203 protein-coding genes (1 of these 203 running past the window's edge) are annotated in these 228,023 nt (G+C 70.8%); 99 read left to right on the plus strand and 104 right to left on the minus strand.

Features of this window, described 5'->3' with window-relative positions; genetic code table 11:
- Positions 1–708 precede the first annotated feature (708 nt).
- Positions 709–1,398 (plus strand): DUF6082 family protein, encoded by a 690-nt coding sequence (locus tag Ate02nite_RS32395; protein ID WP_203811678.1) that lies wholly within the window; start codon positions 709–711, stop codon positions 1,396–1,398.
- A gap of 413 nt (positions 1,399–1,811) precedes the next feature.
- Here Ate02nite_RS32395 and Ate02nite_RS32400 read toward each other — a convergent pair whose 3' ends face one another.
- From Ate02nite_RS32400 to Ate02nite_RS32415, 4 genes are all read right to left on the minus strand, one after another.
- Positions 1,812–2,219, minus strand: coding sequence for a VOC family protein (locus tag Ate02nite_RS32400; protein WP_203811679.1), 408 nt, complete (start codon positions 2,217–2,219; stop codon positions 1,812–1,814).
- Positions 2,220–2,223: 4 nt separating this feature from the next.
- Positions 2,224–2,874, minus strand: a complete 651-nt coding sequence (locus tag Ate02nite_RS32405) for a hypothetical protein (RefSeq protein ID WP_203811680.1) — start codon at positions 2,872–2,874, stop codon at positions 2,224–2,226.
- Entirely contained in the window at positions 2,871–3,239 is a 369-nt protein-coding gene (locus Ate02nite_RS32410) for a PadR family transcriptional regulator (protein WP_203811681.1), read from the minus strand. Before Ate02nite_RS32410 ends, Ate02nite_RS32405 begins: the two co-directional genes overlap by 4 nt.
- Before the next feature lie 61 nt (positions 3,240–3,300).
- Positions 3,301–3,879, minus strand: coding sequence for a TetR/AcrR family transcriptional regulator (locus Ate02nite_RS32415; RefSeq protein ID WP_203811682.1), 579 nt, complete (start codon positions 3,877–3,879; stop codon positions 3,301–3,303).
- 126 nt (positions 3,880–4,005) lie between these two features.
- On the opposite strand from Ate02nite_RS32415, the gene Ate02nite_RS32420 reads away from it, so the two are divergent.
- On the plus strand, positions 4,006–4,899 hold the full coding sequence (locus tag Ate02nite_RS32420) for an alpha/beta hydrolase family protein (RefSeq protein ID WP_203811683.1): 894 nt from the start codon (positions 4,006–4,008) through the stop codon (positions 4,897–4,899).
- Positions 4,900–5,489: 590 nt separating this feature from the next.
- Here the strand turns inward: Ate02nite_RS32420 and Ate02nite_RS49875 are convergent.
- Positions 5,490–6,035 carry a P-loop nucleotide/nucleoside kinase family protein gene (locus Ate02nite_RS49875; protein ID WP_354263005.1) on the minus strand — a complete coding sequence of 182 codons (546 nt, stop codon included), beginning with the start codon at positions 6,033–6,035 and terminating at the stop codon, positions 5,490–5,492.
- A 792-nt stretch (positions 6,036–6,827) separates the two neighbouring features.
- On the opposite strand from Ate02nite_RS49875, the gene Ate02nite_RS32430 reads away from it, so the two are divergent.
- Complete coding sequence (locus Ate02nite_RS32430) at positions 6,828–7,259, plus strand: DUF4259 domain-containing protein (RefSeq protein WP_203811685.1); 432 nt, start codon at positions 6,828–6,830, stop codon at positions 7,257–7,259.
- 193 nt (positions 7,260–7,452) lie between these two features.
- Here Ate02nite_RS32430 and Ate02nite_RS32435 read toward each other — a convergent pair whose 3' ends face one another.
- From Ate02nite_RS32435 to Ate02nite_RS32450, 5 genes are all read right to left on the minus strand, one after another.
- Positions 7,453–7,803 (minus strand): hypothetical protein, encoded by a 351-nt coding sequence (locus Ate02nite_RS32435; RefSeq protein ID WP_203811686.1) that lies wholly within the window; start codon positions 7,801–7,803, stop codon positions 7,453–7,455.
- Positions 7,804–7,880: 77 nt separating this feature from the next.
- Positions 7,881–8,234, minus strand: coding sequence for a hypothetical protein (locus Ate02nite_RS32440; RefSeq protein WP_203811687.1), 354 nt, complete (start codon positions 8,232–8,234; stop codon positions 7,881–7,883).
- An 81-nt stretch (positions 8,235–8,315) separates the two neighbouring features.
- Positions 8,316–8,693 carry an Mth938-like domain-containing protein gene (locus Ate02nite_RS32445; protein ID WP_239147871.1) on the minus strand — a complete coding sequence of 126 codons (378 nt, stop codon included), beginning with the start codon at positions 8,691–8,693 and terminating at the stop codon, positions 8,316–8,318.
- Positions 8,686–8,898 (minus strand): hypothetical protein, encoded by a 213-nt coding sequence (locus Ate02nite_RS49095; RefSeq protein ID WP_239147872.1) that lies wholly within the window; start codon positions 8,896–8,898, stop codon positions 8,686–8,688. Before Ate02nite_RS49095 ends, Ate02nite_RS32445 begins: the two co-directional genes overlap by 8 nt.
- Before the next feature lie 54 nt (positions 8,899–8,952).
- A complete protein-coding gene (locus Ate02nite_RS32450) occupies positions 8,953–9,522 on the minus strand; it encodes a hypothetical protein (RefSeq protein ID WP_239147873.1) in 570 nt (189 codons plus the stop codon).
- Positions 9,523–9,698: 176 nt separating this feature from the next.
- Between Ate02nite_RS32450 and Ate02nite_RS32455 the strand changes: the two genes are divergently transcribed.
- Positions 9,699–10,058, plus strand: a complete 360-nt coding sequence (locus Ate02nite_RS32455) for a hypothetical protein (RefSeq protein WP_239147874.1) — start codon at positions 9,699–9,701, stop codon at positions 10,056–10,058.
- Positions 10,059–10,210: 152 nt separating this feature from the next.
- Here the strand turns inward: Ate02nite_RS32455 and Ate02nite_RS32460 are convergent, their stop codons facing one another.
- Complete coding sequence (locus Ate02nite_RS32460) at positions 10,211–10,726, minus strand: DUF8189 domain-containing protein (RefSeq protein ID WP_203811689.1); 516 nt, start codon at positions 10,724–10,726, stop codon at positions 10,211–10,213.
- A 118-nt stretch (positions 10,727–10,844) separates the two neighbouring features.
- Positions 10,845–10,970: a hypothetical protein gene (locus Ate02nite_RS49555; protein WP_275422976.1), complete on the minus strand. Its 126-nt coding sequence runs from the start codon at positions 10,968–10,970 to the stop codon at positions 10,845–10,847.
- Between the two features lie 132 nt (positions 10,971–11,102).
- On the opposite strand from Ate02nite_RS49555, the gene Ate02nite_RS32465 reads away from it, so the two are divergent.
- From Ate02nite_RS32465 to Ate02nite_RS32490, 6 genes are all read left to right on the plus strand, one after another.
- Entirely contained in the window at positions 11,103–11,543 is a 441-nt protein-coding gene (locus Ate02nite_RS32465) for an OsmC family protein (protein WP_203811690.1), read from the plus strand.
- 5 nt (positions 11,544–11,548) lie between these two features.
- Entirely contained in the window at positions 11,549–12,052 is a 504-nt protein-coding gene (locus Ate02nite_RS32470) for a tetratricopeptide repeat protein (protein WP_203811691.1), read from the plus strand.
- 158 nt (positions 12,053–12,210) lie between these two features.
- The gene (locus Ate02nite_RS32475) at positions 12,211–12,804 is read left to right on the plus strand and encodes an immunity protein CdiI family protein (RefSeq protein ID WP_203811692.1); all 594 of its coding nucleotides are present in this window, start codon (positions 12,211–12,213) and stop codon (positions 12,802–12,804) included.
- A gap of 39 nt (positions 12,805–12,843) precedes the next feature.
- Positions 12,844–13,533: an LppX_LprAFG lipoprotein gene (locus Ate02nite_RS32480; RefSeq protein ID WP_203811693.1), complete on the plus strand. Its 690-nt coding sequence runs from the start codon at positions 12,844–12,846 to the stop codon at positions 13,531–13,533.
- Positions 13,523–15,034, plus strand: a complete 1,512-nt coding sequence (locus Ate02nite_RS32485) for an MFS transporter (protein WP_203811694.1) — start codon at positions 13,523–13,525, stop codon at positions 15,032–15,034. The genes Ate02nite_RS32480 and Ate02nite_RS32485 overlap by 11 nt, the downstream gene beginning before the upstream one ends.
- A 33-nt stretch (positions 15,035–15,067) precedes the next feature.
- The gene (locus tag Ate02nite_RS32490; RefSeq protein WP_203811695.1) at positions 15,068–15,835 is read left to right on the plus strand and encodes a hypothetical protein; all 768 of its coding nucleotides are present in this window, start codon (positions 15,068–15,070) and stop codon (positions 15,833–15,835) included.
- Between the two features lie 428 nt (positions 15,836–16,263).
- On the opposite strand, the gene Ate02nite_RS32495 is transcribed toward Ate02nite_RS32490, so the two are convergent.
- Complete coding sequence (locus tag Ate02nite_RS32495; protein WP_203811696.1) at positions 16,264–17,217, minus strand: alpha/beta hydrolase; 954 nt, start codon at positions 17,215–17,217, stop codon at positions 16,264–16,266.
- Between the two features lie 71 nt (positions 17,218–17,288).
- Here Ate02nite_RS32495 and Ate02nite_RS32500 point away from each other — a divergent pair, with 71 nt between their 5' ends.
- Positions 17,289–19,040: a thiamine pyrophosphate-dependent enzyme gene (locus Ate02nite_RS32500; protein ID WP_203811697.1), complete on the plus strand. Its 1,752-nt coding sequence runs from the start codon at positions 17,289–17,291 to the stop codon at positions 19,038–19,040.
- Between the two features lie 45 nt (positions 19,041–19,085).
- Here the strand turns inward: Ate02nite_RS32500 and Ate02nite_RS32505 are convergent, their stop codons facing one another.
- Both Ate02nite_RS32505 and Ate02nite_RS32510 read right to left on the minus strand, forming a co-directional pair.
- Positions 19,086–19,907, minus strand: a complete 822-nt coding sequence (locus Ate02nite_RS32505; protein ID WP_203811698.1) for an alpha/beta fold hydrolase — start codon at positions 19,905–19,907, stop codon at positions 19,086–19,088.
- Between the two features lie 106 nt (positions 19,908–20,013).
- Positions 20,014–22,284 (minus strand): helix-turn-helix domain-containing protein, encoded by a 2,271-nt coding sequence (locus tag Ate02nite_RS32510; RefSeq protein ID WP_203811699.1) that lies wholly within the window; start codon positions 22,282–22,284, stop codon positions 20,014–20,016.
- Positions 22,285–22,329: 45 nt separating this feature from the next.
- Here Ate02nite_RS32510 and Ate02nite_RS32515 point away from each other — a divergent pair, with 45 nt between their 5' ends.
- Both Ate02nite_RS32515 and Ate02nite_RS32520 read left to right on the plus strand, forming a co-directional pair.
- On the plus strand, positions 22,330–25,005 hold the full coding sequence (locus Ate02nite_RS32515) for a helix-turn-helix transcriptional regulator (RefSeq protein ID WP_239147876.1): 2,676 nt from the start codon (positions 22,330–22,332) through the stop codon (positions 25,003–25,005).
- On the plus strand, positions 25,002–27,668 hold the full coding sequence (locus Ate02nite_RS32520; RefSeq protein WP_203811700.1) for a helix-turn-helix transcriptional regulator: 2,667 nt from the start codon (positions 25,002–25,004) through the stop codon (positions 27,666–27,668). The genes Ate02nite_RS32515 and Ate02nite_RS32520 overlap by 4 nt, the downstream gene beginning before the upstream one ends.
- Here the strand turns inward: Ate02nite_RS32520 and Ate02nite_RS32525 are convergent.
- Positions 27,623–28,417: a PrsW family intramembrane metalloprotease gene (locus Ate02nite_RS32525; protein WP_203811701.1), complete on the minus strand. Its 795-nt coding sequence runs from the start codon at positions 28,415–28,417 to the stop codon at positions 27,623–27,625. The two genes, Ate02nite_RS32520 and Ate02nite_RS32525, sit on opposite strands and share 46 nt — an antisense overlap.
- 238 nt (positions 28,418–28,655) lie before the next feature.
- Here Ate02nite_RS32525 and Ate02nite_RS32530 point away from each other — a divergent pair, with 238 nt between their 5' ends.
- Entirely contained in the window at positions 28,656–30,182 is a 1,527-nt protein-coding gene (locus tag Ate02nite_RS32530) for a M4 family metallopeptidase (protein ID WP_239147877.1), read from the plus strand.
- Here the strand turns inward: Ate02nite_RS32530 and Ate02nite_RS32535 are convergent.
- On the minus strand, positions 30,179–32,887 hold the full coding sequence (locus Ate02nite_RS32535; protein ID WP_203811702.1) for a PQQ-dependent sugar dehydrogenase: 2,709 nt from the start codon (positions 32,885–32,887) through the stop codon (positions 30,179–30,181). The two genes, Ate02nite_RS32530 and Ate02nite_RS32535, sit on opposite strands and share 4 nt — an antisense overlap.
- Positions 32,888–32,985: 98 nt before the next feature.
- Between Ate02nite_RS32535 and Ate02nite_RS32540 the strand changes: the two genes are divergently transcribed.
- Together Ate02nite_RS32540 and Ate02nite_RS32545 are read left to right on the plus strand one after the other, a co-directional pair.
- Positions 32,986–34,059 (plus strand): ferritin-like domain-containing protein, encoded by a 1,074-nt coding sequence (locus tag Ate02nite_RS32540; protein ID WP_203811703.1) that lies wholly within the window; start codon positions 32,986–32,988, stop codon positions 34,057–34,059.
- Positions 34,046–35,317, plus strand: a complete 1,272-nt coding sequence (locus Ate02nite_RS32545; protein ID WP_203811704.1) for an Nramp family divalent metal transporter — start codon at positions 34,046–34,048, stop codon at positions 35,315–35,317. Before Ate02nite_RS32540 ends, Ate02nite_RS32545 begins: the two co-directional genes overlap by 14 nt.
- Here Ate02nite_RS32545 and Ate02nite_RS32550 read toward each other — a convergent pair.
- From Ate02nite_RS32550 to Ate02nite_RS32560, 3 genes are all read right to left on the minus strand, one after another.
- Complete coding sequence (locus tag Ate02nite_RS32550; protein ID WP_203811705.1) at positions 35,314–36,327, minus strand: ArsR/SmtB family transcription factor; 1,014 nt, start codon at positions 36,325–36,327, stop codon at positions 35,314–35,316. The genes Ate02nite_RS32545 and Ate02nite_RS32550 overlap by 4 nt on opposite strands.
- A gap of 117 nt (positions 36,328–36,444) precedes the next feature.
- Positions 36,445–37,413 (minus strand): alpha/beta hydrolase, encoded by a 969-nt coding sequence (locus Ate02nite_RS32555; protein WP_203811706.1) that lies wholly within the window; start codon positions 37,411–37,413, stop codon positions 36,445–36,447.
- A 640-nt stretch (positions 37,414–38,053) separates the two neighbouring features.
- Positions 38,054–38,803 carry a sulfite exporter TauE/SafE family protein gene (locus tag Ate02nite_RS32560; protein ID WP_203811707.1) on the minus strand — a complete coding sequence of 250 codons (750 nt, stop codon included), beginning with the start codon at positions 38,801–38,803 and terminating at the stop codon, positions 38,054–38,056.
- 57 nt (positions 38,804–38,860) lie between these two features.
- Between Ate02nite_RS32560 and Ate02nite_RS32565 the strand changes: the two genes are divergently transcribed.
- Positions 38,861–39,334 carry a hypothetical protein gene (locus tag Ate02nite_RS32565; RefSeq protein WP_203811708.1) on the plus strand — a complete coding sequence of 158 codons (474 nt, stop codon included), beginning with the start codon at positions 38,861–38,863 and terminating at the stop codon, positions 39,332–39,334.
- A 60-nt stretch (positions 39,335–39,394) separates the two neighbouring features.
- Here Ate02nite_RS32565 and Ate02nite_RS32570 read toward each other — a convergent pair whose 3' ends face one another.
- Genes Ate02nite_RS32570 through Ate02nite_RS32585 form a run of 4 tightly spaced genes read right to left on the minus strand, consistent with a single transcriptional unit; the run spans position 39,395 to position 44,581 of the window.
- On the minus strand, positions 39,395–40,960 hold the full coding sequence (locus Ate02nite_RS32570) for a beta-galactosidase (protein ID WP_203811709.1): 1,566 nt from the start codon (positions 40,958–40,960) through the stop codon (positions 39,395–39,397).
- Positions 40,957–41,907: a carbohydrate ABC transporter permease gene (locus Ate02nite_RS32575; RefSeq protein ID WP_203811710.1), complete on the minus strand. Its 951-nt coding sequence runs from the start codon at positions 41,905–41,907 to the stop codon at positions 40,957–40,959. The genes Ate02nite_RS32570 and Ate02nite_RS32575 overlap by 4 nt, the downstream gene beginning before the upstream one ends.
- Entirely contained in the window at positions 41,904–42,851 is a 948-nt protein-coding gene (locus Ate02nite_RS32580) for an ABC transporter permease (protein WP_239147878.1), read from the minus strand. The genes Ate02nite_RS32575 and Ate02nite_RS32580 overlap by 4 nt, the downstream gene beginning before the upstream one ends.
- Positions 42,852–42,886: 35 nt before the next feature.
- On the minus strand, positions 42,887–44,581 hold the full coding sequence (locus Ate02nite_RS32585; protein WP_203811711.1) for a type 2 periplasmic-binding domain-containing protein: 1,695 nt from the start codon (positions 44,579–44,581) through the stop codon (positions 42,887–42,889).
- Positions 44,582–44,754: 173 nt separating this feature from the next.
- Here Ate02nite_RS32585 and Ate02nite_RS32590 point away from each other — a divergent pair, with 173 nt between their 5' ends.
- The 6 genes from Ate02nite_RS32590 (at position 44,755) to Ate02nite_RS32615 (ending at position 55,497) form a co-directional block, all read left to right on the plus strand.
- Complete coding sequence (locus Ate02nite_RS32590) at positions 44,755–45,969, plus strand: ROK family transcriptional regulator (protein ID WP_203811712.1); 1,215 nt, start codon at positions 44,755–44,757, stop codon at positions 45,967–45,969.
- Between the two features lie 150 nt (positions 45,970–46,119).
- Positions 46,120–48,879: a glycoside hydrolase family 3 protein gene (locus Ate02nite_RS32595; RefSeq protein WP_203811713.1), complete on the plus strand. Its 2,760-nt coding sequence runs from the start codon at positions 46,120–46,122 to the stop codon at positions 48,877–48,879.
- Positions 48,880–48,915: 36 nt separating this feature from the next.
- The gene (locus tag Ate02nite_RS32600) at positions 48,916–51,954 is read left to right on the plus strand and encodes an ATP-binding protein (RefSeq protein WP_203811714.1); all 3,039 of its coding nucleotides are present in this window, start codon (positions 48,916–48,918) and stop codon (positions 51,952–51,954) included.
- The gene (locus Ate02nite_RS32605) at positions 51,954–53,105 is read left to right on the plus strand and encodes an aminotransferase-like domain-containing protein (protein ID WP_203811715.1); all 1,152 of its coding nucleotides are present in this window, start codon (positions 51,954–51,956) and stop codon (positions 53,103–53,105) included. Before Ate02nite_RS32600 ends, Ate02nite_RS32605 begins: the two co-directional genes overlap by 1 nt.
- Entirely contained in the window at positions 53,102–54,403 is a 1,302-nt protein-coding gene (locus Ate02nite_RS32610; protein ID WP_239147879.1) for an MFS transporter, read from the plus strand. The genes Ate02nite_RS32605 and Ate02nite_RS32610 overlap by 4 nt, the downstream gene beginning before the upstream one ends.
- A gap of 35 nt (positions 54,404–54,438) precedes the next feature.
- Entirely contained in the window at positions 54,439–55,497 is a 1,059-nt protein-coding gene (locus tag Ate02nite_RS32615; RefSeq protein ID WP_203811716.1) for a magnesium and cobalt transport protein CorA, read from the plus strand.
- A gap of 11 nt (positions 55,498–55,508) precedes the next feature.
- Here Ate02nite_RS32615 and Ate02nite_RS32620 read toward each other — a convergent pair whose 3' ends face one another.
- Together Ate02nite_RS32620 and Ate02nite_RS32625 are read right to left on the minus strand one after the other, a co-directional pair.
- Positions 55,509–56,174 (minus strand): siderophore-interacting protein, encoded by a 666-nt coding sequence (locus tag Ate02nite_RS32620; protein WP_203811717.1) that lies wholly within the window; start codon positions 56,172–56,174, stop codon positions 55,509–55,511.
- Positions 56,175–56,365: 191 nt separating this feature from the next.
- Entirely contained in the window at positions 56,366–57,907 is a 1,542-nt protein-coding gene (locus Ate02nite_RS32625) for an arabinofuranosidase catalytic domain-containing protein (protein WP_203811718.1), read from the minus strand.
- Positions 57,908–58,043: 136 nt separating this feature from the next.
- Here Ate02nite_RS32625 and Ate02nite_RS32630 point away from each other — a divergent pair, with 136 nt between their 5' ends.
- Complete coding sequence (locus Ate02nite_RS32630; protein WP_203811719.1) at positions 58,044–58,760, plus strand: phosphatase PAP2 family protein; 717 nt, start codon at positions 58,044–58,046, stop codon at positions 58,758–58,760.
- Here Ate02nite_RS32630 and Ate02nite_RS32635 read toward each other — a convergent pair.
- The 3 genes from Ate02nite_RS32635 to Ate02nite_RS32645 form a co-directional block, all read right to left on the minus strand.
- Complete coding sequence (locus tag Ate02nite_RS32635; protein WP_203811720.1) at positions 58,743–59,228, minus strand: hypothetical protein; 486 nt, start codon at positions 59,226–59,228, stop codon at positions 58,743–58,745. The two genes, Ate02nite_RS32630 and Ate02nite_RS32635, sit on opposite strands and share 18 nt — an antisense overlap.
- Before the next feature lie 635 nt (positions 59,229–59,863).
- Positions 59,864–60,823, minus strand: a complete 960-nt coding sequence (locus Ate02nite_RS32640) for a glycoside hydrolase family protein (RefSeq protein ID WP_203811721.1) — start codon at positions 60,821–60,823, stop codon at positions 59,864–59,866.
- A gap of 110 nt (positions 60,824–60,933) precedes the next feature.
- Positions 60,934–61,167, minus strand: a complete 234-nt coding sequence (locus Ate02nite_RS32645; protein WP_203811722.1) for a hypothetical protein — start codon at positions 61,165–61,167, stop codon at positions 60,934–60,936.
- Between the two features lie 116 nt (positions 61,168–61,283).
- Here Ate02nite_RS32645 and Ate02nite_RS32650 point away from each other — a divergent pair, with 116 nt between their 5' ends.
- The 3 genes from Ate02nite_RS32650 (at position 61,284) to Ate02nite_RS32660 (ending at position 62,778) form a co-directional block, all read left to right on the plus strand.
- Positions 61,284–61,529 carry a hypothetical protein gene (locus Ate02nite_RS32650; protein ID WP_203811723.1) on the plus strand — a complete coding sequence of 82 codons (246 nt, stop codon included), beginning with the start codon at positions 61,284–61,286 and terminating at the stop codon, positions 61,527–61,529.
- A complete protein-coding gene (locus tag Ate02nite_RS32655) occupies positions 61,526–62,047 on the plus strand; it encodes an RNA polymerase sigma factor (RefSeq protein ID WP_203811724.1) in 522 nt (173 codons plus the stop codon). The genes Ate02nite_RS32650 and Ate02nite_RS32655 overlap by 4 nt, the downstream gene beginning before the upstream one ends.
- A gap of 197 nt (positions 62,048–62,244) precedes the next feature.
- Positions 62,245–62,778, plus strand: coding sequence for a GTP-binding protein (locus tag Ate02nite_RS32660; protein ID WP_438871282.1), 534 nt, complete (start codon positions 62,245–62,247; stop codon positions 62,776–62,778).
- An 8-nt stretch (positions 62,779–62,786) separates the two neighbouring features.
- On the opposite strand, the gene Ate02nite_RS32665 is transcribed toward Ate02nite_RS32660, so the two are convergent.
- Positions 62,787–63,119: a hypothetical protein gene (locus Ate02nite_RS32665; RefSeq protein ID WP_203811725.1), complete on the minus strand. Its 333-nt coding sequence runs from the start codon at positions 63,117–63,119 to the stop codon at positions 62,787–62,789.
- A gap of 95 nt (positions 63,120–63,214) precedes the next feature.
- Between Ate02nite_RS32665 and Ate02nite_RS32670 the strand changes: the two genes are divergently transcribed.
- On the plus strand, positions 63,215–63,889 hold the full coding sequence (locus tag Ate02nite_RS32670) for a GntR family transcriptional regulator (RefSeq protein ID WP_203811726.1): 675 nt from the start codon (positions 63,215–63,217) through the stop codon (positions 63,887–63,889).
- On the opposite strand, the gene Ate02nite_RS32675 is transcribed toward Ate02nite_RS32670, so the two are convergent.
- From Ate02nite_RS32675 to Ate02nite_RS32715, 9 genes are read right to left on the minus strand one after another with little or no spacing between them, the layout of a single operon-like run.
- Positions 63,886–65,448, minus strand: a complete 1,563-nt coding sequence (locus Ate02nite_RS32675; protein WP_203811727.1) for an ABC transporter substrate-binding protein — start codon at positions 65,446–65,448, stop codon at positions 63,886–63,888. The genes Ate02nite_RS32670 and Ate02nite_RS32675 overlap by 4 nt on opposite strands.
- 18 nt (positions 65,449–65,466) lie before the next feature.
- The gene (locus Ate02nite_RS32680; protein WP_203811728.1) at positions 65,467–66,435 is read right to left on the minus strand and encodes an ABC transporter permease; all 969 of its coding nucleotides are present in this window, start codon (positions 66,433–66,435) and stop codon (positions 65,467–65,469) included.
- A complete protein-coding gene (locus Ate02nite_RS32685; RefSeq protein ID WP_203811729.1) occupies positions 66,432–67,292 on the minus strand; it encodes an ABC transporter permease in 861 nt (286 codons plus the stop codon). Before Ate02nite_RS32685 ends, Ate02nite_RS32680 begins: the two co-directional genes overlap by 4 nt.
- The gene (locus Ate02nite_RS32690) at positions 67,289–68,989 is read right to left on the minus strand and encodes an oligopeptide/dipeptide ABC transporter ATP-binding protein (RefSeq protein WP_203811730.1); all 1,701 of its coding nucleotides are present in this window, start codon (positions 68,987–68,989) and stop codon (positions 67,289–67,291) included. Before Ate02nite_RS32690 ends, Ate02nite_RS32685 begins: the two co-directional genes overlap by 4 nt.
- On the minus strand, positions 68,973–69,836 hold the full coding sequence (locus tag Ate02nite_RS32695) for a polysaccharide deacetylase family protein (protein ID WP_203811731.1): 864 nt from the start codon (positions 69,834–69,836) through the stop codon (positions 68,973–68,975). Before Ate02nite_RS32695 ends, Ate02nite_RS32690 begins: the two co-directional genes overlap by 17 nt.
- Positions 69,833–71,293, minus strand: a complete 1,461-nt coding sequence (locus Ate02nite_RS32700) for an amidohydrolase family protein (protein WP_203811732.1) — start codon at positions 71,291–71,293, stop codon at positions 69,833–69,835. The genes Ate02nite_RS32695 and Ate02nite_RS32700 overlap by 4 nt, the downstream gene beginning before the upstream one ends.
- The gene (locus Ate02nite_RS32705) at positions 71,290–71,952 is read right to left on the minus strand and encodes an aspartate/glutamate racemase family protein (RefSeq protein WP_203811733.1); all 663 of its coding nucleotides are present in this window, start codon (positions 71,950–71,952) and stop codon (positions 71,290–71,292) included. The genes Ate02nite_RS32700 and Ate02nite_RS32705 overlap by 4 nt, the downstream gene beginning before the upstream one ends.
- Positions 71,953–71,957: 5 nt before the next feature.
- Positions 71,958–72,791 (minus strand): carbohydrate kinase family protein, encoded by an 834-nt coding sequence (locus Ate02nite_RS32710; RefSeq protein ID WP_203811734.1) that lies wholly within the window; start codon positions 72,789–72,791, stop codon positions 71,958–71,960.
- Positions 72,788–73,873 carry an SIS domain-containing protein gene (locus tag Ate02nite_RS32715; protein WP_203811735.1) on the minus strand — a complete coding sequence of 362 codons (1,086 nt, stop codon included), beginning with the start codon at positions 73,871–73,873 and terminating at the stop codon, positions 72,788–72,790. The genes Ate02nite_RS32710 and Ate02nite_RS32715 overlap by 4 nt, the downstream gene beginning before the upstream one ends.
- Before the next feature lie 192 nt (positions 73,874–74,065).
- Between Ate02nite_RS32715 and Ate02nite_RS32720 the strand changes: the two genes are divergently transcribed.
- Entirely contained in the window at positions 74,066–76,363 is a 2,298-nt protein-coding gene (locus Ate02nite_RS32720) for a putative bifunctional diguanylate cyclase/phosphodiesterase (protein ID WP_203811736.1), read from the plus strand.
- A 4-nt stretch (positions 76,364–76,367) separates the two neighbouring features.
- Here Ate02nite_RS32720 and Ate02nite_RS32725 read toward each other — a convergent pair whose 3' ends face one another.
- Positions 76,368–77,054: a hypothetical protein gene (locus tag Ate02nite_RS32725; protein ID WP_203811737.1), complete on the minus strand. Its 687-nt coding sequence runs from the start codon at positions 77,052–77,054 to the stop codon at positions 76,368–76,370.
- A gap of 327 nt (positions 77,055–77,381) precedes the next feature.
- Here Ate02nite_RS32725 and Ate02nite_RS32730 point away from each other — a divergent pair, with 327 nt between their 5' ends.
- Together Ate02nite_RS32730 and Ate02nite_RS32735 are read left to right on the plus strand one after the other, a co-directional pair.
- A complete protein-coding gene (locus Ate02nite_RS32730; RefSeq protein WP_203811738.1) occupies positions 77,382–78,065 on the plus strand; it encodes a Panacea domain-containing protein in 684 nt (227 codons plus the stop codon).
- A complete protein-coding gene (locus tag Ate02nite_RS32735) occupies positions 78,040–78,705 on the plus strand; it encodes a hypothetical protein (protein ID WP_203811739.1) in 666 nt (221 codons plus the stop codon). The genes Ate02nite_RS32730 and Ate02nite_RS32735 overlap by 26 nt, the downstream gene beginning before the upstream one ends.
- Positions 78,706–78,737: 32 nt before the next feature.
- Here the strand turns inward: Ate02nite_RS32735 and Ate02nite_RS32740 are convergent, their stop codons facing one another.
- On the minus strand, positions 78,738–79,973 hold the full coding sequence (locus Ate02nite_RS32740) for a low temperature requirement protein A (protein WP_203811740.1): 1,236 nt from the start codon (positions 79,971–79,973) through the stop codon (positions 78,738–78,740).
- A gap of 45 nt (positions 79,974–80,018) precedes the next feature.
- Positions 80,019–82,091 carry a helix-turn-helix transcriptional regulator gene (locus Ate02nite_RS32745; protein ID WP_203811741.1) on the minus strand — a complete coding sequence of 691 codons (2,073 nt, stop codon included), beginning with the start codon at positions 82,089–82,091 and terminating at the stop codon, positions 80,019–80,021.
- Positions 82,092–82,288: 197 nt separating this feature from the next.
- On the opposite strand from Ate02nite_RS32745, the gene Ate02nite_RS32750 reads away from it, so the two are divergent.
- The 9 genes from Ate02nite_RS32750 to Ate02nite_RS32790 are packed head-to-tail and all read left to right on the plus strand — an operon-like array spanning position 82,289 to position 92,671.
- Positions 82,289–84,784 carry a phosphoenolpyruvate synthase gene (locus Ate02nite_RS32750; RefSeq protein WP_203811742.1) on the plus strand — a complete coding sequence of 832 codons (2,496 nt, stop codon included), beginning with the start codon at positions 82,289–82,291 and terminating at the stop codon, positions 84,782–84,784.
- Positions 84,781–86,337, plus strand: coding sequence for an AMP-binding protein (locus Ate02nite_RS32755; protein ID WP_203811743.1), 1,557 nt, complete (start codon positions 84,781–84,783; stop codon positions 86,335–86,337). Before Ate02nite_RS32750 ends, Ate02nite_RS32755 begins: the two co-directional genes overlap by 4 nt.
- Positions 86,334–87,905, plus strand: a complete 1,572-nt coding sequence (locus tag Ate02nite_RS32760) for a hypothetical protein (protein ID WP_203811744.1) — start codon at positions 86,334–86,336, stop codon at positions 87,903–87,905. Before Ate02nite_RS32755 ends, Ate02nite_RS32760 begins: the two co-directional genes overlap by 4 nt.
- Complete coding sequence (locus Ate02nite_RS32765) at positions 87,902–88,132, plus strand: acyl carrier protein (RefSeq protein ID WP_203811745.1); 231 nt, start codon at positions 87,902–87,904, stop codon at positions 88,130–88,132. Before Ate02nite_RS32760 ends, Ate02nite_RS32765 begins: the two co-directional genes overlap by 4 nt.
- Positions 88,129–89,178, plus strand: a complete 1,050-nt coding sequence (locus Ate02nite_RS32770) for an SDR family oxidoreductase (RefSeq protein WP_203811746.1) — start codon at positions 88,129–88,131, stop codon at positions 89,176–89,178. The genes Ate02nite_RS32765 and Ate02nite_RS32770 overlap by 4 nt, the downstream gene beginning before the upstream one ends.
- Entirely contained in the window at positions 89,175–90,116 is a 942-nt protein-coding gene (locus tag Ate02nite_RS32775) for a nucleoside-diphosphate kinase (RefSeq protein ID WP_203811747.1), read from the plus strand. The genes Ate02nite_RS32770 and Ate02nite_RS32775 overlap by 4 nt, the downstream gene beginning before the upstream one ends.
- An 8-nt stretch (positions 90,117–90,124) precedes the next feature.
- Positions 90,125–90,937: a hypothetical protein gene (locus Ate02nite_RS32780; protein WP_203811933.1), complete on the plus strand. Its 813-nt coding sequence runs from the start codon at positions 90,125–90,127 to the stop codon at positions 90,935–90,937.
- Positions 90,937–91,794 carry an LLM class F420-dependent oxidoreductase gene (locus Ate02nite_RS32785; protein WP_203811748.1) on the plus strand — a complete coding sequence of 286 codons (858 nt, stop codon included), beginning with the start codon at positions 90,937–90,939 and terminating at the stop codon, positions 91,792–91,794. The genes Ate02nite_RS32780 and Ate02nite_RS32785 overlap by 1 nt, the downstream gene beginning before the upstream one ends.
- On the plus strand, positions 91,784–92,671 hold the full coding sequence (locus Ate02nite_RS32790) for an AfsA-related hotdog domain-containing protein (RefSeq protein ID WP_203811749.1): 888 nt from the start codon (positions 91,784–91,786) through the stop codon (positions 92,669–92,671). The genes Ate02nite_RS32785 and Ate02nite_RS32790 overlap by 11 nt, the downstream gene beginning before the upstream one ends.
- On the opposite strand, the gene Ate02nite_RS32795 is transcribed toward Ate02nite_RS32790, so the two are convergent.
- From Ate02nite_RS32795 to Ate02nite_RS32805, 3 genes are all read right to left on the minus strand, one after another.
- Positions 92,660–95,182 carry an HAD-IC family P-type ATPase gene (locus Ate02nite_RS32795; protein WP_203811750.1) on the minus strand — a complete coding sequence of 841 codons (2,523 nt, stop codon included), beginning with the start codon at positions 95,180–95,182 and terminating at the stop codon, positions 92,660–92,662. The genes Ate02nite_RS32790 and Ate02nite_RS32795 overlap by 12 nt on opposite strands.
- Positions 95,179–95,841, minus strand: coding sequence for a hypothetical protein (locus Ate02nite_RS32800; protein WP_203811751.1), 663 nt, complete (start codon positions 95,839–95,841; stop codon positions 95,179–95,181). Before Ate02nite_RS32800 ends, Ate02nite_RS32795 begins: the two co-directional genes overlap by 4 nt.
- 79 nt (positions 95,842–95,920) lie before the next feature.
- Entirely contained in the window at positions 95,921–96,481 is a 561-nt protein-coding gene (locus Ate02nite_RS32805; RefSeq protein WP_203811752.1) for a TetR/AcrR family transcriptional regulator, read from the minus strand.
- Between the two features lie 53 nt (positions 96,482–96,534).
- Here Ate02nite_RS32805 and Ate02nite_RS32810 point away from each other — a divergent pair, with 53 nt between their 5' ends.
- Both Ate02nite_RS32810 and Ate02nite_RS32815 read left to right on the plus strand, forming a co-directional pair.
- Positions 96,535–98,163 (plus strand): FAD-binding protein, encoded by a 1,629-nt coding sequence (locus tag Ate02nite_RS32810; protein ID WP_203811753.1) that lies wholly within the window; start codon positions 96,535–96,537, stop codon positions 98,161–98,163.
- 97 nt (positions 98,164–98,260) lie between these two features.
- Positions 98,261–99,451, plus strand: a complete 1,191-nt coding sequence (locus Ate02nite_RS32815; protein WP_203811754.1) for a sensor histidine kinase — start codon at positions 98,261–98,263, stop codon at positions 99,449–99,451.
- On the opposite strand, the gene Ate02nite_RS32820 is transcribed toward Ate02nite_RS32815, so the two are convergent.
- The gene (locus tag Ate02nite_RS32820; protein WP_203811755.1) at positions 99,439–100,674 is read right to left on the minus strand and encodes a GGDEF domain-containing protein; all 1,236 of its coding nucleotides are present in this window, start codon (positions 100,672–100,674) and stop codon (positions 99,439–99,441) included. The two genes, Ate02nite_RS32815 and Ate02nite_RS32820, sit on opposite strands and share 13 nt — an antisense overlap.
- 194 nt (positions 100,675–100,868) lie before the next feature.
- Between Ate02nite_RS32820 and Ate02nite_RS32825 the strand changes: the two genes are divergently transcribed.
- Positions 100,869–103,091, plus strand: a complete 2,223-nt coding sequence (locus tag Ate02nite_RS32825) for an MMPL family transporter (RefSeq protein ID WP_203811756.1) — start codon at positions 100,869–100,871, stop codon at positions 103,089–103,091.
- 228 nt (positions 103,092–103,319) lie between these two features.
- Positions 103,320–103,883 carry an HD domain-containing protein gene (locus Ate02nite_RS32830; RefSeq protein ID WP_203811757.1) on the plus strand — a complete coding sequence of 188 codons (564 nt, stop codon included), beginning with the start codon at positions 103,320–103,322 and terminating at the stop codon, positions 103,881–103,883.
- On the opposite strand, the gene Ate02nite_RS32835 is transcribed toward Ate02nite_RS32830, so the two are convergent.
- The 3 genes from Ate02nite_RS32835 to Ate02nite_RS32845 are packed head-to-tail and all read right to left on the minus strand — an operon-like array spanning position 103,880 to position 106,391.
- Complete coding sequence (locus Ate02nite_RS32835; RefSeq protein WP_203811758.1) at positions 103,880–105,541, minus strand: SulP family inorganic anion transporter; 1,662 nt, start codon at positions 105,539–105,541, stop codon at positions 103,880–103,882. The genes Ate02nite_RS32830 and Ate02nite_RS32835 overlap by 4 nt on opposite strands.
- Entirely contained in the window at positions 105,538–105,876 is a 339-nt protein-coding gene (locus Ate02nite_RS32840) for an ArsR/SmtB family transcription factor (protein WP_203811759.1), read from the minus strand. Before Ate02nite_RS32840 ends, Ate02nite_RS32835 begins: the two co-directional genes overlap by 4 nt.
- Before the next feature lie 29 nt (positions 105,877–105,905).
- Complete coding sequence (locus Ate02nite_RS32845) at positions 105,906–106,391, minus strand: flavin reductase family protein (RefSeq protein WP_203811760.1); 486 nt, start codon at positions 106,389–106,391, stop codon at positions 105,906–105,908.
- 285 nt (positions 106,392–106,676) lie between these two features.
- On the opposite strand from Ate02nite_RS32845, the gene Ate02nite_RS32850 reads away from it, so the two are divergent.
- Genes Ate02nite_RS32850 through Ate02nite_RS32875 form a run of 6 tightly spaced genes read left to right on the plus strand, consistent with a single transcriptional unit; the run spans position 106,677 to position 114,122 of the window.
- Positions 106,677–107,801 (plus strand): LLM class flavin-dependent oxidoreductase, encoded by a 1,125-nt coding sequence (locus Ate02nite_RS32850; RefSeq protein ID WP_203811761.1) that lies wholly within the window; start codon positions 106,677–106,679, stop codon positions 107,799–107,801.
- Entirely contained in the window at positions 107,798–108,937 is a 1,140-nt protein-coding gene (locus Ate02nite_RS32855) for an acyl-CoA dehydrogenase family protein (protein WP_203811762.1), read from the plus strand. Before Ate02nite_RS32850 ends, Ate02nite_RS32855 begins: the two co-directional genes overlap by 4 nt.
- A gap of 15 nt (positions 108,938–108,952) precedes the next feature.
- The gene (locus tag Ate02nite_RS32860) at positions 108,953–110,584 is read left to right on the plus strand and encodes an ABC transporter substrate-binding protein (protein ID WP_203811763.1); all 1,632 of its coding nucleotides are present in this window, start codon (positions 108,953–108,955) and stop codon (positions 110,582–110,584) included.
- 60 nt (positions 110,585–110,644) lie between these two features.
- On the plus strand, positions 110,645–111,625 hold the full coding sequence (locus tag Ate02nite_RS32865) for an ABC transporter permease (RefSeq protein ID WP_203811764.1): 981 nt from the start codon (positions 110,645–110,647) through the stop codon (positions 111,623–111,625).
- Positions 111,622–112,512 (plus strand): ABC transporter permease, encoded by an 891-nt coding sequence (locus Ate02nite_RS32870; RefSeq protein ID WP_203811765.1) that lies wholly within the window; start codon positions 111,622–111,624, stop codon positions 112,510–112,512. The genes Ate02nite_RS32865 and Ate02nite_RS32870 overlap by 4 nt, the downstream gene beginning before the upstream one ends.
- A complete protein-coding gene (locus Ate02nite_RS32875; protein ID WP_203811766.1) occupies positions 112,509–114,122 on the plus strand; it encodes a dipeptide ABC transporter ATP-binding protein in 1,614 nt (537 codons plus the stop codon). The genes Ate02nite_RS32870 and Ate02nite_RS32875 overlap by 4 nt, the downstream gene beginning before the upstream one ends.
- On the opposite strand, the gene Ate02nite_RS32880 is transcribed toward Ate02nite_RS32875, so the two are convergent.
- From Ate02nite_RS32880 to Ate02nite_RS32920, 9 genes are read right to left on the minus strand one after another with little or no spacing between them, the layout of a single operon-like run.
- A complete protein-coding gene (locus Ate02nite_RS32880; protein WP_239147882.1) occupies positions 114,119–114,811 on the minus strand; it encodes an endo alpha-1,4 polygalactosaminidase in 693 nt (230 codons plus the stop codon). The two genes, Ate02nite_RS32875 and Ate02nite_RS32880, sit on opposite strands and share 4 nt — an antisense overlap.
- Entirely contained in the window at positions 114,808–115,764 is a 957-nt protein-coding gene (locus tag Ate02nite_RS32885; RefSeq protein WP_203811767.1) for an NAD-dependent epimerase/dehydratase family protein, read from the minus strand. The genes Ate02nite_RS32880 and Ate02nite_RS32885 overlap by 4 nt, the downstream gene beginning before the upstream one ends.
- The gene (locus Ate02nite_RS32890; protein WP_203811768.1) at positions 115,761–117,059 is read right to left on the minus strand and encodes a nucleotide sugar dehydrogenase; all 1,299 of its coding nucleotides are present in this window, start codon (positions 117,057–117,059) and stop codon (positions 115,761–115,763) included. Before Ate02nite_RS32890 ends, Ate02nite_RS32885 begins: the two co-directional genes overlap by 4 nt.
- Before the next feature lie 26 nt (positions 117,060–117,085).
- Positions 117,086–118,078, minus strand: coding sequence for a glycoside hydrolase family 191 protein (locus Ate02nite_RS32895; RefSeq protein WP_239147883.1), 993 nt, complete (start codon positions 118,076–118,078; stop codon positions 117,086–117,088).
- The gene (locus Ate02nite_RS32900; RefSeq protein ID WP_203811769.1) at positions 118,075–118,953 is read right to left on the minus strand and encodes an NAD-dependent epimerase/dehydratase family protein; all 879 of its coding nucleotides are present in this window, start codon (positions 118,951–118,953) and stop codon (positions 118,075–118,077) included. The genes Ate02nite_RS32895 and Ate02nite_RS32900 overlap by 4 nt, the downstream gene beginning before the upstream one ends.
- Complete coding sequence (locus Ate02nite_RS32905; protein ID WP_203811770.1) at positions 118,950–119,678, minus strand: sugar phosphate nucleotidyltransferase; 729 nt, start codon at positions 119,676–119,678, stop codon at positions 118,950–118,952. The genes Ate02nite_RS32900 and Ate02nite_RS32905 overlap by 4 nt, the downstream gene beginning before the upstream one ends.
- A 28-nt stretch (positions 119,679–119,706) precedes the next feature.
- Entirely contained in the window at positions 119,707–121,191 is a 1,485-nt protein-coding gene (locus Ate02nite_RS32910; RefSeq protein WP_203811771.1) for a hypothetical protein, read from the minus strand.
- A complete protein-coding gene (gene pelF, locus Ate02nite_RS32915; RefSeq protein ID WP_203811772.1) occupies positions 121,188–122,669 on the minus strand; it encodes a GT4 family glycosyltransferase PelF in 1,482 nt (493 codons plus the stop codon). The genes Ate02nite_RS32910 and pelF overlap by 4 nt, the downstream gene beginning before the upstream one ends.
- 27 nt (positions 122,670–122,696) lie before the next feature.
- Entirely contained in the window at positions 122,697–124,811 is a 2,115-nt protein-coding gene (locus tag Ate02nite_RS32920) for an Agd3-related carbohydrate-binding protein (RefSeq protein WP_203811773.1), read from the minus strand.
- A 607-nt stretch (positions 124,812–125,418) separates the two neighbouring features.
- Here Ate02nite_RS32920 and Ate02nite_RS32925 point away from each other — a divergent pair.
- The 3 genes from Ate02nite_RS32925 to Ate02nite_RS32935 all read left to right on the plus strand — a co-directional run bounded on the left by Ate02nite_RS32925 (position 125,419) and on the right by Ate02nite_RS32935 (position 129,504).
- Positions 125,419–125,835 (plus strand): DeoR/GlpR family DNA-binding transcription regulator, encoded by a 417-nt coding sequence (locus tag Ate02nite_RS32925; protein ID WP_203811774.1) that lies wholly within the window; start codon positions 125,419–125,421, stop codon positions 125,833–125,835.
- A 130-nt stretch (positions 125,836–125,965) separates the two neighbouring features.
- Positions 125,966–128,245 (plus strand): oligopeptide/dipeptide ABC transporter ATP-binding protein, encoded by a 2,280-nt coding sequence (locus Ate02nite_RS32930; protein WP_203811775.1) that lies wholly within the window; start codon positions 125,966–125,968, stop codon positions 128,243–128,245.
- On the plus strand, positions 128,242–129,504 hold the full coding sequence (locus Ate02nite_RS32935; protein WP_203811776.1) for a mannitol dehydrogenase family protein: 1,263 nt from the start codon (positions 128,242–128,244) through the stop codon (positions 129,502–129,504). The genes Ate02nite_RS32930 and Ate02nite_RS32935 overlap by 4 nt, the downstream gene beginning before the upstream one ends.
- Here the strand turns inward: Ate02nite_RS32935 and Ate02nite_RS32940 are convergent.
- The gene (locus tag Ate02nite_RS32940; RefSeq protein ID WP_203811777.1) at positions 129,494–130,276 is read right to left on the minus strand and encodes an SAM-dependent methyltransferase; all 783 of its coding nucleotides are present in this window, start codon (positions 130,274–130,276) and stop codon (positions 129,494–129,496) included. The genes Ate02nite_RS32935 and Ate02nite_RS32940 overlap by 11 nt on opposite strands.
- Before the next feature lie 42 nt (positions 130,277–130,318).
- On the opposite strand from Ate02nite_RS32940, the gene Ate02nite_RS32945 reads away from it, so the two are divergent.
- Entirely contained in the window at positions 130,319–130,882 is a 564-nt protein-coding gene (locus Ate02nite_RS32945; RefSeq protein WP_239147907.1) for a DUF4240 domain-containing protein, read from the plus strand.
- Positions 130,883–130,890: 8 nt separating this feature from the next.
- On the opposite strand, the gene Ate02nite_RS50080 is transcribed toward Ate02nite_RS32945, so the two are convergent.
- On the minus strand, positions 130,891–131,424 hold the full coding sequence (locus Ate02nite_RS50080) for an immunity protein TriTu family protein (protein WP_498370493.1): 534 nt from the start codon (positions 131,422–131,424) through the stop codon (positions 130,891–130,893).
- On the opposite strand from Ate02nite_RS50080, the gene Ate02nite_RS32955 reads away from it, so the two are divergent.
- The 3 genes from Ate02nite_RS32955 to Ate02nite_RS32965 all read left to right on the plus strand — a co-directional run bounded on the left by Ate02nite_RS32955 (position 131,314) and on the right by Ate02nite_RS32965 (position 133,941).
- Positions 131,314–132,210 carry an ATP-grasp domain-containing protein gene (locus tag Ate02nite_RS32955; RefSeq protein WP_498370494.1) on the plus strand — a complete coding sequence of 299 codons (897 nt, stop codon included), beginning with the start codon at positions 131,314–131,316 and terminating at the stop codon, positions 132,208–132,210. The genes Ate02nite_RS50080 and Ate02nite_RS32955 overlap by 111 nt on opposite strands.
- 554 nt (positions 132,211–132,764) lie before the next feature.
- Complete coding sequence (locus tag Ate02nite_RS49560; protein ID WP_275422977.1) at positions 132,765–133,484, plus strand: methyltransferase family protein; 720 nt, start codon at positions 132,765–132,767, stop codon at positions 133,482–133,484.
- Positions 133,474–133,941, plus strand: a complete 468-nt coding sequence (locus Ate02nite_RS32965; protein ID WP_203811781.1) for a PNPOx family protein — start codon at positions 133,474–133,476, stop codon at positions 133,939–133,941. The genes Ate02nite_RS49560 and Ate02nite_RS32965 overlap by 11 nt, the downstream gene beginning before the upstream one ends.
- Before the next feature lie 17 nt (positions 133,942–133,958).
- Here the strand turns inward: Ate02nite_RS32965 and Ate02nite_RS49750 are convergent, their stop codons facing one another.
- Entirely contained in the window at positions 133,959–135,023 is a 1,065-nt protein-coding gene (locus tag Ate02nite_RS49750; protein ID WP_203811782.1) for a cellulose-binding domain-containing protein, read from the minus strand.
- A 117-nt stretch (positions 135,024–135,140) separates the two neighbouring features.
- On the opposite strand from Ate02nite_RS49750, the gene Ate02nite_RS32975 reads away from it, so the two are divergent.
- The gene (locus Ate02nite_RS32975) at positions 135,141–135,722 is read left to right on the plus strand and encodes a hypothetical protein (protein ID WP_203811783.1); all 582 of its coding nucleotides are present in this window, start codon (positions 135,141–135,143) and stop codon (positions 135,720–135,722) included.
- Here Ate02nite_RS32975 and Ate02nite_RS32980 read toward each other — a convergent pair.
- The 3 genes from Ate02nite_RS32980 to Ate02nite_RS32990 are packed head-to-tail and all read right to left on the minus strand — an operon-like array spanning position 135,715 to position 138,610.
- Complete coding sequence (locus Ate02nite_RS32980; RefSeq protein WP_203811784.1) at positions 135,715–136,896, minus strand: ABC transporter permease; 1,182 nt, start codon at positions 136,894–136,896, stop codon at positions 135,715–135,717. The two genes, Ate02nite_RS32975 and Ate02nite_RS32980, sit on opposite strands and share 8 nt — an antisense overlap.
- Positions 136,893–137,561 carry an ABC transporter ATP-binding protein gene (locus Ate02nite_RS32985; RefSeq protein WP_203811785.1) on the minus strand — a complete coding sequence of 223 codons (669 nt, stop codon included), beginning with the start codon at positions 137,559–137,561 and terminating at the stop codon, positions 136,893–136,895. Before Ate02nite_RS32985 ends, Ate02nite_RS32980 begins: the two co-directional genes overlap by 4 nt.
- Complete coding sequence (locus tag Ate02nite_RS32990; RefSeq protein WP_203811786.1) at positions 137,558–138,610, minus strand: efflux RND transporter periplasmic adaptor subunit; 1,053 nt, start codon at positions 138,608–138,610, stop codon at positions 137,558–137,560. Before Ate02nite_RS32990 ends, Ate02nite_RS32985 begins: the two co-directional genes overlap by 4 nt.
- Before the next feature lie 83 nt (positions 138,611–138,693).
- Here Ate02nite_RS32990 and Ate02nite_RS32995 point away from each other — a divergent pair, with 83 nt between their 5' ends.
- Positions 138,694–139,371, plus strand: a complete 678-nt coding sequence (locus tag Ate02nite_RS32995) for a response regulator (RefSeq protein WP_203811787.1) — start codon at positions 138,694–138,696, stop codon at positions 139,369–139,371.
- Entirely contained in the window at positions 139,358–141,103 is a 1,746-nt protein-coding gene (locus Ate02nite_RS33000; RefSeq protein ID WP_203811788.1) for a sensor histidine kinase, read from the plus strand. Before Ate02nite_RS32995 ends, Ate02nite_RS33000 begins: the two co-directional genes overlap by 14 nt.
- Here Ate02nite_RS33000 and Ate02nite_RS33005 read toward each other — a convergent pair.
- Genes Ate02nite_RS33005 through Ate02nite_RS33030 form a run of 6 tightly spaced genes read right to left on the minus strand, consistent with a single transcriptional unit; the run spans position 141,051 to position 147,635 of the window.
- Positions 141,051–141,647: a hypothetical protein gene (locus Ate02nite_RS33005; protein ID WP_203811789.1), complete on the minus strand. Its 597-nt coding sequence runs from the start codon at positions 141,645–141,647 to the stop codon at positions 141,051–141,053. The two genes, Ate02nite_RS33000 and Ate02nite_RS33005, sit on opposite strands and share 53 nt — an antisense overlap.
- Positions 141,644–142,909 carry a hypothetical protein gene (locus Ate02nite_RS33010; RefSeq protein WP_203811790.1) on the minus strand — a complete coding sequence of 422 codons (1,266 nt, stop codon included), beginning with the start codon at positions 142,907–142,909 and terminating at the stop codon, positions 141,644–141,646. The genes Ate02nite_RS33005 and Ate02nite_RS33010 overlap by 4 nt, the downstream gene beginning before the upstream one ends.
- Positions 142,906–143,706 (minus strand): ATP-binding cassette domain-containing protein, encoded by an 801-nt coding sequence (locus tag Ate02nite_RS33015; RefSeq protein WP_203811791.1) that lies wholly within the window; start codon positions 143,704–143,706, stop codon positions 142,906–142,908. Before Ate02nite_RS33015 ends, Ate02nite_RS33010 begins: the two co-directional genes overlap by 4 nt.
- 2 nt (positions 143,707–143,708) lie before the next feature.
- Complete coding sequence (locus tag Ate02nite_RS33020; protein WP_203811792.1) at positions 143,709–144,485, minus strand: zf-HC2 domain-containing protein; 777 nt, start codon at positions 144,483–144,485, stop codon at positions 143,709–143,711.
- On the minus strand, positions 144,482–145,018 hold the full coding sequence (locus tag Ate02nite_RS33025) for an RNA polymerase sigma factor (protein WP_203811793.1): 537 nt from the start codon (positions 145,016–145,018) through the stop codon (positions 144,482–144,484). Before Ate02nite_RS33025 ends, Ate02nite_RS33020 begins: the two co-directional genes overlap by 4 nt.
- A 58-nt stretch (positions 145,019–145,076) precedes the next feature.
- Complete coding sequence (locus Ate02nite_RS33030; protein ID WP_203811794.1) at positions 145,077–147,635, minus strand: FAD-dependent oxidoreductase; 2,559 nt, start codon at positions 147,633–147,635, stop codon at positions 145,077–145,079.
- Positions 147,636–147,719: 84 nt separating this feature from the next.
- Between Ate02nite_RS33030 and Ate02nite_RS33035 the strand changes: the two genes are divergently transcribed.
- Positions 147,720–147,944: a 2TM domain-containing protein gene (locus tag Ate02nite_RS33035; protein WP_203811795.1), complete on the plus strand. Its 225-nt coding sequence runs from the start codon at positions 147,720–147,722 to the stop codon at positions 147,942–147,944.
- Here Ate02nite_RS33035 and Ate02nite_RS33040 read toward each other — a convergent pair.
- Positions 147,922–151,014, minus strand: a complete 3,093-nt coding sequence (locus Ate02nite_RS33040) for an AAA family ATPase (RefSeq protein WP_203811796.1) — start codon at positions 151,012–151,014, stop codon at positions 147,922–147,924. The two genes, Ate02nite_RS33035 and Ate02nite_RS33040, sit on opposite strands and share 23 nt — an antisense overlap.
- A 116-nt stretch (positions 151,015–151,130) precedes the next feature.
- Here Ate02nite_RS33040 and Ate02nite_RS49110 point away from each other — a divergent pair, with 116 nt between their 5' ends.
- A complete protein-coding gene (locus tag Ate02nite_RS49110) occupies positions 151,131–152,819 on the plus strand; it encodes a ricin-type beta-trefoil lectin domain protein (RefSeq protein WP_239147886.1) in 1,689 nt (562 codons plus the stop codon).
- Between the two features lie 100 nt (positions 152,820–152,919).
- Here Ate02nite_RS49110 and Ate02nite_RS33050 read toward each other — a convergent pair whose 3' ends face one another.
- The 5 genes from Ate02nite_RS33050 to idi all read right to left on the minus strand — a co-directional run bounded on the left by Ate02nite_RS33050 (position 152,920) and on the right by idi (position 158,675).
- Positions 152,920–153,354: a hypothetical protein gene (locus Ate02nite_RS33050; RefSeq protein ID WP_203811797.1), complete on the minus strand. Its 435-nt coding sequence runs from the start codon at positions 153,352–153,354 to the stop codon at positions 152,920–152,922.
- A 147-nt stretch (positions 153,355–153,501) separates the two neighbouring features.
- A complete protein-coding gene (locus Ate02nite_RS33055) occupies positions 153,502–154,293 on the minus strand; it encodes a hypothetical protein (RefSeq protein ID WP_203811798.1) in 792 nt (263 codons plus the stop codon).
- A 20-nt stretch (positions 154,294–154,313) separates the two neighbouring features.
- Positions 154,314–155,057: a hypothetical protein gene (locus Ate02nite_RS33060; RefSeq protein WP_203811799.1), complete on the minus strand. Its 744-nt coding sequence runs from the start codon at positions 155,055–155,057 to the stop codon at positions 154,314–154,316.
- 1,740 nt (positions 155,058–156,797) lie between these two features.
- Entirely contained in the window at positions 156,798–158,087 is a 1,290-nt protein-coding gene (locus Ate02nite_RS33065; protein ID WP_203811800.1) for a cytochrome P450, read from the minus strand.
- 15 nt (positions 158,088–158,102) lie between these two features.
- Positions 158,103–158,675 (minus strand): isopentenyl-diphosphate Delta-isomerase, encoded by a 573-nt coding sequence (idi, locus tag Ate02nite_RS33070; RefSeq protein WP_203811801.1) that lies wholly within the window; start codon positions 158,673–158,675, stop codon positions 158,103–158,105.
- Positions 158,676–158,888: 213 nt separating this feature from the next.
- On the opposite strand from idi, the gene Ate02nite_RS33075 reads away from it, so the two are divergent.
- Both Ate02nite_RS33075 and Ate02nite_RS33080 read left to right on the plus strand, forming a co-directional pair.
- Positions 158,889–159,977 (plus strand): tryptophan dimethylallyltransferase family protein, encoded by a 1,089-nt coding sequence (locus tag Ate02nite_RS33075; protein ID WP_203811802.1) that lies wholly within the window; start codon positions 158,889–158,891, stop codon positions 159,975–159,977.
- Between the two features lie 17 nt (positions 159,978–159,994).
- Positions 159,995–161,365, plus strand: coding sequence for a tryptophanase (locus tag Ate02nite_RS33080; RefSeq protein ID WP_239147887.1), 1,371 nt, complete (start codon positions 159,995–159,997; stop codon positions 161,363–161,365).
- Here Ate02nite_RS33080 and Ate02nite_RS33085 read toward each other — a convergent pair.
- The 5 genes from Ate02nite_RS33085 to Ate02nite_RS33105 all read right to left on the minus strand — a co-directional run bounded on the left by Ate02nite_RS33085 (position 161,343) and on the right by Ate02nite_RS33105 (position 165,676).
- Complete coding sequence (locus Ate02nite_RS33085; RefSeq protein WP_203811803.1) at positions 161,343–161,903, minus strand: GTP-binding protein; 561 nt, start codon at positions 161,901–161,903, stop codon at positions 161,343–161,345. The two genes, Ate02nite_RS33080 and Ate02nite_RS33085, sit on opposite strands and share 23 nt — an antisense overlap.
- A gap of 33 nt (positions 161,904–161,936) precedes the next feature.
- Entirely contained in the window at positions 161,937–162,302 is a 366-nt protein-coding gene (locus Ate02nite_RS33090) for a DUF742 domain-containing protein (RefSeq protein ID WP_203811804.1), read from the minus strand.
- A complete protein-coding gene (locus tag Ate02nite_RS33095; protein WP_203811805.1) occupies positions 162,292–162,699 on the minus strand; it encodes a roadblock/LC7 domain-containing protein in 408 nt (135 codons plus the stop codon). Before Ate02nite_RS33095 ends, Ate02nite_RS33090 begins: the two co-directional genes overlap by 11 nt.
- Positions 162,696–165,041, minus strand: a complete 2,346-nt coding sequence (locus Ate02nite_RS49565; protein ID WP_203811806.1) for a sensor histidine kinase — start codon at positions 165,039–165,041, stop codon at positions 162,696–162,698. Before Ate02nite_RS49565 ends, Ate02nite_RS33095 begins: the two co-directional genes overlap by 4 nt.
- Before the next feature lie 200 nt (positions 165,042–165,241).
- Positions 165,242–165,676, minus strand: coding sequence for a hypothetical protein (locus Ate02nite_RS33105; RefSeq protein ID WP_203811807.1), 435 nt, complete (start codon positions 165,674–165,676; stop codon positions 165,242–165,244).
- 64 nt (positions 165,677–165,740) lie between these two features.
- Here Ate02nite_RS33105 and Ate02nite_RS33110 point away from each other — a divergent pair, with 64 nt between their 5' ends.
- The 3 genes from Ate02nite_RS33110 to Ate02nite_RS33120 all read left to right on the plus strand — a co-directional run bounded on the left by Ate02nite_RS33110 (position 165,741) and on the right by Ate02nite_RS33120 (position 168,811).
- Positions 165,741–167,324 (plus strand): serine/threonine-protein kinase, encoded by a 1,584-nt coding sequence (locus Ate02nite_RS33110; RefSeq protein WP_203811808.1) that lies wholly within the window; start codon positions 165,741–165,743, stop codon positions 167,322–167,324.
- Positions 167,325–167,390: 66 nt separating this feature from the next.
- Positions 167,391–168,176: a GVDTG sorting domain-containing protein gene (locus Ate02nite_RS33115; RefSeq protein WP_203811809.1), complete on the plus strand. Its 786-nt coding sequence runs from the start codon at positions 167,391–167,393 to the stop codon at positions 168,174–168,176.
- Complete coding sequence (locus Ate02nite_RS33120) at positions 168,176–168,811, plus strand: class F sortase (RefSeq protein ID WP_203811810.1); 636 nt, start codon at positions 168,176–168,178, stop codon at positions 168,809–168,811. The genes Ate02nite_RS33115 and Ate02nite_RS33120 overlap by 1 nt, the downstream gene beginning before the upstream one ends.
- On the opposite strand, the gene Ate02nite_RS33125 is transcribed toward Ate02nite_RS33120, so the two are convergent.
- The 8 genes from Ate02nite_RS33125 to Ate02nite_RS33160 form a co-directional block, all read right to left on the minus strand.
- Positions 168,789–169,460, minus strand: coding sequence for a hypothetical protein (locus Ate02nite_RS33125; protein ID WP_203811811.1), 672 nt, complete (start codon positions 169,458–169,460; stop codon positions 168,789–168,791). The genes Ate02nite_RS33120 and Ate02nite_RS33125 overlap by 23 nt on opposite strands.
- Complete coding sequence (locus Ate02nite_RS33130; RefSeq protein WP_203811812.1) at positions 169,457–171,382, minus strand: peptidoglycan-binding domain-containing protein; 1,926 nt, start codon at positions 171,380–171,382, stop codon at positions 169,457–169,459. Before Ate02nite_RS33130 ends, Ate02nite_RS33125 begins: the two co-directional genes overlap by 4 nt.
- A gap of 95 nt (positions 171,383–171,477) precedes the next feature.
- On the minus strand, positions 171,478–173,250 hold the full coding sequence (locus tag Ate02nite_RS33135) for a hypothetical protein (RefSeq protein ID WP_239147888.1): 1,773 nt from the start codon (positions 173,248–173,250) through the stop codon (positions 171,478–171,480).
- Between the two features lie 84 nt (positions 173,251–173,334).
- Positions 173,335–174,873, minus strand: coding sequence for an alpha/beta hydrolase (locus tag Ate02nite_RS33140; protein ID WP_203811813.1), 1,539 nt, complete (start codon positions 174,871–174,873; stop codon positions 173,335–173,337).
- Positions 174,874–174,955: 82 nt separating this feature from the next.
- The gene (locus Ate02nite_RS33145; RefSeq protein ID WP_203811938.1) at positions 174,956–177,376 is read right to left on the minus strand and encodes an immune inhibitor A domain-containing protein; all 2,421 of its coding nucleotides are present in this window, start codon (positions 177,374–177,376) and stop codon (positions 174,956–174,958) included.
- A 206-nt stretch (positions 177,377–177,582) separates the two neighbouring features.
- The gene (locus Ate02nite_RS33150) at positions 177,583–178,512 is read right to left on the minus strand and encodes a glycosyltransferase family 2 protein (protein WP_203811814.1); all 930 of its coding nucleotides are present in this window, start codon (positions 178,510–178,512) and stop codon (positions 177,583–177,585) included.
- A gap of 97 nt (positions 178,513–178,609) precedes the next feature.
- Positions 178,610–180,385, minus strand: coding sequence for a sensor histidine kinase (locus Ate02nite_RS33155; RefSeq protein ID WP_203811815.1), 1,776 nt, complete (start codon positions 180,383–180,385; stop codon positions 178,610–178,612).
- Positions 180,382–181,080, minus strand: coding sequence for a response regulator transcription factor (locus Ate02nite_RS33160; protein ID WP_203811816.1), 699 nt, complete (start codon positions 181,078–181,080; stop codon positions 180,382–180,384). The genes Ate02nite_RS33155 and Ate02nite_RS33160 overlap by 4 nt, the downstream gene beginning before the upstream one ends.
- Before the next feature lie 90 nt (positions 181,081–181,170).
- Between Ate02nite_RS33160 and Ate02nite_RS33165 the strand changes: the two genes are divergently transcribed.
- Genes Ate02nite_RS33165 through Ate02nite_RS33175 form a run of 3 tightly spaced genes read left to right on the plus strand, consistent with a single transcriptional unit; the run spans position 181,171 to position 184,123 of the window.
- On the plus strand, positions 181,171–182,283 hold the full coding sequence (locus tag Ate02nite_RS33165; protein WP_203811817.1) for a peptidoglycan-binding protein: 1,113 nt from the start codon (positions 181,171–181,173) through the stop codon (positions 182,281–182,283).
- The gene (locus Ate02nite_RS33170; protein ID WP_203811818.1) at positions 182,280–182,939 is read left to right on the plus strand and encodes an ABC transporter ATP-binding protein; all 660 of its coding nucleotides are present in this window, start codon (positions 182,280–182,282) and stop codon (positions 182,937–182,939) included. Before Ate02nite_RS33165 ends, Ate02nite_RS33170 begins: the two co-directional genes overlap by 4 nt.
- Positions 182,936–184,123, plus strand: a complete 1,188-nt coding sequence (locus Ate02nite_RS33175) for an ABC transporter permease (protein WP_203811819.1) — start codon at positions 182,936–182,938, stop codon at positions 184,121–184,123. Before Ate02nite_RS33170 ends, Ate02nite_RS33175 begins: the two co-directional genes overlap by 4 nt.
- 91 nt (positions 184,124–184,214) lie before the next feature.
- On the opposite strand, the gene Ate02nite_RS33180 is transcribed toward Ate02nite_RS33175, so the two are convergent.
- Together Ate02nite_RS33180 and Ate02nite_RS33185 are read right to left on the minus strand one after the other, a co-directional pair.
- Positions 184,215–184,778, minus strand: a complete 564-nt coding sequence (locus tag Ate02nite_RS33180; protein ID WP_203811820.1) for a hypothetical protein — start codon at positions 184,776–184,778, stop codon at positions 184,215–184,217.
- Positions 184,779–184,784: 6 nt separating this feature from the next.
- Entirely contained in the window at positions 184,785–185,357 is a 573-nt protein-coding gene (locus tag Ate02nite_RS33185) for a hypothetical protein (RefSeq protein ID WP_203811821.1), read from the minus strand.
- A gap of 232 nt (positions 185,358–185,589) precedes the next feature.
- Here Ate02nite_RS33185 and Ate02nite_RS33190 point away from each other — a divergent pair, with 232 nt between their 5' ends.
- Positions 185,590–186,855 (plus strand): calcium-binding protein, encoded by a 1,266-nt coding sequence (locus Ate02nite_RS33190; RefSeq protein ID WP_203811822.1) that lies wholly within the window; start codon positions 185,590–185,592, stop codon positions 186,853–186,855.
- A 25-nt stretch (positions 186,856–186,880) separates the two neighbouring features.
- Here Ate02nite_RS33190 and Ate02nite_RS33195 read toward each other — a convergent pair whose 3' ends face one another.
- From Ate02nite_RS33195 to Ate02nite_RS33205, 3 genes are all read right to left on the minus strand, one after another.
- Entirely contained in the window at positions 186,881–187,519 is a 639-nt protein-coding gene (locus Ate02nite_RS33195) for a Crp/Fnr family transcriptional regulator (protein ID WP_239147909.1), read from the minus strand.
- Positions 187,520–187,521: 2 nt separating this feature from the next.
- The gene (locus tag Ate02nite_RS33200) at positions 187,522–189,609 is read right to left on the minus strand and encodes an adenylate/guanylate cyclase domain-containing protein (RefSeq protein ID WP_239147889.1); all 2,088 of its coding nucleotides are present in this window, start codon (positions 189,607–189,609) and stop codon (positions 187,522–187,524) included.
- 69 nt (positions 189,610–189,678) lie between these two features.
- Positions 189,679–191,277, minus strand: coding sequence for a methyl-accepting chemotaxis protein (locus Ate02nite_RS33205; protein ID WP_203811824.1), 1,599 nt, complete (start codon positions 191,275–191,277; stop codon positions 189,679–189,681).
- A gap of 117 nt (positions 191,278–191,394) precedes the next feature.
- Between Ate02nite_RS33205 and Ate02nite_RS33210 the strand changes: the two genes are divergently transcribed.
- The gene (locus Ate02nite_RS33210; RefSeq protein ID WP_203811825.1) at positions 191,395–192,525 is read left to right on the plus strand and encodes an LLM class flavin-dependent oxidoreductase; all 1,131 of its coding nucleotides are present in this window, start codon (positions 191,395–191,397) and stop codon (positions 192,523–192,525) included.
- Here the strand turns inward: Ate02nite_RS33210 and Ate02nite_RS33215 are convergent.
- Positions 192,522–193,646, minus strand: coding sequence for a glutamate--cysteine ligase (locus tag Ate02nite_RS33215; protein ID WP_203811826.1), 1,125 nt, complete (start codon positions 193,644–193,646; stop codon positions 192,522–192,524). The two genes, Ate02nite_RS33210 and Ate02nite_RS33215, sit on opposite strands and share 4 nt — an antisense overlap.
- Positions 193,647–193,799: 153 nt before the next feature.
- Between Ate02nite_RS33215 and Ate02nite_RS33220 the strand changes: the two genes are divergently transcribed.
- Positions 193,800–197,603: a Pls/PosA family non-ribosomal peptide synthetase gene (locus Ate02nite_RS33220; RefSeq protein WP_203811827.1), complete on the plus strand. Its 3,804-nt coding sequence runs from the start codon at positions 193,800–193,802 to the stop codon at positions 197,601–197,603.
- A complete protein-coding gene (locus Ate02nite_RS33225; protein WP_203811828.1) occupies positions 197,600–198,892 on the plus strand; it encodes a M1 family metallopeptidase in 1,293 nt (430 codons plus the stop codon). Before Ate02nite_RS33220 ends, Ate02nite_RS33225 begins: the two co-directional genes overlap by 4 nt.
- Here Ate02nite_RS33225 and Ate02nite_RS33230 read toward each other — a convergent pair.
- From Ate02nite_RS33230 to Ate02nite_RS33240, 3 genes are read right to left on the minus strand one after another with little or no spacing between them, the layout of a single operon-like run.
- On the minus strand, positions 198,878–199,615 hold the full coding sequence (locus Ate02nite_RS33230; protein WP_203811829.1) for a DinB family protein: 738 nt from the start codon (positions 199,613–199,615) through the stop codon (positions 198,878–198,880). The two genes, Ate02nite_RS33225 and Ate02nite_RS33230, sit on opposite strands and share 15 nt — an antisense overlap.
- 46 nt (positions 199,616–199,661) lie before the next feature.
- On the minus strand, positions 199,662–200,717 hold the full coding sequence (locus Ate02nite_RS33235) for a hypothetical protein (protein ID WP_203811830.1): 1,056 nt from the start codon (positions 200,715–200,717) through the stop codon (positions 199,662–199,664).
- Positions 200,718–200,744: 27 nt separating this feature from the next.
- Positions 200,745–201,086 carry a PadR family transcriptional regulator gene (locus tag Ate02nite_RS33240; protein WP_239147890.1) on the minus strand — a complete coding sequence of 114 codons (342 nt, stop codon included), beginning with the start codon at positions 201,084–201,086 and terminating at the stop codon, positions 200,745–200,747.
- 734 nt (positions 201,087–201,820) lie between these two features.
- Here Ate02nite_RS33240 and Ate02nite_RS33245 point away from each other — a divergent pair.
- The 8 genes from Ate02nite_RS33245 to Ate02nite_RS33280 all read left to right on the plus strand — a co-directional run bounded on the left by Ate02nite_RS33245 (position 201,821) and on the right by Ate02nite_RS33280 (position 211,200).
- Entirely contained in the window at positions 201,821–202,372 is a 552-nt protein-coding gene (locus tag Ate02nite_RS33245; RefSeq protein ID WP_203811831.1) for a hypothetical protein, read from the plus strand.
- 575 nt (positions 202,373–202,947) lie between these two features.
- Positions 202,948–203,142, plus strand: a complete 195-nt coding sequence (locus Ate02nite_RS33250) for a hypothetical protein (RefSeq protein WP_203811832.1) — start codon at positions 202,948–202,950, stop codon at positions 203,140–203,142.
- Entirely contained in the window at positions 203,109–205,889 is a 2,781-nt protein-coding gene (locus Ate02nite_RS33255; protein WP_239147891.1) for an ATP-binding protein, read from the plus strand. Before Ate02nite_RS33250 ends, Ate02nite_RS33255 begins: the two co-directional genes overlap by 34 nt.
- Positions 205,890–205,969: 80 nt before the next feature.
- The gene (locus Ate02nite_RS33260) at positions 205,970–206,308 is read left to right on the plus strand and encodes a YciI family protein (RefSeq protein WP_203811833.1); all 339 of its coding nucleotides are present in this window, start codon (positions 205,970–205,972) and stop codon (positions 206,306–206,308) included.
- Between the two features lie 38 nt (positions 206,309–206,346).
- Complete coding sequence (locus Ate02nite_RS33265) at positions 206,347–209,136, plus strand: M36 family metallopeptidase (RefSeq protein ID WP_203811834.1); 2,790 nt, start codon at positions 206,347–206,349, stop codon at positions 209,134–209,136.
- Positions 209,137–209,254: 118 nt separating this feature from the next.
- Positions 209,255–210,034 (plus strand): enoyl-CoA hydratase/isomerase family protein, encoded by a 780-nt coding sequence (locus Ate02nite_RS33270; protein WP_203811835.1) that lies wholly within the window; start codon positions 209,255–209,257, stop codon positions 210,032–210,034.
- Between the two features lie 31 nt (positions 210,035–210,065).
- Entirely contained in the window at positions 210,066–210,704 is a 639-nt protein-coding gene (locus Ate02nite_RS33275) for a helix-turn-helix transcriptional regulator (RefSeq protein WP_239147892.1), read from the plus strand.
- Positions 210,705–210,735: 31 nt separating this feature from the next.
- The gene (locus tag Ate02nite_RS33280; RefSeq protein ID WP_203811836.1) at positions 210,736–211,200 is read left to right on the plus strand and encodes a DUF3291 domain-containing protein; all 465 of its coding nucleotides are present in this window, start codon (positions 210,736–210,738) and stop codon (positions 211,198–211,200) included.
- Here the strand turns inward: Ate02nite_RS33280 and Ate02nite_RS33285 are convergent.
- On the minus strand, positions 211,151–211,762 hold the full coding sequence (locus Ate02nite_RS33285) for an alpha/beta hydrolase (protein WP_203811837.1): 612 nt from the start codon (positions 211,760–211,762) through the stop codon (positions 211,151–211,153). The genes Ate02nite_RS33280 and Ate02nite_RS33285 overlap by 50 nt on opposite strands.
- A 115-nt stretch (positions 211,763–211,877) precedes the next feature.
- Here Ate02nite_RS33285 and Ate02nite_RS33290 point away from each other — a divergent pair, with 115 nt between their 5' ends.
- The 8 genes from Ate02nite_RS33290 to Ate02nite_RS33320 all read left to right on the plus strand — a co-directional run bounded on the left by Ate02nite_RS33290 (position 211,878) and on the right by Ate02nite_RS33320 (position 218,357).
- Positions 211,878–213,107, plus strand: coding sequence for an NAD(P)/FAD-dependent oxidoreductase (locus Ate02nite_RS33290; protein WP_203811838.1), 1,230 nt, complete (start codon positions 211,878–211,880; stop codon positions 213,105–213,107).
- Positions 213,104–213,781, plus strand: a complete 678-nt coding sequence (locus Ate02nite_RS33295; protein WP_203811839.1) for a DUF1365 domain-containing protein — start codon at positions 213,104–213,106, stop codon at positions 213,779–213,781. The genes Ate02nite_RS33290 and Ate02nite_RS33295 overlap by 4 nt, the downstream gene beginning before the upstream one ends.
- Positions 213,778–215,019, plus strand: a complete 1,242-nt coding sequence (locus tag Ate02nite_RS33300) for an SAM-dependent methyltransferase (protein ID WP_203811840.1) — start codon at positions 213,778–213,780, stop codon at positions 215,017–215,019. Before Ate02nite_RS33295 ends, Ate02nite_RS33300 begins: the two co-directional genes overlap by 4 nt.
- Complete coding sequence (locus Ate02nite_RS33305; RefSeq protein ID WP_203811841.1) at positions 215,016–215,792, plus strand: DUF1295 domain-containing protein; 777 nt, start codon at positions 215,016–215,018, stop codon at positions 215,790–215,792. Before Ate02nite_RS33300 ends, Ate02nite_RS33305 begins: the two co-directional genes overlap by 4 nt.
- A 62-nt stretch (positions 215,793–215,854) precedes the next feature.
- Positions 215,855–217,252 carry an OFA family MFS transporter gene (locus Ate02nite_RS33310; RefSeq protein WP_203811943.1) on the plus strand — a complete coding sequence of 466 codons (1,398 nt, stop codon included), beginning with the start codon at positions 215,855–215,857 and terminating at the stop codon, positions 217,250–217,252.
- Positions 217,249–217,347 (plus strand): MFS transporter small subunit, encoded by a 99-nt coding sequence (locus tag Ate02nite_RS50045; protein ID WP_438871279.1) that lies wholly within the window; start codon positions 217,249–217,251, stop codon positions 217,345–217,347. The genes Ate02nite_RS33310 and Ate02nite_RS50045 overlap by 4 nt, the downstream gene beginning before the upstream one ends.
- A 56-nt stretch (positions 217,348–217,403) precedes the next feature.
- Complete coding sequence (locus Ate02nite_RS33315) at positions 217,404–217,922, plus strand: allene oxide cyclase barrel-like domain-containing protein (protein WP_203811842.1); 519 nt, start codon at positions 217,404–217,406, stop codon at positions 217,920–217,922.
- Between the two features lie 48 nt (positions 217,923–217,970).
- Positions 217,971–218,357 (plus strand): cyclic-phosphate processing receiver domain-containing protein, encoded by a 387-nt coding sequence (locus Ate02nite_RS33320; protein ID WP_203811843.1) that lies wholly within the window; start codon positions 217,971–217,973, stop codon positions 218,355–218,357.
- 202 nt (positions 218,358–218,559) lie between these two features.
- On the opposite strand, the gene Ate02nite_RS33325 is transcribed toward Ate02nite_RS33320, so the two are convergent.
- Positions 218,560–219,114: an SUKH-4 family immunity protein gene (locus Ate02nite_RS33325; protein ID WP_203811844.1), complete on the minus strand. Its 555-nt coding sequence runs from the start codon at positions 219,112–219,114 to the stop codon at positions 218,560–218,562.
- Between the two features lie 102 nt (positions 219,115–219,216).
- Here Ate02nite_RS33325 and Ate02nite_RS33330 point away from each other — a divergent pair, with 102 nt between their 5' ends.
- The 3 genes from Ate02nite_RS33330 to Ate02nite_RS33340 all read left to right on the plus strand — a co-directional run bounded on the left by Ate02nite_RS33330 (position 219,217) and on the right by Ate02nite_RS33340 (position 221,065).
- Positions 219,217–219,585: a DUF6228 family protein gene (locus Ate02nite_RS33330; RefSeq protein WP_275422978.1), complete on the plus strand. Its 369-nt coding sequence runs from the start codon at positions 219,217–219,219 to the stop codon at positions 219,583–219,585.
- 45 nt (positions 219,586–219,630) lie between these two features.
- Positions 219,631–220,212, plus strand: a complete 582-nt coding sequence (locus Ate02nite_RS33335; protein WP_203811846.1) for an ATP/GTP-binding protein — start codon at positions 219,631–219,633, stop codon at positions 220,210–220,212.
- 151 nt (positions 220,213–220,363) lie between these two features.
- Entirely contained in the window at positions 220,364–221,065 is a 702-nt protein-coding gene (locus Ate02nite_RS33340; RefSeq protein WP_203811847.1) for a DinB family protein, read from the plus strand.
- Positions 221,066–221,077: 12 nt separating this feature from the next.
- Here Ate02nite_RS33340 and Ate02nite_RS33345 read toward each other — a convergent pair whose 3' ends face one another.
- Positions 221,078–222,001, minus strand: coding sequence for a hypothetical protein (locus Ate02nite_RS33345; protein ID WP_203811848.1), 924 nt, complete (start codon positions 221,999–222,001; stop codon positions 221,078–221,080).
- Positions 222,002–222,088: 87 nt separating this feature from the next.
- Between Ate02nite_RS33345 and Ate02nite_RS33350 the strand changes: the two genes are divergently transcribed.
- From Ate02nite_RS33350 to Ate02nite_RS33365, 4 genes are read left to right on the plus strand one after another with little or no spacing between them, the layout of a single operon-like run.
- Positions 222,089–222,910 (plus strand): DNA-formamidopyrimidine glycosylase family protein, encoded by an 822-nt coding sequence (locus tag Ate02nite_RS33350; protein WP_239147894.1) that lies wholly within the window; start codon positions 222,089–222,091, stop codon positions 222,908–222,910.
- A gap of 55 nt (positions 222,911–222,965) precedes the next feature.
- Positions 222,966–223,388: an SDR family NAD(P)-dependent oxidoreductase gene (locus tag Ate02nite_RS33355; protein ID WP_203811849.1), complete on the plus strand. Its 423-nt coding sequence runs from the start codon at positions 222,966–222,968 to the stop codon at positions 223,386–223,388.
- A gap of 31 nt (positions 223,389–223,419) precedes the next feature.
- A complete protein-coding gene (locus Ate02nite_RS33360; protein WP_203811850.1) occupies positions 223,420–223,599 on the plus strand; it encodes a hypothetical protein in 180 nt (59 codons plus the stop codon).
- 19 nt (positions 223,600–223,618) lie between these two features.
- Positions 223,619–224,104, plus strand: coding sequence for a glutathione peroxidase (locus Ate02nite_RS33365; protein ID WP_203811851.1), 486 nt, complete (start codon positions 223,619–223,621; stop codon positions 224,102–224,104).
- Here the strand turns inward: Ate02nite_RS33365 and Ate02nite_RS33370 are convergent.
- On the minus strand, positions 224,082–225,113 hold the full coding sequence (locus tag Ate02nite_RS33370; protein WP_203811852.1) for an NADPH:quinone reductase: 1,032 nt from the start codon (positions 225,111–225,113) through the stop codon (positions 224,082–224,084). The two genes, Ate02nite_RS33365 and Ate02nite_RS33370, sit on opposite strands and share 23 nt — an antisense overlap.
- 8 nt (positions 225,114–225,121) lie before the next feature.
- Complete coding sequence (locus tag Ate02nite_RS33375; RefSeq protein ID WP_203811853.1) at positions 225,122–226,015, minus strand: DMT family transporter; 894 nt, start codon at positions 226,013–226,015, stop codon at positions 225,122–225,124.
- A gap of 110 nt (positions 226,016–226,125) precedes the next feature.
- On the opposite strand from Ate02nite_RS33375, the gene Ate02nite_RS33380 reads away from it, so the two are divergent.
- A complete protein-coding gene (locus Ate02nite_RS33380) occupies positions 226,126–226,482 on the plus strand; it encodes a glycoside hydrolase family 18 protein (protein ID WP_239147895.1) in 357 nt (118 codons plus the stop codon).
- On the opposite strand, the gene Ate02nite_RS33385 is transcribed toward Ate02nite_RS33380, so the two are convergent.
- Entirely contained in the window at positions 226,443–227,678 is a 1,236-nt protein-coding gene (locus tag Ate02nite_RS33385) for an endo-1,4-beta-xylanase (RefSeq protein ID WP_239147896.1), read from the minus strand. The genes Ate02nite_RS33380 and Ate02nite_RS33385 overlap by 40 nt on opposite strands.
- Before the next feature lie 103 nt (positions 227,679–227,781).
- On the opposite strand from Ate02nite_RS33385, the gene Ate02nite_RS33390 reads away from it, so the two are divergent.
- Positions 227,782–228,023, plus strand: the 5' portion of a protein-coding gene (locus Ate02nite_RS33390; RefSeq protein ID WP_239147897.1) for a LacI family DNA-binding transcriptional regulator. 790 nt of this gene lie beyond the right edge of the window; only the first 242 of its 1,032 coding nucleotides appear in the window; the start codon lies at positions 227,782–227,784; the stop codon falls past the right edge of the window.

A 228,023-nucleotide genomic window follows, 5' to 3' on the forward strand; every position in this document is an offset into this window, starting at 1 on the left:
ACCCAAGACGAGCGGTGGGGCATCTATTGCTTGTCTTGGGTCACCCCGCCCCAAATCTTGCATGGTGAGGCGTTACGGCCAGGACTTTGGTTCCTCGCAGCTTCGTGCATGGCTGGGGCGGCGGTCCCCTTCCACTTTGTGGTCTGGCTGCCGCGCTGCGGGGACGCCAGGCGGTTTGTTCTGGCAGGCCGGCCTGGGTGGTGGGTCCTGGGAACATTCCTTGCCGGTTGCGGTCAAACCCGTTGTGGTTTCGGTGGGGGGTTGGGCAAAGGCTTTAAAAATCTTGCGGGTTTCGTTTGTGGCAAAGTGCTGGGGTCTGTTGGGTGTGGCTCGGCCGGTTGAGCAGTTTTGACCTTGATTCTTTGGTCGTGTGGCTGAGGTGTCTAGTCCCTGGTCGTGCAAATGCGTTGTGCGGATGCACGGCCTGTGCGGTTCCTAGTGGTGGACCTGTGTGTCAAGATAATGTGCAAATTGCAGCGGGCGGAATCGGCGATGGCGCGCCACATTGCTATTTGCTCGGTAGCACCCTGCTACGTCGCAATGCGACACAACTCTTCGCAATTTTTTCATTCATCTGCAGGGGTTCACCAAAGGGTGCACCCGTCCCGCACACTCTTTCTTAAAACATGAGAGTCGGTACCTGCCCAACCGACTTGACGACGCGCCTCGGCGAGACCCGCCCGGGCACCGCGAAGAAGGGGCCAGCCGATGAGGGTCGACGAGTCCGTATCCGGCCGGTCGCTCACGCCTCGCAGGACCCTGGTCTGGGTGGCAAGCGCGGCCGCGGTCCTCACCGCCGCCGTGGTGGCCGCGGGCCTGGGAATGGTGGCCCTCATCGGGCAGAGCGGCGACGACAGCACCTGGACGCGGTGGAGCGACGTGGGGCAGGCGTTCGGGGTGGTCAATTCCGTCGTTGCCGCACTTGCCGTGGCGGCGCTCGTCATCACCTCGATGGCCCACGCCCGGGGCCAGCGCGATCAGCAAACGGAAATCTCGGTGCGCCACCTGCACGTCACCCTGACTCGGATGGCGATCGACAATCCCCATCTGGCCGAGGTCTGGCCGCGCACCACGCCGGAAGATTCCGTGACCCAGTCCCAGCACATGTACGCCAACCTGCTGCTTCAGCACGCTTGGTTGCAGTACACGACCGGTGTCGCGACCCGCGAGGAGTTGGTCAGCAACCTGCGTTTCCTCTTCGCCAGCCCCAAGGTCCGCGCCTTTTGGGGTAAGACCACCAGCAGTCGGCAAAGCATTTACGTCCAGGACACCAAGGAAGCGAGCCTGGCCGCGGTCGCGGACGAGATCTGGCGAGAGTACGAGGCTGTGCTCGCCTGCTCCGGCGAGAACGAATCGATCTCGCCGGTCAGTCAATCACCAACAGTTGGCCTTGAGTGACAACCCAGCACCCGCTACCTCGGCAGGTCCTTCGCGGCCGCGAGCAGCGTGTCTCGGGTAATGACGACGATTCTTTCGTAGGACGCGACTCCGGCGTCCTCCGGAAGTTGTCCCACGAGTTCGGCTGTTCGGTCCGTCCCGACGACCGCGAAGTTGCCGTCCTGCAGCTCGAAGACGTCGGGACAGGTGCAGTTGGTAGCGCTTCCGCGTGCCGAGGGAGGAAGTCCAACCCGCCTGCTGATCGACGCCGCAGGCAAGGCACCACTCAGGTCTGGTGACGATGACACGGATGTAATTAATACCCCATGCGGGGTGGCGGCAAAGCATTAACACCCCGAGATACATTCGGACGTGTTCCCGGGCCCTACTGTTGTGCGTTGCCGGCCGCAGAAGTCAGTCCAGGCTTCGACAGGTCACCAGGATTGACCCGCGGCGTTGCCGTGCGTTAGCCGCAGGTAGTAGCCGTCCGGGTCGGTTAGACGGAAGTCGTGCAGGCCCCAGTGGCGCAGCTTGAGCGGCTCGCTGATCGTGGCCTGGTGCTGGCAGCGTTCGTAGAACGTTTGGAGGGTGTCCAGGTCGTCCAGCTCCAGCACGATCTCGACGCCGGCGCCCTTGTCGCCGCTCAGCCGCTGCCTGGTGAATCCCTGGCCCTCCGCCTGCTCGGGCAGCTTCGCCACCGGACCTAGGCCGAGCACGACCTGGCCTTGGCGCAGGCTCGCGTAGCCCTCGTCGCGTCGTTCCACCTGGAACCCGAGCAGATCGCGGTAGAAACCGATGCTGACATCCATGTCCTCGACGAACAGCTCTATCCGAAGCCGCATGCCGTCAGCTTTCCGGACGGTGGGTCAGGGACCAGCGGCGGGCCATGGTGGTTGCGGCGGCGAAGCCGATTATGGACAGGGCCACCTCGGTCAGGACTATTGCGATCTCGGTGCTGTAGTCGGTCGCTCGGGCGAACAACATGATCAGCGGGACCACGACCAGGGCGCACAGTGGCGTCAGCACGGCGATTGCCGCGGCGGTGCGGCCGATGGCGGGGACGTGGCGGAGCAGGAGCAGTACGCCGATCACCGCACCGGCCAGGGCTATCAGGCCGATGCCGCCGTAGTAGATGCCGGCCGCGAGCGGTGCCGGGGCGTTGAAGTCGCCGGGCAGGTTGAACAGGCGCACCAGGATCATGTAGACGCCCGCCACGACGAGCACGCCGGCGAGTGCGCCGACCACCGCGCCGGCCAGGGCGGTCGCGACGATCTGGCCGTAGCGTGGCGGTATGTGCCGCACGCCGGACTCCTCGACCAGGCGGCGGGCGAAAACGGTTACGTCGCCGTCGATCAGCTGGTCGGCGGGCACGCCGTCGGCCAGTGCCGCCTCCAGGTCGAGGCGCAGGTCGGCGGCTAGCGTTTGACGATCGCGGGTGGGCACGCCCAGCCTGCGCCACTCCCGCGCGGCGGCGGTGATCGCCTGGTCGACGGTCATTGCTGGCTCCTCGTTTCGCTGGGGACGCCGCCGGCCAGGACCCGGCCCACGACGTCGACGAATCCGTTCCACTGGGCGGTCCAATCGGCGAGCCGGGCGCGCCCGGCCTCGGTGACCGCGTAGACCTTGCGGTCGGGGCCGGCTGGGCTGTTCTGCACTTCCTGGGCGACCAGGCCGAGCCGCCGCATGCGGGTCAGCAGCGGATAGATCGTGCCGTAGCCCACCGACGGGAAGCCCGCCACGCCGACCCGCTGCACCAGCTCGTAGCCGTGGGCGGGCTGCTCCGAGAGCAGCGCCAGCAGGCACATGTCGAGCGCACCGCGCAGCAGCTGAGCCTGCCGGTCTGGATCTTCGCCCGCTATCATGCGACACATAATAGCCAGCTATTAGGTGTCACACAATAGTGGTCAGGATCGGTCGCTGCGGCTAGCTCGCCGGGCGTTCGGGCTGGGGCTGCCGGAGGCCGGTTATCAGGAGCGTGACGATTCGGCGTACGTCGTAATTGGGATCTTGAACGGTCCAGGCGACCAGGTCGCCGACCGCTCGGATCAGCTCGTAGGGCTTGATGTCGGCCACCACCTCGCCGGACGCGGTCGCCGCGTGCAGCAGATCGGACAGGACCGGGACCAGGCGATCCAGGAATAACTGATGCAGAGCCGTGTAGCCGGCGGCGTCGCCCTGCCACACCTTGGCCACGCCGTGCTTGGTGGCGAGGAAGTCGACGAAGAGGTGGATCCAGTCGAGCAGCGCGGCGAACGGCGTCGGGGCCGCGGCCAGCAGCGCGGGACCGGCCTCGGCGCACGCGTCGATCTGGTGCCGGTAGACCGCCACCATCAGGTCGGCCCGGGTCGGGAAGTGCCGGTAGAGCGTGCCCATGCCCACGCCGGCCGCCGCGGCCACCTCGCGGACCGTGGCACCGACGCCGGAGGTGGCGAAAACCTTCGCGGCCGCGTCGAGCAGGGCGCGCTCGTTCCGCTCGACGTCGGCACGGCGCTTCGGCTCCATCCGGCGATTGTTCCACGTCACAGGCAAAAACGGAGCAAGGCTCCGGTCCGCCCTTGAAAAACGGAACAACGCTCCGTATGTTGAAGCGGAGCGCTGCTCCGGTTCGCTATCTCGAAGGACACTCCCATGCCTGCTCAGATCCTGTCCCTCAAGCCCGTCGTGCTGCCCGTGCCCGGCCGCGGCGACGACCTCCAGGTGCGCGTCTCCGCTCCGGCGGCCGGCTCCGGCCTGCCGGTCATCGTCTTCGCGCACGGTTACGGCCAGGCGATGGACTCCTACGACCCGCTGGTCGACCACTGGGCCGCGAACGGTTTCGTCGTCGTCCAGCCGACCTTCCTGGATTCCGCAACGCTGGGCCTGACTCCCGCAGACCCCCGATACCCCAACATCTGGCGTACGCGGATAGACGACCTCAAACGCATCATCGACGACCTGGCCGCGATCGTCGCCGAGGTGCCCGGGCTGGCCGGCCGGGTCGACCCGTCACGCCTGGCGGTCGCCGGCCACTCGTGGGGCGGCCAGTCGGTAGGCATGCTGCTGGGCGCCCGCGTAATCGGCCCCGACGGCCGCCCCGGCGAGGACCGCACCGACCACCGGGTGAAAGCAGGAGTCCTGCTGGCCACAACCGGCCTGGCCGGCGACGACCTGGTCCCGTTCGCGAGGGAGAACTTCGCCTTCATGAGCCCCGACTTCACCCAGCTGAAAACCCCAACCTTGGTAGTCGCCGGCGACGACGACCAGTCGGCCCTCTCCACCCGAGGCCCAGACTGGTTCACCGACGTCTACCGCTTGAGCCCCGGCGCCCAGGGCCTGGTCACCCTGTTCGGCGGCCAGCACTCGTTGGGCGGCATCCACGCCTACAAGTCAACCGACACCACCGACGAGAGCCCGGCCCGGGTGGAGCTGATCCGCCGAACCTCAACAGCGTTCCTGCAGGCAGCGCTGGGCCTCAACCCCACCGCCTGGGACACCGAAATCGCCGCCCCCGACCCAGCCGGACTGGTCACCGTCAAGCGGTAAGCCGCTCGCCGTGCTGGCCCGGCAGCGCGGCCCGCAGAATCCGGTGGCGTCCAGCATTTTTGGCCAGACGCTGAACGATCGCGACGCAGGAGACTACAAACGCGTGACTACTTACGTTAGCTCCCATAGCCGATCCTCCCTCCAGGATTAGACCTACAACACCAAACAGAACGATCAGCAGGCTGACAATTGCAAGCTTGATCTTTTCGGTCCTGGGGCGATCGTTAGAACCAGCGCCTGACACACTCCTCTTCCGAGAAGTGATGAGAGGGAGGAACCCCGCTCACGCAACAAAGAATACCGTCGAGTAGATTCACCTAAAGAGTAGCCGGGTTGCAGTCAGGGTGCAGTAATCGCATCCTGACCTCCATTTTCCAGAATCGCAGATTGCTGGCTCGTGGATGCACGAATCTTCCGCCGACCACGTGCTCCAAATGACGAGCCGCCGCCGAACCAGGCCACCCAGCCACAGCTCGCCATGAACCCAGTCCGACCAGCCCGTGGTGCAACTCCTGCTCAGACTCCGCGCGACATCCGCCACGGCCAGAGGCTCTAGCGAGCGGGCCTTCGCCGACGTTCGCCCAGGAGCCTCATTGGAGCAGGCTGAGCACGATCGACGAATTTGTTTCGACGGAATCTATTGAATCTACGGTGATGTCAGCGGTCGCAAGTGGAGGAAAATCCGAACGCATACGTTCTACGTGTTCCCAGTCAACCTCGTGCCAACCGGGAATGTCTCGCTTCCTGCCTTCAACACGGCTTCGATGAAGCGCCACGTCACTGCAAGCACACTCAACGATCACGAGATTTGCACCATGTTGGGCGATTATCTCGCGCCATGTAGTTACCCGGTCACCATCCACCAAACAGTCAACTATTGCTGACTGATCCAGCATGACCTGGCGGACCATAAGAGTCTGCAGGAGACCGTAGTAAACATCGAGATAGGCCGGCCGATCGAGATGGTCGAGCACGCCCGATGGCGTCAGTGCGCCCATCAGCCAATCGCCGGAGAAGACCGGCGCGCCGAGCGTTCGCGCTACTCGCTCGGCCAGCGTCGATTTTCCGGACCCCGGGAGGCCGGTGAAGACCAAAACCGTCGCCATGCGGCAAACCCCCGTGCTCGAACGGCGCATCCGCGATCAGAACGGCATTTTCACCGGATCTGACGCCGGCTGGCCGGGCGCCTTGTCGAAGTAGTTCCTTCTTCGTGGTCTCCTGCCGCTGCTGCCTGACGGCCGCCTCGGTGCTTTGCGCGCTGGTGAGACCGTAGATCCGGCCGGTCCGCGGAAACTGCAGATCGGCGTCGGCGGACAGGTCGATGTCGAACGAGGTCGTCCGGCCGGTCAGTTTACGGCGCGGGTAGTACTCGACGTAGTGCTTGCCGTAGTCGACGTCGACGAAGAACCAGTACGTCAGCCCCGGCTCGGGCTGTCCGTACGCCGTCGCTTTGACCTTCGCCTCGCGAGCGTGGTTACGCGTGGCGGTTACGTCGTAGCGCAGATCCTCCTGCACCGGCACGGCAGTGGTGGCCGGCGAGGTCGTGACGACCGGGGAATTCACCAGCGTCGGATTTGGCGTCGGTGACGGCGCGAACCGCAACGCGACCAGCAGAACCGCGACTGCTGCGGCAGCTACCACGGCCAAGATCAGCGTTACGTATCCGGCGGGCATGCCGTTGCGGTAGTAGTTTCCGCCGACCTGCGTCGGATTGGCACCGGCGGAGGACTGGGAAACTCCGCGGTAGTCGCCGGCGACGACCCAGCCGGAGTGGTCACCGCCGAGCGGTGAGCGAAGTCGGCGACAGCCCACGCTGGTGCCGCTCGGACGGGATGGGCTGCCGGCTGGGCGGATAGGCAGTAGGCCCCCGGTCACCAGGCAATAGGCTCGCGGCGAGTCGAGATTTGTCGGGAAGCGGGAGAACCAGCATGGGCACGTGGGACGTCGGGCCGTTCGACAACGACACCGCCGCTGACTGGTGCGGCGACCTGGACGAGGCAACCCCGGACCAACGAACAGCGCTGATCCGGGGTGCGCTGAGCCGGATTGTCGAGCACGGCGACGACTACCTCGACAGCGACGTTGCGGTGGAGGCCATTGCCGCCGCGGCCATTGTCGCCTCCCAGCTTCCAGACGGACCGGCGATCAGCACCCCCTACGCACCCGATTTCCTCCTGGAAGGAGGGACCGTCGAGGTAGCTCCCGACATTCCCGCGATCGCAGTGCGAGCCCTGGACCGGATAGTCGGGGAGAACTCGGAGTGGCGAGAACTGTGGGAGGACGCAGCGGAGTCGTATCCGCAGGCGCTCGCGTCGGTGCAAACCATCCGAGTTGTCCTGGAACGGGAGAGCAATCGATAAGCCGATCGCCTGCAGAACCTCAGAGCACCTTTACCACGAAGAATGCAATCCCGGCGATCAGTGCCGTCCCGGCCAGGAGCAGCAACACACCAAGCTCAGCGGGGAGACTGACCGGGTGGGATTCGTCCGGCGGAGAACATTCAACGTAGTCGCCGAAGGGTTCGACCGAACCGTCCCAGCCGTTGCGGCCCTGTTAGGTGATCGTCCCGCTGGCGTAGGTGTAGGACCAACGCTCGTCTTCGCCCTGCACCTCGACGACGCCCGAGCGGACGAACGGCGAGATCGCGACGTAGAAGGCGGTGGCCAGATCCGACCACTTCGGGTCCCCCACGGCGTCGTCAGCGAACTCGAGCCAGTCTCCGTCACGGGTGATCGAGGCGGCTGCCACCCACGCGATGGCGGCCAGGGTGTCGCTCGGCGGAAATCTTTCCAGATCGAGGCCGCTATCCCGGATGGCCCAGGCCGCCTTGACAACGGCGACAGCAGCGGCGTCGTCCGCTTCCGCAAGGTGCAGACGGCCTGACGGCCACACCGAATATCCCACAGGCGCACGGTACGAGCCCCCACGGTCAGCGTCCACAGCTCGAGGGCGCGGTAGCGATAGCTCACGATCCAGCGCGCCTATTGGTGTGCCGTCCCCGGCCACTGGTAGACGAAGGCCTCCGGCGGGAGCTCATCTTGGGTGAGCAATCGGACCAGCTCGTCGAGCAGCCCGTTCAGGTCCTCCAGACCGGCCAATCCATAGGTCTTGTTGACGACTCGGTCGTCGCTCAGGCGCACGGTGGAGAGATCGGCTTCGCCGCTGTTCCAGATCGTGACCTCCACCAGCCACTCAGCGGACTCGAACTCAACGCCCGTAACCGCCTTTCCGTGATTTGGGTGCACCGGCCGCACGTGCTGACGCAATCCAAGCGCCGCCCACACCGACGCCCGGTCCTGGAGCGCCGACGGCAGCTCCTCAAGAGGAAAAGTCACGGCGGCGACGATCCTCCCCCGCGACGCCGGGCGCCTCGGGATTTGCCGCCGCGGAGCTGAGCCCCAACCGGCTTCGGTGCATCAGCAGGTCGAATGAAACAGTCCACCGACCAGTTGGGTCGCCGCTAGCTCGTTGTAGATCTGGACCGCTTCGGTTGTCTCGGCGACATACGCCCTGACGTCCCTCTCCTCGAGAAACTCAAGCGTGAGCCGGCTGACCTGAAGTTGTAGATCCATCCCCCGGGACAAAACGACAGCCGCGGCACCATGGAGGAGAAGCTCTTCGATGTCGGCGGGCTGGATGCCAGGGCTATGGCGGGTACCCGTCTCCGACCAATCCCACTCCCGGCCACCGCCGGGGTAGAGCTTGACATCTTTGACCACTCCCAGGCTCTCAACCTCGATACGGCCCCATGCGACGGCCAGAATCCTCGGGGATCGTTTCGCGTCCTCACTCACAGCAGCTCCGTTCACCGAGACCGTCCGGTCGGCGCAGGTGCGGCAGTCGGGCGCCCTCCTCGGCGGCCACCGCCGGGTCCGGATGCGGTTGACCGTGGCTGGCCTGCCGGAAGGCATCGCGCCGATCGCGAAGCGGCAGCTGCCGGTAGGCGCGCGCCGCAGCCCGTCTCTCGCACTTGGTGAAGTCGTAGAGCGTGTCCGGCACGCCTGAGATGATGACAGCCGCAACCCCTCGCAGGATGGTGGGCGCGGACGACTTTCACTCCGACTGCACCACGGTGAAGGGCGGCCGTACGCCCTCGGTCAGCTCGGCCGCCGCCTCGAGCGCCATCACCGCACGTTGGCGGCTACTGACCGCCGACCTGGCCGTCGAGTGCAGCGACCCCAGGGCGACCAGGTAGCCGGACCCGACAGCGGTATAACCCGAGATCGTGTGCCCGATCTGATAGTCGTCGTCGACAACATAGAGGCGACCATGAATGCCGACGAGAAATTTTCCACCCTGTTCCTGGCCGTTCTCGGTCCTCGCGTAGCCGCCCGTGGAGAGACACTCGCGGACGGCCTCAATGAAGGTGGTCACCATGAACCGGTCGACGTCCCAGGTGTCGGGTTCGCTGACGTTCAGGGAGTAGCGCAGAAGTTGACCCATCCGATAGCTGGTCGTGAAGCCCATCAGGTATGGCCCCACCTGAAACACCTTGGAATCCGACCGCACCGCAACGTGCCACCCGTCGCTCCCCGCCGAATCCCCACCGATGGTGACGGTCTGCCCGTCTGAAATCCCGACGATGCACGTCATGAAGCCACTCTCCATGGCCGGGGAACGCATGCCAACCATCGAGTGAGCGGCTCCGGAATGACGTTCTGGTTTGCTCTCGGGGGTCGGCCTTACCCGCGGGGCACACATCTGCCGAGCTGAACGTTTCCGCCGTCATCCCGCGAACCAGACCGAGATCGATACGATCTTGCGGGAATCTCCTGGCGTTTGAACGAGAGCGAGATGACGTGTCGTACGACCTTGCGGTCTGGGAGGGCGAACGTCCTGCGGACATTGACGCGGGCGAAGCGTTTGAGCAGTTGTATCGCCAGTTCATCGAATCCTCGGAGACGACTCCGCCGACGCCGGCGATGCGCGAGTATGTCGCGGCTCTGCTCGCCAGGTGGGTCGATCTGACGGAGGACGAGGACGACAGCAGCCCCTGGTCCGCCGGGCCGCTCATCAACGAGGCTTCCGGGCCGATCATCTACTTCGCGATGCGCTACAGCATGGCCGACGAAGTGTCCGCGATCGCCGCTCGCATGGCCGCCGACCGAGGTCTCGTCTGCTTCGACCCGCAACAGAACCGCCTCCGCCCCCGCAACTGACGAATTCTGAGGCCGCGGACAGACTCCAACGGCCTCGGCACTCGGCAGACAGGCCTACCGTGCCGCCGGGCAGCCCTGCGCTGCTTGCGTCCCGGTGACTGATCGCCGGGTGGCGGCACCGGCGGCGCGGGCCGCCGGTGCCGGGGTGTGGTTCATTCCCAGACGGTGTTCCAGCAGCAACCCGGGTGCAGCTGGCGCAGGATGTGCAAGTAGCCGTCGGTGCCTACCACCTGGACTCGGATGGTGCTGGTGCCTGCGTCGTACCAGGCTCCCAGGTAGCTGTGGGACTGGATCTGGCCGCTCAGTGGGACCCAGCCGTACCAGTCGCCGCCTGGCCAGATCTGCCAGTTGTGCCATAGCTGGCCGTCCTGGCCTCGGCCGAAGATTTCCAGGCGGCCGTCGTTGTTGTGGGTGGCGCCTACGCCGCTGCTGATCTTCTGGCCGGACAGCGGGCGAACCACGCTGTCCGGCTGTATGCCGGCGCGGGAGGCCCACTGGTGATAGACGATGTCGCGGTCGGTCCAGAACCACTCCGACCGGCCGTCGAGGTTGACCGCGGTCTCCAGGTACAAATATTTGCCGGCCTGGGCCGGGGCGGTTGGCGCCAGCACGAACGCGGTGGCCACCATCGCGATTACCAGCAACGCCCGCCGGATAGATCGGCTCATTCGCTTCTCCCCGTTTCGACAGCTCGCGCGTTCTGCGCGTAGTTGCATCGTCGAATCCGGCGGGGAGGCGTGCCAGGCAGGCGACCGGCAAACTACCGGCAACCGAGTCAGCGGAGGACTACGGCCGGCTGGCGGCCTTACGCCGTTTTTCATCGGCGTCGGCGATGCCGTGGGCGACGGCCGTCCGGATCACCCGGTACAGCACGGCTACCCCCAGCAGCCAGAGCAACAACGATCCGATCATGATCCCCCGTCCGTAGCGCGAGGCTAGATGATCATCTTCGCCGTCAACACGTCAAGTTCCCGCTTCAACCTTCTGATCAGCGGCAACGAGGGCGCGGGACGTCCGTGATCGGGGCGGGATAGGTTCGAGGGTATGGCGGACAAGACCCAGCGTTCGGTGAGCCTGCGGCGTACGAGCCTTGGGCAGTACGAGGTGCGCAACGACCGTGGCGGTGCGATGACCATCGGGGTCGGGGACGGGGCTGAATTCACGCCGGTTGAGTTGCTGCTTGCCGCGCTTGGTGGGTGCACGGGGGCCGACATCGACTACATCACCAGCAAGCGGGCCGAGCCGGAGAGCTTCTCCGTTCACGTCACCGGGGACAAAGTCCGGGACGAGAGTGGCGGCAACCGGCTGGTCAACCTGGCTATCGAGCTGCTTGTCACGTTTCCGGAAGGGGCCGCGGGGGACGCTGCCCGGGAGGCACTGCCGCGCGCGGCGAAGATGTCGCACGATCGGCTCTGCACCGTGTCGCGGACGGTCGAGCTCGGCAGTCCGGTGGACACCCGCATCGCGCCGCCGCCCGTCGGCTAGCCGGCATGAACCCGGTGGAGCAGCTGATCACGCTCGACGCCGATCAGCGGATGGTGCCGGTCGACGCCGAAGCGCTGCGGGCAGCCGTCGGGCAGTTGCAGGCGACCGGCGATCGAGGCGCGTTGCGGCGGATCGGGGTCGCTCTGGTTGCGCTTGGTGAGTATGCCGAGGCGGTCGAGACGCTCGAGCGCGCGGTCTCGATTTCGGTGCGCCTCGACGACGTACCCGCTGAGGTCGCGGCTCGGATCAACCTCGGCGACGCATATCGGTACGCGGGCCGCCTTGGCCCGGCCGCCGAGCAATACTCCCGGGCGCTCCGCCTGGCGAAAGCGCAGGCGCCCGACCGGGTCGACTTTGCCCTTCAGCATCTTGGCAAGCACCATATCGACGCCGGTGAGCCGGATCTCGCGCGTGCCTGTCTCGCTGAGGCGCTGCGACTGCGTGAGGCCAAGGGCGACGCCGGCCTCATCGCCTCGACCATCGCCGCCCTCAAACTGCTCGACGCTTAACCGTCGGGAGTGCGCCCTGGGTTCGAAAGCTCGACACAGGAGGGGTCAGATTGCTCTGGCAGTTGATCGGGGTCGCGGCGCTGCTTTCCTTCGTCGCCGAGGTCATCGACTTCGCGATCTGACCGGTCCGCGCGGGACGGCGCTGCCAGGATCCAAGGGTGGAGGAAAACCCGGAGGTGGGCGAGGCGCTCGAGACGCTGTCGGTGTGGCTGATCGCGGAGGACGCCTACCTGCGCGACCGTGTGCCCGATGAGGTCCTGACCTACATGCAGGACCGCGTCGGCCAGTTGCTCGGACCGCACGCGCTTCAGGTGGCCGGTGACTTCGCACGCGAACGTGATCTCGTCGGACTGGCCCGCGACAGTGAGGCGCTGGACGAACTGCTCGCGCTGATCGAGGGAAAGCGGCGGCGGGGCTTCGAGATGGAGTGGCGAGCGTTTCCCCCGGCAACCGTGCGGGGCAAGGACTACCAGCCGGAGGCGCTGCTCGTGATGGCCGAGTACGGCGGCGGGGATCCAGTCTGGGACCGGCCCCGAGGTGACGGTGGGCAGGTCGAGCTGAGTGAGCTTGGGGTCTCCGCCTCGCTCGTGCAGCGGCTGCGGGCCTGGAACGACACGTGGGCGACTCCCGAGCCCTCCGAAGGGTGGACCGAGAAAGGGATGGCCCTCGCGCACGAGCTGCAGCGGGAGCTTCCGGACCTGGACGTCCGGTACTTCCACGGCGACGACGACCGGCCACTACGAAGCCAATGAACGGCGACATGACTTGCGTGCCGGTCTAGCATTCGCAACATGTCCCGACTCCGCGCTGTTCTCGCGCTGTCCGCTGTTCTGTTCGCGCTCGTCGCGTGCACCCCTGACAAGGCCAGGACCGGCGGCAGCACGGCGTCGTTGCCCGACCTGCCGCCCGGCGACACGCTGGTCAAAGAGTCCGCCACGGCGATGCAGGCGATCAAGACCACGCAGTTCCTGATCACCGCCGAGGGCGAGGTCGCCGGGCTCAGCCTGCGTCGCGCCGAGGGCACGCTGACCAAAGAGGGCAGCGCCAAGGGCACCGCGCAGATCGATCAGTCGGGTGCGGCCGTCGAGCTGGAGTTCGTGATCGTCGGCGACAAGCTCTACCTGAAGGGGCCGACCGGCGGTTACCAGACGCTGCCGCTCACCCTCGCCGCCACCGTCTACGACCCGTCGGCCATTCTCGACCCCGACCGGGGCATCGCCAAGGTGCTCAGCTCGGCCACCGGCGCCACCACCGAGGCCTCCGAGGCCGTCGACGGCAAGGACGCCTGGCGGGTCGCGGTCACCACGACCGGCACCGACCTGGCCGGACTGATCCCGGGCGTTACCGGCAGCATCCCGGCCAAGCTCTGGATCGCCAACGCCGACAAGCGACTGCTCAAGGCCGCCTTCACCCTGTCGGGAGGCTCGGCCACGGTGACGTTCAAGGAGTTTGACGCACCGGTGACGATCAGTGCTCCTTAGCAAAAGGCGCCTGGCGATCAGCGTCGGGGGCGCGACCGTTCTGCTTGCGGCCCTTGACGCGTACGTCGTAGTGACCGTTCTGACCGACATCCTCGGCGACGTGCACATTCCGCTCAACCGGCTCGAGCGCGCGACCCCGATCGTGACCGGCTACCTGCTGGGTTACGTGGCGGGCATGCCGCTGCTCGGGTCGCTCTCCGACCGGCTCGGCCGCCGGGCGGTCATCGTGGCCTGCCTGGCCGGTTTCGCGGCGGGGTCGGCGATGACCGCCGCCTCGGGCGAGTCGATCCACTGGCTGGTGGCCGGGCGTGGGCTGCAGGGGCTGGCCGGTGGCGCGCTGCTGCCGGTGACGATGGCCCTGGCCGGCGACCTCTGGACGGAACGGCACCGGCGCGCGGTCGCCCTCGGCGCGGTCGGCGCCGCGCAGGAACTCGGCAGCGTGCTCGGCCCGATCTACGGCGGTGCGGTCGCCGCGCTGATCGGCTGGCGCGGCATCTTCTGGATCAACATCCCGCTGGCCGCGCTGGCCGCCGTGGCCGTGCTCTACGCACTGCCCAAGGAGAACGGCGACCGGTCGGCGAAGAAGAGCGTCGACGTGCTCGGCGGCATCCTGCTCGCGGCCGGCCTGGCGCTGCTCGTCGTCGGGCTCTACAACCCGGATCCGGAACACGCGGTGCTCCCCTCCTGGGGACCCGCCACCCTCGGCGCCGCGGTGGCCGTACTCGTCGTGTTTGGTTTGTGGGAAGGGCGGGCCCGGACCAAGCTGTTCGATCCCGCCGGCGTGAGCATGGTGCCGTTTGTCGCCGCGCTCGGCGCGAGTTTCTGCACCGGCGCGGCCCTGATGGTGACGCTCGTCGACGTCCAGCTGGTCGCGCAGACGCTGCTCGGCAGGGACGCGTTCGGCGGCACGCTGCTGCTCACCCGCTTCCTGATCGCGCTCCCGATCGGTGCCGTGCTCGGTGGCGCGGTGCTCGCCCGGCTGGGCGAGCGGTTGGTCACCCTGATCGGTCTGCTGACGGCCGCTTGCGGGTACGCGCTGATCGCGTACTGGCCGACCGACGTCCTCGCCGCCCGCTACGCCGGAATCCTGCCCCGCCTCGACGTCGACCTCGTCATCGCCGGCCTGGGCCTCGGCCTGGTCATCGCACCGCTCGCCGCGGCCGTGCTGCGGGTAAGCCCGCCGGACCGGCACGGCGTGGCCTCGGCCGCCGCGGTGGTGTCCCGGATGGTCGGCATGCTGCTCGGCGTCGCCGCGCTGACCGCGTGGGGCCTGCACCGCTTCCAGGCGCTGACCGCGAACCTGGACACCCCGCTGCCGTTCGGCGTCGACCCGGCCGAATACCGCGCCCGGATGGACGTCTACGAGGTGGCGCTGAAGGCCGCCCTGCAGACCGAATACCGGGAGATCTTCCTGGTCACGGCCGGCCTCTGCGTCGTAGGCGCGCTGCTCGGCCTGCTGCTGGCCGGCCGCCCAGCAGATCGACGCATGCCGATATCCTGACGCTTGGGAACGCTCCCAAGCCGAAGGAGAACCATGCACCGTCTCGTCGCCACCCTCACCGCTGTCCTGCTGCTCGGCGCCGCCGCCGGGCCGGCCGACGCCGCCCGCCCCGACTCCTGCGCGGGTGACCTGCTCTTCTGCGAGAACTTCGAACGGCTGCCGACCGGCGGGCCCAGCACGCTGAACTGGGGCGTCGACACCCGCAACGGCACCCTGTCGGTCGAACGCGGTCGCCGCGGCGACCGGGTCCTGCACCTGCACACGGCCGGGAACGGGCGCGCCTTCCTGCGGGTCGACGACTTCGCCGCGCCGGGCAACCGCTTCTACGGCCGGCTGCGGCTGCGCGTGGACGCCTTCCCCACCGCCCCGAACTGGGCGCACTTCACCCTGGTGGAGGCGACCGGCACCGGCAGCTCGGAGGTGGTCCGGCCGATCGGCGGCCAGTACGCGCCGACCGTACCGGGCACGTTCTGGGGCGTCGGCGCCGACGGCGGGCCGACCGGCGACTGGACCAACTGGCGCGAGTCCGCCCCGGTCACCGAGGACACCTGGCAGTGCTTCGAATGGTCCTGGGAACCGGCCGGCAACCGCATCTCGGTGTGGATCGACGGGGTGGCCAACCCCGAGCTGACCGCCTCCACCACCGACCACGGCGGCAACGCGGTGCCATTCATCCTGCCGGCCGTCAACACCGTCAAAATCGGCTGGCAGCTCTACCAGCCCGGCCCGACCCCGGGCCAGTTCGACCTCTGGATGGACGACATCGCCCTCTCGGCCGAACGAATCGGCTGCGCACGCTAGACACCCTTTCAGGATCAAACCCTTTGCCGGTACGGGCGACACCGTGCAACAACCGCAATTCCCCCCGACCGCCGCCACCGCGCGACCACCGTGCATCACCGGCGCGTGCCGCGTCTCTCGCGCAACCGGACACCTACCCCGAGGGCTTTGCTCTGCTCACCTATACGCGCTGCTCTGCGCACCTCGGGTAAGCGCGCGATCTTGCGGAGATCCGGTTCGCCCCGAGCGGTAAGTCTTCAACGTCGGCGAGCCGTCGCCTGCCGGCGGGTCGGGTCGGGGGTTGAGGTCTTGGGTCGGGACCGCCCGCAGCGGGCGCGCGGAGGGTGAGATGCACCTACCGGGACCGAGTGCCACGGGAGTGGGCCGGCGCGTACGGATAAGGATTTGCTCTTTCCGGACGAAACGCCAGGCTCGAGTGCGGAAGGTGTTTAGAGGTGTTCCGCGAGGAAGGCGGCGCCCTGCCGGATGGCGTCGCGGGCCGCGGGAATCGAGCGCAGGGCGGTCAGCGACACGAAGTCGTGGACCGTGCCGGGATAGCGGACGGCGACGGCTTCCCCGCCGGCGTCGCGCAGGCGGGCCGCGTACGCCTCGCCGTCGTCTCGGACCGGGTCGGCCTCGGCCGTGATGATCAGGGCCGGCGGCAAGCCGGTCAGCTCGTCGATGGTGGCGCGCAGCGGCGAGGCGGCCGGCTCGGCCAGGGCCCGCGGGTCGGTGCTGTACTGCTGCCAGTACCACCGGACGGCCTCGTGAGTGAGCAGGTAGCCGATGCCGAACTCGCGGTGCGACGGCAGCTCGCACCGGGAGTCGAGGATCGGGTAGTAGAGCAGCTGGGCCCGGATCGGCGGGCCGCTGCGCCGCTTGGCCAGCAGGGTCAGCGCGGCGGCCATCGTGGCGCCCGCGCAGTCGCCGGCCACCGCCAGCCGGCCGGGATCGACGCCCAGGTCGGCGGCGGTCTCGGCGACCCAGACGAGCAGCGCGTAGATCTCCTCGACGGCGACCGGATAGCGCGCCTCGGGGGTGCGGGTGTACTCGGGGACGATCAGCGCCTGGCCGGTCAGCACGGTGAGGTCGTGGATCAGGCGCCCGTGGGTCTGCACGTCGCCGATCATCCAGCGGCCGCCGTGCACGTAGAGGACGGCGGCCAGCGGCCCGGTCGCGGCGGCCGGTTTGAAGAACCAGTAGCCGACCAGGCCGGACGGGCCGACCGGCGCCACCCGGAACTCGGCGGTGACGGCCGGGTCGTCCGGTGGCGGGCCCTGCGACTCGAGCAGCGCCTGCCGGCCGTCGGCCGGGCCGATCTCGTGCAGGTAGGGCGGGCCGGCCGAGGCCTCGACCAGCCGGCGCACGGCCGGGTGGAGGAAGACGTCGTCCGAGCTGGGCATACACCCCAGCGTACCGGTCGGCCAGTAGATCGACCGATGCTGCCCGGCCCGGCGGACAGCACGCTCGGACCATGGGAAACAGCGTCGCAGATGATCTTGTAAGCCTGCTGGTCGGTGCCGGGGTCACCCGGATCTACGGGCTGGTCGGCGACAGCCTCAACGCCCTGAGCGATGCCGTCCGCCGCAGCGGTGGCTCGGCGGCCGGCGGCCTCGACTGGGTGCACGTGCACAACGAGGAGAGCGCCGCCTTCGCCGCCTCGGCCGAGGCCCAGCTCACCGGGAAGCTGGCGGTGTGCGCGGGCAGTTGCGGGCCGGGCAACACGCACCTGATCCAGGGCGTGATGGACGCCCACCGGTCCGGCGCGCCGGTGCTCGCACTCGCCTCGCACATCGCCACCCGGCAGATCGGTTCCGGCTTCTTCCAGGAGACCCGGCCGCAGGAGCTGTTCGAGCAGGCCAGCCACTACTGCGAGACGGTGTCGATCCCGGAGCAGCTGAGCCGGTGCACCCGGCTCGCGGTCCAGAACGCGGTCGGCAGGTCCGGTGCGGCCGTGCTGGTGCTGCCCGGTGATGTGCTGGCGCAGGACAGCCCGGGCCGCCCGGGGCACAGCGCCACGGTGACCGCCCGGCCGAAACCCGCGCCGACGCCCGAGAGCCTGCGGGAGCTCGCGGCCCGGATCGACGCGGCCGGGTCGGTCGCCATCTTCGGCGGGATCGGCTGCACCGGCGCGCGGGACGAGGTGCTGGCGCTGGCCGGGAAGCTGAAGGCGCCGGTCGGGCACACCCTGCGGGGCAAGGACTTGCTGCAGTACGACAACCCGTACGACGTGGGGATGACCGGGCTGCTCGGGTACGGGGCCTGCTACCACGCGCTGCACGAGGCCGATCTGGTGCTGCTGCTGGGCACCGACTTCCCGTACGACGACTTCCTGCCCGGCCGGGACACCGTGCAGATCGACCTCGACCCGGCCCGGCTGGGCCGCCGCACGCCGCTGGTGCAGGGCCTCGCGGCCGACGTCGGCGAGACGCTGCGCGCGCTGCTGCCGCTGGTGAAGACCCGCGATGACCGGTCCTTCCTGGACGACATGCTGCACCGGACCGCCCGCAGCCTGCGGCACAGCGTCGACACGTACAGCCGGGCCAAGCACCAGCAGACGCCGATCCACCCGGAGTACCTGGCCGCGGTGGTCGACGAGCTCGCCGACCTGGACGCCGTCTTCACCGTGGACACCGGCATGTGCTGCACCTGGGCGGCCCGCTACCTGACCCCGAACGGCCGGCGCCGGGTGCTCGGCTCGTTCGTGCACGGCTCGATGGCCAACGCCCTGCCGATGGCGATCGGCGCACAGGTCGCGCAGCCCGGCCGGCAGGTGATCTCGTTCTCCGGCGACGGCGGCCTCGCGATGCTGCTGGGCGAGCTGCTCACGGTCAAGACGCACGCCCTGCCCACGAAGATCGTGGTCTTCAACAACTCCAGCCTCGGCATGGTCCGGCTGGAGATGCTGGTGGCCGGCGACCCGCCGTTCGAGACCGACCACGACGCGGTGGACTACGCGGCGATCGCGGCGCCGATGGGCTTCCACACCCGCCGGGTGACCGATCCGGCCGACCTGCGGGCTGCCGTCGCCGAGATCCTCGCGCACGACGGCCCGGCGCTGCTGGACGTGGTCACCACCAAGGACGCGCTCGAGGTTCCGTCGCACGTGACGGTGGCCGAGGCCCGCGGTTTCGCGCTGGCGCTGGGCAAGACCGTGCTGTCCGGCGGGGTCGGCGAGGTGTTGCGGCTGGCCGAGACCAACGTCCGCAACATCCCGCGCCCCTGAACCACGGCGAAGGCCGGCGGCAGCCGCCGCCGGCCTTCGGAAAGATCAGCTCAGCCAGAACTCGAGCAGGTCCTTGTCCAGTTCCTGCTGGTAGCTGCCGGCGATGCCGTGCGGTGCGCCCGGGTAGACCTTGAGGGTGCCGTTCTTGACCAGGTTGATCGACTTCATCGCGGCGTCGTCGATCGGCACGATCTGGTCGTCCGCGCCCTGGGCGATGAAGATCGGCACGTCCAGCGCCTTGAGGTCCTCGGTGAAGTCGGTTTCCGAGAACGCCTTCACGCAGTCGTAAGCGGCGGCCAGGCCGACCTGCATGCCCTGCCGCCAGAACTGGTCGCGCTGGCCCTGGGAGATGGTCGAGCCTTCCCGGTTGGTGCCGAAGAACTGCGCCGACAGGTCCTGGTAGAACTGCGAGCGGTCGGCCAGGACACCGGCCCGGATGCTGTCGAACACCTCGATCGGGGTGCCCTCGGGGTTGGTGTCCGACTTGACCATGACCGGCGGGACCGCACCGGCGGTGGCGATCTTCACGACCCGGCCGGCGCCGTGCTGGGCCGCGAACCGGACGACCTCGCCGCCGCCGGTCGAGTGGCCGACCAGGATGATGTCGGTCAGGTTGAGCGCGTCGACAAGCGCCGCCAGGTCGGCCGCGTAAGTGTCCATGTCGTTGCCGGTGTAGGTCGACGTCGACCGGCCGTGCCCGCGGCGGTCGTGCGCGATGGCCCGGAAACCGTTGTCGGCGGCCAGCTTCATCTCGACGTCCCACGCGTCGCTGTTCAGCGGCCAGCCGTGGCTGAAGATGATCGGCTGACCAGTGCCCCAGTCCTTGTAGAAGATCTCGGCGCCGTCGGCGGTGGTGAGGTAAGGCATGGGAGGCTCCTTCAGGTCGCCCGGAACAACTTTCTGCTCCGAGACTCCCGCCGCCCCGCGGCCGTGGCATCGGCCGGTTTACTGCCCGGCCGGGCGACCAGTCGACCTACCGATGACGCGCAGCTAGGCGCTCGACCTCGGCGACCCGTTCGGCGATCCGCCCGGTGACCGTCGCTGCCTCGCCCGCTTTCTCCTGCAGCGCCCGCAGCGACGCCAGGTCGGCCTGGGCCGCGGCGGCATCGCCCAGGTGGGCGTGCACCAACGCACGCCGGGACAGCGCGGCGATCATCCGGACCGAGGCCTCGCCGGATCGTTCGACCGCCGCGATCCCGTCGCTGCACCGGGCCAGGGCGGCCGGCCAGCGTTTCAGGTCGATCTCCAGGTCGGCGAGGAAGGCCCGGGCGGTCACCTCGGCGAACTTCGCGATGTACTCCGGTGGGGCGGTGGCCGGGTCGGTCAGCCGCACGATGGCCCGTTCGAAGACCGGGATCGCCTCGTCGAACCGGCCGGCGCCGTGCAGCCCCAGGCCGCGCAGGATGAGCGAGTTGGGCACGCCCTCCCGGTCGTCGGCGGCCCGCAGGTCGTCCTCGGCCCGCGAGGCGTACTCGATCACCTCGGGCCAGCGCTCCTGGAGGCTGAGCGCCCAGCCGACGTAGTAGGCGGCCCAGCCGATCTGTCGCCGATCGCCGGAGCGGACGGCGCTGTCGAGCGCCTCCCGGGCGTACTCCAGGCCTTCTTCCGGTTTGTTCAGGCAGACGATCTGCACCCAGGCGAGATAGCCCAGGTGCTCGGCCCGCAGCCGGTCGTCGGCCAGTCGTTCGGCGGCCCGGGTGGACAGGCCGAAGACCTCGGTCCAGTGCGGCCACATCGGCCAGCTGTCGGAGTACCAATGAAGCGACTCGGCCACGTCGATGACCCGCTGGTCCTCGCCTTCGGTGGCCGCCTGGTGCAGGGCCGGGAGCCAATTTTCCGCCTCGGCGCGCAGCCAGGCGTCGGCCTCGTCGGACGAGGTGATCTCGACCACGGTCGCGGCTTTGGCGGCGGTCAGGCCGTGGCCCGGCTCGAAACAGCGGCCGGCCGCGACGGCGGTGTCCAGCAGCCAGTCGTCCCGGCGGCGGCCGGCGGCGGCCCGGTCGGCGGCCGCCTCCTCCCGGCTGAGCTCGCCCTCGGCGTACAGGCGAAGGAGGTCGTGGAAGGCGAGCCGGCCGTCGGCGCGCTGTTCGAGCAGGCTCAGGTCGACGAGCTCGTCCAGGGCTTCCTCGGTGACCGGCACCGGCTCCTCGGCCAGCACGCTGGCCAACTCGACCCCGGTCGACGAGCCCGGCACCAGGGCGAGGCGCCGGAACAACCGCCGGGCCTCGGCCGACAGCTGCTGGTAGGACAGCGTGAACGCGGCCCTGATCTGCAGGTCGCCGGCGGTCAGCGCGTCGATCCGGCGTTCCTCGGCGCCGAGCCGGGCGATCAGGTCGTCGACCGTCCAGCCGGGCCGGCTGACCAGCCGGTTGCCGGCGATCCGCAACGCCAGCGGCACGTTCACGCAAAGCTCGGCGATCCGCCGCAGGCTGGCCTCGGGGGCGGCGGTGCCCTGCTCGACGATGGCGGCGAGCAGAGCCACCGCGTCGTCCTCCGGCAGCGGGTCGAGCCGCAGCCGGCGCACCCCCTCGAGGCCGCCGAGCGTCCGGCGGCTGGTGATCAGCACGGTGGCCGGGCCGCGCGGTGGCAGCGCCCGGCGTACCTGGCTCTCGCTTATCGCGTTGTCCAGCACCAGGACCCGGGGCCGGCCCTGGATCAGGGTGTGCCACAGCGCCGCCGCCTCGTCGGTGTCCCGGGGCACCACCCGTAGCTCGGGGCTGATCGCCCGGATCAGCCGGTGCAGCACCGCCACCGGGGTCAGCGGCTCGGCGTCCAGGCCGCGCAGGTCGAGGAAGAGCTGCTCCTCCGGGCCGTGCAGCAGGGCCGCCCGGACCGCGAACGAGGTCTTCCCGACGCCGGGCGCCCCGCTGATCATCACCACCGGCGACGGCGTCCCGGCGGTCGCGCCGCCGAGCCACTCGGCCACCTGGGCCAGTTCGGCCGTACGCCCGGTGAAGTCGTCGACCCGCCGGGGCGGAGGCAGCCCGCTCGCGGTCGGCGTGCCGGCGGCACCGCGGCCGTCCCGGGCCGCCGCGAGCAGCGCGACCCGGTCGTCGCCGGCCAGCGCGAGACCGTCGGCGATGGCCTCGACCGTGCGGACCCGCGGCCCCCGGCTGACGCCGCGTTCCATGTCGCTGATCGCCCGGTCGCTGACCCCGGACGCCCGGGCCAGCTGTTCCAGGGTCAGGTCGGCCGCCGACCGGAACTGGCGCAGCAGGGCACCGAACGGGAACTCCTCCGCCATGGCCGCCAGCCTTTCACGCAGTTCTTTCTGCGTGCCTTCTTCGTGGTGCACGGCTCACTTTCGATGATCGAATTGGGCATGCTGATCTGCCGGGACCGGGAGCTGGCCGACCTGACCGCCGTCGTCGACACGGCCGCCAGCCGGCCGGTCGCGGTGCTCCTGCTCGGCGACGCCGGTCTCGGCAAGACCGCCCTCCTGGCCGCCGCGGCGGCGCACGCCCGCGGCCGCGGTTACCGGGTCATCGCCCCGCCGGCCGGTCCCGTCCGGCCCTTCGGGCTGCTCCGCCGGCTGGTCGCGGCGGCCCGGGTGGAGACCACCGGCCGGCCCCGCCGGATCCTGCTCGCGCTCAACGCCGGACAGCCGATCGACCCGGCCGACGAGCGGGCGCTGCTCACCGCGGTGCTGCTGGTGCTCGACCGGCTGACCGAGCGGGCCCCGCTGATGCTGCTGGTGGACGACGCGCACCGGGCCGACCGCGGATCGCTGCGGCTGCTGACCCAGCTGGTGCGGCACGCCTCGGCCGAGCGTTTCGTGCTGCTGCTGGCGGCCCGCCCGGCCGGGCTGCCGGCCGAGATCGGCCCGGAGATCGCTCCCTACCACCTGGCGCCGCTGCCCGACGACGCGGCGGCCCGGCTGCTCGACACCCGGCCGGCCGCCGGACCCGGACCGGCTCGCCGGGACATCCTGCGCCGGGCCGGCGGCAACCCGCTCGCCCTGCTCCGGCTGGCCGATCCGGTGGCCGAGGTGCCCGGCGAGTTCACCCGCCGGGTCGAGGCGCTGCCCGCCGTCACCCGCCGGCTGCTGCTGCACGCGGCGATCGCGGCCGACTCCGAACCGGCCGGCACCGTCACCCGGGCCGCCGGCGGCGCCGACGACCTGCGCGACTGGCTCCCGGCCGAGCACGCCGGGCTGGTCGGCATCGTCGACGGCCGGGTCCGGTTCCGGCATCCCCTGATCCGGCTGGCGGCCGCGGCCGGTGACGTGGCGTCGGCGCACGGCAACCTGGCCGCCCGCACCGACGATCCGCATCACCGGGCCTGGCATCGCGCGGCGGGCACCGACCGGACCGACGAGACGATCGCCGCCGCCCTGGACGAGACCGCCGAGCTGGCCCGCCGGCACGCCGACTACTACGCCGAGGCGCGGGCGTTGCAGGCCGCCGCCGAGGGCAGTCCCGGGCCGGCCGACGCGGCCCGGCGCTACGCCCGCGCGGTCTTCGCCGCCTACCGGTCCGGCGACCCGCGCTGGGCGGTCGAGCTGTACGAGCGGGCGGCCGCGGTCACCGGTGACCCGGACATCCTGGGTGCGGCGGCGGGCGGGGCCGGCCTGGCGCTGTGTCACTCGGGTGAGCCGGCCCGGGCGTTCGAGCTGACCCGGGCGGCCGTCCTGCGCCGACCCGGCGACGGGCAGGTCGCGATGACCGTGGTCGCGGTCGCCGCCACCGCGGCCCTGCTGTCCGGTGACGCCGGCCAGCGGCGGCAACTGCCCGCGCTGCTGGACCTGGTCGGCGACGACTCGGCCGGGCTGGGCGAGGCGATGATTCCGCGGGCGGCCAACCCGTACGCCCGGGCCTCGGTTATGGCCATCGCCGACCCGGACGGGTTCCGGGGCTGCGACGAAGAACCGGACGGGACCGCCATGACCGGGCTGACCGAGGTGGCCCGGATGCTGTTCACCGGCACGGTCGCCTGGCTGCGCGACGACTCGGCCCGCGCCGCCGCCGAGCTGTCCGCGGTGTTCCAGGCCCAGCAGCGGGCCGGCGCGCCCGGCTCCCTGGTCGCCCGGCTGCCGCTGCTGATCACCGCGCTGATCGACGGCGGGCGATGGGCCGAGGCGCAGTCGGTCATCGACGAGGCCGGGCAGCTGGCCGCGGCCGGGAACATCACCCTGCTGCGCGGTGCCCTGCCGGCCCTGCGGGACATCCTGATCGTGCTCCGGAACGACCGGCCGGAGCCGGCCGACGCGCCGCCGCTCGCTCCCGGCAACGCCTTCGTGGAGAGCCTGCGCCGGCGGGCGGCCGGGCTCACCGCGCTGGCGGCCGGCGATCACCCGGCCGCGTACCGACAGTTCCGGGCCCTGTTCGACGCGGCCGGCGAGCCGGTGCACTACGTCCTCGGCCCCCGGTCGCTGCCCCAGCTCGCGCTGACCGCCGTGCGCACCGGCCGGACCGCCGAGGCCACCCGGATCCTCCATCGTTGCCGGGAGCAAGCCGGCGCCGCGCCGACCTCGCGGATGGTGCTGCTGCTGGCCCACGCGGCCGCGCTGCTCGACGACGGCGACCGGGCCGAGGAGCACTTCCGGGCTGCGGTCGGCGACCGGGACCGGGCGATGCGCTGGCCGCTGGAGTTCGCCGAGGCCGAGTTCAGCTACGCGCTGTGGCTGCGGCGGCAGCGACGGCTCCTCGACGCCCGGCCGCACCTGATGGCCGCCCTCGACACGTTCCTGCGGCTCGGGGCCGGCGCCCACGCCGAGCAGGCCGGCAAATACCTGCCGGCCGCCGGGGTTCCCGAGGGTGCCTTCGCGGCGCTCACCCCGCAGAAGCAGATGATCGCCCGGCTGGCCGCCACCGGGCTGACCAACCGGGAGATCGCCGACCGGCTCACCCTGTCGCCGCGCACGGTCGGCTCGCACCTCTACGACATCTATCCGCAGCTGAGCGTCGGCAACCGGCACCAGCTGCGGGAACTGCTGGGTGACCGGGCCGCCGGGAGCCGGCGGTGACCACCCCGGCCGGGGCGGTCCTCGAGCAGGCCGCCGATCTGGTCGGCCGCGACGACGACCTGGCCCGGCTGGCCGACTGGCTGCGGCCCGCGCCCGGCCACCGGGCGCTGCTGCTCACCGGCGACCGCGGGGCCGGCAAGTCCCGGCTGCTGGCCGCCGGTCTGCAGCTGGCCCGCGAGCAGGGCGACCATCGGGTCCTGGTGGTGCACACGACCGGCGACGACCTGCTGCGGCAGCTGCTGCTGGCGGTGCGCCACGAGCTGCCGGGGCTGCCCGGTGGGCTGGGCCGGGCCGCATTCGCGTTCCTCGGGCTGAGTGACGACCCGGTGCCGGCCGAACCGGTGCTGCGCCGGGCGCTGTCCGCCGCCCTGACCGGGTACGGCCTGCTTGTCGCGGACGACGTGCAGCAGCTCACGCCGGGCGGCGCCGAACTGCTGGCCGAGCTGGCCGCGGTGGTGCCGGCCGTGCTGCTGGCCGGGCGGGCGGGCCGGATCCCGGCCGCGCTCACCGGGCTGCCGGTGCACGAGGTGCGGCCGCTCGGGCCGGACGACGCGGTCCGGCTCCTCGACGCCCAGGACGGCCCGGTCACCGGGCGCGACTGGGTGGAGATCCTGCGCCGGGCGGCCGGCAACCCGGCCGCCATCGTCGAGCTGAGTGCCGGCACGCCCCGGCCCGGCGGCCTGTGGTCGGCGTACGCGTCCGAGATCGGTCTTCTCCCGGCGGCCTGCCGCCGCCTGCTGTTACACCTGGCCGCCGCCACCCCGCCCGCCGACGCCGAACTGGTCCGGTCGGCCGCGGGCGTGCCCGGCAGCGCGTGGACCGCCGCCGAGCGGGCCGGGATCGTGGTCCGCGACGGCGACCGGGTGCGCTTCACGCACCCGCTGGCGGCCGAGGCGGCGTACCGGGAAGCGCCCGCCCACGCCCGCCGGGCCGCGCACCGCGATCTCGCGGTCGCGTTCGCGGACGCGCCGGAATGGCGGGCCCTGCACCTCGCCGCCGCCGCGACCGACCGGGGCGAGGCGATCGCGGCCGACCTGGAGGCGGCGGCCGGGACGTTCCGCGGCCGGCACGCGCTGTTCGAGGCGACGTCTGCGATGGAACAGGCGGCCGGGCGCACCCCGCAGCCGGAGACGGCCGCCCGGCGGTACGCCCAGGCGGCCACCGACGCCCGCAATCTCGGCGCCACCGACTGGGCCGTGGATCTCTACACCACCGTGCGCCGGCTGACCGCCGACCCGGATCTGATCATCCGGGCCGCGCACACCGCCGCCACCGCGCTGTCCCGCTCCGGCCGGCAGACCGAGGCGTACAACCTGGTCTCGGCGGCCCGCCGGGCCGGCGCGACCACCGACCGGCCGATCGCGCTGACCGTGGCCGGGCTCGCGGCCGCCGTCGCCGCCATCTCCGGCCACGAGGAACACCGCCTCGGCCTGGCGCCGATGCTGGCGGCGGCGGAACCGGCCCCGGACGCGGCCAACGCCATCTTCGTCCGGCTGATCATGGATCCGGGGTCGCATCCCGGGCGGGCCCTGTGCGATGCCGTGGTGGTGCCGCGGCCGGGCATCCCGATCGACCCGCCGGTCCGGCACCACCTCAACATCATCGGCACCATCGCCGGGTACGAGGACCGGTCCCGGCTCGCCGTCGACCTGCTGCGGGCCGCGCTGCGCGAGGAGCGGGCGCCCCGGTCCTCACTGTCCGGCATCGAGACCATCCCGGTGCTGATCAGCGCCCTGGTCGACACCGGCGAGTGGGGGCTGGCCGAGCGGTACGCGACCGAGGTCGGCCCGCTCGGGTTGCCGGTCTACGACGCCAACCTGGACGCGCTGCGGGCCCAGTTGCACGCCCTGCGCGGCGACGGCGAGAAGGCCCTGGAGCTGGCCCGGCGCACCTGGCGGCGACTCGACATGCAGCAGCACCGGTCCACCCACGTACGGCTGCTGCGGGCCGCCGCCCTCGCGGCCGCGGCCGGCGGTGACTACGACAACGCCTACCGGCATCTGCGGTCCATGTTCGACCGGGACGGCCGGGCGCTGCAGACCTATCTGGCCGGCCGGTCGGTCGCCGAGCTCGCGGCCGCCGCCGCCCGCAACGGCCGGCGGGATGAGGTGCGCGGCATCCTGGACCGGGTCCGGCTGGACGCCGGGGCCGAGCCGAGCGCCCGGATGCGGCTGCTGCTGCACCTGGGCGAGGCCCTGCTGCTCGACGGCGACCGGGCCGAACACCACTTCCGGCTGGCCACCGTCGATCCGGCCGGGCAGGAATGGCCGTACGAGCGGGCGATGGCCCGGCTGCACTACGGCGAGTGGCTGCGCCGGGCCCGGCGCCCGCGCGACGCCCGGTCGGTGCTGGCCCCGGCGGCGGCCGACTTCCGGCGGCTCGGGGCGGTGCACGCGGCCGGGCTGGCCGACCGGGAGCTGCGGGCCAGCGGTCGGCACGACGGCCCGGTGGGCAGTGCCCGGCTCGCCGTGCTGACCGCGCAGGAGCGCCAGGTGGCGATGCTGGCCGCGCGAGGGCTGCGGAACCGGGAGATCGCCGAGCAGCTGTTCATCTCGGCCCGCACGGTCGGCGCCCACCTGCACAGCGTGTACGCCAAACTGGCGATCCGCGGCCGCCATCAGCTCCGGGACGTCGATGCCGGTTCCGCGCCGAACGCGCGGTAGTGCCGCAGCATCAGCAGCAGCCAGCCCAGGCTGAGCACGGCCAGCACCAGGTACGCCCAGACGTTGCCGAACGTGTCCCAGGCGGCGTGCAGGGCGACCGCGCCGGCGAAGGTGCCGAGGAAGACGAACAGATGCCGCACGCTCGGCGCGCTCGCCATCATCCAGAGGGCACCGCAGGTCAGACCGGTCCAGGCGGTGTGCGCGGCCGGCGCGGACAGGCCACGGATGAACAGGGTCTCCTCGACGGCCCCGATGTTGCCGTTGGACGAGAGCAGCGCGGTGAAGGCGTACCCCATGGTCTCCAGCGCGGCGAAGCCGAGGCCGCTGGCGATGCCGATGACCAGGCCGTCGGACGGCAGCCGCCGGCCGTGCCGGACCGCCAGCACGCACAGCAGCACCACCGGGACGATCAGCTTCGCGCTCTCCTCGATCAGCGCGACCACCACCATCGGCAGCGTGCCGAGGTCACGCAACGCGTCGTACTCCAGGGTGCCGGCCACCACCACGCCGATCACGCCGCCGAAGAACGCGGTCACCACCAGCACCGACGCCGGCACCTGCCAGCGCCCGGTGCGGGCCTGGGCGAAGGTGAGGAACGCGGACGGCACCACGGCCGCGCCGAGCAGGATCAGCGCCGGCACGAAGTTCGGGTTCTGGGTGTGCACGAGCGTGTGCAGCACCAGGAAGTACAGCCCCAGGCCGACGACCAGCACCGCCACCCATCCCGAGCGCCGGATCCGTTCCCGCATGACTTACCTCCGCTGATCTGGTGGTGCCGCTTGCCGCCATCGTGCCCGCGCCCGGACCCACGGTCATCGGTCGGTCGACTGACCACCCCGCCGTAGTGTCCGGACTTAAGGCAATCTTCATGGTCGTTGAGGGTCATCGATGTCTACCGTTGGCGCCTGATCAGCCCGGTGGAAATCGCCCGCCGCCGGGCTCCGATCCTGCTCTCTCCCCACGGAGGGCGGGGAACGGAGCACCGCCTTGAAACGGAAGATTCCCCTGATCGTCGTGCTGGCGACCGCCACGGCAGGGTCCCTGACGATGGCCGTACTCTCGCATTCGGCCTCGGCCGAACAGACGGCCGACCCGGTCGACCTGGCCCGGAGCACAGCGGCCAGGGTCGTCGCGAGCCGTCCGCAGGCTTTGCACGCCGGTCAGTACGACGCCTTCCAGCAGCAGGCGGTGCTCAGCTACCGCAGCCTCAACTACGTGCCGTACGCCCGCACCTACAAGGGCGTGGCGGTCCTCGGCGGTGACCTGGTCGTGCAGACCGACGCGGCCGGACAGGCGATCTACACCTCGGTGGCGCAGTCGGCCGCGATCGGCGAGCTGTCGGTGACCCCGAAGCTGACCGCCGCCAAGGCGACCCGGATCGCGAAGGCGCAGCTCACCACGGTGACCGACGTCGAGGACACCACGCTGGTGGTCGACGCGACCGGCGCGACCGCCCGGCTGGCCTGGTCGGCCACCGTGGACGGCACCGGCGCCGACGGCCTGAGCCGGCTCACCGTGGTGGTCGACGCCCGGACCGGGCAGGTGCTGAGCCGCACCGAGCACATCACCGAGGCGGTCGCCGCCGGGCAGGGCGCCATCTACGGCGATGTTCAGTTCGAGAACGTCGGGTCGGCGTTGCAGGACCCGCGGATCGACCGGCTGGTGTGCCAGGACGCGGCCGACAACCGCACGTTCACCAGCCAGGACAACACGTTCGGCAACGGCGACGGTACCGACCGGGAGACCGGCTGCGTCGACGCTTTCTTCGTGGCCCAGAAGCAGAACGAGATGCTGGCCCAGTGGCTCGACCGGGACGGTCAGGACGGCCAGGGCGGCTCGTTCCCGCTGCGGGTCGGCCTGCAGGAGCAGAACGCGTTCTTCGACGGCCGCCAGGTGCAGATCGGCTTCAACACCCGGCAGGAGTTCCTCGGCTCGGCCGACGTGGTCGGTCACGAGCTGGGGCACGCCATCGACGCCACCACGCCCGGCGGCATCTCCGGCGGCAACACCTCGGAGTTCGTCGCGGACACCATCGGCGCGGCCACCGAGGCGTTCATCAACAGTCCGAACGACAAGCCCGACTTCACCGTCGGCGAGGAAGTCGACCTGGTCGGTGACGGGCCGATCCGCGACATGCGGGACCCGTCGTCGCTCGGCGCCGACAACTGCTTCTCGGCGCAGACCGAGCGGGACGAGGTGCACGCGGCGGCCGGGCCGGGCAACCACTGGTTCTTCCTGCTGTCGCAGGGCACCGACGGCAACGGTCAGGGTGCCAGCCCGACCTGCAACAACAGCACGGTGACCGGGCTGGGCATCGAGAACGCCATGAAGATCATGTTCAACGCGATGCTGCTGAAGAACTCCAACTCCTCCTACCCGCAGTACCGGGTGCTGACGTTGCAGGCGGCCAAGACCCTGTTCGCGGGCAGTTGCGCCGAGTTCGACACGGTCAAGGCCGCCTGGGACGCGGTTGCGGTGCCGGCTCAGAACGGAGAGCCGGCCTGTACGGCCTAGACCCGAGGTTTTAGCAGGGTGATGCGGGAGGCGCCCAGCTCGGTCACGTACAGGTAGCCGGTGGTCTGGTCCTCGGTGACGTCGAGCGGCTGGCTGAAGCCGGTCAGGCCGGTGATGCCGGTCGTCCGATTGGAAAGGCTGCCAGAAGCAGCCACGTCGAAGGTCTCGATGTCCTGGCCGGCCGAGTAGCGGACCACCAGCAACTTGCCGTCCAGGGCGCCGCCGCGGTACTCGATCGCGCCGTTGGCCGAGGCGTGCAGGCCCGCGTCGTACGTTCCGGCCAGGTCGAAGTTGACGTCCGGCAGGGTGCCGGCCGGGTAGGCGCCCACCTCGTACGGATCGCTGCCGGCCGTCGGGTTGCCGCCGGCCAGCACCCATTCGCAGCGCTGCGGGTTGGGATGGCCGTAGTAGCGGCCCGCTTCGACGTCGAAGACGTAGTCGGTCTCGGCGGTCGGCACGCCGGTCAGCCCCGGCACCACCGGCCCGCTGTAACCGCGGCGCGCACACGCCGCGGGCAGCGTGGCCGGGGTGGCCGGGGTGTTGCCACCCGCGGCCGAGCCGTTGGTCGGCGCATAGAGATGACCGTTCCGATGCCAAACCAGATCAAACGCATTGCGTACGCCGGTGGCGTACAGCGTCAGCGGGGCGCTCACGGCGTACGGGTCATAGGTTCCGCCCTCTTCGGTTTTGACGTTGAGCGGCAGCGTGGCCGGCAGGCGCGCCGGGTCGAGGCGCAGGACGGCCGCGCTGAGCAGGCGTTCCGGGCGGTTGCCCCAGGTGGAGTCGGCGCCGCCCATCGCGTTGTTGGCCCCCTGCGACAGGTAGAGCGCGCCGTCCGGGCCGAAGGCCAGAGAGTTGGTCTCGTGGTCCTTCACCGAGCGCGGCAGGTTGACCACCACCGAGGTGTAGGTCGCCAGGTCGGTGCCGGAGAGCCGGCCGATCCGGCCGGACCAGTCGGGTACGTCCAGCGGCCCGACGAACTCGTAGTTGTCGGTGACCCAGAGGATCGGCGCGGCCGCGGTCGACGCCGGATCGAAGGCCATCCCGATCACGGTGCGGGCCGGAGCACCCGGTAGCCCGAGGGCGGTGGCGTTCGCCCGTACCGTGCTGATGATCGTCGCCGCGCCGAGCGTGCCGTCGGGGTTGATCGGGAAGCGGAAGATCCGGCCGTCGAGGGTGCCCGCGTAGAGCCGGCCGTCCGGTCCCTTGACCACGGTGGTGAACGACGCGCCGGTGGCCACCCCGACCACCTTGTCGAACGCCACCGGGCCGCCGGTCCCGCCGCCGCTGCCGGTGGTGAAGACGATCGAGTACGGCGCGAACGGTTTGCCGGTCACGTCGGTGACGCCGCCGGTCACGGTGAAGCGGTAGGCCGTGCCGGCGGCCAGTGGCGCGGTCGGCGAGAGGTTGATGACGTCGCCGCCGCCGCTGGTGATCACGGTGGCCGGGACCGCCGTGCCGTTGTCGAGCCGGGCCAGGGTGACCGTCGAGCTGGTCAGCGAGGCGGTGCGGACGCCGCCGTTCGGCAGGACCAGATCCTCCACAATGCTCGTCGTCAGCGAGACGCCGGTGCTGCCGTTGGCCGGCGTGCTGGTGCGCACGGCCGGGATCGTGGTGCCGCCCGCCACCTCGTCGATGTCGGCGTAGGCGAATTTCGTGTTGGTGCCGCCGGCCGGGCTGATCGTCAGCTTGCCGTCGGTCACCCGGACCGTGCGGGTGGCGGTGGCGAACTTGGTGGATGCCGTCGGCCGGAACGCGGCGATCGCGTTCTGGTCCTCGATGCTGACCCAGTTGTCGCTGTCGACGGCCGTGCCCGCGTCGCCCACCGCGACCGTGACGGTGTAGAGGCCGGCCGGAACGGCGGCCTCCCAGCGCCCGGGCGTGACCACGCCGGCCGACCCGGCCGGCAGTTGCGCGTGCACGAAGGTGGCCAGCCGCGGGTCGGCCTGCCCGGCGGCCGGGTTGCGGTTGCGGCCGTTGCCGGTGAGGTCGACCGGGGTGCCCTCGCCGAGGTCGACCCAGCCGTAGCCGCGGGCGGCGGTGTAGGCGCCGCCGGAGTCGCGGACGTACCCGGCGGCCGGCGCGGTGGCGGCGTCGGAGAAGTCGACCTTCAGTGCGAAGTCGGCGGTGACCCGGCTGATCTCGACGTAGTTCAGCTTGGTGTTGGTGCCGCCGGCCGCGTCGACGGTGAGCCGCCCGTCGGTGACCACGACGGTGACGGTGGCCTGCCGATATTCGGCGGCGGCGGTGGACACGAAGCCGTCGACCGCCCGGATGCCCTCGACGTTGACGGTGTGCCGGCTGTCGTACGGCGCCTGGTCGCCGACCGACACGGTGACCTGGTAGGTCCCGGCCGCGACGGTGTACTCCCAGGCGCCCGCGGTCAGCACGCCGTTGGTGCCGCCGACGTCGCCGTACTGCAGGTGGATCAACGTGTTGAGGCGCGGGTCGACGCCGGTGCGGGCCCGGTCTCGGGTGTTGCGGGTGAGGTCGAGCGGGGTCGCGGTGCCCTGTTGCACCCAGCCCGAACCGGTGGTGGCCGAGAAGGCCGCGCCGGTGTCGGCGGTGTAGCCGCTGGGGATCGCACCGGCGGCCGGCTGAAAGTTGACCTTGGCAAGGGCGGTGACCGCGGCTTCAGCCGAGGACGGCACGACCAGAAGTGGGAGAAGGAGGACGACGACGATCAACCACAGTCGACGGTGCATGGTGGACAACGTCGCACGCCGGTCGGGGTGGTGACTGTCGCGTGCCTGACCGTCAGGCGGGCCCCTGGGGCGCAATGGCACCCCGGGGTCCGGTGGGAATGCGACCGGCCTTTCCGGTTCTAGCTCGCAAATTCTGGTGGACGGTTACGGTCCAAGACGGGGCAGGACCGCCGATTTCGAATTCTCCCGGGCGTCCTGACAAATGGCTTCCGCAAACCGAGGAGTTCCGCGTGTTCGGCAAAAAACTTGTGAAAAACATGATTGAGCGCAGTGCGGAAAATGCGACGGACCGCCGCCGATTTCTGCAGAGCGCGGGTGCGCTCGGTCTGGGCGTGGTCGGGGCGAGCGCCATCGGCAAGGCCAGCCTCGCCCAGCCGGCCGCGACCGAAGTGGCGGAAGCCGCCGCGGCGGCCCCGAGTGACGGGGCGGTACTGAACTTCGCGCTGAACCTGGAATATCTGGAGGCCGAGTTCTACCTGCACGCGGTCACCGGTGAGGGCCTTCCGGACAGCTGGACCACCGGCAAGGGCACGCGCGGCGGCGTCACCGGCGGATACGAGGTGCCGTTCCAGAGCCCGATCATCAAGCAGTACGCCAAGGAGATCGCCGCCGACGAGAAGGCCCACGTGGCCTTCCTGCGTAAGGCACTCGGCAGTGCCGCGGTGTCCCGGCCGAAGATCGACATTCGGGACAGCTTCACCGCGGCCGCCCGCGCGGCCGGGCTGATCGGCGAAATGGACACTTTCGACCCGTACGCCAATGAGAACAACTTCCTCCTCGCGGCGTTCCTTTTCGAGGATGTCGGCGTGACGGCCTACAAGGGCGCGGCCCCGCTGATCACCAACAAGACCTATCTGGGGGCGGCCGCCGGAATTCTGGCCGTCGAGGCCTATCACGCGGCCACCATTCGGACATCGCTCTTCGAAAAGGGCATGTCCGGGCCGGTCAAGAAACTGTCCGCCGCCCGGAACATGCTGGACGGTCCGCCGCTGGACGACCAGGGCATCACCAATTTCGGCGAGGCGAACATCAACCCCACCGACAACAACGGCATTGCCTTCGGCCGTACGCCGGGGCACGTGCTGAACATCGTCTACCTCAACCCGGGCCAGGTCAGCAAGGGCGGCTTCTACCCCCAGGGCGTGAACGGCGAGGTGCATGTCAGCGGCTGAGGCAGCCCCGGTAGCGGTCGTTTTCGCGCCCGGAGTTCCGGGCAAGATCCGGGCCGCTACCGCGCTGGGGCCGGCCTTCGTGGCCGCAATCGCCTATCTCGACCCCGGTAACTTCGCCACCAATTTCGCCGGTGGTTCCAGCACCGGCTATCGGCTCGTCTGGGTCGTCGTGCTGGCGAACCTGGTGGCCATGCCCATTCAATACCTGGCCGCGAAGCTCGGCATCGTCACCGGCCGCAGCCTGCCGCAACTCTGCCGGGAGAGAATGCCCAAGCGCGCCCGCTGGGCGATGTGGGCGCAGGCCGAGGTCGTGGCCATGGCCACCGATCTGGCCGAATTCGTCGGCGCCGCCATCGGCCTGAATCTGCTCTTCGGCATGTCGCTGCCGGTGGCCGCCGTGGTCACCGCGGTTCTGGCCTTCGTCATCCTGGGCTTCCAGCGGCGTGGGCACCGCCCGTTCGAACTGGCCATCGGCGCGTTGCTCGCGCTGATCTGCGCCGGCTTCCTCTACATGACCATCGCGGTGCCGCCGTCGTCCGGCGGGGTGGTGACCGGGCTGCTGCCGACCTTCAGCGGGGAGAACACGCTGCTGTTCGCGGTCGGCATCATCGGCGCGACGGTCATGCCGCACGCCATCTATCTGCACTCCGGGCTGATGAGCAGCCGGGTCGGCCGGTCCGGCCCGGTGAGTCCGCACCGGCTGCTGGCCTTCGCCCGGCTCGACATCGGGATCGCGATGGGCATCGCCGGGCTGGTCAACCTGAGCATGCTCGCCATCGCGGCCAAGCTGTTCTACCACGGGGCAGGCACCCCCGCGGTGACCCTCGACGAGGTGCACCGCGATCTCGGCCAGATGGTCGGCGGCGCCGCCGCACTCGCGTTCGCCGCGGCCCTGCTCGCGTCCGGCATCTCCTCGTCGAGCGTCGGCACCGCCGCCGGACAGATCATCATGGACGGCTTCCTGAACCTGCGGATCCCGTTGTGGCTCCGCCGGGCGATCACCATGACGCCCGCGATCCTGCTCCTGATGTCCGGTATCGACCTCACCCAGGCCCTGGTGTTCAGTCAGGTGACCCTGTCGTTCGGCATCCCGTTCGCACTCGGGGCGCTGGTCTGGCTGACCAGCCGGCGCAGCGTGATGGGCGAACACGTCAACACGGTGAAGATGACGATCGCGATGACCGCGGTGGTGGCCCTGCTCAGCGGCCTCAACATCGTGTTCCTCGGTCAGCAGGCCGCGAGCTGGCTGGGCGGCTAAGCGCTGTTCAGCAGGTCGAGGCCGAGCCGGGTGATGGTGTGCCGCATGGTGTTGCGGTGCCGCCGGCTGATGATCAGGCCGGACTCGCGCAGCACTGTCGCGTGCTGGCTGGCGCCGCCGGGCGAGATGTTGAGCCGGCGGGCCAGCTCGGAGGTCGTGCACCCGCCCGCCACCACCCGCAGCGCGGCGGCCCGGGTGGTGCCGAGCAGGGTGGACACCGCCCGGTCGTCCGGGGTGCCGGGGTCGCGCCACAGGCGCAGCGCGGTCGGCGCGTCCAGCGGCACCTGGTAGATCAGCTGCACCGGACCGTCGCCCCAAGGCGTGAAGACGCCCGGATCGGCCGCGGCGAACAGCGACGGGACCACCACCAGCCCGCGCCCCTCGAGGTAGATGTCGGTGTTCTTCTCGAGGGACGACGGGTGGTACTTCGGCATCTCCAGCACCGGCGGTGACCAGCGCAGCAGCGGCGGAGCGAGACCTTCCAACATGGCGCCGAGCCCGTCGCGGGCCATGATGCCGAGCCGGGTGGTGCGCTCGTTCTCCAGGACGGCCCGGATCCGCGGCCAGTACGGCGCGATCGCCACCTCGTGATAGCCGTCGAGGGCACCGGTCATCCGCTGCCGGGCCACCCGGCCGCCGTCGGCGAAGTCGGCGATCCAGCCCGACCGGGGGCCGCCGATCAGCGGGGCGTAACCCAGTTCGGCCCGCAGCGCCTCGGCCGGGCTCGCCACCAGACGTTCCACCGCCTCGGTGTATTCGTCGGTGGGGCCGACCACGGTGAACAGGTCGGCCATCCCGTGGGTCGGCGGCACGATGAACCGGGCCAGCTCCCGCACGTCGGGCGAGAGTGCCCGGGCCTGCGCGACGGTCCGGGCCCGCCAGCGACCGAACAGCCGGCCGTCGCCGGGCCCGGTCAGCTTCCCGAAGCTCTCCAGCAGCTCGGCGAACGCACCGAGGACCACCACCCGCACCTTCATCGCATCGGCGACCGTGAAGTGAATCCGCAGCACCCATCCATCGTGCCCTGTTTTAGCCACAGTGGAATGTCGTTGCCGCCCGGCACCCGCGTGTCAAAGGATCAAACCGGGCCGCGGCGAATCAAACGGGGGGCCGCCGCGGCCTACGGCCTATGCAGATTGCGGCTTGTGCAGATTGCGGCGCAGGAAGTCGTGCCAGGTCACCTCGGACGCGCGGGTCAGGGCCGAGGCCGGGGCGAAGCGGTCCCAGGCGTGGAAGGCGCGGGCGTACAGGTGCAGGTCGGCCGGGACACCGGCCGCGTTCAGGCTGCGGGCGAACTCGATGCCCTCGTCGCGCAGCACGTCGAACTGGGCGACCGCGACGAAGGTGTCCGGCAGGTCGGACAGGTCGGTGGCCCGGCCGGGCGCGCTGTACGGATGCACGTCCTTGCCGACCCGGTCGCCGAGCACGGCGGCCCAGGCGAGCTGGATGTCCGGCCGGGAGAGGACCACCTCGGCGGTGATCTCGAAGCTGGACGGCGTCTCCAGCCGGTCGTCGAGCATCGGGTAGAGCAGGCCCAGCAGGCGCGGCCGCGGGTCGTTCCGGTCGCGCACCATGAGCGCGGTGGCGGTGGACGGCGCCCCGCCGCCGCTGGCTCCGGCCAGCCCGATCCGGGCCGGGTCGATCCGGTGCTCGGCGGCGTGCGCGACGAGGTGGGTGTAGGCGAGATAGCCGTCCTCGGCGGCGCCCGGCGCCGGGGTCTCCGGGGCGAGCCGGTAGACCACGGCGGCCAGCACGCAGTCCAGGTCCAGAGCCAGCGCGGTGTGGTAGGCGTCGTCGTCGCGGGCGTTGTCGCCGAGTACCTGAGCCCCGGCGTGGAACCAGAGCAGCGCGGGCCGCACCTGGTCAGCGCCGGCCGGCCGGTACAGGACCACTTCGAGCTCGGTCCCGTCGTCCCGTTTGATACGCACGGCGTCGATCGTCACCCGAGGGTCAGGCGGGTTCACCGGCAGCCGGGCCCCGGCCGCCCGCAGCGCCGGGATGTCGGAGAGGTCGACCAGGGTGCCGTTGGCCGCCTTGGGCAGGGCGGCGAACGCGGCAGCGAGCTCCGGATCGAGCCCATCGGTGATTCCAGGCATCGGCCCACCTTTCCGAGAGGCCGGCTTTCCGAGAGGCCGGCCGGCCATCCCTGACGGTATAAGCCCCGACCCGCCCGCCGGGCAGCCTTTGCGCAGGTCGTGCGGCTCGACACCGTCCGCGTTCAAGGTCCGGCGTCCCGCACTCGCCGCAGCGATCGACGCGCGCCGGCTTCCCAGGAAACCGCCCGCCCGCGAGGGGACAGTTTCCTCACAGATAGCCACTTTTGCGCGAAAAGAGCAAATCCCTTTCCGGTACGCGCCACCCCAGTCCCGTAGCACTCGGTCCCGGTAGGTGCAGCTCACCCTCCGCGCGCCCGCCCCGGGCGGTCCCGGCCCAAGACCCCAACCCCACCCCTGCTCTGCCTCGGCCTCGTGGCCGCCCTGCTGCCCGCCAGCAGGCGCCGCCTCACCCCGCCGACCAGGACAAACACCAGCCCGTTCGACAGTTTGCTCTGCTCACCCATACGCGCTGCTGCGCGTATGGGTGCGCAGAGCAAAGCTCGCTGAGGTGGGTGTCCGGTTGCGCGAGAGGCGCGGCACTTGCCGGTGTTGCACGGTGGCCGCGCGGTGGCGGCGGTCGGGGGGAATTGCGGTTGTCTACGGCGTCGCCCGTACCGGCAAAGGGTTTGATTCTCGGGGCCTAGTGGTCGGCGCGCCACCACAGGTAGGCCGCCAGGCCCAGGGACGCCACGGCGATCGCCACTCGCAGCGGGCGCTCCGGGGTGCGGCGGACCAGGTGTGGGCCCAGCCAGCTGCCGAAGAGGCAGCCGATTGCCATCAGGCCGGCCGCTACCCAGTTCACCGGGGCTACCACGGCGTAGATCACGGCTGCCGCCAGATTCGCGGCGCCCAGGGCGATGCTCTTGATCGCGTTGGTCACCGGGAGCGGTTCGGTCGCGGCTACCGACAGGATCGCGAGCATGAGTACGCCGGCCGCCGCGCCGAAATAGCCGCCGTACACGCCGACCACGAAGACCGCGCCGAGCAGGATCGGGGCCGGCATTGTTCGGTGGCCGGCCCAGCGGCGCAGCTGGTCGCGGAGCAGTAGCAGGGCCGCGCCCAGGGCTACCAGCACCGGCACGATGCGCTCGAACGCCGACGACGGGGTGGCCAGCAGCAGCACCGCCCCGGCCAGGCCGCCTGCCCCGGCCACCGCGGACAGCCTCGCCAGCCGCCGGCCGTGGCCGCGCAGCTCCGGCCTTGCCCCGGCCGCGGTGCCGACGGTGTTGGACAGCAGCGCCACGGTGTTGGTGACGTTGGCGGCTACCGGCGCCAGGCCGACCGCCAGCAGCGCCGGGTAACTCGCCAGCGAGGCGAGACCGGCCATCGAACCGGTCAGGCCCCCACCGACACCGCCGAGCACCAGCAGAGAAGCATCGCTCAGGCGCACCCGGTCACCGTACCGACGCCGGATCCGGGGGTGGCGGGGCCGCGCGATCATGGGTGGATGCTCACATCGGGTGGCACGGCCCGGCGGCTGGCCGCCTCCTCGCGGGTGGTGTTCAGGCTGGCCGCCGCCGTGCGGGTGGCGCTCGGGCTGGCGGCCGCCGCGCTGGTGGCGCTCGGGCTCGCCGCCTGTTCCCAGCCTGCCGCGGCGCCGCGGTTCCTCGATGTCCACTTTCCCGGCTCCTACGCCCTGCCCGGCACGGTCGAGATTCCGGCCGCCGGGGACTACGCGATCTGGGCGACCGGCTTCCCGGCCGTCGGGGCGAACCGCTGCGCGGTCTCCGGCAGCGGCGGCAACGCCGTGCCGATGTCGGTGCCGGACGGCACGGTCACCTACACCGCCAAGGAGGAGGATGACGCCGTCTACACCTGGACGGACGCCTTCACTGCTCCGGCGGCCGGCACCTACACGCTGCGCTGCACCCCGGACGCGGCGGCGCCGGGAATGAGCTTCGCGGTGGCCCCGAAAGCCTAAACCGCGCCGCCAACAGTCTGGGCCGCGCCGCCAACAGTCTGGGCCGCGCCCGTCAACGGCCTAAACCGTGCCGCCAACAGCCTGGGCCGGGCCGCCGAGAGGCTGAGCCGTAGCGCCTCGGGCCTGCACTGCGGCGGCGGCGAGGGTTGGGGCCGGGTCGGCGGCGGTCGTGTAGAACACGGTGCCTGCGCCGTAGCGGTTCTCCAGGACGTCGGCGGTTACGTCCAGCGGGCGGGCGCCGATCAGGTCATCCAGGGCGCCCGGGGTTACCCGGCAGTGCTCGTCGACCTGGCCGCTGCCGGCGGTCAGCACCAGCGTGCCGCCGTCGCGCACGTAGTCGCGCAACGCCCGGTGGACGTCGGCCGGCATCAGGTAGAGGCTCGGCACCACGACCAGGTCGTAGCCGGCCAGCGGGGCGGTCGGCGGCAGGACGTCGATCGGGCCGTCGAGGGCGCGGTGCCAGCGGCGGACGGTCGCGTCGTAGTCGAGCTCGCGGGCCGGCAGGTGCGGCGCCTGCAAGGCCCACATCGTTTCTTCGTCGTAGAGCAGCGCGATCGTCGCCGTCACCGTGACCGGCGACCGGTCCCGCAGCGCAGCGCCCAGCGCGGCGATCTCGCGGAAGACCGGGCTGTCCGGGCCCTCGTGCGGCACCATCGCCGGGTGCCACTGCTCGGCGCCGCCCCGGCTGGCCCGCCACTGGAAGTAGCAGATGCCCGAGGCACCCCGCGCGAGGTAGGGCTCGGCGACGGCCCGCGCCGAAGCGGAGGGCGCGTGTTCCATCAGCATCCAGCGGCCGTCCCGGGCCCAGCCACGGGCCAGGTCGGCGGCGAAGGCCCGGTCGGAAAGCGTGGCCGGGTAGTCGTCGATCGCCACGATGTCGACCTCGCGGGACCAGCGGGCATGGTCGACCGGCACCCAGCCGCCGAGCGCGAAGTTGGTGGTGACCGGCGCGCCGGAGAGCAGGGCGCGCTGCGACCGGTAGTGCTCCAGCATCGCGTCGGAGACGAACCGGCGGTAATCGAGCAGGTGGGCGGGATTGCCGAGGTACTGGGTGGCGCGCGGCGGCAGCACCTCCTCCCACGAGGTCACCCGCTGGGACCAGAAATCCGTGCTCCACACGTCGTTGAGGGTCGCCTCGTCGCCGTACCGGGCGGAGAGCCAGCGGCGGAAGGCCGCCGCGCAGAAATCGCAGTAGCAGGTCGTGCCGTACTCGTTGTGGACGTGCCACAACTGCGGGGAGTAGCGCGCGGCCAGCTCCCCCACAATGGACAGACACGCAGCCTGGTAGGCCGGGGCGTTGACGCAATAGGTGTCGCGGGAACCGTGCGTCAGCCGTACGCCATCTCGGTTGATCGGCATGGAATGGGGGTTTTGGCGGGTGAACCAAGGAGGCGGCGAAGCCGTCGGGGTGGCCAGGCAGACCCCGATCCCGGCGGCGTGCAGCAGGTCGAGCACCTGGTCGAGCCAGCCGAAATCGAACTCGCCGGGCCGGGGTTCCAGGCGCGACCAGCTGAACACCCCGACGGTGACCAGGTTGACCCCGGCCTCGAGCATCAGCTCGATGTCGGAGGCCCAGACCGATTCGGGCCACTGCTCCGGGTTGTAGTCGCCGCCGAAATGGATCATCCCTTGATGGCTCCGAGCAGCATGCCCTTGGTGAAGTGGCGCTGCACGAACGGATAGATCAGCAGGATCGGGATCAGGGTGAGCGTCACGACGGCCATCTGGATGGCCAGTGGCGCGATCTGCTGATGGCCGAAGTATTGACCGGTGTTGGTCACGCCGGTGCCGGGCATCGAGTTGCCCTGCAGGGTGTACGTGTAGATGACCATCTGCAGCGGCCACTTCTGATTGTCCGGCAGGTAGAGCAGCGCGTTGAAGAAGGTGTTCCAGTAACCGACGCCGTAGAACAGCGCGATCACCGCGACCACCGCCCGCGAGGTGGGCAGCACCACCGACCACAGCGTGCGCCACTCGCTGGCGCCGTCGATCGCGGCCGCGTCGATCAGCTCCTGGGCGGTACCGGCGAAGAAGCCGCGCATCACCAGGATGTTGAAGACCGACACCGCGCTGGGCAGGACCATCGACCAGTAACTGTCGTAGCCGCCGAGCGCGGTCACCACCAGGAACGACGGGATCAGGCCACCGCTGAAGAACATGGTGACAACCAGCAACATCAAAATCGGCCGATGCGCGTACGAACCTGGGCGCGACAAACCGTAGGCGCAGAGGATCGTCACCACCATCGAGATGGCCGTGCCGATCAGCGTGACCGCCAGGCTGACCAGCAGCGAGTGCATGATCAGCTGGTTGGTGAAGATCTGCTGGTAGGCGGCGGTGGTGATGCCGTGCGGCACCAGCACCATGCCGCTCGCCTGGTTGACCGCGCCCTGCGGCGACAGGCTGGTGATCACCACCATCCACAGTGGCACGATCACCACCGCCACGGTGAAGATCAGGACCGCGCCCTTGCCGGTCTGGCCGGCGGCGGTGGGCGGTTCCTCCCAGCTGGGCCGGTTGCTCGGGGCCCGGACCTTCTGCTCGGCCAGGTCGGTCGCGGTTGTCGTGGTCATTTCCGGTACAACCCGTCCTCGCCCACCAGGTGCGCGATCTTGTTGGCGGCCAAAATCAGGATCAGCGACAGTACGCCCTTGAACAGCGATGCCGCGGCGCCGAGGCTGAAGTTCGCGTTCACCACGCCGTAGTAATAGGCGTACGTGTCGAGCACCTCGGAGGCGTCCCGGCCGACCGCACCGCGCTGGATGAGCATCTGCTCGAAGCCCACGGTGAGTGTGTTGCCCAGGCGCAGCACGAGCATCAGCACCACGATGCTGCGGATGCCGGGCAGCGTGATGTGCCACATCCGGCGCCACCGGCCGGCCCCGTCCACCGCCGACGCCTCGTACAGGTTCTGGTCGATGGCGGCCAGCGCGGCCAGGAAGACGATGATGCCCCAGCCCGCCTCCTTCCAGACCACCTGCGCGGTGACCAGGAACTTGAAGGCGTCCGGGTTGGTCATGATGTCCCAGGTGGCGTAACCGTGCTGGCGCAGCGCCTGGTTGAGCGCGCCCGCCCCGCCGAGCATCTCCTGGAAGATGGTGACCGCGAGGACCCAGGAGAAGAAGTGCGGCAGGTAGACCACCGACTGCACGATGGTGCGGACCCGGTTGTTCATCACCGAGTTCAGCAGCAGCGCCAGGGCGATCGGGATCGGGAAGAACAGCAGCAGCTGCACCAGGCTGAGCACCAGGGTGTTCTCCAGCGACTGCCAGAACAGCGGGTCGGCGAACATCGACCGGAAGGTTTCCAGGCCGCTCCACGGGCTGTGCATGAAGCCGGCGTAGATGCTGTAGTTCTGGAACGCGGTGGCCGTACCGAACATCGGCGCGTAGTTGAAGATGAGCAGCAGCACCACGGCCGGGATGACCATGAGCAGCAGCGAGCGGTCGCGCAGGAAGCGCCGCCGCCGGTCGGCCCGGCGAAGGGTGCGCTTCTGGACACGCCCCCCGTCCCGCACCGCGGGGACGGGAGGCGCCTCGGGTGTAGCTGTGCTCACTGGCCGGTGCCGTACTTCTGCCGGATGTCCTCGTAGAACGCCCGCAGCTGGTCACCGCCCTGGGCCTTCCAGGACTTCAGCGCCTCCTCGTAGGCGGAGACCGGCTTGCGGCCGTAGCGGACGTCCTTGATGGTGTCCTCCATCGGCTGCACGAGCTTGGCGTACTGGGCCGGCTCGGTGACGTTCATGCCGTAGAAGGCGGGCTTGACCGCGTACTTGACCATGTCGCCCTGCCAGGCCGCGTAGTCCTTGGTGGCCTGGACGTCGCCGCCCTTGACCGTGGTCGGGGTGAGCGGCGTGATCAGGAACTGGTAGGTGGTGGCGACCTCCTTGCTGCCCTTCTCGGTCAGCACCGGGTTGCCGTCGGTCATCTTGTAGTCGACGCCGTCGACGCCGAAGTTGATGGTCAGCCACTCGGCCGAGCCGTACGGCGCGGCCAGGTAGTTGGCGATGGCCAGGGCTTCCTTGATCTGGTCGGCGCTGAGCTTGCCGTTCAGGAAGCTGTACATGCCGGCGCTGGGGTTCATCAGCACCTCGGGCTTGCCGTCGGCCGCGAAGATCTTGAAGGCCTGCCGGTTGTAGGTCGGGTTGGCCGCCTTGCCGGAGCTGGAGTCGTCACCGGTCCACGCGCCCGGACCGTCGCCGGAGATGACCTCTTTGCCGCTCCAGAACCGCTGCTTGGCGTCCTGCGACTTGTCGGCCAGCGCGTCGGGGTGGATGTAACCGGCCGTGGCCAGCTTGTTCTGCCAGTTGAGAGCCTCTAGGTGACCGGGCGTCTCGTACCGGTGCAGGATCTTGCCGTCGGCGTCGATGGTCCAGCGGTTGGGGTCGGCCGGGAACTTGAACATGTGGTTGATGTAGCCGTACATGTCGCCGAAGGCCCACTGACCGGCGTTGGCGTTGGTCAGCTCCTTGCCGAGCGCGGCCAGCTTGTCCGGGCTGTCGATCTCGTCGGCGTTGATGCCGGCCTTGTCGAAGATGTCCTTGCGGTAGAACGGCATCCCGTTGAAGGTGGCGCCGCCGTAGTAGACCGGCAGGCCGTAGAGCTTGCCGTTCCAGATGCAGCACTGCCAGGCCGAGGTCGGGATGGCGGCCAGGTTCGGGTACGCCTTGACCAGGTCGCCGGACAGGTAGGGGCCGAGGTCGGCGAACTTGCCGACGGCGTCGGCGAAGCCCAGCTTCGGCATGTTCCAGCTGGGGATCTGGATCCAGTCCGGCAGCTTGTCGCCGGCGAACAGGGTGGGCAGCACCTTCTCGTAGTTGGTGCCGTCCGACGGCTGGATCTTGACGTTCGCCCCGAGGGCCTTGTTGACCGCCTCGTAGTACGAGTTTCCGCTGGTGCCGGGGATGGCGCCCCACAGCGGGGTGGTGGCGACGTAGGTGCCGCCCTTGCCCGGGATGCCGGTCGCGGTGGTGACCGGGCTGGCCGGGTAGGCGAGGAAAACCGCGTCGGAGAAGAAGCCGTTCGAGCCCTGGACGCTGGCGATGTCCGGCTTGATGGCGTTGGACGCCTCGACGTAGCTGGGCAGCAGCGCCTTCAGCTGGTCCTTGCCCGTGGTGCCCGGGCCGTTGGTGGTTTTGGCGTCACCACAGCCGGCGAGCAGGCCGCTCCCCGCGAATGCGATCGCGCCGAGACCGGCCAGCTCCAGGAACCGGCGACGGTCAGCACGGAGGCCATCGAGAGGGTTCATATCTTCACTCCCTTCCGGGATTCAAAATGTTTGCCTTGGCGGAGCAGACATCGATAAACTTTAGTTGGGTCGATAAACAAACAAAGTAGCCGCTGGCATCCGACCTCACAACCCCCGGCGGGGGTGCGGCATGATGGGCGGCGACGGGATGGGACCGGGGGCAGGGACTATTGGTGTTCACCAAGGACGGCGGGCCGCAGCGGTCGGACTTCGCGGACGTCCGCGCGACCAACCTGGCGGTCGTGCTGCGTCATCTGCGGAGCAACGCGCCCTGCTCGCGCGCCGACATCGCCGGCACCACCGGCCTCAACAAGGCGACCGTGTCGAGCCTCGTCACCGACCTGATCGAGCGCCGGCTCGTGCGCGAGGTCGGGATGACCGAGAACCGGATCGGCCGGCCGGCCATGATGCTGGTCCTGGACGGCTCGCCGTACGCGGCGATCGGCCTCGAGGTCAACTCCGACTACCTCACCGCGGTGGCCCTGGACCTCTCCGGCGAGCGTCTGCTGTCCTGGCGCCGCTCGTTCACCGGCGCCTCCACCGCCCCCGGCCCGGCGATCGCCTCACTGGCCGCGCTGGCCAAGCGGGCGATCGCCAAGATGGCGCACGAACAGCGCCGGGTGCTCGGCCTCACCGTGGGCGTGCCCGGCCTGGTCGACCCGGACGGCGTGGTCGAGCTGGCGCCGCACCTCGGCTGGCACCGGGTCGACCTGCGCAAGTCGCTGCTCAGCGCCCTGCAGGAGCCGGCCTATCCGGTGCTTGTGGAAAATGACGCCAACCTCGCGGTGCTGGCCGAGCAACGCTTCGGTGGCCAGGGCGGCGCCGCCAACCTGGTCTATCTGTCCGGCGGGGCCGGCATCGGGGCCGGCATCATCTGCGACGGCCGGCTGCTGCGGGGCGGCCGGGGCTTCGCCGGCGAGTTCGGCCACCTGCCGATCGACGACACCGGGCCGCCGTGCGCCTGCGGCCGGCGCGGCTGCGTCGAGTCCCTCGCCGGGCTGGGCGCGGTCATCCGCCGGGCCCTGCCGGAGGCGGTCGTCTCGCCGACCGAGTTCGGCCCGCACGTCGACGAGATCCACCGGCTGGCCAAGGCCGGCGACCCGCACGTGCTGGCGGCGCTGGCCACCACCGGGCGATACCTCGGGCACGGCATCTCGATGCTGACGAATTTGATCAACCCGGAGTTCGTGGCGCTGGGCGGTTACTTCACCGTGCTCGCGCCCTGGCTCATCCCCGAGGCCTCCCAGGAGCTCGTCGCCCGCTCGGTGGCCGGGGCCGGTGGCGGCACCCAGATCATCGTGTCCGCCCTGGACGCCAGCGCCGCCGCGGCCGGCGGTGCGGCCCAGGCGCTGGACGCGATCGATGCGGGAGCGCTCCCAACTCTCTGACCTTTATAGATCATCTTCGCTTGACTGACCTGATCGCCCTGCGGTAGACATCTCGTCAATTCCCAGAAACACGTACGACACATGCGCAATCCCCCGTCGAAGCGCTTCGACTGACCATCCGCTTCGGCCCCGCCCCAAACGGATGTGATCATGCTCTTCCGCCAGCCCGAAGCACCCCTCGCCGAGCGCGTCGACGACCTGCTGGGCCGGCTGACGCTGCCCGAGAAGGTGGCGATGCTGCACCAGCACCAGCCGGCCGTCGACCGGCTGGGCATCGCCGCGTTCCGCACCGGCACCGAGGCCCTGCACGGGCTGGCCTGGCTCGGCGACGCCACCGTCTTCCCGCAGGCCGTCGGCCTGGCCAGCAGCTGGAACCTCGACCTGGTCGGCCGGGTCGGCACCGCGGTCGGCACCGAGGTGCGCGGGCTGCACCACAAGGACCCGACCCGCTGCGGCCTCAACGTCTGGGCGCCGGTGGTCAATCCGCTGCGCGACCCCCGGTGGGGGCGCAACGAAGAGGGGTACGCGGAGGACCCGCTGCTCACCGCGCAGACCGGCGACGCGTACGCGCGAGGGCTGGCCGGGGACCACCCGCGGGTGCTGCGGACCGCGCCGACCCTCAAGCACTTCCTCGGTTACAGCAGCGAGACCGACCGGTGCACCAGCTCGAGCAACCTGAGCCCGCGGGTGCTCCGCGAATATGAACTGCCCGCCTTCCGGCTGCCGATCGAGCGCGGCTCGGCGGTGGCCGTGATGGCGTCGTACAACCTGGTCAACGGCCGGCCCGCGCACGTCACCCCCTACCTCAACGACGACCTGCGCACCTGGACCGACGACGAGATCCTGGTGGTCTCCGACGCGTACGCGCCGAGCAACCTGGCCGACCCGCAGCAGCAGGCCTGGTTCCCGGACCACGCGGAGAGCCACGCGGCCGCGCTGCGGGCCGGCATCGACAGCTTCACCGACGCGGACGACCGCTCCGAGGTGACCATCGAACGGATCGACGAGGCGATGCGCCGGGGCCTGGTCACCGAGGACGATGTGGACCGGGCCGTCCGAAGGGCTTTGACCGTACGGGTACGGCTGGGCGAGTTCGATCCGGACGAGAGCAACCCGTACGCCGGTGTGACCGCCGAAGTCATCAACTGCGAGGAGCACCGGGAACTGGCGCGGGAGGCCGTGCGGGAGTCGATCACCCTGCTCAAGTCGGAGTGCTGCCTGCTCCCCCTCGACCCGGCCCGGCACCGGACGGTGGCGGTGGTCGGCCCGCACGCCGCCAAGAACTACACCGACTGGTACTCCGGCTCGCTCCCCTACTCAAGCACCGTGCGTGACGGCCTGGCCGAGGTCTTCGGCGACGCCCGGATCCTGCACACCGAAGGGGTCGACCGGATCGCGCTGCGGCTCGGCGACCGTTACCTGGCGGCCGACTCGGACGGCGTACGGCTGGTCGGCGAAGTTTCCGGTTTTGATCTTTTCGACTGGGGCAACGGCGTGGCCACCCTGCGGTCCACGGTGAACGGGAAGTTCCTGCGGGCCGGCGACAACGGCCTGGTGGCCGACTCGGACGGGCCGTCCGAGTGGGTGGTGCGGGAGATGTTCCGGCTCGACCGCCGGCCGGACGGCACGGTGGCGCTGCGCACCCACGCCTCCCCCGGCAACCCCGACCTGGGCTCGCTGACCGCCCAGCTCGACCTCGGCCCGCGAGCCGCCCGGCTCACCCTGGAAACCCTGGTGGACGGGGCCGCCGACGCGGCCGACCTGGCCGCCACCGCCGACGCGGTCCTCGTCGTGGTCGGCAACCACCCGCTGGTCAACGGCCGGGAGACCGAGGACCGGGCCGACCTGAAGCTGCCGCCGGCCCAGGACCGGCTGCTGCGCGAGGTGTACGCGGCCAACCGCAACACCGGGCTGGTGCTGGTCTCCAGCTTCCCGTACGCGGTGGAGTGGGCCGACGTGCATCTGCCGGCGGTGCTCTGGATGTCGCACGGCGGCCAGGAGCTCGGCCGGGCGCTCACCGACGTGCTCACCGGCCGGGCCGACCCGGGCGGCAGGCTCACCCAGACCTGGTACCGCAGCGCCTGCGAACTGCCCGACCTGCTGGATTACGACATCATCACCAACGACGCGACCTATCAGTACTACCGTGGCACGCCGCTCTACCCGTTCGGGCACGGGCTGTCCTACGCCACCTTCGACTACTCCAACCTGGACGTCTCGCACTCGTCGGCCGCGCCGGGCGACACCGTGACCGTCACGGTCTGGGTGACGAACACCGGCACCCGGCCGGGCAGCGAGGTGGTGCAGCTCTACACCCACCAGCAGGTGTCCCGGGTGAAGCAGCCGCTGCGCCAGCTCCGCGGCTTCGAGAAGATCACCCTGCAGCCGGGCCAATCGTCGCTCGTCTCGTTCCAGGTGGCCGTGGACGACCTGCGGTTCTGGGACGTCACCACGAACCGGTTCGTGGTCGAGACGGCCCGGCACAAGGTGATGGTGGGGCGGTCGGCCAGCGACATCCGGCTCACCGCGACGCTGTCGGTGCGCGGCAGCCGGATCGGGCCGCGACCCGCGCTGGCCCGGCCGATCGCGGTCGTCGACCACGACGAGTACAGCGGGATCACCCTGGCCGCCACCGGTGACCCGGTGCGCGGCGAGGCGGTGCGGGCGGCCGAGGACGGCGCCTGGTGCTGCCTGACCGGCATCGATCTGACCGGGGCGCGCGAGGTGGCGGTCGGCGGCGACGGCCCGCCGGTGGTGCTGCGGCTCGACGATCCGTACGCCGGGGCCGACCTGGCCACCGTGCCACCCGGCGCCGCCGCGGTGCGCACCACGGCGGCCGACGGGGTGCACGACCTCTACCTGATCCTCGATGCCGGTACCCGAATCACCGAGATCACCTTCCAGGCGTAACGGCCGGGCCATGCAGGCGCGATAGGCTGCGCGGCCGTGCCGTACCTTCACATTCTCGGCCCGTTACGGCTCTGGCGCGACGGCGCCGAACTGGATGCCGGCCCCCGGCAGCAGGCCTATCTCCTGGCCCTGCTGCTGGCCCGGGCCGGCCGGCCGACAAGCACCAGCGAGCTGATCGACCTGATCTGGGGCGAGGACGCCCCGGCCAGCGCGCTCAACGTCATCCACAAGTACGTCGGTGCGCTGCGCCGGATTCTCGAACCGGAGCTGCCGGTCCGGGAGACCGGCTCGTTCCTGCACCGGCGCGGCAACTCCTATCTGTTCACCGCCGCGCCCGGCACCCTGGACCTGGTCGACTTCCGGGCCCACGTCGCCGCGGCCGGCGCCGACCACAGTCTTGACCGCTATGTGGAAGCGCTCGGCCTCTGGCGCGGCCCGGCCGGTGACGGTTTCGCCGACCGGTTGTTCGCCTCGATCGACGACGAGTTCTTCGCCGCCTGCACGGCGGCGGCCGACCTCGCCCTGTCGATGGGCCGGCCCGACCGGGTGCTCCCGGCGCTGCGGCTGGCCGCGTCGATGGGGCCGTTCCACGAACCGGTGCAGGCCGCGCTGGTCGGGCTGCTCGGCGCGGCCGGGCGCCAGGCCGAGGCGCTGTCGCTGTTCCGCACGATCCGCGACCGGCTCGCCGACGAGCTCGGGGTCGACCCGGGCCCGGCGCTGACCGAGGCGCACCGGCGGGTGCTGACCCAGCCCCCGGCCCCTCTTGTGGTTCCGCCGTCCGCCGCGACCGGGCTGGTCGGCCGGGTCGAGGAGCTCGCCGTGCTGCGGCAGACCGCGGAGAGCGCGCTGGCCGGGCGCACCGCGATCGGCATCGTCGAGGGCGAACCCGGGGTGGGCAAGACCCGGCTGCTGGCGGAGGCCGCCGCGGTGGCCGGCCGGCACGGCGCCCTGGTCGTCTGGGGCTCCTGCCTGGAGGGTGACGGCACCCCGTCGATGTGGCCGTGGGAACAGGCGCTGGGCACGCTGGTGGAGAGCCTGGCCGGCCCGGCCCGGGAGAAGTGGCTCGGCGGGGAGCTCGGCCGCCTCCTCGAGCCGGGGACCGGCGACACCCGGGAGCTTCCCGACGGCAACGCCCAGTTCCGGCTGTTCGAGCAGGTGGTCGCCCTGGTCGGGCAGGCCTCGGCGCAGCGGCCGACCCTGCTGATCCTGGACGACCTGCAGTGGGCCGACGTCGCGTCGCTGCAGCTGTTCAGCCATCTGGCCGGCCGGCTGCCGCCCCGCACCGCGATCATCGGCGCGCTCCGGGACCGCGCGCCCACCCTCGGCTCCGGCCTGGCCCAGGTGCTGGCCGCGGCCAGCCGGCTGCCCGGGCACCGCCGGTTCCGGCTCGGGCCGCTCGGTCTGGTCGACGTGGCCGAACTGATCCGGCACGAGGCCGGGCACGACCCCGGCGACGAGGTCGCGCGCGCCGTTCTCGCCCGTACGGCCGGCAATCCGTTCTTCGTCCGGGAGCTGTCCCGGCTGATCGACGAGGCCGGCGCGCTCAGCGGGGTGCCGGCCACCGTGCGCGACGTGGTCCGGCACCGGATGGCCGGCCTCGACGACCGGGCCCGCGACCTGTTGCAGGTCGCCGCGCTGATCGGCCGGGACGTCGACCTGCGGCTGCTGTCCCGGGCCACCGGGGTGGCGGTCGCCGACTGCCTGGACCGCCTCGAGCCGCTGCAGGCGCTCGGGCTGCTCGAACCGGGGCCGGAGGACCCGTCCGCGCTGCGCTTCGCGCACGACCTGGTCCGTGAGTCGGTCTCCGAGACCACTCCGAAGAAGCGGATCACCCGGCTGCATGTAGACGTGGCGGACGCCCTGGAAGCGACCCACGCCGACGACGAGGCGGTCGCCGAACGGCTCGCCTTCCACCTGTGGGCGGCCGGGCCGCTGGCCGAGCCGGTGCGCACCGCGGAGGCGCTGATCCGGGCCGGGCGGCGGGCGGCGGCCAAGCTCGCGTTCGAGTCGGCCAACCGGCAGCTGCGGTCGGCCGTGCAGATCACCCGGGCGGCCGGGCTGATGGAGCTGGAGTTCTCCGCCCTCACCCTGCTCGCCATCGTCGTGCGGCGGCAGTCCGGATACGACGCCTCCACGTTCGACCTGCTGGAACGGGCCGAATACCTGGCTCGCGGCCTCGGGCGGGAGGCGGAGGCGGCCGACTTCCTGTTCATCCGGCTGATGGGGGCGTACACCTCGATCGAGAAGGGCCGCGGGGCGCTGGCCCGGCGGATGCACGAGCAGGGGCTGGTCTCGGCCGATCCGGCCGTCCGGCGCTACGGTCGGGAGGCGTGGGGCCTGCACCAGTGGGACATCGGGCAGATCGGTTCGGCGTACCGGTCGTTAACCGCCGTCTCGCCCTCTGTCGCCGCGGACGACGTGGACACGCCGCTGCGGCGGGACGGCGGCATCCCGGGTGAGGGACCGGGGTGGCGGGCCGTGATGACCGCGCTGCACGGGGATGTCGACGCCGCGCTGGCCTTCGTCGACACCTGGGACACGCCGGGTGATCCGTACGCGGCCTCGGTCTGGGTCTACTACACCACCATGATCGCGTCGATGGCCGGGGACGCGGCCCTGGCCGGGCGGGCCGCTGAGCGGTGGGTGTCGGCCGGCCTCGATCGGCTCCGCTCCCAGATCGACCACTACATCCGGCAGAGTTGGTGCTGGGCCCGCGCGGTTTTGCACGAAGATGCGAGCGCCGCCTCCGAGGCCGAGGAACTCATCGGCGACCTGCTCGATCCGCCGCAATGGGGCATCGCCTACCACTACGGGCTGATCGCCGAGATGTGGCTGGCCGCCGGGTCACCGGACCGGGCCGCCGACGCTCTCGACCGGGCCGACCAGGCCGTCTGGGACCATGGCCAGCGCTACGCGGAAGGACTGCTGATGCTGCTCCGGGCACGACTGGCACAGGCTCAGGGTGAACCGGTCGACGCGGTCCGGGCCGCCGCCGAACGGGCCCGCGACCACGCCACCGCCTGCGAGGCCCACCTCTTCGCCCGGCGCGCATCGCAGTTCCTGGCGAGTCTCTGATGGACCTGACCAGCCTCGCTCGCGGACTCAGCGCGCCGGCCGGATTCGTCGAGGCCAGCCAGGTCACCCCGCCGCCCGGGACGATCCGCCTGCTGAGCGGCCTCCCGGCTCCCGAGGCGCTGCCGGTGGCGGCGATCGGGCGGGCCTCGGCTGCGCTGTGGCAGGACCCGGACGCCGCGGTCGCCGCCCTGCAGTACTCGTCGCCGCACGGCTTCACCGCGCTGCGCGACTGGATCGCCGAGCGGGAGGGCGTCGACCCGCACCGCATCGTGATCACCAACGGCGGCATGCACGGCCTCACCCTGGCCGTGCTGACCGTCGTCGAGCGCGGCGCCACCGTCGCGGTGGACGATCCGGCCTTCCCCGGGTTCCCGTGGGCCCTGGAGGTCTCGACGTCGGCGGTCCTGCCGGTGCCGGTGGCCGCCGACGGCTTCGACGTCGACCACCTCGCCGGGCGGATCGCCGCCGGGGCGCGGATCGCGGCCGCCTACACCGTGCCCGACTTCCACAACCCGGCCCAGGCCACCCTGTCCGCGCCGAAGCGGCAGGCCCTGGTCGAGCTGGCCGAGCGGCACGGCTTCTACGTCCTCGCCGACAACCCGTACCGGGAGCTGCGCTTCGCCGGCCAGGACCAGGGCGTCGCGGTCCTCAACGCCTCGGACCGGGTGATCCACGTCAACACCTTCACCAAGACCCTCGGTCCCGGCCTGCGGGTGGGCTGGCTGGTGCTGCCCGAACACCTGGTGGATCCGGTGATCGGCCTGCGCAACCGCCTCGACGTGCACACCTCGTCGGTGACCCAGGCGATCGTCGAACGCGTGGTCACCGACGACTACGACAAGATGGTCGGCCACGCCGTCGCCCTCTATCGGGAGCGCGCCGAGGTGCTGGTTTCCGCGTTGCACGAGCACCTGCCGGGCCGATTCGAGATCCAGGCCCCCGAGGGCGGGCTGTTCCTCTGGCCCCGGCTGACCGACGACGGCATCGACCCGGCCGCGTTGTTCCAGCGGGCGGTGGCAGCCGGCGTGATCTACCAGCCGGGCGAATACTTCGGGCCGTCGTGGGCCCGGCATCTGCGGTTCGCCTACGGCGACCGCACAGTTCAAGAGCTGACCGAGGCCGTACGCCGATTGGCGGTTGCCTTCGCATGACCGACGTCCGGCTTCCCCTGCGCGGGATCGTCCCGTTCGCGGCCGGCTCGGTCGGCATGGGCATCTGGGTGTCCGTGCCGGGCATCTTCCTGCTGTACTTCCTGACCGACACGCTGGCCGTGCCGCCGCTGATCGCCGGCTTCGCGCTGCTGCTGCCGAACGTCCTCGACATCGTGCTGCACCCGACGGTCGGGCAGCTCTCCGACGCCGACCGGGCCGGCCGCGGCAGCCGCCGGCGACTGATGTTCGCCGGCTGCGCGGTGGTGCTCGCCTTCGTCGCACTGTTCGCGGTGCCGCCCGGCCTGACCGGAGTGCCCGCCGCGGCGTGGGTCGCGGTGGCCCTGATCGCCGGCAACCTGCTCTACAGCTTCTACCAGGTCTCCTACCTGGCCACCCCGGCCGACCTGGGCATCGGCTACCACGAGCGGACCCGGCTGATGGGCTTCCGCAACCTCGTGATCACGGTCGGGGTGCTGCTCAGCGGAGTGGCCGCGCCACTGCTGGCCGGCGACGACGGCTACACCCGGATGGCGCTCCTGCTCGGCGCGGTGATGCTGGTGGCGATGCTGGCCGGGATCACCGGGGTCGCCCGCCTCGACCGGGCCGCACCGGGTGCCCCGACCGAGCCCGGGCAGCGCGGCCGGCTGCTGGCGGCGCTGCGCGACCGGCAGTTCCGCCGGCTCACCGGTTCGTACCTGACCATGGCGATCACGATGAACCTGGTGCTGGCGGCGATGCCGTACTTCGCCCGGTACGAGCTGGGCCGCCCCGCGTTCACCTCGGTGCTGGTCGCCGCGTTCATGGCCCCGGCGGTGCTGGCCACGCCGCTGTGGGTGCTTGTCGCCCGGCGCTGGGGCAAGCAGCGCTCGCTGCTCACCGCCCAGGCCGGGTTCGTGGCCGGGTGCCTGGTCCCGGCGTTCGGCGCGGCGGCCGGCCTGCCCCTGCTGATCGGGGCGATGGCGGTGCTGGGCGTCGCGTTCGCCGGCATGCAGCTCATGCCGCTGTCGATGGTGCCGGACGTCGTCGCCGCGTCCGGCAAGGCGAGCGCGGGCAGCTACACCGGGGTGTGGACCGCGGCCGAGGCCACCGGCGGCGCCCTCGGCCCATACGTCTACTCGGCCTGCCTGGCCGCGGGCGGGTTCGTGGCCGGCACCCAGTCCCCCGCCGCGCTGGCCGCGGTCCGCTACGGCTTCGCCCTGGTCCCGGCCGTCCTGATGACGGTCGCCATCCTGCTGCAGCGCCGCTACACGCTGGACGCCGTCTCCCGCACCGCCCGCCCGACGAGGGCCCCCGTCTGATTCCGCCGGCGACGCCGCCGAAGTAGGCTCCGGACGTGCAACGCAGCTGGCAGCCTCCCCGGCCGGTGGTTCGGCGGCGGGCCGACCACACCGCGATCGTCGGCTGCGACCTGATGGTCGACGGGGTTGCCGTGGAGAGCCCCGGCTCGGCCGCCGACCTCGCGCGGCTGCATGAGCAGGCTCAGGCCCAGGACGGCGCGTTCGTGTGGCTCGGCCTGCACGAACCCACCGAGGCCGCGCTGGCCCGGGTGGCCGAGGTGTTCGGGCTGCACCCGCTGATGGTCGAGGACATCCTGCACCGCGAACAGCGGGTGAAGGTCGAGCGCTTCGACGACGTGGTCTTCTTCGTGGTCCGCTCCGCGCAGTACGTCGAGCACGAGCGGATCACCGCGACCAGCGAGATCGTCAGCACCGGTTTCGTCCGTATCCTGGTCGGCCCGCACTTCGTCATCACCGTCCGGCAGGGCACCGTGATGGAACTCAGCACGCTGCGCGCCGACCTCAGCGATGACCCCGAGATGCTGGCCCAGGGCCCGTGGGCGGTGGTGCACGCGATCCTGGACCGGCTGATCGACGTCTACGTCGACATCGCCGGCGCCATGCAGACCGACCTCGACCTGACCGAGGCCGCCGTGTTCGCCCCCGGCACGCCGGTCACGGTCGAGCAGATCTACCAGCTCAAACGCCAGCTGATGAAGTTCAAGGCGGCCGTGCTCCCGCTGCAGCGCCCGCTGGCCGCGCTGGTCAGCAAGCAGTTCGCCGACCTGCCCAAGGAGATCCGCCGGTACTTCAGCGACGCCGCCGACCACCACAGCGCCGCGGTGGAGCAGGTGGTCGCCTTCGACGACGTGGTCAACACCCTGCTGCAGGCCCGCCTGACCCAGCTGACCGTCGACCAGAACAACGACATGCGCAAGATCGCCTCGTGGGCGGCCATCGCCGCGCTGCCGACCGCGATAGCCGGCATCTACGGCATGAACTTCACCCACATGCCGGAGCTGAACGCCCGCTACGGCTACCCCATCGTCATGCTGCTCATCGTCGTCAGCGCCACCGTCCTGCACCGCCTGCTGCGCCGCGCCGGCTGGCTCTGACGCCCCCCGGCTCAGTCGAGGCCGGTGCGGCCCTCGGCCCAATAGCCCTTGCCGATCACTCGGCGGGGGCTTCGCTCCCACCCCCGGCTGTCTCGCCGGACCGCGTGCACCGTCGCCGCGTCGCCGGTGACCACGAGGGTGTACGGCGTCGGCGCGGCATCGCGGCGGGCCTGGCCGAGCAGATCGGCACGGTCGGCGGACTTCGCGACCACCGTGACCCGTTCGGCGATGCCCAGCTGAGCGAGGACATCGGTGAGTCCGGCCGGGTCGCTCGCCTCGAAGACGTACGCCGCGTCATCGGCGATGGTGTGCAGCGCGCAGGCGAGGGCGACGCTTGACTCGTCGCCGAGGAAGAGCACCGGACCGGTGGCCTCGCGCAGGTCGATCGAGCGGCGTGGCCCGAAGACCTCGCACGTCTGGCCTTGCGTGACCCGCTCGAACCACTGGGCCCCCGGACCGGTCCCATGCGTGTACGCCAGCAGCGACGTCACGCCCCGGCCGGCATCCCAGCTCATCGGCGTGTACGTGCGCATGCTCAAAGAACCGCGCCGGGGCCGGAACTGCAATTTGGCTCCGGGCACCCAGGTCGTCTTCCGGAACGCCTCGGCCGACAGTTCCAGCCGGACGAACTGGGGCGAGAGGCGGTCGCACCCGGTGACGTCGGCGGTGTCGAACATGACGCCGCCGGCCAGGTCGGCCAGCCGTTCGGTTAGTCCGGTAATGGTTTCGCTCCAGGTTCTTCAGCCGTGGCGTCACGCAACACCCAGATCTTGGTGCTTCCGCCGGCCGGACGCCACCGTTCAACCACCGCCTGATGCCGAAAACCCGCCAGGCTGCCCCGTCCCGATGCCGGGGCAGCCCGGCCCGGTCAGCGGTAGCCGACCGCGACGATGTTGGCCTGGACCTCGTTCTCGGCGGCGTCGGTGGGGTAGCCGCTGGTCATCGCGCCCTCATAGAAGGTGCCGGCGCCCTTGATGCTGTTGTCGCCGCCGGTGCCGAGGATGATGGCGCCTTCCTTACGCATCGGGTCGTAACCGCTGACCGTCGGGTCCAGCACCGACTCGGTGGGGCGTACCCCGTTGTAGTAGGTCGTGATGGGTCCGGTCTGGGCGTTGCCGGCGCGGATGGCGAAGTTGTGCGGTTTGCCTTTGATGACGGCGGTCAGGTAGCGGTGGGTGAGGGTGGGGTCGTTGGTGTTGTCCTGGGCCTTCGACCCGCCGTAGACGCCGTTCTCCATGTCGACCATGACCCACGGGCCGTCGCCCGCGCCGGAGCCCCACTTGGTGGTGTTGCCGAAGTAGATGGCCTCCATGGTGCCGTTGCCGTTGTCCTCGGAGTTGGTCTCGGCGTTGCCGTAGTCGAAGCAGCAGCCGCCGTTGTAGTGGGTGCCGTCGATGACGTCGTACATGCCTTCCGGGTTGTCGCCGGTGGCGATGCCGTTCGTGCTGTTGTTGCGGTAGCCGACGCCGGGGACGACGTAGACGCCGTACGCCTTGTGGCCGTTGACCGTGGTCGGCGCGGCGGTCGCGGCGGCCAGGTTGTCGTAGCCGCCGGCCGCCGGTCCGGAGAAGTGCCCGGGCGGTGCCTGGTAGAGGTGGTTACCGCGGCCCGACTGGTCGTAGATGATGCTGATCAGACAGGTCGTGCCGGTGCAGAAGGTGTCCTGCAGGGCTGCGTTGGCCACCCCGCCCGCGGTCAGCGGCGTGATGTTTTTGGTGGTGCTGTCCGAGGCCCGTTTCACCTGGTAGAGGTTGCCGTTGTAGGCGGCGTACAGGGCTCGGACGGTGCTGTGCGCGGCCACGCAGGGCGTGCCGCCGGCGGCGTAGGCGTCGCACGGCGGGCGGGGCGTACCGCTGGTCGGGCTGGTAGTGGGTGCGGTCGTCGGGCCGGTGACGTAGTTGAACGACCACTGCATCCGGGCGATGTCGGAGCAGGTCTCCTCGACGATCGGGTTGTTGCCCGCGGTCGAACCGTCCTTGTCGCTGACGCACAGGCCGGTCGCGACGCTCTTGACCAGGTATTTGCCGGATGCCGCGGTGGAGGCGGTGAACGTCCACAGCTGGTTGGCCTTGGTGCCGCTGCCGCAGCCGTACTGCTGCAGCTGGGTGCCCGAGACGGTGGACGAGCTGGGCACGTCGATACAGCGGGTGCTGTTGCCGTTGGCCAGGTTGAACTGGGCGGAACCCTGGACCTTCCACTGCTGGCTGGTGGCCGTCGCGGTGCAGGCGGTCTGGATCAGCAGGGCGCTGTTGGCGGTGGACGCGCCGGTGACGTCAACGCACTTGCCGCTGGCGGCGGAGGCCAGCTGGTAGACGCCGTTCGGCACGGGGGTGGTGGCGGCCTCGGAGGGCGGCGTCGTCAGCCCGATCACCGCGGCGGGCACCGCCACGGTCAGGGTCGCTACGAACAACCACTTTTTGCTTCTTCGGAACCAGGACACGAGCGGGTCCTCTCTGCGTGCTGTACCGGAGGGTGGCTTCCGGTCTCGTAGATGCCACAGCCCCGGGCCCGACAACAGAAACACCGACGCGGGCTACCGTGACGCGATGAGTCGACGGCTGCCCTCCGTACTCGTTGAAGTGGCCTTGGTGTTGATCGGGTTTGTGGTCTTCTCGCGCCTGCACGCGGTGGTCGCCACCGACCGGGTCGCCGCCACCGCCAACGCGTGGCACCTGCAAGCGGTCGAGAACACCCTGCATCTGAACATCGAGTTGAGCGCGAACCGGTGGCTGGTCGAGCATCCGGCGCTGATCCCGCCGGCGGTCCTGACCTATCGCCTGTACTACGCCGTGCTGCTCGGCACGCTGGTGTGGGTCTACGTGCGGCACCGCGAGGTCTACCGCCAGGTCCGCCGAACCCTGCTGTGGATGACGTTCCTGGTGCTGCCGGTCTTCTGGGCGGTGCCGATGTCGCCGCCCCGGTTCGCGCTGCCCGGCGTCGTCGACATCGTCGCCGAGCACGATCTGTTCGGCAGCACCGCGTCGCGGAACCCGGCCAACTTCACCGCCATGCCCAGCATGCACGTGGCGTGGTCGGCCTGGTGCGGCTACGCGGTGTGGACCGCGCTGCGCCCCACCCATCCCCGGCTGGCACTGTTGGCGTGGGTGTTCCCGCTGCTCATGACGGCCGTCGTGTTCACCACCGGCAACCACTACGTCCTGGACGGGGCCGGCAGCGCCACCCTGCTGGCCATCGCCATCGCCATCGCCATCGGCGCCGCGGCCCTCACCTCACCTCGCCTCACCTCACCGAAGTCGCAGTGACCGCAGCCGATCCTGCAGCGGCGCCTCGATCTCCGGTGGGAGGCCGAACCAGCCGTGCGTGGTGAACAGGCGGTGCCGCGGGTTGTGGCGGTAGGAGCCGGGGACCAGCGTGCCGTTCCGCACCTCGACCTCGCCGACGATGTCGGCCTGGTCGACCCGGCCGCCGGGGTCCGGGGTGCGTTCGTCGAGCAGGTAGACGAAACCCGCTACCTGGATTTCCGCTTCCCGCCGGACGTACTCGCAGTGGTCGATATTCTCGAAGATGACCCGGGAGAGCAGGCGGAGAAACGGCCCGTTCTCCCGGATGTCGGCGGGGGTCGGATCCTCCGCGCCGACGACGGCCACGACCGCCTCCGGGTGCAGGCCGTGCCGGTCCACCCACTCCGGCTCCAGGAGGGACACGACGTCCCGTTCCCCGCCGCCGAAATCGACCCGGTAGCGGAAGACTTCCCGCTCTGTTCGCCCCACCGACAACCTCCGCCGCCCGACCCGAGAACGGCACTCTATCGGCCTAAGGCCTTGATCAAGAACGCAGGCAAACCGGTTCGGGTACCGGCGACCGCCGCATTGCCGGCCGGAGCCCTCCCAGAGCCGAGGCTAGAGACCTTTCCGGACCAGAGTCCCGAGAATCAAACCCTTTGCCGGTACGGGCCACGCCGTAGACAACCGCAACTACCCCCGACCGCTGCCACCGCGCGACCCGGGTGCAACACCGGCGCGTGCCGCGCCGCTCGCGCAACCGAACACCCAACCCGAGGCTTTGCTCTGCTCACCAATGCGCGCTGCAGCGCGTATTGGTGAGCAGAGCAAACTGTCGAACGGGCTGGTGTTTGTCCTGGTCGGCGGGGTGAGTCGTCGCCTACCTGCGGGTCGGGTCGGGTCGGGTGGGGGTTGAGGTCTTGGGTCGGGACCGCCCGTGGCGGGCGCGCGGAGGGTGAGCTGCACCTACCGGGACCGAGTGCCACGGGACTGGGGTCGCGCGTACGGAAAAGGGATTTGCTCTTTCAAGCGAAGGCATTAGTTCCAGGAAGCCGGCCCCTCGCGGGAGGGCGGTTTCCTTGGAAACCCGCGGCGGGACGCAACACCTTGAGCGCGAAAGATGTCTAGGTGGCTCGGGCGATGCAGATGCGGGCGCTCAGGCGGGGGCCGGCCTCGTAGAACATGTACTGCTCGCCGCCGTCCGTGCCGAAGGACGGGGCCGCCGCCCGGCCGTTGTCCGAGGCTGTCGGGGTGTAGAAGACGCCCAGGTGAACCTCCCGGTCGAGGCTGGGGCCGACCTCGGTGAGGCGCATCTTGCCGTCGTTGCCGTGGTAGGCCACATAGACCGTGCTGTTGCGGAACACCAGGGACGCCCCGGAGATGTCGGTGAGGCCGTCCGGCTCCGGGTTGACCAGTGGGGTCTGGGCGAACTGCCACTGGTCCCAGCCGTTCGGCGACCAGCCGTGGTAGATGCGGCGCTTGCCGGCCAGCACTCCCATGTAGACCATCGTGTACCTGTTGCCCCGGACCGGAATCACATGCTCGAAGACCCGCGCGTACGAGGTTTCGGTCAGGCCGGGCACCAGACGCGTGCTGAGGATCGGGGTCTCGTCGCGGAACGACAGCCCGTCCGACGACCGGGCCACCCGGGTCGTGGTGTTCTCCCCGTGGAAGTAAAGGAAGAACTGCTTGGTGGCCGCGTCCCAGGTCACGTGCGGCGACGACACGTGCGAGACGGTGGTGCTGGGCAGCACGTTGTCGATCACCGGGTTGTTCGAGTACTCGGAGAACGGCCCGTTGAGCGAGTCGGCCCCGGCGACGCAGATGCCGCCGGGCTTCTCGTGCGGCGCGTAGTAGAGGTAGTAACGGCTGCGCGCCCCGCTGACCTTGTCGTAGACGCCGCGGATGCAGGGGAAGATGAACTCCCCGGTCGGGTTGTAGCGCAGCGGCGTCTTGAGCGCGTCACGCAGGTAGGTGTAGGTGGGCATGCCGGCCGGCCCGGCGGCCTGCGCAACAGCAGGCACGCCGACACCAGCCAGGCCGGCAACTCCAGCAAATCCACGAAGCAGTGCACGTCGTTCCATCGGGGAACCTCCAGCGCGACGAGGCGATCCGGCACCGGGACGGGCGGCGCCGGGGGGATGCGTCGAAGCTTCACCCTCGGCACCGGCGCCGGTCAAGACGCTAATACCTATTAGTGCAGGCAATTCCGAGAATCACCGGTCATCCGTGCACGAGCAGCGACGCTCCGGCGGCGATCAGGGACAACAGCGTGACCGTCGAGTTGCGCGAAGTCCTCCCGAATATGACGGCCGTGCAGCGACAGCAACGTCGCGGCCGCGGCCATGATGGACCCGAACAGGGCAACGACGGCAAGCGTCAGGAAAAACCAGGTCAACGCGCCCGCGGTGTCGAGGGACCGGCGCACTTCCGCGATGCCGGCCCTTCGAGAAAAATCTTGGCCGTCGCACCCAACCTCCGCCCGCCGGGCGACTTGATAGAGGTGTACGTCCCCGATCCCTCCATCACCGGTAAGGACACCGCATGGACGCGAACTTCCTTACGCCGGTCGCGGCCAGATGCCGTGGCGTCTGGCAATTTCTGGCGGAGCACACGCGCGGCCGTCGCCGCGTCGAGCTTGAGCAGGCACGCAACCTCGGCACCGCGCAGGCAATCCTGCTGTTGCCGGAAGGGGCGGAACTCTGGGAGACCGAGCCGGACGGCCGGACCCGCATCATCCGAAAGCCGTTTCCGGCGGCCCCGGATCGGTCGGAGGACCGTGCCCGGTGACGAGCGACGACGAAGAGGTCGTGGCGCTCTTTCGCAAGGAAGCGGTCCCCTTGCGTAACTACCTGATCAGGATGGGCGCCTCGCCCGAACTCGCCGAGGAGTGCGTCAACGACGCCTTCCTGGCGGTGGCGCTGAAGTGGCCGACGCTGCGCGGCACAAACCCGAAGGCTTTCGCCTACACGGTCGCAAAGCACCAGTGGTGGCGAGAACAACGCCGAGCCCAGCGCGAGGTAGCCACCGACGCATGGGACACCGAGATCGATCGGACGGATGGTGACCCTTGTGAGGAGATCATCCGGGGCCAGGAGGAGGCGGCGGTACGAACGGCGCTACAGCGCATGCCGCCCGGCCAGAAGAAGGACGTCCTCACCTATCGATACGTCAAGGGACTGACCATCCGCGAAACGGCGACGATCATGCAGTTGAGTGAAGGCACGGTCAAGAGCTACGCCGCGGAGGGCCGGCACGCCCTGCGCAGATTGCTGGAGGACGAGAGCGGCGAGGGGAGAGAACGATGAGCCGAGACGACCGGGACACCCAGCAGCGGATGACGGCACGTTTCGAGAGCTCGCTGCGCCGGATGCGGCGCGAGCCCGCCGAGGAAGCTCGCATCGAGGCCCTGGCCCAGGACGCTCTCCCGGCACCAGCCCCGGCCCGGGCTTCGGCCTCGGTACGAACCCCGCCGCGTGCGTCACGCGTCCCGGTCGCGCTCAAGATCCTGATTGCCGGTGGCTTCGGCGCCGGGAAAACCACCATGGTCGATTCGGTCAGCGAGATCCGCCCACTACAGACCGAGGAAACCCTCAGCGGCGCCGAAGGTGCCGACGGCGTGGAGGGCAAGACCACCACGACCGTGACGATGGACTTCGGCCGGATCACCATCACCGAGGACCTGCAGCTCTACCTCTTCGGCACGCCCGGGCAGGACCGTTTCTGGTTCCTCTGGGACGAGCTGTCGCAGGGTGCGCTCGGTGCCGTGGTGCTGGCCGACACCCGGCGGCTGGCCGACTGCTTCCCGTCGATCGACTACTTCGAGCAGCGGGGCACGCCGTTCGTGGTGGCGGTCAACTGCTTCGAGGAGCAGCGCTTCGCCGCCGACGCGGTGGGCCGGGCGCTCGACCTCGACCCGGGGGTTCCGGTCGTGCTGTTCGACGCACGCGAGCCGGCGAGCTCCCGGGACGTGCTCATCGAGCTGGTGGAGTACGTGTCTCGCCGTCAACGGTCGTCGGTCGGCGCCTATGCCGGCTGATGACCAGGTCAGCGGTCGGCGGCGCCGCGGAGGCGGCGGACCTCGTCGATGATCTGCTGGTCGGTGGGCTGCGACAGGCGCAGTACCGAGGCCAGTGTGGTGCGGAACTCGTCGGTTGCGGCCAGGCTGTCCAGTTCGCGCAGCAGCGCCTGCACCGCCTTGTCGACCTCGAGACGGTCGTAGCCGCGCAGCGCGATCTCGAACTTGGCGGTGCGCAACGCTTCGCGGGCGACTGCGCGCTGGGCGGCGTCGCCGGTCAGGGCGGCGTCGGCCGAGTTGATGAGGGTGTCGACCTGTCGCTTCTCGTAGCCACGCAACACTGTGAGGAAATCTCGCGCCATGGTGTCACTGTAGATCCACCGCGCCAGCAACGCATTGTTGCGGGCGCCCAAGTCCTGGATAATGGGCGCGGAAAATGTCTTTCGGAAGGAACTTCATGGCTGGCCCGGTTACCGAAGAGGAACGCCCCGAGTCGCTCTCCCGGCAGATTTACGCAATGCTTCGGGAAGGCATTATCCGGGGGCGCTGGGCGCAGGGGTCCCGGCTCGCCGAGCAGCGGCTCGCGCAGGAGTTCCAAGTGTCCCGGGTGCCGATGCGGGAGGCCGTGCCGATGCTCGAGGTGGACGGGTTCGTGCAGACCCTGCCTCGTCGCGGGGCGGTGGTGTCGAGCTGGTCGGTCAAGGCCGCCAACGACCTGTTTGACCTGCGGCTATGCCTTGAGGTTGGCGCTGCGCGGTATGCCGCTCGGGAAGTCGGCGGCGGGGTCTCCACCGCGCCTTTGCGGGAGGCTCTGGAGCAGTCGCGGCGGGCGGTGGCCGAGCGGGACGCCTATGCGATCGCGCGGGACAGCACCGCGTTCCACGAAATCATCGTCGATCTTACCGACAACGCGTTGATGCGGTCGCTGATGCGGTCGGTTTCCGGGCGGATGATGTGGCTGTTCTTCATGACTTCCGAGCTCGATCCGGTGGACGCGCTCGCGGGGCATGAGGAATTGCTGGCGGCAATCGCTTCGGGTAATGAGCGGGTGGCGGAATCGGTGGCCTACACGCACATTGAGAGCGACCGGCTGGAATCGCTGGCCGCTCTCAAGCGCCTGGGTATCGATTAAGCGATGCCGAGCTTCGCGAAGTTCAGCTCGTTCGCGCCGATGTTGTGTGACTCGGCCACGCCGGTGAGCCACTTCTGGGCCACGACCCAGTCCTTGTTGTACGAGAAGTTCAGGTAGCAGCCGGACGACGCATACTTGGTGGCGGCCGAGACGAACAGGGCGTTGTCGCCGGTCAGCACGGCCTTGTTGAGGTCGGCGTCAACCGAGGGGTCGTCGCAGCCGAAGTAGTTGATGCCACCCGACTTGTCCCAGAACACGTGACCCCACATGTACGGGTTGCCGCCATCGGGACCGTTGTTGCCGTCGAAGAAGGCATCCGGACCCTTGGCCGGGTCGTTCACCCAGTCGAACACCTGGGCGGTCGGGTAGCCCTGGGCGGTGGCCTTGATGTTCAGGGTGGCCATCTGGGCGGCGACGATGGTGGCGAGCTGCTGGGCGTTCGGGTTGCCGGTGGCGTACCCGATGGTCATCGTCGTGCCGGCGGGCAGCGTCGCGGCGTACGCCTTGAGCACCTCGGGTTTGTAGTTGATCTCTTGTTTGTCGGCGCCGTCCGGGATCATGCCCTTGGCGTAGAGGGTGGTGGCCAGTTCGGAGCGATCGCCGAGCACCTGCGGGATGAGTTTCTCCCGGTCGAGGGACTGCAGGAAGGCGAGCCGGGCCTCGGCGGTCTTGAAGAACGTGCCGCTCGGGTTGAGGGTGACCAGCGCGGACTGCAGGGTGGGCAGCAGATAGCTGTTGACCGCGGCGGAGGTCTCGTACTTCTTCAGGTCGGACGACGGCAGCGCGGCCACGATGGCCGACACATCACCCTTGTCGAAGGCCAGTTCCAGGGCGGACGAGTCGTTGTAGACCGGCAGTTCGACCTTGGTGAACGGCGACTTGGTGCCCCAGTAGCCGTCGAACTGGGTCAGCTCGTACTTCGTGCCGGTCTGCACCGCGGCGAGCGTGTACGGCCCGGATCCGATGTCGTGGGTGGTCAGGTAGGTCTGCGCGTCGTCGCTGCCCTTGTTCGCGGCGAGCGCGGAAGGGGAGATCATCTTAGGCCCGAACGGCGAGGCCAGGTAGTCGAGGAACGCCGCGTTCCCCTCCTTGAGCGTCACCACCGCGGTCGCCGGGTCCGACGTGTCGACGCTCTGCACGCCGGCCGTCATGTAGGCGGCGCCGCCCTTCACGTCGGTGCGTCGCTGCAACGACACCTTGACCGCGTCGGACGTGAACGCCGTGCCGTCGTGGAACTTCACGCCGGAGCGCAGGTGGAACGTGTAGACCTTCTTGTCGGCCGAGACCTCCCACGAGGTGGCCAGCCGCGGCGCGATCTTCACGGTGTCGATGTTGTCCTCGTACTGGACCAGGCCCTCATAGGTGTTGAGGACGATCGCCAGGCCGTTGTTGGCGTAGTAGATGTCCGGGTCCGGCGGCTGGCCGATGTCCCCGAGCAGGCCGACGGTCAGCACCCCGTCGGTCGGTGCCGGGTTGACCTGGGCTTCATTGGTCTTGCCATCGCACGCGGCGATGGTCAAAGCGACCAGCGCAGCCGCACCAAAACGCAGTAGCTTCATCAATATCTCCCAAAAACGCTAAAGGGCGATGCGCGGATCGGCGAGCGCCTGGATCATGTCCACCACGGTGTTGGTCACGATGTAGACGGCGCCGAGCACGACGGTGACGCCGGCGATCGCCGGGTAGTCCGCCGCCGGGATGCTCTCCGCGAGGTAGTTGCCGATCCCGGGCCAGCTGAAGATCTGCTCGACGACGACCACGCCGGCGAACATGAAGCCCAGCTGCAGTCCGGCCATCGAGAGGCCGGGCCCGATCGAGTTGCGCAGGACGTGCCGGCCGAAGACGGCAACCTCGGTGAGGCCCTTGGCCCGCGCGGTTCGGACATGGTCGGCGCTCAGCGTCTGCTGGAGGCTGGCGCGCAGGATGCGCCCGATGCTGACCGCGGGAGCCACGGCCAGCACGAGTGCGGGCAGGACGACGTGTTGCAGGCCATCGCCGAACTGGGCCCAGTCACCGGTGACCAGGCTGTGCGTCAGCAGAAAGCCGTCGTCGTTGCCGCCCCGGCCGGTGGCGGGCAGCCAGCCGAGGTGCGCGTAGAACAGGATGATCCCGCCGAGGGCCAGCAGGAACGGCGGTGCCGTGGCACCGACGAGCAGGACGCCGCGCACGAACGTGCCGGCGATGGTGCGGAGCATGGCGAAGACCGCCCCGAGCAGCAGGGCGAACAGGAACGCGACGACCACCAGCTCGAACGTGGCGGGCAGGAAGGCGCCGAGGTCGGCGGTCACCTTCCGATGCGTACGGTAGGAGGTGCCCAGGTCACCGCGGGCCGCCGCGGACAGGTAGTGGCCATAGCGACTGACCAGCGGATCGTCCAGGTGCAGCGTGACCCGTTCGGCCGCGACCGCGGCCGGCGAGGCGTTGGCCCCGAGGTACGCCTTGACCGGATCGCCCGGCGAATACTGCTGAAGAACAAAGACAACAGCGGTCAGGATCAGGAGTACGGCGACAGCGGCGCCCGCCCGCCGGGTCAGGAAGCCGATCATCGCCGGCCGTCCAGCAGTCCGCGCAGCGCGTCGCCGCCGAGGTTGGCGACCAGGCTCAGCAGCATCACCGCGATGCCCGGAACCACCGGCACCCACCACTGGGCCAGCAGCTGGGTGAGCGCGCGGGCGGTGTCGGCGCCCAGCTCCGGGGCGGGCGCGAGCTGGCCGAGACCGATGAACGACAGCCCGGCCAGCAGCAGCACCACATTGCCGATGTCGAGGCTGGCGGTGACGATCGCGGTCGGCACGGTGCCGGGCAGCAGGTGCCGGCGCAGGATCCGCAGCCGGCTCGCCCCGGCCAGCCGGGCCGCCTCGACGTGCGGGCGGGCGGCCAGGGCGCGCACCTCGCCGCGGATGATCCGGGCGTAGTACGGCCACCAGACGATCGAGATACCGAGCAGGGTGTGCACCAGGCCGGGGCCGAGCGCGGCCACGATGGCGATCGCGACCAGCACGCCCGGCAGCGCCAGGAACAGGTCGGTGAGCCGCATCAGCACGTTGTCGACCCAGCCGCCGGCCGCGCCCGCGACCAGCCCGATCAGGCCACCGAACAGCAAACCCACAAGGACCACGGCCAGGGCCGACAGCCAGGAGGCCTGAATACCCCAGAGGGTACGGCTGAGCAGGTCCCGCCCGATCATGTCGGTGCCGAGCAGGTGACCGGGCGAGCCGGGCGGCAGGTTGAAGTCGCCGACCGGCTGGATCGGGTCGTCCGGGGCGAGCAAGCGAGCGCCGAGGGCGACCAGGGTGACCAGCCCGAGCAGGCCGACCAGCACCCGGTTGAGGGTCAGGTTGTGCACGGCCGGGGTTCGCGAGCGGACCCCGAACCGGCGCGGGACGACAGCGGCATCACTCATATCGCGATCTCCGGTACGGCGGCGAGCAGCGTTTTCGTGTAGTCGGCCTGCGGATGGGACACCAGGTCGTCGGCGGGGCCGGTCTCGGCGATGTGGCCGCCGGTCATCACCACGATCCGGTCGCCCATCAGCCGGGCGACGGCCAGGTCGTGGGTGACGAAGACGACCGCCATGCCGAGGTCGGCACGCAGCTGCCGGATCAGGTTGAGCACGCTGGCGGCGAGCGAGGCGTCCAGGGCACTTGTCGGCTCGTCACAGAGCAGGACCGCAGGCGGGACGATGGTCGCCCTCGCCAGGGCGACTCGCTGCCGCTGTCCGCCGGACAACTGCCGGGGGCGGGCAGTGGCCACGGTGGCGGGCAGGCCGATCTTCGTGAGCGCATCCCGTACGCGCTGGTCCTGCTCGGCGCGGCTCAGCTTGAGCGGGAGCAGCCGTTCGCGGAGCAGCTCGCCGATGGTGAGCCAGGGGGTCAGCGACGAGCCGGCGTCCTGGAAGACCATCTGGGTGCCGCCGGTGACCTCGCGGGTGCCGCCGGTCGGCGGGATCAGCCCGGCGATCACCCGGAGCAGGGTCGATTTGCCGGAGCCGCTCTCGCCGACGATCGACACCGCCTCGCCGGGCGCCACCTCGAGGTCGACGCCGTCGAGGGCTTTGAGGGTGCCGGCCCGGCGCCAGCCGTTGCGCAGCTTGAAGTCGCACCTGATGTTGTGGAGCCGCACCACCGCCGAACCCTCGACGGCCGGCCCGAGTTCGCCGGGCTCGGCCGCCGACGTGCCGTCCGGCATATCCGAGATGTCACGCCAGCAGGCCCGCTGATGTTCGTCCCCGACCAGCGGCGGCTGTTCGGTCGCGCAGCGATCGACGGCCAGTGGGCATCGCGTGTGGTAGGCGCAACCCGGGCCGCGCGGGCCGGCCTCGGCCGGGAGCGTGGGCAGTTCGCGGCCGCGCGGGGTGGTCAGCGACAACCGCGACCGCAGCAGGCCGGCGGTATACGGGTGGGTGGGATGAGCCAGCAGCTCGCGGGTCGGGCCGAGCTCGGCGAGGCGACCGGCGTACAGCACGCCGATCCGGTCGGTGATCTGGGCGGCCACCGCGAGGTCGTGGGTGATGAACAGGACGCTGCAGCCGTACTCGTCGCGCAGGTCCCGCAGCAGCGACAGCACCTGGGCCTGCACGGTCACGTCGAGCGCGGTGGTCGGCTCGTCCGCGATGATCAGCGACGGGCGGCCGGCCACCGCGATCGCGGTCATCACCCGCTGCCGCAGCCCGCCGGAGAGCTCGTGCGGATAGACCCGCAGCCGCACCGCCGCGTCCGCCACCCCGACGTGTTCGAGCAGCTGCACGGCCCGGTCGGTGTCCCGGGTGACCTCGGTGATCTGCCGGCCGATCCGCATTGTCGGGTTCAGCGAGGTCATCGGGTCCTGGAAGATGACCCCGAGCTCGCGGCGCCGCACCCCGCGGTGCGCGGCGGCCGAGCCGTGCATCATGTCCACCCCGGCCACCTCGACGGTGCCGGTCACCTGCGGGTGGGCGTCCGGCGGCAGCAGGCCCATCAGGGTCAGGGCGAGCACGCTCTTGCCCGAGCCGGACTCGCCGACCAGCCCGAGGATCTCCCCCGGCCGCACCGACAGGGACACCCCACGCAGCACCGGATTGCCCCGCAGCGAGACGTGCAGGTCGTCAACCGACGCGATCATGCTGAGCCACCTCCCGGAAGATCTCGCCCGGCCGGCAGAACCAGACGTCGTCGGCGTGCGCGGCGATGTGCCGGAGCGCCCGGGTCAGCGCCCGCAGCCGGAACGGCGCGCCGGAGATGAACGAGTGCGTCACCAGGCCCATGACCAGGGGCTGCTCGTCGGCGGCCAGAAGCAGTTCGTCGAACTCGTCGATGACCATCGAGGTGAAGTCGGCGGCCGACGCGGCCCGGCCGACCATGGTGGTGCTGTCGTTGAGTTCGAGCGGGTACGGGATGGACAGCAGCGGCCCGGAGTCGGTGGTCAGCCACACCGGTTGGTCGTCCATCCGCAGGTCGAGGAGGTAGCGGTAACCGGTGGCGGCGAGCAGGTCGAGAGTGCGCGGGGTGTGCGTGAGCCACGGGCTGGACCAGCCGCCGGGCGCGGCCCCCTCGGCGACGGCGATCCGGCCGGCCACCTCGCTCAGGTACGCCCTCTCCTGCACCCGGTCCAGCCCGGCCAGGGTGTCCGAGTTGGTGACCCCGTGCGCCACGAACTCGGCGCCGAGCCGCCGGGCGGCCTCGGTCACGTCCGGCGCGGTGTCGTAGACCATGGTGTTGAGCAGCACGGTCGGCGGAATACCGAACTCGGCCAGCCGGTCGAACAGCCGGAACGCGCCGACCCGGTTGCCGTAATCGCGCCACGCGGTGTTGACCAGGTCGGGCGCCTCGACGCCGGGCAGCAGGTCCTCGGTCAGTCCCTCGCCGAAGCGGTAGTCCTCGACCCCGACCGCGACGTACACGGCGAGTTTCCGGCCGCCGGGCCAGCGCCCGCCGGGCCGGGCCGTGATCGGCGAGTAGTCGTATCTCATCGGTTCATCCCCACGTCGGTAGCGGCCGCGTGGCGGACCATCTGCTGGTATTCCGGGAACCAGCGGGCCGCGGCGGTGCGGGCCGCGGCGAGCGCGGGGACCTTGGCCGCGAAGACCTCGCGCGCCTCGGCGAGCAGGTCGTCCTCGTTGACCCCGGTGAGCCGTCCCCGTTCGGCGACGATCCGGCCGTCCACCATGGTCAGCACGACGTCGCTGCCGTTCTCGCAATAGACCAATTGGCCGGGTACGTCGTTGAGCGGCGTGAACGCGAGCGAGTGCAGGTCCACCAGGGCCAGGTCGGCGAGATGTCCCGGGGCGATCCGGCCGAGGTCGTCGCGCAGCATCGCGGCGGCCCCGCCGTCCCACAGGCAGTCGAGCACCTCGGCGGCGGCCGGCCATCGGTCGCTGTCCAGGCCGGTGACGTTGTGGATCAGCCCGGCCATCTTGACGACGCCCCACATGTTGACCGCGTCGTCGCAGATCGCCTCGTCCACCCCGAGACACACCGGGATGCCGCGGTCCCGGATCCGCCGGAACGGCATGATGCCGCTGCCCAGCCGCAGGTTACTGACCGGGTTGTGGGCCACCACCGCGCCGGCCGCGGCGATCAGGTCCAGGTCGGCGTCGTCGGTCCAGACCGCGTGTATGACGTTCATCCGGTCGCTGAGCAGGCCCAGGTCGGCGGTGTAGCGGACCAGCGAGCGGCCGCCGTGCTTCGCGGCGGCCAGGGTGCGCTGCACCTTGGTCTCCAGCATGTGCGCGTACACCGGCAGGTGGTGGCGGCGGCTGAGGTCGTCGAGGGCGGCGAAGTAGTCGACGCTGACCCGCTGCGGGGCGGAGATCGACACCGCCGCGCGGAGCCGGTCGTTCTCGGCGCCGTGCCAGCGGCCGATCAGGTATTCGTAGCGTTCGAGCAGGTCGGCGGCGGGCAGCGGGGCCGGCGCGCGCAGCTCGGCGGCCAGGGCCGGGGACGGGTCGCGGAACGGCAGCTTGTCGCCCTCGGGCACCTCGGGCTGGTCGAGGGCGACGGTGGCGCGCAGGCCGCTGTCCGCGTACGCCTGCAGGACCGCGTCGATGATCTCGGGTTCCGGGTACGGCATGAGGAACGCGTCGTCCTGCACGCTTGTCGTCCCGGTGCGCAGCATCTCGATCGCGCCGAGCATGGTCCGCAGGTAGGCCTCGCGCGGGGTGGGCCGCAGTGCCTCGGTGGCCGGCGATTCGTACAGCATGAACAGCTCGAGGGGCAGGCTGGGCAGCGAGCCCTTGAGGTGGTTGGCCGGCGAGTGGAAGTGCGCGTTGATCAGCCCGGGGATGAGCAGGTGGTGGCCATGGCCCTCAATGACCTGGTCACCCACGAGCCCAGAGCCCACGGCCGCAATCCGGTTGCCCTCGACCAGCACGTCGGTCAGGCGGTCGACGTCCGGGTAGGCGTAGACGTTGCGGAACAGCACGCTCATGGGTGCCGCCAGGTGTTCACCCGGGACGAGGTCAAACCCTGGGCGATCAAACCCTCGACCATCGGTACGGCCGCGGTGACCCCGTCGATCACCGGCATGCCGAGCCGCTCGGTCAGCGGGCCGACCAGGTCGGTGAGGCCGGCGCAGCCCAGGATCAGCGCCTCGTCGTCGGGGTGGACCTGCTGGGCGAAGATCTCGGCCAGGTGCGCCGACCCGTGGGAAACGTCGGCGACCGGCACGTCCACCGCCCGGACCGTGCAGCGGTGTCCCAGGCCGAGGTCGCGCACGATCCGGTCGGAGTGGGCGATGGTGCGGCGGGGCAGGGTGACGATCGTGAAGCGGTGGGCGATCAGGGCGGCGGTCATCAGGGCCGCCTCGGTCATCCCGACCACCGGGCCGTTCGCCAGTTCGCGGGCGGCCGGGACCCCGGTGTCACCGAAGCAGGCCACCACGTACCCGTCGATGCCCTGGTCTTCGCCCTGCCGGACCTGGTCGATGACGCCGAGCGCGCCGTAGACCTCCTCGTAGTGGCTCTCCACGCCGGGCACGCCCGACGCCGGGGTGCCGCCGACGATCTCGGTGTCCGGGCGGGCGACCGTGCGGGCCGCGGCGACCACCGCGTCGGTCATCGAGCGGGTGGTGTTCGGATTGATCACCATGATTTTCATCGGGCCGCCCCGAGCAGGCCGCGGGTGCCGTGGTCGCTGACCGCGAGGCGGGCCACGCTCGCGGCCCGCTTGGCCGCCTCGACCGGGTCGGCGCCGGCCAGGTGCGCGGCCGCGAACGCACCGCAGAACGCGTCGCCGGCGCCGGTGCTGTCGATCGGGGTGACCAGCTCGGCCGGGACCTCGGTCAGGGTGCCATCGGCGTACACCAGGCTGCCTTTTTCGGCCTTTTTGATGACCACGACGGCCGGGCCGTCGGCCGCGAAAGCGCGGGCCGCCGCGGCCAGGTCTTGGGTCCCGGACAGAGCGCGGGCCTCGACCTCGCTGGGCAGGAAGACGTCGCAGTGCCGGACGAGCGCCCGCACCTCCGGCCCGAGGCCGTCCTCCTGCAGATCAAGATAGATCCGGCCGCGCCCGGCCAGCCGAGGCAGGAGCGCGGCCATCGACGCGTTGCTCATCGCCGAGACGAGCACGCCATCGGCGGCCCGCGAAGGCAGGTCGGCCGGATAGACCGACATCCGGTCGAAGTGGGCCTCGCCGTTGACCAGGTACCAGGACCGGGATCCGTCCGCCCGGTAGGTGATGACGTTGCGGACCGTCGGCTCGTCGCGGTGCGGCATGTCCTCGGTCCGCAGCCCGGCCGCCTGCCACTCGGCCAGCATCGAGGGCGGCAGGTCGTGGCCGATCGGGGCGCAGACCCGGACGTCGTCGATGACCAGCCGGGCCGCCAGGGCCGCGAAGATCGCGTCGCCGCCGGCCTGCTCGACCCGGCGGCCGTCCGGGAAGACGGCCTCGTCGACGGTCACGTTGCCGACGCAGAGCAGGGCGGTCACCGCGCCGCCGCCCGGAACTTGGCCATCGCCGCGTGATAGCCCATCAGCTGCGCGGGCAGGAAGGTAAGCAGCGGGCTGAACGCCTCCGGCACGTCGGGCAGGCGCAGCACGTCGTCGCCGAACGCGGTCTCGCTCGCGCTGGTGACGACGTAGGCCCGGCCGCCGAACCGCAGCGCCTCGCTCCGGGTCTCGGCCGCGCGCGGCACCGACCGGCCGCTCGGCGCGAGCAGCAGCAGCGGCTCGCCGGCCTTCTGCGAGTTGTAGTGGTGGTACTCCTCGACCTGGATGGCGAGGGCGTGGTCCGGGGTGCACTCCTTGTACTTGGCCGCGCCGGCCAGGGCCGCGCCGAAGCTGGGCCCGCCCGCCGAGAACAGGAACATCCGGCTGCCGGCCTCGCGCTCGGCGATCGCCGCGATCGGGTCGCTGAGCGCGTCGATCGCCGCGGCCATCAGGTCCGGCAAACCATCGGTCGCGTCCGGGCTCGCGAGCTTGAGCAGCAGCGCGAGCGCCGCGGTCGAGGACTGGGTCGGCCAGCCGACCCGGGTCGCCTCGATCCGCAGAGTCTGCTCGCTCTCCACGTCGAGGGTCGAACCGGCGGTGTTGGTCAGGGCCAGCGTCAGGGCGCCGGCTCGCTGCGCCACCAGCAGGGCCTCGACCGTACGGGTGGTCTCCCCCGAGCTGGACAGGGCGGCCACCAGCGTGCGCGGGTTGAGCACCGGGCCGAGGTAGAAGGCGAACTCGAGGCTCTGCACCGCCTCCACCGGAACGCCGAGCGCGTTCTGCAGGGCCAGCCGGGCGGAGATCATCACCGCGTACGAGTCGCCCGCGCCGACCAGGTAGACCCGCTCGATGCCGCGGTCCCGGATCGCCTCGGCCACCGCCGGCAGGGCCTTCTCGTTGGTGGCCCAGGTGCGCCGCACCATCTCCGGCTGGGCGATCAGTTCCGGCCAGGTGGCCTCGGTGCGGGCGAGGCGCTTGGGGTCCAGCGGGTCGTCCGAGGGCAGCTGCAGGATCCCGGCGTGCTCGGCCGCCGCCACCCGCGCGAGCACTGCCTGCTGACGCGCGTCGAGCGAACTCTCCACGGCAACCTCCTCGGCTCTTGAGGAGCCAAACGGTATACCGTCTTCCGTTTCTCTCAGATCAACAGATGTTTCAAACCCATTAAATCCAGGGTGTACGCCGACCGGCGCTCGATAGAGTCGGTCGATCGGTATACCGATTTGCTTTCCTTCGTTCCGGCCGTTCGCCCCCGCCGATCATGGGACCGTGGGAGGGTGCGATACCGGGCGGCGGTTCTTCTATGGGCCGGAGTGGCCGCCGCCGTTCTGCTGATCCCGTTCGCGTTCACGGTGTCCACGCTCGGCGGCCTGGCCGCCCTCATGCTGGGCAGCGCGATCCTGGTCATGGTGTCGATCGCCGGTGGGGTGCGGCTGCACCGACCGCAGTTCCGCCGGGCCTGGTGGCTGATCTTCTCCTCGGTCGGACTGGCGCTCGCCGGCAACGTCATCGCGGCGACGGTTCTGTCCACGACGGTCGGCAAGGATCCCGCCGCGCTCAACGTCGTATACGGGATCACCTACCCGATCCTGTGCGCCGGCGTGGCGCTGCTGCCCAACCACGGCCGGCCCGGCGCCACCCGGGTCGGCCTGCTGGACAGTGCGATCCTCACGTCCTGCGTCGCGGTGATCTGGTGGATGGTGTTCGTCGACCCGACGCTGATCGACACCCACGAACTCCGCAACCACGCGCACCTGCTTGTCGAGCCGTTCCTCGACCTGATCCTGTTCGGTCTCGGCGTGCGCCTGCTGCTGATCGGCGACGCCGGCTCGCTGTCCTACCGGCTGGTCTCGGCCTCCTGCGCGGCCCGGCTGATCGCCGACACCGCCTACCTGACCGTCGGCAGCAGCGAGGGTTTCCCGACCCCGGTGAGCATCGTCGGCTGGCTGGCCTGCAACGGCCTGCTGGCGGTCGCCGCCCTGCACCCGTCGATGAAGCGGACGGTGCCGCTGCCGGCCGCCGACGCCGCCCCGAGCTGGCTCGGGGCCACCCCGATCTCGGTCGGCACCGTGGTGGCCACGCCGGTGCTGACCGGCGCGTTCCTGCTCAGCGAGGGCCTGGCCGACACCCTGAACACCCTGGACGTGGCCGTTCCGATGACCGCCACCGCGGTGACCTCGGCGCTGGTGGTCGTGCGGATGCGCCTGCTCAACCGAATCTCGGCCCGGCGCGCCGCCGACCTCGAGACGGCCCTGCACCACGAGGCCGAACTCCAGCAGGAGCTGCTGTTCCGGGCCTCGCACGACGTGCTCACCGGCCTGCCCGACCGCTCCCTGCTGCACGAACGGCTCACCGATTGTCTGGACACCGGCCGCGGCGGCGTGTTGCTGCTGCTCGACCTGGACGAGTTCAAGGAGATCAACGACCGGTTCGGCCACTCGGTCGGCGACGACCTGCTGATGGAGGCGGCGGCCCGGCTACGCGACCTGGTCGACGGCGGCCTGGTGGCCCGGCTGCACAGTGACGAGTTCGCGGTGCTGCTGGACGGCGTGCCGCTGACCGACGCCTGGGCCACCACCGAGCGGGCGCTCGGCGCGATGCGGCGCCCGCTGGGGGTGCAGGGTCACGAACTGTTCGCCACGGTCAGCATCGGCCTGCGCGATCTGGCCGACGACGTGCCGGCCACCGACGTCCTCCGGGACGCGTACCTGGCTCTGCACGCGGCCAAGGAGGCCGGCCGCAACCAGATGATCCTGTTCGACGACGAGTTGCGGGAGAAGCGGCTGGCCGCCGCGCGGACGGTGGAACGGCTCCGCGAGGCGATCACCCGGGACGAGTTCCTGGTCTACTACCAGCCCCTGGTGCGACTCACCGACGAGCGCATCACCGGCGTGGAGGCACTGATCCGGTGGCAGCCGGCCGGCGAGAAGATGGTGCCGCCGGACCGCTTCATCGGCATCGCCGAGGACAGCGGCCTGATCGTCCCGATCGGCTCCTGGGTGCTGCGCGAATCGTGCCGGGTGGCGGCCGGCTGGAACCGCCGGCACGGCACGGTGGTCTCGGTGAACGTGTCGCCGAGGCAGCTGCGCGAGCCGGACTTCGGCCTGCTGGTGCTGGACGTGCTGCGCACCTCCGGTCTGCCACCGGAGGCCCTGATCCTGGAGATCACCGAGGGCGTCCTGGTCAACTCGGGCAAGGTCACCGAACAGGCGATCAGCCACCTGAGCATGCTCCGCTCCCACGGCATCAAGGTGGCCATCGACGACTTCGGCACCGGTTACTCGTCGCTGGCCTACCTGCGCGACCTCCCGATCGACAACCTCAAGATCGACCGCTCCTTCATGCCCGCCCCCGGCTCCCCCGACCTGGCCGCCCAGACCCTGGTCAAAACCATCATCGACCTGGCCGCCGGCCTGCGGCTGGGCACCATCGCCGAGGGCGTGGAGACCGCCGAGCAGGTGGTGCTGCTGCGCGAGCTGGGTTGCGACCGGGCCCAGGGCTTCTTCTACTCCCGCCCGGTCCCCGAGGCCGACGCGACCCGCCTGATCCAGGACTCGGCCACCGCGATCCGCTGAGCGGTCACAGCATCCGCCGAACCGCGCGCACGGCCCGGCCCGGCCGTTCCGGCTGCCACAGCTCGGGTTGCGGCTCACCGGCGTAGGCCGGGCTGCCGTCGTGCACGAGCGCCAGCAATCGCGGCTCGGCCAGCTCCGCCGCCGACCACTCGTAGACGGCCTGGATCCGGGGCGTGATCAAGCCGTAGTCGAGCATCCGGGCGATCCGCCCCTCGGCGGCCAGGTAGAACCCGACGTCCCGGGTCAGCGGGTAGACCTCCGGCAGCACCCGGGAGAGGTTCAGGAAGAACCCGGTCATGTGCACCCGCGGATCCCCCAGCGTCGGCGACACCGCCGCAAGCCGCCCAACGGCCAGCCGCGGCGCGGCGACGAGGGCGTGCGCGAACAGCACCCGGACGAGCGTGACGTTGAGGAAGAACCGCTCCGCCGCACTCTCCCGCCGGGCAAGCTCTTCGAACTCCAGGTAGGCGGCCACGATGCTGCGGTTGTGCGCGCGGTACCAGGTGCGCGCGGTAGGCCGGGCGACAAAGTCGTCCCAGAACCCGATGGCCGCCGACGAGGCGCTCCCCGGCCGCCCACCGGCCCGGCCCACCGCCTCGAGGCCATCCCGCAGCAGCCGCGCGTTGCAGGCCCGCCACCACCCGCTCCCGGTCTCCGCGGCGAGGACACCACGGCGCAGCTGCCACCGCATGAAGGCAAGCTCAGCCCGCCGAAACGGAAGATGCCGAGGCGCATACCCATCCGGCCCGCGATAGGTCCGCCCAGCAAGCTCAAACCGCGCCCGCGGATCATCCACCACCAGTTCAACCTGCCGCCGCGCCCATTCCAGGGCTGTAGCTTCCGCCATCGGCCCATTGAAGTACGTCCCCGCCCGCCAAGCTACGGGCAAAATCATTGCCAGAATGATCTTGGCGGATGGCCGACATCAAGGCGTTTCAGCGCCTCTGCCAGCGATAGCGCGGCACCCTGTAGACTCGGCTACACGTCGGTAATTCGGGGGCCAACATTGCCAAGTAACGTGCACGACGTCGCGGCAGCGGTGCTGGCTCAGGTCGGGCCGACGGAAGCCATGCGACTGCAAAAGCTGGTGTATTACAGCCAAGCGTGGCATCTAGCGCTCGTCGATGAACCGCTGTTCACCGAAGCCATAGAAGCGTGGCGCGACGGGCCGGTGACGGTGGCGCTCTGGGAGCGGCACCGCGGGCAGCGCACTGTCAGAAGCTGGCCGACCGGCGACCCGGAGAGGTTGAGCCTCACTGGCACAAAGGTTGTCGCGCTCGTGTGTCAGGTTTACGGAGAGTTGTCCGGGGACGACCTTTCCGAGTTGACGCACAACGAGCTTCCCTGGCGCGTAGCCAGGCAGGGCCTGCCGGATCACGAGCCGAGCAAGGCCCGCATTCAGGACGACGTGATGAAGCGGTTCTACCGGCGGCGTTCCTTGGCCGGCCGTAGCGTGGCCGACCTCGTGTCGGGCGGTCTCCACGGCCCCACCGACACCGAGATAGGTGCCGTCGAAAGGCGTCAGATCTTGGCTGACATCCGCGAGGACTTCCGCCGTAGTGCCCCTGACTACGACCCGGACACTCCCGAATCCACCGCCTCAGCGTTCAACGCGAGCTGCAATCATGCCCAGCCGCCGCGTGTTGCGGCCCGCATCGACCGGGAGCGCCCGCAGCGTGCCAGCACAGCTGAAAGAGGCTGAACCAGACCTCCATACGGTCGTTTTCGACGTCAACATCCTGCTGGACGTCGCCGAACTGCTCGGGCCGCCGTTCAGCTGGGACAAGTTCCGGGATACCGCAGCGCGTCACAGCATGAAGCCGGTGCCGAATCGCGCCGACAACCGCATCGACAGCTTGCGGGCCGTCGCGCTCACGACGACCGGCCGACTCGCCGGTCCCGAACCGCTCGAGGTGTGGACCTCGGACCACATCGACAAGCTGCTCGTCCACAAGGCCACCCAGCCTCGTGGTGGCGCGACTGCCGAAACCCGCGGCCTTGGATGGTCGGCTGCGGACGCCGACGGGCTCCTGCATGACTTCCTCTACGACCTCGTGTACGACATGACCGGCGGCGCCCGCATCGAGATTCAGGCCGTTGACGGCCACCCGCCCCTCGATCATGAGGACGCCTGCGTGTTTACCACCGCCCTGGCGGCGGCGGACGATGCGGCACCACCGTCGATCAAGTACTGCGTGACGCGGGATCGCGCGTTCCGAACAGCGGCCAGCCTCAACCCGAACGTGCTCGTCCTCTACCCGCACGAATTCATCACCCTGGTTCGCCGATCGCGCAACGCCCTTGTGGTGAAGCGGATGCGTCCGCCGTTCCCGCAGCCGTGAATGCCGGCGTCAGGACGCGGCCATGACGGCACTTATTCCGCAGTGGAAAGAGCGACCTGATCAGTCCGGCGGCGGTAGAGGACGTGCCAACCCGCCACCGCGAACAGGATTGCGGCCAAGGTCCAGCCGTCCAGTGGGCCGCCGAACGCGCCCAGCAGGAGCGCGGCCAGGACGGCGGGCAGGCCCCAGCCGGCCAGCCAGCTGAGCGACGCGCCGCCTCGGGCGCCCAGCAGGGTTACGGTCAGGAAGTAGAGGGCGGCGCCGCTGCACAGGACCCAGCGGTTGGCCGTTGGCACCGGCTCGCCGCCGTGGTCGGCCAGCACGCCTAGGCCGGCCGCGATCAGCACGATCGAGCCGGTCATCAAGTAGTGGGCGGGCATGGTCAGGCGCAGGGCGAACACCTGGGTGCCGTAGGTCGGGGCGCCGTGTGCGCCGTACCGCAGGGTCAGCCACCACAGGGCGACCAGCAGGCCGAAGCCGGCCACCAGCGTGGTCATCAGCGGGCGCTCCCAGTGCTCGACCTCGGCGGCGGCGTCGATCAGCTGCGCCACCGCCTCGCCCAGCACGATGATCACGAAGAGGCCGAGTCGCTCGCCTAGGTGCGGCCGGTCGGGGCGGGCCTCCTGCAACGGTGCCACGACCGGATCGGCGGGCGCCTCCCGGCCGGACAGGTGCAGGCGGTGCAGGATCCGGGTGCGGCTCTGGCGGTGGTGCCGGGTCTCCTCCCGCTCCCGCTGCTCGTCGGCCAGCAGCTGCTCCGGGTGCCGGGAGCGGACCACCGAGATCACCACGTCGAGCACGATGCCGGCCGCCCACAGGTAGTACCGCACCGGAGTTTCGAACCCGAGCGACGCGATCCACGGGATCACACCGGCCGCCTGCTGAACGCCCGGCCACTCGGTCATGATGCGGCTGGTGCGCTTCCAGGACCCGGCGGCCATCAGGCGGCAGTAGACGTACGCCAGGATGAACCAGGCCGGTTCGCCGCGCGCCACGTGCGGCACGGCCGCGGCCATGATGGCGATGCCGAACATGGCCAGCAGCATCGAGCGGACCCGGGTCAGGTCGCCGGAGACGTTGGCGTAGAGGGTGATCGACGTCCACACGCTCCACATCGCGTAGTAGCAGACGACGAAGAGAAACACCTCGTGCAGCCCCGGGCCGTCGTGCAGCAGACCGGCCAGCTGGGCCACCGCCACGACGATGACCAGGTCGAAGAAGAGCTCGAGCCAGGAGGCGTGACGCTCCTCGACGGTGGTTGGCGGCATGCGCAGGAACATAGCGCAGCGACTCGCCGCGAGGACGCCCGCCGCTCAGAGCATGCGGGAGCCGAGCTCGTCGCGGCAGTCGATGCCCAGCTTGCGGTAGATGCGGGTGAGGTGCTGCTCGACCGTGCTGCGGGTGATGTAGAGCAGGCCGCTGATCTCGCGGTTGGTGTAACCCTGCGACGCCAGCCGGGCCACCTTGCCCTCGGCCCGGGACAGCCGGGCCTCCCGGTCGCCGAGCTGGCGGACCGCCTCGGCCAGTTCGGCCCGCCAGGGCAGCAGGCCGGGCAGTTCGATCCCCCAGGACGTCAGGATGTCGCCGATCGCGCGGAAGTCGTCGGCCGCCGCCTGCGGCTCGCCGGTGGCCAGGTGGTGCCGGCCGCGAGCCCGCAGATGCAGCAGGCCGTACGGGCTTCGCATCAGGTCGGCCGGGAGCGGGGCGGCGAGCGCGGCGGCCACCTCGGCGTGCCGGCCGAGTTCGGTCAGCGCGATCAGCCGGATCGCCCGCGGCAACGCGACAAGCACGCTCCACCGGTCGTCGCCGATCGCCCCGATCGCCAGCCGGGCCAGGGTGGCGGCCCGGTGCGGATCGCCGTCGCGCAGGGCCGCCGTCGCCTGGGCCGCGTCCAGCAGCGATTGCCACGGGGGCAGCCCGCCGGCCGCGATCTGCCGGGCGAACGGCGGGTACCAGCTCTCGTCCTGGTCGAAGCGTTCCAGCGCCAGCAGGGTGAAAACGGCGATCTGGGCGGCCTCCAGGTCCTGTTCGCGCGGCACGATCCGGCGAAGTACCTCGACGGCGTCCGAGGCCGTTGACCCCAGGGCGGTCGCCCGGCTCAACCACGGACAGGCAGCGGCGACGAGTTCGGGACGCAGGGCGACGTCGGGAAGTGGCGGGGAGCCGGGGAAGACGTGCTGGAACCACAGCGCGCTGACCGCGCGCTGCACGTCTGCCTCGGGGTCGCCGCCGGACCGGGCCAGCAGGGCGCGGGCGTCGTCGGCGCGGGCCTGCCAGGTGGCCAGGCGGGCCAGCCGGGCGATCCGGTGTGGTGGGAGGTGGCCGTCGCGGGCGCCGGCCGACAGGGCGGTGAGCAGGTCGGCGGCCAGGGCCGGGTCGGACCACCACCGCACGTCCAGCAGGGCGGATCGGATCTCGGCTCGGGCCGGTGCGGCGGCCGACCAGTTCAGGGCCAGGCTCAGCCGGGCGGCGGCCTCGTCGAAGCGTCGCTCCCGGACCGCCTGCTCGGCCGCCTCGCGCAGCGCGCCGGTCGCCCAGGCCTCGGGCGCGGCCCCGGCGGCGAGCAGGTGCGCGGCCACCGCCGGAGCGGGGGCGGCGTCCTCGTACAGCACCTCGGCGGCCCGCATGTGCAGGCGGCCGAGGTGCGCGGTGCCGGCCAGCACCGCGGCCTCGATCCGGGAGCGCAGGAGGTGCCCGGGAGTGAGCAGGCCGGCCGCGAGGAGCTCGTCGAGCAGGTCGCCGACCCGGGACAGCGACATGCCGAGCACCCGGCTCAGCACGAACGGGTCGCCGTGTTCGCCGAGGACCGCGACGGCCTGGGCGAAGCGCGGGAGCTCGGCGCTGCCGTGCTCGCCGAGCACCTGGTGCACGGCCCGGTCGAACCCGGTTCCGTCCCGGGCCGCCTCCACGATCGCGGCGTTGCCCCCGATCGTGGGATAGGGGTCGCCGGGAAGTAGTTCGGACACCGCGGCGGCCGGCAGCGGGGGCAGTCCGAGTCGGCGGTAGGGCTCGCTGAGGCTCAGCGTCCGGGAAGCGGGATGCCAGGCGAAGACCACGATCGGCGATTCGGCGCCGGCCCGGCGGAACAGGTTCTCGACGAAGGTCCGGCATTCGAGCAGATTGGCGGCGTCGATGACGAGCGCGAGCGGGGAATGCCGGCTCAATCGCGTCAGCGTCGTCACCGGGTCGTCGTCGGCGGCGACCACGCGGCGCTCGGCCGCACGCCGCAGAATGGCCGGCTCGAAGGCCGCCGGGCCGGTCACCACGGTCACCCCGGGACCAGCCGGGCCCAGCACGGTGAACGGTTCCTGGGGAGTCGGCAGACAGGCACCGAGCAGTGCCAGCGGCCCCCCGTCGAGCTCGCTGAAGGATTCCAGGACAACCATCGGCAAAACCATATTGGTCATTGCCGGAACACCGTATGACGTATCGCACAAAGGCGTGTTCGCGACCGTTCACATTGAACAGAGCGATGACCGGAGGCGTCATTGTGTAATCCATTGTTAACGGGAGGCACCCCTATTTTCGGCGATCGGACATTGAGGGGTGGTGAATTCCCGGTCGACTATGGATGTATGGCCGGATGGTTGTCACCGGCAAGATTGGGGCCAAGGCGGCGAATCTCGCCGCGTTGAGCGGGTCCGGGGTGCGCATTCCGCAGTGGAGTGCGATCCCGAGCGAGGTGCTCGAGCGGCTGGTCGAGACCGACGGGACGGCCGAGCTCGTCGAGGTGGTGCGCGACGCGTACGCCGCGGCCGGCAACGGGCGGGTGGCCGTACGCTCCTCGGGCCTGGAAGAGGACGGCAGTAAGCACTCGTTCGCCGGGCAGTTCGACACCTTCCTCAACGTCGTCGGGCTCGACCAGGTCCTCGACCGGGTCAAGGCCTGCTGGGCCTCGGCCCACTCGGAGCGCTCGCGGCAGTACCGGCTGAGCAACGGTCTGCCGGAGAAGCCGGCCGGCATGGGCGTGCTCATCCAGCAGATGGTCCCGTCCGAGGTCAGCGGGGTGCTGTTCACCGCCGACCCGGTCACCGGCAGCCGCGGCACCTTCGTGGTCAGCGCGGTCTACGGCCTCGGCGAGGGCCTCGTCTCCGGCGCGGTCGACGCCGACACCGTGATCCTGGACGCCCGCAGCGGCGCGGTGCTGGAGACCGACCTCGGCGACAAGGCCGAGCGGTACGACTACGCGGCCGACGCCGGGGTCACGGTCACCGCGGTCCCGGAGGCCGAGCGGGCGGCGCTGTCGCTGGCCAAGGTGGACCTGGCCGAGCTGCACGCGGCCGGCCGGGCGATCGCCGCGGCGTTCGGCGCCCCGCAGGACATCGAGTGGGCGGTCGCCGACGGGCAGCTGTGGATCCTGCAGGCCCGGCCGATCACCACCGGCCAGGGCGAGCTGCGGATCTGGGACAACTCGAACATCGTGGAGAGCTTCCGGGGCGTCACCTCCCCGCTGACCTTCACCTTCGCGGCGATGGTCTACGGCGCGGTCTACGACAGCTTCGCCCGGTCGCTGCGGGTGCCCGACCAGCAGCTGCGGCAGATGCAGGAGTGGCTGCCGTCGCTGCTCGGCAGTTTCCACGGCCGGGTCTACTACAACCTGCTCAACTGGTACCGCCTGCAGCGGATCCCGCCGTTCTACGACATCAACCGGCGGTTGCTCGAGGTCGCGATGGGCGTCGACGAGGCGCTGCCGGACGAGATCGCCGAGACGCTCTACCCGTACGCCTTCGATTCGGGCTTTGAAGCGAAACGGGCCCGCCTGGTCACCACGACGACGTTCTTCTGGAAGTTCTTCCGGATGAGCCATGACGTCAAGCGGTTCACCGCCTACTTCTACGAGCAGTACGCGGTGTTCGACAAGCGGGACTACGCCGGGATGCCGGCCGACGAGGCGTACCGGGCGTTCCAGAAGCTGCACCGCGACCTGCTGCTGCGCTGGGGTCCGATGCAGATGCTCGACTCGACCATCCTGCTGTCGATGGGCGTGCTCACCGTGCTCGGCCAGAAATGGCTGCCGGCCGACGCCCCGCAGTGGCTCACCTGGGCGGCGGCCCGGCCGGGCGCCGACGTCGAATCGGCCGAGCCGGCCCGGGCGATGTCCGCCCTCGCCGAGATGGTGAAGGCCGACGACGAGCTGCGCCGGCTGATCGAACAGACGCCGCCGGCCGAGATCCCCGCCGCCATCAACAACCCGGAATTCGAGGCGGCGGTCGAGGCCTACGTCGCCGAGCACGGTTACCGCAGCCCGGACGAGCTCAAGCTCGAGGTGCCGGACCTGCGCGAGGACCCGGCCAGCCTGTATCTGATGCTCCGGGACGCCCTGCAGGCGCCGCCCGAGACGGCCGGCAACGACGCCGCCCAGGAATACCTCGACCAGCACCTGCGTGGCCCGAAGCGGTGGATCTACGAGCTGGTGCGGCGCAAGGCGGCCACCTCGCTGGCGCACCGGGAGCGGCTGCGGTTCTGCCGGACCCGGGCGTTCGGGTCGGCCAAGCAGATCCTCCGGGCGCTCGGCCGGCACCTGCACGCGGTCGGCGCGATCGACCGTTTCGAGGACGTCTTCCAGCTGCGGCTGGACGAGCTGAGCGGCGCGTACGAGGGCCGGATCGCGCACGACGAACTGCGCGACATAGTGGCGGTCCGGCGGCGCACCCAGGAACGGCAGCTGACCATGTCGGCGCCGCCGCGGTTCGAGACGCGCGGCGCGCCCTACTGGGAGGGCAACCTCGCCGGCTGGGCCGCCCAGCAAGAGCGGGAGGGCGTGACCGAGCTGCGCGGCACCCCGTCGGCGCCGGGCATCGTCACCGGCCGGGTGGTGGTGGCGGACCGGCCGCAGGACGTCAACGGCGGCATCCTGGTCGCCTACAGCACCGATCCGGGCTGGGTGGCGGCGCTGCCGTCGGCGGCCGGCCTGATCATCGAGCGCGGCAGCCCGCTGACCCACGTCGCGATCGTCGCCCGGGAGCTGGGCGTGCCGACCATCGTCAAGGTCAAGGGCGCCACCCGGGAGCTGCAGACCGGGATGCTGATCCGGATGGACGGCAGCACCGCGACCATCACGGTGCTGGAAACGGAATGAACATCCGTGACTGGCTGACCGATCCGCGCCCGGGCCGCGGGTTGCGGATCGCCACCGACGACGGGTGGGAGTCCTCTTCGTACGCCGAGCTGGCCCTCGCGGCCCGCCGGAGCGGCGCGGCGATGGTCGAGGCCGGCGCTCGCCCCGGCGACGTGGTCTGCCTGCTCATGCCGACCGGATATCCGCTGCTGTGCGCGTTCTTCGGCGCCTGGGCGGCCGGCCTGACCCCGTGCATGATCACGCCGCCGAGCTTCAGCAGCACCGCCGAGTACACCGCCCTGGTCGAGGCGATCGTGCGGGAAGCGAGCCCGGCGCTGGTGGTCACCGACGAGAAGAACGCTGCCCTGGTGGCGAATTCGCACGTCCACCGGGAAGCCGCCGAGCCGATCGAGGTGCGGCCGGTCGCCGACGACGACTTGGCGATCCTGCAGTTCACCTCGGGCTCGACCGGCACCCCGCGCGGCATTCCGGTCAGCTGGCGCAACCTCGCCGTCAACATCGAATGCTCGCGGGTCTGGTGCGACTGGCAGGACGGCGACTCGGGGGCCTCCTGGCTGCCGCTCTATCACGACATGGGCCTGATCGGGACGCTGCTGACGATCATCTGCAGCCAGGGTGACCTGTCGCTGATGCGGCCGGCCCAGTTCCTGCGTGACCCGGCCCGCTGGCTGGAGTGCATGACGACCGCGGCGGTGACCGCCGCGCCGCCGTTCGCCCTGGAGTACGCGGCCGACCGGATCCGGCCCGAGCGAATGACGGGCTGGGACTTCGCCGGGTGGCGGACCATGTTCGTCGGCGCCCAGACGATCGACCCGGCGGTGCTGGACAGGTTCGCGACGGCGTTCGCCCCGGCCGGCTTCAACCCGGCGGCGCTGCGCCCGGCGTACGGCATGGCGGAAACGACTCTCGGGGTGACCGGCACTCTGCCGGGCACCCGCCCACTCATCGTGCAGGTCGAACCGGACTCCCTGCGGTTCGGCCGGCCGGTGAAGATCGAGAGGCAGTTCCGGCTCGGCGACGCGCCGGTTCCGGGCCGCGGCGGCTGGTTCACCGGCTGCGGCGGCCCGGTGCTGGACACCGAGATCGGCATCGTCGACGAGGACGGCACCGCCCTGGCCGACGGCTACCTCGGCGAGATCGTGGTCAGCGGCACGACGGTGACCGGCTCCGAGGCGATCCACCGGACCGGCGACGCCGGCTTCCGGCACGACGGCGAGCTGTTCGTGCTCGGCCGGATGGGCGACAGCCTCAAGGTCAACGGCCGGATGGTCTACGTCGAGGACCTCGAGGCGGCGGTGGTCGAGGCGACCGGTCTGCCGGCCCAGCGCTGCGTGGTGGTCAGCGTGCCGGAGACCGACCGGCCCGGCGTCGCGGTGTTCGTCGAGGGCCGCCCCGGCGACTGGGAGGCCGCCGCGACCGCGGTGCTGCGGGCCCGGCTCGGCGCCGATGCCCGGCTGCGGTTCGTGCTCGGCCGGCCCGGCCTGATCAAGCGCACCACCAGCGGCAAACCCCGCCGCCGAGAGCTCTGGCAAGGATTGCAGGACGGCCGATGATTCTCACCGAAGAACAGATCCAGTCGCTGGCCGAGCAGACCCTGGCCCGGATCGACGCCCCCGACGACGCGGCCCTGCTGCTGGAGGGCTCGATCGCGGAGGGCTTCGGCAACTCCCGGTCCGACATCGACTTCCTGCTGATCGCCGATCAGGAGGCCGACATGCCGACCATGCCGACCATCTTCTTCATCGACGGCCGCCGGGTGGAGATCCGCACCCGCTCGGTCGGCCAGATCACCAAGCACCTCATCGAGGTGGCCGGCCACCGCGGCCGGGTCACCAGGATGGACGAACACCTGCTCAACCGGTGCCAGCGGTTCCTGCGCGGCCATCCGGTGCGACGCCCGGACCTGATCACCAAGGTCCGGGAGAACCTGTCCTACGACATGTTCGCCACCGTGATGACGAAGTGGTGGGCCGAGTACGCCCGCCAGTCCGTGCGGCACGCCGTCATGCTCGAATCGCTCGGCCAGCACGACCAGGCCGCCGTCTGGGCGCGGGCCGGATTGCAGCAGGCCGCGAAGAGCTGGGCGGCCCGCCACGGCGAGACCTACCTCGAACCGAAGTGGCTGTCCCTGCAGCTCGACCGGCTCGCGGAAAACCCCCTCGTCGCCCGCTACTGGCAGACCGAAGGCACCGCCGACATCATCCGGCTGGTCGCCGCGCTCGGCGTCACCGGCTGCGCCGACACCCCGGACCGGCTCGTGGTGGAACGCCCGCGCGAGGTGACCACCTGGCAGATCGGCGACCGGGTGCACCTGGTCCGCGACCGGCGGGACGTCTTCGTGCTGGGCGACACGGCCGCGCGGACCTGGCGCAGGGTGGTCTGGGGCCGCCCGCTGGCCGGCCTCGGCCCCGAGGGCGACCTGATCGCCACCTTCGTCCGCTACGGCCTGATCCGGGTGTCCTGGCGCGGGGCCGCCATCACCCCGCGGCTGCCGCTGGCCGCGCCGGCCGGCAGCGTCACCCCGGCCCCGGCGATGACCCTGCCGCTGCTGAGCATCGCCGGGGCGAAACCCGCGCACCCGCGCTCGATCGACCTGCTGCCGCTGCCCGCGCACCGGTTCGCCGCCGCCGCGATGGCCCTGGTCTGGGGCAACGTCATGGTCGAGAACGCGGTCGAGGACCTGCGCGGCGCCCTCGACCGGGAACAGTGGCGGGTCGCCGCGCTCGCCACCGCCCGGGCGGTCAACGGCGGCCTGCGGGCCCTGCTCTGCGCCTTCGGCGTGAGCCCGCTGCCCAGCGACCCGGAGCTGATCGGCGGCCTCGACATGCTGCCGGCCCCGCAGCCACGGATCGCCGAACTGGCCCGGCAACTGTCCCGGCCCGGCAGCCGCGGCGAAGAGCTGCCCGAGTTCATCGCCGCGGTGCGGGCGGCCTCCGGCGGCGACGCGTTCCCGTCCTCGTTCGACTCGGCCGACGGATGGCAGCGCACCTTGGACATCGGTTACGACTGGCTGCGCCTCGGCGCCTACCTCGACCAGCAGCTCCCCCTCGACGAGGCCCAGGACCTGCTCTCCAGCGGCGGCGCCCAACCACACACTTCAAGCGCAAAGGAGGCCGGATGAGCACCGAGGTATTCGCCGTGATCAACGCGATGGCACCGCAGAAGGCCGAGCAGATCGGCGCGGACACCCGGCTGCGCGACGAGCTGCTGTTCGACTCGCTGCGGCTGATCGAGTTGTCGATGGCGCTGGAGCAGCACTTCGGGCTGCCACCGCTGGACATGGGCGAGAGCGTGGACGTGGTCACCGCCGGCGACGTGCTCACCCTGGTGCAGCGGGAGCTGGGATGAAAATCCTGGTCACCGGCGCCGCCGGATTGGTCGGCGCCGAGGTCTGCGCCCGCCTGATCAAGAACAACCACCAGGTGTACGGGCTGGTCCACCACGTCCGCACGCTCACCGCCAACAGCGGCCGGCCGGTCACCGGCGTAGACCTGATCCCGGGCGACGTCACCCAGCCCCGGCTCGGCCTCGACGATGCGACCTGGCGCAAGCTCGCCGACGAGGTCGACCTGATCGTGCACTCGGCCGCGATCACCGACTTCGGCCGCCCGCGCGAGCTCTACCAGGCGGTCAACACCACCGGCACCGCCCACGTGCTGGAGCTCGCTGGTTTTAAAAACGCCCGGCTGATCCACGTGAGCACCGCCTACGTCTGCGGCGAGCAGGACGGCCGGATCCTGGAGACCTCCCTCGACGCCGGGCAGCGCTTCGGCAACCACTACGAGGAGAGCAAGTTCCAGGCCGAGCTGCTGGTCCGCAAGGCCGCCACCGAGGCCACCGTGATCCGGCCCAGCGTCGTGGTCGGCGCCGCCCGCACCGGCGTGGTCCGCGAGTTCAAGAACATCTACGTGGTCCTGAAGCTGCTCTCCGAGGGCCGGGTCACGTCCATTCCGGGCCACTTCGACGCGTGCGTCGACCTGGTGCCGGTCGACCACGTCGCCGCGCTGATCGCCGACGTCGTCGAGAAACCCGCCCCCGGGCAGACCCTGCACGCGGTCGGCTCGACCGTCTCGATGCGGCACCTCTCCGACGTACTCGCCGAATACCCGTCGTTCCGGGTCCCGCGCTACGTGGCCCCGGCGACCTTCTCGGCCGCCTCGCTCGGCGACCTGGAACGCGCCTACTGGGAGCGGATGCTGTCGCTGTACGAGAGCTATTTCCGCCGCCGGCAACACTTCGACGACACCCTCGCCGCCGGTTTCCGCAGCCACAAACGCCTTTCCAACGGGCCGGACCAGCTCCGGAAGATCGTCGACTACGCGGTCCGGGCCGGCTATCTCGGCTCCCCGCTGCCCGGCGTCGCCGAGGCCCTCGCCGGGGTCGGTGTGCGATGAGCTACGGGCCGCCGTTCCCGGCCGGGCTGACCCACGACCCGGACAAGCGCCGCTACTTCGGCACCGACAGCTACTTCCTGGAGTCCTACGACCAGCTGGCCGAGCTCACCGGCGACGCCGCCGGGTTCGCCGCCGGGCACGCGCTGCTGCTGCTCAAGCCGGACGCGATCGCGTCCCGGTCGGTCGGCCCGGTGCTCGACTGGGCGCGCACGTCCGGCTTCCGGATCGTCGCGGCCGTCCGGTTCCGGATGACCCGCGGTGCGGTCCGCGCGATGTGGCACTACCAGCTCAACCGGGCCACCCCCGCGCGCAGCCGGCTGGCCGACGCGCTGTGCCAGGCCTCCGACTCGATGGTGCTGCTGCTCAGCGCCCCCGAGGACGACCGGGTGCCGGCGTCGGTGTCGCTCAGCGACCGCAAGGGGCCGGCCGATCCGGCCCGGCGTCGGCCTGGCCAGCTGCGTTACCGGCTCGGCGACTTCGGCTTCCTGCTCAACCTGGTGCACGCCTCCGACGAGCCCGCCGACGTGCTGCGCGAGCTCGGCATCCTGCTGGACGCCGACGAACGCCGCCGGCTGGTCGGCCAGGCCCTACCTGGCCTCGACCGGCAGGATGCCGCGACCGCGCTCGCCGATCAGCTCTACGCCGAGATTCCGGCGCAGGACCTGCGCTTCGCGCCGGCCGCAACCCGATTGGCCGCGGCCGCCGACGCACTTGAGCTTCCTTCGGGCGTACGGGCGGAGCTGCGTGCCTGCCTCGACGCGGCCGACTGGGGTGCCCTGGTCGAACTGATCTGGCGGGCCGGCCTGCCCCTCGCCGGCTGGGACCTCACGATCGTCGGCTGCGGTTCGCTGCCGCTGTCCCGGCCCGAGTTCAGCCAGCTGCTGCGCGGCTCCGATCTGGCCCGGTGGCGGGAACCGGCGCAGGTCGGCACCTCGTGACCACCACGATGATGGCCCGGGGCACCGGATTCGTGAGTGCGGTCTTCGACCCGCGGGTGCACGTGACCTACGCGGTGCTGTGGACCGGGGCCTACGAGGCGCTCGTCGCCGGGCACGACTGGCGGCCCACCGCCGGCACCGCGCTGCGGGCCGCGACCCTGCTGGCCATGTTGCTCTACCTGCGGCTGATCGACGAACGCAAGGACGAGTCCTACGACCGGGTGCACAACCCGGACCGGCCGCTGGTGACCGGGCTGGTCACCGCGGCCGGACTGCGCCGGGCCGGGCGGGTCGTGGTCGCCGTCGTGCTGGCCGCCAACGTGCTCTACGCGCCCTGGTCGGCGGTGGTGGCGGTGGCCTTCTTCGGTTACGCGGCGCTGCTGACCCCGCTGGAACGGCGCTTTCCGGTGCTGCGGGACCGGCCGCTGGTCAACATCGCCGTGGTCTATCCCGTACAGCTGCTGATCGGGGTCTACCTGGCGGTTTCGGCCGGCTCCCCCGCCGTACGCCCGGTGCTGGTCTTCGCCTTTGCCTTTCTGCATTTCGAATTCGCCCGCAAAACCGTGCGGGAGGTGGCGCCGGGCTCGCGGATGTACTCGGCCACCGCGCTCGGGCCGGCCGGCAGCGCGCTCGTCGCTCTCGGCTGCGCCGTCGCGGCCTGCGCTCTCACCGGACTGCTCTGGCCGTACGCCGTCCTGGTCATTCCGATCGCGGCGGCCGCCGCGTTTCTCGGCGGGCGGGTCCCGGCCTGGCCGAAGCCCGCCGCGATGCTGTTTCTGATCGTGCTGTACGCCGGTCTGATCGTCGCCGGGGCGGTCTGATGGAGATCGGCGTGGTTCTTCCGCAGGGTGAGCTGCACGGCGGGCCCGGCGCGCTGCGGGATTTCGCGCAGGCCGTGCAGGAGCTGGGCTTCCGGCATCTGCTGGCCTACGACCATGTCCTCGGCGCCGATCCGGCCGGGCATCCCGGTTGGTCCGGACCGTACGATGTGGACAGTCCGTTCCATGAGCCGCTGACGCTGTTCGCCTACCTGGCCGGGGTTTGCGACCTGGGCCTGGTCACCGGGGTGCTGGTGCTGCCGCAGCGGCAGACCGCCCTGGTCGCGAAGCAGGCGGCCGAGGTCGATCTGCTGTCCGAGGGTCGGCTGACGCTGGGTGTGGGGCTCGGCTGGAACGCGGTCGAGTACGCCGCGCTGGGGCAGCCGATGCGGCGGCGGGGTGCCCGGCTGGAGGAGCAGATCGCCCTGCTGCGGGCCCTGTGGACCCAGCGGTCGGTGACTGGCTCTTCCGCGGATGAGCTCTTTGAAGCGGCCGGCATCAATCCCCTGCCCGGGCGGTCGATCCCGATCTGGATCGGTGGCACCTCCGACGCGGCCTACCGGCGGGCCGGGCGGATCGGCGATGGCTGGCTGCCCCGGGTTTCGCCCGGTCCTGCTCTTGCCGCCGCCAAGATCATCGTCGCCGAGGCCGCTTCCTCGGCGGGCCGCGAGCCCGGCGCGATCGGCATGCACGGCCGAATCCGCGTCGCTGATGGCTCCGTGGCTCTTGCGGCCGGGCGATGGCGGGCCGCCGGCGCCACCCACCTGGCTGTCAGCACGCTCGGGGCCGGCTTCACCGCGCTGCACGAACACCTGCGGGCCCTGACTGGCGTCTTGGAAGGAATAGTCGATGAGAACTGACACCACCGTCGAACCGTCGTCCATCCATCGCCGGCACACCGAGACGGTGTTCCTGACCGACGTCCAGCCCGACGGCGACGGCGGCTTCGTGGCGGCCGCGATCCTGCCCGACGACCACGCCTACTACGCCGCGCACACCGCACCGGCCAACCGGCGGCTCGACCCGATGCTGGTGCTCGAAGCCTGCCGGCAGGCCCACAACTACCTGGCCCACACGTACTTCGGGGTCGAGGCCGGCGCGGCCTTCATCCTGAACTCGTTCGCGCTGCGGCTGGCCCCCGACGCACACACCCAGCTGCCGGCGACCGGGACCGGCCTGCTGACCATGACGCTGCCGCCGCCGGAGCCGCAGCTGCTCGGCCGCCGCACCCGCGGCCTCACCCCGTCGTTCCACCTGTCGATCGCCGGCACCCCGATCGGCGAGTCGAGCATGACGGTCGGCTACGTCTCGGCCCCGGCCTACCGCGCCCTGCGCACCCGGCACCGCACCGGCCCGCTGATCACCTCGGACGACCTGCCGCCCGGCGACCGCACCGGCGCCGTCGCACCCGCGCGGGTCGGCCGGATCCGCGCGGCCGACGTCCTGCTGGCCGACCTGGCCGGCGACCGGGCCCGGTTGCTGGTCCCGGTCGAGCACACCGGACTCTTCGACCACCCGCTCGACCACATCCCGGGGACGCTGTTCATCGAGGCGGCCCGGCAGCTCGCCACCGCGCTCAGCGCCGAGCCCCGGGCGGCCACCATGACGAGCATGAGCGCGACCTTCCACGCCTTCGCCGAGCTGGACGCGCCGGTCGAGCTCACCGCCACCGGCCAGGTGGTCACCGCGACCCAGGGCGGCATCCCGGTGGCGACGATCGCCGTCTCAGCCGGATAGTCCGTCGATGCCGAGGACCCGGTCGAGAAGCCGCAGCCGGAAGGCCGCGCTGAGCGCACCGAACCAGAGGATCACCGCCATGTTCACCAGCAGGAAGATCGGCCCGGCCGGGGCGATCAACCCGAAGTAGGACCAGAGCGCCGGCACCAGCAGCACCGCCGAGAAGACCACGAACAGGGCGGCCACCAGCACCGCCGGCCGCCGGTCCGGGGTGGGCGCGGTCCAGGCCGCGAAGAACCGGGTCGGCGGGGCCAGGAACAGGATCAGCACGAACGAGACGAAGCAGAAGAACGTCGACAGGCCGGTCTGCGCGGCGATGGTGGCCGAGGCGGTGGTGAAGTCGGTGCCCGACTCGTACTTCAGGCCGGTGTAGGTCTCGAATTCGGCGATCACCGCGGCCGGGGTGCGCCCGGACCCGAAGCCCAGCACGATCGCCTCGTAGATGGTGGCGTAGATCGCGGTGCCGAAGGTCGCGGTGACGATCGAGGCCGGGATGACGAAGCGGGCCAGGTTCCCCAGCAGATTCCGGTCGGTCGGCACCGGCTTCGCCCACATGGTCAGGAAGAACGTCGGCACGCCCACGGTGAACAGGGTCAGGCCGACCTGGGTCGGCGAGTACGGAAAGCCCAGTCCGAGCAGGGTCACCGACAGGATGACCAGGCCCTGGCTCACCACCCGGGCCAGGAAGATGTACAGCGACATCCCGATGCCGCTGATGATCCGGCGGCCCTCGCGCTGCGCCGGCGGCAGCGCCGCGAACGAGTCGTTGACCAGCACGATGTCGGCGACGTCCCGGGTCACCGCGCTCCCGCTGCGCATGGCCACGCCGACCTGGGCCCGCTTGAGCGCCCGGGCGTCGTTGACGCCGTCGCCGATCATCGCGACGTAGCGGCCCTGCCGCCGCAGCGACCCGACGATGCGTTCCTTGTGCTCCGGCGCGACCCGGCCGAACACCGAGGTGCGGGCGACCACCGCATCCAGCGCCGGATCGTCGAGATCGTCCAGGTCGGCCCCCGCCACCGGCTCGGCCACGTCCAGGCCGGCGTTTTTCACGCCGGCCCGCGCAGCGATGGCCGCGACCGTGCGGGGGTCGTCGCCGGAGAGCACCTTGAGCTCCACGCCGTCGGCACGCAGTCGCGCGACGGTCTCCACCACGTCGTCGCGCAGTTCGTCGGCCAGCGCGACCAGCCCGACCGGGATCAGCGCGGGCAGCTGCGCGCGCCCGTCGGCGTCGCGCAGCGCGGCACCCGGTTCCGCGCCGCGAGCCAACAGCAAAACCCGAAGACCTCTGCGGGTACGGTCGGTGATCTCCTCGGCCGGCACCGGGCAACCCAGCGCGTCCGGCGCACCGAGCACCCAGGTGCCCTCCTCGGTGACCAGGCCGGACCACCGCAGCGAGGAGGCGAACGGCACCTCGTCCCGGACCTTCCACTCCTCCCCCGGAAGGGCCGAGGCCAGGGCGGAGGCGGTGAGGTTGGGAATGGTGACGTTGCAGGCGAAGCAGCCGAGGATCGACGCCGGATCGCCCTCTTCGAGCGGGACGATCTCCTCGAGGGTGAGCCGGCCGGTGGTGAGGGTGCCGGTCTTGTCGGTGCAGACCACGTCGACGTTGCTGACCGATTCGACGGCGTTGACCTGCTGCACCAGCGCGCCGTGCTTGGCGATCCGGGCCGCGCCGGCCGCGTAGGCGACCGCGATCAGGAAGAACAGGCCGTACGGCACCAGCCCGGAGAGCACCGCGGTGATCTGCACGACCCGCAGCAGGCTGAAGCCCTCGATGCCGGCCTGGCCCAGGATGGCACCGCTCATCAGCACGGTCAGCGCCATCACCAGCCGGACCAGGAACTCGATCCGGCGCTGCAGCGGGGTCTTGTCGGTGCTGGCCCGCCGCGCCTCGGCGGTGAGCCGGCCGGCGTAACTGTGCGCGCCGACGTCCCGGGCCAGCTGGTGCCCGTCGCCGGCCACGCAGTGGCTGCCCGACCGCAGCTCGTCGCCGGGCTGCTTGACCACCGGATCGGACTCGCCGGTCAGCAGCGACTCGTCGGCCTCCAGCCCGCCGTCGACAAGCGGCCCGTCCACCACGATCTGCTCGCCCGGCCGGATCCGCAGCAGGTCGCCGCGGACCACCCGATCGGCCGGCAGCTCGATCTCCCGGTCGTCCCGCACGACCAGGACACCGGCCCGGTCCAGCAGTTGCAGGCCGTCCAGCTTGCGTTTGGCCCGGATCTCCTGGGCCGCGCTGATCACCGCGTTGATCAGGCCGAGGCCGACGCTGACCAGGGCGTCGCTGTACCGCCCGAGGACCAGCAGGACCACGCCGATCGCGAACAAAATGATATTGAAGAACGAGAAGACGTTGGTACGCAGGATGTCGGCGTACCCGCGCGAGCCACCCTTGACCGCCGTGTTGGCCTCGCCGTTACGTCGCCGCGTCTCGGCTTCCGCCTCGGTCAGCCCGACGATTAGCTCCGCCCCCTTAAAACCACCAAGTAACGATATATGCGTACTCATCCGGCCGACCACGGGTCGACCGGAGTGGGCAGGTCGTAGGCGATCGGGCGCGGCGTCGGCGGCCGCAGGCCGACGCGGCGCAGTTCCAGGGCCGCCAGGCCCTCGATGGCGGCCGGGTCGCCCAGTCGCCACCCGGCGGCGACGTCGGGGTGGGTCCGGGCCAGCCGGGTGACCGACTGCCGGGCCAGCGCCCGCAGCGCCAGCAGGTCCAGGCCGGCGTCGCTGCCGCGCATCTCGACCGAGGCCGCAGTGCGCCGGATCCGGCGGATCCGCAGCGGCAGCCAGACGAACAGGACCAGCCCCAGCGGCACCACCAGCAACAGGGTGGGCAGGGTGTACGCCGCGTCGTGCGCCCATTGCTGCTGCTGACGACCGGCCTCGGCGATGCTTTGCGCCGTGCCGGCCGCGCGGGTCAGCGGCGCGGTGACGTCCCCGCCGATGAGCGGGACGTGGCCGATCGCCTTACCGGCCGCGTCCAGGTTGACGGCGAGCGAGCCGGCCAGCCGCTCCAGCTGCGCACCGGGCGTCGCCAGCATGTCGACCAGCCCGTGCAGCCAGACCGCCGCCCGGATCCACAGATAGACCCAGACCACGGTGACCAGATCGCCGGCCACCTGACGAAGGACCGCCGCCGGGCGCTCCGGATAGATTTTCAACACCCCGGCGACGATGCCGGACCACCGCCCCACGCACATCGCCCAAGCGCGGTCATCGCGGCTACCGCAGCCGCGGTACCCCTTACGCCCCCGGCCGGCTGAGCAGGAACCGGGCGCGCGCCACCGCCGGGCCGACCTCGGCCGGGTCCACCGCGGTGGCGATTACTCCGTAGATCATCCGGTGGGCCAGCAGGACGTCGTCCGCGGTGAAGCGGGCGTCGATCAGGCCGGCTGCCTGGGCACGCGGCAGGGTGTCCTGGATCAGGGTCTGCAGGCGGGTGCCGCCGGTGTAGTCCGGCATGGTGCGCCGGGCGTCCACCGCCATCTCCACGAACGCGGCCGACTCCACGGTCAGCTGGATCGTGCGCTCCCACAGCTTGCCGAACGCGTCCGCGCCCGGGTCGGCGGCGATCGCCTCCAGCTGGGCGAAGTTCTCCTCGAAGACCGTGAAGGCCAGGTCGAGCCGGGTCGGGAAGTGCCGGTAGAGCACGCCCTGGCCGACGCCGGCGTCCTTGGCGATCGCGCTGAGCGGCACGTGGTAGCCGCGCTCGGTGAACAGCCGGCGGGCCGAGTCGAGGATCGCCTGCCGGTTTTCCGAGGCCGCGGCCGGACCCCTGTTGACGCGACCGCCCGAGCTGGTCATGCTTGCACCGTAGCAACCGGACAACATTGTCCGGTTACCGGGAGGAGGCCCCTATGTCGGAGCACACCTATGACGTCGTTGTCGTCGGCAGCGGCGGGGCCGGCTTCGCCACCGCGCTCGGCGCCGTCGACGCCGGGCTGAGCGTGCTGATCCTGGAGAGCAGCGCCAAGTGGGGCGGCAGCACCGCGATGTCCGGCGGCGGCATGTGGATGCCGGACAACCCGCTGATGCGCCGGGCCGGCGTCGGCGACTCCCGGGCCGAGGCCCTCACCTACCTCGACGCGACGGTCGGCGACCCCGGGCGCTCCACCTCCCGCGAGCGCAAGGAAGCCTTCGTCGACGGCATCGAGGACTTCGTGACCACCGCCGAGAAGTACGGCATGGTCTTCGCCCGCTCCACCGACTACCCCGACTACTACCCGGAGCGGCCGGGCGGCAAGATCGGCCGGGCGATCGAGGTGAAGCCACTCAACTCGAAGGTCATCGGCGACTGGTGGAAGACCATCAGCGCACCGGCCGGCATGCCGATCAAGACCGACGACGTGTGGCTGCTCGGCCGGGCCTGGTCCACCCCGGCCGGGTTCGTCCGCGGCGCCCAGTTCGTGTTCCGCGCGCTCGGCGGCGTCGTCAAGGGCCAGCGGCTGGTCGGGATCGGCGCCGGGCTGGCCACCTCGTTCCTGCACGCCCTGGTGATCAAGCACAAGGTGCCGCTGTGGCTCAACTCCCCTCTTGAAGAGCTCGTCGTCGAGGACGGCCGGGTCACCGGGGTCCGGATCACCCGCGACGGCCGGCCGGTCACCGTGCACGCCACTAAGGGCGTGATGCTGGCCGGCGGCGGGTTCGACCACAACGCCGAGTGGCGGCGCAAGTTCCACGGCATCGACGGCGCCCCGTCCGGCAACCCGGCCAACCTGGGCCGCCCGATCGAGCTGGCCCAGCTGGCCGGCGCCGCGGTCGAGCTGATGGACGACGCCTGGTGGGGTGCGTCGGTCGCGGCCACCCCCGGCCACGACCCGGCATTCATCGTCGGCGAGCGCTCCCTGCCGTACTCGATCATCGTGGACGCCCGGGGTGACCGGTTCGCCAACGAGTCGGAGTCGTACGTCGATCTCGGGCACCACATGCTCGACCACGACAAGGACGGCCCGTACTGGATGATCGCCGACGTCCGGCACGCCCGCCGCTACCTGCGCACGTTCGCCCTGGACCCGAAGAACAACAAGGCGATGCGCGAAGCCGGGATCATGGCGAAGGCCGGCACCCTGGACGAGCTGGCCGGGAAGATCGGCGTCGATCCGGCCCGGCTGCGCGCCACCGCCGCGAAGTTCAACGGCTTCGCCCGCTCCGGCGTCGACGGCGACTTCGGCCGCGGCAACTCCGCCTACGACCGCTACTACGGCGACCCGACCGTGCACCCCAACCCCTGCCTCGGCCCGCTGGAGAAGGGCCCGTTCACGGCGTACCAGGTGGTTATCGGCGACCTCGGCACCAAGGGCGGCGTGCTCACCGACCCGGACGGCCGCGCCCTGCGCGAGGACGGCACGGTGATCGACGGCCTGTACGCCGCCGGCAACAACTCCGCCTCGGTGATGGGCCGCACCTACCCCGGCCCGGGCTCGACGATCGGCCCCGCCGTGGTCTTCGGCTTGCGCGCCGCCCGGCACATGGCTCGCCTACGGTGAATGCGGTATCCCCACTGACCGCGAAGGGCTGACGACAGGGCGCGGTTCGCCCGGGATCCTGGAAGTCAGCCCTGCTCACCGCCGGTCGGAGGCCGCCTTGTCGCTCGATCTCCGCACGGTGCCGCCCCGGCGATGGGCGGCGCCGGTGTTTCTGGCCGTCGTGCTGGCCAGCATGCTGGTCACCGCCACCATCCGGACCGGGCAGGCCGACCCGCCCGGTCCCGGGCTGCTGGTCTTCGTCCTGCTGACCTGGCTGCCGCTGCTGGCCCGCACCCGCTACCCGGTGGCGGTCATGGTCGTGGTCACGAGCCTGGAATGCCTGCACATCGCGCTCCTGCCGTCGGTCGTGGCCGGGGCCAACGCCGCGGAGCTCATGGGCGCCTACCAGCCGGTGCCGATCGCCACCATGGTCGCCGTGTTCACCGTGGCCAGCCGCCGGCCGCAGCGCTTCGGCTGGGCCAGCGGCGGCACCGCCGGCGTGTTGTTGCTGGTAACCGGGGTGCTCAGCCAGCCGTCCACCCTGCTCGCCACCGACTTCGTCGTCTTCAACCTGATCATCATGGCCGCCGGGGCCGGGGTGCTGATCACGGCCCGCCGGGAGCGGCGCGAGCGCGACGCCCGCGACCGGGTGCAGGAGACCAACCGGCACGTCACCGCCGAACGGCTGCGCATCGCCCGCGACCTGCACGACGTCGTCGCCCACCACCTCACCCTGGTCAACGCGCAGGCGGGCGTCGCCGGCTACCTGCTGGGCACCAATCCACCGGCCGCGCGCGCCGCGCTCAAGGACATCACCGCCCACACCCGCCAGGCCCTCGACGAGCTGCGCGCCACCGTCGGCCTGCTCCGCAGCGACGGCGAGCCGGCCGAGGCCCTGCATCCGGTGCCCGGGCTCGACCGCCTCGACGACCTGATCGCCGGGTTCACCTCGGCCGATGCTCCGGTCACCCAGCACACCTCGGGCTCACCCGTGCCGCTCACCGGCAGCGCCGAGACCTCCGCCTACCGCATCGTCCAGGAAGCCCTGACCAACGCGGCCAAGCACGCCCCCGGCGCGGCGGTGGCCATCACGCTCGCCTGGTCACCCCAGGGCCTGCACCTGACGGTGGAGAACGGCCCCGGCCGCCGCCCGCACTACACGACTCCGCCCCCGAGCAGCGGGCATGGCCTGGTCGGCATGCGCGAACGCGCCCAGGCCTGCGGCGGCGAGGTGTGGGCCACCCGAACCACGAGCGGCGGCTTCGCCGTACGCGCCTCGCTCCCGGCCCATTCGGCCTACGAGGCGTGAGCCTCGGCCCTACTGAAGACCGTACGGTTTCGCCCGGTCTTCTTCGCCTGGTAGAGGGCTTGGTCCACGCGTTCGAGCAACTCCACAACCGTCGGTTCGCCGGTCCAGCCGGCGACACCGGCCGAGAACGTCTGACCGTACGGGGTCGCGCCCCGAAGCCGGTCGATGACCCGGGCCGCGTCCTCGTCGGTCGCCTCGGCCAGGATCAGGCCGAACTCCTCACCGCCGTACCGGGCCAGGAAGTCACCGTCCCGGAGTTGCTCCGCCCAGGCCTCGGCCGCGTCGTGCAGCAGCCGGTCCCCCTCCGGATGACCATGCTGATCGTTGTAGGCCTTGAAATGATCCAGGTCGACCAGCACAACCAGGAACGAAACCCCTTCTCGTACGGCCTGCGCCCGGCGCTGCTCGATCCGGACGTCCCAGGCCCGCCGGTTGGGCAGGCCGGTCAGCGCGTCCCGGTGCGCCAGCGTGTCCAGCTGCCGAGCCTGCTCCCGCAGCACCCGCGACTGCTGCTGCACCGTGGCCACCAGGTCGACCATCCGGGCCACCACCATGGTTGCGGTGATCATGCAGCCGATGGTGACCGCCCGCGGGTCGATCGGCGTGCCCCGGACGGTGGCGTACATCAGCAGCAGCCCGGGCGTGGCGACACCGGCGGACCCGACCGCCGCGGCGACCAGCGGCGATACGACGGAACCGAGGGCCGACCCGAGTAGCCCGGCCCGTGCCGGGTGCGCGGCCGCCCCGGCCAGCAGCACCCCCGAGGCGGCGAGCCCGGCCACGACCAGGGCGGTACCACCGCCCCACACGTCCCGGTACACCAGAGCACCGTGGGCGACCGTGCCGGCCAGAATCGAGCCGACCAGGAGCCAGAAGGCGACGTTGCGGCAATGCTTGACGCTGCTGAACCGCGCGAGCACACACATGACGAGCAGGTCGCCCATGGCCAGCGTGACCGTGCTCAGCGCCGGGGTGCGGCCGGCGGCCGCGGCTCCCGCGTGCGGATCGGTCAGCAGCAGGGCGGTGACCGGGCACACCGCCGTCGCCAGGATGAGAGTGTCCAGCAGACCACCCCGGTCCCGCCGCCAGGACAGCCCGTGGATCAGGCCCAGCACCGCGACGACCTGGAGTACGACGGCCAGGCCGGCGAGCAGCAGGGAAGCGGCCGGCGCCGAGCGCTCCAGCGCGCAACTCAGGAGCTGCGCGCCGAACGAACCGGTCATCAGCCACCACGGTCGCACACCCTGACTTTCGGCCCATGGGAGGACTTCCTGAGAATCCGGATCGCGTACCGCCGATGCGGTAGGTGGGCTGCTATGGCGGGTTGACGACCCGGAAGGCCGGAACCGGAACTCTGGAGATCGCCCGAGGAATGCCCCTCGCGAGCATCTCCGATCGATTCCGAGGAGTCCCGTTCATGGCCAAGTTCCTGTCCCGGCTCGGCGCGTTCAGCGCCCGGCACCGGGCTCTCGTCTTCGCCTCCTGGGGGCTCATCCTGGTCATCGTGGTGTTCGGCACGGTGACCGGCATGAAGACCAGCGAGGGCGGTTTCAGCCTCTCCAGCACCGAGTCCGGGCGGGCCCTGGAGGTCATGCAGAAGGAGTTCCCGGCCACCGCGACCGACGACACCAAGGGCACCCTGCAACTGGTGCTCACCGCCCCGGACGGGCAGAAGATCACCGGTACGGCCAACCGGAAGCTGGTCGCCGGCGCGATCGCGGACGTCGCCAAGATCGAACACGTCGCCGCCGTCGCGGACCCGTTCGCCAAGGAACGGCCCTACGTCTCCGCCGACGGCACCACCGCGGTCGCGACCGTCACCCTGACCGGCCTGTCCGACGACACCGACACCGACACCATCTACGACGAGGTCCTGGCGGTCGCCGAGCAGGCCCGGGACACCGGCCTCGGCGCCGAGGTCGGCGGCACGATCGGCGACCAGACTCCCGCGCAAAGCCCGGCCGAGGGCATCGGCGCGGTCATCGCGTTCGTCATCCTGATCGTCACCTTCGGCTCCCTGGTGGCGGCCGGCGCCAACATGCTCGGCGCCCTGATCGGCCTGGCCACCGGCCTGCTCGGAGTGTTCGCGCTGTCCGCCTGGCACCCGATCGGCTCCACCACCCCGACCCTGGCCGGCATGATCGGCCTGGCCGTCGGCATCGACTACGGCCTGTTCATCCTGGCCCGCTTCCGCACCGAACTGCGCGAGGGCCGGTCGATCAACGACGCGGTCGCCCGCTCGATCGGCACGGCCGGCTCGGCGGTCGTCTTCGCCGGTGCCACCGTCATCATCGCCCTGGTCGGCCTGTCCGTCGTCCGGATCCCGTTCATCACCGAGATGGGCATCGCCGCCGCCGTCACCGTCGCCACCACCATGCTGATGGCCCTGACCTTCCTACCGGCCCTGATGGGTGCCATGGGCTACCGGGTGCTGTCCCGCCGCGAACGCCGCCTGATCAAGCAGGGCACCCCTCTGCAGCAACAGGCCGCCCAGCGCGGCCGGCGCCGGTCGTTCCTCAACGGCTGGATCAAGGTCGTCGTCAAAGCGCCGCTGCCGATCGCCGCGCTCGCCATCGGCGGCCTGCTCTTCCTCTCCGTGCCGACCATGCATCTGCAGACCGCACTGAGCACCCCCGGCGGCGAGGACCCGGCCGGCACCCAGCGGGCCGCCTACAACCTGATCGCCGACAAGTTCGGCGCCGGTACCCAGGGCGCCCTGATCGTCCTGGTCGAAGGCAACAACGTAAAGACCGCCATCGAGCAGGTCACCGCCGAACTCGGCAGCCTTGATGACGTCGCCTCGGTCACCGCGGCCGGCGTCAACCAGGCCGGCACCGTCGCCATGGTCCAGGTCATCCCGTCCAGCGGCCCGATCGACGACGCCACCCGCGACCTCGTGCGCACCATCCGCGACCACGCCGACGACGTATCCGGGGTGTCCCTCGCCGTCACCGGCTCCACCGCCGTGGACATCGACACCAACGACATGCTCAACAAGGCGCTGATCATCTACCTGGTCCTGGTCGTCAGCCTCGCCTTCGTCCTGCTGGTAATCCTGTTCCGCTCGCTGCTCGTGCCGCTGGTCGGCACCCTCGGCTTCCTGCTCTCGCTGGGCACCGCGTTCGGCGTCACCGTCGGCGTCTTCCAGGACGGCTGGGCCGACAGCCTCATCCCGGCCCCGGCCGGCAACCCGATCCTGAGCCTGCTGCCCATCCTGATCGTCGGCATCCTGTTCGGCCTGGCCATGGACTACCAGGTCTTCCTGGTCTCCCGGATGCACGAGGCGCACAGCCGGGGCCTCGACCCACACGACGCCATCGTCGACGGCTTCAAGCGCACCGCCGTGGTCGTGGTCGCCGCCGCACTGATCATGGTGTCGGTCTTCGCCGGGTTCGCCCTGGCCGAGTCGCCGTTCGTCGCGGCGATCGGCTTCGCCCTGGCCACCGGCGTGCTGGCCGACGCGTTCATCGTCCGGATGATCCTGGTCCCGGCGGTGCTGAAGCTCCTCGGCGAGGCGGCCTGGTGGATGCCCCGCTGGCTGGACCGGATCCTGCCGAACATCGACGCCGAGGGCCGAGCCCTGGAGGACACCGGTCAGCCGGCGCCGCAGGAGGCCCTGGCCGACGCCGGGGTGCGCTGACCCCCGGTCGCATGGCACGCCGGGCGGGCCGGAAGGCCCTGCCCGGCGTGCTTCGCACCCGGAAAGCTGATCACCGTACGGCAGCTACGTAGGGAGATCGCGATGAACGACCGCACGACCGCCGCCCCGACCGAGCAGCTCGACCGGTGCCCGACCTGCCACGGCCTCGGCGAGGGCTGCACGAAGACGGTCTGCCACGGCCTCGACTCCGACTGAGATCCTGGGGGCATGATCACGCGGATCCGGGCACTGCACCGGGAGCTGGCAGCGGACGACGCGACGTTCGAGCTGGTCTACACCCACTGTGAGATCGTCTGGGCGATCGCGGAGCAACTCATCCGCGATCGCCTTCTCGCGGTGGACGCCGACCTGGTCCGCGCCGGCTGCCTGGCCCACGACGTCGGCGTGCACCTGCTCAACGGCGCGGCCTACATCCGGCACGGCATCCTCGGCGAGGAGTTGCTGCGCGAGCGGGGATTCCCGGCGGAGGTGGCCCGTTTCTGCGGCCACCACACCGGTGTGGGCCTGACCCGCGACGACGTCGAACGGCAGCAACTGCCACTTCCGCCCGGCGATTATCTGGCCGAGACCCCCGAAGAACGTCTGGTCATGTACGCCGACAAGTTCCACAGCAAAACCGACCCCCCGGTCTTCCTGACCGCCGCGACCTTCACCGCCCGGATCCGCCGCTTCGGCGACGGGCACGCGGCGCGCTTCGCGGGCATGGTCGACGAGTACGGCGAGCCCGACCTGGCCGCCCTCGCGGCCCGCTTCGGCCACCCACTGACCTAGGCCAGTACCTGCGAACGGATCGGCAGGTCACGGGCGTAGTCGATGGCGGTGGGGGTGTCGGGGAAGACGAGCCCGGTCTGGTACAGGTACGCGGTGGCGGCGACCGTGGTCATGACCTTCTCGTGGCGCGGGTCGATGCCCGACAGCAGAACCGTGATTCCCCGGTGCCGCAGGCGGGTGATGGCGTCGCCGAGGATGTGGGCTCCGGTGGCGTCGATGGTGGAGACCCGGGACATCCGCAGGATGATGACCCGGATGTCGGCGACCTCGGTCAGCTGGATCAGGAAGTCGTGCGCGGCGGCGAAGAAGAGTGGCCCGTCGAGCCGGTACGCGACGATGTGCTGGGCGAGAAGGGCTTGTTCCTCGGCGCTGAAGTCACCGGTCTCCAGGGGAACCTGTTCGATCCGGACCGACCGGGCCACCGCCCGCAGAGCGAGCAGCGCGGCCACGCCGAGGCCCAGCGCCACGGCGGTGACCAGGTCGAACACGACGGTGACGGCGAACGTCAGGACCAGCACGACGGCGTCGCGGCGGGTGGCGCGCAGCAACGCCAGGACGGACGCGGCCTCGACCATCCGCACGGTGGTGGCGATCAGGACGCCGGCCAGCGCCGCGAGCGGGATCCGGGAGACCAGCGGTGCGGCGGCCAGGACGACTCCGGCCAGGACGACGGCGTGGGTCAGCGCGGCCAGTTTCGAGTGGGCGCCGGCCCGGACGTTCACCGCGGTGCGTGCGATCGCCGCGGTGGCGGGGACGCCACCCATGATCGGAGTGACGATGTTGGCCAGGCCCTGACCGAACAGCTCCCGATCGGGGTGGTGGCGTTCGTTGACGGTCATACCGTCCGCGACCGTGGCCGAGAGAAGACTTTCCAGGGCGGCGAGCGCGGTGACGGCCAGGGCGGCGGTGAGCAGGTCGGGCACCGCGGTCCAGTCCCAGAAACTCAAGGACGGGGCCAGGAACCCGGAGGGCAGGGCACCGATGCGGGCCAGGTGCAGCGGGACCAGCTCGGCGAACAGGGTGCAGGCGGCGACCATGAACAGCGAGAACGGCAGGGCCGGACGCCACCGGGCACCGAGAAGGATCACGCCGGCGACCACGACGGCCATCACGGCGGGGGCCGGGTTCGGCTGCTGGAGGAAACGGACGACCGCGTCGCCGGCGACGGCCCACACCTTGTCACCGTGGGCGTCGCCGACGCCCAGTGCCGCGGGCACCTGCTGCAGAGCGATCACCACCGCGATCCCCGCGGTGAAACCCTCCACGACCGGGGTCGGCAGGTACCGCACGTAGCGGCCGAGGCGGGCGACGGCCAGGACGATCAGCAGGAGACCGGCCAGGACACCGACCATCAGTACGCCCGGTCCGCCGAAGCGGTGCACGATCGGGAGCAGCACGACGGTCATCGCCCCGGTCGGGCCGGAGACCTGCAGGTTCGATCCGCCGAACAGCGCGGCGAGAGCACCGGCCACCACGGCCGTGATCAGACCGGCCTGGGCGCCCATCCCCGAGGCGACCCCGAACGCCAGCGCCAGCGGCAACGCCACGATCGCGACGGTCACGCCGGCCAGGATGTCGCGCCGCGGCGAGCGGCGGGCCGCGGTCCAGTCGGAGCGCTGCGGCAGCAGTTCGAGCAGGCGGGTGGCCGATGGGCTCACCGGGAGATGCCTTCGAGGCGGAGCTGTTCCCGCAGGCCGTCCCGGTCGTCGAGAACGGACGCGAGGATGCGCCGGCCGGCGGCCAGCAGATCGGCCACATCGGTGGTGCTCAGCATGTAGATGACCAGGGCGCCCTCCCGGCTGGAGGCGACCAGGCCGGCCCGGCGCAGCACGGCGAGCTGCTGGGACAGGTTGGACGGTTCGACGTCGATCTCGGCGAGCAGGTCACGAACCGCCCGTGGACCGTCCTGGAGCAGTTCCAGCACCCGGACACGCACGGGATGGCCGAGCGTGCGGAACAGCTCGGCCTTGGCCTGGTGGAGGGGTACACCCATGTCGAAGAATTTAGCACTTGAAGAATTCTTCAAGTCAACTGGCCGTACTCCCCGGCGTGGTAGAGCAGCGGGGTCGCGCCCGGGTCGTCGTGCAGCGCGCCGGCGATCGGGGTGGCCAGCACGATGGTGTGGTCGCCGGCCTGGACGCGCTGGGCCACCCGGCAGACGATGCGGGCCAGCACGCCGTCCAGCAGCGGGACGCCGTCCGGGCCGGGGACCCAGTCGCCGTGCGTGGCGAAGCGGTCGATGCCGCTGGTGGCGAAGGTCCGCGCAACCTTTTCCTGATCCTGGTGCAGCACGTGCACCGCCACCGTGCCGGCCCGGGCCACCGCGCGGGCCGCTGAGGCGGCGTCGGCCAGGCAGAACGAGACCAGGGGCGGGTCCAGGGACACTGAGGTGAAGGACGTCGCGGTGAAACCGGCCGGCGGGTCGCCCGCGGCGGTCACCACCACCACGGCCGCGGCGTGCCGGCGCAGCAGCGCCTTGAACAGGGGGCCGTCGATCGCGAGGGACATGGCCGCCTCCTTCCAATACCTAAACCCTATGGGTTTAGTCGGCTTTTGATCGATAGCGATTTCCGATCGGACCGATGACGAATCGGCGTTGGACACGGGTGGGCCAAGCCGATCAGGATGGCCCCAGCGATTTCCTATCGTGCCGACAGGAGATGGGGACAAAAGGTCCGCCTGGACAGGCATCGATAAGCCTTCGTGATCGGTGCCGATCACGAAACCGATCTGGACCCGAGGCCCAATAACCTACTAAATTGATAGGCTCTATAGGAGTATGGAAGGCCCATCATGACCGTCGAGTTCATCAGCGCCGTCAACGTCAACCCGGCCAACGAGCTCAACCGGCTCGGCCGCACCGACATCGACGTGCCGTTCTTCACCCGCTATGTGAACGCGCTGGAGGATGCCGGCTTCGACTACACCCTCTGCGCCTATGGCTCGGCGTTCCAGGACCAGTTCGCGATCGCCAACCAGATCGTCGCGCGCAGCGAGCGGGTCACGCCGATCGTCGCGCTGCGGCCGAACACGATCTACCCCACGGTCGCGGGCAAGGCCCTCGCCACGCTCGACCAGTTCGGCGGCGGGCGCGCGGTGGTCCACTTCATCTCCGGCGGCAGCGACGCCGAACAGGCCCGCGAGGGCGATTTTTTGACCAAGGAGCAGCGGTACGCGCGGACCGCCGAGTACATCGACATCGTTCGCAAGGTCTGGCAGAACACCGAGCCGTTCGACCACGAGGGCGAGTTCTACAAGTTCGAGAACTTCGTCAGCCTGGTCCGGCCCACCCACGGCACCATCCCGGTGTCGGTCGGTGGCTCGTCGGCCGACGCCTACCGGGTCGGCGGGGCCAAGGGCGACATCTTCGGGCTCTGGGGTGAGCCGCTCGCCGACACCACCAACCAGATCAACGCGGTGAACGCCGAGGCGGAGGCGGCCGGGCGCACCGACCGTCCGCGGATCTGGGTGACGTTCCGCCCGATCATCGCCCCCACCGAGGAGCTGGCCTGGGAGAAGGCGCACCGCATCCTGGACGTGCTGGGCAGCGGGGTGGGCTGGTGGCGCGGGAACCTGGGCGGCAGCAACCCGCAGAACGTCGGCTCGCAGCGACTGCTGGAGATCGCCGCCCGCCAGGACGTGCACGACCGGGCACTGTGGACGCCCACCGCAACTGCCACGGGAGCGGCCGGCGCCTCGACCGCCCTGGTCGGCACCCCGGAGACGGTGGCCGCGGCGATCCTCGACTACGTCGACCTCGGCGCCGAGCTGGTGTCCATCCGCGGCTACGACAACCTCAACGACCTGATCGACTACGGCCGCTACATCCTCCCGCTGGTCCGCCAGGAACTCGCCCACCGCGAGGCCACCGGCCAGCGCGGCGCCCTGCAGGACGAGCACCTGGGAGCGCTGCGATGACCACCCCAGACCTCTCCCCCGGCGCCCTGGCCGAGGTCACCGCCGAGATCGCGTCGACCGCGGCCGAGTACGACCGGTCCGGCGACCTGCCCTGGAAGGGCCTGCACGTCGCGCACGAGGCCGGCCTGCTGACCGCGACGGTCGGCAAGCAGTACGGCGGGCCCGGCGTGGGCCCGCGCGACGTCGTGCGGATCCTCACCGCCATCGGCGAAGGTGACGCCTCGGTCGGTCTGCTCGCCTCGAACTCGCTGATGTCGCACGCCGGGCAGGCCGCCCGGCCGCACTGGCCGGCGGCCTACTACGACGACCTGCTGGCGCGGTCGAAGAACGGCCCGGCGCTGGTCAACGCGATCCGGGCGGAACCCGAGCTGGGTGCCCCGGCGCGCGGCGGGCTGCCCAAGACCACTGTTACCCGGACCGCCGACGGCTGGGTGCTCAATGGCCGCAAGGCGTACGCCACCGGCGGCACCGGCCTGGCCTACCACGTGGTGTGGGCGGTGGCTGACGAGCGGGTAGGCCACGTGATCGTGCCGGCCGACCTGCCCGGCATCACCTGGGTGGACACCTGGGATCACCTGGGACTCCGCGCCTCCAACACGCACGACGTGATCTACGAGGACGTGAAGCTGCCGGCCGACGCGTTCGTCGAGATCCCGCGCGGCCCGGACGGCGTCTACCGGGACCCGGCCGCGATGGCCGGTCCGGGCAGCTTCGGGCACCCGGCGCTGTACGTCGGGGTGGCCCGGGCGGCCCGCTCGGCGTTCGCCGCGTTCGCCCGCAGCCGGGTGCCGTCGGCGCTGGGTAAGCCGATCGCCGAGACCGAGCGCATCCAGGCGGTGGCCGGCGAGATCGACCTGCAGATCGTGCAGGCCGAGACGTTGCTGCACGGCGCACTGCTGCGCCTCGAGTCCGGCGACACCGCGTTCCTCCCCGAGCTGTCCGCCGTCAAGGTGGCCATCGCCCGCTCGGTCATCGCCGCCACCCAGACCGCCGTGGCCGCCCTCGGCAACCCCGGCCTGACCCGGCACAACCCGCTGGAACGGCACCTGCGGGACGCCCTCTGCATCCGCGTACACCCGCCTCAGGAGGACGCCGTCCTGCTGGCCGGCGGCCGACGTGTTCTGACCCCCCGATAGCGAAGGAACCCCGATATGCGCTTCAAACCGATAGTGGCCGTCGCGGCCGCCGCCCTGCTGTCCCTGGCCGCCTGCGGTGGCAACGGCGACTCCGGCGACGACGCGGCCAAGGCCGGCGGCACGCTGAAGGTGTCGTTCTGGCCGGACAACCCGACGTTCTCCTGCATCGACCCGTTCCAGGTGTACTGGATCGAGAGCCGCTCGATCATTCGCAACTATGCCGACTCGCTCACCGACCAGGACCCGCAGAGCGGCAAGATCGTGCCGTGGCTGGCCAAGAGCTGGGAGATCAGCCCGGACGGCCTGAGCTACACGTTCAAGCTGCGCGACGACGTGACCTTCGCCAACGGCAAGAAGCTGGACGCCCAGGCGGTCGCCGACAACGCCACCGGCTGGATCGCCACGGTCAAGGCCACCAACGGCGCCGCGTTCGGTTCCTCGTACGTCCAGGGCCTGACCGGCGCGACGGTGACCGACCCGACCACCGTGGTCTTCCACCTGAGCAAGCCGAACTCCTCGTTCCTGCAGGCCACCTCGACCACCAACCTGGCCATCACCGACCCGGCCGAGTTCGCGCTCAGCCCGGCCGACCGGTGCACCGGCAAGGGCGTGGTCGGCTCGGGCCTGTTCGTGCTCGACCACTACACCGCCAAGGTGGAGACGGTCCTGACCAAGCGGGCCGGTTACACCTGGGGCTCGTCGCTGTCGACCAACACCGGCGAGGCCAAGCTGGCCAAGGTGATCTTCAACTACGTCGCCGAGGACAGCGTCCGGACCGGCAACCTGATCAGCGGGGCCACCGACATCGCCTGGCCGCGTAACCCGTTCAGCCCGCAGGACGAGCAGCTGATCACCAAGTCCGGCGACAAGGTCGAGGCCCGGTCGCTGCCCGGGGTCTCGCTGACCCTGTTCGCCAACACCAGCGCCGGGCACCCGCTGGCCGACCCGGCGATCCGCAAGGCCCTCTACAAGGCGATCGACGGCAAGACGTACGCGACGACGCTGTTCGGCGCGAACTACCCGGCGGTGCAGGGCCCGTACAACTCGACCACGCCGTACTTCAAGTCGGAGGCGGCCAAGCTGGCCTACGACCCGGACGGCGCCGGCAAGCTCCTCGACGCGGCCGGCTGGGCCCTCGGGGCGGACGGCATCCGGGCCAAGAACGGCGCCAAGCTGACCATCAACTACCCGCTCACCACCTTCAATTCCGGCGCCGAGCTGCTGCAGGCGCAGCTCAAGAAGGTCGGCATCGAGCTGAAGCTGACCCAGCTCACCACCGCGCAGTCGGCGACGTACCTCAAAGAGGGCGCCTACGACATCACCTCGACGTACTTCACCCGGGCCGACCCGGGCGCGCTGCAGTTCATCATCAACCCCGAGGTGGCCAACTCGAAGGCGCTCGCCACCCAGGCCGCGGCCCCCGCGCAGACCGCGCAGATCCAGGCCCTCTTCAAGAAGGCCTTGGAGACCACCGACGCCGCGCAATCCGAGAAGGCGTACGGCGAGCTGCAGGACTACCTGATCGACGAGGGCCTCACCTTCCCGCTCGCCGAGCGGGTGCAGAAGGTCGGCGTCTCCAGCAAGGTGCACGGATTCGCGTTCACCTCGGAGAGCTTCCTCAAGCTCAACGACGTCACCAAGGACTGATCGCCGGGGTGCCCCGCCCGAGTCCGGGCGGGGCACCACCCGTACAGAGAGGCCACTCCCGTGACCCGGTACATCGTGGGTCGGATCGTCCAGGCGGTCGCCGTCCTGTGGGCGGCGTTCACGCTGACCTTCGCCATCCTCTACCTGCTGCCGAGCGACCCGATGGAGCTGCAGCTGGCCGCGGCCGGAGTCCAGGAGGACAGCCTGACGCCGGACCAGCTCGCCGCGATGAAACAGCGGTTCGGCCTCGACCAGTCCATCTGGGCCCAGTACTGGCATCACCTGACCGGGGTCCTGCACGGCGATTTCGGCACCTCGCTGAGCCAGCAGGTGCCGGTCAGCGACCTGCTCACCGCCCGGATCGGCGGGACTCTCACGCTCAGCGTCTCCGCGGCGCTGCTGTCGCTGGTGGCCGGCGCAACGCTCGCTTACCTGGCCACCTTCGCCCGGTGGAACCCGCTGCGGGTGTTCCTGACCCGGCTGCCGGCCCTGGGTGCGTCCTTCCCGCAGTTCTTCGTGGCGCTGTTCCTCATCCAGTTCTTCTCGTTCCAGCTCGGCTGGTTCCCGGCCACCGGCAACGAGGGCGCGCAGTCGCTGGTGATGCCGGTCGTCACGATCAGCGTGCTCACCTCGTCCGTACTCGCCCAGGTTTTGATCAAAAGCTTTGACGAGACGCTGAGCCAGCCCTACATCGCGACTGCGCGGGCCAAGGGCCTGTCGCGGTCGGCGGTCCATCTGAAACACGCGTTCCGCAACGCCGCGCTGCCCGCCATGACCATCCTCGGCGTGCTTGTCGGCCTCACCGTGACCAGCTCGATCGTGGTCGAGACGGTGTTCACCCGGGAGGGTGTCGGCAAGCTCGCCCAGGAGTCGGTGCTGTCCCAGGACGTGCCGGTGGTGCTGGCCGTGGTGACCGTGGCGGCGGCCATGTTCGTACTCGTCAATCTGGTTGTTGATCTTTTGTATCCCCTGCTCGATCCGAGGATCTCGCACACCCGTGGCCGGGTCCGCCCCGCACCGGAAGTGGTGACCGCGACATGAGCACAGCTGTTGCCGACGTAATCGTCGAGGACGCGCTGCCGGCCGACGAACCCGGCGGGCGCCGCGCCAACCTGGCCGCCAACCTCGTGCAGCTGGCCCGCAAGCCGGTGTTCCTGCTGGCCTCCCTCTACGTGCTGTTCGTGATCGTCTCGGCCTTCTGGCCCAAGCTGTTCACCGCGCAGGACCCGTACGAGACGCATCCCGAGCTGGCCGCGCAGGGGCCCGGCGCGGCGCATCTGTTCGGCACCGACATCTACGGCCGTGACCTGTGGACCCGGGTGCTCTACGGCTCCCCGCTGACCATCAAGGCCACCCTGATCGCCCTGGTGATCGCGCTGGTCGCCGGGCTCGGGCTGGGCATCGTCTCCGGCTTCTTCGGCGGCGTGGTCGACGCGGTCCTGATGCGCGGCATCGACGTGCTGCTGGCCATCCCCGGCCTGCTGCTCGCGCTGTCGATCGTCACCGCCCTCGGTTACGGCACCGTGCCGGTCGCGGTGGCCGTCGGGGTGGCCATCGTCCCGGGCTTCGCCCGGACCACCCGGGCCGAAGTGCTCAGGGTCAAAACGCTGCCGTACGTCGAGGCCGCTCGCGCCGGGGGTGCGTCCTGGGGACGGGTGCTGCTGCGGCACATTCTGCCCAACTCGTGGGGTCCGGTCGCGGTGCTGGCCGTGCTCGACGCCGGGGTGGCGATCATCGCGATCGCGTCGCTGAGCTTCCTCGGCTTCGGTGCCGCCCCGCCCGCCGCCGAGTGGGGAACCCTGATCGCCGACGGCCGCAACTACCTGGTCACCGCCTGGTGGCTGAGCCTGCTGCCCGGCCTGTACGTGGCGCTGCTCGTGCTCGGACTCAACCACATCTCCAAGACCCTGCAGGAGCTGACCCGATGAGCCTCGTCGACATCAAGGGCCTGGACGTCGGCTATGTCCGGCACCGGAAGGTGCAGCCGGCCGTCATCGGTCTCGACCTGGCCGTGGCGCCGGCCGAGGTCGTCGCGATCGTCGGCGAGTCCGGCTCGGGCAAGACCACCACCGCGAACGCGATCATCGGGCTGCTGCCGGCCAACGGGCGGATCACCGCCGGCTCGGCCGTGGTGGACGGGGTCGAGACCGCCGGGGCGAGCGAGCGCACTCTGCGCCGGCTGCGCGGCTCGGTGGTCGGGCTCATCCCGCAGGACCCGATGGTGGGCTTGAACCCGACCAAGCGGGTCGGCGCCCAGATCGCCGAGGCGGTCCGGTTGCGCGGCGGGGCCCCGGAGGAGGTCTTCGAGCACCTGGCCGAGGCCGGCGTGCCCGACCCCGAACTGCGCGCGCGGCAGTACCCGCACGAGCTCTCCGGCGGGCTGCGGCAGCGCGTGCTCATCGCGATCGCCCTGGCCGGCAAGCCCAAGCTGATCATCGCCGACGAGCCGACCAGTGCCCTGGACGTGACCGTGCAGAAGCGGATCCTCGACCACCTCGGCGGTCTCGTCCGGGAGCAGGGCATCTCGCTGCTGATCATCACGCACGACCTGGCCGTGGCGGCGGACCGGGCCGACCGGATCATCGTCATGCAGAACGGCCGCAAGGTTGAGCAGGGCGATCCCGCGGCCATCCTGGGCACCCCACGCGAGCGCTACACCCGGCAGCTGATCGCCGCGGCCCCGCGACTCGCGCACGCCGGCCGGGTGGTTCCGCGGTTCGACGTCCGTGGACAGGAAAAACCCGAGCCGATCCTGGAGCTCACCGACGTCAGCAAGACGTTCGCGGTCAGCGACCTGCGGCGCGGCGCGCGCGGCTTCAACGCCCTGGACAAGGTCAGCGTCACCGTGCCGCGCGGCCAGACGCACGCGCTGGTCGGCGAGTCCGGCTGTGGCAAGACCACCACGCTGCGCATCGCGCTCGGCCTGGAGACCGCCACCAGCGGCTCGGTCAAGCTGGACGGCGACGAGATCGTCGGCCGCTCGTGGAACCGGTTGCGACCGCTGCGCCGCAAGGCCCAGCTCGTGCATCAGGACCCGTTCGCCACCCTGGACCCGAAGTTCACCATCGGCCAGTCCATCACCGAGCCGCTGGTGAGTTTCCGGATCGGCAACCGCAAGAGCCGCCTGGAGCGGGCCCGCGAGCTGCTCGACCAGGTCGCCCTGCCCGCCTCCTACCTGGACCGGCTGCCCAGCGAGCTGTCCGGCGGCCAGCGGCAGCGGGTCGCGATCGCCCGCGCGCTGGCCCTGCGCCCCGACCTGATCATGCTGGACGAGCCGGTGTCCGCCCTGGACGTGCTGGTCCAGGAGCAGATCCTGCAGCTGCTCGCCGACCTGCAGGCGGCCCTCGGCCTGTCCTACCTGTTCGTCTCGCACGACCTCGGCGTGGTCGCCGAGCTGGCGCACACCGTCTCGGTAATGAGCCACGGCAAGGTAGTCGAACAGGGCCCGGTGGCCGAGGTCTTCACCAACCCGCAGAGCCCCTACACCCAGGAACTGATCGACGCCATTCCCGGGCGCAGGGTCGCCGACGCCGTCTAGACCTTGGAGAGGGCTCGGTCGCTCACTACGCAGTGCATGCCGAACTGCCGGGCCCGGCGGATGGCGAAGTCGGTCAGGCCCGGGGTGTCGGCGTAGTCCAGGGCGTACAGGTCCAGTTCCAGGTGCAGGAGCTGTTCGGCGATCTTCGCGTGGAACTCGAGTACGTCCGGGGGCCACGACGCGTAGCCCTCGTCGGTCCAGCGGGCCGAGAACGACTCGAAGACCACGCCGTCGACCAGTTCGGCCAGCCGGGGCAGCATGCCGAAGCCGCGGTTGGCCAGCACGTACCCGTCGCCGGCCTCGGCCCGCAGCGCGGCCACCAGGGTCAGCAGGTGCGGCACGTCCTCGGGGAAGGTCAGCTCCACGTTGAGGGTGTCCAGGAACAGGCCGTCGAAGCCGGCCGCCCGGGCGTCGCGGGCCTGACCGACCACGTGCTCCACCCACTGCGGATCGCCGACGTGCACGAACGAACCACCCCAGTCGGGGTTCTTCTCCTGCCGCTGCCATCCGGCCGGCGGGCCCTGATCCTCCGACAACGACAGGTACGCGAGGGTCTCCACCTTGTTCTCGGCCAGATACTTCAGCTCGGCGCCGGAGTAGAAGTCGGGCTGGAGCACGACCCGGGGATACTTGGCCAGGTCGACCAGCCGCCCGTTGCCGTAGTAGAAGCAGATCGGGGTCTCGGTCACGACGGCCTCCCGTGCTCGGCGTACCAGGCGTACGTGGTGCGCACGCCGTCCTCGAGGGACACCTTCGGCTCGTAACCGGTCAGGTCGCGCAACCGGCTCAGGTCGGGGCAGCGGCGGTGCACCGAGCCGGCCGGTGCGGGCGACGCCTCGATGGTCGCGGACGAGCCCGCCACCCGCAGGACCAGCCGGGCCAGGTCCTCGATGTTGGTCTCCTCCCGGTCGTTGCCGATGTGCACGATCCGGTCGGCCGCCTCCGGCGTCGCCATCAGCCGCACCATCGCCTCCACCGCGTCGTCGACGTGGCAGAACGCCCGGAACTGGTCAGCACCGGGCACCCGGAACGGGTCCTCGCCGGCGAAGGCGCGCAGCGACATCTCCGGGATGACGTGGTCGGCGCCCATCCGCGGGCCGTAGACGTTGTGGAAGCGCCCGACCACGGCCTCGAAGCCGCGGGCGCGGGCGGTGTGCAGGAACGCGGCCTCGCCGAGCAGCTTGCTGACCGCGTACGCGAACCGGGGTGCGGTGATGTCCGAGATCATCGTGGGGATGGCCTCGGGGGTGGGCACCGGCACCACGCCGGCGTCGACGCCACCGGCGTACACCTCGCTGGTGGAGGCGAAGAAGATCCGCTCGCCGGGCGCGATCCAGTCGAGCGTGTGCATGGCCACCAGGGTGTTGACCCGCACCACCCGGGCCGGGTCCTGCTCCACGTTGCGCACCCCGACGACCGCGGCGAGCAGGTAGATCTGGTCCCAGCCGTGCGGCAGGGCGGTGTAGGTGACCGGGTCGGTGAGATCGGCCGAGATCACCTTGACCTGCAGGGCGGCCAGGTCGGCGTCCTGACGGCCGCGGGAGAAGTCGTCCACGACGGTGACCTCGAAGCCGTCCGCGACCAGCCGGCGGGCCAGGTGCAGGCCGATGAACCCGGCGCCGCCGAGCAGCAGCGCCCTCACGGCAGGTACCCCAGTCCCGCGTAGCGGACGCCGGCGCCGGTCACGGCCGCGCCGTCGAGGATCCGCCACGAGTCGTAGATCAGCGCGGGTCGGCCCTCCCCGGGCCGGAGCATGTCGGCGACCTCGATGGCCCGGTAGTCCGGGTGGTCGTTGATCACCAGGACCGCGTCGCTGTCGGTGAACGCCTTGTCCAGGCTGATCGGCTCGCCGCCGTACTGCCGGATGATGTCGTCGGTGACCATCGGGTCGTGGCCGGTCACGGTGATCCCGGCGGCCGAGAAGATCGGCATCATCGCGGCGATCGGCGTGCCGCGCATGTCGTCGGTGGGCGGCCATCCCTTGTACGCCCAGCCGAGCACCGCGAGCCGGGCTCCCCGGGTCTCGCCGCGGGCCTCGCCCAGCAACCGCACCACCAGCTCGGCCACGTGCACCGGCAGGAACTCGTTGAGCTCCCGGGCCCGGCCCACCAGGTACGGCCGGTAGTCGCCGGCGCTCTCCAGCATGATGTACGGGTCCTTGGACAGGCACCCGCCGCCGACGTAGCCGGGCTTGGACAGGTCGGGGCGCGGGTAGTCGACGTTCGCCACCCGGATCACCTCGAGCGGGTCGAGCCCGTGCTGTTCGGCGATCAGCGCGATCTCGTTGCCGAACGAGTAGATCAGGTCGGTGTGGCAGTTGTTGGACAGCTTCACCAGCTCGGCCGTCTCCAGCCCGGACACCTCGACGACGGTCTGCGCGAGCCCACCGAAGAACTCCACGCCGCCGCGCAGGCTGGCCTCGTCCAGGCCGCCCACCACCTGCGGCAGCTCGACCAGCTCGCGCAGCGCCTGGCCCTGGATGGTGCGCTCGGGCGCCATCACGAGGCGGACGTCGTCCCCCCAGGCCGCCCGCAGCTCCGGCAGCACCACCCGGCGGGTCGTGCCGACCGGCACCGTGCTGCGCACCACGACCAGCGTGCCCGGCCGGCAGGTGGCGGCGACGGCCCGCGCCGCGGCCGCCAGGTTGGCCAGGTTGGGCCGGTGGGTGGCCTCGTCGACCGGCGTCGAGACGCAGATGACGGCGACGTCCACGGTGTCGCGAGGCAGCTCGTCGGCGACGTGGATGCCGGTGCCGATGTGCCTCGCGAAGATCTCCTCGACGCCCGGCTCGAAGATGTGCGAGCGGCCCTGGGACAGGATGTCGAGCACGGAACGCTGCACGTCGGCGCCGTGCACGACGAAACCCTTGTCGGCCAGCGCGGCGGTCAGGGTGAGCCCGACATAGCCGAGCCCGACGACCCCGATCGTACTGGGCATGGTGCTTCCCTTCTGTTCTCGCCGCGTCACGGACACGGCGGGCTGGTGCGGTCCAGATCCAGCACGGTGACCGTGCCGGCGAAGTTCTCGGCCCGATACCGGGCGCAGGCGGCTCGCACGTCGGCGGGCCGGGTGGCGTAGTCGACGCCGAGCACGAATTTGCCGGCGTCGCGCAGCGCCCGGGTGTCGGCCAGGTTCTCGGCGCAGTAGTCCTGCACGCAGCGCTGGTCGGTGGCCTCGAAGAACAGCTCCTCCACGCCGATGCCGTCGATCGCGCCGGCATATCCGGGCTGGTGCCGCAGCTCGGGCGAATTCTGCGGAACAATCAAAAACCCAGGACGACGACCCTTGGCGTACGCGCTGATCCGCGCGATGAGGGCGGACATCTCGCGGGCCAGCTTTTCCCGGTCCCGGCCCTGAGCCCGGGCCAGGTCGATCTCCTCGTAGGCGAGCGGGGTGTCCAGGTAGACGCCGTCGAAGCCGGCCCGCAGCGCCTGGTCCACGCGCGACTTCACCACCGTGGACCACCAGCGCTCGTCCCAGTAGTGCACGAAGTACTCCCCCGGCCAGTCCGCCCACTCGTTGGCGATCAGGTCGCGGGGCAGCTTGCGGTACTCCGGGCGGAAGTCCTCGATGCTGCCGATCTCGAAGTAGGCCAGCACCAACTTGCCGGTGGCGCGGACCCGGGCGATCTCGGCCGCGGTGAACCAGTCCGCGTCGGCGTCCCGGGCCAGGTCGATCACGATCAGTTGGTAGGGCCCGGCGGCCAGCCGATCGAGCCGCCCACCGGGGTAGTCCTGCAGTTGGTAGGCCCAGGAGCGAAGGTCATGTGGCCCGCTTTTCGCCGGCGACGGCTCCGTCGATGCCGGCGTTGTCGATGCTGGCTTTGTCGGTGCCGGTGGCCGGGACGAGGCGGTGGACGGCGGGGACGAGCCGGTGCGGGCCACGGTGACGGCGACCGCGGCGGTGAACGCCACGATCACCGCGACCGCGGCGCTCATCCAGGCCGTACGGCTCATCCGGCCGCCCAGATGTTCTTGATCGACGAGCTCAGTTCGTACTCCGGTGCCCAGCCCAGCTCGACCGTGGCCCGGCGGATATCGGCCTGGATCCAGTCCACCGCGGCCGACCGCACCGGGCCGGCGCCGATCTCCCGGATCGTGCCGGTCCAGCCGGCCTGGGCCGCGAGCGCGCCGACCGCCTCCCGCACGGTGACCGCCCGCCCGCTGCCGGCGTTGTAGACCCGGCCGGGCACGCTCGGGGCCAGCACGATGAGCCGCAGCAGCTCGGCGATGTCCCGGACGTCGACGAAGTCCCGGTAGGCGCCGAGCGGACCCAGGGTGATCTCCGGCGCGCCGGTCTCCAGGGCTTCCCGCAGCCGCCGGGCCGCGCGTCCCAGCACGTTCTCGGCGGGCTGGCCGGCCCCGATCGGGTTGAACACCCGCACGGTGACCGCGTCGACCCGGCCCGCCTCGGCGGCCAGCGTGAACAGCCGGGTGCCGGCGAGATGGCTGACCCCGTACGCGCCGACCGGTTCGGTGCGGTGGTCCTCGGCCACCGACCGGCCGTGCGGGACCACGCCGTACTCCCCGGCCGACCCGAGCCGCACCAGCCGGGCGGCCGGCGCGGCCGCGCTGACCGCCTCGATCAGCTTGGCGGCCACCAGGGTGTTGGCCCGCACCAGCTCCTCGTCGGTGCCGACCAGGGCGCCGACGCAACTCACCACGACATCCGGGGCGGCCTCCCGGATCAGCGCGGTCAGGCCGGCCACGTCCCCGCCGATCAGGTCGTGCTGGTCCCGGCCCGGGCAGACCATCTCACCCACCCCGGCCAGCACCGACCGCACCCGGCTGCCGATGAACCCGGACGACCCGAAGAGAAGGACCCGGGTCATACCGGCTCGCCTTCGCGCAGGTGCAGCAGGCGCGGCCCGATCTCGGCGAAGGTGCGGTTGGCCTCGTCGTAGTCCTCCGGCCGGCCGATGTCGAGCCAGAAGCCGGTGAACGGGTAGGTCGCCGGGTTCTCGCCGCGGGCCAGCAGGTCGAGAACGAGCTGGTCGAACCCGAACGCGCGGCCGGCCGGGTAGGGCGCGAGGGTGCGGCGGGACATCCCGTACACGCCCATGCTGACCTGGTAGCGCAGGTCGGGCTTCTCCCGGAAGCCAACGATGTGCGACGCCTCCACGTCCAGCACGCCGAACTCCACCCGGTGGGTGCGCTCGGCGATCGCCACGGTCAGCCCGCTGCCGGCCAGCGCGTGCTGGTTCAACAGGTCGGCGTAGTTCAGATCGGTGAGCACGTCACCGTTCATCACCAGGAACTCGTCCGGCAGTACGTCCTTGAGCCCGAACAGCGGCCCGACCGTCGAGAGCGGACGATCCTCCTCGACGTAGTCCACCCGCAGGTTCCACCGTGAGCCGTCGCCCACGAACGCCTTTATCAGCGGGCCGAGATGGTTGATCGCCAGGGTCACCGAGGTGAACCCGCACGCGGCGAGCTGATCCAGGACGATCTCCAGGATCGCGTGCTTGTCGCCGATGGGCATGAGCGGCTTGGGCAGCGTGGTGGTGTACGGCCGGAGCCGTACGCCTTTGCCGCCGGCGAGAATGACCGCGTGCATAGCAGATCTGCCTCCCCAAGGTCGTGATCTACCGGTAGTGCCGGACCTGGCCGAGGATCGGCGCCAGGCCCAGCAGGAACAGCCCCAGCAGCAGAACGGTGCTGCCGAGGTAGAGCGCCGTATCGGTCAGCGGAGCGGCCGACCGGCCGAACAGTGGTGCGGCGCCGAGCCCGGCGCCGACGCCGACGTGCACCGCCAGGGCGGCGGCGATGGACAGGCAGAGCCGGCCGAACCGCTCGAACCCGGCCAGCAGGAACGCGGAGTAGTAGGCGCCGCCGAGGACGACGTGCGCGGCGGTCATCAGGGCGGCCGGCCCGCTCAGCTCACCGGCGCCGGCCAGTACGGCCAGCAGCGCCAGGCCCAGCAGCGCGGTCGCCGCGAGGCAGCCGACGGTCTCCCGGCCCACCAGGGCCCACATCCGGCGGCCGAAGTCGGCCGGGGTGAAGCTGTTCCGGGTGAGCCGGATCGCCGCGCCGCGGAACCGCTCGGCGCGCCACTCGACGAAGCCCATCGCGAGCATCAGCGGCGCCACCGCCACCGCCACGTCGAGCCGGGTCAGCAGGTAGGGTGCCTCGGCGTGCAGCAGCAGCGCCGCCGAGCACAGGCCGTAGGCGGTGACCCCGGCCAGGCCCTCCCGCGACGGGCGGGTGGCCGGCTCACCGTCGGCGCCGTGCCCGCGCGTCGCCCGCAGCGCGACGGCATAGCAGCCGAGGAGGCCGGCCACCGCGGTGAGCAGCCCGATCGGCCGCAGCGCGGGGCCGGTCACCAGGAAGGCGCCGCCGGCCAGGACCGCGGGCGCCATGATCAGCGCCTGGATCCCCTCCCGGCGGTAGAACATCAGCACGGTGGCGGCCAGCTGGTAGGTCAGCTGACCGGCGGCCAGCACGGCCAGGCCCCAGCCACCGCCGGCCACCACCATCACCGCCGTCCCGACGGCCGCGCCCAGCGCGGGAGCGAGCAGCGCGGCGAGGCGCAGCAGGCGGGCGGCGGCCCCCGGCCGGCCCGCGCCGAGCAGCTGATAGGCGGCGTACGCCACGGTGCCCGCGGCCATCCAGCCGACGCCGCCCGCCACTACCAGGGCCAGCACCACCGAGCGGTGCCCGAGCACGCCGAGCACCGCCGGGAAGACGGCGGCCGGCAGCATGTAGAGCGGCCCGTGGGCGATCAGCCGCAGGCTCCCGCGCCAGGTGCCCCCGTCCTCCTCCGGTTCGGCAATTGCCTCGGCCGGCGGGCCCAGCCGCTGGAAGACCTCGGCGGCCAGCATGAACACGTCGGAGAAGCCGTACTCGACCCGGGCGATGCGGTCGGTGCAGCCGTCCGCCTCGAGCGCGGCCGCCACCTGCAGGGCGTCGACCGCCCGGGCCACCGTGGGGCGGATCCGGTCGACCAACTCGTCGAGCGGGTCGGTGGAGACCCGGGGAAGCACCACGTCATGGGTGGGCGGGCCCTGAATCGGCGGGCCCTGGGTGGGCGGCGCGGTGGCCTGAACGGCCGGTCTCAGGCGTACGGTCATGCGGCACCGCGCAGGTGGCGGGCCGGCTCGGACTGCTCCAGCGGGGTGGCCAGGCCCTCGTAGACGTTGCGGTACATCTGCAGCGACTGGCTGAGCGTGAAATGTTCGAGGACCCGGGCCCGGGCGGCCGCGCCGAGCCGGTGCCGCAGCTCGTCGTCTTTCAGCAGCCGCACGCAGGCCTCGGCCACCGCGGCGTGGTCGCGGGGCGCCACCACGATCCCGGTGTCCCCGACCGCCTCGGAGACGCCGCCGACGTTGGTGCAGACCGTCGGCCGCCCGCACGCCATGGCCTCCACCACGGTGTACGGGAAGCCCTCGGAGATGCTGGTGAGCGCGACGATGCTGCCCGCGTGGTAGGCGTCGACGGCGTTGCCGATCCGGCCCTCCAGCACCGCCGCGCCGGTCAGCCCGAGATCGCCGATGAGCTTCTCGCACGACTCGTGGTAGAGCCGGTTGACCGCCGGGGTGCCGCCGAAGATACGCAGCCGGGCGGCCGGGATCTGCCGCCGCACCTCGGCGAACGCCCGGATCAGCGTGTGCAGGTCCTTGAGCGGGTCGACCCGGCCCATGAACGCGATGGTCGGCACGTCCGGCTCGGAGGTGGCGGCCGGGAAGTCGGCCGGCTCCACCCCGTTGTACATGGTCCACATCCGCTCCGGGTCGGCGCCGTTGTGCAGCTGCCAGCGGCGGTTGTAGGCGGAGTGCGGCGCGAGCACGTCGGTGATCAGGTAGGCGGCCCCGGCCAGCGACCGGAAGAAGCTCAGGGCCAGCACCCGAACCGCGTGCGAGGCGTCGTCGGTCAGGTAGGCGATGTAGCGCTCGCGCAGGTAGATGCCGTGCTCGCTCATCACCAGCGGGGTGCCGTGCCGCCACTTCGCGGTCATCGCCGGCAGCGTGGACAGGCCGTTCATCGAGCAGTGCACGATGTCGGCCTCGACCACCGGCGCGCTCAGCGGCCGGAGCATGTGCTCGATCAGCCAGCCCGCCTGGATCGCGTCGGCCACCGTGGGGGCCGGCCCGTTCTGGTCGACGCGCAGGTCCCGCCACGCGTCCAGGGTCATCGCCACCGCCTGGTTGGACAGCAGCGCCGCGCTCAGGTCGCCGCCCGACGCCGCGTACTCGTAGAGGCCGCGCAGCGACAGCAGGAACAGGTTGCGGTTGGTGGCCGCCTGCTCGGAGCCACCGGCGTCGAGCGGGGTGATCAGGGCCTGCAGGAAGATCTGGTAGGACTCGGCGAAGGCCGCGCCGGGGCGGCCGGCCCCCAGTCCGGGGCGGCCGCGACCGCCCCAGAGCGGGATCGAGTGGATGCCGTCCAGATTGGCCGGCGGGGCGAAGACGGGTTTCTCGGCGCCGTCCACGGTGAGGGCGACGACCTGCCAGCGATAGTCGGGAATACCGCGGATGAGCTGCTCACACCAGATGCTCACACCGCCCATCGCGTACGGGTAGGTCCCCTCCGACACCAGTGCTACGCGCACGGGATCCGCCTTCGCCCCGTCGCCGGGTCAGGCCCGCGGAGCCGCGGTCAGCGTGACGGCCGTACTCGCCGCGAGGGCGACGGGCGCGGTGACGTCATTGCCGTACGTGCGGGAGGTCGCCGTCTGGACGCCGCCGATCTCCACCGTCCCGGCCAGCGGCGAGGTCACCGTGACCGTGCCGGCCGAGCGGTCGTACACCGCGTCCACACCCGCGCCGAGCTGGGCGAAGTGCGCGTTGCGCTCGGCGGTGTAGGCACCCACCTCGGACGGCGGCAGGTTGAGCAGCGGGGCCGAGTAGTACGCCGCGTACTTGCTCACCACCGCCTCCGTCCAGTCGCTGAGCAGGGTGTTGCCCGAGCCGTAGTCGTTGGTGTTGGCGATGTGGAAGGTGTGCGTGCCGATCGAGCCCTGCACCACGTGCTGCAGCCCGATGCCGGCCTCGTAGTCGACGATCTGGGCGTACGTGCGGTTGGTCGGCCAGTACGGGAACCGGCCGTTCGGGCCGTAGAAGGAGTTGTAGAACGCGGTCTCCTCGTCCGGCGTGGTGACGAAGTAGGCGATGTTGGTCGGCCAGCCCGGCACCACCGACAGGCTCGGCTCCAGCGGGTGCACCAGGTTGCCGTTGAAGTGGGCCGGCACCTGGCTGGCGAACGACATGTTGCCCTGCAGGTATTTCACGCCGAGGTCCTTGGCCGCCTGCAGCAGGTTGGGGTTCGAGCCGGCCAGGCCGTGGTCGACCGGCACGCCGGTGTCGTCGTTCGGGTCGTCGGTGTAGACGCCCAGACCCGAGTACTCCGGCGTCTTGAGCACGTCGTCGGCCGGGGTGAGCCCGATCGCCTGACCCGCGCTGCGGTTGGTGGCGATCTCGCCGTACGTGGTGTTGTAGTCGGTGAAGTTCAGCTCGGGGTGGTTGAGCGTGTGGTTGACCCACCGGAAGTGCGAGGCGAGGCACTTGGTGGTGGCGGTGAGCTCGGTGGCGCCGCCGTTCGGGCTGCACGTGTTGCCGGCGAACGGGTCGATGTCGGCGCCGTTGTAGGCCAGGTTGAAGGTGAAGCCGGCGGCCTGCGGGTAGGCCGTACGCAAGGCGATCTGCTCGTTGTCGAGGTTTACCGCGTCGTGCGCGGTGACCTGCCAGCCCGGGTCGTACTCGACGTGGCCGTCCGGGTAGTAGTGGTCGGCGGTGTTGAACCAGTCGTCGACGTCGACGCCCAGGTAGTGCCGCTGCTCGCCCAGGTAGAGGCCCTTGGTGGCCCACCGGATGAGGCCGTAGACCAGCAGGTCGGACTGCAACAGGTACTGGTTCGAGGTGAAGGTCAGCGCGAGCCGCTCGCGCCCGTCGGTGGACGTGGTCCGCACGCCGAGCACGTTGGTGCCGTCGGTCAGCGTGGCGTCGGCCGCGCAGCCGGAGGCGATGCTGGTCTTGTAGACGTACGACTGCTGCAGCCCGATGGTGGCGGCCGGCTTGAGGTAGTCGAACACGCCGGCGCCGGCCGTGGTCAGCGACACGTTCAGCGGGGTGTCACCCACCGACACCTCACCGGCCGAGCGCAGGCAGTAATCCTCGGGCCAGGTGCCGTAACTGGTGTAGAGCGCGGCCTGCCGGACCCCGAAGTTGCGTTCGTAGGCCCAGAGGATGTTCCACTCCGCGCTGTCCAGCCCGTTGAGGTACGTGCTGCCGGAGGCGTACACCTGCATGCTGTTGGTCAGCAGGATCGCGTTGTACTTCCCGGTGCCGTCGGCGCGCACCAGGGTGTCGGTGGTGATCGTGGTGGTGGCGTCGTAGAGGACGTCGTAACCGGCGCCGAGCCGGTCCAGGGTCGCCTTCCAGGTGGCCACCCCGAAGTCGTCGGTGTTGGTGGCCACGATCAACGCCCGCAGGGCGACGCGGTCGTTGGCGCCGGCCAGCGCCGCGGTCTTGGCCGCGGTGACCGCGACCTTCCCGGTACGGCGTGGCAGCGGGGCGGGTGCGGTCACCTTCGGCGCGGCCACCGCGCCCTGGCCGGGCACCTGCGGCGGGGCGGCGACACGCGGTCCGGGCTGGGCGTTCGCGGGTACCGGCAGGGCGGCAACGAGGGCGCCGGTGGCGAAAGCGGCGAGGATGGTGCGTACCGCTCGGCGGCGCGCGGGACGAGCAGGAGCCATCAGGCAACCTCCACGGCTGAGGACGGAGGGATCTTTGAAAAGCTGGCCGACGGCGAGTCTAAGCAAAACTTAAGGTTCTGATCCGCCCTCGCTAATGTCTCCAGGTTGACCACGCATTCAATTGACACGCATTGATCACAGTGATAGCGGACCATATTACGAGGCAGTGATCTCCGGCCCGACTAGCGAGTTTGCGGCCGCCTCGGTAATACGCCGTTCACATTCACTAGCGTCACTGCAACGGCCAGCTGCGGGCGATCGTCCACATTGGTCGACCAATGTCCGGATTCTAGGCATCTGCGTGGATCAACGCAGCTCGGGAAACCGTCCTAGATGGATGGTGATGAGACGCCCGGCCCATCATCCCGCCCGGATGATGCGCGAAACCGGCGGCCTGCCGCGCATTTCCGGCCACCCCGCACCGCCCGTCGCGTTACCCGCCGGAAATCCGCACCGGGCCGCCCGCAGCCACCCACTGCAAATTACCCACGGGTATTTGCAGGCGTGGATATCGGCCGCGCCGGGACCGCCGGGCGGCGAGCCGGGGCCGCAAGTGATCTTCAGCGCTTACCGCGGTAAGCCATTCGAGATCACGTAGCCTCACGACATGGCCGAGAATCTCGCCACCGCTTCGTACAACCGCCGCCACGATCTGCTGCAGCGGTTGCGAACCGACGGCCGGCTCGACGTCTCGGCAATTGCCGAGGAGGTCGGAATCTCCCGGGAAACCCTGCGGCGGGATCTGCGCAAGCTGGAAAGCCAGGGTTTGCTGCGACGCAGTTACGGGGTCGCCTATCCGGTCGAGAGCGGCGCCTACGAAAGCGAGCTCTCGGCCCGGGTCGACAGCAACGTCGAGGAGAAGATGCGGATCGCGACCGCCGCGATCTCGCACCTGGGCGCGGCCCAGAACGTGTTCATCGACGAGGGCTTCACCACCCAGCTGATCGCCCAGCACCTGCCGGAGAGTGAGCACTTCACGGTGATCACCCCGTCGCTGCCGATCGCCGCCCTGCACTGGGCGTGAGCTCGCGCCCGGCATGGCCCGGGTGTTCACCGAGGCCGACATCCGGCTTTCTGCATTGTTGCCGCGCTGTTTCTAATTGTCTTACCGATCCGGGCTCGATGCGGACGGAATCCGAGGGAGGCAGCACGCGATGACTATTCAGGGATCGCCCTCAATATCGGCGGATACGATTACCGCCACCACGGCCGAAGGTCCCGTCCGAGGCCGCCGGCACGACGGCTACCGCACCTTCTTCGCCGTGCCCTACGCGGCGGCCCCGGTCGGTGACCTGCGCTTCGCCCCGCCCCGGCCGGCCGTGGCCCGCGCGGCCGAACTCGACGCCACCACCATGGGCGCGATCTGCGAGCAGGACCTCGACCCGCTGCCCTTCAACATCCCGCCCACCCAGCACAACTTCTTCCACCCCGACGCCGTCCCGTCCGAGGACAGCCTCACGCTGAACATCTGGACCCCGGACGTCGAGGGCACCGCCCCGGTCCTGTTCTGGATCCACGGCGGCGCCTTCCTGTACGGCTCCGGCACCGGCAGCTGGACCGACGGCGCCCGGCACGCCCGCGAACACGGCGTCGTGGTGGTGTCGATCAACTACCGGCTGGGCATCCTCGGCGGGCTCTACCTCGGCGACAAGCGCGACGGGTGGGTCAACGTCGCGTTGCAGGACCAGATCCAGGCGCTGCGCTGGGTGCACGAGAACATCGCCGCGTTCGGTGGCGACCCGGCCAACGTGACCATCGCCGGCCAGTCGGCCGGCGCGATGTCGGCGGCCGGGATTCTCGTCTCGCCGGCCGCCGAGGGCCTGTTCCGGCGGGCCATCGTGCAGAGCGGCCACCTCGGGGTGACCACCAGCATCGACGACGCGATCGCACACCGGAACACGGTGCTGCGCCAGTTCGGCATCGACCCCGGCGCCGACGACGCGATCGAGCAGCTCCAGCGGGTCAACATCCTGCGCGTGCTGGCCGTGCAGCGGTCGCACGGGGTCACCCTGGGCACCTTCCCGCTGGTGCGCGACGGTCAGGTGATCGCCGCCGACCCGCTCGAGCTGCTGCGCTCCGGCGCCCGCCGCGACATCGACCTGCTGATCGGCACCGACGCCGAGGAGGACCGGCTGCTGCGGCACGTGCTGCCGAACATCTGGGGCCCGATCCTGGTCAACACCGCGATGCTGGCGGCGATCAACCTGGGCGTGCAGGCCGGTCTCAACTACCTCAACCTCGGCGTCAAGCCGCCCGCGCCGAGCTGGGGCGGGCTGGTCGCGGAGGCGCAGATCAACCTGCAGCTCCAGCCCTGGCTGGTGATCCCGAGCGGGCTGACCATCGCGCTCACCATCGTGGCGTTCATCCTGCTGGCCGACGGCCTGCGCGACGCCACCAGCCGGTCTTTTGTAGTCAGCCGGCCGGTTTCACTCCGGCCGTCGGCTTCAGCCGACGACGTCGAACCCGCGCCCGGTGTGCTCGAGGTCCGGCACCTGAACGTGCACTTCGGACCGCTGCGGGTGGTCGAGGACGTCAGCTTCAGTCTGCAGGCCGGGGAGATCCTCGGCATCGTCGGCGAATCCGGCTGCGGCAAGTCGGTCACCGTGAGCGCGGTGCTGGACAGCCTCGGGCCGGCCGGGCGCACCACCGGGAGCATCCGGTTCGACGGCACCGATCTGCTGACCGCGCCGGCCCGGGTCCGGGCGGCAACCCGGGGCAGCGGGATCGCCTATGTATCCCAGGATCCGATGGTCGCGCTCGACCCGAGCTTCACCATCGGCGCTCAGCTCGGCGAGATCGTCCGCACCCACAACAAGGGCAGCCGGGCCGCGGCCCGGGCCCGGGTCCTCGAGCTCCTGACCGACGTCGGGCTGCCCGATCCGCCGGCGCTGGTGAAGAAGTACCCGCACCAGATCTCCGGCGGGCAGGCGCAGCGGGTGTCGATCGCGTGCGCGCTGGCCGGCCGGCCCCGGGTGCTGGTCGCCGACGAGCCCACCACCGCGCTCGACGTCACCGTGCAGGGCGAGATCCTCAGCCTGCTGCGCCGGCTGCGCGACGAGGCCGGGATGGCGATCATCCTGATCACCCACGACCTCGGTGTGATCGCCGACCTGTGCGACCGGGTCGCGGTGATGTACGCGGGCCAGATCGTCGAGACGGCACCGGTCCGGACGCTGTTCGAGCACCCGTCCCACCCGAACACGGCGGCGTTGATCCAGGCCAATCCGATCGTCGCCGAGCGTGGCGGGTTGCTGCCGTCGATCCCCGGGGTCGTCCCGGCCCCGGCCGACTGGCCGGTCGGCTGCCACTTCTACGAGCGCTGCGCCTTCAGTACGCCTTCGTGTGCCGCCGATCCGATCCCGCTGGTGCCCTCGGGTGTGGCTCAGGCCGCCCGGTGCATTCACCTCGACGCCGTCCTGGGGGCGAAATCATGACTCTGCTTCAGGTCGACGACCTCACGGCCGAACAGGACTGCCTCTACACCCTGGTGATCAAGCACGCCGACGGCAGCCGCGAGGCCCGGGTGATCGGCAGCATCGTCGACTACGTGTTCGCGCCGGACGACCCGGTCGCGGCGATCGAGCGGATGGCCCGGCCCGAGGTGCGCATCGTGTCGATGACCGTCACCGAGGGCGGGTACAACTTCGACCAGGTGACCGGCGAGTTCGTCGCGGACAACCCGGCCATCCGGCACGACCTGGCCCATCCGCAGGCGCCGACGACGATCTTCGGCTATCTGACCGCCGCGCTGAAACTCCGCCGGGAGCGGGGCATCCCGCCGTTCACGGTGATGTCCTGCGACAACATCCAGGGCAACGGCCACGTCGCCCGGCGGATGCTTGTCGCGTACGCCCGGCTGACCGGCGACGAGTTCGCCGACTGGATCGGGTCGTCGGTGCACTTCCCCAACTCGATGGTCGACCGGATCACCCCGGTCACCACCGACGCCGACCGGGCCGAGGTGGCCGACACGTTCGGCATCCGGGACGCCTGGCCGGTGGTCGCCGAGCCGTTCTTCCAGTGGGTCCTGGAGGACGAGTTCGGCGCCGGCCGGCCACCCTGGGAGCAGGCCGGCGTGCAGGTGGTGCCGGACGTCGAGCCGTACGAGCTGATGAAGTTGCGCCTGCTGAACGCCTCGCACCAGGCCATGGCCTACTTCGGTTACCTGGCCGGCTACCGGTACGCGCACGAGGCCGCGCAGGACCCGGCGATCGTGTCGCTGCTCGCCGGGTACATGGCCGAGGCGACCCCCACGCTGCGCCCGGTGCCCGGCGTCGACCTGGCCGGTTACCAGCGGGAGCTGATCGAACGCTTCTCCAACCCGGAGGTACGGGACACCCTGGCCCGGCTGTGCGCGGAGACCAGCGACCGGATCCCGAAGTGGTTGCTGCCGGTGGTGCGGGAGAACCTGGCCGCCGGCCGCCCGGTGGTGCTGGCGGCGGCGGTCTGCGCGAGCTGGGCCCGGTACGCCGAGGGCGTCGACGAGAAGGGCGCACCCATAGACGTCGTGGACCGGCTGGCCGACCGGGTCACCGCGGCGGCCCGCCGTTACCCCGACGACCCGGCCGCCTTCCTGCGCGATCCCCAGCTGTTCGGCGACCTGGTCGACGAGCCGGACTTCCGGCTGCCCTACCTGGCCGCGCTCAAGTCGCTGCACGAGCAGGGAGCGGCGGCCACCCTGCTCACGCTCTGAGGCGTCCCACTCCGCCCCACACTGCCGCCGGGTTGGTCCGGTCCGCCTCGGTCACCGGCCGCCAGTCCGGCACCCGGACCACACCCGGCTCCAGCAGCTCCAGCCCGTCGAAGAAGCTCGCCACCTGCCCGTGGTCGCGGAAGGTCAGCCGGGTGTGCATCAGCTGGTTCATCCGCGAGGCCGCCTTGCGCACGCCACTGTGGATGTCGATGGCCGGGTGCGACAGCACCAGGAAACTGCCCGGCACGAGGGCCGCCATCAGCCGTCGCACGATCGCCGCCGGGTCGTCCTCGTCGGTGATGCAGTGCAGGACGGCGATCAGCATAACCGCGACGGGCCGGCCGAAGTCCAGGGTGTCGGCGGCCTCCCGCAGGATCCGCTCGGTGTCCCGCAGATCGGCGTCCAGGTAGGCGGTGGCGCCCGGGTCGGCACCGGTCAGCAGGGCGCGCGCATGGCTGAGCACGATCGGGTCGTTGTCGACGTAGACCACGCGGCTGTCCGGCGCTACTTCGTGCGTGTTGTTGGCCGCCGGCAGCCCCGTGCCGATGTCGAGGAACTGCCGAACCCCGTAGTCGGCGGCCAGGCACCGCACGGTCCGGGCCAGGAAGGCCCGGTTCCCGAGCACACCCTCGACAACCTCGGGCGAGTCTTCCTTCATCATGTCGGCCACTTGCCGATCGATGGCGAAGTTGTCCTTGCCACCAAGCCAGTAGTCGTACACGCGCGCGATATGAGCGACCTGGGTGTCCACCGGCCGCGATCCCTGCGTCATGCCGCGAGATTCTTGCACATGTCTACGCTGCCCACTGTGGACATGAACGACTTCTGGACCTTCATCGAACACTCCCAGGGAGCCGACGACCGCGAGGCCTTCCTGGCCCACCGGCTCGGCGGGATCCCCCGCTCCGACCTGCTCGATTTCGTCCAGCACCTGTCCGCGACGCGGGAGCCAGCTAACACCTACCGCCTGTGGCGGGCAGCGGACATCCTCATGGAGGGCCGCTGCAGCACCGACGAATTCCACTACTTCCAGATGTGGCTGGTAGGGCAAGGCCGCACGGCATACGACCAGGCGATCGCCAACCCTGACAGCCTCGCCGAGGTGCCGGCCATCCAGAGTCTGGCGTCAATCCCACAGCCCTGGCCGGACGACGACTACCCCACGTGGGAGTCCCTGGAATACGTAGCCTGCGAGGTAGGCGAACAGCGGCCCGACATCGACGGCGACATCCGCGACGTCGTCACCGACGAACGCCACGTAACGCTGCGCTCAGACCCCAGCCCCACCGACGTCGAATGGGCCCGCTTGAACCCCGAAGAGCTGGCCCTCCGTTACCCCCGCCTGTGGACGCTGTTCGGCGAGCACTGGACCGCATAGGCCCTACTTCAGCTCGGCGCCCCGGGCCACTGGAAGACCAGGGCCGCCGCGGGAACCTCGTCGTCGACCAGCAGCCGGACCAGTTCGTCGAACAATCCGTCCAGGTCCTCTCGATCGGCCAGGTCATAGTGCTTGTTCACGCCCCGGTCGTCGGTCAGGCGCAGGGTAGCGAGTTCCGCCTCGCCGCTGCTCCAGATCATGACCTCCACCATCCAGACCGCGGACTCGAACTCCACGCTCGTGACCGGCTTCCCATGATTGGGGTGAATGGGACGCACGCGCTGGTCGAACTCCAGCGCAGCCCACGTGCTTGCTCGCTGCTGGACTGCCGACGCCAACTCCTCAAGCGGAAAATCCACAGCACCGATGATCCCTGGGCGTGCGGGAATCGGCGTGACGGGGCGGGCTGGGGCGGCGAGAATCCGAGCGTGATGTTTCTGTTTCCCGGTGATGTGGTCCGGCCTCGTCGCGTGGATGAGCACTTCGCCGGAGAGGCGGAGGCTGCTCGCGCGGCGGGCTGTCCCGTTGCTCTGGTCGACCATGACGCCGCCGCCCGCGGTGAGGTAGCCGACGCGGTGGCGCGGGTGCCGGGCGGTGCGACGGCGGTCTATCGCGGGTGGATGCTCTCCAGCCGCCGGTATGCCGAACTCGACAGCGCGCTAGCCGGCCGCGGGGTCCGGTTGCACACGGATGGCGAGCGGTATCGCCGCGCCCATGAGCTACCGGGCTGGTACGACGCCCTGTCCGCGTTCACTCCGGCGTCGCGGTGGACCACCGGCACCGACCGACGTGACTTCGAGGCTGTCCGGGCCGGGCTGGGATCCGGGCCGGCTGTGCTGCGCGACTACAGCAAGTCGATGAAGCATTACTGGCTCGAAGCGGCCTACATCCCGGACCTCGCCGACGCCGTCCAGGCTTGGGCGGTCGCCGAACGGATGGTGCAGTTACGCGGAGACGACCTGGCCGGTGGGTTCGTCGTTCGCCGCTTCGAAGAGTTCACCGGTGCCGAGGCGCGAAGCTGGTGGATCGACGGCGTCCGCCGCCTGGTCACCGCCCACCCCGACACCCCCGACGAACTGCCGCCGCCCGATCTCGACCTCACCGGACTGCAGCCGGCCATCGCCGCGCTGGCCCTTCCCTTCGTCACCGTCGATCTGGCCCGACGCGCCGACGGGACATGGCGAGTGATCGAACTCGGCGACGGCCAGGTCAGCGACCGCCCCGCCAGCACCCCACCGGCAGACCTGATCAACGCCCTCATTCAGAACTTTCCAGAAGGGACCGTCTCAGGAAACTCACCGAGTATCACGGAGGCTCAGCCGCGCTGACGCCCGAACGTGCCCGAAGGCTGTTTCTTTCCGCCTTTCCCTTACCGGGCAAGTAGCCACACTCATTCCCGAGAACAGCTCCGGTTGAATTCGGCAACGAATATCGCCGACCCCTCCTCAGCCCGATTGCGGCAGCGGTCTCCACCCCGCGCGCGGTCTCGGCCGTGGGCGCACACGGCTCGGCGTGACCGGGCACGGCCGCCGCGTGCAGGTTGCCTCCGCCGGCCAGATCAACGGCGGCACGGCCTCGGCCTCATCGTGCAGACCCAACTCGCCGCACTCCCGGGAGCAGCCCTGCGACCGGCATCGCTTCCACGCATACCGGCGAATGAGCCCCCACCGCCGCCGGGGCGCATGATCCCGGCGGAACTCGTCTTTCTCGGGAGAATAGTTTCGCGCTTTTGTACGATCCCGCATGGCAGCGATTGCTTCTCGGGTGAATAGCTGAAGCTGCTGGTATCTCATGCCTATATTCTCTCGCGCCCCGAACCGCGCCCGCCAATATTTGATCATGCCAATAATGGAAGCCATCCGGAACCGAACGGGTCAATTACATGACCTATCAAACAAACAATTCACTTCCGATAGACGGAAGCAACTCAGGCCGCCGAGCGCATGGGAGCACACCGCGAGGCGACCCCGCCGCGCTCGGAGTCACGCTGTCCGTCACGGCCCAAAGGCCGCACCGGGAATGCATCGACGTGGGCTGGGGGTGGCGGCACAATCGGAGTGTGCGCAGGAACGTTGCGGCGGCTGGGAGTGCGGCCTTCTTTGCTCTGGCACCGGGGACCGTTGCTGGGCTGCTGCCCTGGTGGTTGACCGGGTGGCGGACTGATGCCGCGTTCGGGCACTGGGTCGTGGCTCGGGTGGTCGGGATTCTGCTTCTGGGTGCTGGGACCGTCGTACTCGTGCAGGCCTTTGTTCGGTTTGTGGTTGATGGGTTTGGCACTCCGGCGCCTATCGCGCCGCCGGATCGCCTGGTCGTCAGTGGGTTGTATCGCTACGTCCGCAATCCGATGTACCTCGCGGTTGTCGCGGTCATCCTTGGGCAGGCACTACTGCTCTGGCGGCCGGTCCTGCTGCCCTACGCCCTGGTCGTCGGCGGGGCCATGGTCGCGTTCGTCGTCGGCTATGAACAACCGGCCCTCACCCAGCGGTTCGGCCGTGAATACCTGGCCTACCGGCGTGCCGTCCCGGGCTGGTGGCCGCGGCTCAGGCCGTACCGTGGTTGCGGTGGCACCGGCCATGCGGGAGGGTCGGCTCATGGCGGATGAATCGGGAAGCCGGGCGCAGACCCTCGCCTGGCAGGGTGTCGCCAACCGAGTCGTTCGCGGGCTGCTGCGGACTCCCCTGCTGTCCCGCGTGGTGGGGGAACGGCTGATCACCCTGTATGTGGTGGGTCGCAAATCCGGTAAGCGCTACCCGGTTCCGGTCGCCTATCTCGCGCATGAGGGTGCCTTGCTGATCGGTACGCCGTTCGGCTGGGGGCGCAACCTTCGTACGGGGGTTCCGGTCGAGGTTCGGTTCAAGGGGCGGCTTCGGGTGGCCGATGTGGTGGTTCGCGCCGATGAGGACGCCGTGGTCGAGGACTACGCCGTGATGGCTCGCCACAACCGGAACTTCGCCAGTTTCAACAAGATCGGCATCGACCAGGACGGCAATCCTGACCCGGCCGACCTGCGCCTGGCATGGACCGCCGGCGCCCGCGCCTTCCGGTTGAAGTTGCGCTGACGCCGGGGTCACCAAGGTCAGGACAGGAAGCTGCCGTACGGGCCGGCCAAGATGGCGTTCTTCTGGGCCTGGCTGAAGTGGGTGTTGGGGTAGTCGTAGAACGAGCCGGACATCGGGGTGCCGTCGGTTGACGTGGAGTCGGGCAGGCCGAAGCCGTGGCCCAGTTCGTGCACCATGCCGCCGTACCAGCGGTTCATCGCGCCGTTGATGCCGGCTGCGCCGTCTGCGTCGTGGCCGCTCAGCACCACCCAACCTGGGCTGGCTCCGCCGCCGGACTGGTTGGTCTCCTCGGCGCTGATCTCGCCTACGCACAGCCAGCGGCTGTCCGGGTTGCTGATGCTGAAGCGGCGCATCAGCTCCTGGTGCATGTTGCCGACGACGCACCAGTAGTGGTCGCTGCCGGTGCAGTTGGTGGTGATGTACCAGTTGCGGTCGTGTTCGCCGTTGACCACCTCGACGACGGTGTTGTTCAGCTTGAAGGTCTTGCCCAGCTCCTGCTTGTAGTAACGCTGGGCCTCGCGCACGACGGCCGCTATCCCGTCGGGGTAGCGCTGGTCGTACGCGACGTCGGTGGGTTTGAGCCAGAAGACCCGGACCGTCCCGGGGACCGCGGAACTGCTCGGCGTGGGAGTGGGAGCGGTAGTGGGAACGGTAGTGGGAGTGCCGGTGGTCGGGGTGACCGAGCCGGTGCAGGCGACGCCGTTCAGGGTGAAGGCGGACGGCACCGGGTTGCTGCCGGTCCACGATCCGTTGAAGCCGAACGACGTGCTGGCACCGGTGGTCAGCGCGCCGTTGTAACCGACGTTGACGGCGGTCACCGCGGCTCCGCTCTGGGTGACCGTGGCGTTCCACGCCTGGGTTACCGTCTGGCCGGCGCCGAACGACCAGCGCAGCGTCCACCCGGTGATCGGGTCACCGAGGTTGGTGACGGCCACACCGGCGCCGAAGCCGCCCTGCCACTGCGAACTGACCGTGTAGGACACCTGGCAGCCGGCCGCGGCGGCGCTGGCACCGGTGGCGGTGACAGCGACCGTCGCACCCAGCGTGGCCGCCGCGGCGACCACCAAAAGTCGAGAGCGCATCGTTTCCTCCGAGGACTGGAGATTGATGTTTGTCTATCACCATGCCTTCCGAAAACGTTTTCGGAAAGAGGGTTGCTCTCGACAGTTCGCCGACATTGAGTGGCCAGGATCTCGGGCATGTCCATCTCCAGGAACCTCACCATCGCCGTCGGCCTGTGCCTCCTCGCCGGCTGCGGCGGCACCGACACGACCGACTCCCCCGGCGTCGCCAGCATCGCGCAGCCAACCGCCTCCGCCTCGGCAGAAGAAAAATCCCCGGCCGAAGCAAAGGCCCCGGCGGAACGGCCGCTCATCCGGTCGGACGCCTCCGAGGAGGAGCAAACCCGGCTGCGGGACGTCTACATCGACTGCCTGTGGGCGAACGGCTTTCCCCGGCAGGGCGCGGTCAAGGGCGCCAACGGCGGTTACCCCGCCGACCTCACGGACTTCGACCTGGCGCCGGGGGTCGTCGAGAAGATCAAGAAGGAGTGTGGCGCCAAGGAGCCCGAGCTGCCGATCCAGCGGGCGAAGCGGCTCGACCCGCACTACGCCGATCACGTCGAGGCGAACGTCCGGTGCCTCAACCAGCACGGCCTCAAAGCCGTTGTCGAGAACGACGCGCCGGCCCTGGTGAACGGACTGCCCAGCCAGAGCGACGGCCACTGGCTCGACGACTGCGAGCGGGAGGCGTTCGCCGACTACTACTCGACGCTCAACTGAGGGCCTCGGTCGGCATCAGCCGGGCCGCACGCATCGCCGGGTAGGCGCCGGCGACCACCCCGGTCGCCAGCGCACCGGCGAGGCCGGCCAGGGCCGCGCCGGCCGGGATCACCAGTGGCCAACTCTGGTACCAGGCGTAACCGGTGGTCGCCGCGATCCCGAGCAGGGTTCCGGCGACGCCGCCGAGTGCGGACAGCACGACCGACTCGGTGATGAACTGGGCCCGGATCTGGCCGCGGTGGGCGCCCAGCGCCCGGCGGAGCCCGATCTCGGAGCGCCGTTCGAGGACCGAGATCACCATCGTGTTGGCGACGCCGATCCCGCCGACCAGCAGGGCGATCGCGGCCAGCCCGAGGAACAGGGCGGAGAAGCTGCTCTCGGTGGCCCGCTTCGCGGCGAGGGCGTCGGACGGGCGGGTGACCTGGACGTTCGACGGCTTCTGCGGGTCGATGGTGGCCGGCAGTACGGCGCTGACCGCCTCGATCTGATCCTCCTCGGCCTGCAGGTAGATCACCGTGGGATGGCCGTCGAAATGCGTCAGGGTGCGGGCGGCGTCCCAGCCGATCAGCGCGGCCCGGTCGATGTCCGGCGAGAGCGGGACGCTGTCCAGGATGCCGATCACGGTGCACCACTGATCGGCGATCAGCACCTGAGGCCCGGTCCCGCTGAAAGGTAGGCCGGTAAGGCCGAGCCGGGTCGCGGCCACCGAACCGAGCACGACCATCGGCAGGGACTCGCTGGTGGCGTCGAGGAACCGGCCGACTCGGACCCGGCCGTTGAGGGTGGTGAGCAGATTGGCCTTGCTGGCCAGGACGCTCAGGCCGAGCCCGTCGGCCGGATCGGTCCGGTCGTTGCGGCGGATCACGCTGTGCGTGTTGGCCACCGCGCTGGCGGTCAGCACCGGCCCGATCCGGGCCACCATGGCCGGCGCGTCCTCGGGCAGCAGCACCGGCGGGTTCCGGTCCGGGACCGGCGTGGCCTGCAGGGTGTTGGTGCCCAGCGCCGACAGGGTCCGCAGCAGGTCGGCCTGGCTGGACGCCGGAATGCCGGTCACCACCAGCATGGTGGCGATGCCGATCGCGATGCCCAGCGACGACAGCGCGGCCCGCATCTTCCGGGTCCGGATGCCGACCAGGCCGAGCCCGACCAGATCACGCGGGCCAAGGCGACTCATGCCGCACCGGCCAGGCGGCCGTCCCGCATCCGTACCTGGCGGGGTGCCCGGGCGGCGATGTCCCGGTCGTGCGTGATGATCGCGATGGTGGTGCCGTCCGCGTTCAGCCGGGTCAGCAACTCCATCACGGCCTGGCCGTTGGCGGTGTCCAGGGCGCCGGTCGGCTCGTCGGCCAGCACCAGGGCCGGGCCGTTCACCAGGGCCCGGGCGATGGCCACCCGCTGCCGCTCGCCGCCGGACAACTCGTGCGGCCGGTGCGCGCGGCGGTGGCCGAGCCCGACCCGGTCGAGGGCCTCCTCGGCGAGCCGGCGCCGGTTCCGGCGGGGCACTCCGGCGTAGAGCAGGCCGGTGCTGACGTTCTCGGTCGCGCTCAGCCCGGCGGTGAGGTGGAACTGCTGGAAGACGAAGCCGAGCCAGCGGCCGCGCAGGTCGGACAGCCGCCGGTCGGACAACCGGGTGACGTCCTGGCCGAGGATCTCGACCGTTCCCGAGGTGGGCCGGTCGAGGGTGCCCATGATGTTCAGCAGGGTCGACTTGCCGGAACCGGACGGGCCGACGATGGCCAGCATCTCGCCCGGCTCGATGTCGAGGGACACGTCGTCGAGGGCGGTGACCGCTCCGGCGTACCGCTTGGTGGCGTGCCGGACCGCGAGCACGGCGCTCATCCGGTGGTCACCACGGTCAGGCCGTCGGTGAGGCCGGGGCCGCTGATCTCGACCCGGCCGGCGGCGAAGATGCCGGTCTTGACGGCGATCAGGGCACCGTCCGGCGTCTGCACGGCGTAGCCGCCCTCGCGCAGGGCGAGCAGCGCGCCGGTCGCCACGGTCAGCACCTGCTGATGCGTCTGCGCGGCGAAGGAGACCTGGAGCTCGGCCGAGTCGACGCGTTTCAGCACGGCCGGTTTGTCGAGGGTGAGGGTGATGGCGAGTTTCGGGGTGGTTCCACCGTCCGGGGTCTGCAGCGCCGTGCTCACCGAGGTCACCCGGGCCGGCGTGGTGGTGCCGTCGGACAGGGCCACGGTGGCGCGGTCGCCGTTGTCGATCGCGGCGGCCTCGCCCTCGTCGGCCTGCACCGTGATCACCTTGGCGGTCGACGTGGTCGACAGCAGTTCGCCGGCGGCCGGGTCACCGACCTGCGCCGACAACGCGCTGACCCGGATCGCGGCCGGCAGCACGAGCACCGAGCCGGCGGTGAGTGGTGTTTCCGGGAGGCCGAGGTCCCGCTGCCAGGCCTTGATCGCGGCGAGCAGGGCGGCGGTGAGGACCGCCTCGCCGTCGCGGACCTTGGTGACCGGGGCGCCGACCGAGTAGCCGAGGGCCCGCAGGTTGTCGCGCACCACCTTCACGTCCCGGCCGACCGTGTCCGGCGTGACCAGGTCCCGGTAGAGCGGCGTCCGGCCGTAGAACAGCGGCACCGGCTCGTCGTTCACCGCGTACACCCGCTGGCCCCGGGTGATCGTCGCGCCGGCGGCCGGCAGCCAGGTGAGCACTCCGGTCCGGCTGCCGTTGAGGACCCGGACCGGACCGTGACCCAGGGTGCCGGGCATTGTCCGTACGGTGGAGATGTCGCCCTTTTTGATCTTGATGGTGGCCGGCGCAGAAACGGCCGGAGCGACCACCTCGGGCCGGGCCGGCCAGCGGGCGAGGCCGAGGGCCGCGGCCAGCACGGCCAGCGGCGCCGCGACGAGAACGACGGCTCGGCGGGAGAGGCGCATGCCGGGAACGGTGCCGGTCGATTGTCGGGGAACTGTCAAGAACAATTGCGGCCCGCCGCAGGTGGCGGCCTATAGTCCGGCGGGTGTGCGCCCACCTACTCGTCGCGGAGGACAACCGCGGACAGGCCGATCTCCTGGGCCGCTATCTGCGGGCCGAAGGCCACCGCGTGACCGTCGTGCACGACGGCCGGCAGGCGCTCGCCGAGGCTCGCCGGCAGCGCCCGGACCTGGTCGTTCTCGACGTCATGATGCCCGGCCTGGACGGTCTGAACGTGTGCCGGATCCTGCGCCGGGAATCGTCCGTCCTGGTCCTGATGCTCACCGCCCGATCCGGCGAGGAAGACCTGCTGCTGGGCCTGGATCTCGGCGCCGACGACTACCTGACCAAGCCGTACAGCCCGCGGGAGCTGGTGGCCCGGGTGCGCACGCTGCTGCGGCGGGTGGACCGGGTGCGGACCGACGACACCGTGCTGCACGTCGGCGACCTGACGGTCGACCTGACCCGGCGGACGGTCACGGTCGGCGACAAACGCATCGGGTGTACGCCGGCCGAGTTCGCGATCCTGGCCACCCTGGCCGGGCAGCCCGACCGGGTCTTCGCCCGCAAGCAGCTGGACCGGGACGCGGCCGACCGGGCGGTCGACACCCACGTGCTGAACCTGCGCCGCAAGATCGAGGCCGACCCGCGGCATCCGCGCCGGCTGCTGTCGGTGTACGGCCTCGGCTACAAGCTGACGGATCCCGGCGATGAGAGTTCCTGACCTGCCGTTCCACCGCAGCCTGATCATGCGGCTGCTGGCTACCTCGATCCTGATCGCGGTCGCGGCGATCACCGCGGCCACCTGGCTGACGGCGCACACCACCACCCAGGCCATCCAGCAGCAGCAGGGCCGCTCGATCACCGACGACGCGCTGATCCACGACACCCTGATCGGGTACGCCGCCACCCACGCGCAATGGGACGGCGTCGCACCCACCGTCGCCGACCTGAGCGCGCGCACCGGCCACCGGGTGACCCTGCTGACCCGCGACCGTCAGGTGCTCGCCGACTCGGCCCCGGCCGGGCCGGACATCGGCGCGGCCCGCCCCTCGGCCACCATCGACCCGTTGCGGGAGAACGGCGTCATCGACGCCCGCGCGGTCGGGCCGTACCGGCTCAGCGCCGCGGAACGCCGCGCCCTGGACGGCTACGCGCGGCAGGCCATGGAGTGCATGAAGGGGAACCTCAACATCCGGCTGACCCACCTGCCCAACGGCCGGCCGGTGGTGTCGCCGCTGCCGACCGAGAGCGGGGTCTGCGCGGCCAAGGAACTGCTGGCCCCGACGCCGACCGAGGCGAAGGCGCTCACCGCGCTGACCGGGATGATGGACGGCTGCACCCGGCTGAAGACGTCGGCGTACATCAGCATCGGGCCGGTGTTCGAGGTGACACCGCTGAGCCGGCCGCTCCCCCGCGACGTCACTCCGGCCGACGTGCAAAAATGCCTGCTCGCGGCGCGGCAGGCGCAGCTCACTCCGTACGTTGCGCCGCCGGCCCTGCTGTTCATCACCGACGCCGGCAGCGGCCCGGCGCCGGCCTCGATCAGCCTCACCCGCGGCAACGTGGCCCGGATCGCGGCCGGCACCGGGCTGGTGCTGGTGGTCGCGATCGCGGTCACCGTGCTGGTCGGCACCCGGCTGGCCCGCCCGCTGCGGTTGCTCACCGAGTCGGTCCGCCGCCCGGTCGAACAGCAGACCCGCGTCCCGGTCGGCCGCCGGGACGAGATCGGCTACCTGGCGAGCGCTCTCAACGACCTGTTCGACCGGCGGGAAACCCTGGAAGCCCAGCGGCAGGCCCTGGTCAGCGACCTGGCCCACGAGCTGCGCACCCCGCTGACCAACATCCGCGGCTGGCTCGAGGCCGCCCAGGACGGGATGGCCCCGACCGATCCGCGACTGCTGGAGGTGCTGCTCGACGAGACGGTGGTGCTGCACCGCATCGTGGACGACCTGCGCGACCTGGCCGCCGCCGACTCCGGAACCCTGCGGATCCACCCCGAGTTCGTCTTCGTCAACGACGTCCTGGCCCCGGTCGTCGAGGCCCACCGCGGGGTCACCGCCGATTTCACCGTCGACCCGCAGCTGTCGGTGGACCCGGTCCGGCTCCGCCAGATCGTCGGCAACCTGCTCTCCAACGCCGTCCGGCACACCGGCCCGGACGGCCAAGTCACCGTGCGCACCACGGTGACCGGCGAAGACTTCGTCCTCCAGGTCACCGACACCGGCGAGGGCATCGCGGCCCAAGACCTGGCGAAGATCTTCGACCGCTTCTGGCGTACGGACGCCTCCCGCAGCCGTAGCACCGGGGGAAGCGGGCTGGGCCTGGCGATCGTCCGCAAGCTGGTCGAGGCCCACGACGGCCGGGTAACCGCGACCAGCGAACTCGGTGTCGGCAGCACTTTCACGGTGACGCTGCCGTTGTCGCGGCAGGCACCCCCCGCGCGTACGCCATGAGCCCGGCCGCCGCCAGCAGGCCGGCCGTGAGGCCCGCGGCGACGCTCGCCGGGGCCTGCGCCTGCCAGGTCAGGATCCGGCCGATCAGCTGGTCCGAGTGCGGGAACAGGACCGCGCCCAGCGTCCAGCCCAGGGGCAGGAACCACGCCCGCGCGGTGCCGATCGTCGCCGCGCCGAGAGCGGTCAGCCCCAGCAGCCCGGCCGCATCCCGCACCACCAGCCCGGCCGGCCCGAACCGGGCCCCGGTCGCCAGGGTGACCAGTAGCGGCACCACCACGACCAGCAGAGCCACCAGCAGGTGTGCGGCCCGGCGCGGCGGCCACCGCAGCGCGGCCGTCTTCTCCAGGGCGTCGTCGGGGCCGCTGAGGGTGGCCGTCAGAGCCGCGACCAGCAGCAGCACGGTCAGGATGACCATCTGCACGCCCACCTCCCGGCTGTTCGAGAACACCGACCAGAGGCCCCACATCAGCACGGCGCCGAGAACGGCCACGACCAGGGCCGCCGGGGCCCGCCGGGAGCGCAGGTAGAGCGCGAGCCACCTCATCGGGTCAGGATGTCGCTGTCGACCGTGCAGGTCAGCGCGGCCTTGCGCAGCGCCTGCAGGTGGGCCAGCGCCTCCGCGGCCGGCTGGGCGCGCAGGGCCTGCCAGCGCGCCGCGGCCTCCGCCTCGGCCGGTTCCCGGCCGATCAGCCAGTAGGCGGCGGCCAGCGTGTCCGCCTGGGCGGTGGGCCGGTCGCATTGTGGCGGGGCCACGAAGGCGGCGGCCACCACGTCGACCGCCTGCACCTGCGCGCCGGTCACGACGCGGAGCAGGACGACGTCGTCGTGCCAGGCCGGGAAGACGTCGGGGAAGTACGTCGTGGTGTCCTCGTGCATCGCGGTCGGCCCGCCCGGCAGCTTCGCCAGGATCGTGAGGCCCTCCCGGGCCGGCGGCGTGACGTCGCCGAGCTGACCGGAGTGGACCCGGCTGACGCAGACTCGCGGTTCGCCGTCGGCGCACACCAGTTCCTGGGCGACCGGGTCGACCGCGTCGGTGACGTACCGGTCGTCACGGGGCATGACCGCGATGGCCAGGGTGGCGCCCAGCAGCACCGGCAGCACCGCCGCGACGCGCAGCCGCCACCCGCCGGAGACCACCAGCAGCACCGCGGTGATGGCGAGCGCGGCCAGCCACAGAGCCTGGGACAGGCTGGCCCGGCCGGGCACGTCGGCATAGGCGGCCGGCATGTTCATCTCGTAGATCGGCGAGAACACCAGGGCCAGCCAGCCGTGCGGACGCGTCGCGCCCGGGATGAGCAGCAGCAGCGCGAGGCCGCCGATGCCGAGCGCCGGGGCGGTCACCAGCGACGGCAGCAACCGGCCGATGGCCTGGCCGAGCCAGACCGCCGCGATCAGCGCCAGCGCGCCGACCAGCGTGACGACGAGGGCCGCCGGCGGGAAGTACCGGGCGGTGCCGATGATGTAGGCGCCGCCCGCGAGTCCCATCGCCAGGTAGCCGCCGACCACCGCGATGGCCATCGCCCCGAGCGTCGGGGCCGTCCTCAGTGCCCGTGGCCGAGGGGTGGTGGCGAACAGTTCGGCCACGCCCGACCGGCGTTCCCGGGTCGCCTGCCAGGCCCCGGCGGCCAGCGCGAGAGGCCACAGCAGAACCAGGTAGAGCCGTTGCGACATGGCCAGCTGCATCCAGCCGGTGGCGAAGCCGATGCCTTCGGCGAAGTAGAGCGCCACCGCGCCGATCACCAGCAGGATCAGGGCGGTGCCGAGCGCCGCCGAGCGGCGCAGTTCGATACCCAGGACGCGGCTCATCGGGCGGCCTCCGCCCGGTGCCGGCGCAGCAGGGCGGAGTAACCCCGCTCGGCCGGACTGTCCCCGGCGTCGCCCTCGCCGCCCTGCGCGATCAGGTCGTCGACGGTGCCCTGGTGGACCAGCCGGCCCTCGTTCAGCACGATGACGTCGGTGCAGGCGGCCACCACGTCCTCGACCAGGTGGGTGGAGACCAGCACACAGGTGTCGATGCCGACCGCGCGCAGCAGGTCGCGGAAGTCGAGGCGCTGCTCGGGGTCGAGGCCGACGGTGGGTTCGTCGAGCAGCAGCACGGCCGGGTCGTTGACGATGGCCTGGGCGATGCCGGCCCGGCGCAGCATGCCGCCGGACAGCGTCTTCATCCGGGCGCCGGCCTTGGCGGTCAGGCCGGTCCGGTCGATCGCCCGCTGCACCGCACCGGGGATCTCGGCCTTCGGCATCTCCTTGAGCCAGGCCATGTATTCGACGAACTCGCGCAGGGTGAACCGCGGGTAGAAGCCGAACTGCTGGGGCAGATAGCCCAGCCCGCGCCGGATCCGCCGCAGGTCGGCCCGGGCGTCGACCTCCTCGCCCAGCAGGGTCAGCTTGCCGCCGGCCGGCTTCACCACGGTGGCCAGGGCGCGCATCAGGGTGGTCTTGCCGGCGCCGTTCGGGCCGAGCAGGCCGTGCACGCCGGTGTCGAGGGTCAGGTCGAGGCCGTCGACGGCCAGGTGCCGGCCGGCTTTCACCCGTAGTTCCTGGGCGTGCACCGCCCACGGGTAGGTGGTCGGGGCCGATTCGGCCGCGGTCACGGTACGCATCGTCACTCCTTCGAAAAGCGGAAGCTGGTGGCCCGGGTCGCGACGAGACCGGCCAGGATGAGGGTGAGCAGGGCCCACCCGAGGGAGGCGCCCGGCTGGACCACCGCGGGCACATGAACGGTGACCACCGCCGGCACCAGGACGGCGAGGGTCCAGACGACGCCGAGCACGACGGCGGCGCGGTAGACACCGATGAAGCCACCCAGCGCGATGGTCGCGGCCGAGAAGGCCAGGCACGGCAGGAGAGCCAAGGCCAGAGACGTTCCGGTACGGCTGCTCGCCAACGCGAGCGCAGGCACGACGACAACCAACACCGCGGCCGTACGCCGTAGCAGCATCGCCAGCCCGGCCGCCGGAGTGCCGGCGATCAGTTCCCAGGCCGGATCGTGGCGCCGGCTCCAAGCGATCGCCACCCCGGGCAGCGGCGCCACCGGGGCCAGCAGCGACACCAGCGGCACCCGGGGTTCCAGCGCCTGCAGCAGCACCGCGCAGCCGAGCACCGCCACCGTCATCGCGAGCCAGGGCCCCAGATGCCAGACCAGCCACCGGTTCCGCATCGTCCACGAGCGGCGGCGGGGAGCCGGATCCGGCCCGGCCGCGATGCCCAGGTCGACGGCCGCGGCGACCCGGTCGAGCAGGGCGTCACCGCCGGCGAGCTGGGCGCGGCAGTCGGCGCACTCCTCCAGGTGCGTCTCGACCGACCACATGGTGACCTCGTCGAGAACAGCTTCCCGGTCGGCGTACCGGGCGAGGAGCGTACGGCTCAAATGTTTGGTCATGAGAGCGCCTCCCGCAGCGCGAGGCGGGCCCGCCGGGCCCGGGTTTTGACCGTGTTCTCCGGGACGCCCAGCAGGACCGAGGTCTCCCGGACCGACAATCCGTCGAGGACCATCGCCCGCAGCACCTGCCGGGCCTCCGGCGGCAGCACGAGCAGGGCCTGTTCCAGCTCCTGCCCGACCCGCCCGGCCAGCACCTCGTCCTCGGCGGCCGGGGCGACGGTCTCGGCCAGCGGCACGGCCGGCAGCTCGTTGTGCCGGGCCCGCCGGCGGAACGCGTCGACCAGGCGGTGGGCGGCGATGGTCCACAGCCAGCCCACCGCGCTACCTTCGTTGCCCGCGAAGCTGCCGGCGGCCCGCCAGACCGCCAGGTAGGTCTCCTGCATCACGTCGGCGACCACGTCGTCGTCGGCACATCGCCGGCGGAGCCGGGCGAGCAGCCAGGGCGACGTACGCCGGTAGAGCTCGTCGAACGCCCGCCGGTCGCCCCCGGCGATCCGGCGCACGAGCTCGCCCTCGTCCTCGCTTCGTTTCACATTCAGCAAGACGACAGCATCGCCGCCCCGGGTTCGTCCGGGGCAGTGACATAGGTCACTAGGTGCGCGCGATCAGCAGATCCTCGGTGGGCAGGGTCTGGCAGGCCAGGCGCCAGCCGGCGGCCAGCTCGTCGGTGGAGAACATGCCGCGGGTGTCGGTCTCGTAGGCACCGGCCAGCACCCGCACCCGGCAGGTGCCGCAGGCGCCCTCGCCGCAGGACTGCGGCAGGTCAACACCGGCGGCGTTGGCCGCGACCAGCACCGACTCGCCGGGGTGGCACGGGAACGGGTCGGCGCCGGCCAGGCCGATCTCGTACTCGGTGACCCCGGACGCGGCGGCGGCCAGCGCGATGGCGTGCGCCTTCTCCCGCCGGGTCTCCTGGCTGCGGCCGGACACGAACGCCTCGGTGTGGATGGCCATCCGCGGCACCTGCAACGCGGTCAGGTGGCCGATCAGGTCCTGCATCATCGGTGCCGGCCCGCACAGGTGGACCCGGGTCGCCGGGCCGGCGTACGGCCGTAGCGCGGCAGCGCCGATCCGCCCCTCCTGACCGGTGATAAAGATCGACACCTCGAGCCGGGGCAGCCTCTCCTGCAGCGCGGTGATCTCGGCCCGGAACGCCGCCTCCTCCTCGGTGCGGTAACTGGCCAGCAGCACGATCCGGCCGGTGTGGGCGGCGTCGGCGGCGGCCGCCAGCACGCTCATCAGCGGGGTGATCCCGACACCGCCGGCGATCAGCAGCAGGGTCTCCTCGCCCGCGCCGGGCGTCCAGGTGAACTCGCCGTGCGGGCCGCTCACCCGCAGCGCGTGGCCGGTTTCCAGGTCGTCGTGCAGGTAACCGGAGCCGAGGCCGTCCGGCTCGTGCTTCACCGCGATCTCGACGAAGCCGGTCTCGCCGGGGCCGCTGCAGATCGAGTACGACCGTTCGATCGGTTCGACCGCGACCGGCAGGTCGACCTTCACGTACTGGCCGGCGTCGAACGCGAACGGCAGCGTGGTCCCGGCCATCGGTTCGAGCCGGATCCGCCGGATCGCCGGGGTCAGCGCCTCGACCGAGGCCACCCGCAGGTAGCCCTGCCAGAGCGCGCCCGGATCCGGCGCCGGGGCGCCGGCCCGCACGGCCCGCCACATCGGGCCGAGCTGCCGCGGCTTCAGCACGGCGTTCGCCGCCATCAGGCCGCCGGCCAGGGCGCCGACCACGCCGGAACCCCAGGCATCCTGCCCGGCCACGAAAAGACCTCCGACCGGCGTACGGCAACCGGCGCGCGCCGACCGCAGACGCTGGGGTGTCGCGGCGAGACCGTAGAACGAGCCCAGGACGCTGTGCTGGAAGGTCTCGAACGACAGCGGGGTGGCGAGCTCGGCGAACGCGATGGCGTCCCGGAAACCGGGCCACCGGCCGTCCAGGCGGCCGATCAGCCGCTCGGTCAGCTCTTCTTTGAGCTTGCGGTAGCTGTCCGGCCGCTCCTCCTCGGGCGTGCCGCGCCAGCGGTCGACCACGTCCGGATCGACGAGTTCGAGGGCCTCCACGGTGTGGTAGCGGGCGGCCGGGTTGTTCAGCGACGCGAACGACACGTACAGCGTGCCCTCGCCGGCCGGGTGGTGGGCGCCCTCGAGATCCGGCATGAACCAGTGGTTCTCGCCGCGGATCCCGAACTCGGCCGGCGACCGCTCCATCCCGAGGAACAGCATCACCGCCGACGGTTCCCGGGGCAGGTCGGCCAGCTCGGCACTGCGGCCGATCAGCGAGTACGTGTTCCGCACCCCGGCCGCCGACACGACCGTGGGGGTGCGCACGTGATAGCGCCGGCCGGTGGTGGTGTCCTCGACGTCGACCCCCGTCACCTTGCCGTTTTCGACGACGATGTCGTTGACCCGTTGCCGGGGGCGCAGTTCCACGCCGTACCTATCAAGGATTTCCAGAATGATGCGACTGATTTCTTTCGGGCCGCCGACCGGGTGGGCCGTGCCCTCCATGAAGAAGGTCAGCGGGACCGCGGCGTGATAGCCGAAGGCACTCTTGGCCGGCGGGGTGCCGTAAAGCCCCCAGCGGGCGGCCAGAACGGCCCGCAACTCCGGATCGCGGAAACTACGGGTGAGCTGCTCCTGCAACGAGCGGTAGATCGCGGGATAGAGCCGGGCGACAACCGGAAAGCCCATTTTCCGTACGCCGCCGGGGAACGACGCGAGAACGTTGCGCGCGGCCAGCCCGGTCATCGCCCGTTGGACGGTGGTGAAGAAGTCGTCGATGGCGCCGGCCTCGGCCGGGAACCGTTCCGCGAGACGCGCCCGGAACTGTTCCTTACCGGCCGGCACCGCGAAGTCGAACTCCGGGAAGTGCAGCACGTCGTAGTCGTCGGGCAGCGGCTCGAGCTGGACCCGCCCGTCGGTCATGAATTCCAGGAACGGGCCGGCGTTCGCGCTGATGTAGTGCAGTCCGGTGCCGAACTGGAACCGCCCGGCCCGGGAGAACTCGTGGGTCATTCCGCCCAGCGTGTAGTGCTGTTCGAGGACGAGCACCCGCTTCCCGCCGAACTGCGCGATCGTGCGGGCCGCCGCCAGACCACCCATACCCGACCCGATGACGACGACGTCGGCCTCTTCGTTTGCGTCCATCGGCTGAGGCTGTCCGGGCCGACTTTATTTCCAATGAACCGGCGGGTTCCGTCGCCGTCCAGTGCGCGGGCGCAGCCTTCGGCCATGAAGACGCAGAAGACGCACTTGAGTGACAACGAACTGCGCTGGGGCGTGCGGATTCACGCCTTCTGGTACGTGGTTGCCAATATCGCGCAGGTGATCGTGTGGTGGTTCGCCACCCCGGACCTCTACTTCTGGCCGGTGTGGTCGATTCTCGGCTGGGGCATCGGGCTGGTGATTCACATCTGGGCGGTCCGGACGGTTCTCAGTCGGCACGCCACGACCTGAGCCACCGCTCGGCCCGATCGGCGAACAGGTGGGCCCCGCGTTCGGCGGACAGCGCGCGGGCCCGTTCCGCGGTGGCCCGGACGGCGTCGGCCGGTTCGCCGCGGGCCCGCATCAGCCGGGCCCGCAACAGGATCAGGAGGCCCTCGGCGTACCGCTGGCCGTGGGTGGCAACGAACGAGTCCGCCCGGTCGAGGGCCGCGGCGGCCTCGTCCAGCCGCCCGGCCGCCAGCCACATCTCGCCGAGCAGCGCGCTCCAGGTGGCCAGGCCGGAGCGCGGCGGGTCGAGCAGGGCGGCTGCGATGATGTCCCGCGCCTCGGCCGCGGCCTCCGGGTCGGCCCGGGTCACCGCGCGCGCCCAGCACTGCGCCAGGCGCTGGTAGCTGCCGAGGAAGACGAACGAGAACTCCGGGTCCTGGGCGATGCCCCGGGCGGCCGCGCGCAGTGCCCAGGCCGGGTCGCCGGCCAGCGCCGCGACGGTGACCGAGAAGGCCGACCAGACAGTCAGCGCGTACGGATCGTCGCCGGCCTCGGCCTCCAGCGTGTCGAACCGGGCCCGGGCCGCGTCCACGTTCCCGTGCAGCCCGGTCATCAGCGCGAGCATCACCGGCGACAGCATCTGCAGGTCGTGCCGGAGCGGTTCCTGCTCGCGGGAGGGCGGATCGCCGGGCCGGGCCGGATCGGAGAGGCTCAGATGGCGGTACGACTCGGCGATGTTCCCGACGTCCCACTGGTGGATGCCCCAGGCGTGCCGGCCGTAGGCGCGCACGATCGGGTCGGCCGACGCCTCGCCCTGATCGAGCAGCCGCCGGGCCAGCCGACCGGCCGCGTCGAGCCGGATGCCCTGCGAGTGCGCCGCCCACCGGGAGAACAGGAAGTCGGCGGCCTCCCGGTCCCGGCCCAGGTCGCGGGCCAGGCGCTCGGCCCGTTCCAGCAGGTCGAGGGCCGAGCCGACATAGCCGGCCCGCATCCCGTCGACCGCGATGAACAGCGACAGCGCGGACAGTTCCAGCTCCGCCAGCCCGGCCGCCCGGGCCACCTGGGCGGCCAGCCGCAGGTGGCGGGCGGCGGCTTCGAGCGCCGACTTGGCCCCGGCGCAGCGCCCGGCCCGCACCAGGGCTTCCGCGGTCCGGGCCTGGTCGGCGAGCGGTCCGGCCGCCCACAGATGATGGGCCAGCCGCTCGACCACCGGGTCGTCCCCGACCGCGGTGCCCTCGAGCGCCTCGGCGACCCGCAGGTGCAGCCCTGGCACCCGGGGCGACGACGTCGTCCAGGCCACCGACTCGCGGACCAGGTCGTGCGCGAAGCGGAACGCGAACGGGTTGCCGCGCTGCGGTTCGAACAGGCCGAGCGCTTCGAGGGGTTCGAGCTGGTCGAGGCAGTTCTGCACGGCGAGCCCGGCGGCCCGGGCGAGCAGCGTGAGGTCGACGTCCCGGCCGATCAGCGCGGCCATCTGGAGCAGGCCCCGGGCGTCGTCGTCGAGGCCGGCGACCCGGTCCCGCACCACGTCCCGCACGGTGGATGGCACCCCGGCGTCGGCTCCGGTGTCGGAGTGCTCGCCGCGGGCGGCGAGAAACCGGGAAAGCTCCCGGACAAAAAATGCATTTCCCCCGGTACGGGCGTGAATGCTCTTCGCCGCGTCGGGGCTGGGCGTCCGGCCGGTCTCCCGGCGAACCAGCTCGGCCACCTCGGCCGGGTCGAGCGCGCCGAGCCCGATCCGCCGGTGCCGGGGGTGCCGGCTGGCCGCGGCCAGCGTGCGCGCCACCTCCGGGCCGGGGACGGGCGCGCGGTCCCGCAGCGCGCCGATGACCGCGGTGCCGTTCGGCAGCCGGGCCGCCAGGTGGCTGAACAGGTCGAGCGAGGCGACGTCGGCCCACTGGATGTCGTCGACGACCAGCACCACCGGCCGCCGGGCCGAGGTCTGCCCGAGGAGCGCGACCGTCTCCTCGAACAGGCGGAACTGGGCGCCGCCGTCCGGCAGCACCGGGGTGCCGGGCACGCCACCGGCCGACCCGGCGAGCCGGCCGAGCTCGCTGCCCTCGGCCGCCCGGCCCTCGATCAGGGCGCCGACGATCTGCACCCACGGCCACATCGACGGGGTGCCGTCCCCCTCCAGGCAGCGTCCCCAGATCACCCGGGCGCCGCGCTCCGCCGCCTCGGCCGCCGCCTCCTCCAGCAGGCTGGTCTTGCCGACGCCCGGTTCCCCCTCGACCAGGACCAGGCCGGAGCCGCCGGTGAACGCCGACTCCACCGCGTGGCGCAGCACCGCGAGCTCTTCGGACCGGCCGACCATTCCCTTTTCCCGGGGCACGTTCTCGGCCGCCGGCTTGCCCAGGACCCGGCGCTGCGCGGCCAGCAGCGCCGGGCCGGGGTCGATGCCCAGGTCCTCGGCGAGCCGGGCGCGGACCGTGTCGAAGACCGACAGCGCCTTCGCCTGCTGGCCGGCCGCGTCCAGGGTGATGACCAGGGCGGCCTGCACGTTCTCGTCCAGCGGGGCCAGCGCGGCCGCCCGGTGCAGGGCCGGCAGCACGAGTCCGGGCCGGCCCTGCGCGACCGCGAGGTCGGCCGCCACCCGGCATGCGTCGAGGAACTCACCGTCCAGCTCGGCGAAGATCGCGGTGGCGGCCGGCCCGTGCACCAGGCCGTCGCCGGCCGGTCCATGCCAGAGTTCGAGGGCCCGGGCGTAACAGTCGAGCGCCTGATCGGGCTGGGTTCGGGCGGCCGCGACGTACTCCCGGAAGGTGACCAGGTCGAGCTGGCCGGGCTCGGCCGCGAACAGATATCCGGTGCCGTGCCGCTGCAGGTACGAGCTGCTCCCCCGGGCCGGCAGCGCTGGTTCGAGCAGCCGGCGCAGCGAACTGGCGTACTTCTGCAGGATGTTGACCGCCGAGGCCGGGACGTCGTCGCCCCAGATCAGATCGATCAGCTCGCTGGTGCTGATCGGCTGGCCGGGCCGGGCGAGCAGGAGAGCCAGCAGATAGGCCTGCTGCCGGGGACCGGCGTCCAGCTCGGTGTCGCCGCGCCAGAGCCGCAGCGGGCCGAGGATCTGCAGACGCAACTCTCCGGTCGCCACCGGGCCGACTGTAGAGGCACGAGTCCTTCTGCAAAAGGGCAGCCCACTTCAGTCAACCTTGTTAAATGTCGGACCGCTGCGAAGCATGGGAAACCCCATCTCCCCGGAGGTCCCCCATGCGCTGGAAGAGAGCGCTATTCCTGGTCCCCGTAGTCGTCGTGCCGCTGGCCATCGCCGGCGTGGTGACCCTGAACGCCGAGGCCGCGGTGCCCCCCACGCCGGCCGGCTTCACCCTCACCTGGAGCGACGACTTCAACGGCGCGGCCGGCACCGGCATCGACCAGAGCCTGTGGAAGTACGACACCGGACCGGGCAGCAGCTTCGGCACCGGCGAGATCGAGACCATGACCAACAGCACCTCGAACGTCTACTACGACGGTCAGGGTCACCTCGTACTGCAGGCTCTGCACTCCGGTTCGGACCCGCGGGCCGGCTGGACGTCCGGCCGGGTGGAGACCCAGGCGGCGACGTTCGGCGCCGCCGCCGGCGGCGTGGTCCGGATGGAATCGGTCCTCCAGCAGCCAAATGTGACCACCGCGAACGGCGCCGGTTACTGGCCGGCGTTCTGGATGCTCGGCGCGCCGCTGCGGTCCGGGGTCACCTGGCCGAAGTCCGGCGAGATCGACATCATGGAGGACATCAACGGCCGCAGCTCGGTCTTCGGCGCCCTGCACTGCGGCGTCAACCCCGGCGGCCCGTGCAACGAGTCCACCGGCATCACCTCCGGCGAACGGGCCTGCGGCGGTTGCCAGACCGGCTTCCACAACTACGCGGTGGAGATCGACCGCTCGACGTCCCCCGAGCAGATCCGGTTCTACCTGGACGGCAACAACTACTACACGATCAACGCGAACCAGGTGGACGCCACCACCTGGGCCGACGCGGTCGACCACCCGTTCTTCATCATCTACGACCTGGCCATCGGCGGCGGCTTCCCGGACGCCTTCGGCGGCGGCCCGAACGCCGCCACGGTGTCCGGCGGCAAGCTGGTCATCGACTCGGTAGCGGTCTACAACAAGGGTTCCGGCGGCGGCTCTTCTTTGACCGGCCAGACCATCACCGGTCCCGGCGGCAAGTGCGTGGACGTGGCCGGCGACGACAACGGCGGTGACGGCAGCGCGGTCCAGCTGTGGGACTGCCAGGCCGGCGCGAAGGACCAGCACTGGACCTGGAGCGGCCAGGCCCTGCAGACCCTGGGCAAGTGCCTGGACATCGCCGGCGGAGACAGCGCCGGGGGTACGAATTTGCAGCTCGCCACCTGCAACAGCGGCGGTTACCAGGCGTGGGCCCGGCAGTCGGACGGCTCGCTGCGCAACCCGGCTTCGGGCCGCTGCATCGACTCTCCCAACGGGGCCACCGCCAACGGCACCCGGCTGCAGATCTGGGACTGCAACGGCGCCGCCGCCCAGAAGTTCGCGATCGGCACCCCGATCTACGGCCCCGGCGGCAAATGCGTGGACGTGGCCGGCGACGACAACGGCGGCGACGGCACCGCGATCCAGCTGTGGGACTGCCAGCAGGCAACGTCGCTGGACCAGAAGTGGACCTGGAACGGCCAGACGCTGCGCACCCTGGGCAAGTGCCTGGACGTAGCGGGCGGCGCCAGCGCGGCAGGCACAAAGCTCCAGCTGGCCACGTGCAACGGAAGCGGCTACCAGAACTGGGTGGCCAACGCCAACGGCTCGATGTCCAACCCGACGTCAGGCCGCTGCATAGATTCCCCGAACGGCGCCACCACCAACGGCACCCGCCTGCAGATCTGGGACTGCAACGGCGCCGCAGCCCAGAAGTTCGCCCTGGCCTGATCTCCCCGGTCCCCCGACCACCGGCCGCAGTCCCGGTCAGTGGTCGGGGGACCGCACTCCTCGAGCATGGCATTCTCGCCCACGCCGGCCACGAGTGCGTTCAGCGGTACGGGAGATACCGGGTGGTCCGTGACCATCGCGGCCATAGTGGAAGCGGCAGGCAGGCGGTAAGCCCGTCGTATCCGGTCTCCACCGCTGCTGATCCGTCCCGAAGCGTCACGGTGACCCGAGAACGCCGGTAGGCGAAGACTTCTGATACCCGGCCGGCGACCACCGACGTGACCAGATCCTGCATGAACGCGAGGTCGGCAGCGCCGCCGCTCAGTTCCCATCGGCCACCGATCTCGCCGACCTGCACGATGATCTCGTCCCCGAAGTCGGTCCACTCGATCGTCCGCGCGCCGATACGGTGCGGCGTGATCCGAGCCGTCAACCCGAAGCCAGTTCGGCTGATCTCGGTCTCGGCTACGTCGTCGAGTTCGGCCAGGAGCCGGCGGGCCAGCGCCAGGGTTGGCTCCTCATGCGTGTCAGACACGAAGTGTGAATACCCGCCGGCGGAGGTGATTTCAAGAGCTGCCGGTCCCGCGCGAGCAGGGTGCGGCCGCTCCCCGTGAGCAGCCGCACCGCCTCATCCTGTCCCTTGATCGATGCTCTCCGCTGCCTCGTCGGCGGCCGGCGGATATCAGGTAGCGGTGATCTCGATGTCCCGCCAGTCGGCCGGTTTGGGGCAGACCGGTGTGCCGCAGCCGCTGAGCGTTGTCGCGAACGACGAGAAGACCGCCACCCCGGTGCCGAAGATTCCCGTCCCCAGCTGCGGGAAAATCCTGATGACTACGGCCTGTTCCGTGCCCGTGCAGGCAAAGGCGGGGCTGCTGTCCGGCACGGCGGCGGCGAGCGCCCCCGTAGCGGGGTCGGCCTGGCGGACGTCGAGCAGGGCGTGCCAGGTCTCGCCGGCGGGGCACTTGACCCCCAGCTGGACGTCGATGGCCGCCCCGCCGGCCACCAGCAGTGCACTCCGGACATGGGCGTAGGGCGCACCGGGCACGTCCCGCGGGATCGACGCGGTGCCCGCCTTCAAGGTTATGGCGTCGGAGTGGACGACGTCCTGGCCGGGGCGGCTGAGTTCACCGGCCACCGAGAACCCGCCGGCCGCGAACGGCACGCCGGTCGGGTCGGCGAAGACGTGCACCACGACGGTTTGCTTCCTGCCGTTGCAGGTGACCAGCGTGCTGCCGTAGCCGGACGCGACGCTGCTGGGGCCGGTGGCCTCGGCGACCTTGGCGGCCAGGGTGGCCTGCGCGCCGTCCGTGGTCGCCGCGCAGGTCGCTGTGTAGGTGAGGTCGACGGCCGCGCCCTGGCCGATGACGACGCCCTTGTGCAGGGTGAAGCTGAACTGTGCGGCGCCCGGCGCCGGCGGTGTCATAGGGGCGAGCCCGATCAGGCCCGCGACGGCGAAGAGGACGATTCTGTGCATGCGAGCATCTCCCCGTTCGGTCAGGTGTGCAGGTCGTCCTCGGCCCAGCGGACGGTGAAACCGGACCAGGCGTCCACGGTCATGCTGATCAGGGCCGCACCGCTGTTGGACCGGGTGGCCGACAGGACCATGGTGGCGTCGCGCAGCTGGGGCTGGTCGTTGCAGGTGACGTGCTGGTCCGTCGTGGTGCCGTAGACCACCCTGTTGTGGAAGCCCAGCTCGGTGAGGATGAGCGAGAGCCGGGCCGAGTCGCCGGTCGGGCAGGTCACCGAGACCCGCACGGAAACCAGGATGCCGCCGGGTTGGGTGACCGCCGAGACAAGGGTGACGACCGGCGTGCCCGGTGCGTCCGGCTGCGGGGTGACGTCGCCCTCGACGGGTGTCAGGATCTGCAACGCCGTCCAGGGCGCGTCCGGATATTCGGACGGCTGGAAGACGGTCTTCGTGGCGGTGGTGCCCAGGCCCAGGGCGGCGCCCGGAAGATCGGGATCGCCCGGCAGGACCAGGGTGTAGGACGTGTGTGTCGCGCCGTCGCACGGTATGTCGGTGTAGCCCGTCCCGTAGGCCTGCCCAGTGCTCGTGACCTGGCTCAGCGCGGTCCTGAACTCGCCCTGGCCGCCGCCCGTGCACGACGCGGTGGCCGTCAGTTCGATCGCTCCGCCGGAGAGCCCGGTCGCTTTGGTGATGGTGAATGCCGGTACGCCCGATGTGACGGCCCGGGCAGGGCCGGCGACGAGCAAGGAGCCGATCAAAGCCAGGATCATGAGGCCGATTTTGCGCATGTGGCTACCTCCCCTCGGGGCACCTCCGCGCCCCCAGGCGACATTGACATCCCTCGACGACGCAACGCCGCGCCCCGTCCTTGATCCGACTGGCTCCGGTGAGGGCTTGCCGCGAAACAAGCCGTTTCTTCGCAAATTTCGATTCGTTGTCTGCTATTTCGGTGAGTGATGAGGTCTATGCAGGAGGTCCGAGCTACTCAGAAGATTCCTGCGGGACCTCGGCCGCACCAGCTCCCCGCATTGCGATCACCCCGCATGACACGAACCCGCGCGGATCGCGGCATGAGAGTTACTTCCGCGTACCGGTAGTAAATTGTTTCGTTGATTGGTCACGCAACCTAATTTCTCGGTGCCGGATGACTTCCGGGATTGGCATGATCGACTCTTAGCGGACGCGATTCGGGCGCGCGAGAATATAGGCATGCGGTACCAGCAGCTTCAGCTATTCGATCGGTCCACAACTCTTGCGCTGCGGGACCGCACAAAAGCACGGAACTATTCTCCGGCGGGCGACGAATTTCGTCGTGATCGGGCGCCGCAGCGGCGGTGGGGACTCGTTCGCCGCTATGCGTTGAAGCGTTGTCGTTCGGATGGTTGCTCCCGTGAGTGCGGCGAGTTGGGTCTGCACGATGATGTCGAGGCTGTCCCGCCGCTGATCTGGCCGCAGGAGGCGACCTGTCTTCAGCGGCCGTCACCCGCGACACCCAGCCGGGGTGCTGCGACTGACAACGACCTGCCGCCGGACGGCGAGCAGTCAGCCGACCGATCCATCCCGGCAGGCCGGGCGGTATCCCCAGGCGGGACGGAAACGGCGCCGTGCGCCGCGCCCGCACATCGGGCTGATGCATCTGCTCGGCCCGAGCCTTCGCACGAGGAAGATGCTGCTGCTCAGACCGGGCCCGGGCGACAGGCCACAGGCCCGCGGATCCACCCCGTCACCTGGGCCGACCGGGTGCGCGACACGGCCGGCGTGGGCGACACCGCCGGCGTGGGCGATACGGGCAGCGTCGAGTCGGCGCGCCGGACCGGACCGGTCAGCCGGGGCGGGCGGATGGAACACGCCGCACAGCCTCAGCTGTTCGGCGGCGTCGCACGGCTCGGACCTGGTTGCCGCCCGGCCCGCGAGGCCGGTCGGCCGCAGCGCCGCCGGCGGCATCACGGGGTCACCGACTGCGGCCGACCTGCCACCAGAGGCCCGCCTCAGCCATTGCCAGAATGCTCCGCCGAATTTATCCGGTGCGATTCCCGAAGAATTACAGGAATCGTCCGCCAGTGAAAGGATGGCGGAGAAACATCGCGCCCGAATCAGCACTATTCGGGAATGTGGAGCCCGATTCTCGGGGGCGCCGAAGAGCGGCTTTTCGTCGGCACCGTCGAGCGCACTAATATCGACAGACCCGGATGCCGGATGCTGGATCAAAGCCCGCCAGTCCGGGGCCGCGCGGGTATTCGGTGCGCTCGTTCGCGGGTACTTCCACTCACCGGGCACCCGACTTAAGGTCCGGACAAATCTTCCATTTACTGGCGGGCCCATTCCATTATCCGGACCAACGCTCCCATAAAGCATTCGATATCAGTGCATACCGTCGGGCCTGCGGCGCCTCGCACGCCGAACATGTCGAGTTTGTGTTCGCTCCGATCACGAACTCCCCTAGATCGTGACAGTGCGTCCAGCGAGCTTCGCCATTGATCAGCGCGAGAACCGCATACCATGCACGCCGATTACCGGCGGTGGCTGGCTGCCACTTTGAAATGCTTTCCGGGGTTTGGGCCGGGCGTGGCGGTAATGCGTAAGGGGCGGTCTGGCATGGTGATGGTCAGCTGCTGGACCAGCATCGCCGTGGTGGCTACCGCCAGGACCTCGGTCATGCCCGCGCCTAGGCAGGTGTGGCTGCCTACCGAGAACGGCGCGTACACCGACGCCTTACGGGCGGCCGTGAAGTCGCGGTCGATGTCGAAACGATCCGGGTCTGGGAAGTGCTCCGCGAGCTGGTGCGGCACCGACGTGGCCACCAGGACACGGCGGCCGGGCTCGACCCGGAAACCCTCGAAATCAAAACCCTCCAGCACGGTACGGGCGGAGCCGGGCGCCGGTGGATAGACCCGCAGCGTCTCCAGAACCAGGCCGCGCAACGCCGGCAGGTGTCGCAGCCGGTCGAAGGTCAGCGGCTCGTCGCCCACCTCGGCAGCCACCCGGGCCAGCACTGACGGGTGCTTCAGCAGGGCGTACAGCATGAAGCTGTACAGGTACGCGACGGTGTTTATGCCGGCGAAGTAGCCCTGCAGCGCCATTCCCGCCCGTACCTCTATGGGGTAAGGGTTTCCGTTCTCGTCCTTTGCTACCAGCGCTCGGTCCAGCAGGTCGGGTGGGCCGGGCTGGGGATGGGCGGCGCGCTCTTCCAGGGCAGCGCGGGCGAAGGCGTGGATCTCGGCTCGGGCTCGGCGGTAAGCGGGGCGGCGCAGCGCCACCGCCGGCCACTTGCCGGCGATGGTGACGTCCAGGACCAGCTCGAACGCCGAGCGCAAGGTGTCGAACCTGGCCGCCGAATCGGCGCCGGTGAAGGCGATCGACAACTGGGCCGCGGCCAAACGCTGGAAGCGGTCCACCACCGGCACGGCCGGCTGGGCCGGCCACTCCTTCAGCAGGAATGCGGTCCGGGCGGCCACCTCGTCCCAGCGGGCGGCCAGCAGATCCCGGGACAGGCCGGTGGCCAGGACCTTGCGCAGATGCCGGTGCGGGCGACCACGCAGCACGTGCACCCGCATGCCGAACTCACGATTGAGGCCGCCGAAGCTCTCCTCGCTGGAGAAGACCTCGTCGCCTCGTTCCAGCAGGAAACGGTTGGCCTGTTCGCCGGCCATGATGACGAAGGCCTGGTTCAGGGCCCGGACCCGGAAGACCGGGCCCATCTCGCGGTACGTGTCCACCAAGAACTGCTGGACGTCGCCCATCATCCGCAGGGCGTTGCCGAGCACGGGCAGGCCGGGCGCGACCGGCGGGCTGAGCGTCATGCGTCCATTCTGGACCTACATAAGAGCGGCCAAGGGGAGATCGGCTTCGTCGCCGGTCGGCCAGTCCCGTGGCGTCGGGCCGAGGGCGATCAGCGACCGGGCCTGCAGCCGAGACCACGGAGAGTAAGCAGGGCTGTCGGCCAGCACCGCGCTCAGGAAGCCGTCCCAGGGGATCCACCGGACGGCGGCCACCTCGCCCGGATTGGGGTGCGGCTGGGCGGCCGCGGTCGCGTAGAAAACGGGGCACATCTCGTTCTCCACCACGCCGTCCAGCTCGGCGCGGTACCGGAAAGCGGGCAGCACCAACCGGATCTCGTCGAGTTCCAGGCCCAGCTCGAACGACGCCCGGCGGGCCACCGCGGCGCGCATCGACTCGCCCTCCTGCGGGTGCCCGCAAACGCTGTTGGTCCAGATGCCGGGCCAGGTGCGCTTGCTGAGCGCGCGCTGGGTCAGCAGGAATCGGCCGGCGGTGTCGAACACGTAGCAGGAAAAGGCCAAATGCAGCGGTGTGGCGTCGGTGTGGACGGTGAGTTTGTCGTGGCGCCCCCGGGCACGACCGGCCTCATCGAGAAGAATGACGTGTTCCATGGCATTTTCCAGTTTCCGCAGACCGTTGCGAGGAGTAACCAGCCGGGCGTGGTCAACAGCCGCCCGACGCTACGAAACGTAATCGTCTGACGTCGCCGAGTGCATTGTGATCTATGTCTCCCTCGACTAAGCGTGATGGTCCACTCACGATAGGTGAGACCCTCGTGATCCACACCTGGCCGCGGTTCCCCCACCGCAGAACAGGAAAACTTCATGCGCCACTTCTCGGTCCTGGAGCATCTGGCCGGGCAGCTGAATCCACTTTGCCGTGTCCTCGACCTGGACCCGACCACCCCCTTGGACCTCCTGACCGCACTGCTCGGGCCGCACGGCGCACGATCGCTCGCCGACCCGCCGGCCTGGCCCTCCGATATCGCCGACGACCATTCGCCGGTCGAGTTCTCCGTCGCCTTCAACAACAACGAACCCCCGGCCCTGCGCATCCTGGCCGAGGTGCCGGGCCTCCCGCCCGGGATAAATGCCAACACCCAGGCGGCGTACGCCTTTCTGGCCGACAATGCTGCCCGGTTCGGCCTTTCCACCCAACGCCTTGACGCCGTACGCGACCTGTTCGCCACCGCCCAGCCGGTCGGCAGTTTCGCGCTGTGGTGCTCGCTGGTTTTCCGGCACGGGCGCGATCCCGAGTTCAAGGTGTACTTCAACCCCGAGGTGGCCGGCGTCGACCGGGCCCCGGAACTGGTCGCCGAGGCGCTGGGCCGACTCGGTCTGGGTGACTCGTACCGAATGATGCTCGCCCGCTCGATCCGCCCCGGTGAGCTGGGCCGGCGCGACCGGCTCGCGTTCTTCGCCCTGGATCTGCACGACGGGCCGCAGGCCCGGGTGAAGCTGTATGTCAGCCACTACGACGCCGACGCGGCCGACGCGGCCCGCGCCGCAACCGTGGTGGACGGCGTCAATCCGGACGAGGTCGCCGCGTTCTGCCTGGCCGCCGGCGGTGGCCACCGGTTCCGAGGGCGGCCGCTGGTCGGCAGCTACACCCTGGCCGGCGGGGCCGACCGGCCGGTCGGCTACAGCGTCTACGTCCCGATCCGCGACTACGTCGACGACGACCTGCAGGCCCGCGACCGGGTGGCGGCCGTGCTGGCCCGTCACGGGTTCAGCACCGCGCCGCTGCACCGGTCGATCGCCGCGGTGTCGCGCCGGCCGCTCGCCGCCGGGGTCGGGCTGATCGCGCACGTCTCGCTGCGCCTCGGGCCGCCCCGGCCGGGCGTCACGGTCTACCTGTCCGCCGAGGCGTACGAGGTTGCCCAGCCCCGCTCGGTCTGGCTGCCCGCCGCCTGAATCTGTTAGGAGTCACCGTGCCGCTGCCCCCGTACCGGATCAAGGTGGTCGAGCCCATCCCGTTCCTCAGCCCCGAGGAGCGGGCCGGCGCCCTGCACCTCGCCGGCTACAACCCGTTCAACCTGCGGGCCGACCAGATCACCATCGACCTGCTGTCCGACTCGGGCACCGGGGCCACCTCGGCGGCCCAGGAGGCGGCGGCCGCGGTCGGCGACGAGTCGTACGCCGGGGCCCGCTCCTGGTTCCGGTTCCTCGACGAGGTGGCCGACCTGACCGGTTACCCGCACATCCTGCCGGTGCACCAGGGCCGGGCCGGCGAGCGCATCCTGTTCGGCACGCTGCTGCGGCCGGGCCAGATCTGCGTCAGCAACACCCACTTCGACACCACCCACGCCAATGTGGAGCTGGCCGGCGCCGAGGCCCGCGACCTGCCCTGCCCGGAGGCGCTCGACCTGGACAGCCACGAGCCGTTCAAGGGCAACATCGACCTGACCGCGCTGGCCGAGCTGCTGGCCGGGCCGGACGGCGAGCGGGTCGGCCTGGTGCTGATGACCATCACCAACAACGGCCTGGGCGCCCAGCCGGTCTCGATGGCCAACCTGCAGGCGGTGCACGCGCTGTGCCGGCAGCACGGTGTCCCGTTCTTCCTGGACGCGGCCCGCTTCGCGGAGAACGCCTGGCTGGTCCGCGAACGCGAGCCGGAGTACCACGGCTGGACGCCGCGGGAGATCGCCCGGCAGGCGTTCGACCTGGCCGACGGCTGCGTGATCAGCCTCAAGAAGGACGGCCTGGCCAGCATCGGCGGGTGCATCGGGCTGCGCGACGACGACCTGCACGCCCGCTGCGAGGCCAATCTCATTGCCACCGAGGGCTTCTCGACGTACGGCGGACTGGCCGGGCACGACCTGGAACGGCTCGCCGTCGGGCTGCGCGAGGTGGTCGATCCGGCGTACCTCTCGGCTCGGGCGGCCGCGACCACCCACCTGGCGCAACTGATCAACGAAGCCGGGGTGGACACCGTCCAGCCGGCCGGCATCCACGCGCTCTACCTGAACGCCGGGCGCCTGCTGCCGCACCTGTCGCCGGCCGAATTCCCCGGGCATTCGCTCGGCTGCCAGCTGTTCCTGGACGGCGGGGTGCGCTGCGCCGAGCTCGGCTCGCTTTACCTGGGCACGATGGACGAACAGCACCGGCTGGTCACGCCGGCGCCGTTCGAGCTGGTCCGGCTGGCCATTCCGCGCCGGGTCTACAGCCAGGAGCACTTCGAGTACGTGGCGGAGACCCTCGCCGGGATCGCCAAGGACCCGGAACGGATCACCGGGTACCGGATCGTGTCGACCCCGCCGATCCTGCGGCACTTCAAGGTCAGGCTGGCGCCCTTGCCGTGAGCCGCTTCATGGCGTGCCGCACCAGGGTTACCAGCGCGAGCTTGCTGGACGGCCGGTCCCGGGCGTCGCACCACACCAGCGGCACCCGCGGGTCGAGCTCCAGGGCCCCGCGGATCTCCTCCTCGGTGTAGTCGCACTCGCCGAAGAACCGGTTGACCGCGGTGACGAACGGGATGCCCCGCCGCTCGAAGTAGTCGACGGCGGGGAAGCTCGAGTCCAGCCGGCGGGTGTCGACAAGCACGATCGCGCCGACCGCGCCCTGGGCCAGCTCGTCCCACATGAACCAGAACCGATCCTGGCCCGGGGTGCCGAAGAGATAGAGCACCACGTCGGGACTGATCGTGATGCGGCCGAAGTCGAGTGCCACGGTGGTGGTCTTCTTGCCCTCCACCCCGGTGAGGTCGTCCACCCCGACACTGGCCTCGGTCAGGATCTCCTCCGTGGTCAGCGGCGGGATCTCACTCACCGAGGCCACCAGCGTCGTCTTGCCGGTGCCGAAGCCGCCGGCCACGACGATCTTGACCGATGTGCGGTCCACGTCTCCTCCTTACCGCCGTTCCAGGCCGGCGAGTTACAGCCTTTCCAGGCCGGCGAGCACCGAGTCGAGCAGGTGCAGGTCGATGATGTTCTGTTGCGCCGGCGTGCCCACGCCGAGGTAGCCCTGCTCGACCAGCACGTCGACCATCACCTTGGTGATCGCCAGCGGCAGGTGCAGGTAGGCGCCGATCTCGGCGACCGACATCCAGGTCGAGCACCGGTGCACGATCGCGGTGTACTCCGGTTCGAGCCGGCGGGTGTCCACCGGCAGGGCCACCACCTGGGTGGCCAGGTCGAGGGTGGAGTCGCGCGGTGCGGTGCGGCCGTTCACCAGGACGTACAACGGTACGAACCGGCCGGCGGCCGACTCGTCGTCGCCGTCCCAGGTATCAAACGTCATGGGCCGCCGCCCGGGCACCGGTGCCCAGATAGTCGCCGATGCGGGTGACGAGACGGCTCACCTCGTACGCCACCAGGCCCATGTCGACGTCCTCCTCGCACAGGACGGCCAGCCGGGCGTTCTGCCCGGCCGCCGCGATGAACAGGGTGCGGTCGCCGTACTCGATGACGACCTGGTGGACCGGGCCGCTCTCGAAGCGGCGCCCGGTGCCGGCCGCGACGCTGTACATCGAGGACGCACCGGCGGCGAGGATCTCGGCGAGGTCCTGCGACATGAACGTCGACTTCTGGATGATCAGGCCGTCGGTGGAGAGCACCACGACCGAGACGACGTGCGGAACCTCGACGAGGTCGTCCAGCATCCAGGGCAGGTCGGTGGAGGCAGTCGGATTGGTCACGAGTTTCCGCCTTGCTCAGCGTTGTCGGTGGTGTCACGGTCGGCCGCCGCGCCCTCGGCCCAGCCCTTCTGGTACCGGGCGAACCGGTTACGGGCCTCCTCCGGCGAACGGGCCGGGGTGGCCGGCGCCTCGGCGCCGTCCTTCTTGCCGGCGTCGAGCAGCTCCGGTGCGAGGTGCTGCTGCGGGCGGCGGTGCGGCAGCGGCGGCCGCTCGGTCGCGGGCTTGGCGGCGGCCTCAGTCCGTGGGACGGCCACCGGCTCCTCGGCCTTCGGCTCCAGAATGGCTACCGCGGACCGGGCGACCTGCGGCGCGGCCTCGGCCGGCGCCGGCCGCTGGGCGGCCGGGACGACCGGGATGGCCCGGGTGTCGCCCACGCCGTCGGCGTCGCCGCCGACCAGGATCCGCTCCGGCAGCAGCACGATGGCCAGCAGCCCGCCGTACGCCGAGCGCCGCAGGCTGATCTGCACGCCCTCCCGCTTGGCCAGCTCGGCCACCACGTGCAGGCCGATCTGGGCGCCGTCGCGCAGCTCGGTCACGTCCGGCGTCGGGGCGGTGGCGAGCAGCGTGTTGGCCCGCTCCACCGCCTCGGCCGACATGCCCACCCCGGCGTCCTCGATCTCCACCGCGACCCCGTGCTGGACCCGGCTGGAGGTGACCCAGACCGTGGTCTCCGGCGGGGAGAACGCCAGCGCGTTGTCCAGCAGCTCGGCCAGCAGGTGGATGACCTCGGCGACGGCGTGCCCGACCAGGGCCACGTCGTTGGCGCTGCGCAGGGTGATCCGCTGGTAGTTGCGGGCCTCGGCGAACGCGGCCAGCAGCACCCGGCGCAGCGGCACCGGGTTCTGGAAGCGCCGGCCGATCTGCCCACCGGCCAGGATGACCAGGTTCTCCAGGAACCGGCGGGTCTGGTTGAGCTGGTGGTGGATGTCGAACAGGTTGGTCAGCAGTTTCTCGTCGCCGACCTGCTCCTGCAGGTCCTCGACCACCTTGAGGCCGCGCTGGAGCGGGCGCTGCGGGCGGCGGGCGACGCCCATCAGCATCGCCGTACCGGCCGCACGGGCCTTGGCCTCGTCGACCGCCGCACCCGCCGCCGCCTGCAGCGACCGGTTGATGACCCGGGCCACCTGGCCGATCTCGTCGCCGCCGTAGTCCGGCGCGGCGAACTCGGCGGCCAGGTCGACCGGCTGGCGCAGGCGCAGCCGCTCCATGACGGCCGGTAGCCGCTGGTCGACAAGCGCATCGGCGTCGGTGCCGAGCCGGGCCAGGCGCACCGAGAGGGCCCGGTCGACCAGGACCCGGGACTGACGCACCGCCCACAGGATCGCGGCCAGCGCCACCGCGAGGGCCAGCAACGAGCCCAGCGACGCGATGAGCAGCTGGTTGTTACCGGTGCGCATGGCCTTGGCGGACACCTGGTCGGCCTGCCGGACGGTGAGGTCGATCAGATCGCTGGAGACCGCGGCGGTCAGCTGGGACCACCGGTCCACCCCGATCGACAGGGTGGGCGGCACCCGCTTGGCCCACGGGCCGTTGGTGGTGATGCTGTTCTCCACCCGGACCAGCTGTTTCCAGTTCTCGCTCGCCTCGACCTCGGCGAACCGTGCACGGGCGTCCGGTTCGAGGTGGGCGGCGGAGCTGGTGAGCGCCGCGTGGTAGGCCCCGACCAGCCGCACGAACTCGAGGTAGTTGGCCTGGGTCAGCGGTCCGGAGGCGAGCGCGCCGTCGATGATCGAGCCGGCCCGGGACATCAGGTCGCTGGCCCGGAACAGCTCGGTGGCGAGGATGCCGCCCTGGGTCGCGGTCACGTCGGGCACCACGCGGGCCTGGTTGTCGAACAGGTCGGTGGCCGCGTCGAGCAGGTCGTTGTAGAACGAGGACGCGGTCTGGCCGGTCATCGACCGCGCGTCGATCGCACTGCGGGTGGTGGCGAGCCGGTCGAGGTAGTCGGAGAGGGCCGACCAGCGCGTCTTGATCGACTTCGGGGCCAGCCCGAGTGCGCCGTCCGCCGCCCCGCGCAGCACGGTCACCTGCTCGTCGGTCTGCCGGCGCCGGTCGAGCAGCGGGTTCAACCCGTTCGACGGGCGGGCCAGGTAGGCCACGCTCAGCCGGCGCTCCTGCTGCAGCGAGGAGAGCGCGGCCACCGCGGGGATGGAGACCTGGCGCACCGATTGGGCGACGGCCCGGTTGTAGAAGCCCTGGAAGACCAGGTAACCGGAAGCCGCGAACCAGATGAGCAGGGCCACCACACTGGGCACCAGAACGAGCCGCACGACCCGCCGGGCGATGGACTGTTGCCGGGGATTTTGGTCTATCGCCGGACCGGCCGATATGGACGTCAACATTCATCCAATCCGGATAGAAAAACGATTCACCCAACGCCCTCGAAGCCGGCGGAAACACCGCACCGGCCCGCCACCCGAACGAGCTTGCAAACCCTAGCGCCACGCCCGTTCCGGCACCAGACGTAAGCATGCATTCTCTCGATCACCATCACGTTTTGCCTGGTCAACGCGGATCCAAAGTAGATCACACTTGGCTTGCGTCAGCCGATCCAGCGCACGGCGCCGAACTTCGCCGGGACGCGGTCGCGGGCGTCCGGCCGCTCCCCCGGGCCGCGGCCGATGACGTCGATCCCGGCCGGGGTGACCAGCGACCGCTCGAAGGTCAGCACGATGAGCTCGCGGTCGTCGCTGAGGTGCTCGACCCGCCACCGGCTGGTCAGCGCGCTCAGGACGCCGCGGCCCCGCCAGGTGAACACGCCGGTGCGGGCGTCGAACCGGTCGACGCCGGTGATCCGCCGGGTGGCCCCCGACCGGGTCCGGTAACTGACCACGTCGCTCAGGCTCAGCGGCGACCCGGGCCGGGCCGCGTAGGTGAAGGTCGGCCGCAGCCGCCGCCCGGACAGCCACATCGGGAACGTGCTGGCCAGCACCCGCCACTCCCCCGGCAGAGTCTCCCGCAGCAGCTCCTCGTGCATCGCGCGCTCCCTCTGCTCTGAGAATCAGACCTAGCCGGAGGCCGGTTGACTCCGAATACCTGTCATGGCGTTCGAAACGGTCGCAGGCCGCTACCGGGTGATCGGTCTGATCGCCAAGGGTGGCATGGGGCGAGTCTGGCATGCCCGGGACGAACTGCTCGATCGCGAGGTCGCGGTGAAGGAGGTGCTGACGCCGACCGGCCTGCCGTGGGCGGATCAGGCCGAGGCGCTGGCGAACACCGTGCGGGAGGCGCGGGCCGCCGCGCGCCTCGACCATCCGAATGTGGTGCGGATCTTCGACGTGGTGCAGGCCGACGGCCGGCCCTGGATCGTGATGGAGTACGTGCGGTCCCGCTCCCTGCACGACGCGATCGTCGAGGGCGGCCCGATGACGCACCGCAACGCCGCGCGGGTGGGGCTGGCCGTGCTGGCCGCCCTGCGCGCGGCGCACTCCGCCGGGGTGCTGCACCGTGACGTCAAACCACGCAACGTGCTGATCGCGGCGGACGGGCGGATCGTGCTCACCGACTTCGGGCTGGCCACCGTGAGCTCCGATCGGATCGGCCAGGCCGAGCAGCTGATCGGCTCACCCGCGTACATGGCGCCGGAACGGATGCGGCACGGTGTCTCCGACGAGCGCACCGACCTCTGGTCGCTGGGCGCCACGCTCTACTGGGCGGTCGAGGGCCGGCCGGTGTTCGCCCGATCCAGCGTCGGCGACCTCACGACGGCCGTCCTGGCCGGTGTCCCCGACCCGGTGCGGCATCCGGGGCCACTGCACGAGGTCATCGCCGGGCTGCTGACCGTCGACCCGGGCGACCGGCTGACCACCGCGGAAGCCGAGACGGCCCTGCAGGATCTGATCCATCGCGAGGTCGGTGTGCACGCCGTTCCGGCGCAGCGCCGGCCCGCCGACGACAACGTTCGGTTCCAGCCGGCCCGGGCGCCGGTCGACCAGGCCAGGCCGCCGGAAAGTGGCCGGCCCCGACACCTGCTGGCCGCCGGTATCGCGGCCGCGATCGTGGCCGCCGCCGGCGTCTCGGCCGCGGCCTGGGCCCACGACAGCTCGGGTCGGCCGGTCCCGCCGCCGGCCACGGTCACGACCGTGGCCACGGGCTCCTGCTCGGGTGCGGCACCACAAACGCTGACCAGCACCGCCGCGCAGGCGCCGATCTCACTGCCGGAGGGCTGGACGTGGCACCGCGACGCGGTCGGGTTCGCGCTTGCGGTGCCGCTGGGCTGGACCCGGGCCCGGGCCGGCGCCCTGGTGTGCTTCGCCGACCCCACCGGTGCCCGGTCCTTCACGGTTCAGGCCGCCGGTCCGCTCGACGGCAAGCCGGTGCGGCGGTGGCAGGACGCCGAACGCTCGGTTTCGCTGCCCGGCTACCGGAAGGTCAGCATGGGGCCGTTGCTGGTTCCCGGCGGCGGCGCCGACTGGGAGTACTCCTGGCAGCCGCCCGGCGCACCACGACAGCACGTCCACCGGTTGGTGCTGGCCAACGGCGACGCCCACTCGTACGCGCTGAGCTGGACCACCCGCGACACCGACTGGCAGCTCGACCTGGCCGTCGAGCGGGTTTTCCTGGCCGGTTTCCGCGACTCGGCCCGCCCGGCCGCGACCTGGACAATCCCGGCACCGCCCAGCTGAGACCCATCCGGGCCATCGGCCGCTCCGAATCACCGGGGGAACCAGCCGCCAGTCGAAGGAGCCCCCGTGAAACTCTCCCGCACCCTTCTCGTCGTTCCGGCCGCGGCCGCGATCCTGTTCGCCGCGCCCGGCGCCGCGTTCGCCGATGAGAGCGTTCACGTGCAGCTCGACGCCCTGAACAAGTCGGGCGCCTCGGGAACGGCCACCCTGACCGCGATGTCCGACGGTGACCTGAAGATCAGCATTCGCTCCACGGGCCTGGTGCCGAACTCGCCGCACGCCCAGCACCTGCACGGCTCCACCGCCGGGATGGACTTCCACTGCCCCGACATGTCGGCCGACAAGGACGGCAACGGTTTCGTCAGCACCGAGGAAGGCATGCCGGTGTACGGCAACATCTTCATCTCGCTGACCGCCAAGGGCGACACCTCGCCCAAGAGCGGCCTGGCCGTCGACCGGATGCCGGCCGCCGACGCGAAGGGCAACCTGTCCTACGACCGCACCATCCCGGCCGCCGACCTGCCCGACGGCACCATCGCGCACCTCAAGGACCTGCACATCGTCGAGCACGGCATCGACGCCAACAACAACGGCAAGTACGACATGGACGCGCTCGGCGAGTCCACCCTGGCCAAGTCGGCCGGTCTCACCGGCATCCCGGAGGAGGCCACCGACCCGGCGACCTGCGGCATGGTGTCCGGCGCGGCCGTCGGTTCGGTGCCGGTCGGCGGCGTGGCCACCGGTGACGGCAGCACCCGGCACGACCCGATGATGGCGTACGGCATCGGCGGGCTCGCCCTGCTCGGCGCGGCCGGTGCGTTCGCCGCCCGCCGCCGCCTGGGCCGGCAGTGATGACCGCTGCTGGGAACCGCTGGGGGCGCTACGCGCTCTCGGCGGTGATCCTGATCCTCACCGTCATCGGGGTCACCGCGGTGGTCCGGGGAACGCCGGATCAGCCCCCGTTGTCAGCCGCGAGCACACCCCCGGACAGCGATCCGGTCGCGCCCCTCACCAGCGGACCCCTGATGAGCACGTCCACCCCGACGCGCGTGGTGATTCCGGCCCTCGGGGTCGACGTGCCGCTCGCCGCACTCGGACTGCAGGCCGACGGCGCCATGCAGGTGCCCACCGACGCGAAGACCGTCGGCTGGTACACCGGGGCACCCACCCCCGGCGCGCTCGGCCCGGCCGTGCTGGCCGGCCACGTCGACTACCGGAAGAAGCCCGGCACGTTCCACCGGCTCACCGACCTCAAGGCGGGCGACTCGATCAACGTCGACCGGCAGGACGGCAGCATGGCGATGTTCTCGGTGGTGAAGGTCGAGCGGTACGCCAAGAACAAGTTCCCGGCCGACGCCGTCTACGGCGCGATCAACCGGGCCGGCCTGCGACTGATCACCTGCGGCGGCAACTTCGACAGCGCCGCCGGGCACTACGAGGACAACATCGTGGTCTACGCCGACCTCAAGATGGCGCATCCGGCGTGAATTTCGCCCGGACCGGGATCCGGGTCGGGCCGTTCAGAATCGTGAAGTCGGCGGTCAGGTGGACAACGGTGTCGCTATCGAAGGAAAGCCCGAGCGGTAGGTCGTACGTCCACTCCGGGCCGGCCTCGATCTCGCCCGGCCCGGCGACCGCACCGGCCCAGTCACCGGCCGGCTCGTAGTAGCCGCGCCACGCGGTCGCACCCACCGTGACGGTGCCGACGTCGACCCGGACCGGGTCGGCGCCCCGATGGACCAGCCGGGCGACACCCGGTGCGTAGCGCACGCCCACGACGGCTCGGGGGAAGTCGGTCAGCCGGTCGAGCAGCCCGCGAGCGGCGGCGGCGAGCTTCGACCAGTCGCCCGGTCCGGCGGTGAGGCCGGCGATCGAGACCGGGCCGGTCGCGTCCAGCTCCAGCACCTCCTCGGCCGAGTCCGGCCGGGCCGCAGCCTTCGGCGGTGTCGCCCCGACCGCCTCGATCAGGGCCTGGATCTCGGCCAGTTCGGCCGGCGGCAACCGGCCGTCGAACCAGCCCGCCCCGCCGTCGCTCACGCTGCGCCAGCCGGTCAGCGCGCCGTCCGCGGCGACCTCGACGCTCTCCGCCACGGCCGGGGACTGGCTGCCGTCCGCGATCACCAAACGCAGAATCATCGCCGCTTCGCCTCCCAGGTGCCGCCGAGTGCCCGGCCGAGAATAGCCATGAACTCCCCCAGGTGACGTGGCTGCGCGCCGTGGTCGTGCGGATCGGTCACCCGGCCCGGGTCGCCCATGATGGAACCACTCGAATAGCTGAACGTCTGGATCGTCTCGTAGCTGTTGTTGTCGCTGGGCAGCGCGGCGTTCAGGTCGAACAGCAGGTCACCGGTCAGCGGCACGGCGGGCTTGGCCGGCACCGGCGGCGGGCCGGCGACCGCGGCCACCGCCGGCACGGTGACGGTGGCCAGTTTCGCGTACTCCTGGACCACCCGCTGGGCGTACGCCCCGCCCTTCACCCCGGCGCCGATGCTCGCCGCCTGGGCGTTGGCCGAGCTGCGGGCCACCATGGCGTTCTGCAGGTTGGTGGCGACCACGCTGGGCGCGATGGCCGGGCCGGCCGCGTCACCGACCGGCGGCTCGTGGCCGGTGACCCGCACGTAGTCGCCGGGGTGCAGCTGATATTCGTCCTGCAGGCCGATCAGGTGGCCGAACTCGTGCGGGATGGTCTTGGAAGCGTTCGGGTCGGCCACGAACCACTCGCCGGCGTTGGCCCGGCCGGTCCCCGGTTTCACCTCCACCGTGTTGGCGTCACCCCCGCCGCCGCTGCTCATCTTGAAGTCGATCGGCATGGACGTGCCGGACGCGGGGTCGACACCCTTGTACTGGTTCCACATCGCCTCGACGTGCCCGAACCAGGCGCCCGGCGCGGCCAGCCCGACGAAGTTGACCTTGGCGGTGACCAGCATCCGGGTCTTCTGGATCTCCCACGAGTAATGCGAGGCGCCGACCCCGACCATGCTGTACGTGGCGCCGCCGACCACCTCGGTCCACTGCCGCTCGACCGCACCGGTCATCGACGCGGGCGACGCCACGTCGAGCGCGTCCCAGGTCGCCTTGTCGGCGGTGCCGGTCGCGGGCAGCGGCGGCACCCGCCCGCTCTGGAATTTCCGCAGCTCGGCCTGGGTGAGCGGGCCGAACGAGCCGTCGTCCTTGAGCTTCGGGGCGGCGCCGGCGTTGTTGAGCTTCTGCTGCAGCTCGTGCACGCCAGGACCGCTGGTCAGCCCGCCGACGCCGACGACCGGGTGCAGCGAGGTGCCGGCGACCTGGGTGCCCAGCGAGTTGGCGGTGCCGCTCGGCGTGTTCTGCTCGACCGGGGTGGCGCCGGCCCCCTCCGGCGCGACGAACCCGCCCTTGACCCCGGCGTCCAGGGCCGTCCACATGGCGGCGTCGACCGTGCCGGTCGGGAACCGGTGCAGGGCGGCGATCTCGTACGCGATGACCGGGCCCATCATGGTCGCGTCGAACACCGCGTTGATGACCAGCCGGGGGTTGGCCCCGACGGCGTTGAGCTTCTGCTGGGCGAACCCGACGTCGGGCCCGGTGGCGCCGAGCGCGAGCTGCACCCGGACCGGGGCCGGCAGGGCGGCGAACGCCGCGTCGATCGCGGCCGTGGTGACCGGATCGGCGAGGCCGGTCACCGGCACGATCCCGGCACCGGTCTGGAAGGTGCGCACCGCGGCCTCGGTGAGCGGACCGTAGCGGCCGTCCTCGGTCAGCGGCGCCGCCGAGGCCTGCAGCCGGCTGAGCTTGACCTGCAGCTCCTGGATCGGGCCGCCGTGCGCGCCGACGCCGGGCGCCGCGGGTGCCGCCGGCGCTGGTGGCCCGCCGACGAACCGGGCGAGCTGGGCGTTGCCGGCCAGGGCGCTGAGTTCCGCGAGACCCGCGGGCCCGGACGGCGCTCCCTGGAGCATCCGGGCCATGGCGGCGTTGCCCGCGCCCGGCAGCATGACCGGGCCGGCCGGGCCCGGATCGGGCCGGCGGACACCGACCGCGTCGGGCGGCTCGAACTCGGGAGTGCGCTGCTCTGCGGACGCCACGGCACGTCACCCCCGGTCGACTCAGGCGATACCGCGAGGATCGACCACCGCGGCCACCCAAGCCAAGGACTTTCGGGCGGCCTTTCGAGCACTCCCTAAGAGATGTCGTAGATGATGTCCAGGCCGACGTCCCGGCGGGTGATACCGGGCATCGGCGGCACGCTGAGAGCGGCCTCGAAGGGCGTGCCGACGACCCGGTCGCGGAGCACCACCACACTGCGGACCCCCTGCTGGCGCAGCATGTCCAGGCTGGCCGCGCTGGGGAAGGTCTGCATCACGTCCCGGATCGCCTGGCGTTGCGGCGGGTTGTAGCTGGCCACGCCGTTCACCATGGTCGGGAAGCCGGCGGTCGACCAGAGCATGATGTTGCTGTCGATGCCGTCGTCGGACGGCAGCACGATCATCGGCCCGGTCGCCTGCGCCATCGCCGCCGGTTCGGCCGGCAACCGCACGTGGGCCAGGTCGGGGAGGCCTTCGGCCAGCACGAGCAGCAGCAGCGGGACGGTCACCACCCGGGCGGCGGTCGTCCGGAACTCCGGCAGGGTGACCCGGTGGGCGAACCGGGCCAGCTCGGTGACGAAACCGGCCGCCAGGATCGCCAGCAGGATGGTCGGCCAGAGGATCAGCCGGCCCGGCGTACGGCTGCCGTCGAACCCGGGAACGTACAGGTAGATCAGCCGGTAGAGGGGACCGTTGGTGCCCAGCGCGCACAGCACCCCGACCACCGTGCCGGCCAGCAGCACCAGCCGCTGCCGCACCGACCACGCCGACAGGAACAATCCGCCGAAGGCGAGCAGGTACAGCACGTACCCGCAGAGCATCACCTTCTCGTTGTCGGCGTTGCCGAGCGCGGCCCGAGCCTCGTTGTGCAGCTCGCCCAGCGGCAGCGAGAACAACGGCGCGACGAGCAGGCTGCGCGGCGTCGGCGAGAACGCCGCGATGTAGTCCCAGGACCGGGTCACCGCCGGGTAGGACTCGCGGACCTGCTGATAGGCGTACGCGAAATAGAGCGTGGTCGCGGCGAAGAGCAGCCCGCCGACCAGATCGCCGATGACCAGCCCGCGGGTCAGCGGCGGGCGGCCGCGCAGCAGCCAGCCGAGCACCGCGCCCAGCCCCACCACGGCCAGCACGTAGACGAAGCCGAGCCCGATCCCGAAGCCCAGGCTGACCTGCCAGGCCGCGACCAGCCAACCGGCCACCGCCCAGCCCGGCCGCACCCGATCCCGGCGGTAGCCGTGGGTCAGCGACCAGCCGTGGCCCCGGGCCAGCATCGCGAACGCCAGGGTGATGCCGCCGGTGGACAGGATGTTCAGGTGGCCGACGTGGCCGTACCGCCAGGGCGCGTAGGCAAGGGCGGCGCCGGCCACCCCGGCCGCGACCCGGCCGGCGCCGAGCTGCCGCAGCAGGGCGTAACCGCCGAGGAAGGCGAGCGCGAAGGCCAGCACGAACAGGATGTTGTAACGCAGGATGGCGGCGTCCACCCCGGTGCCGATCAGCCCGGCCGGGACGTACCCGAACAGGCTGTCGTTGAGCGCCAGGCCGTACTTCTCCGGGTAGAAGGCGTTCGTCGCCCACAGACCGCGCAGGCCGTGCAGCAGCGAATGCCCGTCCCAGGCCACCAGCCAGGCCTGCGCGGTCGTGTCACCACCGTCGCCGATGATGGTGTGCACCGGATCGGCGATGGTGGCGGGTTTGACCCCGCCAACCATCAGATCCTTCGCGTACGGCGGAATCAGCCAGACCATGGCGATCGCGAGAAGCACCGACCCGACGGTGGCGATCAGCGCCTCGAACCGGTGCGGCCGGCCGGCCGGTTTCGGCTCGGCAACGGACGGCTCGGTCACCGGGTCGGTGGCGAGATCTGACAAAGCGCACCCCCGCACGCCGGGCTGACAAACGCGAGTGACGCTAACAGACCTCCCCCAAAGTTGATAGGCGCATGTCGATACGCACTACGGCGCCGCCGGGAACGGCGCCCGGTCCTGCTGGCAGTGGGTGCCGGCCGGCGGCAGGGCGCCGTCGATCAGGTAGCGGCTGTACCAACCGGTGATGCAGGCGCTGTAGCGGGTGGTGTGGCCGTAACCATCCAGAGTGAGCAGTCGGGCGTTGCCCAGCTCCCTGGTCATCCGCACGGCGAAGTCGTACCGGGTGGCCGGGTCGTGCGTCGGGTTGACCACCAGCACGGTGTTGGCCGTGCGGCGGTTCCACGGGCCGTGGTAACGCTCGTTGATCAGCGGCCAGTTGGCGCAGGCCACCTCGCCGAACGCCTCGGCCCGGCCGAACGTCGGGCTCGCCTTCTCGAAGCGGGCGGCGATGCCGGGATAGGCCGCCGGGTCGCGCGGCACCCGGGTGTCCGCGCAGTTCACCGCGAGGAACGAGTCGTTGCCGTTGTAGAGGTAATCGTCGGCCGACCAACCCGGGCCGGGTTTGGCCTTCGGGAACGGGCGGGCGGCCAGGGCGGCCGGCGCGCCGCCGCCGAGGACCGCGTCGTACGCGATCTGCAGGGTGACCGCGGCGTCCGGCCAGGACGCGATGTTGTACATCGTGCCGGAGATGAAGTCGGTCAGGTCGTCGATGGTCACCGTGCCGCCGAGGTCGGGCACCTCGGCCGGGCCCTGCCGGAGCCGGTCGCGCAGCGCGTCGAACTTGGTGCGGGCGTCACCGGCGAACGCGCAGTTCGCACCGGCCTTGTCGCACTCGGACAGGAACGCGCTCAGCACGATCTCGAAGCCGCCGGCCCGCTCGAACTTGTTGTCCATCCGGTGGTTGGTGCGCTGGTCGGGGTCGACGTTGCCGTCGATGACCACGGCTCGGACGTTGCTCGGGAACAGGTTGGCGTAGGTGGCGCCGATCAGCGTTCCGTAGGAGTAACCGATGTAGTTGAGCTTGCGGTCGCCGACCGCCTGGCGCAGCTGGTCGAGGTCCTTGGCGACGTTCAGCGTGCTCATGTGCTCGAGCAGCGGGCCGGCGTTGCGCACGCAGCCGTCGGTGTAGGCCAGGTTGGCCCGGATCGTGCTGCTGATCTCGGCCCGGCTGAGCGGGACCAGCCGCATCTGCGCGAAGAGCGCCTCGGCCTCGGCGTCGGTCGGGAAGCACTGGACCGGGTCGCTGGCGCCGATCCCGCGCGGGTCGAAGCCGACGATGTCGAAGCGGGCCAGCACGTCGGGCCCGACGATCCGGCCGGCGGCGGCCGCGACGACCATGCCGCGGCCGGCTCCACCCGGGCCACCGGGGTTCACGAAGATGGTGCCGATCTTGTGGGCGGGGTCGTCGGCGGGGCGGCGGGCGAGCGCGATCGTGGTGGTCGCGCCGCGTGGTTTGTCGTAGTCGAGCGGCACCTCGCGGGTAGCGCACTCGAATCCGGCGAGGTTGGCCTCGGTGCACGCGGCCCACGGCACGCCGCTGGTGGCGGCGGTGGCGGCGCCCGGTGCGGCGATGGCGGCGGTGAGAGCGAGGGTGACGCCGGTCAGAGCGGCAATGAACGGTCTCATCCGGCCATCCTGGCAGGTATCGACGTTGATCGTTGCCCCGCGCGACGGCGGCCCGGGAAAGGTTCCCGGGCCGCCGGCCTCGTTACGAGATGCGGATCTTCGCGGAGGTGCCGTTCTCCGACAGCACGCGAATCTTCACACCGACCGCGGGGAGCTTGACCCCGTGGTTCGGCAACTCGTCGTAGAAGTACTTCTGGGTGTCGTCGAACAGCGGCTGGCCGGGCTGACCGCGTACATAGGAAGCCGCGCCGTTGATGTGCAGGGTCATCGAATCGGCCTTACGCAGCCCGAACGGTGCGTCGTAGACCTGGATGCGGGAACTGAACGGCAGGCCGTCCATCCGGTAGAACGGGCGTGGGTGCGAGTCGATGTAAAGGTTGCGGCCCACGCCCGGGTGCCAGTTGGTGTCGTTGTCGACCTGGGACCGGTCCCAATAGGAAATCAACACCCCGGTTTGGTACGAGTAGTGCTCGACCCAATCAGGCTTGGTGTTGAGGAAACCGAAGTTGTACGGGCCGGTCTTCAGGTATTTGTCGTACGAGACATAGGTGCGGTGGCCGGCGATGTAGTAATTGTCGTACTGGCCGGTCGCGCTGGTTCCCACCGCCGAGAAACCCTTCAGCGTCCACGGCGAGGTGCTCTCGGCGTCGTCGCTGAACAGCACCGTGGCACCGTCGGTGACCTGCAGGTTGTCCGAGAAGAAACCGCCGGCCGCGAAACCGCCGTCGGTGCGGTAATAGAACTGCAGATAAACCTTCTGGCCCGCATAAGCAGTGAGCGGCACCGCAACGTCCACCCACTGGTCCTCGGTGCTGCCACCGAGCGCCGGCCGGGGCGGATTGGCCCCGTCCCGGATGAACGGCTGGCCGTTGACCGTGCCGTCGAGAGCCGTCCACTTCTGTCCGTCGAGCGACGCCCGCACGTACAGATAGTCGAAGCCCTCCTCGATGTTGTAACGCGCCTTGAGGGAAAGCGTCGGCGCGGTCGTGCCGGCCAGATCGAACTGGCGCGTCATCGAGTTGCGGAGGTCGTCGGCATTGCCGGAGAAATACTGCTTGGTGCCGGCGAACGGCGCACCGAACTGGGTGACCACCGTCTTCTTCGGCAGCACCACGACGGCGGCCTGCGCCTTCTTGCTGTTGTACTCCTGTGGGCCGAGGGTGAGGGTCCGCTTCTGCTTCGCCACCACCGTCTCGTAATCGAGCCAGCCGAGCTGGAGCTTGTTCCACGCCCCGAGGTCGCCCGGCCGGGTGCCGAGCGGCTCCCCCGCCGCGTTGAGCCGGCTCTGCGCCATCAGCGTCCAGTACTCGTTGTTGCCGTTGCCGCCGGCCAGCACGTTGTAGTCGTCGGGCAGGCCGAGGTCGTGGCCGTACTCGTGGACGAACACGCTCAGGCCGCCATTTTCCGGCTGGATCGTGTAGTCGCCGATCCACAGGCCGGTGTCGGCGATCTCGGTGCCGCCCAGCAGGTTGCCGGCCGGGCCGCGGTCACCCTCGTCATCGCCGTACGCGAAAGCCCGGTGGCTCCAGATCGCGTCTTCGCCCTGCGAAGGATCGCCGTCCGCCTCGTCGCCGCCGGCGTGCACGATCTGGAAGTGGTCGAGGTAGCCGTCCGGCTCGTTGAAGTTACCGTCGCCGTCGAAGTCGTACCGGTCCCACTGGTCGAACGTCTTGAGCTCGGCGACCACCTGGGCCTTGGTGCGGCCGAGCGCGAGCTGGTCGGTGACCCACTGGGCGGCGGCGTCCCGGACCAGGTCGAACGTGGTGTTGCAGACATTGCTGCCGCACACGTTCGGGTCGTCCCCGTTCTCGTCGGCAGGGTCGTCACCGGACCGGCCGTACCGTGCCTCGTTGTATTTGACCTTCACCCAGTCGGTGACCGTGCCGTCGACGCTGTAGCGCCCGGACGACTGGGTCTCGTAGTAGGTCTTGACCGACTCGGTGTTCTTACCCTTGCCGAAGTAGAGGTTCTGGTAGTGCGCGCGGTTGTAGTCGGCCTGCCAGACAGTGGTGTTGTCGAGCGCGCGGTTCGGTGCCGGGATCTGGTTGTGTAACGGGCCGTCGAACCGCTGCGGCCCGGCCGTGGTGGGTTCGGTGTCCTGGTCGGGGAAGCGCGGATCACGCTCGTTGCCGAACTCGGCGAGGATCACGAAGATCCGGTCGGTCTTCTCCCGGGCCAGTTCCACGTATTGATCGCGGTTGTCGCGGCCGCCGCCACGGCTGCGCGACTTTCCGCCGAAAGCGCCGCCGCCGGTCGACTGACCGACCTTGACGACCGTGCTGCCGTTGCGGTTCTCCAACTTGGCGCGGCCGGAGGCGACATCGCTGACAGCTTTCTCCCGCAACGCCCTCCGCTTCTGTTCGAGCGGACCGACCAGCTCGTCGCTGGCCGCATGTTTGTCCGAGGGGGTCGCGGCCGGCGTCTCCGCCGAGGGCGCGGCCACGGCGGCCGGACTGAGCGAAACACCCAATCCGGACGCCAGGCTCAAGCCCAGCAATCCCACTACGACTTTTCGCATCGATTTACCTCCGGAGCGGTGGTGCCACACCCGCCGGTGGTGCGGGCGCGGCCCGGATGCACTGTGGACCGTTTGGGTCCGCCTAGGAACCTAGGCATCGATGCGTAGCAAGGGGAAGGCGTAGACCGATTTCGATCCAACAAAACCGCCGACCCGGTAGGACGAACCGGGTCGGCGGCCTTTAAAAGGGACTACCGGGTGGGCGCGGCCTCGGTCTCGGCCGCGAGCAGCCCGTCGACCGTTCCGTACCAATTGCCGCCGGGAACGGCCAGCACCGGGACGACCTTGCCCCGGCCGGGCGCCGCGGCCTTGGCCGCCGCGCGCCGCTGGGCGTGCAGCCGGCGGTACTCGCTGAGGATGGTGCGCAACACCCGGGTGCCGTCCCGGAACGTGTTGAGGTTGCTCACGCCGTGAATGCGCAGGTGTTCGATGCTGGAGACCTCGGTGACCCGCATTCCGCCGGCCGCGACCCGGATGTTGATCAGGGTCTCGATCTCGAACCCGTCGCCCCACAGCTTGCTGCCGTCGGCCGGTCGCGGCAGGTCGGTCGCGGGCAGGTCCATCACCGGTACGGCGCGGCGCCAGAAGGCGTTGTAGCCGTAGCAGAGGTCGGTGAACTTGGTCTTGAACAGGGTGTTGACGAACAGGTTGAGGCCCATGTTGCCGGCCCGGCGCAGCGGGGTGATGTCGTCGCTGTGGCCGCCCTTGCCGAAGCGCGAGCCCTTGGCGAACTCGGCCCCCTCGATCAATGCCTCGACGAACCGGTGGATCTCGGCCGGGTCGGTGGAGCCGTCCGCGTCGATCATCACGATGGCATCGCCGGTGCAGGCGGCAAACCCAACAGCCAGAGCATTTCCCTTGCCCGTACGGGTCTGCTGTACCACCACCACGTCGGGGCGCAGCCGGCGCGCGACCTCGACGGTGTCGTCCGACGAACCGCCGTCGACCAGGATGACCTCGTGCAGGCCGACCGGCAGCGCCTCGAACACGTGCGGCAGGTTCTTCGCCTCGTTCAGCGTGGGGATGACGACACTGACCTTGGGTGGCCGGCGGGGCTGGCCGGGCGGGGTGCTCCGGCGGTCCGGCGTCGAGCGGATGGTGCTGCGGCGATCCTGCGTCATGGGGGGTCCTTCAGTTGCGCGGGGCTGCCCCTCCAAGTTAACAAAACACCATAATTGCGGACATGGCCGAAAGGTTTGAATTGACTGATACGCCCGGTCAGGGCAGCTGGATCGTGAACGTGGTGCCCTCGCCCGGGGTGCTTGCCACCTCGATGGTGCCGCCGTGCGCCTCGGCCAGCTTGCGGGCGATGGCCAGGCCCAGGCCGCTGCCCCCGGTCGACCGGCTGCGGGACTCATCGGCCCGCCAGAACCGGTCGAAGATCCGCGGCAGGTCGGCCGGGGCGATACCGACACCGGTGTCCCGTACGGTAATCGTCGCCCCTTTTGCCCCGACGGTGACCGAACCGCCCCGCGGGGTGTAGCGGATGCCGTTGGAGACCAGATTGCCCACCAGCTGGCGCAGCCGCACCGCGTCGGCCGCCACCACCGGCTCGCCGTCGACCTCGATGCCCAGGTGCACCCCGGCCGCGTACGCGGGAGCCTGATGGCTGTCCACCACCTGGGCGAGCACGTCACGCAGTTTGATCGGTTCCGAGTGGATGCGCAGCGTGCCGGCGTCCGCCTCGGCCAGGTCACTCAGGTCGTCGATGATGTGCTGCAGCAACACCGCTTCCTCGTGCAACAGGCCGAGCAGCTGGGCGTCGGTCGGCGCCAGATCGTCCTGGGCGGCCTCCAGCCAGCTGCGGATGTTGGTCAGCGGGGTGCGCAGCTCGTGCGCCACGTCGCTGACCATGTCCCGGCGCTGCGCCTCGGCCCGGTCCCGCCGCTCGGTGGAGTCGTTCAGGGCCCGGGCCAGCCGGCCGATCTCGTCCTGGGTGGACACCGGGGCCGGATGGTGCCGGTCGGCGGCGTCGGTGAGCGCCCGCAGCGGCCGGACCAGCCGGCGGCCGACCAGCACGGTGACCAGGATGGTGGCGAGCAGGACGCCACCGGTGGTGGCCACGATCCGGATGGTGTTGGGCCGGGACAGGGTGAACCGGGTCTGGTCGGCGCCCGCGCCCGGGTCGGTGACGAACAGCAGGGCGGCCGGGGCCACGTACGGCTGGAGCATGGTCCGCCGGGACTTCTCCACGCAGCCGCGGATGCGGGCGGTGGGCGTCGTCCCGGTGTCGGGCATCGGCACGGCGGCCACGTCGCGCGGCGAGTCGGCCTTCGCCACGTAGGTCGAGAAGTCCGGCCACACCCCCACCTGATAACCGGCCGGCAGGCCGACGCAGCGCGAGGTGAGGTCGCCGAGGTTCTGCAGCGGCTTGCGCTCGGACTTGGTGATCTCGAACGGCAGCCGCCGATCGCAGTAGATCTCGATCTTCGCCGAATCGGACCCGAGCGCGGTGACCACCGGCCGGCCGCTCGGCTGCTCGGTGATCTTGCCGTCGGCGCCGGCCTTGCGCAGGCAGATCAGCTCATCGGAGGCGAGCTTCCGCAGCGTGTCGCGCTGGTCGGCCGGGATCCGGAACGGGCCGGTCACCCGCCCGTCGATGCGCTCGGTGCCGCCGGTCAGCGCGAGGTCCAGGTTGAGCGGGTCGACGGTGGCGGACGGCCGCGCGGTCGCCAGCGACGGGCCCGGGCCGGAGTCGGCGATGACCGCCCGGTCCGGGGTGGTCAGGGTGATCCGGCGGCCCAGCTTGGTGGCCCGCTGCTGGATCAGGGCCGGGACGCCGGACCAGTCGGCATGCCCGGCCGCGTACGCGACGAGCATGTCGTACACGCCCTTGTCCTCGGTGAGCGACCGGCCCTGCTCCTGCCGGATGGCCCGGGTCGCGGTGCTGGCCGCCAGCCAGGCGGTCGACACGATCGCGGCGATCGCGATCAGCACCGAGGTGACCAGCAGCCGGGTCACCAGGCTGTGCCGCACCGGCACCCGGCCGGTCATCCCGGCGTCTCCGCCGCCAGCTTGTAACCGACGCCGTGCACCGTGATCAGCTGGGCCGGTCGCTGCGGGTCGGCCTCGATCTTCCGGCGCAGATTCATCATGTGTACGTCGATGGTCCGTTCCGTCGAGCTCCGGTCGATCCCGCGGGTGTGGTGCAGCAGCTGGGCCCGGCTGAACACCCGGTCGGGCTGCTCGGACATCGCGGCCAGGATGGCGAACTCGCCGCGGGTGCACTCGACCGGGACGCCGTCCACGGTGATCTCGTGCCGGGCCGGGTCGACCCCGATCCGGCCGACCCGCCGTGGTCCGGGCCCGGCCGGCGCGGCGCCCCGGGACACCCGCCGCAGCAGGGTGCGCACCCGGGCCATCAGCTCCCGCGGGCTGTACGGCTTGGTCAGGTAGTCGTCGGCGCCCAGTTCCAGGCCGCGCAGCAGGTCGTCCTCGGTGGTCCGGGCGGTGAGCATCAGCACCAGCACGTCCGATTCCTCGCGCAGTGTCCGGCAGACCTGCAGGCCGTCCAGGCCCGGCATCATTACGTCCAGCACCAGCAGGTCGGGTTGCCACCGCCGGGCCTCGGCCAGCGCGGCCCGGCCGTCGTGCACGACCAGCACCTGGTGACCGGCCGCGACCAGATAGCGCCGGACCACCTCGGCTTGGCGGGGTTCATCCTCGGCGACCAGGACCTGAGCACACATGGCGGCGATGATAGGTGCGTCCCGCACCCGCGATGAGAAGTTCGACGATACCTAACAGCTTTCTAACCGCCCCCGGCCACGCTCGTCGCCATGCAAGCGACGACCGAAGTGATACCGCTCGTTCCGGACCCACCGCCACGCCGCCGGACCTGGGTGAAGTGGCTGGCTGGACTGCTGGTCGTAGCTGCTCTCGGGGCCGGCGCGGCGGTCATGGTGCTCCGGCACCGGGCAGCCGGGGAACCGGTGGTCGAGGAGACGACCGCGGTCGAGACGGTGCCGCTCGAGCGCCGCGACCTGTCCACCACCCGGAAACTGGACGGCAGCATCGGCTTCGGCCCGCCGCGCCCGCTCGCCGGGCACACCGCGGCCACGGTGACCTGGCTGCCGGCCGTCGGCGCCACCATCAAGCGCGGCAAGCAGCTGTTCCGGGCGGACGACAAGCCGGTGACGCTGTTCTACGGCAGCATGCCGCTGTACCGGCCGATCGCCGGGAAGAACCTGACCGGCCGGGACGTGCGGATCATCGCCGACAACCTCCGGGCGCTGGGGTACGGGTTCGGGCCGCCGGCGGTCGACGACGACGGCGCGAGCGTCCTCACCGACCGGCTGATCGCGGCCATCAAGCGCTGGCAGGACGACCTGGGCCTCCCGGTCACCGGCACGATCGCGGTCGGTGACGTCGAGGTGCTGGCCGGCGCGGTCCGGGTCGACGCGATCGCGGCCCAGCCCGGCTCCCCCGCCAACGCCCCGCTGATGTCGGTCACCTCCACCCGCAAGGTGATCACCGTGTCGGCCGAGCTGAACGACGCCGCCGCCCTGGATCGCGGGGACGCGGTGACCGTGACGCTGCCCGACGACCGTACGGTCAAGGCCCGGATTTTGTCGGTGGGCCGCACCCTGGCGGCGGCCGACGGCGGCGTCGCCGACGGCCCGCCGAAACTGACCGTGTCGGTGACCGTCGACGACCCGAAGACCATCGCCAAGCTCGACTCGGCCAACGTCGCGGTGAACGTGGCCGGGAAGACCGCGAAGGACGTGCTGGCCGCGCCGATCGAGGCGCTGATCGCGCTGACCGAGGGCGGATACGCGGTGCAGGGCCCGAACGGCCTGGTGGCGGTCGAGACCGGGATGTTCGCCGACGGCTGGGTCCAGATCAGCGGCGCCGGCCTGGCCGAGGGCGTCGACGTGGTGGTCGCGTCATGACGGTCCTGTCCCTGCGCGGCGTGAGCATGCGCTATCCCGGCGGCGTGGCCGCCCTGACCGGCGTCGACCTGGACATCGCCGAGGGTGAGCTGGTGGCGATCGTCGGCCCGTCCGGGTCGGGCAAGTCCACCCTTCTCAACATCATCGGCACCCTGGACCGGCCCACCGAAGGCACGGTACGGATCGCCGGGCAGGACGTGGCCACGCTCAGCGACCGGCGGCTGTCCGCGCTGCGGGCCCGCGAGATCGGCTTCGTCTTCCAGCAGTTCCACCTCACCGACGGGCTGACCGCGGCCGAGAACGTGGCCACCGGCCTGCTATACGGCGGGGTGCCGCGCCGGCACCGGCCGGAACGGGCCCGGCACGCGCTGGCCCGGGTCGGTCTCACGCACCGCGCCGGGCACCGCCCGGCGCAGCTGTCCGGCGGCGAACGGCAGCGGGTGGCCATCGCCCGCGCGCTGGTCAACCGGCCGTCGCTGGTGCTGGCCGACGAGCCGACCGGCGCCCTGGACACCGCCACCGGCCAGGTCGTGCTCGACCTGCTGCGCCGGCTCAACGAGCAGGGCACCACGATCGCGCTGATCACCCACGACCGGGACATCGCCGCGTCGCTGCCCCGGCGGATCGAGATCCGGGACGGGCGGCTGGTCCGGTGATCCACCTGTCGTTCGCCGACTTCCTGTCGCTCGGCCTGCTCGGCCTGCGCACCCGGCCGGCCCGGGCCGCGCTGTCCGCCCTGGGCATCGCGATCGGCATCGCCACGATGATCGTGGTGACCGGCATCCCGTCGTCCAGCCAGGCGGCACTGGTCGAGAAGCTCAGCGCGCTCGGCACCAACACCCTGCAGGCGGTCGCCCTGCCCGACGTCAACCCGCCGGCCCCGCTGCCGGAAACGGCGGTCGAGATGGTCCGGCGGATCGGCCCGGTCACCGCGGCCAGCGCGGTCGCCAACACGCACACCCTGGTGCGCCGCAACGACCGCACCGACCCGGGCAACGGCTCCGGCCTGACCGTGCTGGCCGCCCGGACCGACCTGCTCCCCACGATCAACGCCCGGGTCCGGACCGGCCGCTGGCTGACCGCGGCGACCGAGCGGTTCCCGGCCGTGGTGCTCGGCTCGGTCGCGGCCGGCCGGCTCGGCGTGACCGGCCTGCCGGCCGGCGTGCCCGCGCCCCAGGTGGTGATCGCCGACCGGAAGTTCACCGTGGTCGGCATCCTGGCCACCACCCCGCTCGCCCCCGATATCGACCGGTCGGTGCTGGTCGGCTGGCCGGCCGCGAAGTCCGAACTGGGCTTCGACGGCCACCCGACCGTGCTCTACGTGCAGAGCGACGAGTCGCAGATCGAGGCGGTGCGCGACGTACTGGCCGAGACCGTCTCGCCGGAACGACCCGGGGCGGTCATGGTCACCCGGCCGTCCGACGCGCTGGCGGCCAAGCGCGCCACCGAGAGCAGCTTCTCGGTGCTGTTCCTGGCGCTGGCCGGGGTGGCGCTCGCGGTCGGCGGGATCGGCGTCGCCAACACGATGGTCGTCTCGGTCCTGGAACGACGCTCCGAGATCGGCCTGCGGCGAGCGCTGGGCGCCACCCGCGGCCAGATCCGCGGCCAGTTCCTCACCGAGTCGGTGCTGCTGGCCACCCTCGGCGGCATCGGCGGCACCGCCCTGGGCCTGCTAGCCACCATCGGTTACGCGGCCTGGCAGGACTGGCCCCTGGTGATCCCCGCCCAGTCGGCCGGCGTCGGGGTGGGCGGCGCCATCGTGATCGGAGTGCTGGCCGGCGTCTACCCGTGCGTGCGAGCGGCCCGCCTGACCCCGACCCAGGCGCTGGCCACGGTCTGAGGACCTCAAGGCCACAACCTCTTCCGGTACGGGCAGAGGCCTTATCCCGAAGCTCTCGAGGCGGCGGCCGGGGCCGCCGCCTCCCCGGCCGCTACTTCTTCAGCTTCGCCGCGACCTCGCGTTCGCACGCCGGGATCAGGTCCAGGCCGTTACGGATCGACGGCATGTCGTTGTTCGCGCCGCCCAGCTCGACGTCGACGCCGTTGTCGCCGACCTCGACGTACTTGATGCCCTTGCCTTTCAGGCATTTCACTACGTCGCGGGCGAAGTCGCGGGACTCCGGGTTGGCCGGGTCCTTCTCCCACGGCGGCAGCGGGGAATAGAGCGGACCGCAGATCCGGTCCGCCTCGGTCGCCTTGTCGGCCAGCTCGATCAGCTTGCTCTTCTCGGGGACCTGGCCGTTCTGGTACCACTCGCTCTTCGGCAGGGCGCCGTGTTCCTTCAGGCACTTGTTGTACGGCCCGAGCAGGGCCTCGTACTCCTCGGGCGTGCCGTCCAGCCGTTCGCGCGGGCGTTCCGGCTTGGCCGACGCCTTCGGCGCGGCGCTGGTCAGGCTGGCGACCTTGCCGCCGGTCTGCTCGGGCCGGGGCTCGGGCGAGTCGCAGGACGACAGTGCGATCGCGGCGATCACCAGTGCGATGGGGATTCTTCGCATCGCCGGCTACTTCTTCCGGGCCGCGGCGACGGTGCGCTCGCACTCCGGGGCCAGGTCCAGGCCCCGGCTGATCGACGTCGGGTCGTTCTGCTCGCCGCCCAGGGCGATGCTGATGCCGTCGTCGGAGACCTCGACGTACTTGATGCCCTTTTTCTTCAGGCACTTCACCACGTCCCGGGCGAAGTCGCGGGACTCCGGGTTGGCCGGGTCCTTCTCCCACGGCGGCAGCGGGTAGAACTGCGGCTCGCAGATCCGGTTCGCCTCGTCGGAGGACTCCTTCTCCTTGTCGGTGGCCGGTCGGGCGCCGGTGCCGCCGTTCGGCTCACCCTTCGGCGAGTAGCCGTGTTCCTTCATGCACTTGTTGTAGGGGCCCAGCATCGCCTCGAACTCCTCGGGCGTGGTGTCCAGCCGCTCGCGCGGGCGCTGCGCGGTGGCCGACGCGGAGGCGGACGGCGCCGCCTCCACACTGGCCAGCGTGGCCACCTTCTTCTCGCTGTCGGCCTTGCTCTCGGCCGGGGATCCGCAGGCTGACAGGAAGGTCAGCGCGACCGCCACCGCCAGCACCTGACTTCTCCGCATGGAGTCGCCTCTCTGTCCGGTGCCCGGGCCGATCCCGGGCGTCGGACAGCCTCCCGGCCGGGCGTCAGGAACGTGTCAGGTTGGCCGGACGAGCGTCCGGCCGACAGTTGCGGCGAGCATCTTTACTCACTCGGACTCGTATTTGTTCCTCCGGCCGCAGGTGGTTGAGCTGCGACGGTGTTGCGGTGCCCGGCGAGGGGTCGCCGGCACGCAATCGAGGGGGAAGAAAGTCATGAAGCTGCGCCATCCTGGCCGGTTCGCTGCTCTGGCAGTACTCGGGACGGTACCCACACTGCTGATGGCCGCTCCGGCCTACGCCGCCACGGGAGTCACCCGGGCCGGCGCCCAGATCACCGCAAACGCCGCGAACAACCGGGCCAACAACATCACCATCACCCGGGTCGGAGCCAACTTCGTGCTCCGCGACCTCGGCGACACCATGACGGCCGGGCCGGGTTGTGTCCGGATCGCCGCCAACGCGGTCCGCTGTCCGGCAGCGGGCATCACCCGGCTCGCGGTCAACACCGGCAATCTGAACGACCGCGTCAACAACACCACGACCACCACCGGCCTGCTGACCGGCGGTCCCGGCAACGACGTGCTGATCGGCGGGCCGGGCAGCGACGTGCTGACGGGCGGGTTCGGCAACGACACGATGATCGGCAACCGCGGCAACGACCGGGCGGTCGCCGAGGCCGTGCGGGACGGCCGGGACACCTTCAACGGCGGAGCCGGCCGGGACACCACCGACTACCGGCTCCGGGTCATCGCCGTGAACGTCACCCTGGACAATGCGCCCAACGACGGCTCCGCCCCGGAGGGCGACAACAACCTGTCCAACGTGGAGAACGCCATCGGCGGGCGGGCCGGCGACCGGCTCACCGGCAACGCCGCCGGCAACGTGCTGGACGGCCGGGGCGGCAACGACACGCTGACCGGCCGGGACGGCAACGACACCCTGGTCGGCGGGCCGGGCAACGACGGTCTGATCGGCGGTAACGGCAACGACACCGTGATCGGTGGGGCCGGCAACGACACCCTGGTCGGCGGGACGGGCAACGACACGGCGGTGGCGCTGTCGACCCCGGACGGCCGGGACAACTTCAGCGGCGGTGCGGGCACCGACACGACCGACTATGCCGCCCGCGGCATCCCGGTCAACGTCACCCTCAACAGCGTCGCCAACGACGGCTCCGGACCGGAGGGCGACAACAACCAGAACAACGTGGAGAACGCCATCGGCGGGCGGGCCGCCGACCGGCTCACCGGCAACGCCCTGGCGAACAACCTGCAGGGCCGGAACGGCAACGACGTCCTCACCGGCGGGAACGGCCGGGACACGCTGACCGGCGGCGCCGGCAACGACCAGATGTTCGGCCAGGCCGGCCAGGACCTGCTGCAGGCCGTCGACGGCCAGCGGGACCGGGCCGACGGTGGCGCCAACGTCGACGACTGCAACACCGACGCGATCGACATCCGGGTCAGTTGTGAACTCTGACCCCCTCACCCTGCGCGCCCGGGCCTCATCTGGCCCGGGCGCGCAGCCCGTCCACGTCCAGGACCGCGACCGACCGGCGGCTGGTCTCGATCACGCCGTGCCGGCGCAGCGTGCGCAGTGCCTTGGTCACCGACTCGCGGGAGGACGCGGTCCAGGCGGCCAGCTCGTCCTGGGTCAGCGGCAGGGTGATCCGCACTCCGTGCTCGCCGTGCTCGCCGGACTGGCCGAACCGCTCGGCCATCTCGGCCAGCCGCAGCGCGACCCGGCCGAGGGCGTCGTAGGTGCCGAACTCGACCCGCTTGCGGTCCGAGTCGCGCAGCCGGCTCACGATCAACCGGACGATGCAGACCGCCGCGTCCGGGCGGTCCAACAGAAAATCAAGGAAAGACCGCACGGGTACGACGATGGTGTCCAGTGGTTCCAGCGCCGCCACCGACGCCGACCGGGGCGCACCGTCCAGAGCAGACATCTCGCCCAGCAAGGCCCCCGGGCCGCGGATCGCGAGCAGCACCTCGCCGCCCTGCTCGGTCAGCGAGAACACCTTCGCCCGGCCGCTGAGCACCAGCACCACCGAGGTGGACCGGTCGCCCTCGCCGAACAGGGTCGCACCGCACGGCCAGCGCCGCCGGCGGCCCCGGGCGAGCAGATCCGCCCGATCGTCCACCCTCAATTGATCAAGGTACTCCCGTGCCATTCGTCCTCACCTCGCAAACCACACAGCACGTACGCGGAAACCGGCTGGCTCCGGCCCTTCACCCGCAGGTCGCCGAGCGGTTCGACCCGGGCTCCGTCGCCGAGCAGGTCCCGGGTCGCCGCGCCGATCACCACCTGCCCCGGCTCGGCCGAGGTCTCCAGCCGGGCCGCCACGTTCACCGCGTCGCCCATCGCGTTGAAGTTGCGCAGCGCCTCGCCCCCGATGTTGCCGACCAGTGCCTCACCGGTGTTGATGCCGACCCGGAAGCGCGGCCAGCCCGGGCAGCCCGCGGCGATCCGGTCCACCTCGGACTGCATCCGCAGTGCCGCGCGGGCCGCCCGCAGCGCGTGGTCCGGTTGCCGGGCCGGGGCGTTGAACAGGGCCATCAGGGCGTCGCCGACGAACTGCACGACCGTGCCGTTCTGGCCGAGGACCGCCCGGGTCGCCACGTCGAAGTACCGGTTGAGCATCTCGACGATCTGCCCCGGCGTGGACTGCTCGGAGAACGTGGTGAAGCCGCGCAGGTCGGCGAAGAGCGAGGTCACCTCGACCACCGCGCCGCCCAGCGCGGCCTGGCTCGGGTCGGCCACCAGCGCGGTCGCCACGTCGGGCGACATGTACTGCCGGAACAGCACGTCCAGCCGGTGGTAGAGCCGGGCGTTCTCCAGCGCGATCGCGAGCTGGCTGGCCAGCGAGGCGAGCAGGGCGGCGTCGCGGTCCGGCACCCGGTCGCCGGGCGGGCCGGCCGCCAGCACCCCGGCCGGGTGGCCCTTGACGGTGAACGGCAGGAACAGCGTGCCGGACCGGCCGGTGACCGGCGTGCCGGCGGCCAGCGCGGCCCGGGCCACGTCCTGTTCGGACCGGAACACGGCGGGCAGGGTCAGGTCGTTCTCCTCGACCAGGCCGACGCCGACGTCGTACCGGTCGAAGGCGCGGGCGATGTGGGTGACCGCGCGGTGCAGCAGTTCGGTGTCGGTGAGGATGACCCGCGAGTCGTGCCCGACCGCGACCAGCGCGCCCAGCTTGCGGATCTGGTCGCGCTCGGCGGCCAGCGCGCCGGCCGCCCGGCCCAGCACCGCGGTCTGCCCCTCGGTCAGCTCGAAACGCTCGGCCAGCCGGGCGGTGGTCGCGGCCATCTGCTGTTCGGTCAGCCGGCCGCTCTCCCGCCGGTGCAGCGCGTCGACCAGGGCCTCGAGCGCGGCGCCGTACTCGGCGCGCAGCCGGCGCACGGTGTCCTCGGTGCCGACCGCGGCGAACAGCCCACCGGCCGCGCCCTCGTTGCCGTACTGCACCCAGGCGCCGTACGCGACGTAGCCGAACCCGGCCGCCATCAGCAGGTGCCACTCCCACCAGGACGCCTGCCAGCTCCGGCCGACCGCCATCGCCACCGCCGCCTCGGCCAGCAGGGTGTACGCCGTCACCACCGACAGCAGCATGACCGCGCGCCGCTTGCGGTAGAGCAGGTAGTAGCGGACCGCGGCGACGCCGAACAGGATCACGCCGGCCGCCGAGATCAGCACCATCGGGGTGTTCTCGTCCGCGCCGGGCACCCGGGACAGCGGCGGCAGGCCGGCCAGCGACGCCACCGCCCAGCCCCCGACTACAAGCAGCAGGGCCGCGCGCAACGGCCCGGACCAGCGCAGCACCGCGGCGGACCGGCGGGCGGACAGGTCGGTGGCCGAGGCGGCGGCGAAGACCGCCGCCAGGGTGAGACCGGCCGGCGAGGCGTAGGTGAAACCGGCGTTGCGCCCGCCCAGCAGCACCGCGGGCGTCGCCACCGCGTGCAGGCCGAGGAAGGCGGCGGCGACCAGGAAGGAGAACGCGACAAGCAGCAGCCGTACGTCGGACCGCCGCCGGGCCGCCTCGTTGATCACGATCGCCAGCCAGAGACTGACCGCCGACACCGCGAGCACCAGCCAGAAGTGGGACGGGCCGTGCTGCCAGCGATGGTCGAGCTCCGGCCGGGCGGCCAGCACCGCCAGCCCGGCCAGCGGGGCCGCGAGGTGCGCGACCCACACGATCACCCGGGCTGGTCGGCCACGACCCGCCGGTGGATCCACCCGCTCACCCTAAGCCGGGACGCGCGTGCTGCCGCTGTCGGATAAGCGCAGGTCAACCCGGGAGTAAACCTAGTAGCGGAAGGTCCCGATCACGTGCTGGAGCCGGCTCGAGATCTGCGCCAGGTCGGTGGCGGCGGTCTCGGTGGCCTCGGCCGCCTCCCGGGTGGTCGTGGTGACGCTCACGACGTCGGCGAGCTGGGCGCTGATGTCCGAGGTGCCACCGGCCGCCCGGCCGAGGTCCTCGGTCATGCCGTTGGTGGTGGCGCTCTGCTGCTCCACCGCCGAGGCGATGGTGGTCTGGAAGTCGTTGATGCTGCCGATGATCTGGCCGATGCCGGAGATCGACTCGACCGCCTCCTTGGCGTCCCGCTGGATCGCCTCGATCCGCCGGCTGATCTCCTCGGTGGCCTTCGCGGTCTCCTGGGCCAGGTCTTTGACCTCGCCGGCGACGACCGCGAAGCCCTTGCCGGTCTCGCCGGCCCGCGCCGCCTCGATGGTGGCGTTCAGGGCCAGCAGGTTGGTCTGCTCGGCGATCGCGGTGATCGTCTTGACCACGCTGTCGATCTCGGCCGAGGAGACGCCGAGCTTGGTCATCAGGGTCTCCGCCTCGGCCGCGACACCGACCGCGCTGGACGCCACGTTGGCCGCCTCGCCGGCGCTGATCGCGATCTCCCGGATCGCCGCGCCCATCTCCTCGGCGCCGCCGGCGACCGCCTGCACGCCCGCCGTCACCGCTTCAGCGGCCTGGTCGATCGAGCTGACCCGGCTGGAGGTCTGCTCGACGCCGCCGGCCAGGTTGCGGCTGGCCTGCTGCATCTCGTCGGAGCGCTGGGCCACGCCGGCGCTGGCCTCGGAGAGCGTCTGCATCGCGTCCCGCATGTGGCCGACCGCCGCCGATGCCGAGCGGGACATCCGGCCGATCTCGTCGGAACCGCCGTCCACCGTACGGGCCCGCAGGTCACCGTCGGCCATCGCCGACATCACCGCTTCCAGGTCGGCCAGCCGGCGCGACAGCGCCCGGGCCGACATCAGGGCGAGCAGCCCGGCCAGCAGGATGCCGACGACAAGCGTGAGGATGATGGTGGTCCGGGCGCTGGTGGCGGCCGACCGCGCGGCCGCCGAGGCCGTCGCCGCCTTGGCCTGGGTGAGGGTCTTCAGGTCCTCGATGTGCCCGACCGCCTCCACGATCGCCGGGTTCAGCTTCGTGCTGCGTATGGTCTGCCACTCGTCGAGCTTGCCGGCCTGCTGCAGGGCGACCGCCTGGGCGCGATAGGTGAGGTACGCCTCCCAGGACGTCTTCACCTGGGCCATGCCGGCCTTCTCGGTCGAGGTGACGTCGAGGGCGTCGTAGTCGGTGATCCGCTGCGAGACCGCCGCGATGTACTCGGCCGCCTCGGCGTTGTAGGCCTTCGCCTTGGTGGCGTCGGTCGAGGTCGAGCCGGACAGGCCGGCCCACCGCGAGTGCCAGATCAGCTGCTGGATGTCCTGCACCACGGCCAGGGGCTGCAGCGCCTGGCGGTAGATCGCATCGGCCCGGTCCGCGATGGTCGACATCCGGAGAATCCCGACGACCCCGACCGCGACCGCCACGACCAGCCCGATAGCCGCCGCCACCAGGAGGTTCGAGCGGATGCTCATCGAACTCACGCGTTTTCCGATGGACACCATTCCGTCACGATAAAAGCTGAAATGGAGATTCAGTGCCCGATTTGCAGTCTCCGGAACGTCAGACTTCTCAAACCCCATCAGTTCCGTAGGTGTCATAGGAATGGCTAGGGTGAGGGGGTGAGATTCCAGGTTCTCGACATCCTGCCGCATCTGACCAACCCGGTGACCGGCCGCGCGATCCGGGTCGACGAGCGCTTCTCCCAGGCGCTGACCGCCGCCCGGTACGCCGAGGAGTTCGGCTACGACGCCGTCGCGCTCGGCGAACGGCACGCCGGGAACTTCCTGTCCAGCGGGGTCGGCGTCCTGCTCGGGGCGATCGCCGCGACCACCAGCCGGGTGCGCATCCAGACCGGCGTCTCGGTGCTGTCGATCCACGACCCGCTGCGCGTCGCCGAGGACTACGCCACCGTCGACCAGCTCTCCCGCGGACGGCTCGAGCTGGTCATCGGCAAGGGCAACGAGCTGCGCCAGCTGCCGATGTTCAACATCGAGAACGGCGACCAGTGGGACGCGCTGGCCGAGAAGTACGAACTGTTGCGCCGGCTGTGGCGCGAGGAGGACGTCACCTGGCAGGGCCGGTTCCGCGGGCCACTCGATGGGGTGACCAGCCTTCCCCGCCCGTACGCCGGAAGCCCTCGAATTTGGCATGGCTCGGCGACCACGCTGACCTCGGCGGAACTCGCGGCGAAGTGGGGTGATCCGCTGTTCTCGGCCAACGCCATCCAGCCGCGCGACAACTACACCGTTCTCATCGACCACTACCGGCAGCGGTACGCCGAGAACGGCCACGATTCGCGGTTCGCCTACGTCGCGGCCGGGGCCGGTTTCCTCTACCTCGCGGACACCACGCAGCAGGCCCGGGAGGCGTTCGGGCCGACCTACGAGCGCCTGGTTGCCTACTTCAACCAGCCGGGCAACCACACCCCGGGTAACGAGATGACGTTCGGCAGCATCGACGACGCGATCGCCCGCGGACCGGTGCTGGTCGGGTCGCCGCAGCAGATCGCCGAGAAGATCCTCTGGTTCCACGAGGGGTTCGGGCACGATCTCCAGTCGTTCAGCCTGCCCACCATGATCCCGCACGAGCAGCAGCTGCACATGCTCGAACGGCTCGCCGCCGAGGTCATCCCGGTGGTCCGCAAGGCCGCGCCGACGACGCTCTGGAGCGACCAGGACCCGTACGGCGGACGACCGGCCGCCGCCGGGCAGACGGTCGCCGACGCGGCCGCCGAGATTGCGAAGGGCTAGCCCTCGCGCAACTCACGCACCAGCGACGAGACGACGGCCTTGAGGCTGCCGTTGGTGGCCGCGGCCACCCGCAGCTGGCGCTGATAGCTCGCCCCGCCGGTGACGATGTCGTGCACCCGCTCCAGCTCCACCGCGCAGCCCAGCGCGTCGGCGGTCGGGGCCAGCGCCGGCAGCAACTCGCCCAGGTCGTCGGCGACCAGCCGTTCGTCGCCGGCGGCGTTCTGGATGATGATGGCGTCCATCCCGTAGCGGGCGGTCCGCCACTTGTTCTCCCGGACGAACCACGGCTGCATCCGGGGCACCTCCCGGCCGGCGTCGAGCTCGGCCGAGAGGTGCTCGACCAGACACTGGGTGAGGGCCGCGATCGCGCCGATCTCCCGGGCGGTGGAGATGCCGTCGAACGAGCGGATCTCGATCGTGCCCCACTTCGGCGACGGGCGGATGTCCCAGCGCAGCTCGTTGACCTCCTCGATGACGCCGATGTGCCGCAGGTCGCCGACCATCGCCTCGTACTGCGACCAGTCGGTGAACGACGGCGGCAGCCCGGCCGTCGGCAGCTGCTGGAACATCAGCGCCCGGTTGGACGCGTAGCCGGTGTTCTCCCCGGCCCAGAACGGGCTGGACGCGCTCAGCGCCTGGAAGTGCGGCAGATAGGTGAGCAGGCCGTCGATGATCGGGAACACCTTGCGGCGGTCCTCGACCGCCACGTGGACGTGCACGCCCCAGATCATCATCTGCCGGCCCCACCAGCGGGTGCGGTCGATCAGGGTGTCGTAGCGCGGCTTGTCCGGGGTCACCTGCTGCTGGAACCACTGGCTGAACGGGTGGGTGCCGGACGAGATGAGGTCGACGCCCATCGGTTCGGCGTACTCCCGGATGCGCTCGACCAGGCCGCTGAGGTCGCCGACCGCGTCCCGGACCCGGTGGTGCGGCGCGCTGACGATCTCCAGGGTGTTGGTCAGCAACTCGTTCGTGACGTGCGGGAAGCCGTCGGTCGCGCCGATCTTCGCGAGCAGTTCCGGGGCGGCCGGGCTGAGCTCGCCGCTACGCCGGTCGACGCACGCTATTTCCCATTCGATCCCCAGCCGGGATCGCGCCGACCCGGCGAAGTCGATGTGCACTCGTCCAATTATGCCCGTCGCCGAGGGTGTGTCAGTCGACACCAATCGGTAATGCAGCCGTCATTTACCGCCGGAAACGCGTAACTTTGAGGGCTGCCCCGGGCTGCGCGCCTGGCCGACGTCTACCCGTGAGGTAAAGATGGAGCACGCCCGGTGACCGTGACGACTGATCTGCAACTGATCGATCTTCCCGAGGCTCCCGAGGCTCTGGCCCTTTTCCAGTCCCGTTCCGCACCGGTTCGCCGCACCCTGCTCGACATCCTCGACGACACCGTGCGGGCCCATCCCTCCGCGCGGGCGATCGACGCCGGCAGCACCCGGCTGACCTACCGGGAGCTCGCCGACGAGGTCGAGAAGGTGCGCGCCACGCTGCGCGGGCACGGCGTCGGCACCGGCGACCGGGTCGGCATCCGGGTCTCCTCCGGTACGGCCGAGCTCTACCTGGCCATCCTCGGTGTGCTGGCGGCTGGGGCGGCGTACGTCCCGGTCGACGCCGACGACCCCGAGGAGCGGGCCGAGCTGGTCTTCGCCGAGGCGGGCGTCTGCGCGGTCATCACCGACGAGCTGACCGTGTCGGTCCGGCGTACCCCCGAGGGCCGTCCCGAACGGCCCGGACCGGGCGACGACGCCTGGATCATCTTCACCTCCGGCTCCACCGGCACCCCGAAGGGGGTGGCGGTCTCGCACGGCTCCGCCGCCGCGTTCGTCGACGCCGAGGCCCAGCTGTTCCTCGAGGACGAGAACATCGGCCCGCACGACCGCGTCCTGGCCGGCCTGTCGGTCGCCTTCGACGCCTCCTGCGAGGAGATGTGGCTGGCCTGGCGGCACGGGGCCTGCCTGGTGCCGGCCGCCCGCTCGCTGGTCCGCAGCGGCGTCGACCTCGGCCCGTGGCTGGCCGAGCAGCGCATCACCGTGGTGTCCACGGTGCCGACGCTGGCCGCGCTGTGGCCGGTCGAGGCGCTCGACGACGTCCGCCTGCTGATCTTCGGCGGCGAGGCCTGCCCGCCCGAGCTGGCCGAGCGCCTGGCCGTCGAGCACCGCGAGGTCTGGAACACGTACGGCCCGACCGAGGCCACCGTGGTCGCCTGCGCCGCCCGGCTGACCGGCGAGGGCCCGGTGCGCATCGGGCTGCCGCTGGACGGCTGGGAGCTGGCCGTGGTCGACCCGTCCGGCCAGCCGGTCGCCATGGGCGAGACCGGCGAGCTGGTCATCGGCGGGGTCGGGCTGGCCCGCTACCTCGACGCCGCCAAGGACGCCGAGAAATTCGCCCCGCTGGAGTCCCTCGGCTGGGAGCGGGCCTACCGCAGCGGCGACATCGTCCGGGCCGAGCCCGAGGGCCTGCTGTTCCTCGGCCGCGGCGACGAGCAGGTCAAGCTGGGCGGCCGCCGGATCGAGCTGGGCGAGGTCGACGCCGCGCTGCAGGCGCTGCCCGGCGTCGCCGGCGCGGCCGCCGCCATCAAGCGCACCGCCGCCGGCAACCAGCTGCTGGTCGGCTACGTGGTGCCGCGCGAGGACTTCGACGCCGCCGCGGCGGCGCTGCGCATCCGCGAGCAGCTGCCGGCCGCGCTCGTCCCGCTGCTGGCCGAGGTCGAGGCGCTGCCGACCCGCACCTCCGGGAAGGTGGACCGGGCCGCGCTGCCCTGGCCGCTGGCCTCCAGCGGCGGGAACGACGAGCTGTCGGTCACCGAGGAGTGGCTGGCCGGCGGCTGGGAGGAGATCCTGGGCGTACGGCCCAAGGCCGCCGACGCCGACTTCTTCTCCCACGGTGGCAGCAGCCTCAACGCCGCGCAGCTGGTGGCCTGGGTCCGCCGCGAGCACCCGCAGGTGTCGGTGGCCGACGTCTACCAGCACCCCCGGTTGTCGGAGATGGCCGCGGTGCTCGACGCGCTGGTCACCACCTCGGCGGTGCGCCGGGAGGTGCGGCCCACGCCGCGCCGCACCGGGCTGTTCCAGGGCCTGCTGATGCTGCCGATGCTGGCCCTGGTCGGGCTGCGCTGGCTCACCGTGTTGGCGGCCTTCGCCAAGATCGTCGCGCTGCCGGTCCCGCAGGTGTCCTGGTGGTGGATCGCCGCCGGCTGGGCGCTGCTGTTCAGTCCGCCCGGCCGGATCGCGATGGCGGCGGCCGGGGCCCGGTTGCTGACCCGCGGGGTACGCCCGGGCGACTACCCGCGCGGCGGCGGCGTGCACGTGCGGCTGTGGGCGGCCGAACGGCTCGCCGACCTCACCGGCGCGACCGGCGTGGCCGGGGCCGGCTGGATGATCACCTACGCCAAGGCGCTCGGCGCCCAGATCAGCCCGGACGTCGACCTGCACTCCGCCCCGCCGGTCACCGGCCTGCTCAAACTCGGCCGCGGTGCGGCGATCGAGCCCGAGGTCGACCTGTCCGGTTACTGGGTCGACGGCGACGTCCTGCGCGTCGGCAAGGTGCGGATCGGCGCCGGCGCCCGGGTCGGCTCGCGCAGCACCCTGATGCCCGGCACCCGGATCGGCAAGGGCGCCCGCGTCGACGCCGGCTCGACCGTCACCGGCTCGGTCGGCGCGAACAAGCGCGGCAAGGACGACGCGGCCTGGCCGGCCGACCGTCCCCCGCACCGCTCCCGGCTCTGGGTCGCCCTGTACAGCCTGACCGCGCAGCTGCTGGGCCTGCTGCCGGTGGTGGCCGTGCTGCCCGCGCTGGCCATCCTGGCCGCCCGGCCGACCCTCGGCGCCGCGCTGCTCGCCGCCCCGGTCGCGGCGGTCGCCTACTTCGTCACGTACGCCCTGCTCGTGCTGGGCGGCGTCCGGCTGCTCAGCATCGGCCTGCGAGCCGGTTTCCACCCGGTCCGCGGCCGGGTGGCCTGGCAGGTGTGGACCACCGAGCGGCTGATGGGGATGGCCCGGATCGCGCTGTTCCCGATGTACGCGAGCCTGTTCACCCCGGTGTGGCTGCGGCTGCTCGGCGCCAAGATCGGGCGCAACGCCGAGGTCTCCACGGTGCTCGCCCTGCCCGCGATGACCACCGTCGAGGACGGCGCGTTCCTGGCCGACGACACCATGGTCGCCAACTACGAGCTGAGCCACGGCTGGCTGCGGGTCGCTCCCGCGCGGATCGGCAAGCAGGCCTTCCTCGGCAACTCCGGGATGGCCGCGCCCGGCCGGTCGGTGCCCAAGCGGGGCCTGGTCGGGGTGCTTTCGTCGGCGCCGCGCAAGGCCAAGAAGGGCTCGTCCTGGCTCGGCTCCCCGCCGATGCCGCTGCGCCGCACCGCCTCGGCCGGCGACGCCAGCCGCACCTACGCCCCGCCGCTGCGCCTGAAGGCGGCCCGGGCCGCGATCGAGCTGTGCCGGATCATCCCGGTGATGTGCGGCGCCGTCCTGGCGGTTCTCCTCTTCGCCGGGCTCGCGTACCTGTGGCAGTCCGCGGGCGCCTGGGTGGCCGCTCTCGCCGCCGGCCCGGTGCTGCTGGTCGCGGCGATCACCGGCGCCCTGCTGGCGACCGCGGCGAAGTGGCTGCTGGTCGGCCGGTTCCGGGTCACCGAGCACGCGCTGTGGACGTCGTTCGTCTGGCGCAACGAGCTCGCCGACACGTTCGTCGAGGTGCTCGCCGCACCGTGGCTGTTCCGGTTCGCCACCGGCACACCGCTACTGAACGTGTGGCTGCGGACGCTCGGCGCGAAGATCGGCCGGGGTGCCTGGCTGGAGACCTTCTGGCTGCCGGAGTACGACCTGGTGCGGCTCGGGGCGGGCGCCACTGTCAACCGCGGTTGCGTAGTGCAAACTCACCTGTTCCATGATCGGATCATGGCCATGGACGAGGTCACTCTGGGCGCGGGCGCCACTCTCGGCCCGCACGGAATCGTGCTGCCCGGCGCCAGCATCGGCGCACGCACCACTGTCGGGCCCGGCTCCCTGGTCACTCGCGGCGACGCGGTGCCCGAGGACAGCCGCTGGCTGGGCAACCCGATCGCGAATTGGGTATGACGGCAACACCCGGAGCCGACCATTCGACCGATTCGTACCTTCCCGAACACGGCAATGGCGGCTACCGGGTGCTCCACTACGACCTCGACCTCGACTACCGGGTCTTTTCGAACCGGCTGGCCGGCCGGGCGGTCGTGACGGCGCGGGCCAGCCAGTGGCTGTCCCGCTACAGCCTTGACCTGGGCCGCTTCCGGATCTCCGAGGTGCGGGTCGACGGCCGGCCGGCCCGGTTCACCCACCGCGGCGGCAAGCTCCAGGTCCGGCCGGAGAAGGCGATCGGTTACGGCGCCACCTTCACCACCGAGGTCCGGTACGCCGGCACGCCGGTACCGATCTCCGGCCGGTGGGGCGATATCGGCTGGGACGAGCTGACCGACGGCGCGCTGGTGGCCAGCCAGCCGAACGGCGCCCCGTCCTGGTTCCCGTGCAACGACCGGCCCGACGACAAGGCCACCTACCTGGTCACCATCACCGCCCCGGCGCCGTACACCGCGCTGGTCACCGGCGACCTGGTCTCCCGCCGCCGCGGCGCCGGCACCCGCACCTGGGTCTACGAGCGGAACGAGCCCACCCCCGCGTACCTGATGAGTGTCCAGGTCGGACGCTACGACCTGGTCGAGCTGGCCGCCGGCGGGGTGATCCAGCGAGCCGCGATCCCGCCCGGCCTGCGCACGAACTTCCGGTACGACTTCGGCCGGCACGGCGAGATCATGGCGACCATGGAACGGTTCTTCGGGCCATACCCGTTCCTGGAGTACGTCGTGGTGGTCGCCGACGACGACCTGGACGACCCGATCGAGGCCCAGGGCATGGCCGTCTTCGGCCGCAACCACGTCGACGGCCAGCGCACCCACGAGCGGCTGGTCGCGCACGAGCTGGCCCACCAGTGGTTCGGCAACAGCCTCACGGTCGCCGACTGGCGGCACATCTGGCTCAACGAGGGCTTCGCCACGTACGCCGAATGGCTCTGGTCCGAGGTTTCCGGCGGTCCGACGGCGGCGACGCACGCCGCCCAGTGGCACGCCTGGGTCGCCACCCACCGGGGTTACCTGACCGTGGCGAATCCGGGCGTCCACCGAATGTTCGATCCCCTGGTCTACAAACGCGGCGCCCTGACCCTGCACGCCCTGCGCAACAAGGTCGGCGACGCCGCGTTCTTCCGGCTGCTGCGCTCCTGGGTAGCCGAACACCGCCACTCGACGGTGACCACCGACCAGTTCCGCGCCCACGTCGACCAGGACGACCTCCTGACCGCCTGGCTGGACCGCCCCGAACTACCCCCGCTGTAGCGAGGCGAGATCCCGTCGGATGTAGCGCAGGTGCGCCCATTCCTCCTCCAGGATCACCCGAACGCAGTCACCGACGCTGGGATGCCAGTCGCCGCCGCCCCACGGGTTGTCGCGTTCCTCGGCGAGCAGCTCCGTCGTGGCCGTGGCCAGGAAGTCGGTCACCATCCGCTGTCGCTCGGCCCGCACCGCGAGGATCTCCGGGTAGAGCGGCGGGTCCACCCGGAAGATCGACATGTCGAAACCCATGTCGGCGGCACCGGTGAAGATCTGGCCGATCTCGTGGAACGGCTGCGGCACCCGGAGGATCCCGCCGCCGAGCCAGGCGTCGGTCGCCAGGATCAGGTGCCGCAGGGTCTGGGCCAGGGACCACTCGTCGTCAACGCGGGTGTCCACCAGGTCCGGCGGCGTGCCCGCCACCGTCGTCTGCCACGCGGACTGCACCGCGACCCAACCCTCGCGCAGCCCCTCGGGCGTCTGCGCCTTCTGCAGCTCGCGGCCCGGGAACTGCCGGTTGAGCTCGGCATCCACGAGCGGCACCACGTCGACCCCGTTGACGAAGAGGCTGCCGAAGAACAGGTCGTGGCTGTCGATGTCGAGCCCACCCACATCAACTTCGCGCATAGTCACCCCACGGAGATCGGAGAATCGCAGGGTGGCGCCCTTGAAACTGGCCCGGACGAAGGTAGCGCCTTCGAACTCCTTGGTGCCGGAATAGGTCGTCATCGCTCCATCATCGCGGGTGTCGTGTCTGGTGAGAGGGCTCGGCATCTCAGACGATGGTGGGCGTGCGGACGGTTGCCCGCTGTGGCCAGACGCAGCAGACGACGATCGCCAGGATCGGGAGCAGCGACAGGATGGCGAGCGGCTCGGCCCCGAAGAACACGAAACCGCCCCAGTACACCGAGGGACCGTCACCGTTGCGGTGGGTGTTGGCCAGCAGGGAGCCGGTCGAGGTGGGGATGTTGCCCAGACCGGCCGGGGCGAGCATCAGCAGCGTGGCAACGCAGAGTCTCGAGTACGCCCGCTGCCGGCCCGGCTCGAAGCGGCGCATGCGCTTCGCGGTGTAAAGCCCGAACAGAGCGCCGAGCAGAGTGCCGGCCAGGCCGCCGAGGATGGTGTCGCGTAGGTGGCCGGGCGGCTCGGCCCACATCACGTCGAGATTCAGGGCGGACGGGTTGGATACGGCCTGGGTGATCTGCACTGCGGCGAGATAGCCGGCGCGGGTGCCGGTCACCTCGGCGAAAACGCCGGGCTCGCGACGGACCGTGATCCGCACGTCCTGCCAGCCGTGTGTGCGCATCTGCCGGGTGACGGCGGCGGCGACCTGCTCCACGCCGGCTTGCGGGGGCATCATGCCGGTCACACTGGTCCGGCCGACACGCACGCCGGTACCGCCGTGCCAAGTGTCGTTGCTGTACGGGTTCCAGAAGGTTTGCCGCCCGAACTGGCGGGCCCTGTCGTCGAAGGGGACCGGCAGGATCGTGGGCGCGAGGCCGATCACGGTGGTCTTGTCCGGCGCCATCGGATCCACGTCCCGCCAGGCCAGCCACGAGCCGAGCGCGATCCCGCTCAGCCCGCCGAGCACGGCCGCGAATGCCGCGACCACGAACGCCCGGCGCCCGAACTCGGCGAGACGCCGGCCGAAGCCGTGCCGCAGCAGCAGCGCGGCCTCGCGCGCAGCCGGCCGCGATCGGCCGGGATCAGCGGCGTCGAGCAGCGTCGCCAGGATCTCCGGACCACGCTCGTGCCGATACGTCCGGGGGTAGGCCAACAGCCACCGCCGGTACCTGCGGGCCAGACGCATAATGCGAATGTCGTCGGGCATGTTGATCCCTTCAGGGGGCGGCGACGATCAGGCAGGGCGGGGAACACCGGCGGTGCGGACTCCGCTCAACCGTTGGGTCACCATCCGTACGTCGCGGCGCATCTGCTCGGCCTCGGCGGCCAGCGCGGCGATGCCCGGATCGGTCAGCCGGTAGTAGCGGCGGAGCCTGCCGTCGACAGTCTCCTCACGGTCGACCTCGAGGAGGCCTTCGTCGTTGAGCCGATCAAGTGCCGCATACAACGTGCCGGCGGCGAGGCGCGTCCCGCCATCCGACAGCCGCGCCACTTCCTTGATCACCGCATACCCATGCAGCGGCGCCGGAGCAAGCGCCGACAGAATCAGAAAGCTCGGTCGCCGCATGCTCGCCATGGCCGCCAATATACAGTTGATCGAACTATAGGCAAGGCCCGACATCGATGCGTCGACGACGCTTTGCGCGAAGACGGTCAGCGAGGCGAGGCAGCTGCCCTACCTGACCCTCGCCACAACGACGCTGGTCGTTGCCCGAATGCCTGACTGCGAGGCGACGAGTTCATCGCGCGCAAGCCAGACCACGAAGCCGACCACCGCGCTCACCCCTACGGGAGGCGACGACGGCCAAGCCAGCGGCGACAAGGCGATAGGCAACCACCAACCGCCGCAAGCCGAACCGCTCCCTGGAATGTCGGGCCGTAAAGAATCGGCACGCGTTATCTGCGGCAAATGTGCTCGGCGCGCGGCGTACAAGAGATCCGTCAACCCGTCGGCGATTTTCTATCCAGAATCCGCGCGCGCCATGTCTCGTAATCGTGTGCGGAGAGGATGCCCAGACCGCAGTAGGGGTTGTATGACAGTGGGCGAAAACGTTCTCCGACGGATAGGCGTCAGAAGCCGCCAACGATCCGAGATTAGTCGTTGGCGGCGTAGTTGACCCGTAGAGCTATCCGCTCAGCTGCTCTGCGGCCGACTTCTGCTGATCTTACTCTATATGAGGACATCTGGCGATGTGGATAAGCGCTCTTCACCTGCCCGGACGATATAGCGGAAACCGTGGGCGAGGACTCGCTCAGCATGTTTAGATTGCGAAGCTGACTCTTGCCAATGACCCGAAAGGATGGCGCATCGTGGCCAAGATCCCCGCGTTCCGAGTGGCGGCCGGCGCATTAGTGCTCACCGGTTGCCTCAACGTTGGTTCGTCGCCGGCCCTTGGCGCTCCACCGGCACGGGATGCTGGCCTCTCTGCCGAAAGTGCATCCCTGCGGGACGGTAACTACATCGGTCTCGCAGGCTGGCATCGATGGGTGAATGGCAATGCGGAGGCACGGTGCGAATCCGGACAATCATGGGTCGCGATGGACTTCAACTTCAATCAGCCGCGCCCTCGATACGACATCGTGGTGCGCCTGAAAATTCAGCCGCCATCGTACTTCGACAGTTGGTCGAAATATGACATGGAGCCGGACGTATTCAGGACGCAGGTCTTGTACGGCCCAGGCAGCCCGGGCCGAGAAAACTACTTCAACCTTCCTACTCGAAAAATCCACAACGAGATCGCCGGAACCGTCGGCGTCGAGGTCTACAGCCGGCAGACAGGTGAGCGGATCGGATGGCAGGTCTGGGATGCGATTCTGGCATGCGGATATGATTACGCCTATTGGTTCACCGACCAGGTCTAGATAATCGCGGTAGTTGATGATCGATCAGGTGTATTGTTCTCGGCAGATCCGGGCATCCGCTTCACTGTCGGCCAACTCGACACTGAAATATTCGAAACCACTGCTATCGCTGCATAAGCCATCACATCAGGTCAGCGGGTGTGACGGGAAATCGGAGATCTTGGAAAGGTACGGCACTCGGCGGGGGGCTAAATCTTCAACTTCGCTGCGGGGTGCGCTGTCGCTGCTGGATATAAGCGGCATTTCGGGCGCGACCGGCGCTGTGTGGAAGCGTTGCCTGTCGGGCGGGAGCGGCCGCCTGCGATGCGGCGGTCGCTTGGGGTTTGGGGGTCGTTGCGCGATGGGCGCGGCACGTGCTGGTGTTGCGCGCCGGTCGCGCGGGCTGGGCGGTCGGGTGGTGGTGCGGTTGTGGGCGTTGTCGTGCGTACCGGAAGAGGCCTTTATCTAGGTATACCTAGGCCGCCGTTACGCCCCTCCTAAGCGGCGGTGAGCAGGGAAGATACGCAAGTGGTCCTGATGTGACGGGTCTCCTGCCGGACGAGGATTAATCCATCGACGGCGACAAAGGAGAGGCCATGTTGATGCACTCGGATCTGATGCTGGTTCTGGCTAACGAGCGGCACCGGGAACTGATCGCTGAGGCCGACCGGCGGCGGCTGCTCACCAGTGCCCGCGAGCGGCGCCGGGCCCGGAAAAGCCCGGCGGCGCGCGGCCGGCCCACCGGTAACCTGGCACCGTGCGAACCATCCGTGGCGGTGCCAGCCCGGTGATGATCGGGCGGGAGAGCGAGCTGCGCCGGTTGGCGCGGCTCGCTTCGGCGCGTGAGCCGGCCGTCGCGCTGATCGCCGGCGAGCCGGGCATCGGCAAGACCCGCCTCGTCCACGAGCTACTGGCCACCGTGCCGGCCGGGACCGTGGTGCTGGTCGGGCAGGCCGAGCCGGGTTCGTTGTCCCGTCCTTACGAGGTGTTGCTGGACGCCATCGACGGACGCCCGGAGGTCGACGAGGAGCAGTTGGCCGCGCTGGCTGACGCGCGGCGCAGCCCGGTCGAGCGCCTGCACACCGGCCTGGCCCTGCTGTCCGAGCTGATCGGTGACGCCCGGGCGGTGATCGTCTTCGAGGACCTGCACTGGGCCGACTCGGAGAGCGCCGCGCTGTTCGAGCGGATCGCCGACCAGCACGGGCAGCGGCTGCTGATCGGCACCTACCGGCCCGACGAGGTGAGCCGGCGGCAGCCGGTGGCCGGGCTGCTGGCTCGGATGGAACGACGGCACGCCGTCACCCACGTACGCCTGGATCGATTGACCCCGGCCCAGACCGCGGCGCTGCTGGCCGCCGCGACCGGCGCGCCGGTCGCGCTGCGCGCCGCGACCGCGCTGCATCACCGCACCGGCGGAAATCCGTTCTTCCTGGAGGAATTGCTGCGGGCCCTCCCGGGGTACGCGGTGGAGGCCCTCGTCGAGCAGCCCCTCCCGTGGAGCCTGGCCGACGTGCTGCGCCGCCAGGTCGACGACCTCGAACCGGTCAGCCACCGGATCGTCGAGGCGGCCACCGTGCTCGGCCACCGCATCCCGTTCGACCTGCTCGCCGACGTGACCGGGGCCGGCGAGGACGAGTTGATCGCGGTGCTGCGCGACCTGGTCACCCGGGGTGTGCTGGTCGAGTCGGGCGAGGACGAGTTCGCGTTCCGGCACGCCCTGGTCCGCGAGGCGATAAACGACCAGATGCTCGGCCGCCAGCGCCGCCGCCTGCACGAGGCCGCCCTGGACGTGCTGCTGCGCAGGAAGACTGCCTTCAGGCCGAATAAGGGTGGCGGCGGGGCTGAGGACGGCGCCTCCGACCCGGCGATGGTGGCGCACCACGCCCAGGGCGCCGGCCGCTACGACGACATGGTCGCGGCGGCCCGCAGCGGCGCCGCCCTCTACCTCTCGATCGGCTCCGCCTACCAGGCCTTCCAGCTGGCCGAGATGGGCCTCGACGAGGTGCCCGACGACACCGAGCTGCTGGCCGCCGCCGCCCGGGCCGCGTGGCTGGCCGGCCTGCTCGACGAGGCCCTGCGCTACGGCCGCCGCTGGCGTGACCTGGCCGGCACCGCCACCGACCGGGCCGAGGCGCTCTATCTTCTGGTCCGGCTGGCCTGGGAGGCCCGGGTCACCGACGAGATGCGCGCCTCCACCCAGGACATCGAGACCCTGATCGCGGAGCTCCCGCCGGGGGCCGGCCAGGCCCGCGCGATGACCGCCATCGCCCAGTCGTCCTACCTGCGCGACGACTTCGACGCCGCGCTGCTCTGGGCCGAACGCGCGCTGGCCTTGGCCACCGAGTTCGACCTGCCCGACGTCCGGCTGATCGCGCTGCTGGAGAAGGGCGCGACGCTGGCCGAGCGCTCGCAGACCGCCGCCGAGGGCCGGGAGATCCTGTCCGCCCTGGTCGACGAGACCGAGAAGGCCGGCGAGTGGGTGCTGGCCGCCCAGGCCCTCAACATCCTGATATCCGAGCCCCCTGCCTCCCCTTCCGAATACTCCGAGATCCTGGAACGGATGCGGATCGACGCCGAGCGGGCCGGTTTCGAGTCGCTCGCGGTGGCCACCTACTTCCAGGGCCGGGCCCGGCTCGCGGTGCGGGCCGGCGACCTGCGGGCCGCGATCGACGCGCTGATCGAGGGCCGCGCGCTGGATCAGGGCTACCTGCGCCGGGGCCGCTGGGCCGACTACCACGGGGTGTTCCTGGCCGGGCTCTACCTGGAGGCCGGCGAGCTCGACCGGGTCGAGCAGCTGATCGCCGACCTGGCCGCGCTGCCCAGCAACCCGCCGCCCACCATCCCGGGTCTCGCGTTCCACCTGGCCTGCCGGCGCGGCGACCTGCCGGGCGCGGAAGCGGCCATGGACGAGCTGGTCGTGGCCCTGGCCGGCCAGCCGTGGCGCAGCGGCGAACAGGCCCACGACCTGATCTCGGCCGCCCTGGAGCTGGGCCTGCCGATGGCCCGGCTCGACCGGCTGGCCAGCACCCTGCTCGACGCCGATGTCTGGGACGCCCACCGCACGCTTGTCGACGCCCAGCTCGACGAGGCGCACGGCCGGCACGCCGAGGCCCTGGCCGGCTACCTGTCGATCACCGAGGCGCACATCCTCGGGCCGGCGCACCGCGGCACGGTCCGGATCGGCGCCGCCCGCTGCCTGCTCGCCGCCGACCGGCGCGCCGAGGCCACCGCCCACGCCGAGGCGGCCGGGCCGCTGCTGGCCCAGTGGGCCGGCTGGCGGGTGGCCCAGCTCGACCAGCTGCGCGCCCGGTTGGGCCTGGCCCCGGCCGGAGCGGCCGACGCGGTGAGCGGCCCGGCCGCGCTGACCCCGCGCGAGCGCGAGGTGGCGGTGCTGATCAGCGACGGCCTGACCAACACCGAGCTGGCCCGCCGCCTCTACATCTCGCCGAAGACCGCCGCCGTGCACGTCTCCAATATCCTGCGCAAACTGGGCGTCGCCTCCCGTACCGAGGTAGGCGATCTTCTGCGTCGATCCTAGGAGATTGTCGGATCGGGCAGATGCCGTTCGTTGGTCAGGTGGGGGCGGACACCGGGTCCGGCCGAACAGAGGGAGCAGAGATGCCGCAGTACATCATCTACTTCAACCAGCAGTGGGTCGGCGACCACACCGAGGAGTGGTTCCGCAGCCGCGGGCCGCTCGCCAACGCGGCCGTCGAGGAGATCAAGGCCGCCGGGCAGTACATCTACGCCGGTGGCCTGGTGGAGAACGGCCCGATCGTCAGCGCCGACGCCACCAGCGGCGAGCTGCTGTTCACCGACGGGCCTTACGTCGAGACCAAGGAGTTCCTGGGCGGTCTGACCATCGTGGACGTGCCCGACCTGGAGCGGGCCCGGTTCTGGGCCGGCAAGCTCGCGGAGGCGTGCGGCTGGCCCCAGGAGGTCCGCGAGGTCATGTAGGTGTTGATCTGAGTCGATGGCTTTGCCAGGCTGGCCGGGTGAAGACAGACCTCAGACGTACGCTCCTCGCCGGTGTCTCGGTGCTCGCGGTCGGGCTCGTCCCGGCCGCAACGGGCACCGGACCGGCGACGGCAGCACCGGCGGCACCCCACCGGGTGACTCCCGCTCCGGACAACTACGACGCTCGGCACGACCCGGCCACCGCCGGCGCGCTCAGCTCCCGGGCGACCCTGCTGGCGGCCAAGCCGTCGGCCGCGGTCAGCGGCATGCGCGCCGCGCTCGGCCAGCAGGGCATCGTCGACATCGACGCACTGACCGGCACGCCCCGGCAGGTGGCCCGCCTCGACGGCTTCCTCACCGGGCCGTCGAAGAAGCCGGCCGAACGGATCGCCCGCGATTACCTGAAGGCGCACGCCGACCTGTTCGGGGTCGACCCGGCCACCCTGAAGCTCGGCCGCGACTACAAGGACATCGAGGGCACCCACCACCTGAGCTTCCTGCAGCAGGTCGGCGACGTGCCGTTGTTCGGCAACGGCATCCGGGCCGACGTGGCCAGGGACGGCTCGCTGGTCCAGGTGACCGGCTCGCCGGTGCGGCAGGTGCCGGCCGGGCTGGGCAAGGCCACGCTGACCGGTGGCCAGGCCCTGGACACCGCCCGCAAGGACGCCGGCGAGACCGGGTCGACCGCCCGGGACAGCGCGAAACTGGTCGCCTTCCCGACCGCGGGCGGCGTACGCCTCGGCTACCAGACGCTCACCATGCAGACCGGCTACCTGCACGTCGTCGACGCCGCGACCGGCCGCATCCTGTACCGGCAGAGCCTGGTCGACCACGAGTCCGGGCCGGACGCGCTGGTCTGGGACAACTACCCGGGCGCACCGGCCGGCGGCAAGCAGCGGCGGGTCTCGCTCGGTAAGTGGCTCAGCCCGTCCGCGCCGACGCTGAGCGGCAACTCCACCCACGTGTTCTCCGACCTGAACGACAACGACATCGCCGACCCGGGCGAGGAGGTCGGGCCCAGCTCGCCGGGTCGTTTCGTCTACCCGCTGAAGCAGTTCACCGGCCCGATGTGCTCGGAGCGGTTCCAGTGCACCTGGGACCCGAACGTGGCGTACTCGTGGCAGGACAACCGGGAGATGGCGGCCACCCAGCTGCTGTACTTCAACTCGGTGTTCCACGACCACCTGCTGGCCGCACCGATCGGGTTCACCCGCGCGGCCGGCAACTTCGAGGCCCGCGACGGCGACGCGGTGCAGGCCAACGACCTGGACGGGGCGAACACCGCCGACGGCTTCCCGGACGACAACCACGTCGACAACGCCAACATGGCCACCCCACCGGACGGCACCGCGCCGACCATGCAGATGTACCTGCAGCCGGCCGCGCACACCACGCCGGAGCAGGACCCGTGGGTCCCGTCCGACACCGGCAACGAGGCGTCCTCGGTCTACCACGAGTACACCCACGGCCTGTCCAACCGGCTGGTCGTCGACGCCTCCGGCGTCTCCACCCTCAACGGGCCGCAGTCCGGCGCCATGGGTGAGGCCTGGAGCGACTGGTACGCCTACGACTACCTGCAGAAGGAGGGCCTGGAGAAGGACACCAGGGCCCCCGGCGAACTTGTCGTCTTCGAGTACTCCACCGGCGGCGCGAACACCATCCGCACCGAGCCGCTGGACTGCACGGTCGGCGCCCCGGCCACGGTCTGCCCGGGCACCGCGACCGCGGGTTCCGGCGGTTACACCTACGGCGACTTCGGCAAGATCTCCCGCCGCGGGGCCGAGGTGCACGCCGACGGCGAGATCTGGGCGCAGACCCTGTGGGACCTGCGCACCGCGCTCGGCTACCGGCTCACCGAGTCGGTGGTGACCCGGGCCATGGAACTCTCCCCGGCCGATCCGTCCTACCTGGACATGCGCAACGCGATCCTGATCGCCGACCGCGTCGTCGCGGGTGGCAAGCACCAGAAGGACATCTGGAAGGTCTTCGCGAAGCGCGGCATGGGCTTCTTCGCCGCCACCGTGGACGGTTCGGACACCGCGCCGATCGAGGACTTCTCCACCCCGCCGGCGCCCGGCTCGGCCACGGGCAGCATCGCCGGCACGGTCACCGATCAGGGCTCCGGCCAGCCGGCCCCCGGGGTCGCGGTGACCTTCGGCGGGCACAGCTCCGGTTTCGCCGGTTCCTACGCCGCCGTCACCGACGCGAAGGGCCACTACCAGATCAAGAACATCTACCCGGGTACGTATCCGAAGGTCGCAGCCCGCGGCGCCGGGTACGAGCAGCAGGTCAAGACAGTCACCGTGACCACGAGGCCGAGCACCGTCGACTGGACGGTCCGGCGGGACTGGGCCGCTTCGCAGGGTGGTGCGCAGCTGATCGACTTCAACGGCGACGACTACAGCGACTTCGGCTGCGGCCCGGGCCAGGCGATCGACATGTCCCAGGGCAGCGGCTGGAGCACCGACGCGGCCGGTCCCCGGTTCCTCACCGTCCAGCTGCCGGCCGTCGTCGACGTGACCTCGATCGAGATCAACCCGACCGGCAACTGCGGTGACGACCCGAGCTCGTCCACCGGCGACTACCGGGTGGAGACCTCACCGGACGGCACCGCCTGGACGGTGGCGGCGAGCGGGCACTTCGGACCGGCCGACCGCGACCGGGCCAACGCGGTGCCGCTGACCGCCGGCACCACCGGCGTGCGGTACTTCCGCTACACGATGCTCGGCACCCAGGTGGCCGACGAGGGCGGCAGCTGCCCCGGCGACTACAGCGGCTGCTCGTACGTCGACACCGTCGAGGTGGGGGTGTACGGCGCAGCCAGCTGAAACTCCATAGTGGAAGGTCATCCGAACGGCTGCTACTCGTGTCGTTCGGGTGACCTTCCGAGGCGAAACCACGTGTCCCGTGTGACGGTGTCGCACCATGAGTGGCAGGGTTTCGGGTATGGATGTGGAAGCCAGCGCGGAATTGTCGGTCACCGTCGCGGACGGGGTGGCGCTGCTGGAGATGCGCCGGCCGCCGGCCAACCACGTCGACGAGGCGCTGCTGGCCCGGCTGGCCGACGCCGCGCTGGCCCTGGACGACGACCCGGCCTGCCGGGTGATCGTGCTGGCGTCGGCCGGCAAGCACTTCTGCGGCGGCGCCGACCTGGGCAGCGGCGAATTCGTCCGGGACCGGGCGGCCGCCGCGGCGGGCCTCTACCGGCAGGCGGTGCGGCTGTTCGAGGTGCGGACGCCGGTCATCGCCGCCGTGCAGGGCAGCGCCGTCGGCGGCGGGCTGGGCCTGGCCTGCGCCGCCGACTTCCGGATCGCCGAAGCCTCGACGAGGTTCGTGGCGAACTTCGCCCGGCTCGGCTTCCACCAGGGCTTCGGTCTCAGCGTCACGCTGCCGGAGCTGGTGGGGCGGCAGGCCGCGGCCGACATGCTGCTGACCGCGCGGCGGGTGGGTGGTGCGGAGGCCGTACAGCTGGGTCTTGCCGACCGGCTCGCTGAGCCGGGCCTTCTCCGCGAGACCGCCCACGACCTGGCCCGTCAGATCGCTGCCTCCGCGCCGCTGGCCGTGCGGTCGATCCGGGCCACCCTGCGCGCCGACCTGACCGCCCGGGTCCGCCAGGCCCTCGACCACGAGCTGGCCGAGCAGCGCCTGCTGTGGGCGACGCAGGACAGCGCCGAGGGCATCGAGGCCAGCCTCCAACGCCGCTCGCCGGTCTTCCGCGGACTCTAGTAACAAGCGTCGTTGGTAATACGATTGCGGCGTGACCGAAGACCTGCGTGACCTCGATGCTCTGGCCAGTCTCACCGACCAGGTGCGGCGCCGGGCCTACGCGGTGGTCGCGGACGGAACCGGGCCGGTCGGGCGGGACGAGGTCGCCGAGGCGCTCGGCATCGGCCGTACGCTCGCGGCGTTCCACCTGGACAAGCTGGTGGCGGCGGGACTGCTCGAGGTCTCGTACGCCCGCAGGTCGGGAAAGACCGGCCCCGGCGCCGGGCGGCCCGCCAAGCTTTACCAGGTCGGCGCGGCGGAGCACGCGGTCAGCGTGCCGCCGCGGGCCTACCTGGGTGCCGCCGAACTTCTCGCCGAGGCGATCGAGCAGGCCGGCGTCGAGGAGGCTCTCTACAAGGTGGCGCAGCGGCACGGCCGCCGCCTCCGAAAAGACGCAACGGTGGCGCTGACCGAGCAGGGCTACTCCCCGGCCGCGGCCGGCCCGGACCGCATCGAGCTGCGCAACTGCCCGTTCCATCGGCTGGCGGAACAGTTCCCGCCGCTGATCTGCGGCATGAACCTGGCCATGATCACCGGCCTGCTGGGCGACAGCGACGGCGACTGGACCGCCCGGATGGACCCGGCCCCCGGTCGCTGCTGCGTGACGCTCTCTAAAAATCAATCTGATTGACAATAGAAACGGCACCTGGTGAGCTGAAGCCATGACCTCCTTCCACCTGGCCCAGATGAACACGGCCCGCCTCCGAGCCCCGCTGGAAGACCCCTCGATGATCGAGTTCGCCGAGGGCGTCGCGGTGATGAACGCCCTGGCCGACCGCTCGCCCGGCTTCGTCTGGCGCCTCGCCGACGAAACCGGCGACGGCACCATCGCCGCCCCGGCCGACCCCAGCCGGATCTTCACCCTCTCGGTCTGGGAAACCCCCGAACACCTCCGGGCGTACGCCTACCAGTCCCAGCACCTCGAATATCTGCGCCGCCGCCGCGACTGGTTCCTCCCGAACGGCCATCAGGCCGCCCTGGTGCTGTGGTGGCTCCCGGCCGGCCAGCTCCCCACGCTGCGCCAGGGCATCTCCCGTCTGGGCCGCCTGCAGGCCGCCGGCCCCGCCCCGGACGCCTTCACCTTCCGCGAGATGTTCCCGGCGCCGGAGCTGGCTCACCGGGATTGACCAGCACCTGCTGGACGAAACCGGTCACCAGCCGGTGCCAGAACAGCGGCCGGTGCAGCATGGCGTGGGTCTCGCCGGGCACCGGCACGAAGCTCGCGCCGATCCGGGCGGCGTAGGCCGCCGAGACCCTCGGGTCGGTCACCCGGTCGCGGTCGCCGTGGGCGATCAGTACCGGCGCCGGGCCGCGGCGAGCCGGGTCGCCGGGCTCGATCCACGGCGCCAGCGCACAGACGCCGGCCACGTCCGGCTCGGCGGCCAGGCGCAGCGCCACCCGGCCGCCCATCGAGTGCCCGACCAGCACGATCGGCACGCCGGGACGCGTGCGGCGGATCTCCTCCAGGGCGGCGCGGGTGTCGCGCAGCGGGTCCTCGGCGGGTCCGTTCCACCCGCGCAGCCGGTAACGCAGCAACCGGACCTCGGCGTCGCCGCCGGTGGCGCGGGCGATGCCCCGGACGAGCGGAGCCATCCGCGCCCAGGCGAGGCCCGGCCGGGCCGGGGCGGTGCTGTTCGCCCGGCCGCCGTGCAGAACGAGGACCACCGCGCGGGTGGCTGGCGAAGACATCACCTTTTCTATTCGGAGCCGGGCGCGGCCCGGATAGCCCTAGCATTCAGACCTATCCGGCGCGCGTGCGACTCCGAATCACCCCCCGAAGATCAAGTGACCTTGGGGAGCGCAGATGAGATCCGTTGCCGTCATCGGCGCCGGCGTGTCCGGGCTTACCGCGGCGTACCTGCTGCGAAAGACGTGGGACGTCACGCTGTACGAGGCGGACCACCGGCTCGGCGGGCACGCCCACACCCATGACCTGCCGGACGGCGGCACGAGCGTGGCCGTGGACTCCGGCTTCATCGTGCACAACGACCGGACGTACCCGCTGCTGCGCCGGCTCTTCGCCGAGTTGGACGTGCCCACCCGGGCGGCCGAGATGAGCATGTCGGTGCGCTGCGACGGCTGCGGCCTGGAGTACGCCGGTGCGAAAGGGGCGGGCGGGCTGTTCGCCCGGCGGCCCGAGCCACGGTTCCTGGCGACGCTGGCCCAGGTGCCGGTGTTCCATCGCCGGGCGCGCGCCCTGCTGCGGAGTGCCGGCGAGGATCCGACACTCGGCGAGTTCCTGGCCCGCGGTCATTACACCGATCATTTCGTACGGCATTTCGTGGTGCCGCTGGTCTCGGCGGTCTGGTCGTGCGGTCCCGAGGTGGTGGCCGACTATCCGGCCCGCTACCTGTTCACCTTCCTGGACCACCACGGGATGCTGTCGGTGACCGGCTCGCCCACCTGGCGGACCGTGGTCGGTGGCTCGCGCACCTACGTCGATCTGCTCGCCAAGAACCTGCGCAGCGTCCGGGCCGGCGATCCGGTCACCGCTGTCACCCGTACGCCCGAGGGGGTCCGGGTGGAGGCCGGCGACGACGTCGGCTACGACGCGGTCGTCGTGGCGACCCACGCCGATCAGGCGTTGCGGTTGCTGCGCGACCCGACCGACGCCGAGCGCCGCACGCTGAGCGCGTTCACCTACTCGCGCAACGAGACCGTGCTGCACACCGACGACACCGTCCTGCCGGTGGCCGGGCGGGCCCGGGCCAGCTGGAACTACCGGCTGCCGGGCTGCGCGCCGAGTGCCGGAGCGCCGGTGGTCACCTACGACATGAACCGGTTGCAGGGGCTGGACGTGCGGCGCCACTACCTGGTCACGCTCAACTCGGACCGGCGCGACGACACGGTTCTGGCCCGGATGACGTACGAGCATCCGATCTTCACCCCGAAATCGGTGGCCGCCCAGGCCGGGCTGCCGGCGCTCAACGACGGACGGACCGCGTTCGCCGGCGCCTACCACGGCTGGGGTTTCCATGAGGACGGCTGTCGCAGCGGGGTGGCCGCGGCGCGATCATTGGGGGTCGAGTGGTGACCGCGCCCGCGTTGTACGAGTGCACGGTCCGCCACACCCGTACCACCCCGCTGCGGCACGCCTTCGCCTACCGGACCTACCAGTGGTACGTCGACGTCGACGAGCTGCCCCGGGACCGGTGGCTAGGGTCGTTCCGGGCCGGCGACCACTTCGGTGACCCGGCCGCGAGCATCCGGCGCAACGTCGAGGTGTTCCTGGCCGGGCACGGCATCGAGCTGGCCGGCGGGCCGATCCGGCTGCTCACCAACGCCCGGGTGCTCGGGCACGTCTTCAACCCGCTGAGCGTTTACTGGTGCCACCGGGCCGACGGCAGCCTGGCCGCGGTGATCGCCGAGGTGCACAACACGTACGGCGGGCGGCACTGCTACCTGCTGCGCACCGACGAGCGCGGCCGGGCCGACACCGCGAAGACGTTCTACGTCTCGCCGTTCAACGACGTCTCCGGCTCCTACCGGCTGAGCCTGCCGGAGCCGGGTGAGCGGCTCGCGCTGACCATCGCGCTGGACCGGGACGGCGGCCGCCCGTTCGTGGCGTCGCTGCGCGGTACCCGCCGCCCACCGGACTGGCGGCACCCGTTCGTGACCCTGGCGGTGTCCCTGCGGATCCGGCTCCAGGGCATCCGCCTCTATTTGCGCGGCTTGAAGGTCGTGCCCCGAACGGAAGGCTCCCGATGACCACGACCGTCAATCCCGTACGGCATGGGGTGGATCCGGACCGGTGGCCGGACGTGGCGGCCGAGCCGCCGGCCCGGCTCCGCGCCCACCTCGCCGGCGTGGTGTTCCGCCAGGCGATGGCGAAGTCCGCGGTCCGGGTCCGATACCCCGACGGCCGGGTGACCGGAACGGCCGGTCCGACCCTGCGGGTACGCCGGCCCGAGGCGCTGTTCGCCCGGCTCGGCCGGTCCGGCCTGATCGGATTCGGCGAGGCCTACCAGGCCGGCGACTGGGACTCCGACGACCTGGTCGGGGTGCTGACCGTGCTCGCGTCGTCGATGGGCACGCTGATCCCGCCGTCGCTGCAGTGGATGCGGCGGTTCCACGGGGTGCGGTCGCCGCTCGCCGACCGGAACACCCCGGACGGTTCCCGGCGCAACATCCATCGGCACTACGACCTGTCGAACGACCTGTTCGCCCTCTTCCTCGACGAGTCGATGAGCTACTCGAGTGCCCTGTTCACCCACCCCGGCGACGATTTCACCGCGGCACAGCACCGCAAGATCGACCGGCTGCTGGACGGGACCCGGGTGGGCGACGGAAGCCTGCTGCTGGAGATCGGCACCGGCTGGGGTGAGCTCGCCATCCGGGCCGCTCAGCGCGGTGCGCGGGTGGTCAGCGTGACCCTCTCGGCCGAGCAGCGGGACCTGGCGCTCCGCCGGGCGGCCGCGGCCGGCGTCGCCGACCGGGTCGAGGTGCGGCTGCGCGACTACCGGGAGATCGAGCCGGTGGCGGGCGGCTTCGACGCCGTGGTCAGCGTCGAGATGGTCGAGGCGGTGGGCATCGACTACTGGCCGTCGTACGCGCGGACGCTGGCCGGGCACCTCGCGCCGGGCGGCCGGGCCGGCCTGCAGATGATCACGATGGCCGACGACCGGGTACGGGCCACCCGCGACGCGTACACCTGGATCCACAAGTACATCTTCCCCGGCGGCCTGATCCCGTCGGTGCCGGCGATGGAGACCGTGTTCGGCCGGGCCGGGCTGACCGTGCTGGACCGGCTCGACTTCGGCCCCGACTACGCCGAGACGCTGCGGCGCTGGCGGGCCGCCTTCAACGCCCGGCCGGACGAGGTGGCCGCCCTCGGCTTCGACGCCACGTTCGCCCGCACCTGGAACTTCTACCTGGCGTACAGCGAGGCCGGCTTCGCCTCCGGTTACCTCGACGTGTGCCAGCTCATCCTGGGCGAACCCGTATGATCGCCGTGCTGCTGTCGACGGCGGTCGTGTCCCTCGCCGTGCTGCTCATAGCGTTCGCGATCGGCGCGGCCAAGGACGAGCACAAGGGCGTCGACGTCGCCTGGGGGCTGGGTTTCGCGTCGGTCGCGGTGACCGCCGCGGCCCTCGAACCGGACCGCCCGATGGCCTGGCTGGTCGCCGCACTCACGGTGATCTGGGGCGTACGGCTGGCCGTCCACATCGGCCGCCGCGGCGCCCGCCACCCCGGCGAGGACCCGCGCTACGCGGAGCTGCTCGGCCGGGCGAAAGGCAGCCGGACCTGGTACGCGCTCCGCAGCGTCTACCTGCTGCAGTGGATCTCGCTGTGGTTCGTCTCGCTCCCGGTGCAGGTCGCCGCCCACTACGCCCCGCTGAACGCGTTCGCCGTCATCGGCGTCGCGATCTGGGCGGTCGGCCTGTTCTTCGAGGCGGTCGGCGACGCGCAACTGGACCGGTTCCGCGCCGACCCCGCGTCGAAGGGCAAGGTGCTCGACTCCGGACTGTGGCGGTACACCCGGCACCCCAACTACTTCGGCGACGCCTGCGTCTGGTGGGGCCTGTTCGCGCTGGCCGCACTGCACTGGACCGGCTGGCTGACGGTGCTCTCGCCGATGCTGATGACCTGGTTCCTGGCCCGCAAGACCGGCAAACCCCTGATGGAGAAACACCTGACGGGTACGCGTCCGGGTTACGCCGGATATGTCGCGCGCACCAGCGGCTTCGTCCCCCGGCCGCCGCGCCGCTTGCCGGGTTAGGCGTACGGGTTGATGATGATGGTCTTCAATGCCCTTAGAGGGGTTGGGAGGCCGGGGTGTCACTGCTCACCGCGCTCGACCGCAAGCACACCATCGCGCCGGAGGGGTACAGCCGCTGGCTGATCCCGCCCGCCGCGCTCGCTGTTCATCTGTGCATCGGCCAGGCCTACGCGACAAGCGTCTACAAGAACTCGTTCATCAAACACTTCGACGCCAGCCAGACCTCGATCGGCATCATCTTCAGCATCGCCATCGTGATGCTGGGGCTGTCGGCGGCGGTCGCCGGCACCTGGGTCGAGGCCAACGGACCACGCAAGGCGATGTTCGTCTCCGCCTGTTTCTGGGCGTCCGGCTTCCTGGTCAGTGCGCTCGGCATCGGCACCGAACAGCTGTGGCTGGTCTATCTCGGCTACGGCGTGATCGGTGGGATCGGGCTGGGCATCGGCTACATCTCGCCGGTGTCCACCCTGATCAAATGGTTCCCGGACCGGCCCGGTCTGGCGACCGGGCTGGCCATCATGGGCTTCGGCGGCGGCGCGCTGATCGCGAGTCCGGCTTCACGACAACTGCTTTCGGCGTACGACGAGAACTACGACCCGAACGTGGCCACCTCGGTCGCCGACGGACACGCGCTGGTGCTGCTGTTTCTCACCCTGGGCATCGCGTACTTCCTGATCATGATGTTCGGCGTCGCCAACATCCGGGTCCCCGCCCCCGGCTGGCGCCCGGCCGGCTGGGAGCCCTCCTCGGTGACGGCGAAACCCCTGGTCACGGCGGCCAGCGTGTCGGCGGCGAGCGCCATCCGTACGCGTAGCTTCTGGTTGTTGTGGGTTGTTCTGTTCTGCAATGTGACCGCGGGCATCGGCATCCTCGAGCAGGCCAGCCCGATGATCCAGGACTTCTTCCGGGTCGACGGCGTCTCCAGCGTGAGCGTCGCCGCGGCCGGCGGTTTCGTCGGCGTGCTGTCGCTGTTCAACATGGCCGGCCGGTTCGCCTGGTCGTCCACCTCCGACCACGTGGGCCGGCGGCCGATCTACATGCTCTACCTGGGCGCCGGCATGGTCATGTACCTGCTGCTGGCCACCGTCGGGGATGCAGCGACCGCGCTGTTCGTGGTGCTGGCCGGCATCATCCTGTCGTTCTACGGCGGCGGCTTCGCGACCGTACCCGCCTATTTGCGCGACCTGTTCGGCACCTACCAGGTGGGCGCGATCCACGGCCGCCTGCTGACCGCCTGGTCGGCGGCGGGCATCGCCGGGCCCCTGATCATCAACCGCTTCCTCGACGCCCAGGGCAAGCCCGGGAGCCTGACCTCGGCGGCTTACCAGCCGGCCCTGTTCACCATGGTCGGCGTGCTGGCCATCGGCTTCGTAGCGAACCTGCTGATCCGCCCGGTCCCGGAGCGCTTCCACGAGCCTTCCGGCACCACCACCCCGCTGGAGAAGGAGGCTGCCGCATGACCGTCCGCCTGCTGGTCTCATGGCTGCTGGTAGCCGTCATGCTCGGCTACGGCATCACCCAGACCGTAATCACCGCCGCCAAGCTCTTCGAATAGACGACTGTCGTTCGCCCGACTGCGACCGCCACCGACGCGATGCTCTACTTCTGTCCATGACCAAAAGACTGGCGTCCATTCTGGTCGCCCTGGTCGCCCTGTCGCTGGTGGCGGTGGCTTGGCCGGTCGCCCGCCCGACGCCCGCCGCGGCGCAGGGCGGGTCGGCCGTCACGCTGGGCGTCCACTTCAGCGGTTTCTTCCTGCTGGACTTCAGCGCCACCGGGGTGCGGCAGGTGACCTCGTTCCAGGACCCGTTCGACCCAAGCCGAGGCGACCAGACAGTCTTCCGAGACGAGTTGCTGCGCAACGGCCAGGTAGTAGGCCACGACGACGGTTCCTGCACGGTAACCGACATAGTGCCGACCGACCCCGACCCCCTGAAGCTGGCCTGCCAGGTGACGTTCAGCCTGCCCGAGGGCCAGATAACCACCCAGGGCGCAGCCACCAACAACCCGGTAAAGCGCCTGGCCATCACCGGCGGAACCGGCCGTTACACAGGCGCCTACGGCGAGGCCGTACTAACCGAATCCGGCGACGAAACCGGCTCCCTGCTACTCAACCTAACCCGGCGATAACCGGTGCCTATGCCTGCCATGGTCGAAGCAGTCATGCATCATGACGGAATGGCGGCCATTGAGACTCGGGTGCTTCTGGTCGACGATCTGCGGTCGTTCATCGATGGCCGGGTTGCTGAGGTAGCCCGTACGAGCGATGCCGGCGTCACATTGCTTGAGCGATACCGGAATCAGCGCCTGGACGAACTTTGGCTCGACCACGACCTGGGCGAAGACGACACGATCTGGCCGGTCGTGGAGGTCCTGGAACGAGCAGCCTTCGACGGCCGGCCATTCGACATCGGCGTAATCAACATCCACTCGGCCAACCCAGCCGGCGCCGCAAAGATGGCGCAGGCATTACGCCGCTGGGAGTACCGGGTCGTCATCGCGTCCGGCTCAACTGACGTCGGCTACCTCAACGGGCCGCCCGCCGCAGGATACCCAGTCGCATGACGTCATCGGTGACCGTACGCTCGCTCAACAGACCTGCCCAACGCGCGCGATGCCGGGTAAGCGCGCGTCACTGAACCCAAGGATGGCCGCACCGTTCGAGTCGGGCCAGGTTCCCGTATCCGCCGCTGGCAGTACGCGAGCGGATCGCCTCGCCGAACCTTCCCCACCGCTTCGCGGCAGCTGCGGATGGCTTGGCGGAGGGTCAGAAGAGCCAGCGGTCGAGTAATCCGGGCCAGAACTGCCGCTCATGATTGCCGTCAGCGATGGCGGCGGGATCAATAGCTTCGATCCCGCCGAGGAGTTCGGCAAGCTCGGCGAATGCCAGCTCCTCCGTCTCTGCGCTCTCGTCCCAGCGGTCGAAAAGGTCCGACTCGGTGAGCCGGCTGCCCACCAGGTGAAGCGAGCACAACCATTGGCAGACCGAGGAATTCACGAAGGAGCTGTCCTCCTGGCCACCCGGTGGCCACAGACGAACCTCACCGGTTACCGGTACGGCGCCGAACTCCCAGGCTGGGTCGGTGGGCTCGCCGCCGAACTCGTAAGCCAGCCGGTACATCGTCGGCGTGACTTGGAAGGAGACCCTGTCGACGATTTCGTCGAGCAGCGGTACGCCGTTCAAAGTCAGCACGGCCTTTGCCGACTGCGGGAGTCGCCATGTCGCTACGTCTGCCTCAACCGCGCGCCGGACCCGCCCTCGGCCAGCCCAGGACTCAAGCTCTTCAAACGTTGGAAGAATCGGAGGCCGATCAGAAGCCACGCCCAGACGATAACCCGAGGACTGAACGCTTGCGGTCGCCGGACATTCGCTCATCGGCAACTCCGGTGGACGCCCCAGCGCAGGGAGCCGGGCCGCGGGCGCGTGCTGCTTCGTGCCGCCGAAAGGCCGTGGAACGACGACGTGCTCGACTTCTTGTGCGAGATCAGCGACGTTGGCGTCACCGCCGCGAAGGTGGTCCGGACTCTTGATGGAGACTCGCTTGCTTCCTGGGTCGCCGAGCTGGCGGACTCCTACCCCGGGTGGGACGGGGTTCGCAGCTGGAAGTCGCTGGAACGCGAACTCCGCATCGACGCGACCCATGACCGGCGTGGCCATGTGTCTCTGCGGTTTGTCGTCCGCGGACCTCGCGGCTACGAGCGCGACGCGTGGGAAGCGTCAGCCTGCGTGAATCTCGACGCCGGTGAGGACATGCGACACCTCGCCGCCGAGATCGCCGCCCTCTTCACGTAGCGCGCCTATGATCGCCGAGGAGTGTTCGGAGGGGCGGGAGCGGGGATGAGGGTCGCGGTCTCCGGGACGCACGGGGTTGGGAAGACCACGCTGGCTGAGGCGCTCTGTGCGCGTCTGCCGGGGCACGTCGTGGTCGAGGAGCCGTACTACCTGTTGGAAGAGCAGGGGTATGAGTTCGATTTTCCGCCGGCGGCGGAGGACTATCGGGCGATGTTGGCCTGCTCGGTTCGGAGCCTGCGGTCGCCGTCAACATCAAAGGCCGTCTTCGACCGTACGCCGCTCGACTATCTCGCCTACCTGGCGGCGAGCGGGGCCGATCCGGCGGAGCAGGCCGATGCCGCTGCGTTGCGCCTCGCGTTCGCTACTCTCGATCTGCTGGTCATCACGGTGATCACGCCGGAGACCGAGCGGATCCTGCCCGCCGCGGAGTTGCCCGGCCTTCGCTCGCGGATGAATGACGCGCTCCTGGAACTGGTTTACGACGACCCGCTCGACGCCTGGGCGGGCACGCCGGTCCTGGAGTTGAGCGGACCGCTCGACAACCGGCTGGACGCGATCCTCGCCGTCCTCAAACCCGAACCGGTGGGCCCGACCAAAGCCGGGGCGAGTCGGCACGTCGCCGATTAATCTGCCGGTATGAGACTGTTCCGCCGGCACGATGAACCGGCGAGTGGAACGGCGGTGCTGTCCGAACCGCCCGGCCGGCTTCCTGCCGGGTTTCGCCGAGGAAACGGTCGCCGCGATCGCTCGCGTGCGTGGTACGACCTAGTCTGTCCGAATGCGACGCTTCCACGATGAGGATCTCGCCGGCGCCGAGTTCCGCGAGTGTGACCTGAGTCGAGTGCGGATGGTCGGCGTGGTCATGCAGGACGCCGAGATCGACGGCCTGATCACCAACCTGGTGGTCAACGGGGTCGAGGTGATGCCGTACGTCGAGGCGGAACTCGACCGCCGGCACCCGGTGCGGCTGCTGATCCGCTCGGATCGGCCGGACGACCTGCGAGCGGCCTGGCGGCAGCTGCGGGACGATTGGGCGACGACCACCGAGCGAGTTCGGTCCATGCCCGACAACAGCGAACACCAGGGTGTCGACGGCGAGTGGTCGATGGTCGAAACCCTGCGCCACCTTGTCTTCGTGCACGACTGCTGGTTCCGGCGCTGCGTGCTCGGGCTCACCGAGCCGTTCACGGCCATGGGGCTGGGCCCGCCGCACATCACGGACCTGGCGGACGAGCAGCCGAGCCTCGACGAGGTGCTCGCCGTACGCGTCCGGCAGGCTTCCGAGGTCGAGGCCTGGCTGGCCGAGGTCACCCCCGATCAGCTCGCGGCGACCGCGCCGGTTCCGGACGACGATCGATGGCCCCCGTACGCCAAGGGCCGGACCGTGCGGCAATGCCTCGGCACCGTGCTCAACGAGGAATGGGCGCACCATCGGTTCTGCCGGCGCGACCTGGACAAACTAGGTTCCGGAGGGTACTAGGAGCGCAGGACCTCACACCTTTTCGAGCTCGGTGATCAGGGCGCTGGACGCCTGGCTGAGGATGTTGCCACTGGCCTGGCTGAGCAACCGGTGGCAGCCGTTCAGCTCCACATAGATGTCCTCGTTCTCGCCCAGCTGCACAAGAGCGAACCGGCCGGCCGGTCTCGCGCAGGGCTTCGCCGGCGCATCCTCGGGCAGCAGACTCGCGATCGGCCCCCACTCTTCCACGGTGAGCACAGTGCCCGTGGCGAAGACACCGCCCGGCCTGGTGCTGCCCTGCTCATCGGCCGGCACGTCATAGACACACAACCGCACCGGCAAGCCCGACGGCAGCCCGTACGTGATGATGGACGTCGGCGGCGTGCTCCGGGCGGCCACCGCGATCATGTCGGCCCAGGTCAGCTCGCAGTGAGCGGCGGCCGCCGCAGCGGCGGTGGCTTTGCTGATCTTGCGAGTGGCTACCGTCTTGAGGTGCAGGGCGGCGAAGGCATCGCTGAACTGCGCCACCGGCTTACCGCAATCGCCGGTGGGCACGCCCGGGTGCACCCACTGGCCCTGCGCGTCGAGCAGGGCGAACCAGGGCACGACGGCTTCGCCGGCGGGGCAGGAGACCTTCGCATACGGCCCGTCGGGCAAGCGCAACGCGGCGGCGACCGCGGCGACGTCGTCGGCCCGCAACTCAGCGGAGACCATGTCCTGGCCGTCAGCCGCCGTGGTGCACAGAACAATCGCGACCGGGGTGAAATCGTCGCTGAGCGGCGCCAGCCACCGGGTCTCCACGGGGTTCACCGCGGGCGGATGCTGGGCTGAAGCGCACGACTGCCACCTCGCGTGCACCTCGGGGGCGCCCCAATCGCGGTGCGCCGGCTGCTGCACGGACGGCTCGGACGCACACCCCGCCAGCACCAGGGCCAGCACCACGACCGTCGACCGCATCTCTCCCCCATCGCCGTCCACCATCGGGCATGAGACGAGCGGTCGAACTGAAGGGTTCCGGGCGGTGATGTCTAGACTTTCGGGACCATGCCTGAGTTGCCGGAAGTTGAGTCTGCTCGGTCGGTCATTGGGCGGGCCGCCCTCGACCGGGTCATTGCCGACGTCGACGACACCGACGCGTGGGTCTGCCGGCCTCATCGGGCCGGGGACATCCGGGTCGCGTTGGTCGGGCGTCGCCTCACCGCGGCCCATCGGCGGGGCAAGAGCATGTGGTGTGACACGTCCGAGGGTGGTCCGGTGCTCGGCATTCACCTCGGCATGTCCGGGAAGATCGTGATCGCCGGGGTGGACGGGGACGAGATCGACGGCGGCGACTACTGGGAGGGGCGCCGCAAACCGGGTGACTACCGGTGGGCGCGATTCACCGTCACCTTCGCGGACGGCGGGCGGCTGATGCTCGTCGATCCGCGACGGCTGGGACGCGTACGGCTGGATCCTCCGATTGAAGGTCTTGGGCCGGATGCGGCCGGCATCGGGCAGGCAGCCTTCGTCCGGGCCGTCACCGGCGGGATCGTGCCGGTCAAGGGGCGCCTGCTGGACCAGCATCTGGTCGCGGGGATCGGCAATCTGCTCGCCGATCAGATCCTCTGGCAGGCGAAGATCGATCCGGCGCGGCCGGGTGACCAGATCACCCGGGCCGAGGCCGGGCGACTCTTCCGGGCCACCCGGGACGCCGTCGGCGCGGCGCTGCGCGACGGCGGCGTGCACACCCTGCCGATCATCGCGCACCGGCACGCGGGCGGCCGATGCCCCCGGGACGGCGCACCGATGGTCCACGGCACGGTCAGCGGCCGGACGACCTGGTGGTGTTCGCGGGAGCAGGTCACTCGTTCGGGGGACGTCGGCTGACGGAAAGCCGACCGGCACGGTCCGCAGCGGTTCGGCTACTCCCGATAATCGCGGCATGTCACGACGGACCGTCATCATCACGGGTGCATCCAGCGGGATCGGGGCGGCGGTCGCGCGGCGGCTGGGCGCGATGGGCTTCACGGTGTACGCGGCCGCCCGCCGGGTCGAGGAGGTGCCGCCCGACGACGGGATCGTCGCGGTGAAGGCCGACCTCAGCGACCACGCGTCGCTGGAGCAACTGGTGCGGCAGGCGATCGACGAGACCGGCCGGATCGACGTGCTGGTCAACAACGCGGGGTACGGCGCGATGGGCTCGGTCGAGGAAGTGCCGACCGAGGAGGCGCGCCGCCAGTTCGAGGTCAACGTGATCGGGCCGGCCCGGCTCACCCAGCTCGTGGTGCCGCACATGCGCGAGCGTGGACGCGGCCGAATCGGAGCAGGCGAAAGCGCTGGCCACGTCGCACCGGACCGCAAATGACAACCCGCGGATCACCTCGTCCCCGGAGTCGGTGGCCGCGGTGGTGGTGCAGGCGATCCGGGCGCGCCGGCCGCTGACCCGGTACGCCGCCGGGACCGGGGCGAAACCGCTGCTGCTGGCCCGCCGCCTGCTGCCGGACCGTACGTTCGACGCACTGATGGCCCAGGTGTTCGGCGTACGGCACAAACGGGGTGATCATCGGACGGCCTGAGCTGGCTACGCTGGTCGGCATGAGCATCTATGACCTCCCGATCGCCGACCTTCAGGGCAAACCGCTGGATCTCGGGCAATTCAGCGGCACGGCGGCCCTGGTCGTCAACGTCGCCTCCAAGTGCGGCCTCACCCCGCAGTACGCGGTGCTGGAGGAGCTGCACGAGCGGTACGCCGGTCGCGGCTTCACCGTGCTGGGCGTGCCGTGCAACCAGTTCGGCGGGCAGGAGCCGGGCAGCTCCGAGGAGATCGCCGAGTTCTGCAGCGCGACCTACGGCGTGACCTTCCCGATGACCGAGAAGGTGGAGGTCAACGGGGACGGCCGGCACCCGCTCTACCAGCAGCTGGTCGACGAGCCGGACGCCGACGGCTACACCGGCGACATCCGGTGGAACTTCGAGAAGTTCCTGGTCGGCCCGGACGGCACGGTGCGCGCCCGGTTCGGCCCGCGCACCGCGCCCGACGACCCCACGGTGGTCGAAGCTATCGAGGCAGCCCTGCGCTGACGTCGACGAGCACCTTGCCGACCGTGCCGCTCTCGACCGCGCGGTGCGCGTCGGCGGTGCGGTCGAGCGGGAAGCGCGTCAACGGCAGGCCGTGCTCCTCGCCGACCGGCAGGGCACCGTCGGCCACCGCGGCGGCGACATCGGCGGCCGCCGCGGCCAGCGCGGCCGAGCCGACGGTGTAGAGCACCAGGAACTGGAAGCGCGTGTTGAGCGTCATGTTCTGCCGCACGTCCAGCTGGACCGGCTTGCCGCCGTCGTTGGCGTAGGTCGCGATCACCCCGCGGGTGCGCAGCACGGCCAGGTCGAGCGCCAGGTTCGCGCCGAGCGCCACCTCGGCGACGATGTCGACGCCGCCGGGAGCGATCTCGCGGATCGCGGCGACCGGGTCACCCTCGCGGTAGTTGAGCACATGGTGGGCGCCGGCCGCGGTGGCCAGCGCGGCCTTGGCCGGGCCGCTGATCGTGCTGATCACGGTGGCACCGGCCCACCGGGCCAGCTGGATGACCGCGTGCCCGACCGCGCCCGCTCCCCCGGCGGCCAGCACCACTTTGCCGTCGAGCGCGCCCGGGTGCAGGCGCGCCGGGCCGTCCTCGGCGACGGTGAGGGCGCGGTGGGCGGTGAGCGCGGGCACGCCGAGCGAGGCACCCAGGTCGAAGCCGGCCCCGGCGGGCAACGGCACGGCGTTTGAAGCCGGCACGACGGTGTACTCGGCGGCCGTCCCGGTCGGCCGTCCGGCGGTGGCCATGAACAGCCACACCGGCTCGCCGACCCGCGCCGGGTCGACGCCAGAACCGACCGCGGAAATCACGCCGGCGCCGTCCAGATGCGGGGTGACCTCGGGGAACTTCTTCGGATTGGTGGCGCCGGAGCGCGTCTTCCAGTCGGTCGGGTTGACCCCGGAGACGGCGATCCGGACCTGCACCTCACCCGGACCGGGCTGCGGCAGATCGCGGTCGACCAGCTCGAGAACGCCGGAGTCGCCGTTGTCGCGGTAGATGATCGCCTTCATGTCTCAACCTAAGCAGAACGCCGGGCCGAACCGGAACGCCGGGACACCGCGACACCCGCGAGGCACAGCGCGCCACCGGCCAGAGTGAGCCACCCCGGCACTTCGGAAAGAAAAAGCCAGGACATCAAGACCACCAGGGCCGGTACGACGTACGTCGTAGCACCCAATTTGCCGGCCGTGGTGCGAGCCAACGCGTACGCCCAGGTGGTGAACGCGATCGCGGTCGGCCCCACGCCCAAATAGATCATGTTCAGGGTCGCGGGCAACGGCGCGTCGGCCACCTCCCCGACGAGCACCCCGGCGAACGGCAGCAGCGCGACCGCGGCGACCAGCGCCGACCAGAAGGTGATCTGCAGGGCGCTGCCGTGCCGCAGCGCCGGCTTCTGCGCGACCACCCCGATCGCGTAGGTGATCGCGGCCAGCAGGCAGAGCAGCACGCCGAGCAGCGACGATCCGCCGCCGCCGGACATCGACAGGCCGACGACCGCGGTGCCGGCGAACGACACCGCGATGCCGATCCACAGCTGCCGGGTCGTCGCCTCGCCCAGCAGCAGGGCGCTGAGCAGCGCGATCAGGATCGGCCCGACGTTGACGATCAGCGCGGCGGTGCCGGCGTCGACCAGGCGCTCGCCCCAGTTGAGAAAGACCATGTAGCCGCCGAACCAGAGCAGCCCGGAGGTCAGGATGCCCGGCCAGGCCGCCCGGGCGGGGAAGCCGACCCGGCGGACCAGGGCGAACGCGCCCAGCAGCAGCGCCGCGGTGGCCAGCCGGCCGAGCGCGAGCGCACCGGGCGAGTACGCCGAGCCGGCACTGCGGATCGAGACGAACGCCGATGCCCAGAAGAGCACGGTCACGCCCGCGGCGATGACGGCGCCGTGCCGGACTCTCGGGATGATCGACATGCGCGGAAGCTAACACCGGCGCCCCGGACGGCCAACCGAGATACGAGCCGCAGAAAAATAACCTCAAGAACGTCACGCTCGCCTTCATCACCGCGTCGGCCTGCAAGGCGATGTGGTTCAACGCGTACGACCCGCGGCAGGGCTGGGCCCGCGACCAGATCGACGCCGTCCGGGCCCGGGGCGGTGACGTGAAGATCTCGTTCGGCGGGGCCACCGGCATCGAGCTGGCCCAGGCCTGCACCAGCGTCGCCGCACTGCAGGCCGAGTATCAGGCGGTGGTCACCGCGTACAACCTGAAGTACATCGACCTCGACATCGAGGGCGCCGCCACCGCCGATCCCACCTCGGTGGCCCGCCGCTCGCAGGCGCTGGCCGCCCTGCAGCGCGCCAACCCCGGCCTGCGGTGCACGAACATCAGCCAGCAGCCCTACGAGTTCAGCAAGATCTTCGCCGGGTACGGAGGCTGACCGGGAGAGATCGAGAAGGCCACGCCGTCGGCGGTGTAGTCACCGAAGAAACCTGACACGGTGACCTCGCCGTCGGCGGACGTGCGCATCTCGGTCGGCGGCAGCCACCACTCCCCCTTGATCAGGCCGGCCAGGGCGTCGTACGACGGCTTGCGGCTGCCGTCGGCCCGCAGCAGCCCGACCGGCGCGCCCAGCCAGGCCCCGTCGTCGGTGATCCCCCAGTAATTGATCGCCTGCACCGCCGGATGCCCGACCAGCGACCGGTAGTGCCGGACGATCTCGGCGGCCTGCCGCTCCTCCCCCTCGGGCGTGCTCGGCCAGGACGGGATCTGGTAGTCGTTGAGGTCCTGGATCTCGGCCGGCATCAGGTCACCGGAGAGCAGCGTCGTCTCGGTCATGTGCAGCGGAAGCCCGAACCGAGCAAACCGGTCGAGCGTCTTCTGCATGTACTCCTCGCCCCGATAACCCTGGTGCATGTGGGTCTGCAGGCCGATCGCATCGATCCGGATGCCGGCTTCCAAAACCCCTTCGATCAGGATTTCGTACGCCGAGGAAAGGTCGAAATCGTTCAGGATGAGTGTCGCCCCCGGGTTGGCCGCGCGTGCCTCCTCGAACGCCATCCGCACCATCGCGATCCGGCCGCGGTCCCAGGCGAGCGGGGTGATCGCGTTGTCCCCGTTGCTGAAGACCGGCATGATCACCGTCTCGTTGATGGCGTCCCACACGTCGATCAGCCCGGCGTAGCCACCGGCCAGGTCACGGATCCGGGCCCGGGTGAGTGCCTCCACCTCATCGAGCTCGAGCCCGAGCAGCCAGTCCGGCTGCACGGTGTGCCAGAGCAGCGGATGCCCTTTGACCGTGACGCCGCGCTCGGCCAGCCAGCGCGCGGTTTTTTCCAGACGCACCGCGTCCGTGGCACCGCGCCGCGGCTCGTAGCCACCCCAGTAGAACGGCAACGTCGCGGTGTTGAACAGCCCGAGCCACGCGTCGGCGAGGGTGTCCAGGTCGATGTGCTCGCCGCCGCCGAAGTAGCCGGGCTGGCCGGGACCCCCGACCGGGCGGATGAAGTCGAAGCCGATGTTGCCGAAGGCGAAGTCGTGCCGCTGCTGAGCGACGGTGACCACCCGGTCGGCGAACGGATGGCCGTCCGGCCCGAGCACGGTGAGCGTGACCTCGCCGATGCGGTGCTTCATCATCTGACGCCTCCCGAAGAGAGAAAAGTTTCGCGCGAGATTGCGAAATTGTCGTAGGCAACGGCAGCATAGGTCAACCACTCCGCCCACAGATAGGGTGATGCGCATGCCCCGAGCGACCTCCCGAGCGACTCTCTTCGAGGTCGCCGCCCTGGCCGACGTGTCGGTGTCGACCGTCTCCAAGGTGCTCAACGGCCGGGCCGGCGTCTCCGACGAGACCCGCGCACGCATCGAGGCACTCCTGCAGGACCACCGCTACCAGCAGCGCAGCGGCAAACGCCAGGCCGCGCCGCTGCTCGACGTGCTCTGCTACGAGGTGGACAGCCCGTTCGGCAGTGAGGTCCTCGC

It is taken from the genome of Paractinoplanes tereljensis (genome assembly GCF_016862435.1).
GTDB classification, from domain to species: Bacteria; Actinomycetota; Actinomycetes; order Mycobacteriales; family Micromonosporaceae; genus Actinoplanes; species Actinoplanes tereljensis.

Bases quoted from the DNA above. Each gene is read 5' to 3' on its own strand.
- Ate02nite_RS32395 (WP_203811678.1), top strand. From the start codon at position 709: ATGAGGGTCGACGAGTCCGTATCCGGCCGGTCGCTCACGCCTCGCAGG.
- Ate02nite_RS32400 (WP_203811679.1), bottom strand. From the start codon at position 2,219: ATGCGGCTTCGGATAGAGCTGTTCGTCGAGGACATGGATGTCAGCATC.
- Ate02nite_RS32405 (WP_203811680.1), bottom strand. From the start codon at position 2,874: ATGACCGTCGACCAGGCGATCACCGCCGCCGCGCGGGAGTGGCGCAGG.
- Ate02nite_RS32410 (WP_203811681.1), bottom strand. From the start codon at position 3,239: ATGATAGCGGGCGAAGATCCAGACCGGCAGGCTCAGCTGCTGCGCGGT.
- Ate02nite_RS32415 (WP_203811682.1), bottom strand. From the start codon at position 3,879: ATGGAGCCGAAGCGCCGTGCCGACGTCGAGCGGAACGAGCGCGCCCTG.
- Ate02nite_RS32420 (WP_203811683.1), top strand. From the start codon at position 4,006: ATGCCTGCTCAGATCCTGTCCCTCAAGCCCGTCGTGCTGCCCGTGCCC.
- Ate02nite_RS49875 (WP_354263005.1), bottom strand. From the start codon at position 6,035: ATGCGCCGTTCGAGCACGGGGGTTTGCCGCATGGCGACGGTTTTGGTC.
- Ate02nite_RS32430 (WP_203811685.1), top strand. From the start codon at position 6,828: ATGGGCACGTGGGACGTCGGGCCGTTCGACAACGACACCGCCGCTGAC.
- Ate02nite_RS32450 (WP_239147873.1), bottom strand. From the start codon at position 9,522: ATGCGTTCCCCGGCCATGGAGAGTGGCTTCATGACGTGCATCGTCGGG.
- Ate02nite_RS32460 (WP_203811689.1), bottom strand. From the start codon at position 10,726: ATGAGCCGATCTATCCGGCGGGCGTTGCTGGTAATCGCGATGGTGGCC.
- Ate02nite_RS49555 (WP_275422976.1), bottom strand. From the start codon at position 10,970: ATGATCGGATCGTTGTTGCTCTGGCTGCTGGGGGTAGCCGTGCTGTAC.
- Ate02nite_RS32465 (WP_203811690.1), top strand. From the start codon at position 11,103: ATGGCGGACAAGACCCAGCGTTCGGTGAGCCTGCGGCGTACGAGCCTT.
- Ate02nite_RS32470 (WP_203811691.1), top strand. From the start codon at position 11,549: ATGAACCCGGTGGAGCAGCTGATCACGCTCGACGCCGATCAGCGGATG.
- Ate02nite_RS32480 (WP_203811693.1), top strand. From the start codon at position 12,844: ATGTCCCGACTCCGCGCTGTTCTCGCGCTGTCCGCTGTTCTGTTCGCG.
- Ate02nite_RS32490 (WP_203811695.1), top strand. From the start codon at position 15,068: ATGCACCGTCTCGTCGCCACCCTCACCGCTGTCCTGCTGCTCGGCGCC.
- Ate02nite_RS32495 (WP_203811696.1), bottom strand. From the start codon at position 17,217: ATGCCCAGCTCGGACGACGTCTTCCTCCACCCGGCCGTGCGCCGGCTG.
- Ate02nite_RS32500 (WP_203811697.1), top strand. From the start codon at position 17,289: ATGGGAAACAGCGTCGCAGATGATCTTGTAAGCCTGCTGGTCGGTGCC.
- Ate02nite_RS32505 (WP_203811698.1), bottom strand. From the start codon at position 19,907: ATGCCTTACCTCACCACCGCCGACGGCGCCGAGATCTTCTACAAGGAC.
- Ate02nite_RS32510 (WP_203811699.1), bottom strand. From the start codon at position 22,284: ATGGCGGAGGAGTTCCCGTTCGGTGCCCTGCTGCGCCAGTTCCGGTCG.
- Ate02nite_RS32525 (WP_203811701.1), bottom strand. From the start codon at position 28,417: ATGCGGGAACGGATCCGGCGCTCGGGATGGGTGGCGGTGCTGGTCGTC.
- Ate02nite_RS32535 (WP_203811702.1), bottom strand. From the start codon at position 32,887: ATGCACCGTCGACTGTGGTTGATCGTCGTCGTCCTCCTTCTCCCACTT.
- Ate02nite_RS32540 (WP_203811703.1), top strand. From the start codon at position 32,986: ATGCGACCGGCCTTTCCGGTTCTAGCTCGCAAATTCTGGTGGACGGTT.
- Ate02nite_RS32545 (WP_203811704.1), top strand. From the start codon at position 34,046: ATGTCAGCGGCTGAGGCAGCCCCGGTAGCGGTCGTTTTCGCGCCCGGA.
- Ate02nite_RS32555 (WP_203811706.1), bottom strand. From the start codon at position 37,413: ATGCCTGGAATCACCGATGGGCTCGATCCGGAGCTCGCTGCCGCGTTC.
- Ate02nite_RS32565 (WP_203811708.1), top strand. From the start codon at position 38,861: ATGCTCACATCGGGTGGCACGGCCCGGCGGCTGGCCGCCTCCTCGCGG.
- Ate02nite_RS32570 (WP_203811709.1), bottom strand. From the start codon at position 40,960: ATGATCCATTTCGGCGGCGACTACAACCCGGAGCAGTGGCCCGAATCG.
- Ate02nite_RS32575 (WP_203811710.1), bottom strand. From the start codon at position 41,907: ATGACCACGACAACCGCGACCGACCTGGCCGAGCAGAAGGTCCGGGCC.
- Ate02nite_RS32585 (WP_203811711.1), bottom strand. From the start codon at position 44,581: ATGAACCCTCTCGATGGCCTCCGTGCTGACCGTCGCCGGTTCCTGGAG.
- Ate02nite_RS32595 (WP_203811713.1), top strand. From the start codon at position 46,120: ATGCTCTTCCGCCAGCCCGAAGCACCCCTCGCCGAGCGCGTCGACGAC.
- Ate02nite_RS32605 (WP_203811715.1), top strand. From the start codon at position 51,954: ATGGACCTGACCAGCCTCGCTCGCGGACTCAGCGCGCCGGCCGGATTC.
- Ate02nite_RS32610 (WP_239147879.1), top strand. From the start codon at position 53,102: ATGACCGACGTCCGGCTTCCCCTGCGCGGGATCGTCCCGTTCGCGGCC.
- Ate02nite_RS32620 (WP_203811717.1), bottom strand. From the start codon at position 56,174: ATGTTCGACACCGCCGACGTCACCGGGTGCGACCGCCTCTCGCCCCAG.
- Ate02nite_RS32630 (WP_203811719.1), top strand. From the start codon at position 58,044: ATGAGTCGACGGCTGCCCTCCGTACTCGTTGAAGTGGCCTTGGTGTTG.
- Ate02nite_RS32640 (WP_203811721.1), bottom strand. From the start codon at position 60,823: ATGGAACGACGTGCACTGCTTCGTGGATTTGCTGGAGTTGCCGGCCTG.
- Ate02nite_RS32650 (WP_203811723.1), top strand. From the start codon at position 61,284: ATGGACGCGAACTTCCTTACGCCGGTCGCGGCCAGATGCCGTGGCGTC.
- Ate02nite_RS32665 (WP_203811725.1), bottom strand. From the start codon at position 63,119: ATGGCGCGAGATTTCCTCACAGTGTTGCGTGGCTACGAGAAGCGACAG.
- Ate02nite_RS32670 (WP_203811726.1), top strand. From the start codon at position 63,215: ATGGCTGGCCCGGTTACCGAAGAGGAACGCCCCGAGTCGCTCTCCCGG.
- Ate02nite_RS32675 (WP_203811727.1), bottom strand. From the start codon at position 65,448: ATGAAGCTACTGCGTTTTGGTGCGGCTGCGCTGGTCGCTTTGACCATC.
- Ate02nite_RS32680 (WP_203811728.1), bottom strand. From the start codon at position 66,435: ATGATCGGCTTCCTGACCCGGCGGGCGGGCGCCGCTGTCGCCGTACTC.
- Ate02nite_RS32685 (WP_203811729.1), bottom strand. From the start codon at position 67,292: ATGAGTGATGCCGCTGTCGTCCCGCGCCGGTTCGGGGTCCGCTCGCGA.
- Ate02nite_RS32690 (WP_203811730.1), bottom strand. From the start codon at position 68,989: ATGATCGCGTCGGTTGACGACCTGCACGTCTCGCTGCGGGGCAATCCG.
- Ate02nite_RS32695 (WP_203811731.1), bottom strand. From the start codon at position 69,836: ATGAGATACGACTACTCGCCGATCACGGCCCGGCCCGGCGGGCGCTGG.
- Ate02nite_RS32700 (WP_203811732.1), bottom strand. From the start codon at position 71,293: ATGAGCGTGCTGTTCCGCAACGTCTACGCCTACCCGGACGTCGACCGC.
- Ate02nite_RS32705 (WP_203811733.1), bottom strand. From the start codon at position 71,952: ATGGTGATCAATCCGAACACCACCCGCTCGATGACCGACGCGGTGGTC.
- Ate02nite_RS32725 (WP_203811737.1), bottom strand. From the start codon at position 77,054: ATGCGGTGGCAGCTGCGCCGTGGTGTCCTCGCCGCGGAGACCGGGAGC.
- Ate02nite_RS32740 (WP_203811740.1), bottom strand. From the start codon at position 79,973: ATGCCGCCAACCACCGTCGAGGAGCGTCACGCCTCCTGGCTCGAGCTC.
- Ate02nite_RS32745 (WP_203811741.1), bottom strand. From the start codon at position 82,091: ATGGTTGTCCTGGAATCCTTCAGCGAGCTCGACGGGGGGCCGCTGGCA.
- Ate02nite_RS32750 (WP_203811742.1), top strand. From the start codon at position 82,289: ATGGTTGTCACCGGCAAGATTGGGGCCAAGGCGGCGAATCTCGCCGCG.
- Ate02nite_RS32755 (WP_203811743.1), top strand. From the start codon at position 84,781: ATGAACATCCGTGACTGGCTGACCGATCCGCGCCCGGGCCGCGGGTTG.
- Ate02nite_RS32760 (WP_203811744.1), top strand. From the start codon at position 86,334: ATGATTCTCACCGAAGAACAGATCCAGTCGCTGGCCGAGCAGACCCTG.
- Ate02nite_RS32765 (WP_203811745.1), top strand. From the start codon at position 87,902: ATGAGCACCGAGGTATTCGCCGTGATCAACGCGATGGCACCGCAGAAG.
- Ate02nite_RS32770 (WP_203811746.1), top strand. From the start codon at position 88,129: ATGAAAATCCTGGTCACCGGCGCCGCCGGATTGGTCGGCGCCGAGGTC.
- Ate02nite_RS32775 (WP_203811747.1), top strand. From the start codon at position 89,175: ATGAGCTACGGGCCGCCGTTCCCGGCCGGGCTGACCCACGACCCGGAC.
- Ate02nite_RS32780 (WP_203811933.1), top strand. From the start codon at position 90,125: ATGATGGCCCGGGGCACCGGATTCGTGAGTGCGGTCTTCGACCCGCGG.
- Ate02nite_RS32785 (WP_203811748.1), top strand. From the start codon at position 90,937: ATGGAGATCGGCGTGGTTCTTCCGCAGGGTGAGCTGCACGGCGGGCCC.
- Ate02nite_RS32790 (WP_203811749.1), top strand. From the start codon at position 91,784: ATGAGAACTGACACCACCGTCGAACCGTCGTCCATCCATCGCCGGCAC.
- Ate02nite_RS32795 (WP_203811750.1), bottom strand. From the start codon at position 95,182: ATGAGTACGCATATATCGTTACTTGGTGGTTTTAAGGGGGCGGAGCTA.
- Ate02nite_RS32805 (WP_203811752.1), bottom strand. From the start codon at position 96,481: ATGACCAGCTCGGGCGGTCGCGTCAACAGGGGTCCGGCCGCGGCCTCG.
- Ate02nite_RS32810 (WP_203811753.1), top strand. From the start codon at position 96,535: ATGTCGGAGCACACCTATGACGTCGTTGTCGTCGGCAGCGGCGGGGCC.
- Ate02nite_RS32820 (WP_203811755.1), bottom strand. From the start codon at position 100,674: ATGACCGGTTCGTTCGGCGCGCAGCTCCTGAGTTGCGCGCTGGAGCGC.
- Ate02nite_RS32825 (WP_203811756.1), top strand. From the start codon at position 100,869: ATGGCCAAGTTCCTGTCCCGGCTCGGCGCGTTCAGCGCCCGGCACCGG.
- Ate02nite_RS32830 (WP_203811757.1), top strand. From the start codon at position 103,320: ATGATCACGCGGATCCGGGCACTGCACCGGGAGCTGGCAGCGGACGAC.
- Ate02nite_RS32840 (WP_203811759.1), bottom strand. From the start codon at position 105,876: ATGGGTGTACCCCTCCACCAGGCCAAGGCCGAGCTGTTCCGCACGCTC.
- Ate02nite_RS32845 (WP_203811760.1), bottom strand. From the start codon at position 106,391: ATGTCCCTCGCGATCGACGGCCCCCTGTTCAAGGCGCTGCTGCGCCGG.
- Ate02nite_RS32850 (WP_203811761.1), top strand. From the start codon at position 106,677: ATGACCGTCGAGTTCATCAGCGCCGTCAACGTCAACCCGGCCAACGAG.
- Ate02nite_RS32855 (WP_203811762.1), top strand. From the start codon at position 107,798: ATGACCACCCCAGACCTCTCCCCCGGCGCCCTGGCCGAGGTCACCGCC.
- Ate02nite_RS32860 (WP_203811763.1), top strand. From the start codon at position 108,953: ATGCGCTTCAAACCGATAGTGGCCGTCGCGGCCGCCGCCCTGCTGTCC.
- Ate02nite_RS32870 (WP_203811765.1), top strand. From the start codon at position 111,622: ATGAGCACAGCTGTTGCCGACGTAATCGTCGAGGACGCGCTGCCGGCC.
- Ate02nite_RS32875 (WP_203811766.1), top strand. From the start codon at position 112,509: ATGAGCCTCGTCGACATCAAGGGCCTGGACGTCGGCTATGTCCGGCAC.
- Ate02nite_RS32890 (WP_203811768.1), bottom strand. From the start codon at position 117,059: ATGCCCAGTACGATCGGGGTCGTCGGGCTCGGCTATGTCGGGCTCACC.
- Ate02nite_RS32895 (WP_239147883.1), bottom strand. From the start codon at position 118,078: ATGAGCCGTACGGCCTGGATGAGCGCCGCGGTCGCGGTGATCGTGGCG.
- Ate02nite_RS32900 (WP_203811769.1), bottom strand. From the start codon at position 118,953: ATGACCCGGGTCCTTCTCTTCGGGTCGTCCGGGTTCATCGGCAGCCGG.
- Ate02nite_RS32905 (WP_203811770.1), bottom strand. From the start codon at position 119,678: ATGCACGCGGTCATTCTCGCCGGCGGCAAAGGCGTACGGCTCCGGCCG.
- Ate02nite_RS32910 (WP_203811771.1), bottom strand. From the start codon at position 121,191: ATGACCGTACGCCTGAGACCGGCCGTTCAGGCCACCGCGCCGCCCACC.
- Ate02nite_RS32920 (WP_203811773.1), bottom strand. From the start codon at position 124,811: ATGGCTCCTGCTCGTCCCGCGCGCCGCCGAGCGGTACGCACCATCCTC.
- Ate02nite_RS32925 (WP_203811774.1), top strand. From the start codon at position 125,419: ATGGCCGAGAATCTCGCCACCGCTTCGTACAACCGCCGCCACGATCTG.
- Ate02nite_RS32930 (WP_203811775.1), top strand. From the start codon at position 125,966: ATGACTATTCAGGGATCGCCCTCAATATCGGCGGATACGATTACCGCC.
- Ate02nite_RS32935 (WP_203811776.1), top strand. From the start codon at position 128,242: ATGACTCTGCTTCAGGTCGACGACCTCACGGCCGAACAGGACTGCCTC.
- Ate02nite_RS32940 (WP_203811777.1), bottom strand. From the start codon at position 130,276: ATGACGCAGGGATCGCGGCCGGTGGACACCCAGGTCGCTCATATCGCG.
- Ate02nite_RS32945 (WP_239147907.1), top strand. From the start codon at position 130,319: ATGAACGACTTCTGGACCTTCATCGAACACTCCCAGGGAGCCGACGAC.
- Ate02nite_RS32955 (WP_498370494.1), top strand. From the start codon at position 131,314: ATGTTTCTGTTTCCCGGTGATGTGGTCCGGCCTCGTCGCGTGGATGAG.
- Ate02nite_RS50080 (WP_498370493.1), bottom strand. From the start codon at position 131,424: ATGGTCGACCAGAGCAACGGGACAGCCCGCCGCGCGAGCAGCCTCCGC.
- Ate02nite_RS49560 (WP_275422977.1), top strand. From the start codon at position 132,765: ATGACCTATCAAACAAACAATTCACTTCCGATAGACGGAAGCAACTCA.
- Ate02nite_RS32965 (WP_203811781.1), top strand. From the start codon at position 133,474: ATGGCGGATGAATCGGGAAGCCGGGCGCAGACCCTCGCCTGGCAGGGT.
- Ate02nite_RS49750 (WP_203811782.1), bottom strand. From the start codon at position 135,023: ATGCGCTCTCGACTTTTGGTGGTCGCCGCGGCGGCCACGCTGGGTGCG.
- Ate02nite_RS32975 (WP_203811783.1), top strand. From the start codon at position 135,141: ATGTCCATCTCCAGGAACCTCACCATCGCCGTCGGCCTGTGCCTCCTC.
- Ate02nite_RS32980 (WP_203811784.1), bottom strand. From the start codon at position 136,896: ATGAGTCGCCTTGGCCCGCGTGATCTGGTCGGGCTCGGCCTGGTCGGC.
- Ate02nite_RS32985 (WP_203811785.1), bottom strand. From the start codon at position 137,561: ATGAGCGCCGTGCTCGCGGTCCGGCACGCCACCAAGCGGTACGCCGGA.
- Ate02nite_RS32990 (WP_203811786.1), bottom strand. From the start codon at position 138,610: ATGCGCCTCTCCCGCCGAGCCGTCGTTCTCGTCGCGGCGCCGCTGGCC.
- Ate02nite_RS33000 (WP_203811788.1), top strand. From the start codon at position 139,358: ATGAGAGTTCCTGACCTGCCGTTCCACCGCAGCCTGATCATGCGGCTG.
- Ate02nite_RS33005 (WP_203811789.1), bottom strand. From the start codon at position 141,647: ATGAGGTGGCTCGCGCTCTACCTGCGCTCCCGGCGGGCCCCGGCGGCC.
- Ate02nite_RS33010 (WP_203811790.1), bottom strand. From the start codon at position 142,909: ATGAGCCGCGTCCTGGGTATCGAACTGCGCCGCTCGGCGGCGCTCGGC.
- Ate02nite_RS33015 (WP_203811791.1), bottom strand. From the start codon at position 143,706: ATGCGTACCGTGACCGCGGCCGAATCGGCCCCGACCACCTACCCGTGG.
- Ate02nite_RS33020 (WP_203811792.1), bottom strand. From the start codon at position 144,485: ATGACCAAACATTTGAGCCGTACGCTCCTCGCCCGGTACGCCGACCGG.
- Ate02nite_RS33030 (WP_203811794.1), bottom strand. From the start codon at position 147,635: ATGGACGCAAACGAAGAGGCCGACGTCGTCGTCATCGGGTCGGGTATG.
- Ate02nite_RS33035 (WP_203811795.1), top strand. From the start codon at position 147,720: ATGAAGACGCAGAAGACGCACTTGAGTGACAACGAACTGCGCTGGGGC.
- Ate02nite_RS49110 (WP_239147886.1), top strand. From the start codon at position 151,131: ATGCGCTGGAAGAGAGCGCTATTCCTGGTCCCCGTAGTCGTCGTGCCG.
- Ate02nite_RS33055 (WP_203811798.1), bottom strand. From the start codon at position 154,293: ATGCACAGAATCGTCCTCTTCGCCGTCGCGGGCCTGATCGGGCTCGCC.
- Ate02nite_RS33060 (WP_203811799.1), bottom strand. From the start codon at position 155,057: ATGATCCTGGCTTTGATCGGCTCCTTGCTCGTCGCCGGCCCTGCCCGG.
- Ate02nite_RS33065 (WP_203811800.1), bottom strand. From the start codon at position 158,087: ATGACGCTCAGCCCGCCGGTCGCGCCCGGCCTGCCCGTGCTCGGCAAC.
- idi (WP_203811801.1), bottom strand. From the start codon at position 158,675: ATGGAACACGTCATTCTTCTCGATGAGGCCGGTCGTGCCCGGGGGCGC.
- Ate02nite_RS33075 (WP_203811802.1), top strand. From the start codon at position 158,889: ATGCGCCACTTCTCGGTCCTGGAGCATCTGGCCGGGCAGCTGAATCCA.
- Ate02nite_RS33090 (WP_203811804.1), bottom strand. From the start codon at position 162,302: ATGACGTTTGATACCTGGGACGGCGACGACGAGTCGGCCGCCGGCCGG.
- Ate02nite_RS49565 (WP_203811806.1), bottom strand. From the start codon at position 165,041: ATGTTGACGTCCATATCGGCCGGTCCGGCGATAGACCAAAATCCCCGG.
- Ate02nite_RS33105 (WP_203811807.1), bottom strand. From the start codon at position 165,676: ATGCACGAGGAGCTGCTGCGGGAGACTCTGCCGGGGGAGTGGCGGGTG.
- Ate02nite_RS33110 (WP_203811808.1), top strand. From the start codon at position 165,741: ATGGCGTTCGAAACGGTCGCAGGCCGCTACCGGGTGATCGGTCTGATC.
- Ate02nite_RS33120 (WP_203811810.1), top strand. From the start codon at position 168,176: ATGACCGCTGCTGGGAACCGCTGGGGGCGCTACGCGCTCTCGGCGGTG.
- Ate02nite_RS33125 (WP_203811811.1), bottom strand. From the start codon at position 169,460: ATGATTCTGCGTTTGGTGATCGCGGACGGCAGCCAGTCCCCGGCCGTG.
- Ate02nite_RS33140 (WP_203811813.1), bottom strand. From the start codon at position 174,873: ATGAGACCGTTCATTGCCGCTCTGACCGGCGTCACCCTCGCTCTCACC.
- Ate02nite_RS33150 (WP_203811814.1), bottom strand. From the start codon at position 178,512: ATGACGCAGGATCGCCGCAGCACCATCCGCTCGACGCCGGACCGCCGG.
- Ate02nite_RS33155 (WP_203811815.1), bottom strand. From the start codon at position 180,385: ATGACCGGCCGGGTGCCGGTGCGGCACAGCCTGGTGACCCGGCTGCTG.
- Ate02nite_RS33160 (WP_203811816.1), bottom strand. From the start codon at position 181,080: ATGTGTGCTCAGGTCCTGGTCGCCGAGGATGAACCCCGCCAAGCCGAG.
- Ate02nite_RS33165 (WP_203811817.1), top strand. From the start codon at position 181,171: ATGCAAGCGACGACCGAAGTGATACCGCTCGTTCCGGACCCACCGCCA.
- Ate02nite_RS33170 (WP_203811818.1), top strand. From the start codon at position 182,280: ATGACGGTCCTGTCCCTGCGCGGCGTGAGCATGCGCTATCCCGGCGGC.
- Ate02nite_RS33180 (WP_203811820.1), bottom strand. From the start codon at position 184,778: ATGCGAAGAATCCCCATCGCACTGGTGATCGCCGCGATCGCACTGTCG.
- Ate02nite_RS33185 (WP_203811821.1), bottom strand. From the start codon at position 185,357: ATGCGGAGAAGTCAGGTGCTGGCGGTGGCGGTCGCGCTGACCTTCCTG.
- Ate02nite_RS33190 (WP_203811822.1), top strand. From the start codon at position 185,590: ATGAAGCTGCGCCATCCTGGCCGGTTCGCTGCTCTGGCAGTACTCGGG.
- Ate02nite_RS33205 (WP_203811824.1), bottom strand. From the start codon at position 191,277: ATGGTGTCCATCGGAAAACGCGTGAGTTCGATGAGCATCCGCTCGAAC.
- Ate02nite_RS33225 (WP_203811828.1), top strand. From the start codon at position 197,600: ATGACGGCAACACCCGGAGCCGACCATTCGACCGATTCGTACCTTCCC.
- Ate02nite_RS33230 (WP_203811829.1), bottom strand. From the start codon at position 199,615: ATGACGACCTATTCCGGCACCAAGGAGTTCGAAGGCGCTACCTTCGTC.
- Ate02nite_RS33235 (WP_203811830.1), bottom strand. From the start codon at position 200,717: ATGCCCGACGACATTCGCATTATGCGTCTGGCCCGCAGGTACCGGCGG.
- Ate02nite_RS33240 (WP_239147890.1), bottom strand. From the start codon at position 201,086: ATGGCGAGCATGCGGCGACCGAGCTTTCTGATTCTGTCGGCGCTTGCT.
- Ate02nite_RS33250 (WP_203811832.1), top strand. From the start codon at position 202,948: ATGTTGATGCACTCGGATCTGATGCTGGTTCTGGCTAACGAGCGGCAC.
- Ate02nite_RS33260 (WP_203811833.1), top strand. From the start codon at position 205,970: ATGCCGCAGTACATCATCTACTTCAACCAGCAGTGGGTCGGCGACCAC.
- Ate02nite_RS33270 (WP_203811835.1), top strand. From the start codon at position 209,255: ATGGATGTGGAAGCCAGCGCGGAATTGTCGGTCACCGTCGCGGACGGG.
- Ate02nite_RS33280 (WP_203811836.1), top strand. From the start codon at position 210,736: ATGACCTCCTTCCACCTGGCCCAGATGAACACGGCCCGCCTCCGAGCC.
- Ate02nite_RS33285 (WP_203811837.1), bottom strand. From the start codon at position 211,762: ATGTCTTCGCCAGCCACCCGCGCGGTGGTCCTCGTTCTGCACGGCGGC.
- Ate02nite_RS33290 (WP_203811838.1), top strand. From the start codon at position 211,878: ATGAGATCCGTTGCCGTCATCGGCGCCGGCGTGTCCGGGCTTACCGCG.
- Ate02nite_RS33300 (WP_203811840.1), top strand. From the start codon at position 213,778: ATGACCACGACCGTCAATCCCGTACGGCATGGGGTGGATCCGGACCGG.
- Ate02nite_RS33305 (WP_203811841.1), top strand. From the start codon at position 215,016: ATGATCGCCGTGCTGCTGTCGACGGCGGTCGTGTCCCTCGCCGTGCTG.
- Ate02nite_RS50045 (WP_438871279.1), top strand. From the start codon at position 217,249: ATGACCGTCCGCCTGCTGGTCTCATGGCTGCTGGTAGCCGTCATGCTC.
- Ate02nite_RS33315 (WP_203811842.1), top strand. From the start codon at position 217,404: ATGACCAAAAGACTGGCGTCCATTCTGGTCGCCCTGGTCGCCCTGTCG.
- Ate02nite_RS33320 (WP_203811843.1), top strand. From the start codon at position 217,971: ATGGCGGCCATTGAGACTCGGGTGCTTCTGGTCGACGATCTGCGGTCG.
- Ate02nite_RS33335 (WP_203811846.1), top strand. From the start codon at position 219,631: ATGAGGGTCGCGGTCTCCGGGACGCACGGGGTTGGGAAGACCACGCTG.
- Ate02nite_RS33340 (WP_203811847.1), top strand. From the start codon at position 220,364: ATGCGACGCTTCCACGATGAGGATCTCGCCGGCGCCGAGTTCCGCGAG.
- Ate02nite_RS33345 (WP_203811848.1), bottom strand. From the start codon at position 222,001: ATGCGGTCGACGGTCGTGGTGCTGGCCCTGGTGCTGGCGGGGTGTGCG.
- Ate02nite_RS33350 (WP_239147894.1), top strand. From the start codon at position 222,089: ATGCCTGAGTTGCCGGAAGTTGAGTCTGCTCGGTCGGTCATTGGGCGG.
- Ate02nite_RS33355 (WP_203811849.1), top strand. From the start codon at position 222,966: ATGTCACGACGGACCGTCATCATCACGGGTGCATCCAGCGGGATCGGG.
- Ate02nite_RS33365 (WP_203811851.1), top strand. From the start codon at position 223,619: ATGAGCATCTATGACCTCCCGATCGCCGACCTTCAGGGCAAACCGCTG.
- Ate02nite_RS33370 (WP_203811852.1), bottom strand. From the start codon at position 225,113: ATGAAGGCGATCATCTACCGCGACAACGGCGACTCCGGCGTTCTCGAG.
- Ate02nite_RS33375 (WP_203811853.1), bottom strand. From the start codon at position 226,015: ATGTCGATCATCCCGAGAGTCCGGCACGGCGCCGTCATCGCCGCGGGC.
- Ate02nite_RS33380 (WP_239147895.1), top strand. From the start codon at position 226,126: ATGTGGTTCAACGCGTACGACCCGCGGCAGGGCTGGGCCCGCGACCAG.
- Ate02nite_RS33385 (WP_239147896.1), bottom strand. From the start codon at position 227,678: ATGATGAAGCACCGCATCGGCGAGGTCACGCTCACCGTGCTCGGGCCG.